Consider the following 197,631-nt stretch of genomic DNA (forward strand, 5'->3'; position numbering starts at 1 on the left):
ATCTCTTGCTTAATTTACAATTGGTTATCTGCATTTTCGTAGCCTAGCATAACTGCTAATCTACGTCAGCCCCAAAACAAAAGGCCGTCTGAAAATTATTTCAGACGGCCTTTAATATTAAACATTGATTATTTAAAGTTTGGAAACTAAGAATATCCCAGCTTGGTTACCCGATTTGCGCCAACTGTTGGCGCATTTCATCGATAACGGCTTTGTAATCCGGTTTGCCAAAAATCGCCGAACCTGCGACAAATGTATCCGCACCTGCCGCCGCAATTTCAGCAATATTGTCTGTCTTCACGCCGCCATCGACTTCCAATGCGATACGGCGGCCGCTTTGCCGTTCATACTCGTCCATCATCTCGCGCACTTTGCGGATTTTCACCAGCGTATTCGGGATAAAGCTTTGTCCACCAAAGCCTGGATTGACCGACATCAACAAAACCATATCCAGTTTGTCCAAAACGTTTTCCAGAATATTGACCGGCGTAGCAGGATTCAATACCAAGCCTGCCTGACAGCCGTATTCTTTAATCAAACCCAAGCTGCGGTCGATGTGGCGACTGGCTTCTGGATGAAAAGTAATGATATTGGCACCGGCTTTGGCAAACGCATGAATCAAATCGTCCACCGGCTCAACCATCAAATGCACATCGACCGGCACGGTTGCATACGGTTTCAAAGCCGCGCAAACCATAGGGCCGAAAGTCAGATTCGGCACGTAATGATTGTCCATCACATCAAAATGAATCAAATCCGCACCGGCGCGGATAACTTCGGCAACCTCTTCGCCCAGGCGGGCAAAATCGGCAGACAAAATACTGGGGGCGATACGGTAGTCGGTCATGTTTGTTCTCCTAAAGTGTGTTCCTTTGTCATTATCGCATTTTTGCCCCTATGTTGTATGCTGCCGACAACGTCTCTACCGTCATTTTTATGAATTTACATTTCACATACATTAATGAAACTTAGAATCAAATTGTAAGGCTTTGAAAATAAATTATTTGAATACATACATGTGCAGAAAAATCTAATATCATTAACAAAAGTTAACTGCTTTGATACTGCCTTTCACACGCTAATCGGTTATATTTCCAAACCTGATGAAATATTAGGAAAACACCGTGTCTGTCGCACTTTCCCGCTATCCGACTTTTACTTTCTTAGCACTCGCCCTACTCTGTTCCAGCCTGCCTGCCCATGCCGGTCCGTTTCTGGCCACTTTGGACGACTTCCACCCCAATTGCGATATCCGACAGCTTAATCTATCCGCCGACCAACACGCCGCCCTGCGCCGCCTGCGTACCGACTTCAAACAAATCAACGATAAAGCCTACCGCAAAACCGTACGCTCCGACCGCAACCGCCGTCAAACCATCATCAAAATCCTCTCCGGCGACTCATTCGATTCAAACGCCGCCCGCGATTATGTTGAAAACCGCTACCTCTCCAGCATGGACTATGCAGTGGATGAAATGGAAATCCAATACCGCCTCTATCATCTGCTCAATCCGCGCCAACGCCAGCAGTGGTTGTCTTCATGCTTGCGCTGATGGATAAATAAAAATACAAAAGGCCGTCTGAAACCATATTCAGACGGCCTTTGCTTTTTTCAGCCTTAATCCAACACTCTTTCTTCCGGCAAGCGTCCTGCCCAGTCGCAGGCAAACTGCCACGCCGAACGGCCTGAACGGCTGCCGCGCATTTGCACCCATTGCAACGCGGCTTTGCGCGCGGTATCGTCAAAAGACACATTGAAATCGTCCAACCAGTTGGCTACGGCGGTCAAATAATCGTTTTGGTCGAAAGGATAAAAACTCAGCCATAAGCCGAAGCGGTCGGAAAGGGAAATTTTTTCCTCGACGGCCTCTTTCTGATGGATTTCGCCGCGAGTGCCCGTAGTACCGCCGTTTTCATCCATGTATTCTGGAATCAGGTGGCGGCGATTGGAAGTGGCATAAACCAAAACATTGGTGCAACGTTGCGACAGTCCGCCATCCAAAGCGGTTTTCAAGGCTTTATAGGTTTCATCGCCGGTTTCAAACGACAAATCATCGCAGAAGACGATAAATTTCTCAGGACGGCCGGATAACAGCGTCAACAAAGCCGGCAAGCTGACCAAATCGCTTTTATCCACTTCAATCAGTCGCAGGCCGCGCTCGGCATATTCGTGCAACAACGCTTTAACCAAGGAAGATTTACCCGTACCGCGTGCGCCGGTCATCAAGACATTATTGGCCGGACGGCCTGCCAAAAATTGCTCGGTATTGCGTTTCAGCCTGTCGGTTTGCGAACCGACTGCCGCCAATCGGCTCAAAGGAAACGTATGCGGACGCGGCAGGCTTTCTAAAATGCCTTTTTTGCCCACGCTGTGCCAACGGTAGGCAAGTGACTGCCAATCGGTTTTTCCCGGCTCGTCAGGCAGGATTAAATCCAAACGGTTTAAAACGGAATAGGCTTTTTTTAAAAATTCGGATAATTTCATTTTTACTTTCTTCTTTCAGACGGCCTTTTGCGCCAACACACGCATCACAGTATCGACAACGGCTTGGGTTTGCGGATCGATTTCAATATTGATGAGGTCGCCTTCTTTGCGGCTGCCAAACAGGGTACGCTCCAAAGTCTCCGGAATCAGGTGTACGCAAAATTCGCTGTCGCTAACTTCGCCTATGGTCAGGCTGCAACCGTCCAAACCGACAAAGCCTTTGGTCAGGATGTAGGGCTTGAGGTTTTCCGGCAGCTCAAACCAAACTGTACAGTTGAACTCGCTGGATTCGATACGGGAAATTCGGGTAACCGCCATCACATGGCCGCTCATCACATGGCCGCCGATTTCGTCGCCAAAGCGCGCCGCGCGTTCCAAATTGACACTGTCGCCGACTTTCAAGCTGCCGAGATTGGTTTTGCGTAAGGTTTCGTCCATCAAATCAAAGCTGACTTTGTTGCCGTCGATTCGAGTAATGGTCAGGCAGCAGCCGTTGTTGGCGACAGAGGCGCCGGTTTGCAGATTGTCGGCGATTTCGGGGGGCAGCTCGACAGTGTGGGTACGAAAGTCGGGCGAAGGTTGGGCGATGTCTGTAATTTTGCCCATGCCTTGTACGATGCCTGTAAACATGATGTCTTCTTTCCGATGGTACGATAAGGCGGATATTGTAGCATTTTCCAGGCACAAAGACCGTCTGAAAGCGGTGATAGCGATGGTTTGGGGTATAATCGTTTTTTTGTTTCCGCAGCCCGATCATGCTCAGCTACCGCCACGCCTTCCATGCCGGCAACCATGCCGATATGCTCAAGCACTTTACCCTCTTCCTCGTCCTCGAATATTTCAACCGCAAAGACAAGCCCTATTGGTATATCGATACGCATAGCGGTGCCGGTTTGTATGATTTGAGCGGCGATGAAGCGCAAAAAGTCGGCGAATACAAACAAGGCATTGCGCTCTTGGAACAAGCTGACAAGCTGCCTGCCGAATTGGCCGAATTTGTGGGCCGTCTGAAACAAATACTGCCGCAAGACAACCTTTACTGCGGCTCGCCTTGGCTGGCACAGGCGCTCACGCGCGACAGCGACAAAATGCGCCTCTTTGAGTTGCATCCTGCCGATTTTGTCCATTTGCAAAACAATATGCGCGAAGCCCGTCCTGCGCGTAAAGTACAGGTCAGCCAAGCGGACGGTTATCAAGGTTTGATTTCACTTCTGCCTCCTCCGCCCCGCCGAGCCGCCGTCTTGATTGATCCGCCCTACGAAGAAAAACAAGACTACCGCCGTGTCGTCCAAGTTTTGAAAGATGCTTTGAAACGCTTTGAAACCGGCTGCTACATGGTTTGGTATCCCTGCCTGAGCCGCGAAGAAAGCTGCAAACTGCCAGACGAACTCAAAAAAATCGCTCCCGACAATCATCTGCACGCCGAGCTTCATGTCCATACGCCGAGCAGCAACGGCTTCGGTATGCACGGCAGCGGTATGTTCATCATCAACCCGCCCTATATGCTTGCCGAACAGTTGCAAAACAATCTGCCCGAACTTGCCAAAATTTTGGCGCAAGATGCCGGCGCGCATTATGTATTGGAAAGCAAAACGAAATAAACGCTGCCGTCTGAACGCATACCCAAGCGCTTCGATTTTGCCGCCATACCTGTTCAGACGGCCTTAACCCTTTATACTTAAGCCTTTTTCCACTACAATTCACAACATAACAATTAACAGCCGTCCACTCATGAATATACGCACACCCCTAGCCTGTACGCTCCTGCTTTGCGCGTGCAGCGAATCAGCAAAAAACGAATTTAAAGAAGAATTTACCCAAAGTTTCCGCACCGAATTTGTCCGCTCGGCAACCGAAGCCTGCGTAGAAAAAGCCGCAGGAAAAAGCCCGTTTGATTCCGCGACCACTGAAAAAATCTGCCGCTGTATCGGCGAAAAAACAGTCGACCAAATCAATCCTGAAGAAGCGACCTCACTTTTGGGCGGCAGCGACTCCATGAGCGACGAGCTGAAAAAACGCATCAAAGACACCAGCATCGCCTGCACTAAAGAAGTTTTAGGCATGGCTGACAGCAAAACCAAATGAACACACCGTTTTCAGACGGCCTGAAATTGAAAAATATTCGATTCAAACTTAGGAAAAGAGTGAAACCATGAATACATTGAACCAATTCTTAGCCCAACACCTGCCCGAACACAAACTGCCGCAAGAGCTGGCCAGCGTATTGGAATCCGTGGCCGCCGCCTGTTTGGACATCAACGCCAAAGTCCGCCTCGGCGCGCTTTCCGGCGTTTTGGGCATGGCTGGTACCGGCAACATCCAAGGCGAAGACCAAAAGAAACTTGACGTTATCGCCAACAACATCATGATTGATGTTTTAAAAGCCAATGCCAACATCGCAGGCCTTGCCAGCGAAGAAGAAGACACCTATGTCGCCACACACGAAAACGGCGGCTATTTGGTATTGTTTGACCCGTTGGACGGCTCTTCCAATATCGACGTCAACATCTCCGTCGGCACCATCTTCTCCATCTTGGCGAAACCTGAAGGCGCATTGACTACCGAATCCTTCCTGCAAAAAGGCCGCGACCAAGTGGCCGCAGGTTATGTTTTATACGGTCCGCAAACCCAACTGGTACTGACTGTCGGTCACGGCGTGTTCGTCTTCACTCTTGACGATGCCAACCAATTCCTGTTGACCAAAGAAAATCCGCGCGTTCCCGAATCCACTAAAGAATTCGCCATCAATATGTCCAACCAAAGACATTGGTTCGCCCCTGTTCAACAATACATTGACGAATTGCTGGCAGGCGAAACCGGCGTACGCGGCAAAAACTACAATATGCGCTGGGTTGCCAGCATGGTTGCCGAAATCCACCGCATCCTGATGCGTGGCGGCGTATTCATGTATCCGCAAGACAAACGCGACCCATCCAAACCGGGCAAACTGCGCCTGATGTACGAAGCCAACCCGATGAGCCTGATTATGGAACAAGCCGGCGGCGCATCAAATAACGCCATCGAAGCCATGCTCGATATCCAACCTACCGGCCTGCACCAACGTGTTGCCGTATTCATGGGCAGCCGCGAAGAAGTCGAATACGTTTACAATCTGCATCAAAAATAATCAGATGTATTGATTTCAAACCAAAGGCCGTCTGAAATATGATTTTCAGACGGCCTTTCGTTAAAAAATAAAAGAAACAAAAATCAAAAAGGCAGACTCAAATCTGCCCTTTGCTGCTTCCCATCTAATCTTTATTGGATTACGCCGAACGAGCCAGCTCTTCCGCCGCTTTTTGCACTATATCCGGCGTCAGTTTGTTCAAACAATCCGTATGCCCCAACGGACATTCGCGTTTGAAACAAGGCGAGCAATCCAAATTCAAGCTGACGATTTTTGCCTTTTGGCTTAGAGGCGGCGTATGGTCAGGGCTGGATGAGCCGTAAACCGCAACCAATTTCCGATCAAGCGCGGCCGCAAGGTGCATCAGACCGCTGTCGTTGCACACGACCGTATCGGCGCAAGACAACAAATCAATCGCTTCCGGAAGATTGGTTTTACCGCAAAGATTGGTACACAGGCCATCTGAAAGTCGGTTGATTTCATCTGCAATATCGAAATCTTTTTGCGAACCAAACAGCCAAACCTGCCAACCTTCAGCCAAATAGCGGCGGCCAAGTTCGGCAAAATGACGCGCAGGCCAACGCTTGGCCGGGCCATATTCCGCACCGGGACAAAATGCCAAAATCGGTTTATCCGTCGTCAAACCATGTTTTGCCAAAGCGGCTTGACGGCTTGCGGGATCAATCGTGAAACAGGGATTATCAGAATGCCCGTTAAAATCCGCTTGGGTCGGATACGCCAGCGCAGTATAGCGGTCAACCATCAGAGGCAACGCGGCCTTATCCAACTTACGGATATCGTTCAGCAAAAAATAGCGCGACTCGCCGACGTAGCCCGTACGCTGCTTGATGCCCGTAGCCAAGGCGATGATGGCGGATTTGAGCGAACCGGGCAAAACAATCACTTGATCATAGCCTTCTTTTCCCAATTCACGCCCGATACGCCAGCGTTTTTTCAATTCCAACGCACCATGTCCAAACGGATTTTCCATCACACGGTTGATTTCAGGCATACGCTCAAATACGGCCATCGACCATTTGGGTGCAAAAGCATCAATGGTGCAGCCGGGATGCAGCTCATGCAAACGGCGATAAAGCGGTTGGGTCATGACGCAGTCGCCAATCCAGCTTGGGGTAATAATCAGGATTTTTTTGGACATAATGGAATGTGTTTTTAATTTTGGCTTATTGTAATACGATTTTTAAAAGGCCGTCTGAAACTCGGTTTAATCGCTCAGTTCGAAATGTACTAGTTGATACATATTATTTCCACAGATGCACTCTGGTTTGAGCGCGTGAAGCGTTTGTCTTCCCAATTTATCCGGTAAGTTCTGCAAATACGCAACCTGAAACACCATTCCAAACGGCGGCAAACAATATTCTCTTCATTTTTAAAACCTTATAAAAACAGAAAGGCCGTCTGAAATATTTTCAGACGACCTTTTTATAGTGGTTTAACGATGGTAGTTAGGCGCTTCTTTAGTGATTTGTACGTCGTGAACGTGAGATTCGCTCATACCGGCAGAAGTGATTTCTACAAATTCTGCTTTCTCGTGCATTTCAGCAATATTGGCGCAACCCAAATAACCCATACTGGAGCGCAGACCGCCGGTCAGCTGGTGGATGATGTTCACAATCGGGCCTTTGTAAGGAACGCGGCCTTCGATGCCTTCAGGAACATATTTGTCTGTACTGTCGGTTTTGTCTTGGAAGTAGCGGTCGGCAGAACCTTGGCTCATCGCACCCAACGAACCCATGCCGCGGTAAGACTTGTAAGAGCGGCCTTGGTAGAGTTCGATTTCGCCCGGTGCTTCTTCCGTACCGGCAAACATACCGCCGAGCATGACGCTGTATGCACCTGCTGCCAGAGCTTTGGCAATATCGCCGGAGAAGCGGATACCGCCGTCGGCAATCAGGGGAACGCCTGTACCTTTCAGGGCTTCGGAAACATTGTGAATCGCAGTCAGTTGAGGCACGCCCACGCCTGCCACGATACGGGTCGTACAAATCGAACCCGGGCCGATACCGACTTTAACGGCATCCGCACCGGCAGCCACCAAATCCAAAGCGGCTTTAGCAGTAGCAATGTTGCCGCCGATGACTTGGATGTGCGGATAGGTTTCTTTTACCCAGCGCACGCGATCGATAACGCCTTGGCTATGACCGTGGGCGGTATCGACCACAATTACGTCCACGCCTGCTTCCACCAATGCTTTGACACGCTCTTCGGTATCGCCGCCGGTACCCACCGCGGCACCGACGCGCAGACGGCCTTCGGCATCTTTGTTGGCATTAGGGAACTCGGTTGTTTTCAGAATATCTTTAACTGTAATCAGACCTTTGAGTTCGTCTTGGTCGTTCAACACCAAAACGCGCTCAACTTTGTGCGCATGCATGATTTCGCGGGCTTCATCGATGCTGGTACCTTCTGGAACGGTAACCAAACGGTCGCGAGGGGTCATGATGGCAGAAACCGGCAGATCGACACGGTTTTCAAAACGCAGATCGCGGTTGGTCACGATACCAACCACTTTGCCGTTTTCAACAACAGGCAGACCGGACATTTTGCGTTTGCGTTGTGCGCGCATTTCCAATACATCGCGGATCAATGCGGTTGGTGCAACGGTAACGGGATCTTTCACCACACCGCTCTCATGGCGCTTCACTTTGGAAACGGCACGCGCTTGCAACTCCGGCGTCATGTTTTTATGGATAATGCCGATGCCGCCTTCTTGAGCCATAGAGATGGCCAGACGCGCTTCGGTAACGGTATCCATTGCAGCAGAAAGTAGAGGAAGGTTGAGCGTGATATCGCGGGTGAGTTTGGTTTGAAGTTTGACATCTCGAGGCAGCACGTTTGAGTGCGCTGGAACCAACAAAACGTCGTCGAAAGTATAGGCTTTTTCTACAATACGCATGATGCTCGGTCTTTCAGTTTGTGCAAGATGCACGGCATTATATCACACCGGCTTGATGCTAACATTGGCAATACACGTTTTAACGTTATTTTTTTACATGATTTGATTTGGCGTACAAAAATATGCCAACGCATTGCAGTTTCAAGTAAAATAAGCCGCATGAGAACATCATTTACATAAGGGAAACCCATGAAATCTTCCGTACTCAAAACCTGTCTGATAGCAGCCCTTCTCTCTTCCGCCGCTCTGACCGGCGCGGCCGAGGTGTACACTTGGAAAGGCGCGTCGGGCAACAGCTATTCCGATACGCCAAACCGCCTGCAACCGAAGCGTTCCGGCGTGGTCAACATCCGCACGCACAACGTCAAACCTGCCGTTGCGCCTGCTGTTGCAGCATCTGAACCGGTTGCCGAGCAGCCCAACGAACAAGTCGCGGAACAAAACAAACAAATCGAAGAACGCAATAAAAAAATCGAAGAGCAAAACCGCCAAAACAAGCTGGAAAACTGCAAAATCGCCAAAATCAACCGCCAAGTCGCCGAAAGCGCACGCTTGGCCAATCGCGACAGCCTGATTAAACAATACCAAAACGACGTCAATAAATACTGCAATTAAGTTCTCGAATATCAATATCAAAAAGGCCGTCTGAAATTTAATTTCAGACGGCCTTCATTTTTCAGTCCATCAATAATACAGTTGAACCAACAACAAACCGAAAACCAGACTAAATGCCATACTCAACAAGCCCGGAATCATGAAGCTGTGGTTGAAGATGAATTTGCCGATTTTGGTTGAACCGGTTACGTCAAAGTCGATGGAAGCGATAATCGGACCATAGTTCGGAATGAAGAAATAGCCGTTTACCGCAACAAACGTGCCGATGATGATGGGCGCAGGAATACCCAGTTTGATGGCGATTGGGAACAGTGTCGCCACTGTCGCGCCTTGGCTGTTGACCAATACCGACAAGATAAACAAGGCAAAGGCAAAGGTCCATGGTGCAGATTCAACCAAATGGCTGACGGTCGATTCCACTTCTGCCAAGTGGCCGTTCATCAAGGTATCGCCCAACCAAGCCACGCCAAACACTGCAATCACAGCACGCATACCGGCATGGAATACCGAACCTCGGGTAATCGCATCGCCATTGGGTTTACACGCCAAAATAATCAGCGCAGAAGCAGACAGCATCACGATTTCAATCGTATGCGCCATGCCCATAGGCTTGATCGCGCCATCGTGTTCAAAAGCCGGACGCAACTCAGGCAGCGCACCCATCACAACCACCAGCAATGCCGCAGTCAAGAAAATACCGACCGACAATTTGGCTTTCGGCGAAATGACGACATCGGTTTTTTGCTCCTCCACATCGATGTATTCTTTCACATAGTTCGGGTCTTTCAACAAAGCCTGATAATGCGGATCGTCTTTCAACTCTTTACCCAGTTTGTTTACGAACACGCAAGCCAAACCGATACCCAAAATCGTGGACGGAACGGTCACTTTCAACACGTCCGCCATCGTGATGTGCTGCGGCTCAAGCATGGAGACGCAGGCAACAACCGCGGCGGCAATCGGGCTGGCGACAATCGCGAATTGGGAAGCGATAACCGCCATTGTCAACGGACGGGAAGGACGGATGCCATTGCGGCGGCTGACTTCGGCAATCACGGGCAAGACCGAGTAAGCCACATGGCCCGTACCTGCCAACACGGTAAAAGTGTATGTTACCGCCGGCGCGATAAAAGTAATGTATTTCGGATTACGGTGCAACACGCGCGTAGCAATTTTAATCATATAGTCCAAACCGCCACTGGCCTGCATGGCCGCCGCGGCAGACACTACCGCCATAATCATCAGCATCACATCAATCGGCGGGCTGGTCGGCTGAAGATGGAAACCAAAAGACAATACGGCCAAGCCGATACCGCCGAGCACGCCCAAACCAATACCGCCAACCTGCGCACCAATCAGGATACACAGCAGCACAACGGCAAACTGGATAAAAAACATAGTTGACATCACAACTCCCAAAATCCGGCCTTCGCCGAAATAAAATTACAAACGGTTGGATTATAGAGTAAACCCTTTTCCCTAACCATACTTTACCTAATTATACATACTGATCTACATCAAATAAATAATATTCTCATTTAACCAATAGACTCATCAAAAGCATAAAAAAGGCCGTCTGAAGATTTTCAGACGGCCTCTATGATTCAGATGAAATGATAAGGCTATTTTCCGGCTACTTCTTCATCTTTTATAAAATCCGATACGCCATGAACACAGCGGATTTTGCGTTCCGACAAGGTTGCCTCCAACAAAGCATCGTTTTGCGGCAAGGAATCGCGTTCTGCCTCATTGTGCCAGAGGTGGTACGCAATGCCGGCAAATTTCAAATTATGGCGTTTCATCCCATTATGATAGCAACGGGCGACAAATTCGCTGTCTTCCCTGCCCCAACCGACAAAGCTATTGTCAAACCCGTTAACGGCCAGCGCATCGCTGCGGAAAAAGCCCATATTGCAGGTTTTGATGCCTTTGTGTTTGTGGTTGCCTTTTCGGCCTGCCAGTTTGGCCAAACAACGACAGCGCAGGGCGGAAAGCCGTTTTTCTATTCCCGAGCTGAACATGGACAAAGCAGGCAAATCGCCTTCGTCTAAAATATCCTGCGTTTTATCCTCAGTCAAAATCACGCGGGAACCCTGTATCAGACGGCCTTTGCGGGCAATCTTCAAATGATCGGCGATAAAAGACGGATCCAAGATCATATCGCCGTCAATCAACACAATATAATCGCTTTTCGCCTGCGCCAGCGCACGGTTGCGCGATTCGGCGGCACGAAAGCCTCTATCCGGCTGCCATGAATGTTTGACCGGAATGCTTGTTCTGCGGCGGATAAAATCGACCACTTCAGCGGTTTCCTGCCTTGAGCCGTCATCCGCGACAATAATCTCATCCGGCAGACGGGTTTGCGATAAAGCCGATTTCAACACCAGCTCCAAAGCATCGGGACGATTGTAGGTAGTGATGATGAGGGAGACGGTTATCGTGCGGTTGCGCTCGTAAAGTTTGACATATTTGTAATACGAACCTTGCGCGTTGGACACCGAAATCGTCAGCCCGTCCGCCCCATAGGCAAAACCGCGCTTGAGCAGGTAATTTTTCACAAACGATACGCCGCCATGCAGCAAAGCCTTAAACGGCGAACTGTCTTTCTTAAAGCGGTTTTCTTCCGCATACAGCGAGCTGTACTGCTGCATTTTTTGAATTAGCCCTTCGGCGTTTTCAAAAGAATAATGTTTCAGACGGCCATCGAGTTGTTTAACCTTGGCTTCCTGCGGCAACACCAAAGACTCGTGCACCTGACGGTCGGAAAAACGGGTAAATCTGCGATGATAAAGGCGCGGAATAATATCCGGATACCAGCCGCAGCCTTTAATCAAGCGGCCGTGGTAATGGTTCAGACGGGAAAGTGAAAAGATGTGCTCCTTCTCATTTTCCAAAACGGCCGCACGAATGGCTTCGATTAAAGCCTCATCCGCCACTTCATCGCTGTCTATGCTGAAAATCCAATCGTTTTGCGCCAGTCTGGCCGCCAGATTTTTCATCGGGCCAAACCCGATAAAGTCATGCTTGTAATAGCTGACATTGGGAAAGCCCTTGACAATTTCAAAAGTACGGTCGGTCGAGCCGTTGTCCAACAATAGGACTTCGTCAAAGTCTTTCAGCGCACTCAAAACTTCTGAAAGATAACGTTCTGAATTTTTTACCAACATGGCGGCGGTTGCCGGAATTGTGTGCATCATAAAAAGGCCGTCTGAAAAAGGAAGCTGTATTTTAACCGATATACCGCTACAATATGTCCTCCTTTTTTCAGACGGCCTGACCCATGCAGCTTATTCTTGCCCCCATGCAGGGGCTGGTGGACGATGTGATGCGCGACCTGTTGACGCGCATCGGCGGATTTGACGAATGCGTCAGCGAATTTGTCCGCATTACGCACACGGTTCACTCACGCGCCACTTGGCTTAAATATGTTCCCGAAATCGCCCATGCCAACCGCACGCCGGCCGGCACGCCCTGTACTGTCCAGCTTTTGGGCAGCGATGCGGAAAACATGGCCGTCAATGCTTTAGAAGCCGTGCGTTTCGGTGCGGACAAAATCGACCTCAACTTCGGCTGCCCTGCGCCGACGGTCAACAAACACAAAGGCGGCGCGGTCTTGCTCAAAGAGCCGGACTTGATTTACCACATCGTCCGCACTCTGCGCCAACGCCTGCCGCAACACATTCCGCTGACTGCCAAGATGCGGCTCGGTTATGAAGACAAAAGCCTGGCATTGGAATGCGCTTCCGCGATTGAAAACGGCGGCGCATGCGCGTTGACCGTCCACGCGCGCACCAAAGTCGAGGGCTACGAACCGCCGGCTCATTGGGAATGGGTGCGCAAAATCCGCGATGCAGTCAGTATTCCCATTACCGCCAACGGCGATGTGTTTAGCCTTCAAGACTATCTTGACATTAAAACCGTCAGCGGCTGCGACAGCGTGATGCTCGGGCGCGGCGCGGTTATCCGTCCCGACTTGGCGCGGCAAATCAAGCAATATGAAAACGGCGAAACAGTGAAAGACACCGACTTTGCCGAAGTCTCCTCATGGATAGTCCAGTTCTTCGACTTATGCCTTGCCAAAGAGGCCAACAACAAATATCCGGTTGCCCGTTTGAAACAATGGCTGGGCATGATGAAAAAAGAGTTTGAACAGGCGCAGATATTGTTTGACCGTATCCGTGCCGTCAAAGAAGCGGATGAAGTAAAACAGATTCTGCTGTCGTTTGAACAAGAGATGCATTCATGATTCAAAAGGCCGTCTGAAATTCAGACGGCCTTTAATATGATTACTGACAGATATAATCAGCCAACAGTCTGCCTTTTTCCGCACTGGCTGCATTGGCCATATTCACATGCCTACTCTCAGGGCCATTCTTGGATTTCAGGGCTTCGCCATATTTTTTGGCAAACTCTTTATTGGCACTGGTCACTCTTGACTCAGTGGCATCCAATATAAACCCGTCTTGCTCATATTTACCTTGCGCAGTGATAATCAAGATATTTTCAGGCGAAGGATAATCCGGGAAATTAACATAGTTGGTAACCAGCTTGTAGGAAACGCCTTTGCCGTGTTTCATATCCTGACAGATGCCGTTAGGCGCGGTAAAGACTGCGTGGCCGATACGACCGTGGCCGAAATCGTAAAAATCGATTCTCTTCGCAGAAGCCAACTGTTTTTTATCGTTGGCGTCATTTACATTTAATGACTTGCCGTTTACCAGAAACAGGGTTGGCAACAAGGGGCTGCCATGAGAGGCTTCCAAATTATATGCTTCGCCCAACAGCTTGCCCTGACGATACACCGTCAAGACAGGCTTTTTCAAACCATTTTCCGGATTGCCGGTTTTCTTAAAAGAAATCTTCTGAACCACATTGCCAAATTCATAATAAGGTCGCGACTGCACACCTGTTTTCGTATCCTGTAGGGCGCTCCAGCTACCGTCCGTCGTTTGGGCGCATGCAGTCACGGCAGCAAACAGAATACCCGATAGTAAAACTTTAGAATGTTTCATTCATAAACTCCTTCTCAAGTAAACAAAAAAACGGATGTGTGCCTTTACTGCTTATTTTTGTTTCTTTCTTTATTAAAATTTTAGAACTATTGTACTAACTTAGCAAGGGATTAAAGAACAGGCCGTCTGAACATTCAGACGGCCTTGATTAACATCAATTCTTAAGAAGCCAAAACGCGGGGGAACAAAATCTCATTTTCCAAATGGATGTGGTCTTTCAAATCGTCCACCATCTCTTTAGCCAATGCGTACAAACGAGTCCAGCTGCCGCAAGCGCCTTCGGGAAGCTCAAAATTATTGGTCAATTCTTCCAAACGCGCGATGGCCTGATCGTGGTCTTCGTGTTCATGCATCATCACGCTGATGGGCATGGCCGCGCCGCGACCCACACCCTGATTAATCATCGGGAACAACATGCGCTCCTCTTTCATCATGTGCATCAACAGCTCGTTTTGCATATAGGCCAACAAATCAGGCACTTCGGCAGGGAAAGTATCGGCATGAACCTGCGCCACTTTTTGCGCCAGCGGAACCAACTCTTCAAACTGGGCGCGGTGGACATTGTGGTAACGCTGCAGGATATGGTCGATGGTGGAATTGAAAGGTGCGGTTTCCCAAACGGTAAAGTCGGTCATGGCTGTGTTCCTTTAAAGATTGATATTGGATGAATGTTAGGCGTAAGGATACACGCTGCTTGCGGCTTTGTATAGTTTTTTAATTGCTTAATTAATTGATAATAAAAGTTATTTTCAAAATTAAAATACCAAACAGGCCGTCTGAAACATAAAGTTAAAGTTTCAGACGACCTGCCCTTTTCTTAAATAATCCAACGATATAAGGCAATCATTACCGGCATGGTTACCACACAAAGCAAGGTCGTCAACCCATAAATCGCACTGGCTTTTTGGGCATTTTTGCCGTAAACAACCGCCATTTGGGTAACTGTCGAAGCGGCAGGCGAAGTCGTTGCCAAAAAGCTGATTAACACAACCGTATCCGCATGCGCATCATGATGGGCAAAACCGCAGGCTTTAACGGCAAAAAGCAATAATACCGGAATCAAAATCAGCCTTAAAAAAGCAACGAGATAAAGCCTCGGCGTCCACACAATCGAACGCAACGGCAAAGAGGCCAAAAGCATGCCCGCCACCAACATGGCAACCGGACCGATCATACTGCCCACCGTTGCCAAAGTATTATCGACAATGTGCGGCAGCTTGATTTGAAAGGCAAACATCAGCAGCCCGACCAACATGGATAAGATGTTGATATTGGTGAAAATGGTTTTCCAAGCAACATTGCCGCGACCGCAAATCAACAGGCGCAGATGCGTCCAAAACAAAAACGTCTGCACCAAGATAAAACCGGTGGTGTAAATCACCCATTCCGGCCCAAATACCGACATTACCAAAGGAATAATCAGGTTGCCCGAATTGCTGTACACCGTCGCCGCGTGTTCGAGCGCATCGAGTTTGAATACGCGCTTAAACACCCTGCCTAAAACAATCAGCACTATATGAAAAAACACCGCCAGCATAACGGAAAGCTTCAGCCCTTCGATAATCTGCGGTGCATTGTCCATCTGAAAAGCATGAATCATGACGGACGGGCTGATCAAATAAAGCGCGATGACGGAGAGCGTGTAGCTGTTTTCCGATTTCAACAGCCCGGCCTTCACCAAAGTCACGCCCATCAAAACAATCAACGTCAGCTCGGTAATTTTTCCGGCAAGCAGAAAAGAGGTTTCCATAACAAAAAAAAGCGGCAAAAACATTGATTTTACGCTTCTACCGCTTGGCATGCCAAATTCAGACGGCCTGAAGCCTTTTTCCAACAACCCGACATAATTTGCCCTACCGCAAAGCAAACCAATATAAATCTGTCCGTATATCCGCTATAATCAGCCATTTTCTTCAAACAGGAAACATCATGTCCCCCAGCCGTTTCAATCAAACGGGCCCCAAAATCGGCCTGAGCGTACGCCTTGCAGAAACCCAAGCTGAAATCGAAGCCGCCCAAAGATTGCGCTATCAGGTTTTTGCCCAAGAATTGGGTGCGGAAATCGAAAGCAATGACGGCCGCGATGTCGATCCTTATGATGAGCATTGCCACCACCTGCTCGCGTTTGACGATGCAACCGGAGAAGTTATCGGCTGCTACCGCCTGATTACCGAAGAAACCGCAAAAAAAGTCGGCGGCTGGTACAGCGAGCATGAATTCGACCTTGAGCCTTTGAAAGACATCCTGCCGCAAACTGTCGAACTCGGCCGCGCCTGCACCCACCCGGACTACCGCAACGGCGGCTTGGTTATGCTGTTGTGGACCGGCTTGGTCAAATTCATGAAAGACGAAAACCTGCGCTTTATGATTGGTTGCGGCAGTATCGAAATGCGCGACGGCGGCAGCGATGCGGCCGGCCTGTATCATGCCTTGAAAGGCAAATACCTCGCTCCGGAACAATGGCGTGTCAAACCGCTCAATCCGCTCAAATGGGACAGCATCACGCCGTCTGAAAACCCGCCTGTACCCGCACTGATCAAAGGCTATCTCAAAGCAGGCGCGTGGTTTTGCGGCGAGCCTTGCGTCGATGAAGCGTTCAACTGCGCGGATGTGCTGATCATGATGGACATCAGCCATCTTTCCGACCGCTACTTGCAACGTTTTGCCCCTAAAACCGATTCATAATAAAAGGCCGTCTGAAACTTCAGACGGCCTGCCTCATCTTTTATAAAAACACACACAATGACCGCCAAAATCCGTTTTATCTTCCGCCTCCTTTGCATTGCCGGCTGCCTTTTGTACGGCATGGCCGAAATGTTTTTTCTGTTTCCCTTTTACAGCAGCAAACGCAAACTGCGCGCGATCCAATTATGGTCGCTGCGCGTGCTCGCTTCCTGCGGCATGAAACTGCAAACTTTCGGCACGCCGCCGCAAGAAGGCCGCGGCCAGATGCTTATCAGCAACCATATTTCATGGTTGGACATTATGGCGGTCAACGGCGCATTTCCCGGCCGTTTTGTGGCTAAAGACGATGTAGCCAAATGGCCGGTGGTCGGTTACCTCGCCACGCAAGCGCAAACGGTTTACGTCTCGCGCAACCGCGGCATCAAAGGCAATTCCGCCAAAATTGCAGGCGTGACCGAAGCACTGAAAAACGGCGATACCGTCACCATTTTCCCCGAAGGCACCAGTACCGAAGGCCGTGAAATCCTGCCGTTCAAACCCAGCTTTTTTCAGACGGCCTATGATGCAGGCGTACCGATTATTCCGGCACTCTGCCGCTATCCGAATCCGGACGGCAGCAGCCCCAATCCGCACACTGCCTACTACGGCGACATCAGCCTCTGGCAATCTATCTGCATGGTCATCAGCCAACCTTCCAGCACGGTCGAGCTGCATTTCCTCGATCCGATTGAAGCGGGAGAAGACCGCTACGCTACCGCGCTTCACGTACACGCCCTGTTGAGCGAAAAGCAAAAACAGTTGGGCTGATCAAAAAAAGGCCGTCTGAATGTTCAGACGGCCTTTTCCATTATCTTATGTCTTAAGATGAATATTGCACCGAATCGCTACCGCTTTTCTTTTGAATAAATTCAATTTTGTAGCCGTCCGGATCTTCGACAAACGCAATCACGGTCGTACCGTGTTTCATCGGGCCGGCTTCGCGTACCACTTTACCGCCCATCTCTTTAACACGTTCGCACGCCGCGTAAGCATCATCAACTTCAATCGCGATATGGCCGTAAGCCTCGCCCAAGTCGTAAGCCTCGGTATCCCAGTTGTGGGTCAGTTCCAAAACAGTATGGTCCGCCTCATCGCCATAACCGACAAAAGCCAAAGTAAAACGGCCTTCAGGATAATCGCGGCGGCGCAGCAGTTGCATGTTCAATACGTTTTGATAGAAATCCAAAGAGCGTTCGAGATTGCCGACACGCAGCATAGTATGAAGCAAGCGCATGATTTTGTTCCTTTCTGAATTATGTTTGGTCATGGATTATAACACATTGGGCATTTACCCTCCTCAACTTAGAAAATGCCGATACTTAACCCGTGTAAAAATGAAGCATATCCCTATCGCCAGTTGAATTTAATTTATTAACAAGCACACCGACTGACTAAATTGCTATAATCGCCACACTTACAACACAACACTTCAAACCGTCATGAAAACCTTTGTTCTTCCAGATACCCGCCCTTATCCGCAGAGCCCTATCAAAAACCACCTTCTGCTCAATGCCTATCAGCTGGCGCACAACTCCTCCTCCGCATCACGCAAACTTTCGGCCGGCCAATTGCAAACCGAAATCCGCACCATGCTCAGCCAAAACCATTACATCAATCTTTCATTGGCGATGACCATGGCGCCCGATGTCGGCACTTACACCAGCCTGATTCAAAGCGTGGGCGAAGTCTTGAAGGCAGAAAACGATAACGAAGCCCAATGGTTTGCCCTGCCTGTCGTTTTGGTCGCCGGTTGCAAAAAAGAACAAACCCTGCCGCTCACATTACCTACCGAAGCCCTCTTCGCCTGCCTGCAAAACTACCCTAATCTGCGCACCCTCACGCAAAACACGCAATGGCTGCCTTACCTCGTCCAATCTACCGACTTGAGCAGCGTTACCCCGGGCGAGTGGTTCCAAGCCAAGCAAAACGATGAAGCGGCAGGCGCATTCCTGCAAAAATTCGAATACAAACCATTGACGCTGCCCGAAGGTCAATCCGTCCATGTTGTTTACGCGCTGGGCTACGGCAATAAAGACATTCAGACGGCCTTGGGCCTCAACCTGCAACAGGCAGGCCTGCCATTGATGCAGGTTTGGCAAGAGCATCTCGCCCTCGACGGCGTTACCCTCTTTACCAACCCGCTCTCGCCCAATACGCCGCTTGACGCGCTTACCGACGGCAGCCACACCCGCCAACGCATGGCCATGGACGTTTTTGCTACCAACGCCATCCGCGCCATCCGCATGCAAAGCCCGCGCGTCGGCGTTGTTGCCGCAGCCAAGGCGGACGGCAAGCTCCAGTTCAGCTTCAACGCGACCGACAGCGCGTTTGAAATCGTTCCGCAGACCTTCACTTGGGAGCTGGCTTCAACCGACAATATCGCCATCGTTCAGCAAAACTTCCTCGACCTGATGGCCGAATGCCGCATCGAGCACCTCTACCTGCTGCACAACCCATTGGGCGAAAACGAAAACATCCCGACTTATGCCCAAGCGTTGAAACTGGAAGGCCATAATCCTTTCTTCAGCAATGTAAACTAAATTGAAAATGCAACACGCAAGGCCGTCTGAAAACGGTTCAGCGTGTTGCATGGATTTTCAAACCTTACCGCTCATTTTCACAAACATGAAAACCCACAAAATCCTTTTCGTCTGCCTCGGCAACATCTGCCGCTCCCCCATGGCCGAATACGTCCTGCGCCACCGCGCCCGCGAAGCAGGCATGGGCAATGCCGTCATCACAGCCAGCGCAGGCACGTCAGGCTGGCACGACGGAGAAAACATGCACGAAGGCACGCGCCGCGTGCTCAAACAACACGGCATCGACCCGTCAGGCTTTACCAGCAGCAAAATCAAACCCAGCGATGCCGATCATTTCGACTACATCATCGTGATGGACGACAACAACCTCAGAGAAACCGAAAAACAGCTCGGTTTTCACCCCGGCAAAATCTTCAAACTGACCGACCTTATCCCCGACTCAGGATACAACCACGTTCCCGATCCGTGGTACACAGGCGACTTTGATGAAACCTACCGCCTGGTCGATGCCGGCAGTTTGGCCTTGTTGGAAAAATTGAAACAGGCTTAAACCGGCTTGAACAATAAAAGGCCGTCTGAACAGGTATCCGCAAAAGCTATGCTTTCGTGATGACATGTTCAGACGGCCTTTATTAATCACCGCATCAACCCACGCGGTAAAACGCCAGGCTGCCTAATAAGTTCGGCAGATGTTTGACCTGTCGGTTACCCGTCATGACCGCACGCTCAAGCACGCGGATTTTGTTTTTGGCACACAGCAAATCAAAGTCTTTGAGGGTACACCAATGGATATTGGGCGTATCGTACCAATGATACGGCATGCGCTCGGAAACCGGCATATGGCCGCCGACGGCGATTTGAAAACGGTTGCGCCAGTAACCAAAGTTAGGGAAGCTAACGATGGCCTGTTTGGCCACGCGCATCAGGCAGCGCAGGATTTTTTCCGTGTTCTGCATGGCTTGAATGGTTTGGCTCAAGACAATCACATCAAAGCTTTGATCGCCAAATGCCGCCAAGCCCTCTTCCAAGTCGGCCTGAATAACATTTACACCGCGGGTCATGGCGGCAATCACGCTGTCGGTATCGATTTCAATGCCGTAACCGGCGCAGTTTTTATGCGCTACCAACGCGGCCAGCAGCTCGCCGTCGCCGCAACCTAAATCGAGTACGCGGCTGCCTTCGGGTATCCAATCGTAAATGAGTTGCAAATCGTCGCGCAGATTCATTGTTGGCAGTCCTTGTAAACGTTGTTCATATAAGCGGTAACCGCGCGGATATAGGCTTCGTCTTCCATCAAGAAAGCATCATGGCCGTGATTGGATTTGACTTCAATGTACTGCACGGATTTTTGCGCGGCGATTAATGCCTTGACCAATTCATGCGAACGTTGCGGCGAGAAGCGCCAGTCTGTGCTAAAGCTGGCAACAAAAAATTTGGCCTGCACATTCTCCACGGCGCGCGTGAGGTTGTGGCCGTAATCGGCGGCCGGGTCGAAGTAGTCAAGCGCCTTGGTCATCAGCAGATAAGTATTGGCATCAAAACGGCCGACAAACTTGTCGCCTTGATAGCGCAGATAAGATTCCACTTCAAATTCAACGCCGTAGCCATACTGATAGCCATCTGATTTTAAAATGCGGCCGAATTTTTTACCCAAACCGTCTTCGGCAAGATAGGTAATGTGCCCCATCATGCGCGCGATACGCAAACCGCGTGAAGGAACGGTATGATGGCTGCGGTAATTACCTTCGTGGAAATCGGGATCGGTCAAAATCGCCTGGCGGGCAACATCGTTAAACGCGATGTTTTGGGTGGAAAGTTTAGGCGCGGAAGCGATAACGAGCGCGTGGGCAACGCGTTCGGGCAAAGAAATCGTCCATTGCAATGCCTGCATGCCGCCCAAGCTGCCGCCGACAACGGCCGCCCATTTTTGGATGCCGAGATAATCAGCAAGCATGGCTTGGGACTTCACCCAGTCTTTGACGGTTACAACCGGAAAATCCGCACCATATTCGCGGCCGGTTTCAGGATTCTCGGACAAAGGGCCGGTGCTGCCGTCGCAACCGCCCAAGTTGTTCAAACCGACCACAAAAAAGCGTTCGGTATCGATGGGTTTGCCGGGGCCGACCATATTGTCCCACCAACCGGCGTATTTATCCTCCGCACTGTGCTTGCCGGCAACATGATGATTGCCTGATAAGGCGTGGCAGATAAGGACGGCATTGCTTTTGTCGGCATTGAGCGTGCCGTAGGTTTCAATCATCAGGTCGAAACGGGGTAAGGTTTTGCCGTTTTCCAGAGCAAGCGGTGTGTCAAACGGAATTTTCCGGGGCGTTACAATGCCCACTGAGGCATTTGTTGTCATTTGTAATTTCCAAGTGATGCGGCAAAAGGGGTATTATAACGTTTCGTTTTTGTTTTGTGCATGAGGCTTCAGACGGCCTGCCCTAATTTAGAGGCAATATTTTTGGGAGGATGTGGAATGATAGGCAGGCTTTTGCGATTTTTTTTCTTTTGCGCCATCGCGGCATTGATTGTGAACCGTCTGTTCAGCCGCCAACAAAAGCGCACCATTCGGGAAATCGCCAAAATCAGCGCGTGGGTATTGCTGGGCGCGGCAGTCGCGACGCTGTTTTGGTATCTAATGATGCTGTTTTTCAAGCATATTCCCAATTCTTATTGAAATAAAATATAAAAGGCCGTCTGAAAACCTTAATCCAGCGTTTTCAGACGGCCTTTTGATGTTCAAACTTAAAACAATTCTTCCGGAATCTTGCAAACCGGAATCGGATTGACTTTGTGCTGCATGGCTTTGTGCAATCGGGTATAGATTGCCAAAACTTCGCGCTGCCTACCCTCAAAATCTTCAGGCTTGTGGCTGCCGTACACGCTCATCGCCCATTCGAGTTCGGGATAAGATGCGCCCATTTGCTCTTCATCGGTACGCTCGGTATCCCAAAGGCCGTCTGTCGGCACGGCTTTTTGAATGTCTTCCGATACGTCCAGCTCGGCTGCCAGCGCGTACACTTGAGTCTTGGTCAAATCGGCAATCGGGCTGATGTCCACGCCGCCGTCGCCGTATTTGGTGAAGAAACCGACGCCGAAATCTTCAATTTTGTTGCCCGTCCCCGCCACCAGCAAACCATGCAACTGACCGTAATAATAAAGCGTCGTCATGCGAAGGCGGCTGCGTGCATTGGCCAGTGCCAGCTGTTTGTTGGGAAATTCGGTTTCACTGACGTCAACGGTATCGGCAAACGTATCGAACGCCGGGGTCAAATCAACGCTTTGCGCTTTTACATTGGGATAACGCTGTTTCAGACGGCCCATGTGTTCTTGCGCGCGGTTGACTTGGTCGGATTTCTGACGAATCGGCATTTCCAACAACAAAACCGACAAACCGGTTTGCGCGGCAAGTGTAGAAACCACGGCAGAATCGATGCCACCGGATACACCGACGACAAAACCTTTGGCATGCGCCTGCTCGGCGTAATCTTTGAGCCATTGAACGATATGGCGGATGATGGCTTGGGTTTGCATAGGGATAAATGTTCGCTTCAAATAAACCGAATGATAGCCTGATTTGCACTTGTCTGAAAGGCGACAGGGTATAATGTTTCTTTTATTTCTTGCACACACACCATGTCCAAACCCATTCTTTTGCGCTGGCTCGCCGTCTGCCTGATTCCGCTTGCCACCCTTTTATGTTTTGCCCTCAACCCGCCCGAAGACAAAACGCAACACCTCATCAACGGCATTATCCTTGCCTGCGAGGCCACGTTCCTATTCAAATTCGTCCTCTTTGACGTCATCAAACACCACCTCAAACAAGAGCCCGAATTGAAACGGCAAAGCATTTGGATGTTTATCCCGATTGTTTTGCTGATTGTTTATTTATTCCACTATTTCGGCGCATTCTGATGTTTTCAGACGGCCTTGGGCATATTTTTCCATGAACACCACCCTACCTTATACCTGCTGGATTTTCTGCAACGTCATCGACAACTTCGGCGACATCGGCGTTTCATGGCGGCTGGCGCGTATTTTGCAACGCGAACTCGGCTGGCAAGTACATTTGTGGACAGACGATTTCCCGTCCCTTCAGGCACTCTGCCCTGATTTAGCCTCAATTCCCAATATCCATCAAGGCATCGGCATTCACGCTTGGCAAGCCGACCATGCCGAAGATACCGATACAGCCCCTACCCCCGACATCGTCATCGAAACCTTCGCCTGCGAACTGCCCGACAATGTTCAAACCATCATCCTCCAATACCGACCGCTTTGGCTCAACTGGGAATACCTCAGCGCAGAAGACAGCAACGAGAGGCTGCACTTAATGCCCTCGCTACAGGCCGGCGGCATACAGAAATATTTTTGGTTTATGGGTTTCAGCGAAAAAAGCGGCGGCCTGCTGCGCGAACGCGATTACGCCGAATCTGCCCGCTTTGATACGGAAACCTTACGCCGACAACTCAAACTTCCCGCAAAAAACGCGCCCGAATGGCTGCTTTTCAGCTATCAAAGTGATATTTGGGCAAAATGGCTGACCATGTGGCAACAGGCCGGCCAACCCATTACCTTGCTGCTTGCAGGTACGCAAATCATCGCCAGCCTGAAAAACAGCGGCCTAGTGCCGCAAAACGCCCTCCTTGAAGACGGCGATGTGTATCAGAGCGAACACGTTACCCTGATCAAAATCCCTTTCGTTGCCCAACAAGATTTCGACAAACTACTCAACCTTGCCGACGGCGCCGTCATACGCGGCGAAGACAGCTTTATTCGCGCCCAGCTCGCCGGCAAACCCTTCTTTTGGCACATCTACCCGCAAGAAGAAAATATCCATCTCGACAAGCTGCACGCGTTTTGGGACAAAGCGCATCAGGTTTATCCGGATGTTGTCGCCACGGCACACCGCCTCCTTTCCGACGAACTCAACAACGGCGAAGCACTCAGCGACAGCCAACGCCTGCAGGCATGGCAAACCCTGACGGCACACCAAAACGAATGGCGCCAAAGCGCGGCAAAATGGCGGGACGGACTTTTTACTCAAAAAAGTGCCGTTGAAAAACTTACCGCCTTTATTTCAAAGCACAAAAAAATACGCTAAAATAGCGCGTTTTATTACAACCGATTTGATTGGAAAACTACAATGAAAACAGCACAAGAACTGCGCGCCGGCAACGTATTCATGGTCGGCAACGATCCTATGGTCGTTCAAAAAACCGAATACATCAAAGGCGGCCGCTCTTCCGCCAAAGTCAGCATGAAACTGAAAAACCTGCTGACCGGTGCCGCTACTGAAACCATTTACAAAGCCGACGACAAATTCGACGTCGTTATCCTGTCCCGCAAAAACTGTACTTACAGCTACTTTGCCGACCCAATGTACGTCTTCATGGACGAAGAGTTCAACCAATACGAAATCGAAGCCGACAACATAGGCGATGCGTTGAAATTCATTGTTGACGGCATGGAAGACCAATGCGAAGTCACTTTCTACGAAGGCAACCCAATCTCCGTAGAATTGCCTACCATCATCGTTCGCGAAGTCGAATACACCGAGCCTGCCGTTAAAGGCGATACTTCCGGCAAAGTGATGAAAACCGCACGTCTGGTCGGCGGCACTGAAATTCAAGTGATGTCTTACATCGAAAACGGCGACAAAATCGAAATCGATACCCGTACCGGCGAATTCCGCAAACGCGCCTAATCAGCCCGTAACACAAAAAGGCCGTCTGAATATTCAGACGGCCTTTTTCTCAATCTGCCTTATTGTTTCTTCAAGCCCTTGGCTTCGACAGTGGCAATCGTACCGTCAATGCCTTTGCTCTTAATCAGCTCGCCAAATTGGTTGCGGTATACCGTTACCAAGCTGGTGCCGTCCACGCGGATGTTGTAAATCTTATACACACCGCCGCTTTGGTAAAGTTGGTAAGCCACTTCATACTTCGTACCTTTTTTGGTTTGAATTTCCGAGAAAACGTCAAACTTATTACCGTTTGCCGTCATCTTCGGCAACAGGCGAACATTTGCATCCGCCGCGCCAATTAACGCGGAATGCGAGTACATAGCAATGACCATGTCTTTGAATGCACGGATAAAATCGGTTTTCTGTTTGGCAGAAAATTCACGCCATGGCGCACCGACCGCTAAAGCCGAAATACGCTCATAATCCAGATAACGGTTAGCATACTGCTCAACCTGTTTCACACGTTGCGCTTCTGTCAAAGAAGTATTGCGTGCAATTTTCAACACGGCATCAATGTTCTGCTGCATCTGCTTTTGTGCCGGATGCGTTTCCGCCGCCACATAAGGCGCGGCAATCACCATCGGAGCGGCTACAATCAAAGTTTGGAGAAAACGGTTCATGATGATATCCATCCAAAATAAAACCGCATTGTAAAAACAATCCATTCCAAAAAACTTAATTCTTTGTAAAAGCAGGCATGAGCAATGAAAAATCCTGCAATTAAATTTCAGACGGCCTGATAAAAATAAGATAACATATAAACATTATTTTCAAAGGAGGAAGCCATGCCCTACGTCAACATTAAAGTAACCGGCGGCAGCGAAGCCCCGAGCGCAGAACAAAAAGCCGAATTAATCCGCGGCGTCACCGAATTACTCTCACGCGTTCTCAACAAAAATCCTGAGACGACCGTCGTCGTCATCGACGAAATCGATATGGACAACTGGGGCATAGGCGGTAAAAGCGTGACGGTTCGCCGTGCCGAAGCGCGCAATAAGTAAGCCTTGGCCGTCTGAAACCCTTTTAATTTACCCGCAAAAAGAGTACATTTATCCCATTGTTAACAATTTTACGGAACACACATCATGGAGAAATTTCCCAAATCATCCAAACTGGATCACGTTTGCTACGACATCCGCGGCCCGGTTCACAAAAAAGCCCTGCAACTGGAAGAAGAAGGCAACAAAATCCTCAAGCTCAATATCGGCAATCCGGCTCCGTTCGGCTTTGAAGCGCCTGATGAAATTTTGGTTGACGTCATCCGCAACCTGCCCACTTCTCAAGGCTATTGCGACTCCAAAGGCCTTTACTCCGCACGCAAAGCCATCGTCCACTACTACCAAACCAAAGGACTGCTCGACGTTACCGTCAACGACGTTTACATCGGCAACGGCGTCTCCGAACTGATTACCATGTCCATGCAGGCGCTGCTCAACGACGGCGACGAAATCCTGATTCCCGCACCGGACTATCCTTTGTGGACCGCCGCCGCAACACTGGCAGGCGGTACCGTCCGCCATTATCTATGCGACGAAGAAAACAACTGGTTCCCCAACCTGGCCGACATGGAAGCCAAAATTACGCCTAAAACCAAAGCCATCGTCGTCATCAACCCCAACAACCCGACAGGCGCGGTGTACAGCAAAGAAATCCTGCTCGAAATCGCCGAATTGGCACGCAAACACGGCCTGATTATTTTTGCCGACGAAATTTACGACAAAATCCTCTACGACGACGCCGTACACCACCATATCGCCGCGCTCGCCCCCGACCTCCTGACCGTGACATTCAACGGCCTCTCAAAAGCCTACCGCGTTGCCGGATTCCGTCAAGGCTGGATGATACTTAACGGCCCGAAACATCATGCAAAAGGCTATATCGAAGGCTTGGACATGCTCTCGTCTATGCGCCTTTGTGCCACCACACCCATGCAACACGCCATTCAGACGGCCTTAGGCGGATACCAAAGCATCAACGAATTCCTCCTCCCCGGCGGCCGCCTGCTCGAGCAACGCAACAAAGCATGGGAACTGGTCAACCAGATTCCGGGCATATCCTGCGTCAAACCCATGGGCGCATTGTATATGTTCCCCAAAATCGATACCGAAATGTACAGTATCCACGACGACATGAAATTCATCTACGACTTACTCGTACGTGAAAAAGTCCTGTTCGTCCAAGGTACAGGCTTCAACTGGATACGCCCCGACCACTTCCGTATCGTTACCCTGCCGCCCGTTCATCAAATTGAAGAGGCCATGGGCAAACTCGAACGCTTCCTGCAAAACTACCGTCAATAAACCTAAACAAAGAGGCCGTCTGAAAAAGCAAACCGCTGTTCAGACGGCCTTTTTCATCAAACAGCAACTTGGCAAAGCCTGCCGACATGCGTATAATCAACCCTTCCTATCTGGGGGCGATCTTGGTTTCGACGGGGGTTGCAAAGCAGATGCGGGCATACCGGGGTCTCAGATTTCCCGTTAAACACTGAATCAAAATAGTCGCAAACGACGAAACTTACGCACTGGCCGCTTAAGGCCTGCCGTTGCAGCAGTTGGTCAATGGGCTGTGTAGCGCAAGCTACCGCAACGTCATTCTACATTGACTGGTTTTCTGTCGGGTTACTTGGCAGGAAACGAGATTTAAGGTAACTGGTTCCCTGAAGGCCTGTTGGTCGGCATGATGGGGACGAGATTCTAAATAGACACAACTAAGTATGTAGAACGCTCTGTAGAGGACTTTCGGACGGGGGTTCGATTCCCCCCGCCTCCACCAGATTTAAAGCGCAAACTTTTGATATAAAAAGGTTTGCGCTTTTTTATAAACTTAAAACAGGCCGTCTGAAACGTTTCAGACGGCCTGTTTTTGTCTCAAATATCTAAGTAAAAAAACTTTTTAATACATTACCACCAATAGTGCTTTAAAAAAGATTTCAGTCTTACATTTTTCTATCTAATTTCATATCCATTTTACGATGCGGTCTAACTGTTACACTCAACGGCAGATGATCTGACAAATGCTGCCAGTCTTTACTGTTGTGGATTTCAGAATCGATAACATCAAGATTGCGCGTATAAATCCGGTCGAGGCTGAGGATAGGCAGGCGCGAGGGGAAGGTTTTGGGACGTTTGCCTGTATTATCAACAAATACTTCGTTCAAATCTAATGCCCTGCCCAGCTCACGCGCTGATTTTTGCCGCCAGTCATTAAAATCACCGGCAATAATCAAGGGGCTGTCAGGGTTGATGTGGCGGTCGACATAGTCGCTGATGGCGCGGTATTGTTTGAGGCGGTCAGGTTCGCGCAGATTGAGGTGGACGCACAGACACACCAGCGGGTCTTCCCAACCTTCGGGCACGACCTCGCAATGCAACAGGCCGCGCTGTTCGAGTTTGTTGACGCTGATGTCGAGGTTGTTTTCCGTTTTCAGCGGCAGGCGGCTGAGAATGGCGTTGCCGTGGTGTCGTTTAGGATAGACGGCATTTTTGCCGTAGCTGCGATGATAATCGAGGCTGTCGCCGATGATGTCGTAATGCGGCGCATCGGGAAAGTCGGTACGGCGGCTTCTGTTGAGATGTTGTCCTTGGACTTCTTGTAAAAACAAAACATCCGAACCCAATGCACCCAGCGCGTCAGCCATGCGGTTAACCTGCACTTTGCGGTTGAGCGCAGACATGCCTTTGTGCATATTGTAGGAAGTAATGGTAACTGGACGGGGAGACATGATGTGTGATGAAGCGGTTTATTTGTTTTAGTATAGCACCGGAGCGTGTGGTTTTACGGCAATTTTGGTTATACTTGTTTAAAGAATAAAACGGCGTTTTGAGAGGGAATTTCCCAATCAAAACGCCTTCTGTTTTCAAACGGCCTCGCGTCCGAATCAGTTGTTGATTACTTCAACATTGGTTTCAAAAGTAACGGTGTGTTGGTATTTAGATGCGGTTTTGCGTTTCGGATAAGGATATTTGGAAACGCTTTTCACTGCGCGTTCGTCCATTTCAGGATTGCCGCTGGATTGAATGATATTCACGCGGTCAACGTTGCCGGCAGGAGTTGTGAAAACATCCATCAAAACGGTTTTAACGCTGCCGTTTTGCGCTTTCATGGCTTCCAGAGTTTCGGTATCGGCTGCTTGCGCGGTACCGAATACAGCGGCAAACAACAGGGCTGAGGCGAGGAGTTTAGTCGTTTTCATGTTTTAGTCCTTATTAGGGTTGTGGTTAGGGTTAAATATTTCAGACGGCCTGATTGGTCGTTATTTAAAATTCAAAATCGGCCAACCTTTTGCTTTGGCTTCTTTTTCCAGCTCGGCATCCGGATTGACGGCGACAGGTTCGTCTACAATACGCAGCAACGGCAAATCGTTTTTGGAGTCACTGTAAAAATAGACCTTGCCGTAGCTTTCAAAGGTCTTGCCGCGCTCGGCAAGCCATTGGTTCAATCGGGTAATTTTGCCTTCTTTCAGGCTGGGCGTACCGACATAGTTGCCGGTATATCGGCCGTCTTCGCCGGTTTCAAGCTGTGTGCCGATAACGTTGTGAATACCGAAAAGATGGCAGATAGGGGTAATGATGAATTCGTTGGTCGAAGAAATAACCAACATTTCGTCGCCCGCCATTTGATGGCTTTGCACCAGCATACGCTGCATCGGGGAAATATACGGAACAATATATTCAGCCATAAACTCACGATGAAACTCAGCCAATTCTTCCTTGCTGAAACGGGCCAAAGGCGCGAGATGGAATTTAAGGAAGGCATCAATATCAAGACAACCGTTTTGATAGTCTTGGTAAAACTTTTCATTTTGCGCCTCGGTTTCAGCCGCATCGACTATGCCTTTTTTAATCAGGTATTGCGGCCAGGAGTGATCCGAATCGGTATTGATCAAGGTATTGTCGAGGTCGAAAATGGCAAGGTTTTTCATTGGGTTTCCTGTTGTTTTAAAAGCTGGCGCAAAAGCGGCAAAGTAATGCGCTTGCCCATCATAACAGCGTAGTTGTCGAGGGTATCGAGCATTTGCATCAGGCTGTCCATATCACGCCGCCAATGGTTCATCAGGTATTCGAAAATTTCCGGATCGATAGTTACCTGACGGGCAGCCGCCATGCTGACGAGCGCATCGATTTTTTCCCGGTCGGTCAACGGTTTGACTTCGTAAACCAAGCAATACGCCATGCGTGTGCGCAGGTCTTCGCGGATAACGAGCTGCTGCGGCGTATATTCGGAACTCAAAAGCAAAAAGCCTTTGCCGCTGTTGCGGAAGCGGTTGAAGATGGCAAACAGTAAAGCCTGTTCTTCATTATTAAGCTTTTCGATTTGGTCAATGGCAAGATATTCTGCATCCAGCGCAGCTTCTGTCAGCGGCGTGGCGGCGGCGTCAATATAGAGGGCATTTCGTCCGGCATCGAGTGCCTGGGCGACCCATGCCTGCAAGAGATGGCTTTTGCCTGCGCCCTCTTCGCCCCAAACATAGATAAATTGCCCATGTTTGTGCTGCAACACATACACCAGCTCGGCATTTTCTGTTCCCAGAAATTTGTCGAAGCCGGGATAATCATGGCTGGCAAAATCAAAGATGAGCTGGTTCACAAAGGCGCACCGGTTAGGTTGAAATCGGCTTTATTTTACGTTGTTTTGCCGTCCACCATCAAGGATAAAGGCCGTCTGAAGCCTATACCTGCAACATATCTGCACTTCTAAACAGCTTACGGCATTGGTTTTATTCCGCTTTGGTTTTACAATGTCGAACTTCTCGCCGAAACATTTGTCTGTTCTTTTTCAGACGGCCTTTTTATTTGGGAACCCTAGTGATTTCTACCATTATCGATTTCATCCTCCATATCGACCAACACCTTGTCCACCTCTCCACCCAATACGGCCCGTGGATTTACGCGATTTTGTTTGTTGTAATTTTCTGCGAAACCGGTTTGGTTGTAACGCCATTTTTGCCCGGCGACTCGCTGCTGTTTGCCGCCGGCGGTATTGCGGCCATCGGTGGCATGAACATCCACGTCATGGTATTGCTGCTCTTAGCGGCCGCCATTTTAGGCGATGCGGCCAATTTTATGATTGGCAAGTATTTTGGACAAAAACTGTTTGCCAATCCTTATTCCAAAATTTTCCGCCGTTCGTATTTGGAAAAAACCCATGCGTTCTATGAAAAACACGGCGGCAAAACCATTATCATTGCGCGCTTTGTGCCGATTGTGCGGACGTTTGCGCCATTTGTCGCCGGTATGGGCGATATGCACTACGGGACGTTTATCCGTTACAACATTATCGGCGCAGTGTTGTGGGTATTGTTGTTTTCCTATGCAGGCTACTTCTTCGCCAATATCCCCGTCGTCAAAAACAATCTGGGCTTAGTCATGGCGGCAATCATCGTGATTTCGATTTTACCCGCGGTAGTCGAAATTATCCGTGCCAAACTTAACGCCAAAAAATAACAATCAATCGAAAAGTTTGAAAGTTTAAACACATCAAGGAATTGTCATGCCGTTGCTGTCTATTGAATTTGCGGTATTCTTTATCGTATTTTTACCCTTGTACTGGGCATTTGCACGTTTGCCGCAAGTTCAAAACGTTTTACTTTTGGTTGCCGGGCTGGGCTGGCTTTACCGTATCGACCCCATTTTTGCCGCGCTGATTTTGGTTTACTCGTCTGTGGTTTACCTGATCAGCGTGCTGATGTTTTCTGAAAACGAGAATATCCGCAAATTTTGGCTGGGTTGCGGTATTTCGGCGGCATTGACTGTTTTGTGTTTCTTCAAATATTTCGACTTTTTCCGCCCGATTATTCAGCAATATACAGGGCAAAGCGCCGTCATCGACATTATTTTGCCTTTGGGCTTGTCTTATTACACTTTCCAATCGCTGGCTTACTTGGTGTATTGCTACCGCGAGCCTAAGGGAGAGCGTTTTGAATGGCACGAGCTCCTACTGCATCTGAGCTTCTTCCCCACCATCACATCCGGCCCGATTATCCGTGCGGCCGCTTTTAAAAGCATAGACGGCGAACAGGCGGGCGCATTGGCGCAAATCCGCACCAAACAGGCACGCCAGCTGATTTATCCGGCGTTGGCGGTCGGCCTGATTGTGTTGGGCATTGCTAAAAAATGGTGGCTTGCCGGCGTATTGGCGGAAGGCTGGGTATCGCCTGTTTTTGAAAATCCGGCCCAGTTCGACGGCTGGGGCGTGTTGTCTGCGATTTATGGCTACACCTTCCAACTCTTTTTCGACTTTTCCGGCTACTCGGATTTGGTCATCGGTTTGGCCATGCTGCTCGGCTTCCAGCTGCCGAAAAACTTTGCCGCGCCGCTTCGCGCCATCAACATCCGCGACTTCTGGGACAGATGGCACATCAGCCTGTCCACTTGGATTCGCGACTATATCTATATCCCTTTGGGCGGCAGCAAAAAAGGCTTCGGACGCACCCAGCTCAATCTGATGATTGCCATGTTGCTTTCCGGCATTTGGCATGGCTACGGCTGGAGCTTTTTGATTTGGGGCGCGCTGCACGGTGCGGCTTTGGTATTGCTTAACTGCGGCGATAAAATCGTCGGCCGCAACGCCTTAGGCCGTCTGAAAATCGGCAAACCGCTCGCCTGGCTGTTTACCTTCCATTTCGTTTGTTTCGCTTTTGTCGTGTTCAACAGCGCAACGCTTGCCGATACGGAAATGCTGTTCAGCGCATTATTTGCCAATGATAAAGGTTGGAACGCGCCTCTGCCGACCGACCTCATGTTGCTGGGTGCCTTTGCACTGATGCTTTTGCTGTACCCGTATTTGCTTCGCTTATTTGAAGCATCGGTAAAGGGCCTGGACAAACTGCCTGCATGGCTGTGGTTTATCCCCATCACGCTTATCCTCGCCCTGATTATCGTCTTCGCCCCGTCCGGCATTCCCGGCTTTATTTACGCCAACTTCTAAGGAGCAGAACATGAAACGCTTTATCTCCCTGTTTGTTTCGATTCTGCTCAGTGCGGTTGCGCTGACGTGGTTTGCCCAAAACTCCATCAATGCCTATTGGCAGCAGACCTATCATGAAAACAGTCCGCTTGAGCCTTTATCCGAATACGCTTGGTGGCGTATCGGTGCGGATTGGCAACAAAAAGCCTACGAATTTTCAGACGGCCTGAAAGCTTCGCTGGAAGCAGAAGACGCTTTAGCTTCGGAAGACTCTGGCATTGAAACAACAAGGCCGTCTGAAAATACGGAAGATATTGAAACATCGGACAATCAAAAAGAGACTGCCGCTTCTGATGCGGCTAACAATACGGATACCGCCGCCAGCGAGCCAAGCAATCAGGCTGATCGGTCGGCAACGCAGGTTGTATTGAAAAAAGGCAACAAAGTTTTCTTTGCCGGCGACTCGCTGATGCAGGGCGTTGCACCTTTCGTACAAAAACACCTCAAGCAAGAATATGGCGTACAATCGGTCAACCTCAGCAAACAAAGCACCGGCTTGTCCTACCCCAACTTCTTCGACTGGCCGAAAACCATCGAACAAACTTTGCAAAAAGAACCCGACATCCGCGTTTTGGTTGTATTCTTAGGCCCTAACGACCCATGGGATTTCCCGATGGGTAAAAAATACCTGAAGTTCGCCTCCCCCGAATGGGAAGCGGAATACCTCAGCCGCGTCCGCCGTATTCTTGATGCAGCCTCCACACATGATGTCCAAGTCATTTGGCTGGGCATTCCTTACATGAAAAAAGCCAAGCTCAACGAACAGATGCGCTACCTCGACAAAATCCTGTCGGGTACGGTGTCGCCTCAAGCCATCTGGCTGCCGACCGACAAACTGTTGAGCAACGGCGCAGAAGAATATGCCGACTCTGTCAAAGTCAACGGAAAAATCATCCGTTACCGCAGCAAGGACGGCATCCACTTTTCCGCAGAAGGCCAAAAACTATTGGCCGAAAAAATTATGGAAAAAATTAATTTTACACACGATACACAACCATGAAATTGAATAAAACCTTACTCCTCACGCTTCTTGCACTCCCTATGACCGCCTGCGCTGCCGATGCCGGCCTATTAAGCAACTACGGCTCCAACCGCCCTGCCTGGCTGAACAAACTGCAACAGCTCAACAATACTTCAGACGGCAAATTCCGCATTATCCAAGTCGGCGACTCACACACCGCCGGCGACTATTTCACCGACCGCCTGCGCCGCCGTTTGCAACAAAAATGGGGCAACGGCGGCATCGGTTGGGTTTACCCCAACACCGTCAAAGGCCAGCGCATGGCAACCGTCCGTTACAGCGGCAGCGGTTGGAACACCATCAGCAGCCGCAAATCACACAGCGACTTTTCTTTCGGCGGCATTGAAGCACGCGCCGACGGCGGCAGCGTTACCTTAAGCGCAGCCGACGGCAGCATGGACATGCAACAAATCTCCATCTTCGGCAAACCGGTTTGGTCCGAGCAAACCCTGATTGTCAACGGCCGCGAAATTCCGGCCAAACAAAACGGCTGGCAACTGTTGCATACCAATGCTTCCCTGCCGATGACGCTCAGCAGCAGCATGCCTTGGCAAATCGGTTTCATTAATATCGAACGCCCCGGACGCGGCGTCACTGTTTCCGCCATGGGCATCAACGGCGCGCAATTGTCCCAATGGTCAAAATGGCGGCCGGGCATGTGGGAAGATTTGGCACAAACCAAAGCCGATTTAATCATCCTTGCCTACGGTACCAACGAAGCCTTTTCCGGCAACCTCGATATTTCCTCTACCGAGCGGACATGGCGCAACTATATCCGTCAAATCAAAAACACCCTGCCCAATGCAGGCATTCTGATCCTCGGCGCTCCGGAATCTTTGAAAACCGCCTACGGCAGCTGCGGCAACCGCCCTGTCTTGCTCAGCGAAGTACAACAAATGCAGCAACGCATCGCCCGTGACGAAAAAATCATGTTCTGGTCTTGGCAAGATGCGATGGGCGGCGCATGCAGCATGAAAAACTGGATGGCGCAAGGCTTGGCAGCCAAAGACGGCGTTCACTTTTCTGCACAAGGCTATGAAACTGCAGCCGATAAGCTTGCCGACAGCCTGATCCGCTTTGCCCAATAAATTGGCAAAAGCCTAAGTATTTTTCTCATTCACAGCACAAAAAAGGCCGTCTGAAATTCATATTTCAGACGGCCTTTTGTTTATCGCTTATTCAGCAAACTGCTTATTTTTAAGCCAATATATTGCTACTCATTCGTTGCGTTTGGTTTTCCGTAAAACGAACCAAACTTGCCTGCTTGTCAAAGCCTAATGGCTTGGCGACAAGGCGGTTGGGCAATTTGTTTAAATGATGATTGTAGCTTCCGGCCCTGCGGTTGTAAGCGCGGCGTGCCGATGCGACTTCTGCTTCTGCAGCATCCAGCATTTCCATCAAACCGGCCAATTTCTCATCAGGATGTTGTTTCAAAAGGCTGTTGACGGCGGTTTGCAATTTTTTCAGCGCATGATTCAATGCTGTTTCGGTTTCGCACAGATGTTTGATTTTGGATTCGGAAAATGTTTTGGCAGTTTGCGCCAATGCGGTTTCAACTTCGGCACACATCTGCTGAACGTTTTGATCCGATGCAATGCCCTGCTCTTGCAGGTGTTTGCTGTATGCATCCAATACATGACGGACGGCATGATGTCGGCAGTCGAGCGCAATGCGCAAAGAGACAAAGGATTCGCGACAGTCTTTTTTGCGGTCTTTCAACTGTTGTTTGAAATACAATAAGACGGCGGCGATTGATACGAAGATAAGTGCAAGACTGATAATGCCCATAGTGAGTTCCCTAGTTATGATGCCACTCATATCGGTGGCTGATTTTATTAACATCGATTATAATCCAATTTCAATATTTTTCCCAATTTTCATAAAAAAGGCCGTCTGAAATTCAGACGGCCTGAAGTTTCTATTTCTATTTCAATGCTTTGACTTGATGTCAATTACCCACACTTCTGATTGCGAACCCAAACGAAGGGGAATGCCCCAGAAGCCGTAGCCCGAAGTGGTGAAGAAATGGCCGTTGCCGATTGCCTCGTAGCCGTAAGCAAGACGATAAAGCGTACGGACGATAAGGTTAGCAGGTGCGACTTGGCCGTTGTGGACATGGCCGGAGACCTGCACATCAATCGGCAGCCGGGCATGGGTTTCGATTGAAGTAGGACGGTGGTCCATCAGCAAAACCGGTAATTGGGTATTTTGACCTTCTAAAAGCTGCTCCGCACTGGGGCGTTTGTGATCCAAATCATCGCTCCGCCCCACCAGCAACACACCATTCACTTCCAAAACCTGATTGGCCAAAACCGTCAAACCTGCCGCTTCCAATTCATGTTTGATGCGTTTCTGATCGCGGAACCAATCATGATTGCCCAAAGTGGCGTAAACGCCCATCGGCGCAGTCAGCTTCTGTAAATGCGGTTTCATGTTTTCTTTCAGGTACGCATCAACGGTATCGTCCATTAAATCGCCCGGCAGCAACACCATATCGACTTGTTCCTGCTTCATAATGTCCGTCAGCTCGTCCAATTGACGCGCGCCGAACAAAATCCCCAAGTGCAAATCGCTGGCCACGCCGATACGTAGCGGCTTATCCATTTTCTTATTGATGAATACAGTCTGATGGCGGACCATGGGCGTATAGGCGTTATACATCCCTAAACCGAGCAAACCGATCACAAACAAAGGCGCAAACAGCCGCAGGCTTCGAGAAAGAGGTTGGCGTGCTACAAAACGGCGCAGCAAAAGATACAGGATAAATGTCGCCAGCGCGGCATACATCACAAACAGCAAGATAACCATCCAAAACGCCAACACGCGGAACATCATATGCCCCAATTCCAGCAGCAAGCCGACCAACAAGCCGTTTGTAATGAAATAGGAAATACCCATCAGCCAACGCCTGCCGACTTTGCCAATCCAAGGCGCAAACAGCCATTGCAGCGAACGCCCGAGCCCGAATGTAAACACTTGCAACAGAATGACGCTCACAAAAAACATCTTGCCAAACATGCCTTTCCGCCCTAAAAAATCAAAAGGCAGATTTTAGGCCGTCTGAAACTTTCAGTGTATAATCCCCCACGTAAAAACCCATAATATTTTGAAAGGAATCATCATGAGCCACCCTCAATCAGCTATTATTCCTGATCACGCACAAGCCGGTATTTTTATCGAAGCAGACATTTCAGACGGCCGCAACGAAGACATCAAATCTGCCTGCCGTCTTTCTTTGGAGGCTCTAGCCAAATTAAAAACCCGTTTTCCAAATGATATTTTGGGTTTGACCATTGCCTTCGGCAGCCGCGCATGGCAATCGTTCGGTCACACTGAAGAAGGCAGCGAAATCAAACCTTTCCCTGAATTGGGCAACGGCCTCGCCCCTTCCACCCAACACGACCTCTATATCCACATTCAAGCCACCGAGCAAAAAGCCGCCTATGCCTTGGCACAATCCGTATTAAACGCATTCGGAGACAGCATCCGCGTAGCCACTGAAGAACACGGCCTGCGCCTGTATGAAGACCGCGGCTTGGACGGTTTTGTCGATGGTACGGAAAATCCGCAGGGCGATGACAATGTGCGCAATGTCGCCATTATTCCCGAAGGCAAGCCCGATGCCGGCGGCAGCTATGTTTTACTGCAGAAATATCTACATGATTTGAAAAAATGGGATGCCGTTCCTACTGCCGAACAAGAAGCCAGCGTAGGCCGCAGCAAAGAAACCAATGACGAATTCAGCAAAGACGTGCGCCTGCCAGACTCCCATCTCGGCCGCGTCAACGTCAAAGAAAACGGCGTTGGCTTGAAAATTGTCCGCCGCAGCCTGCCCTTCGGCAAAATCAGCGGCGAACATGGTTTGATGTTCACTTCCTATTGCAACACGCTGCACAATATTGAAGTTCAACTGCTCAATATGTTCGGCGATGCAGACGGCAAAACCGACTTACTGCTGAAATATTTGTCTAAAGCCGTATCAGGTGCTTACTACTACGCACCTTCTGTCGAGCGTTTGCAAAATCTTTAACGGCTCTCAGGCCGTCTGAAAAAACCTGCCTTTTCAAAGGCAGGTTTTTGTTATTTAAATCCCATTAATATTTTTATGGTATTATCATAGAAATTTATCCCATTGTTGCTTAATAAACCCTGATTGCAGACAAGGATAAAAACCGATACACCCCAAGCAGCTATTTTCGATAAAATAAACCCAATTATTATCCCTATAAAATTACGACACCATGTATAAATCCCGCCTCCTTCCCCTGCCCGTATTGATTCTCTCCGCGCTGAACACCTATGCGGCCAATACACCGAATCCGCCTGATCAAATCGATAAAAACGTACCCAACCAATTCGACAAAGACTTCCGCGACAACCTCGACCAGATTCATTCGGTCGAAATCCAAAAACGCGAGCAGTCGGCATGGGATTTACAGAAAAAACAAGATAACGACGCAGTTGCACAAGAAGGGCCGTCTGAAAACAATACCGAATGCTTGGATTACACCGGTATCGAACTTTCCGGCATTACCCTTATCGATTCCAAAAAGATTGAAGCCAAACTCCCCAAATGCATCAATCAAAACAACATCAACCAACTGAACCGGGACATCGTTGCCGAGTATATCGCTCAAGGCTATCCGCACACGCAAATCAAATTTGAAACCACGCCCGAGCGTGTTTTGAAATTGGCCGTCATCGAAGGCAAAATCCGTGAGATTACCGGCGGCTCCCGTACAGTCAACGTCGACACCCTCTTCCCCAATCATCAAGGCAAACCGCTGAACATCCAATACCTCGACCAAGGTATCGAACAGGCAAACCATGTTGCCGGCAACAACGTCAGCATCGACGTTTATCCGCATGATGACGGCACCGCCTCCATCCAACTCAACAACGATGCCCAAAAACATTGGGGCGGCAGCATTACCATCGATAATAAAGGCAGCAAACCCAATACCACGACACTGCGCGGCAGCCTGAATATCGGCAGCCCGTTGGGATTGAGCGACTCCCTTTATCTAAACGGCTACACCAATCTAAACAACCACGACAGCCATTACAGTCGCGGCGGCAGCCTGTTCTACCAAGTTCCTTATGGCGCATGGACATTCAGCACTTACGCCGCCGCGTCGCAATCGCAAAGCATCCTAACACCCAGCGTTACGCGCTACGCCTACCGCTCCCAATCCAAAGCGGCAGGAATCAAAGCAGACCGCGTATTCTCACGCAGTCAAAAACACATTGCCTCCGCCTATGCCGGCATCGATTATGTGAAACAGACTGCAAAATTTGCCGACAGCAAACTGGAATTGCAAAGCCCGGAAATCTATTCGGCACAAGTCGGCCTGTCGCACACGGCCATCCTGCCAAACGGCATTTGGCTCAACAATATCGGTGTGGAACAAGGGTTTGCGAAAAATACCGAACATACGCCGTTTGACAAGCGCTATACCTCTGTATCCCTGCAAAGCAATTTGATTCAAAACCGCCCATTGGGCAAATGGATCGTGCGCAACCATCACCAAATCGATGCCCAATATAGCCCGCATGATTTGTTTGCCGCCAAAGAAATGGACATCGTCGGTTATCAAAATGTACGCGGTTTCCGTTCGACTTCTTTAAGCGCAAGCAGCGCAGTCCTGTTGAGCAATACCATTTATTTCCGCCGCAATACGCCCCACGGCATCTATATCGAACCTTATCTGGGCGCAGACATCGGCGTTGCCAAAAATCATCACGAAAGTTCGCAACGCGCCATGGGCTTAGTGGCAGGTTTGAATTTGGGCAAGGCGGACAAATGGCAGCTTTCTGCCGACTACGGCAAAGGTTTTGCGCGCATGCCCAACCAATCAAACAGCGAAACACAGGATCATGTAACCGTTTCTTTACGCATTCCATTTTAAAATTATGTAAATATATATCCTTTTATCCAATATATAAACCGCTCATCTTAACATTATTAATTTTCTATTAATATCAATAAGATGAGCGGCTTTTATTTGCATTTGAAATAGTGCACACAAGATCATACTGGTGGTATGATTGTAAAAATTTCCATACCAATGTTAATACATTCAAAAGTTTTCTCAACAGAAATCCGATACCCGATATGGGATTTCTGATTCACTCTCCATCACGATAAATAAGGATTAAAATCCATGAAAATCGACACTTTATATCAGCCTAAGCTCTCAGCTTCCGGCAAAGTGACTGTCGCCGTGTGCTTTGCATTCCTGGGAAATGCAGCGGTAGCCGCCAATATCGAAGCCATCGGCCAAACTTCGGTACAGCAGCAGAACAATGTCGACATCGTCAACATTGCCGCACCGACGGCCCAAGGTCTTTCTCACAACCAATACAACAAGTACAACGTTTCCCAACACGGCGCCGTTTTGAATAACGCCCTGTCCGCCGGTAAATCCCAACTGGCCGGAAACCTGTCTGCCAACAAAAACTTCCAAGGTCAGGCCGCATCTGTGATCTTGAACGAAGTAGTCAGCAAAAACCCTTCCCTGATTTTAGGTCAACAAGAGATCTTCGGTATTGCCGCAGACTATGTTTTGGCAAACCCTAACGGCATTACCCACAACGGCGGCAGCATCCTGAATGCCAACCGCGCATCCTTGGTTGTCGGTACGCCAACCGTTTCAGACGGCGCGTTGAAATCTTTCCATATCAGCGACAATGGCAAACAACTGCAAGTAAACGGCAATTTGAGCGGCAACCGCGTGGTTGACCTGCTCGCGCCACAAGTTGTGGTCGGCAAATCAGCCAACGTCAATGCCGCTGACGCCATCAACGTTTCTTCAGGCAAAAGCAACTTCGACTACAAAACCGCACAAATCGAAGCCTTGGACGCAGCTTCAAATGCGCCGGTTCTTGACGGCCATATCTTCGGCAGCATGCGCGCCGGTACCATCCGCATCCACGCGACTGACAAACGCGCCAAACAAAACATTCAAAACGCCGCCATTACCGGTACCCGCTACCTGAATATCGACAGCAAAGGCAACCTGAGCATCCAGTCCGCCAACCTGACCGGCGCGCAAATGGAATTGTTTGCCCGCGATACCGACATCAAAGGCACGGTTACCAGCCATTCCGCCAACAAATCTTCCAGCGGCAAAGAAGCGCAAAATGTTCAGCACTTCCGTTCAGACCGCAACAAAACGGAAACCTTTACCGCCAGCAACATCAATGCATCCGAGTCATTGACTTTGAACAACAGCGGCAGCCTCAACCTGAGCGCAGCCAACATCAATGCCGGCGCACTGACCGCCTCTGCCACAGGCAACATCAATTCTAACTCGGTAAAAACCACCAACCGTACAGAATCCGACCACACTCAAAGCAAAGGCCTTTGGTACAACAACAACCTGAGCTCCTCTACTGACGAAAGCCTGCATCAAACCAAAATCAATGCCGGCTCTGTCAATATTGCGACCACCGGCAAAGTCCAATTGGACGCAACCGAACTGAACTCGGCTGCTGATGCACGCATTGCCGCCCAACAAGGCATCGTATTGAGCAGCAACAGCGAAACCGACAGCAGCTCGACTTATGTCAGCTTCAAAAACGAAACTGCTGCCCTGAAAACCGGTATCGCTACAAAATCCTCCAAAAACTCTACCGCCCATGAAACCAAAATCTCCGCAGCCGGTGATATCGGTTTGATTTCCGAAGGCGATTTGAGCACTTACGGCGCAAGCATCGCGGCAAACGGCAATGTCGTTACCGATGTCAACAACATCAACTTGGGTACGCAAACCACCATCAATACCAGCAGCCTCGACGACCAGAAAAAATACTGGGGCGGCCTGTTCGGCGGTGAAAGCCAAGTTCAAAACAACCGTACCGAAAACCTGCACGGCAGCAGCATTACTGCCAACTCAAACGTAGTCTTGGGTGCAAAAAACGGCGTCAACGTTTACGGCAGTACCGTCGAAGGCCAAGCCGGTACATTCGTCAGCTCCAAAGCAGGCAATGTCGATATTAAAAACGCCACCAGCACCGACACTTCCGCACAAAGCGCGCGTAAAGGTACGATTTTCAATATCACGACCTCTAAAACCAGCAGCAACAGCAGCATTGAAAAAGTAACCGGTTCCACCCTGGTTTCCAATGCCGACCTGACCGTTGTTTCCAACAAAGACATCAATGTGATCGGCTCTGCATTGTTTGCGGCACAAAAACTGCAACTGGCTTCCGCAGGCGATTTGACCATCGATGCTGCCAAAGCGGTAGAAAACAAACAGGTCAACGAGTATTCCATCAAAGGCTACTCGGGTACCGAAACCAATAAAGAAAACGGCAGTGTGACTGCCAAAGCCGGTATCAAATTCACCGATACCCACACCGACACCCACTCTGTCGGCCTGAGCGGCAGCATTTTGACCGGTAAAAACACCCAGTTGTCTTCCAACTCAAACGTTACCGTCAGCGGCAGCCAAGTCAACGGCGAAGAATCCGTCAACATTTCCGCAGCTAATGACGTCAATGTTGTTGCCTCCAAAGGCAGCAGCACTGTAACCGAATCCGGCCGCGTAACCGATTTGGGCGTATCTGCCACCGCATACGGAAAAAATAACGCCGCAGGCGTCGGCGTATCTGTCGGCATTACCAGCACCAAAACGGATGCAACAACCGTAACGGACACATCCCATGTATCCAACATCAATACCGGCGGCAACACCACCATCACTGCCAACGGCAATATTAATCAAGAAGGTACCGTGATTAATGCGACCGGCAATGTGATTGAGTCTGCCAAAAACGTTACCCATGCGGCGGCACACAGCGGCGCGAAATCCGATGTGAAACAAAACGGCGGCGGTTTGGTCGTTTCTGCCGGCATCAGCACCAACAAAGGCATCGGCGGTGAAATCACTGCGCAAGGTCAAGGCAACTCTTCGACCCACAATGAATCCACTGCAACCGTCACCACCATCAACGCAGGCAATGCCATCGTTTTGGCAAATGACAAAGTGTCTGATGAAGGTACAAAATACGATGTAACCGGTGCGATCAACATTGACGCAGGTTCATACCACAATACTGCCGCTCACAACACCAGCAACAGCAGCAGCAAACAAGGCGGCGCTTCTTTGACTGTCGGCGCATACACTAAAGACGGTTCAAACGTTGATGTGAATGCCAACCTGAACGTCAACTACGCTGATGAAAACAAAAAAGAATCTACCGCCGTCAAAGGCGATATGAATGCGACCAATGTTGTCATCAACGCCAAAGACTCTGCTGAAATCGCATCCAACATTACTGCCAACAACAACGTCAACATTACCGCAGGCAACGGTGTAACCTTCACCGAGTCAGCCAATACTGCCTCCAACCAAGGTACAGCCGTTAATGTCGGTATCGGCGCTGGTGCGACAATCAATGTTGAAACCGGTGTGGCCGTTCCTCATGTCAACGGCTCTGTCGGCGTCAACAAAACCGATAACGCTTCTTCTACCGCCGCAGGCGCAAATGTAGCGGCCGGCAACGATATTAAAATCAATGCCAACAACGGCGACGTCAACCTGCACGGTACCAACTTGGTATCCAACAACTCCGTTGAATTAGAAGGCAACAAAGTCAATACTTCCGGCGCGATCAGCAGCGTTAACGAAAAAAATCTGACCGTCAATGTCAACGGCAGCTACGCTTCAGGCAAACCAAACGGCGGCATCAACGCCAAAGGTAAAAACGACGCCAACGTGACCAATACGGCAAACGTCATCCAAAGCGACAATGTCGTTATTACTACCGGCTCTCCAACCGGTTTGAGCGTCAACAATACGGCCATCAACGGTAATAATGTTGTGCACTACTATGACAACACTAAAGCTTCTGCGGCGAACCGTTATACCTATCGTCCCCGCCAACCAAGCTACGCCAAACGCCGTTTGCGTTACTAAGATGCGCTATTGAAGTCATTTGAATAGCCATTAAGACATGCCGTCTGAAAACAGTAAGTTTTCAGACGGCATTTTTATCATCGATGCAAAACCACACACTATCTCTGTTATGATAATGCCTCGCTAATACTATTCCGTTCCAACCATGTCTTCCGCCCTTCCTTTTGACGCGCTCACCCTTTCCATCGACGGCACCAACCTCATCGAAGCCTCCGCCGGTACGGGTAAAACCTACGGCATTGCCGCGCTCTTTACCCGACTGATTGTTTTAGAAAAAAAAGACATCGAGAAAATTCTGGTCGTTACCTTTACCAAAGCGGCGACGGCAGAACTGAAAACCCGTTTGCGCGCACGTTTGGACGAAGTGTTGCAGGTTTTGAACGAAATCCAAACCATGGGCGGCAAGCCGGAACATATTTCAGACGGCCTGAATAAATATTACGAAAAAGAGAAAAAATCCCCCGATGACTTTCTCAATCGCTTGATTCCTTTGGCTTTAGGTGAGCAAGACGAACAGGAAAGCTGCCATCGCCTGATTCTCCGCCTCAAAGCCGCGCTGAGCCAGTTTGACAACGCATCGATTTACACCATCCACGGCTTCTGTCAGCGCGTCTTGCGCGATTACGCGTTTTTGTGCGGCGCACCTTTGGATGTCGAGCTGTCGGACGACTCACGCGAGAGGCTGCTGATTCCAGCGCAGGACTTTTGGCGGCAGAAAGTGGCGACCGATACCACATTGGCACAATTGGTTTTTGACCGAAAATGCACGCCCGAAGAAATGCTTGCCGAAATCAAAAGCTATACCGGCCGCCCCTATCTGAAATTCAGACGGCCTGAAGGCGATTTGCAAGAAGCTCAAGCCAAGCTTCAAGAAACATGGCAAAAAATTTGCGTCCACTTGGAAGACTTGGAAAAAGCGTTTTGGGCAATTTTTTCCAAACTGAACGGCCAAACCTACAAACGAAAAACCTTTGAAAATGTTTTTACCGATTTAAAAACAAACGCCGAATCCAACCGTCTGCCCCGCCTGAGCAAACAAACGCTGGAAAAATTAAGCCTCTTCAGTATCGATACGCTCAACAGCAAACTGAAAAAAGAATATAAAGCTGATGCCGATGCGCCGGAAATTATTCAGCTGCAAGTCTTAGCCAATCTCGGTCGTGATTTGCAGGCAATGGAAAGCGCGGAAGAAGCAGTCTTCATCTGCCTGCAACTCGACCTCCTTTCCCACATCAATCAGTCCATTGCCGAACAAAAAAAATCACGCCGCGAGCGCGTGTTTGACGATTTGCTGCTGGACGTCCATCAGGCATTGACCACCAATGAACACAGCAACGCGTTGGCAAAAGCTGCGGCGGCAAACTGGGAAATCGCGCTGATTGACGAATTCCAAGATACCGACCCGCTGCAATACGAAATTTTCCGCCAAATTTTTATCGAACAAGGCTGCCCGCTGTTTCTTGTTGGCGACCCCAAACAGGCAATTTACAGCTTTCGCGGTGCGGACATTTACGCCTATCTGCAAGCCGCGCAAGATGCGGACAGGCATTACACCCTTGCCGTCAACTACCGCAGCCATGCCAAGCTGATTAACGGCATCAGCGCCTTGTTCAAACAAAAAAAACACCCCTTTGTATTGGAAAACATCGATTACAGCGATGTCTCCGCCAGCCGCGCCGAAAGCTGGCTGTCGCCACACCGCCCTGCCATCCAAGTGCGCTGGCTCAATACGGACGACCAAACTGGTAAAGATATTTTGCGTGGCCGTGCCGCCGAATATTGCGCCGATGAAATTGCCTTTGCGCTCAATGAAGCAGCCGAAGGCCGTCTGAACTTCAAAGGCCGCGCGTTAGAATCCGGCGATATTGCCGTCTTGGTGCGCACCAACAACGAAGCGGCGATGATTGCCGGAAAACTGAAACAGCGCCGTATCCAAAGCGTGTTGCTGTCGCGCCAGTCCGTTTTCGATTCCGCCGAGGCCGACTCGCTGTCTGCGCTGATCGGCTTTTGGCTCAACCCAAGGCAAACCGACTGGCTGCGCTTTGTCTTGACCGGCGTTTTGTTTGGCTATACTGCCAAAGAGATTTACGAACTCAACCACAACGAGCACCAACTGCTGAAATGGCTGGAGTCATCCGCCCAAGCCATGGAAAAATGGCGGAAAGGCGGCATTTTTGCCGCCGTGCAGCAGTTTTCCGCCCTACATGACATAGAAACCCGCCTGCTCAAAGGCGGCAACGAACGCAGCCTGACCAACTACTACCAAATTCTGGAGCTTTTGGCCGAAGAAGACAGCCAAAGCCGCAACCCTGCCGCCCTGCATAAATGGTTAAACGAACAAATCAGCCGTGCGCGCAGCGGCCATTTCCCGTCAGACGCACAAACTATCCGTCTTGAAAGCGACGAAAAATTGGTCAAAATCGTTACCATGCACGCGTCGAAAGGTTTGCAATATCCTTTGGTTTACTGCCCCTTTGCGTGGGATACCAAAGACAATTCCAAAGAAAACTGGAAAATCCTGCATACTGACAACCACGAAACCGAGCTGCTGGCAAAATCGCAAACCTCGGAAGCAGAACTAAGCCACCTTGCCGACGAAAAGACGGCAGAAGATTTGCGCCTGCTCTATGTCGCCCTTACCCGCGCTGAAGAACAGCTCAACATCTACGCCGCCGCCAACAAAAACTGTACGCCAAACAATCCTTTTGCCTATCTGCTCGAAGGTTTGCCGGATACCGGTCGCGAAAGCGTCAGCCAAAGCTATAAAAGCGCGACAGACGTTGTGGAAATGCTCAAAACCAACTGGCAACGCTTTATCACAAACACGCCTGAAAATACGGAGTTTGCCTTCACGGAAGAAGCCCCACCGGAAACCGTCTACCAATACAGCCGCCAGCAAGACCAAGCTTTTAGCGCACATAGCATTAAACGCCGCAATTTTGAATTTATCCGCCACACCAGCTTTACCGGTTTGAGCCGGCACACCAAGTCAAGCGACGAGCAACACGAGCCTTTGCAACCTGCCATCGACCCGGCAGAAAGCGCAGACCGTGCCATGCCGTCTGAAAACCTGCCGTCCCCGCTTTCAGACGGCCTCGATATCCACCATTTCCCCCGCGGCACCAATGCCGGCGTATGTTTGCATGAAATGCTGGAAAAACTCGACTTCGCCGCCTCTGCCGAGAGCCAATCCGAAATGATTGCCGAAGTTTTGCAACGCCACAGCTTTGAAGACAAATGGCTGCCGACGGTGAGCGCCATGCTCGACACCTGCCGCCTGACGCCTTTAATCAACAAAAGCCTGTCGCAGATTCCGCCGACCCGACGCCTGCCCGAAATGGGGTTCACCCTGTACATGGACGATTTCAAACTGGACGACTTGCGCCGTTGGTTTGCCTCAAGCGAAGCAAACCCGCCGCCCGAATGCGTCCAAGCCGCGCAACTGCTTGATTTCCATGATTTACAAGGTTATTTGAACGGCTTCATCGATATGGTTTGTCAAGATTCTGACGGCAATGTCGTTTTAATCGACTACAAATCCAACCATTTGGGCAATGATGCAAGCGCGTACACGCAACAGGCGATGAACGAAGCCGTGGCGCATCATCACTACTACCTGCAAGCCCTAATCTACGCCGTTGCCATCGCGCGCTACTATGCCCTGCGCGGCAAGCCGTTGCCCAAAATCGCCATCCGCTACCTCTTCCTGCGCGGCATGGACGGCTCGGATCAAGGCATCTGGAAATGGGACATCGATACCGCCCTGCTTTCCACTTTTGTTGAACGAAAAACAAATTCTTGATAAATCATTTTGTTAAACCGTTAAAAAGGCCGTCTGAAACGTTTTCAGACGGCCTTTGATTATTTGTGCAAACCGCATTCCTTACTGTCTTTGCTTTCCCACCACCATCGCCCGGCGCGGATATTCTCGCCCAGCTTGACCGGACGCGTGCAGGGTTCACACCCAATACTGGGATAGCCTTGATGATACAGCACATTGAGCGGAACTTGGTGCTCGTGCGCATATGCCCAAACGTCCTGCTCTTCCCAATCGAAAATAGGATTGAATTTGGCGATGTTGCGGCCCGTATCCAGCTCTTCAAAATTCAATTCGCTACGCGTTTCTGACTGGCTGCGGCGCTGTCCGGTTAGCCATGCGGGGGCGTTGTGCAAAGCGCGGTTGAGCGGTTCGATTTTGCGGATATGGCAGCAACGGCGGCGCAACTCGACGCTGTCGTACATCGCGGTTGTACCAAACTCCGCTTCAAATTCGGCGGCGGTTTGTCGGTTGGGATAAAACACTTCCAATTCGGTTTGATAACGCGCATTGGTTTCGGCAATCAGCGCGGCGGTTTCGGGATTGAGTTTACCCGTATTAAGCGTGATGATGCGGATGGGCAGTTTCAGACGGCACGCGGCATCGGTAATGACCATATCTTCAACCGCAAGGCTGGATGCGAACACGGCTTGCGGATAGCGTGCGGCAATGTCTTGCAAACGACGCTCCAAAGCGGCCGCCAACTCAGGCAGGTGGCGGCGTTCGTCATCGCTGATTTCGGGGATTTTCCAGAATTGGGGACGGAATAAAGACATGGCTGGTTGTTCCTAATAATTTTCAGACGGCCTGTTGAAACGGCTGTCGATATGGTTATGGAACGATATTGTCCTGCGCCCTATCTTCAAACGGAAAGAATGCTTTTCTATTTCTTTATAACCAAAGCGTCTGCTGCTGGTTTTTCGGCAGCAAATGACTCACGCCGATACCGATCAGGCGGAAGGCATCTTCGCGTTGCGGCGGTATGCGTTGCAGCAAAGTATGCGCCGCCTGAAGCAGAGAAGCGCTGTCGGGAAGGACGGAAGAATACGTCAGCGAACGCGTGATAATGCGGAAATCGTGGGTTTTGAGTTTGAGGGTAACGCCTTTGGCTTCGACGTTTTTGCGTTCGATTTGCCGCCAGAGGTCTTCGGCAAGGTGCGGCAAATGGCTTGAAGCTTGCTCCAGAGACAAATCTTCGGGCAAGGTGATTTCGGTTGAGATTTGCAGGCGTTCGCGTTCGGCTTTGACCGGCCGCTCGTCGATACCGCGTGCCAAATCGTAAAGGCGGTAGCCGTAGCGGCCGAAATGGTTTAAAAGTTCGCCGCGCTCAAAACGGCGCAAATCGCCGGCGGTTTGCATACCGAGGGCATTCATTTTTTTCAGCGTAACTTTGCCGACACCGGGAATCTTACCCAACGGCAAGCTCTCCAAAAACGCCATGATTTTGGGCGGCGGCAATACAAACTGTCCGTTTGGCTTGCGCCAGTCGGACGCGATTTTGGCCAAAAACTTATTGGGCGCGATGCCTGCGGAAGCAGTCAAACCGGTTTCTTCAAAAATTTCGGCGCGAATGCGTTTGGCCACCTCGCTGGCGTACGGGATATTTTTAAAATTTCGGGTAACATCCAAATAGGCTTCATCCAAAGACAAAGGCTCGATCAAATCGGTATAACGCCGAAACACGGCATGAATCTGCGCCGACACTTGGCGGTACAAATCGAAATGCGGCGGCACAAACACCGCCTGCGGACACAGCCTTTTTGCCGTCGCCACCGACATGGCCGAGTGCAAACCGAATTTGCGCGCTTCATAAGACGCGGCACAAATGACCGAGCGAGTGCCGTCCCACGCCACAACAACGGGCAGCCCTTTCAGGTGTGGCTGCTCGCGCAGTTCTACCGAAGCGTAGAATGCGTCCATATCGATATGGATGATTTTGCGTTGAGACATGGGAAAAGATGGATAAGAAAAAGGCTTATTGTAACAAAAGGCCGTCTGAAGTTTCAGACGGCCTCTATGTTTAAGCCTTATTTTTTACTGGAAAGCTGGTCAAACAATCCGCCGTCGGCAAAGAATTTTTTCATGATTTCTTCCCATGAGCCAAATTTCTCATTCGGATTAAACGTCTCAATCTCAGGGAAATCGGCTTTGTGTTTCGCCAATACTTCGGCATTGCGCGGACGCAGGTAAAGATTAGCGGCCAACTCTTGGGCCGGTTCGCTCCAGAGGTTTTGCAGATAGGCTTCGGCAGCGGCGCGTGTGCCTTTTTTGTCGACTACGCTGTCCACGACGGCAACCGGCGCTTCGGAAAGAATGGTGTAGCTTGGATAGACGATTTCAAACTGGTCTTGGGTCAGCTTTTTGCTGACGTAGTTGGCCTCATTTTCAAAGGTAACCAAAACATCACCGATATGGCGTTGGCTGAAGGTCGTCGTTGCCGCGCGGCCGCCGTTTTCAAACACAGGCGTGTTTTTCAGCAATGCGGCCACAAAATCTTTGGTTTTGCCTTCATCGCCGTTATTCACTTTCAAACCATAACCGTACGCACCCAAAAAGGCGTAGCGGCCGTTGCCGGTGGTTTTCGGGTTGGCCAAAACGATTTGCACGCCGTCTTTGGCCAAATCGCCCCAGTCTTGGATGTGTTTCGGATTACCTTTGCGTACCAAGAAAACAACGTTGCTGGTATAAGGCACGGCATTATCCGGCAGGCGCGTGTTCCAATCTGCTTTGACCAAACCTTTTTTCACCAAAAGCTCGATATCGGAAGTCTGGTTCATGGTCACCACATCGGCAGCCAAACCGTTGGCGACAGCCAAAGCCTGCTTGCTGGAGCCGCCGTGCGACTGTTGGATTTCAACCGTTGCGCCGCCGTTTTTAGCAGCATATTCTTTGACAAACAAAGGATTGTATTCTTTATAAAAATCTCGTGCGACATCATAAGAGACGTTCAACAGCTTCACATTACCGCCCTTGCCTGCGGAAGCGGCATTGTCGGCAGACTGTTCGTTTTTGGGAGAGCAGGCACTCAACGCCAGCGCGGCGGTCAATGCGGCAAAAGAAAGGGTACGGATATTCATGGTCGGCTCCTATTAAAAGTATGGCGATACTTTATCGGGTTCGGAGGCAAACGGGAAATAATGTTTGCTTTTGGGTTTATCAGTTTTGGTTATATAAACCAAGGCCGTCTGAAATCAAAAAATAATTATTTATAACTATAAAATCTAAACCATATTATTTACAAAGTAAATAAAAAAGAGTACCGTTCGTATTCGCCGAATCATTAGGCGTTTTGTTCAATAATAGAAAGATGGAGTGTAGAAACGATGAAACAGTGGATGCTTTTAGGATTGCTGGGATTGGGCGCAGCGGCACAGGCGCACGATGTTTGGGTGGCCGCTCCGGCACATCAGCCTGCCGGCAAAATCCTGCATGCGGATTTGGGTTACAGCCACGACTTCCCCAATGTCGAAAAAATCGCCGACGACCGCGTGCATATTTTCAAACCGCTGCAATTGACCGACAGCTCAAAGAAAACCGTTGATTTGGTGAATAAGGGCGAAAACTATCAATACGTTTCCAAAGCCGCCCTGCCCGCAGGCTCCTACTGGGTCAGCGCGACCTACCAACCGACTTTCTGGTCGAAAAACCAAGACGGCTGGAAACAGCAAACCTTGAAACAGCTGGCCGGTGCCACCTATTGCGAACAATCGCAAATGTTCGGCAAGAGTTTCGTCCACGTGGGCAACGGCGCAGTCGATGAAGCGGTATTGACCCGCCCTATCGGCCAAGAGCTGGAACTGGTTCCGCTGAAAAATCCGAACGCAGTCAAAGCCGGCGGCATTTTGCCGGTCAGAGTCCTGTACAAAGGCGAACCTTTGGTTAAAGCCACCGTTACCGCCAGCTCCGACACTTTGGCCGAAATGGACTTGGAATCAACCCATGACCACCGCGAGCCTCAAGGCTTCTCCGGCAAAACCGATAAAAACGGCGTGGTCAATGTGATTACGCTGATTGACGGTTTGTGGAAAATCAAAGTGGTGAACGAGACCGATTACGGCGATAAAAGCGTATGTCAGAAAGACAATACTTACGCAACGCTGATTGTGCCTGTCGGTACCAAACGCGCAGCCGCACGCCATGCCCACCATCATCAACATTAACAACCATTAAAAAAGGCCGTCTGAACTTTCAGACGGCCTTTTTTTATTCTAATTCATAACCCAAATTTCTAAAAAAACGGGATAATGTTTCCAACTCATCACCATTTAATTGGGCAAAACGGACACGGTTGCAGCCGGTCAAGACCACACTGCCCATCCAGTGCGCCCCAAAGACGTGTTCTAAAGGGACATTCCTCATTCGATTGATAAACGGTACTTCTGAAGAAAATTGTGTCGCAATATTCGGAGGCGCGAATTTCAGACCCAAGTCCTGCAATCTATAACGGTGTTGCGCCGTCAAAAACATATCCTCGTGGTGCAGCCGTATCAGCCATTCCATATCGGCAATTTTTTCGTCTTTCGGCGGCAAAGGCGGTCGGATTTCTACATTTAAGCCCAGTTGTCGCGGCATGGCTAAAAGCCGTCTGCTGCGCAGGCTGAAACCGCCGTTCTGCGGCTCGTCCAAATTCGGAGAAGTCTGAATCAGATGTTGTTTGGCCAAATATTGGTCTGTTCCCTTCAGGAAAAACTGCCCGTCTGCTTCGGTTTCCAACAAAATCGGCAAAGGTGCGCCGATATAGTCATATTCCCGATAGGCATCCTGCCAGTTTTGACCGTTCAGCACCCATCCGTCATTTTGAACAATCAAACAATAATCCGTATCAATGTAATACATCAGTTGGTACAAAACAAACAGATTGTATTCCAGATAACCGAATTTCCGGCAAAGCTGATGTCGGATATTTTCCGGCAAACCTTGAGGACAGCTCGGGCTGATCAGCAATCCACGGCTTCCAGGCAATTCGGCACAGCTGCGGATAATGGCATACATCGTGCCCTCGGTATAAGAATCTGCGCCGGTAATACCAACCACGGTAATATCAGTAAAACTCATTATATATTTCCCCTGTTTCAGACGGCCTTTAAGTTATTTACGACGCCTTGTTGCAGATATCTTTCAAACGATACAAGGCATCCAAGGCTTCGCGCGGCGTGAGGTTGTCGGGCTGAATTTGCGCCAACGCTTCAGTCAATTCATTGGTCTGCAAATTATCAACAGGCTCAACTTCTTGTTCTTTCCCTTCCTCATCCTCCCCATTTTCAGACGGCATGGCGCTGAAAATATCCAACTGCGGACGGTTGGCGGCAGCTTGGTTTTCCAAATCGTTTAAATGCTTTTGAGCCGATTTCAAAGCGCGGTTGGGCAGACCTGCGAGTTTGGCGACGGCGATACCGTAGCTTTTGCTGGCAGGACCTGGCTCGATGTGGTGGAGGAAGACGATGTCTTGTCCTTGCTCGAGCGCCGAAAGGTGCATATTGACTGCGGTTGCATGGGCTTCAGGCAGTTTGGTCAGCTCGAAATAGTGGGTGGCGAAGAGGCTGAAGGATTTGTTTTTTTGCAGCAAATGTTCGGCAATGGCTTGGGCAAGGGCGAGGCCGTCAAAAGTCGAAGTGCCGCGACCGACTTCGTCCATGAGGACGAGGGATTGGTCGGTGGCGTGGTGGAGTATGTAGGCGGTTTCGCTCATTTCGACCATAAAGGTGGAGCGGTTGGAGGCTAAATCGTCCGATGCGCCGATGCGGGTGAAGATTTGGTCGATGGGGCCGATTTGGGCTGAATCGGCAGGCACGAAGCTGCCGGTGTGCGCCATGAGGACGATGTGGGCGACTTGGCGCATGTAAGTGGATTTACCGCCCATGTTGGGGCCGGTCAGGAGCATGAGGCGGTGTTTGTGGTCGAGGCGGGTGTGGTTGGCGGTAAAGTGGCGCACTTGTTGCTCGACGACAGGATGGCGGCCGTTTTCGATATGGATGACGGGGTAGTCGGCGAACTCAGGACAAACGAAGCCGCGTTCGGCGGCAATGGCGGCAAACGTAGAAAGTACGTCGAGGGCAGCCGCGGCTTTGGCTGCTTTCTGAAGCTGCGGCAAGGCCGTCTGAACTTCTTTCAACAGGGCTTCAAACAGGTGTTTTTCCAATGCCAATGCTTGCTCTTGCGCTGTCAGAACTTTGTCTTCGAAGGTTTTTAGTTCGGGGGTGATGAAGCGTTCGGCGTTTTTCAGGGTCTGGCGGCGTTGATAGTCGGCGGGGGCTTGTTCGGCTTGAACTTTGGATAGCTCGATGTAGAAGCCGTGGACGCGGTTGAACTCGACTTTGAGGGTGGAGAGGCCGGTGCGTTCGCGTTCGCGCGCTTCGAGGTCGAGCAGGAATTCGTCGCCGTGGTTTTGGATGTGGCGCAACTCGTCGAGTTCTGCGCAATAGCCTTGGTTGATGACGCCGCCGTCTTTGAGCCAGACGGCAGGTTCGGGCATCACGGCAGCTTTGAGGGTTTCGGCGACGGGCAGGGTTTCGGGGAAAACGGCTTTGAGGGTTTCTAAGAGACTGCTGCCCTCGGCGGACAATTCGATTTCGGACAGGGCAAACAGGCTGTCGCGCAGGGCGGCGAGGTCGCGCGGACGGGCGTTGCCGACGGCGATGCGAGCGGCGATGCGTTCGATGTCCGCAATATTTTTCAGACGGCCTTGCAAGGTTTCGTATTGCGAACCCAACGCGGCAACGGCTTCTTGGCGAGCGCGGATGTGGGCGCGGCTGCGCAGGGGGTGGTGCAGCCAGAGTGCCAAGAGGCGGCTGCCCATGTGGGTGGCGCAACCGTCAAGTATGGAAAACAGGGTCGGAGATTTCTTACCGGAGAGGGTTTGCGTGATTTCGAGATTGCGGCGCGTGGCGGCGTCCATGCCGATATATTGGCTGTCGGTTTCGAGCGAAATGCCGTCGAGATGTTGCGGCATCAGGTTTTGCGTCAGGCGGATGTAGTTCAACAGCGCGCCCGCCGCGCCGACGGCGGCTTCGTGTTCTTTGCCGTCCAAACCGAAGCCGTGCAGGTCTTGGCAGCCGAAATATTCGGTCAACAATTTCGCGCCCGCGTCGGCGGCAAACTGCCACGAGTTCAGGCGCGTGATGTTGGAGGAGGTTGCCTGAAAACCGTCAGGAAGGCTTTTGCCTTCGGGCAACAGGATTTCCGCCGCCTGCAAACGCGCCAGCTCGTCGGCAAGTTTGTCCGCCGTCGTCAGCTTGGTTTTGAATTCGCCGCTTTGCAAAGAAGCCCATGCGATGGCAACGTTTTTCTTGTCTGCGTTCACCGCTACAATGCGGTTGGTTTCCTTGTCTTCCAAAAACGCCGCGTCAGTCAGCGTGCCGGGCGTTACGATGCGCACGACTTTGCGCTCTACCGGCCCTTTACCCGCGCCAACTTCGCCCACCTGCTCGCACACCGCCACGCTTTTGCCCATCTTAACCAGTCGCGCAAGATACTGCTCCGCCGCATGAAACGGCACACCCGCCATCTTAATCGGCACGCCGTCCATCTGCCCGCGCGTGGTCAGGGTAATGTCCAACAGCTTTGCCGCCTCCACTGCGTCATCCAAAAACAACTCATAAAAATCGCCCATGCGGTAAAACACCAGCTTGTCGGCGTGTTGCGATTTGATGGCGAGATACTGCTGCATCATCGGGGAAACGGTGGGTTTGGACATGGAAAAACCTTAGAAACGCAAAAGCGTTATTGTAACAAAAGGCCGTCTGAAAAACAGGTTTCAGACGGCCTTTAATAGCAGCTTGGTTTTAAGCCAAAGCCACTTCCAAATTATCAATCAGGCGCGTGGTACCCAAACGGGCGGCGGCAAGCACCACCAATTCTTTATCGCCAACATGAGCCACTGCCAAGCTGTGTGCATGGCGGATTTCAACGTAATCAACCACCCAGCCGGCATCGGTCAAACGGCGGATACATTCGGCCTCAAGCTGGGCGTAATCCAGATTGCCGTTTTTCAGGGTGGCGGCAATGTTTTGCAACTCTTGATAGAGGCGTGGCGCTTCTGCGCGCTCTGCTTCGCTCAAATATTGGTTGCGGCTGGAAAGTGCCAGGCCGTCTGAAGCGCGGCCGGTATCGACCGGGACGATTTCGATATTGAAATTCAAGTCTTCGACAAAGCCTTTGATAATCGCCAGCTGCTGATAGTCTTTTTTGCCGAAACAGGCGGTATCGGGTTGAACGATGTTGAACAATTTGGTTACAACGGTCGCAACACCGCGGAAATGGCCCGGGCGGAATTTGCCGCACAATTCGTTTTGCAGGTGTGGAGGCTCAACATTAAAACGCTGTTCCACATTCGGATACAGCTCTTTTTCATCAGGCGCAAACACGACGGCAACGCCCTCGCCTGCCAATTTGTCGGCATCTTGCTGCAAAGTGCGCGGATATTTGTCGAAATCTTCGCCTTGTCCGAATTGCAGGCGGTTGACAAAAATACTGACCACAACGTTATCGGCACGTTTTTTCGCTTCGCGCACCAGCGCAAGATGGCCTTCGTGCAGATTGCCCATGGTCGGCACAAATGCCACTTTTCCGGCAGTTTTGCGCCACTCGCGCAATTCTTTAATCGTATGAATGATTTGCATGGTTTGAAAAATCCTTTATCTTTTCCGCCGTTTCATCAACGGAAATCACGCGCCGATTATACGCTTTTATTCATTAAAAAGGCCGTCTGAAATCTGTTTCAGACGGCCTGGAGTTTATTTTATCCGGCAAACGTATGTTCGACAGAAGGGAACGTTTTTGCTTTGACTTCGTCTACATAGGCTTTGACCGCAGCTTGAACGCTGTCTTTACCCTGCATAAAGTTCTTCACGAATTTGGCTGTTTTGCCGGGGAAAATGCCGAGCATATCGTGCATCACCAAAACCTGACCGTCGCAATCCACGCCTGCGCCAATACCGATGGTCGGGCAAGAAACTGTCTCGGTCACTTTTTTCGCCAATTCTGCAGGAACGCATTCCATCAATACGATTGCCGCACCTGCCGCATCATGCGCTTTGGCGTCGTTGAGCAACGCTTCCGCCTTGTCGCCGCGGCCTTGAACTTTATAGCCGCCGAATGCAAACACGGATTGCGGGGTCAGGCCGATGTGCGCGCAAACAGGAATGCCGCGCATTTGCAGAAATTCAGTGGTCTCCGCCATCCAGACGCCGCCTTCGAGTTTGACCATATGCGCGCCGGCCGCCATCAATTCGGCCGCCGCCGCAAATGCCTGCTCTTTGCTCTGCTGATACGCGCCAAACGGCAAGTCGCTGACAATCATGGCATTTTGAGTGCCGCGAGCCACGCATTCAGTGTGGTAGCACATATCCTGCAAGCTCACCGGCAAAGTGGACTGACGACCTTGCACCGCCATACCCAAAGAATCGCCGACCAGCAATACATCTACGCCGGCATTGTCCATCAGCGCGGCAAAGCTGGATTCATAAGCGGTCAGCATGGCGATTTTCTCGCCCTCTGCTTTCATTTTTTGCAAAGTGTTTACGGTAATCATGGTGTTGTGTGTTCTGCCCGGTGGGCAGCCCTTTGTTATAAATGGAAACGCGGTATTATAAGGTCTGCTTTTAAAATATTAAAGCATAAGCAAAAAGCCCGACTGCTTTCACAATCGGGCTTTTAATTGGTGCCGGCACCAAGAGTCGAACTCGGGACCCCCTGATTACAAGTCAGGTGCTCTACCAACTGAGCTATACCGGCTTACTGAAATGCCTTGCAGCACCATCAGTCTTTAACTGGTGCCGGCACCAAGAGTCGAACTCGGGACCCCCTGATTACAAGTCAGGTGCTCTACCAACTGAGCTATACCGGCAAGGAAGTCGGCATTATGCCGATAAGTTCCCATCTTGGCAAGCATTTTCACACAAAGTTACTCACGAAATTATAAAAACCAATGATTTTAAAGAAAATTAAATACATGCCTTATCTTCCAATCCAACACACTCAAAGGCCGTCTGAAAACCGCTCCAGCGCAAAACATCATGGTTTCTGTTAAAATAACGCCTTCTACATCTTTCCGTCTTTGCCCATGCCACCCCGCCATCCTTACCGCCGCCTGCGCCCTGCCAAATCCCATCTGCCCGAAGTCGGCATTTCCGAAGAAGGCAATATCCGTTCCCTGCACTTGGGCAGCGACACCATTCAAAGCTCCATGAATGTTGATCATCCGTCCGAGCTGGTGTTGTCGTACAGCCGCGCCATGATGGGTTGGCTGCTGTTTGCAGAAAACCCGCCCAAACACATCACCCAAATCGGCTTGGGCGGCGGCTCGTTTGCCCGTTGGATAGACAGCTACCTGCCCGATACCAAGCAAACCGCCATTGACATCAATCCGCAAGTCATCGCCGTGGCGCGCAGCCTGTTTGAATTGCCGCACGAAGGCGAACATTTTGAAATTATCGAGGCGGATGGCGCGGAATATATTAAAGTGTTCCGCCACAATACCGATGTAATTTTGATAGATGGTTTTGACGGCGAACAGATTATCGATGCTTTGGTGGAAGAACCCTTCTTCCAAGACTGCCGCAATGCCCTTTCCCCCGACGGCGTATTTGTGACCAACTGGTGGAGCGGTGACCAGCGTTATCAACGTTTTGTCGAACGCCTGCTCAACGTCTTTGACGGCCGCGTACTCGAGCTGCCGGCCGAGAGCCACGGCAACGTAGCGGTTATGGCGTTCCAAAGCAGCCCCAAAGAACAAAATCTCGACAACCTGAAAAAACGCGCCGAAAAATTAAGCGAAAAATACGGCTTGGACTTCAAACGGATGCTTGCTGATTTGAAAGCCAACAATCAAAACAACGGCAAGAATTTTTATCTGTAAACCGTTTCAGGCCGTCTGAAAAAACAAACAAGGACACACTCATGCTCAAACCCGACATCATTCAAATCCCCGGCCCGGCAGGTTTGCTGGAAACCATCTACCTGCCAAGCACACAAGAATCCGCCCGCGGCGTCTCCGTCATCAACCACCCCAATCCCCTACAAGGCGGCACCAACACCAACAAAGTCATCCAAACCGCCGCCAAAGCCCTCAGCCAACTCGGCTTCCATTGCTACCTGCCCAATTTGCGCGGCGTAGGCAACAGCGAAGGCGAACACGACTACGGTCGCGGCGAAACGCAAGACTGCATTGCCGTTATCGACTACGCCCGCGCGCAACATCCAGACGCACCGCAATTCGCCCTGGCCGGCTTCTCATTCGGCGGCTACGTTTCCACCTTTGCCGCCCAAGAACGCACGCCTGATTTGCTGTTGCTGATGGGCGCAGCCGTCCATCACTACAAAGACCGCCCGGAACCATCCGACGTTCCCGATGTCACCAAAACATTGATGATCCATGGTGCGGAAGACGAAGTCGTCGAAATCAACAAAGCCCTGACATGGGCAGAACCCCAAGGCCTGCCTGTTGTGACCATTGCCGGTTCGTCCCACTTCTTCCACGGCAAACTCATCGTTTTACGCGATACGATCACACGGTTCGCACCAGCCTTATTAGGTTAAAATCCGGCTACAAAATAAAACAAGGCCGTCTGAAAGCTTTTTCAGACGGCCTTGTTTGTCTCTTAACATATCAATTCTGAGTCAACCAATACTGCAAACCAATCAAAGTCTTACCATCTTTGATTTCATCGTTTGCCAATGCAGCGCGCACCTCTTCCTTGCTCATCAGGACGGTTTCTGTAATTTCATCCTCATCATTGCTCAACTCGCTGCCCAAACGCACGCCTTGCGCTTGGTAGAGATACATTTTCTCATCACAAAAACCGACTGCCGTGTAAAAGCTGTACAACAATTTAACACTGTCGGCAACGTATGGCGTTTCTTCCGCCAACTCACGCAAAGCGCATTCGGCAGGATCTTCGCCTGCAATATCCAATTTACCCGCCGGCAATTCCAAAGTCGCCTGATCGGCGGCATAACGCCATTGGCGAACCAAAACAACTTTGCCGTCTTCCGTTTCCGCCAACACACACGCAGCACCCGGATGGCGGATCACAACCCGCTGGCTTTCGTTGCCGTTGGGCAGGCGCACCCGATCGCGGCTGATGGTAACAAAAGAACCTTCGTAGATTGGCTCGCTGCTTAATTTAGTTTCTTTCAAATCCATTTTTTTACCTCATTTCCAATTTATTGAATATTAAAGGCCGTCTGAAATCCTTTTTCAGACGGCATAGATAAGCCTTACTCCCGAACACGTTCAATCTCAATACCAACCTGCGCCACATCAGGCAAGATGCCCGGTTTCACAATACGGACGCGCACTTTGGCCGCACCAAAATCATTTAAAATCAATTGGGCGATATGTTCCGCCAACGTTTCCAGCAGTAAAAAATCCTGTTCGGCAAGGTTGCGGCGTACGACTTCACATACTTCGCCATAATGGATGGTGTCGCCGATATCGTCGCTCGTGCCCGTACGCTCGGGAACACTAATCTCCAAATCCAAAATCAAAGTCTGTTTACGCTCGCGTTCCCAATCATATACGCCGATTAAAGTATCGGCCTTCATGCCGTACAAAAAGATTTTATCCATTTGCCTGTCCGTTTTTTTGATAGAATAACCGTTCCCATTTTAAGTAAAGCACCCAAAATGTTCAATGTACTCGCCATTATTGCCGCCTATCTTATCGGCTCCCTGTCTTTTGCCGTCATAGTATCAAAATATTACGGCATGGACGATCCGCGCACTTACGGCTCCGGCAATCCCGGTGCCACCAACGTCTTGCGCAGCGGTAAGAAAAAAGCAGCCGCACTGACTCTGCTCGGCGATGCAGTAAAAGGCTTGGTTGCCGTCATCTTGGCGCGCTGTCTGCAAAATGCTTTAGATTTGTCGGATGTAACAATAGCCCTGGTCGCCATTGCCGCATTGGTCGGCCATATGTGGCCAATATTTTTCAATTTTAAAGGCGGCAAAGGCGTAGCCACCGCATTGGGCGTCTTGCTCGCCCTCTCCCCCGCAACCGCCCTGCTCTGCGCCTTGATTTGGCTGGTCATGGCGTTCGGTTTCAAAGTTTCCTCCCTCGCCGCACTGGTCGCCACCGTCTGCGCACCCATCTTCGCCTTCTTCATGATGCCGCACGCCTCTTGGGCATGGGCAACCGTATTCATTGCCGCATTGGTGTTATACCGCCATAAAAGCAATATTCAAAACCTGATTCAAGGCAAAGAAAGCAAAATCGGGGATAAAGCCGGTAAATCTTAAAAGCGTAGATACATTCAAATAAAAGGCCGTCTGAAGTCTATTTTTCAGACGGCCTTTTATAGTTTCATTCGCATTATTCACACATAATCATTCAATCTTAATATACTCCACCGACAAAATCTCTATAACCTCCTGTCCTTCCGGCGTATTCAAGACAACTTCGTCGCCTTCGCGCGCTTTAATCAGGCTGCGTGCCAAAGGGGAAATCCATGAGATTTTGTTTTTAGCGGTATCGATTTCATCTACGCCGACGATTTTGACGGTTTGTTCCCGACCGTCTCCGCGCAGTAAGCCAACGGTTGCGCCGAAGAAAATCTGGTCCGTGGCTTCGCGCGCTTCTGGATCGACGACGACGGCAGCTTCCAAGCGTTTGGTTAGGAAGCGGATACGGCGGTCGATTTCGCGCATGCGGCGTTTGCCGTAAAGATAGTCGCCGTTTTCGCTGCGGTCGCCATTGCTTGCCGCCCAGTTAACGATTTGGACGATTTCCGGGCGTTCTTTGTTGACCAGATGATAAAGTTCGTCTTTCAATGCCTGCCAGCCGGTAGGCGTGATGTAATTTTTGGTTTCGGTACTCATGATGTGTTTAAAACATAATTAAAGGCCGTCTGAACGTTAATTTTCAGACGGCCTTTATTGTAAGTCAATTTACTTTATTCTTCATCATCGCTATCGCTGATACTGATACTGTGTTCCATTTTGCTTGGATGTACTTTCAAGCCGCCGCAACCTGATTTTTCGGCGGAGAGGCGGTTTAGGTATGCTTCGTCGATATCGCCGGTTTGATAAACACCGTTGAAGCATGAAGAATCAAAGGATTCGATTTTCGGATTGAGCGCTTTGACTACTGCTTCCAAGTCTTCTAAATTTTGGAAGACGATACCGTCCGCGCCAATTTCGGCTGCGATTTCTGCCGCGCTGCGGCCGTTTGCAATCAGTTCTTCACGGGTCGGCATATCGATGCCGTACACATTCGGATAGCGTACTTCAGGAGCGGCAGAAGCGATATAGACTTTGCGTGCACCTGCCGCACGTACCATTTCGACGATTTCACGGCTGGTCGTACCGCGTACGATGGAATCATCCACCAATAAAACGCTCTTGCCGTTAAACTCGGTTTCCATAGGGCTGAGTTTTTGGCGTACTGATTTTTTGCGTGTTGCTTGGCCGGGCATAATAAAGGTACGGCCGATGTAGCGGTTTTTAATCAGACCTTCGCGGTAAGGTTTTTCGAGATGGACGGCAAGCTCCATCGCGCTGGGTCGGCTGGTATCGGGAATAGGCATAACAACATCGATATCGTCGACCGGCAGCTCGCGTTTGATTTTTTCTGCCAAAGATACACCCATATCCATACGGGACTGATAAACGGAAACGCCATCGATGACGGAGTCCGGGCGGGCAAAATAAACATATTCGAAAAGACAAGGACTTAATTTGGCTTTATCGCTGCATTGACGGGAAATAATCGTACCGTCAAAACCAATAAATACGGCTTCGCCCGGATGGATATCGCGTTCCAAATCATAGGCAAGCGCATTGAAGGCAACGGATTCGGAGGCAACGGCATAAGATTTTTTGCCGGATTCGTCAATTTGCGAACCCAAAACCAACGGACGGATACCGAAAGGATCCCGGAAAGCCAGCATGCCGTATCCTGCAATCATGGCTACTACGCCGTATGCGCCGCGCACCAAACGGTGCACTTCGGAAACGGCGTTAAAAATATTGTCGATGGTGAGTTGGTAAGGAACTGTATTTTTAGAGACTTCGCGGCGCAATTCATGCGCGAATACATTGAGTAATACTTCGGAATCTGAGCTGGTATTAACATGGCGCAGGTGTTTGTTGCATACATTCTCATACAGCTCTTCGGTATTGGTTAGATTACCATTATGTGCCAAAACGATACCAAACGGAGAGCTGACATAGAAAGGCTGGGCCTCTGCGCTGCTGCCTGCATTACCGGCAGTCGGATAGCGGACATGTGCAATGCCGGCATTACCTACCAAGTCGCGCATGTTTCGGGTACGGAACACTTCACGCACCATGCCTTTGCCTTTGTGCATATGAAACGTGCTGCCCTCTGCAGTCACAATGCCTGCCGCATCCTGACCACGATGCTGCAGCATCTGCAGACCGTCATACAGCAGCTGATTGACCGGCTCATGACTGACCAAACCTAATACACCACACATATCGAGACTCTCCGAGTTTTAGGGTTAAATGGGTAAGGCGTCATTATAAAATAATTTAGAGGAGTTTGCCCAAATTGTTGACAATATAATGCTACCTTCAGACAAATAAAAAACGGTTTCAAACGACCTTCAGGCCGTCTGAAACCGTTAACATCAATCATCCGCTTCCTCATGCGTATCTTCTTTTCCCGGCAGATACGGCATTGCGGCATCGGCAAGTGATTCAAAATACGGAATCGTATGGGAACTTTGCCACTCTTCCGTCTTCGGTAAATCGGTATGCGAAAAAACCATCACAGCCAGTGTTACCAAAATCACACCTTTTACTGCACCGAATACGCCGCCAAGCAAACGGTTGATGCTTCCCAGACCAACGGCAGACACCAAACTGCTTAACAGCGACCGTGCTAGTTTTTGCAACAGCCACGCCAGAAAAAACACAGCGGCAAAACCCATGGCAACCGCCAAAGCATGCGGCTCAACCGATTTAAAGACCACATCGGCAAACGGCACGGCAAGCGTTCTGGCAGCAATAAACGACACGACCCACGCCACCATCGCCCCTGCTTCGGCAATAATCCCCCGCGTCAGCGAGATAATGATGCAGATGACGATGACGGCGGCAGCCAACAAATCGGCAACAGGCAAATTACTCACTGGTTACCTGACCGGCAATGCCATGTACACGCAATTTGTTCAAATCACGCTCGGCATCGCGTGCATTTTTATAACTGGCTGATTTCACGCGATACACCTTACCTTTATCGGTCATCACTTCAGTAATGGTCGAATCGATACCTGCGGCTTTCATTTTACGTTGCAGGCTTTGTGCGCGTTCTTTTTCAGCATAACCTGCCTGAATAGCGGCCTTTTTCGCAGGCTTGGCTTCTGCTGTTTCTTTTTCAGCTTTAGGCTTGGCTTTTTCAGACGGCTTCTCGGCAGTTTTTACCTTATCGGCTTTTTCAGCTTTGGCAGTTTCCGGTTTAGCCTTTTCATTTTTTGTTTTTTCAACTTTGGCTTCTGCTTTCTTAGCAGGTTCGGCCTTGTCTTTTACGCTGTCTTTGCTGTTTTTGGAAGATTTACGCTCGGCAATGGCTTTCTCTGCCTTTTCCAATTGAGCTAATTTATTGCGCTCGGCAGCGGCTTCACGCTCTGCTTTTTCAGCACGCGCTTGAAGTGCGCGTTTTTTAGCGGCCAATGCGTTTTCTTTTTCATCCGCTTCCTGTTGGGCTTGTGCCTTGCGTGCCGCAGCTCGTTGTTCTGCCTGACGTTGGCGGCGTTCTTCGGCTCGGCGTTCGGCAGCTTCGCGTTTGGCGGCCTCGGCGCGTTGAATACGCTCGGACTCTTCCAAACCTTTAATATTGCCGTCATCCAAAGTATCGTTAATCAAAACCAACGGCTCGCCGACATCTTCGGGAGCGGATTCACGGCTCGGCTTCAGCACTTCGACCGGCGCATTGTCTTCTTCATCACCGGCATTTTGAGGTTTGCTTTGCGCTTCGGCATCCGCATGGCGGGCTGCTTCTTCAGCCATCGCAACATCCTCTTTATTCGGCTCTAGGACAACAGCCTTGCTGGGCTCATCAGCCGTTTTGACTTGAGTCTGACCGACAGGGGCTTCCTTAAACGGTGAATTTTTATCGTCACCCGATGTCAGCGCCAGACCGAACAGCATACCTGAAGCCACCACCAAGCCGGAGGCCAAAACCAAGCGGCGGCGGTTGCGGCGTTTGAGTTGTTCGTAACCGTCTAAATCGTATCCGTTTGGAGTTTCTTTTTGTTTATTGTCGGACATGATAATTTCCTCGTTAGTGTTCTTTCAAAACAGCCATTACATCGGCAACAGTATGGAATGAGCCGAAAACAACGATTCTATCATTTTCGGTTGCTTTCGCCAAAGCAGCGCGGTAGGCTGCGGCGACAGTTTCAAAAACATTTACATTGTCGATGCCGTGTTCTGCCAATTTGGCCTGCAAAGCCTCCACAGTCATGCCGCGCGGCACATCTAAAGGCGCGATATTCCACTCGTCAAACTGGTCTTTAACGATTTCCAGCACGCCGTCAATATCTTTGTCGGACAACATACTGAATACGGCAGTCCGTTTTTGGGCAAAGGCAAGGTTAATCAGGCTGCGACGCAAGGCACGGGCTGCGTGCGGATTGTGGCCGACATCCAAAACCACCAGCGGACGGCCGGGTAAAACTTGGAAACGTCCAGGATTCTCAACCAACAGCAAACCGCGTTTAATCGCGCCGATGTCAACGGGCAGCTGATTGTTCAGACACTCTAAAACAGTCAGTGCGCACGCGGCATTGGACAACTGATACGCGCCGCGCAAAGCAGGAAACGGCAAGGAATTGCGGTTGCGGTTTTGGCCGTCTGAAGATTGCGGATGGAAGCGGTAGTTCCACTGCACGCTTTCCATTGACGCAAAATCAAAATCTCGCTGGACCATCAACAGTTTTGCACCAATTTCTTCTGCGTGTTTGACCAATGATTCAGGCGCAGGATTCTGGCCGCACACGGCTGGTTTGCCGCTACGGAACACACCAGCTTTTTCAAAACCGACCTGCTCGACGGTATCGCCCAAAAATGCCTGATGGTCCAAATCCACGCTGGTAACGACCGAACAGTCGCCGTCGAATACATTCACGGCATCCAATCGTCCGCCCAAACCGACTTCCAAAATCATTACGTCCACATTTTCACACATGAAAATATCGACGGCGGCCAAAGCATTAAACTCAAAATACGTCAGCGAAATTTCACCACGTGCCGCTTCGATACGCTCAAATGAGGAAACAATCAGGTCGTCTGAAACCGGCTGAGTGTTGATGGCGATTCGTTCGTTGTAACGCAGAAGGTGCGGACTGGTCAGCGTACCGACTTTGAAACCGGCTTCTTTATAAATATGCGACAAATAAGCGCATACGGAGCCTTTGCCATTGGTACCCGCCACCACGATGACAGGACACTGCGGCACCAAATTCATGCGTTTTTTCACTTCTCCCACGCGTTCCAAACCCATATCGATCAGGCCGGAACTATGGGCAGTCTCCAAATGAGAAAGCCAGTCTTGTAATGTTTTCATTGTATTGATCGCTTCAAAAGGCCGTCTGACACAGCCGTTTAATCCATATCTGCCGCAAGTTCTGCTTTGTCTTCTTTTTCCCGACACCAGCACGCCCATACTTTCAGACGGCGGTAGGCATCGCGGTCGGCCATATCGGGCAAGATGCAGTGTTTGACCATTTTCCCGTCAACATTCCATTGCAAAAACAAAGCGTAAACCGTCAACATACTGCTGTCTTGCAAAACCGCGCTTCTTCCCTCTTCCTCGCCATTCAAGTAAACCGTCGCACGGTATCGGCGGTCGATGATGATTTTTCTGACCGCATTTCGAGTCTGAAAATTAACGCTGTGCCAAGCATAGGTAAAACTACCGACCAACGCCGCCAAACCCAGCCACATCATCCAGCCGTAAAACTCGGCAAGGCATACGGCCAACGCCGAAAGGTGTAAGAAGACAATCAGAATTTTCAAAGAACGCGAGGGCTTTAAGGCCGTCTGAAAAGTTCGCACGGCTTTACATCATATTGTCGAAAACAGGCGTAATGTTCAATTCCGCCTCTTCCATATCCAAAACCATATCGTGGATTTCGGTATCGAAAAATTCCCAAAAAGCCTTCAGGCTCATGTCTTGCGGCCATTTGCTTTTATCGATGTCCCAGCCTGCCAATTCGGCTTCAAAAATCTGCTGGTAGCGTTCGTCAAAATAGGAAATGACGGATTCAGGTTCGTCAAATTGCGGCACCAGGAATACGGAACAGTTGGTGCGCAGTTGCTCGATGGTCAAATCGGGCATATTCTCATCGGATGACTTCAACCATTCTAAAAAACGGGCGGTCGGCTTCAGCACGACAGCAGTACGGTCAACAAAATACATAATGTTCAACTTTCAAAATCATTCAAACCGATCATGCCGTCTGAAATTTCAGACGGCCTAAGTTTAATGTGTCATCACCTGTTGCAGGAATTGTTTGGCACGCTCGTGTTTCGGATTGGTAAAAAACTCTTCCGGCGTTTCATCTTCCAGAATCTGGCCTTTATCGACAAAAATCACACGGTCGGCGACTTCGCGCGCAAAACCCATTTCATGGGTTACGCACATCATGGTCATACCGCTTTCCGCCAAGTCTTTCATCACTTTTAATACTTCGCCGACCATTTCAGGGTCAAGCGCAGAAGTCGGCTCGTCAAACAACATCACGCGCGGCTCCATCGCCAAACCGCGTGCAATCGCCACACGCTGCTGCTGACCGCCGGAAAGCTGGCCGGGCAGCGCGTCTTTTTTATGCGCCAAGCCGACGCGTTCCAAAAGCTCCATCGCTTTCTTTTCCGCCTCTTCACGGCTTTGGTTTTTCACTTTCATCGGAGAAAGAATAATATTTTCCAAGACAGTCAAATGCGGATACAGATTGAACCCTTGGAACACAAAGCCCACTTCTTCGCGCACTTTGTTCAAATCGGTTTTCGGATCGGCAACATTGATGCCGTCCACCCAAATCTCGCCGCTTTCAATGCGCTCGAGTTGGTTTACCGTACGAATCAGCGTAGATTTGCCACTGCCCGAAGGGCCGCATACAACGACCACTTCGCCTTGTTTGACTTCCAGATTCACGCCGTTGATAACGTGCAAATCTTTAAAATGTTTGTGTACATTTTTGAATTTAATCATTATTTATTCCCAAACTGTCAAAATTTTCGGGGCTTAAGTTGCGCTTGCCGCTGCCAAAGCAAAGGAATAGCCGTTTCAAGCCAAAAGCGGCAACTGACTATGCCGCCTGAGATTTCGCCTTTATTGTACCGATTGACTTTAAATTGCTCTTCCCTATCGAGACGATGTTCGGTCAATACCCAAACTGCGCCGATAATTGCCGCTTCAAAACGGTGCCGCTCAGGCGACATATCCTTACTGGAAAAATACTGCACCAACTCGCACCACAAATATGAATCACCCAGAAACCCACATTGAATAGGAGGTTGCTCAAAAATTGCCATCACTGTTTCAGACAGCCTTTTGAACCAGATAATTGCTCAATTCCACATATTTCTCAGCGGCAATGTGTTCTGCCCTGTCCTGCGGATTGATACCGACTGCCTGCAAATCATCATCGCCGGCAAGTTCCTTCAAATTATTGCGTATGGTTTTGCGGCGTTGATGGAAAGCCAGTTTTACCAGTTTGGCAAAATGTTCAAAATCTTCCGCTTTACCGATGCGGTGTTTCACCGGAATCATGCGCACGACGGCCGAATCCACCTTCGGCGCAGGATCAAAGGACTCGGGCGGTACTTCAATCAACATTTCCATATCGAAGAAATATTGCAGCATGACGCCCAGCCGGCCATAGTCGTTGGTTTTCGGCTGCGCCACCATGCGTTCGACCACTTCTTTTTGCAGCATAAAGTGCATATCGATCACGTCGTCTGCCACTTCGCTCAATCGGAACAAAAGCGGCGTGGAAATATTGTACGGCAGGTTGCCGACAATTTTTTTCTTGCCTTCAATGCTGTTGAAATCAAACTGCAATACATCGCCTTCGTGTATCACCAATTTATCTGCAAACGGCAAGGTTTTCAGACGGCGTACGATGTCGCGGTCGATTTCGCAAACATGCAGGCGGTTGAGTTTTTTCGCCAAAGGCTCGGTAATGGCGGCCAAGCCCGGGCCGATTTCAATCACGATATCATCGGGCTGCGGTCTGACCGCGTTGACAATATCGCTAATAATCCGCGTATCCTGCAAAAAATTCTGCCCGAAGCGTTTCCGGGCCTTATGTTCTTTCATATCTTTCTTCAAGCAAGCTGTTTAAGGCAGTATTGTAACTGAAACAGGCGTTTTTGTCGGCACGCTTTCAGACAGCATTTGCCTAATTTTAAGCAAACGGCGGCGCTTCCAAACCCAAAGATTTCAGTAGTTGCGCGGTCTCATAAACCGGCAAACCCATCACGCCCGTAAAACTGCCCTGCAAATGCTCGACAAATACGCCGCCCAAGCCCTGAATCCCATACGCACCGGCTTTATCCATCGGCTCGCCGCTGGCAACATAGGCTGCAATCTCCTCAGCCGTCAACGTTTTAAAGCGCACTTCGCTCGTTTGCACCACATCATGACGAACGCCTTGCCAGTAAACACATACAGCCGTCAGCACTTGATGCGTCCGCCCGGACAAGCGTTCCAGCATATCGACCGCATCCGCCTCGGATTCCGGCTTGCCCAAAATAGCCGCACCATCCGCCACTGTCGTATCCGCCGTCAATACAGCAAACTCAGGCTCTTCGTCATGAGCTGCAAACCATTGCGCCACCGCCGCCTGATTTTTCTCGCAGGCCATACGGCGCACATACTCTAGCGCGGCTTCGCCTTCTTTGGGGGTCTCATCAATATCCGCTGGAAGACGGTGTACCGTGAAACCCAAATTCTCCAAAATCTCACGACGGCGCGGACTGCCCGAAGCCAGATAAATTGCGTTCATTGTATTGAATTTCCTTATTTTGAAATTTTATGCTGGCCGGACAGGCGGACATAATGCGCAGAGGAATACGTCAAAAATGCCTTTTCCTCATCCGTCAGCGGACGCACTTGTCTCACAGGCGAGCCGACATATAAAAAACCGCTTTCCAAACGCTTGCGCGGCGGCACCAAACTGCCCGCGCCTATCATCACATCATCTTCGACAACCGTATCGTCCAAAATAATCGAGCCCATGCCCACCAACACACGATTCCCAATTCGGCAGCCATGCAGCATGACCTTATGCCCAATCGTCACATCATCGCCGATAATCAAAGGCGAACCGTCAGGCTTCGCCGCATTCTTATGCGACACGTGCAAAACGCTGCCGTCCTGCACATTGCTGCGCTTGCCGATAGAAATGCTGTTCACATCACCGCGCAACACGGCATAAGGCCAAACGGATACATCTTCCGCCAGCGACACTTCGCCAATCACAACCGAAGTCTCATCTATAAAACAAGACTCATCAACCGACGGCACATAATCCAGAAACGCACGAATAGGGTTTGCCATTTCCAATATCCTTTTCTCAAAACCAAAACTGATCAGGCCGTCTGAAAACACGGCGTAAAACGATTTTATACTACAACCATACTAAATCAAGCCAGAAAATCATCAAAAGGCCGTCTGAAACAGCTTTCAGACGGCCTTTCATCATAACTCCTTTATCTTGGCTCACCACTATTTATCATTAGCGCCTCATCTATCTTTTATGGAATAATCGTCTTCATTTGATTGATGGAGAAGCCGATGGAGACACGTTCGGGAAATTATGCAGCGCCCTTATTGGTCGTCGGCTGTGTCGTCTTCGGCTTAGGCAGCTTGATCGTCAAATTTGTCGATGTCGGCTCTTACGCCATCGCATTCTGGCGTTTGCTGATTGCCGCCCCTATATTCTTCTTGCTCGGGCGTTTTTTCAGACAAAAAATGCCCACGAAAAGAAAAACGATTGGCTACGCACTCTTATCCGGTGTTTTCCTCGCATTCGACCTCGCCCTTTGGCACGAAAGCATTCACGCCGTAGGCCCCGGCATTTCCACCTTGCTCAACAGCCTGCAGATTTTCTTTTTAGCCGCCATCGGCTTCTTCTTTTATTCGGAACGCCTAAGTACCTTACAAATTTTAAGTTTGATATTGGCCACCATAGGCGTAGCCTTGATCGGCAGCCCGGAGTTCGGTCATAACGACAACGCCGCATGGGGATTTGTCAGCGGCGTAGTGTCCGGTGCCATGCTGGCCCTGTCTATGGTTTTCGTACGCAAAACCCATGAGCAGGAAAAAGTCGGTTTGTTTCCGCTGATGATGATTTTAAGCTTCGGCGGTGCAATAGCTTTGGTTATCCCATCTCTGCTATTCGATACCGCCCATCTATATCCTAAGACTTTAAACGATGTGATTCTAGTCTCCATCTACGGCATCGTTATGCAATGCTTCGCTTGGGCATTGATTGCTTACGCCATCCCGCTTTTATCCTTGTCACTAACCGGCCTCCTACTGCTCTCCGAACCAGTCGCTGCCATGTTGATCGATTATTTCTGGTTGGATAAACCGATTAATACCGTCCAATGGAGCGGTGCCACTTTGACTTTATTGGCAATTTATTTAGGTTCATTAAAAGACAAAAAATAGATACAAAAAAGGCCGTCTGAAAAATTTCAGACAGCCTTTTAATCTGTTTATTGCTTATTGGATGCTGGTACCGATACGGCTAAGTTCGCCAAAGTTCATCCAAACAAAGAAGGCTTTACCGACGATCAGTTTGTCATCGACAAATCCCCAGTAACGAGAATCGGCACTATTGTCGCGGTTGTCACCCATCGCGAAATAACGGCCTTCTGGAACTTTACAGATAAAGCCATTGCCGTCTTCTGCGTATTCGCAATTTTCCAAACCGCTTGTTTCAAGCGAGTAATTGCTTTCAGGCATCACTTCGGAGGTGTATTTGTTCAATACGGCAATGGATACGGAAGGTTGACCGGCTTCTTTGACCACATCAAAGTTTTTGCCGTTCAAGGCCGTCTGAAAACGCTCAAGCGTATGAATCATAGACGGATCCGTATCATCTGCGTATTGATAATTACCGTTTGGTTTTTCGGGAATAATTTCACCGTTAACAGTCAAAACCTTATCACGATATTCCACAACGTCGCCTGGAATACCGACGATACGTTTGATGTAATTCATCTCTGGCTGAAGCGGATAATTGAACACCACGACATCGCCTCGGGCAATGTTACCGACAGGGATAATGACCTTATTCAAAATCGGCAGGCGGATACCGTAAGAGAATTTGTTCACCAAGATAAAATCGCCTTTGACCAAGCCAGGACGCATGGAGCTGGACGGAATTTGGAACGGCTCGGCAATAAAGCTGCGCAATACAAAGATAACCAAGATGATGGGGAAAAATCCGCCCATATAGTCGGTAAAATGCGCATTGTCTTCGCCGGTCTCACTTTTTTTCAGACGGCCTTTATGGATTGCCCAAACAATGCCGGTAAACACGACAAACACCAGCAATACGGCGGTAAAGCTCATAAATTCAGACAAAATGCCGAATACGCCGACCATGCACAGGAGGTAACTCCATTGCAGGCCGGAGCTCCATTCGCCGTTTTCCTGACGCTCTTTGCTGCTTTTGAAGTTGAGAACCAAGCCGGCCAGCAGCACAACGATTGCGCCTAAAGTCAGATTTATACTCATTATTTATCACTCACTTGCAGAATCGCCAAGAATGCGCTTTGCGGGATTTCCACGTTGCCCACTTGTTTCATGCGGCGCTTACCTGCTTTTTGTTTTTCGAGAAGTTTTTTCTTACGCGTAATATCACCGCCGTAACATTTCGCCAAAACGTTTTTACGCAGGGCTTTGACGTTTTCACGGGCGATAATCTGACTGCCGATGGCAGCCTGTACGGCAATATCAAACATCTGGCGCGGAATCAGTTCGCGCATTTTTGATGCCAGCTCACGACCGCGGTGAACGGCGCTTTGACGGTGAACAATCAGGCTCAAGGCATCAACCTTTTCGCCATTGACCATAATGTCAAGCTTAATCAAATCAGACGGTTGGAACTCTTTGAAATGGTAGTCCAACGAAGCATAGCCGCGCGAAGTGGATTTGAGTTTATCGAAAAAGTCCATCACGACTTCGTTCATCGGCAAATCGTAAGTCAGCATGACTTGACGACCCATATATTGCATATTGACTTGCACGCCGCGCTTTTGGTTACACAAAGTCATGACGTTGCCGACATACTCCTGCGGCACAAGAATGGTCGCAGTAATAATCGGCTCAAGAATGGTTTCGATGCTGCCGATGTCGGGCAGTTTGGACGGATTTTCGACTTCGATTTTTTCGCCGCTTTTCAACACGACTTCGTAAACCACCGTCGGCGCGGTGGTAATCAAATCCATGTCAAACTCGCGCTCCAAGCGTTCCTGCACGATTTCCAAGTGCAGCAGACCCAAGAAACCGCAGCGGAAGCCGAAGCCCAATGCCTGAGAAACTTCAGGTTCGAATTTCAGTGAAGCATCGTTCAGCTGCAATTTTTCCAAAGCGTCGCGCAAGGCTTCGTAGTCGTGGCTTTCCACCGGATAAAGGCCTGCAAATACTTGGCTTTGCACTTCTTGGAAGCCGGGCAGCGGCTCAGAAGCGGGGTTGGCAACCAAAGTAACCGTATCGCCGACTTTTGCCTGTCCCAATTCTTTCACACCGGTAATCAGAAAGCCCACTTCGCCGGCTTTGAGTTCTTGTTTTTGAACCGATTTCGGCGTGAATACACCCAACTGCTCAACCTGCGTTTCTGCCTTAGTGCTCATAAAGCGCACTTTGTCTTTCAGCTTGATGGTGCCGTTTTTCACACGAATCAGCATAACTACGCCGACGTAGTTGTCAAACCACGAATCGACGATAACTGCTTGCAACGGCGCGTTTTCATCGCCGGTCGGCGCAGGAATTTTGGCAACGATTTCTTCCAAAACGTCTTCCACGCCGATGCCGCTTTTGGCAGAACATTGCACCGCGCCGACCGCATCAATGCCGATAATGTCTTCGATTTCCTGTTCCACGCGTTCGGGGTCGGCGGCGGGCAGGTCGATTTTGTTCAAAACAGGCACGACTTCCACGCCCAAATCAATCGCGGTATAGCAGTTCGCCACAGTTTGCGCTTCCACGCCTTGAGACGCGTCCACGACCAAAAGCGCACCTTCACAAGCCGACAGCGAACGGGAGACTTCGTAAGAAAAGTCGACGTGTCCCGGAGTATCAATCAGGTTAAGCTGATACACCTGCCCGTCGCGTGCTTTATAGTTGAGCGCGGCGGTTTGCGCTTTAATGGTGATGCCGCGCTCTTTTTCGATGTCCATGGAGTCGAGCACCTGCGTACTCATTTCGCGCAAATCCAAACCGCCGCAGTATTGGATAAAACGGTCGGCAAGCGTCGATTTACCGTGGTCGATGTGGGCAATAATGGAGAAATTCCGTATGTTTTTCATATTGTTATTAAGATAAATACAATTAAAGGCTGAAAGGCCGTCTGAAAAAACAGGGATTCGGTTTTCAGACGGCCTTAGAATAAGGTTGAATCGTTCCGTATTCTAACGGAAATTCAACGTTTCTGCATGATTTTATAGCGATTTGACAATCTCAGTTACCATCTTCGCCGAGCTGACGGCCGCCGTTTTCAAAAACTCTTCAAAGCTGATGTCCGCTTTCTCATCTGCCGAATCGGATACCGCGCGAATAATCACAAAAGGCACTTCCAACTGATGGCAGGTCTGCGCAATTGCCGCAGCTTCCATTTCCACTGCTTTGACTTCTGGGAAATGACTGCGGATTTCCGCAACACCTTCGCTGCTGTGTACAAAACGGTCGCCACTAACGACCAAGCCTTGCGTTACGGCCGCACCTTCAAACACTTGTGCTGCCTTTTCTGCTTGGCGAATCAAGTTTGAATCCGATGCGAACACGGCAGGAAGTTGCGGCACTTGCCCCCAAACATAACCAAAAGCCGTTACGTCAACATCATGATGCGCCACAGTTTCGCCGATGACCACATCGCCAACCTTCAGCCCTTTGCCCAAACCGCCTGCGCTGCCGGTATTGATGACGCAATCCGGTGCAAACTGATGAATGACCCAAGAAGTCGAAACCGCCGCATTGACCTTACCGATACCGCTCAAAACCAAAACCATGCGTTTTCCGGCCAATTCGCCTTCATAAGCCGAAAATTTACCGAAGGACACATGCTTGACATCGTCCATGCTTTCACGCAAAAGCTCGATTTCCTGTTCCATTGCGCCGACCACGGCAATTGTTTGTACTGACATCTTGTTACCTTTCCGTTCACTAATCGGGCAACATTATAACAGCAGAATTTAAAATCACAGGGATGCTGAAAAATCTGCTATATTCCCAGCACGACACTCAATTTAAAACAGATAGCTGCTCTAGCGGCAAAACAGCAAATAATGATTGCTTCTGTTATAATTATTTTCAATAAAATAACTTAACATTAACTATCTGAATTCTTATGTTTGACGAAAATACTCCGGGCACAAAAGAAGAATTGTTCACTTGGCTACGCCACATGAACAAATACAAAGGCTCCGACCTTTTCATTACCACTAATTTCCCGCCTGCCATGAAAGTGGACGGCAAAATCATGCGGCTGACCGATGAGCCGTTAAGCGCTGAAAAATGTATGGAAATCGCTTTTTCGATTATGTCTTCCAAACAAATCGAAGAATTTTCTACCACCAACGAATGCAACTTCGCCATCAGCCTGCCCGATACCAGCCGCTTCCGTGTCAATGCCATGGTTCAACGCGGCGCAACTGCTTTGGTGTTCCGCTCCATTACCAGCAATATCCCTAAATTTGAAACGCTCAATCTGCCGCCGATTCTGAAAGACATCGCCCTCAGAAAACGCGGTCTGGTTATTTTTGTCGGCGGTACAGGTTCGGGCAAGTCCACTTCCCTCGCCTCCCTTATCGACTATCGAAACGAAAACAGCTTCGACCACATTATCACCATCGAAGACCCGATTGAATTTATCCACCAACATAAAAACTGCATTATCACCCAACGCGAAATCGGCGTAGATACCGAAAATTGGCCGATTGCATTGAAAAATACCCTGCGCCAAGCGCCGGATGTTATCCTGATTGGCGAAATCCGCGACCGCGAGACCATGGACTACGCCATTTCCTTCGCGGAAACCGGCCATTTGTGTATGGCAACACTGCACGCCAACAGTACCAACCAAGCGCTCGACCGCATCATCAACTTCTTCCCCGAAGAGCGCCGTAACCAATTGCTAACCGATTTATCGCTCAACCTGCAAGCCTTTATTTCACAACGCCTGATTCCCCGCGAAGGCGGACGGGGACGCGTAGCGGCTGTCGAGGTTTTGCTCAATTCGCCCATTATTGCCGACTTGATTCGAAAAGGCGAAGTCCACAACATCAAAGAAATGATGAAAAAATCAACCGGCATGGGCATGATTACTTTTGACCAGGCTTTGTATGATTTGTATGAAAACGGCGATATCAGCTATCAAGACGCTATTAAAAATGCCGACTCCGCACACGATTTACGCCTAGACATTCAATTACGAAGCCGTCGTGCACAAAATGCCGGCCCGGATTTAGAATTGATTTAAAAGTAAAAGCTTCAAGGCATAAAAAAAGGCCGTCTGAAACCTCATTACGGGTTTCAGACGGCCTTTATTTCATCAAATAATCAAGCCTGTTTCAGTTTTGCATCGGCATCACGCAATGCAGTGCGCAAACCTTCCTCGATCACCGGATGGTAGAACGGCATATCCAACATTTGCGGAATCGTCATTTTCATTTGATGCGCCCAAGCCATCAAGTGTGCCAAATGTTCGGCAGCAGGGCCGACAACTTCCGCACCAATGAAACGGCCGGTTGCTTTTTCGGCATACAAACGCATATGGCCTTTGTTTACCAACATAACGCGACTGCGGCCTTGGTTTCGGAAGGAAACTTCGCCGATTACAAACTCGTCAGGTTGATATTTCGCCGCAACTTGTGCATATTTCAAGCCGACAGAGGCAATTTGCGGATTGGTGAACACCACGCCGATTACACTGCGACGCAAACCACCGCCGATATTCGGATAGCGGCCCGCATTGTCGCCGGCAATTTTACCTTGGTCGGCAGCTTCATGCAGCAGAGGCAATTGATTGGACGCATCGCCTGCGATAAAGATATGCGGAATGCTGGTTTGCATGGTCAGCGGATCGGAAACGGGCACGCCGCGCGTGTCTTTTTCGATATTGATGTTTTCCAAACCAATATTGTCCACGTTCGGACGGCGGCCTACGGCTGCCAACATATATTCGGCAACGAACACACCTTTTTCGCCGTCTTGTTCCCAATGAACTTCAACATTGCCTTCCGCATCCAGTTTAACTTCGGTTTTAGCATCCAGATGCAAAGCCAACTCTTCGCCAAACACAGCTTTGGCTTCTTCAGCGACAACAGGGTCAGAAATGCCGCCGATGGCTCCGCCTACGCCGAAAATCTCAACTTTCACGCCCAAACGGTGCAAAGCCTGACCCAACTCTAAACCGATAACGCCTGGGCCGAACACGGCCACGCTTTTAGGCAAAGTATCCCAAGAGAAAACATCATCGTTTACAACCAAGCGATCGCCCAAAGCTTCCCACTGAGGGAAAATCACAGGACGCGAACCGGTGGCAATCACAAAACTTTTTGCAGTAATTTGAGTGTGATCATCGATTTGGACGGTATGTTCGTCAACAAATTTTGCCGTACCCATAATACGCTTGTCGGCAGGCCACTCTTCTACATCGCTGACCACAAAACCGACAAAACGGTCGCGTTCGGATTTAACGCGTTGCATGACTTCTTCGCCATTGACGACGATGCTGTCTTTGTCCAAATGTACGCCAAACGGATCGGTATGCAAAGCATGATGGCGCGCTTCTGCGGCGGCAATCAAGAGTTTAGAGGGCATACAGCCCACGCGCGCACAAGTTGTTCCGAATACATTGTTTTCAATCAGGTAAACATTGTCTGTATGAAGGCGAGCATTGCGAAATGCGCCCATACCGGCTGTACCGCCGCCCAGTACCACCACATCTGCTTGAATCTTTTTCATATTTTATCCTTACTGTCTATATCCAAACCGATATTACCATCAGGTTATCTGTTTTCAGACGGCAGAATTTTTATAAACTATCAAAGAATGAATATTAATAGCAAATTCTTAAATATCGATTTAAAACAATAATCTCAAATTCTACTTGCGAATATAGAGTTATTCAGAACGCCGAATTGTAAACGCCGTCTGAATAACTCTATATTTTATCTTTCAGACGGCCTTTTCAAACCGTCTCAAGCATACAGGCAATTAGTTTTTAGCCAAGTAAGCTTCCAAGTCTTCGCTGCCGCCGATGTATTTGCCGCCGATGAATACTTGAGGAGCAGTCATCTTGCCGGTAATAGCGCGAACGGAAGTAACAGTTGCATCTTTGCCCAATACGATTTCTTCGTAAGACAAGCCTTTGTCTTGCAGCGCTTTTTTAGCTTTAGCACAGAATTGGCAGCCAGGTTTGGTGAAGATGGCAACAGACTCTTGAGCTTTCCAGTCAGGAGCAATGTATTTCAACATAGTGTCAGCGTCAGACACTTTGAAAGGATCGCCTGGTTCTTCAGGTTCGATAAACATTTTTTCAACCACGCCGTCGTTAACCAGCATGGAGTAACGCCAAGAGCGTTTGCCGAAGCCCAAGTCTTCTTTGCCAACCAACATGCCCATGCCTTCAGTGAATTCACCGTTGCCATCAGGGATCATGTAGATATTGTCGGCTTCTTCTTCAGCAGCCCAAGCGTTCATAACGAAAGTGTCGTTTACAGATACGCAGTAGATAGCGTCAACACCGTTTTCTTTGAACGCGCCAAACAATTCGTTGTAGCGTGGCAGGTGGGAAGAAGAACAAGTCGGAGTAAATGCGCCAGGCAGAGAGAACACGACTACTTTTTTGCCTTTGAACAAATCATCAGTAGAAACATCTTTCCAAGTGTCGCCGACACGAGTGCGGAATACTACGGAAGGTACTTTTTGACCGGTACGATCTTGCAAAGCCATTTTTAAGCTCCTTTAAAAATTTGGGTTAGAGAAATGAATCAATGCTTGTATTATAATGCAGGCCTATCGATTTGTATAATTTATAGTTCAAATAATATTAATTATATTAAACTATCAATTTAACCCAACCGAAAACAGCTAAATCACTAAATAAAGGCTATCTGAAAGAAAACAAGTACCTGACCGAAATTATTTTTTAGGTAAAGGTTGAACGGGGGAATCCGAAGCCACAATCTCACCGATGGCTTTTTCCGCAATATCTTTCAAAGCATAGCGGTCTTTATCCGGCATATCTGTCGGTTTGTACTGAGGCGAGAAATCCAAACGGATACGGATTTTCTTCATAGAAACAATACGCCACAAAGACTGAAACAGGTTTACCTCCGCATAAGACGGCAAGTCCGTCCGTTGTCCTTCGCCATCATAATAGCGCAAAGTTACTGCCTGAATCGGCGCTTGCGCATCAATTGCCGATTGAAACAGGGCTGCTTTAAACGGCAAAATACCCAAGCCGGAAGAAGTGCGCGCCTCAGGGAAAAAGCTGACATTCTGTCCTGCTTTCAATGCCGCGCAAATCGCCTGATTAATCGGCTCAATATCTCGGCGGGAATTGCGGTTGATAAACACCGTGCCGGCATTTTTACCCATTTTTCCCAAAACCGGCCAACCGCTGATTTCCTGCTTGGCAATAAAACTGCTCGGATAAACGGCGCTCATGGCAAAAATATCCAACCAAGACACATGGTTAGCCACTACCAATGTACCGCTCACATTTCCTTGAGGCGGTACGCCGATTTCCAATTCGATATCCAAAGCATCCAACGCACCTTTTCCCAAAACAACCACAGCATGATTGCGTTCCTCTGCATTATTGCCATCGATGGCACGCAAATTCCGGCCGGTTCGGAACAACCAAGCCGCCAAACGGCAAAGCCTGCCCAGTCGTTTTAAAAAAGGAGCTTTTTGTTTAGACATAAAATTTCTTCTGTATTGTGTTCATTATTTTCAGACGGCCTCTGACATTTAAGGCCGTCTGAAACTATTTCTGGCAATTTGGACAATAAAATGTTCCACGCTGCCCCAAAGTTTCTTTAAAAATCAACCCGCCACATTGGACACAAGGCTCATTGTGGCGGCCATAGACCGTATATTCCTGCTGAAAGTAGCCGCTTTTTCCATCGCTATTGACAAAGTCCCGCAGCGTACTGCCGCCGGTTTCAATCGCCCTTTGCAGAACCGCTTTAACGGTTTCCACCAATAATGCGCATTCTTTCTTGGTCAGCTTATTCGCCGGACGCAATGGCGAAATACCCGCCTTAAACAGACTTTCATTCGCATAAATATTGCCAACGCCAACCACCACCGCATTATCCATCAGCGCCAATTTGACCGCACGCTTCTGCGTTTTCAATTTCTGATACAGGTAATTTGCATCAAACGCCTCCGAGAGCGGCTCCGGCCCCAGTTTTTCCAACAGAGGATGATGTTCGGCAATACCTTCATACCACAATACCGCACCAAATTTACGCGGGTCGTGATAACGCAATACGGTACCGTCATCAAATACAAAATCCAAATGATCGTGTTTATCCGGCGTAGCGATACGATCATCATCGGCGGTAAAAATCCGCAAACTGCCGGACATGCCCAAATGAATAAGTAAAATACCCGTTTCAAAAGTAATAATCAAATACTTCGCACGCCGGTTGCATGCCAAAACTTTGCGGCCGGCCAAAATTTGCGCCAAGTTTGGATGAATAGGCCATCTCAATTTAAACTGGCGGATAGTGACTTTTGCTATCTTTTTGCCATCAATATGCGGCTCTATCCCGCGTAAAGTCGTTTCCACCTCAGGTAATTCAGGCATCATTATTCTCCAAATTTATCATTAATATACAGGCCGTCTGAGAACTATTCGGCCAAACGTGCCGTACTTAAAGCAACCGTATTGCCATCAAATGCAGATTCCAATTCAGGCAAAGGATGGACACCAATCAAATGTTTCGTTAATACCATCCCATAAACCGCCGCACACTGCGGCCACCACCTATCCCCCGCCTTTTCCATAAACCGCCAAAACTTCAAAGCAGAAGGCGAATTCACAGCAGGCAGATAATCCATAAACTGCCCATATTCCATTTCAAAACCAATATCCGCAATTTTTCGTTTCAACTCGGCCAGAGCCAAGCATTGAGATTTCAAAGGCAGCTTTTCCCCATCAAACCAAGAGCTCAATCCCCACAAAGATTTAGGGTTGAACCCCGTCAAAATCAACCTTCCTTCAGAATTTAATACCCTAAACGCTTCTTGCAACACCAAATCCGCAGATGAAACTTCCAAAAGATGAGGCATCAATAATACATCCACGGAATGTGTTTCAAATGCCAACATTTCAGCATCCATCCGCACATCGCGGGGCACTACAATCATGTTTTCAGACGGCCTCTGCCACACACCGCCCAATTGAACCGCCACCTGCCTATTCAAATACTGCAAATGCCGTCTGAAAAAATCCGCCTCTTTTTGAGCAAGATATTGCCCCATTGGCGTTTGCATAAAAAAAACTTCCATTCAAGGCTCCCCTATGCATCCCGACTTGTGTGACAGAATTTTAACACCACGGCCACATCACACAAGCAAATTCCCTGCTCGACTTGACGTTTAAATGCTGAAACGATACTATCAAAAAGACGAAATTTTATTATATATTTGATAACTTTATTTACTATGGCAAAACTAAAAACCATCGCTCTGACCGTTTCAAGCCTGTCGGCGGTTTCCGCCACAGCCTACGCACAAAACGCTACACCCAACCAAGTCGGCATGGCCATGATGCGCCTCAACTCCGCCCTGCTCGACCAAGCCAAAGCACAAACCTTCGGCTCCGGCAGCTTATGGGCATCGTTGCGTAAAGACTTCCGCATCAACGAAGTCAACACAGAACTGGTTCGCCGCCATGAAAACAAATTTGCTGCAAACAGCGCATATTTCGACCGCACCATCTCACGCAGCAAACCTTATATGTACCATATTGCCAATGAAGTTAAAAAACGCAATATGCCCGCCGAAATCGCTTTGCTGCCTTTCATTGAAAGCGCATTCGTAACCAAAGCCAAATCACACGTCGGCGCATCCGGCCTGTGGCAATTTATGCCGGCTACCGGCCGCCATTTCGGCTTGGAAAAGACACCTTTGTATGATGGCCGCCACGATATTTACGCCGCTACCGATGCCGCATTGAACTACCTGCAATACCTGCACGGCATGTTCGGCGACTGGTCTTTGGCGCTTGCCGCTTACAACTGGGGCGAAGGCAATGTCGGACGTGCCGTCAACCGCGCCCGCGCGCAAGGTTTGGAGCCGACATACGAAAACCTGCGTATGCCGAACGAAACACGCAATTACGTTCCCAAACTTTTGGCCGTCCGCAATATCGTTGCCAATCCGCAAACCTTCGGCATGAATATCAGCGAAATCAGCAACCAGCCGTATTTCAAATCTATCAGCATCGACAAACCTATTGATAACAGCACAATCGCCCGCTTTGCAAACATCAGCGAAAGCGAATTGTTGGCACTCAACCCGGGTTTCAATGCGCCTGTATTCATCCCTAAAAACAACCGTCGTCTGTTGTTGCCGGTTGCTGCGGTTTCCACATTTGAAAAGAACTACCGCAATGCCAACCCGGATACCCTGATGTCTTGGGATATTTATACTTCTTTGGGTAACAAAAAACTGAATGCCATTGCCAACGATACCGGTATGAGCGTTGCCGAACTCAAACGCCTCAACGGCCTGAGCGGTAGCGCTGTTTCTGAAGGCCGCAGCATTTTGGTGGCTAAAAATTCAGCAAGCCAAAGCCAGGACATCATTAACTTCATCGATAAAGACAATACGCCGGATACTTACCAATCCAATATGCCGGCCATGTCTCCGATTATTGCTTCCAACGCAGTAGAACCGGTTAAAGTCGCTCAAAATACCGTGACCAATATTGTTGCACCTGTTGTTCCACAATCCAGCAAACCGGTTGACTTTATTGCACGCAGCAAAGCTGAAAACGTTAATTCCGTAGCGGTAACAGAAACTAAAGCCCAACCTCAAGTTGCAAATGTGGAAGTGGCCGCCCCAGTTACAGCCATGACCCATGCGACTACCGAGACCGTTGCTAAAAATGTTGCAGAAGCGCCCAAATCAGCCATCCCTGCAGACTTGACCGCACCGACTGTTGCCGCAAACGATGCAGCCACTACTCCAGCAGTTGAATCTGTTGCTACTGCACCGGTTCTAGAAGAGCATGACGACCTGATGGCATTGGTACAAAGCCGACCGGCAGAGGAATCTTCAGCGACTGTTGCCGAGGCCACACCGGAGAACAAACAAGTTCAAACTGTTGTTACCGCCGAAAGCGCTCGTGCCGCACGTATCGCAGCCAATACCGTTAAACAACAAAGCCGCATCAATGCGCGTCTTGCCCGTGTAAGCGGTCAGCAAAACACACAAACAGCAGCACTTGAAGCAGGTACACACCGTGTGGCAGATGGCGATACGTTGTTTAACATCTCCAAACGCTATAACCTGAGCGTAGCCGATTTGATTATTGCCAACAACATCAAAGGCAACAATATCAAAAAAGGCCAAATCCTCCGTGTTACAGCCGCTCCGGCAAAAGTCCGCAGCAACCCGGTTCAAAACGTTTCCTACACTGTACGTAAAGGCGATACCCTGAACACCATCGCCAGCCGTTTCAATGTTGATATTAACGATATCCGTCGTTGGAACCGCAATACCCGTACTGTATCTCCCGGTCAACGTTTGAAACTGATTGGTAGCTAATATTAGCTTTAAAACAAAGGCCGTCTGAAAGATTCAGACGGCCTTTTTCTTTATGATAGATAATCAAGTTAATGTTTGATGACAAACAGAATAGCCTTCTCTTTAAGATAAAAATATTTTTTGAAAATTACTATATAGAAAAGAGAGTGTGTAAAAACACCCTCTTTCTCAAACGGATTACCGTCAGACTCTACTCTTAACATCCATATTCAAACATATGAATTCCGTAAAATATATTCCTATGCCGGTGAAAAAGCATCACAGAAGAAGGCAGCTTCCGGTAAAGCGCATTTTTGAGTCAGCAAACTTTGCGCACTCTCCGTCATGGCTGGTGACCCGCAAGCATAAACTTCATATTGGCTCAAATCAGGATAATTTTGTGCGGCAACGTTTTGCACGTATCCATTCTCCCCTTTCCAATCGGAATCAGGCTTAGAAAGAACCGGCGAAAATTTTGCATTTTTCAGACGGCCTATTAATGCTTCGACTTCTTCTAATGCGTACAGATCCGCCTGTTGACGTGCTCCCCAGTAAAAATGAACCTGACGCTCGCTATTCTGACGAATCAAATCAAGCAAAATACTGCGAATAGGGGCATAACCTGTACCCGTTGCCAACAAAATCATCGGTTTATTGCTGTCTTGTTGCAAAGTGAATGTACCTAATGGCCCTTTGACACGGACAATGCCTTTCTCTTTGATTTTAGGCTCTGCCCCAAAAATCATTTCTGAGCACACGCCGTTTTCACGGTTGCGGATATGCAGTTCCAAAATGCCTTCTTGATCAGGCGAATTGGCGATTGAATAGCTGCGGCTGATATTGCCGGGAAGCAGCAAATCAATATATTGCCCGGCATAAAATGCAAATGGCGGCGCTTTAGGCAAAGCCAGTTTGAGCAAAGCAACATCGTGTTTAATTTCAATGTTTTCAATACGTGCCGGCAATGTGCGTACCGGCAAAGCATTTTGATTAAAACCTGGCACATTGATTTTGAGGTCGCTCTTCGCAGTGGTACAGCACAATAACACTTTGCCCTGCGCTTTTTCTTCTTCACTGATGGCTTTATCAATATGCTTGCCCATTTCAAATTCGCCACTAATCAACTCAGCCTTACACTGTCCGCAGGCACCGCTTTTGCAAGAATGAGGCAAATTTAAATTCTGACGGGTTGCAGCAGCAAGAACCGTTTCGTCCTCATTCGCCGTAAATGTAGTTTGATCTGGTAAGGTAATGGTATGTGTCATGGTATTTAGAATAAATTTATTATCAAAAACAAAGGCCGTCTGAAAATAAAACCTGTTTTCAGACGGCCTGTCCTATCTATCAAGCCAATTTGGCTTTAATCAACTCTTGAACCTGAGCCGGATTGGCCTTGCCTTTACTTGCTTTCATCACCTGGCCGACAATCGCATTTAAGGCTTTTTCATTACCGGAACGGAATTGCTCAATGGCTTTCGCATTGTTTGCCAACACTTCATCCACCATCGCTTCAATTGCGCCAGTGTCGGTAATCTGTTGCAAACCATGTTTTTCGATGATTTCGGCAATACCTGCTTCAGGCTCAGCCCACATCGCTTCAAAAGCTTTTTTCGCCAGTTTGCTGCTCAATGTTCCGTCCGCAACTTTGGCAACCAACTCGGCAAGGCGTGAAGCCGTAATCGGGCTTTCAGCCAATTCCAAACCTTCTTTGTTCAAGGTGGCGGCAAGCTCGCCGTTCATCCAGTTTGCCGTTAATTTACCTTGGCCGCAGGCTTTGGCAGCTTCTTCAAAATAGGCAGCTTGAGCACGGCTCGCAGTCAACAGGCGCGCATCATAGTCGGACACGCCGTAATCGGCAACAAAACGCGCTGCCATTTCATGCGGCAACTCAGGCATTTGCTCTTTGGCCTTTTGCAATTGGCCGTCTGAAATAATGACAGGCAGCAAATCCGGATCTGGGAAATAACGGTAATCGTGCGCATCTTCTTTCAAACGCATCACACGGGTTTCGCCTTTTTCAGGGTCAAACAGCATGGTTGCCTGCTGTACTTTACCGCCGTCTTCCAAAATTTCGATTTGCGCTTCCACTTCATAATTGATGGCTTGCTCCAAGAAGCGGAAAGAATTGAGGTTTTTAATTTCTCGACGCGTACCGAACTCGGCCTGGCCTTTTGGACGTACAGAAACGTTGGCATCGACGCGGAACGAGCCTTCCGCCATATTGCCGTCGCAAATATCCAGCCACGTTACCAAACCGTGCAACGCTTTAGCATACGCCACAGCTTCGGCTGCGGAACGCATTTCAGGCTCGGAGACAACTTCCAATAAAGGCGTACCGGCACGGTTCAAGTCGATACCGGTGGCACCGTTCAAACCTTCATGTACGGATTTACCCGCATCTTCTTCCATGTGCGCACGAGTAACATTGATGGTTTTAACCTCGTCGCCCACTACGATTTCCAGTTTGCCGTGTTCAACAATCGGCAAATCCAACTGGCTGATTTGATAGCCTTTCGGCAAATCAGGATAGAAATAGTTTTTACGGTCGAACACGTTTTTCTGATTGATTTTCGCATCCAAAGCCAAACCGAGTTTGATGGCTTTTTCGACGACTTCGCGGTTCATTACCGGCAATACGCCCGGCAACGCACACTCAACCACGCTGGCATGGGCATTAGGCTCGGCACCGAATGCAGTGGATGCGCCGCTGAAGATTTTGGATTGGGTGTTGAGTTGGACGTGGATTTCCAGTCCGATTACGGTTTCCCAAGTCATAAGGGTCTTTCTGTCGAAAAAAAGTTAATCGGTTAAATGAATGATTCGTTTTCAGACGGCCTGAATAAAAAACATAACAGGCCGTCTGTAAGATAAGTTTATTTCCTGCGGCGTTGGAAACCGGGCAGTTGCCAATGGAAACGGTATGCAGTCAGGCGAAACAACAAGCCGCCGGCAAAGAGCAGGTTTAACGTAAAAATATTAATCCAGCCCAAACGCCCGAACAGATAAATCAGTCCGCCAATCAAAATGGCCACGCTGCCGTAAAGGTCGGTACGCAAAATCATCGGCACGTCATTGACCAAAATATCGCGTGCAATACCGCCGCCAACGGCAGTCACAAAAGCCAAAGAAATAACGCCGAACAGATTAAGCTGCAAAGCCATGCCGATTTGTGCGCCGGTAATACTGAACGCAGCCAAACCGATGGCATCGGCAATAATAAAAGCAGCGGCCAAGTAGGTGCTGCGATAGCGTTGCACCCTTACCAACCATGCAATGGCCAGTGTGGCAAACACAACAATCAGCGCATCGGTTTGCAAAAACACTTGCGGAATCCGGCCGACCAAGCCGTCGCGTATCATGCCGCCGCCGACAGCCGTCAGCAACGCGGTAATGACGACACCGAGCACATCCAATCGCTTGTTGTAGCCGACCAAATAGCCGGAAATGGCAAACGCGGCTGTCCCAATGATTTGGATGAAGTCGGTGGTTGTCATGATTTTTAAATATCTATAATTTGCAGCGCCTAAATGATTCAGGCGCTTTTTATGGTTTATTTTCAGACGGCCTTGAATCATCAAGGCCCTAAAACATTATTCCGGCGTTTTGGTGTGCCAATCGCTGTTCAGTTGAACTTGATGTGCGGCACCCAAAATTTTGGCTTCGGAGAAATAGTTGCCGATAAATTGCACACCAATCGGCAGACCGTTTGCACTGAAACCGGCAGGCAGGGTCAGTGCAGGCAAACCGGCAAGGTTCACGGCGATGGTGTAAATATCGGACAAGTACATTTGCACAGGATCGTGGATGTCGCTGCCGAGTTTCGGCGCAGCAGTCGGTGCAGTCGGCGCCAAAATGAAATCACATTGACCAAAGGCCGTCTGAAAATCATTGGCAACCAGACGGCGCAGTTTTTGCGCTTTCAGGTAGTACGCATCGTAGTAACCATGGCTCAATACATAAGTACCGATCATGATACGGCGTTTGACCTCGCTACCGAAACCTTCGGCACGGGTGTTGCTGTACATTTCTTCAAGATCACTGAATTGCGCCGCACGATGGCCATAACGTACGCCGTCGAAACGGGACAAGTTGGTACTTGCTTCAGCGGAGGCGAGAACGTAATAAGCAGGAATTGACAATGATGTTTGCGGCAGGGAAACTTCAACAGTCTCCGCACCTTGGGCTTTGAGTAAATCAATCACGTTTTGCAAGGCCGTCTGAACATCGGCATCCGCGCCTTCGCCGAAATATTCTTTAGGCAAACCGATTTTCAACCCTTTGAGCGGCTTATCCAAATCACGGGTGTAATCTTCTTTGTCGCGTTCCAAACTGGTGGAATCACGCTCGTCAAAGCTGGCCATGGCGTTCAACAAAATCGCGCAGTCTTCGGCCGTTTGCGCCATAGGGCCGGCTTGGTCGAAGCTGGAAGCATAAGCAACCATACCGAAGCGTGAAACCGTACCGTAAGTCGGCTTGATACCGGTAATGCCGCAATGCGATGCAGGCTGACGGATGGAACCGCCGGTATCCGAACCCAAGGCAGCCGGTGCCAAACGCGCTGCAATCACGGCAGCCGAACCGCCTGACGAACCGCCGGGAACATGCTCAAGATTCCATGGGTTTTTGGTTGCACCGTAGAACGAAGTCTCATTGGTCGAACCCATGGCAAATTCGTCCATATTGGTACGGCCAAGAGTAACCATGCCGGCATCCAACAGGTTTTGCACCACAGTGGCAGTATAAGGAGACACAAAGTTATCCAACATTTTGGAGCTGCATGCACTGCGCCAACCTGTTTGGCAGAAAATATCTTTGTAAGCAACCGGCACACCGGTCAAAGCCGTTGCATTACCGGCTGCGATACGCGCATCGGCTGCTTTGGCTTCAGCAAGGGTCTTATCTTGATCGATGGTCACATAGCCATTGATGGCAGGATTTTTCGCAGCAATAGCGGCCAAATATTCGGTCGCCAATTCGACTGCGGAAATTTGTTTGGATTGCAGCAGGCTGCTGGCTTGTTTGAGCGTGTAAGCGGTCATTGTGCCGTACTTTCTATAAAACAGTTTTTGCTTTCAAAACAGATATTGAAAACATCCGTTTAAATCAATAAATCGGGCCGTCTGAACAAAGTATCCTTTCAGACGGCCTTGCAATAGGGGCTTGCCGATAAGCAAAGGCCGTCTGAAACCTTATTCTTCAATCACTTGAGGAACGATATACAGGCGATTGCGCACTTCAGGGGCAACAGCCTGATATTCGGCAGCGTGATCGGTTTCAGTCACTTTATCTTCGCGCAGGCGCAAAGCGGCTTCGTGCGGATGCGCCATGGGTTCGATGCCGTCAGTATTGACGCTTTGCATGTTTTCAACCATAGCGAAAATGTCGTTCAACTCGGCAAGCGTTTTGTTTTTTTCTTCGTCCGTTAAAGTGAGGCGCGAGAGTTTTGCGATTTTTTCCACATCATTTAAGCTTAAAGCCATAAAAAATCCTTGTCTGATAGCAATGCACCTTGGGTTTAGGGTATCATTGCATTTCGTCTTCTATGAAGCGAAGAATTATAACCGAAAACCAAACAGGTTGGCATGGTGTTTTGATTCAGACGGCCTTTTAAGGGCGCATTTATCCGTCTTAAACCGTGTACCTGTTTTTCTTATTTTAAATAATGCTAAACACATCCGGGCTGGGCCGGAATTTCAGGAATCCTATGTTTCGTCTTTTATCTCGTTTCCTCTCCAATGATATTGCCATCGACTTGGGCACGGCCAACACGCTGATTTTTGTACGCGGCAAAGGGATTGTTTTGGATGAGCCGTCCATGGTTGCGATTCAATCCGGCGCAGGCAATAAAAGTAAAATCATGGCCGTGGGCACGGAAGCCAAAAAAATGCAGGGCCGTGCGCCGCGCAATATTGAAATCGTCCGCCCGATGAGGGACGGCGTGATTGCCGATTTTGTGATTACCGAGCGTATGCTGGGTATGTTGATTAAAAAAGCCACTGAAGGACGGTCTTTGGTTCCGCCTCGTGTGGTTATCTGTGTTCCGGGCGGCTCTACCCAAGTGGAACGTAAAGCGATTTTGGATTCTGCGTTTGCTGCCGGCGCGGCAAGCGTGCATTTGATTGAAGAACCGATGGCCGCCGCTTTGGGCGCAGGTTTGCCGATTGAAGATGCGGCAGGTTCGATGATTGTCGATATTGGCGGCGGTACGACTGAAATCGGTATTCTTTCACTGGGCGGTATGGCCTATTCCGCTTCCGTCCGCGCAGCCGGCGACGAGTTCGATAAAAGCATCATCCATTACCTGCGCCGCCATCGCGGTGTCTTGATCGGTGAAGCGACGGCAGAGGAATTGAAGAAACAAATCGGCTCGGCCTCTGGTTTTGAAACCGAAACAGCCATGCGCATTAAAGGCCGCGACCTGGCCGAAGGTACGCCCAAATCCTTGGCAGTTACGTCAAATGAAATCCGTGAAGCATTGAGTGAAACGGTAAATCAAATCATCCGCGCCGTCCGTCTGGCTTTGGAACAAGCTCCGCCCGAACTGGCCGGCGACATCGCCGACCGCGGCATTATGCTGACCGGCGGCGGTGCGCTTCTGCACGGTATCGATACCGTCTTGGCCGATGCAACCGGCCTGCCCGTCGGAATTGCCGACCAGCCTCTGAACTGCGTTGCCTATGGTGCCGGTAAGGCTTTGGACTATATCGGCAAATGGGATACCGTGTTTACGGAAAACCCATAAGGTAGATGGCTATGGAACGCTCTTCTTTGCGCTTTGACGAGGCAAAAGGCCCTAAGCTGTTGCCTCGTTTTGTCGTTTATGTTGCCCTGGCTACCGGCCTGATGGTGGCTGATTATCGCTTTTCATTGATGCAGCCTGTGCGTGCGGCGGTAATGCCCATGCTCTATCCTGCTCAATGGCTGGCCAATCAACCCGTTCAACTTTATCAATATTTTGCCGACCTCTCCCAGTCCAAATCCGAGCTTTTGGAACAAAACCGCCGGCTTTTGGAAGAAAATGGCTGTCTGAAAATCGATTTGCAGCGGGATAAAGTCAATACCGATGAATTGCGCGAATTGAAAAAACTGTACGGTTTGCAACAAAAAAGCATCCACAATGTTATCGGCGCAGAAGTCATTTCCAATGGCAAAGATCCGCTTTCCGAAAGACTGATTATCGGCAAAGGCAGTCAAGACGGCTTGAAAGTTGGCGATGCGGTCATCGATCAAAGCGGTTTGATCGGCCTGTTGACACAAGTCCATACACAAAGCGCGGAAATCGAGCTGATCTCAAGCGGACAAAGCATTGTCCCCGTCGCCGTCAGCCGCACCGGTGAACGCAATTTGGCATACGGCAATGGCAGCGGTTTGGATTTACGCTATTTCCCAACCGGCTCGGACTTGAAACCCGGCGATGTTCTGCTGACTTCCGGCTTGGACGGTACTTATCCGGCGGGGATTCCCGTTGCAACCGTCAGCAAGGTTATCCGTGCATCAGGAACGCCTTATTACGATACGCAACTGACGCCTTTGGCCGCTTTACGCAGCAGTCGTTTTGTCTTGGTACTTTCTTCCGCCCCTTCTTCACCACGCTGATTTCATGAACGATTTTGACGATTCTTACCGTGCAGTACCGCTGCACATCATGGCGACCAGTCTCATCGTGATGATGATACTGGACTTTATGCCGTTTTCCTTTGACGGATTCTTCTGGCTGCCTGAAATGACGGCACTGATGTTGCTGTATTGGTCATTACACCAGCCGCAACGCGCAGGCATGGGACTGGCTTTTGCCATCGGTCTGATTGTCGATGCAGCAACCGCCGCGACTTTGGGCTTGCACGCCCTGTCTTACGTCGTGATGACTTATTTCATCTTAAACCGACGCCGCCAAATCATGCTGTACGGCCACATTATGCAATTGGCCGCCGTCTTGGCTGCCCTGCTTCTTAATCAGGCCGTTTTAACTGCTGCCCGTTTGTTCCTTAATCATCAGGTCATCACTTTGCAAGGCTTTGTTGCCCCATTTGTCGGCGCATTGCTTTGGCCGATACTCAGCCAGCTGATGCTGATTGTGACCCGTATTTACCGCGCGCACTGAAAAGATGAAACCGATTCTTCCACGCCGTCTTTCCGGTGGCCAACATATCCAAAAGCCTTCCGCCCAGGCAGCACAAGCCGACGCTTTATTGCGCCTGCTCGTTGCTTTTGTCCTGATTGTCATCTTCTTTTCCATTTTGCTGGCGCGGTTCTTTTACTTACAAGTAACCCAACACAATGAGTTTTCCGGTCAAGCATCGAGCAACCGCATCACCCTGATTCCAACACCGCCCGTACGCGGAGAAATCGTCGACATCAATGGCGTTCCTTTGGCCAAAAACTATCCCGTCTTTTCGCTTGAAGTTATTCCCAGCCGCATCGAAGGCAAGATGGAAGATGTCATTGAAGCATTGAAAAAATACGTCGATATCACGCCGACAGATTTAAAACGCTTCAAAAAATACCGCGAAAGCTATCGAAAATTTGAAAATATCCCGCTCAAGCTCAGGCTGACCGATGAAGAGGCTGCACGCTTGTCTGTGCATCTGCGCGAATTCAAAGGCGTAGAGGTCAATTCACGCACATTCCGCGAATATCCTTACGGCAAGCTGACTTCCCATTTTTTAGGCTACATCGGCCGTATAAGCGATAAAGACAAAGAAATGCTGGAAGAAGAAGGCCTGACCGCCCTCTACCGCGGCAGTACGCACATTGGCAAATCCGGCTTGGAAAAATATTACGAACACCAGCTTCATGGCGTTCCAGGCTATCAGGAAGTCGAAAAAGACGCTTACGGCAATATCGTCCGCGTATTGAAAAATGTCCCGTCCAAAATGGGGCAAACTTTGCGCCTAGGGATGGATATCCGTATGCAGCAGGAAGCAGACCGAATCTTGGGCGACCGCCGTGGCGCATTGGTAGCCATTAATCCGCAAGACGGTACCGTCTTGGCTTTTGTTTCCAAACCTTCTTTCGATCCCAACCTCTTTATTGACGGCATCGACAGCGATACTTGGAAAATGCTGAATGACGATTGGAAAAAGCCTTTGATCAACCGCGTTACCCAAGGCCTCTATCCGCCGGGCTCTACATTCAAACCCTTTATGGGCATGGCTTTGTTGGAAAGCGGCAAAATCACTCAAAACACCATCGTCCCTGCACCCGGCGCATGGAGCATACCCGGCAGCCGCCATATTTTCCGCGACTCTGTCCGCAGCGGTCACGGCTCGGCCAACTTGAGCAAGGCCATTCAAGTATCCTCAGATACCTTCTTCTATCGCTTGGGTTACGAAATGGGTATCGACAAAGCCTCTCCGTATCTGGCGCAATTCGGTTTCGGCCAAAAAACCGGTATTGACCTGCCTAGTGAATATGTAGGCGTTTTGCCCAGCCGCGAATGGAAGGCCAAACGCTTTGCCAAATCTTCCGACCCGACTGCCAAAGAATGGCGTGCCGGCGAGATGGTTTCCGTCAGTATCGGCCAAGGCTACAACGCCTACACGCCTTTGCAAATGGCACATGCGACAGCATCTCTGGCCAACAACGGTGTTGTCCATCAGCCGCATTTAGTCAAAGAAATATTGGATTTCGGCGCGCGCAAAATTACCCGCATCAATCCTAATCCCGAACGTCAAATTCCGTTTAAAGCCGACAACTTCGAATACGTCAAACGCGCAATGGAGAAGGTATTGAAACCGGGCGGTACGGCACACCGTATCGGTGGCGGACTCGCTTACACAATGGGCGGTAAAACCGGTACGGCCCAAGTCGTACAAATTAAACAAGGTGGCCGCTACAATGCCGCAGCCCTACGCGAACAACACCGCGACCACGCATGGTTTATCTCGTTTGCGCCATTGGAAAAACCTGAAATCGCCATTGCCGTTATTTTGGAAAACGGCGGCTGGGGTGCGTATGCCGCGCCATTAGCCCGTGAAATGACTGATTTTTATATGCTTCACGTCAAGCCGCAACAGTTTTCAGACGGCCTCGAAACAGATTCGGCCAAAACTGAAAAAACTGATAAACATCAGCCTATCACCAGCATTTTCCAATCTGCCTACGAACTGACGCCGACAATCCCTGCCCCACAGCCGGAGGTTCATCATGAATAACACATCAGCGTGGAAAACGTTCAAATCCACCATTGCAGCTCCGATTGACCCTTGGCTGTTTTTTGCCATGCTCGCCATCTACATCATGAGCCTGTTTTTGCTCTATTCTGCAGACGGGCAAGAGTTCGGCCAATTGGAAAACAAAACCATCCATACCGTTTTGGGCTTTGCCCTGTTATGGATTATCGCCGTATTCAAGCCGCAAACGGCCGCCAAAGTTGCCCTGCCTGTTTACATTGTCGGCGTATTACTGCTGATCGGCGTCGAAGTTGCCGGCGTTACCGTCAACGGTTCGACCCGTTGGCTGAGTCTCGGCTTTACCCGTATCCAACCTTCCGAAATCATGAAAATCGGCATTCCCATGACTGTCGCGTGGTATTTCCAACGCTATGAAGGCCGTCTGAAATGGATACATTATATTGTCGCCCTCGTGCTGATTCTTGTTCCTGTCGCCCTGATTTTGAAGCAGCCCGACCTCGGTACGGCCGCGCTGATTATGGCTTCAGGCATTTTTGTCATCTTTTTTGCCGGATTGCCCTGGAAAGCCATTTTTGCCGCCATTATTGCCTTTGTGGCCGCCCTGCCGCTCTTGTGGAACTACGGCATGCACGACTACCAGAAAACCCGCGTCCTCACCTTGCTTGACCCAACCAAAGACCCGTTAGGCGCAGGCTACCACATCATCCAATCCATGATTGCCATCGGCTCGGGCGGCGTATGGGGTAAGGGCTGGCTCAACGGCACGCAAACCCATTTGGACTACATTCCTGAATCAACGACTGACTTTATTTTCGCAGTATTCGGCGAAGAGTTCGGCCTGATCGGCAATATCCTTTTACTGCTGGTTTACCTTATCATTTTGGCACGCGGATTGTGGATTGCCGCACAAGCGCAATCCCTTTACAGCCGTACTTTGGCAGGCGCATTGACCATGACCTTCTTCTGCTACGCCTTTGTAAACATGGGCATGGTCAGCGGTATTTTGCCCGTTGTCGGCGTCCCCCTCCCCTTGGTCAGCTACGGCGGTACGGCTACGCTTTCCATCATGGTGGTGCTGGCCCTGTTGATGGGTATCGCCAACGAACATAAAAACCTCCGCCGCCGTAATATGGACAACGACGACCTGACTGAAAGCAAGGAATAATATGGAATTAGGTGTAGAAATCGGCAAACTTCTCGTTGCACTTCTTGTACTGATCAACCCCTTCAGCGCACTCTCGATTTATCTTGACCTGACGCAAGACCACAGCACCAAAGAAAAACGCAGAATTGCGCGTACTGCCGCACTGGCCGTTTTCATCGTGATCGTCGTCTTTGCGCTGGGCGGCGGTATCTTGTTGAAAGTACTCGGCATCAGCGTGGGCTCTTTCCAAGTCGGCGGCGGCATTTTGGTTTTACTGATTGCCATCTCCTTGATGAATGGCAACGACAATCCGGCCAAGCCCAAAATCGACCCCAATTCAGAAGAGCATCACCATGCGCAACAAGTCCGCCGCAATGAAAAAGCCATTGCCGTCGTCCCCATTGCCATTCCGATTACCATCGGTCCCGGCGGTATTTCTACCGTCATCATTTACTCCTCTGCCGCCAAAAATTACAGCGATATTGCCCTGATTATCATCTCCGGCTTTCTGGTCAGCCTGATTTGCTATCTCATCCTGATCGTTGCCGGACGCATCAGCAAACGCTTGGGCACGACCGGCCTGACCATCCTCAACCGCATTATGGGCATGATGCTTGCCGCCATTTCCGTAGAGATTATTGTTGCCGGCTTAAAATCTATTTTTCCTCAACTGGTCGCTTGAAGTACAATTATTACAATAAAAGGCCGTCTGAAACATTTTCAGACGGCCTCATAAAAACATAAAAACAAAGGAGCCAACCATGTTTCACAGCACCTATGTCTTCACCGGAGAAACCATTTACCGCCGACCGGCGCAAAGCTATACCGAGTTCACCGACGAATTAAACCGCCTCCAAACCCTTCAGCAAACCTTCGCGCAATCAAGCATTACCGAGCGCACCGCCCTCTTACAGCAATTTGCTGACAGCCTCGCCCAAAACCAAGAACGCCTCGCCGAAATGGTTTGCGAAGAAGTCGGACGCTGCCTGCACGAATGCCGTGCAGAAATCAGCAAATCCATCGAGCTTATCCGCTACTACGTCCGCCTTGCCCCCGAGCTGCTTGCCCATAAAACCATCGCCACCCAAGCCAGCCTCAGCCAAGTCCGCTTCGAGCCTTTAGGCGTTGTTTTGGCGGTCATGCCGTGGAACTATCCTGTTTGGCAGATTTTACGATTTGCCATCCCAGCCCTGTGCGCCGGCAATGCCTGCGCGGTCAAACCTGCACCCAGTGTTGCCCGCGTCAGCGAAACCCTCTTCAGCCTCGTCCCCAAAGATTTGCCGCTTATCGGCGCATGGTTAAACCATGAAGACACGCTTAAAGCCATCGAAGATACCGATGCCATGGCATTCACCGGTTCGACCCATACCGGCCGACTGCTGGCTGCCCATGCAGGCAAACATCTGAAAAAAACCGTCCTTGAACTGGGCGGCAGCAATCCGTTTATCATCCTGCCCGACGCCGACCTCCAACGCGCAGCCATCGACGCCTGCTATTCGCGCTTCCGTGATGCCGGACAATCCTGCAACGCCGCCAAACGCATCATTGTTACCCAAGATATTGCCGAACAATTTATCCCGCTTTTCCTTACCGAGTGTGCCAAACCACAAACCGGCAATCCTAAAGACCCAAACACCACCCTTGCCCCGCTTCACCGCCAAGACCTGCGCCAAAACGTGCACGAGCAGGTTCAAGATGCGGTTGCACACGGCGCGCAATGCTTGAGCGGTGGCTATATTCCTGATGGACAAAGCTGGTTTTACCCGGCTACCGTCTTGGATCAAGTCAATCCAAACTGCCGCGTTTGGCATGAAGAAGTCTTCGGCCCGGTTGCCATGATCTTACGCGCCGACAATCCGGAGCACGCCGTCGCACTTGCCAATGACACACCCTTCGGCCTCGGCGCCTGTATCTACACAGCCGACACGGCAAATGCATGGAAATATGCTGAAAAAATCCAAGCAGGCTCTGTCTTTATCAACCGCCACACCAGCAGCAACTTGCGCCTTCCCTTTGGCGGCGTCAAAGCTTCAGGCTACGGACGGGAGCTATCCGAATTCGGACTGTACGAATTCGTCAACGTCAAAACCTATTGGCAAAAATAAACCGTTTCATTCACTCAGGCCGTCTGAAAACCTAATTTCAGACGGCCTGATGTTTTTTAAAGACTGGCAAAAATGTTGTATTTAAACCTATACCGATTCCGCAAAATCAAAGCGGCTCAAAAATAAGCAACCTATCTTAGAAAGCAATTTATATTTCCACGCCCATTTTGAATCGGCAGCTTGCCATGTTCATCATTTCAGCCGTTTCATTAAACCCTCTATAAAATATGCGACAAACAAAAATGCCGTCTGAAATACAACTTTCAGACGGCATTTTCAATCAAATACTACTTACCGGATTACAATTTCAAACCGGCCAGTTTAGCAGCATACGCATCCAAATCGGCGATTGGACGGGTAGCCACGCCACTTTCCATTGCCGCTTTAGCAGTAGCTGTAGCAACGCGAGGCAACAGGCGGGAATCGAATGGGGTAGGAATCAGGTATTCCGCACCGAATTCAAATTTCTTACCGTAAGCGGCAACCACTTCTTCAGTTACCTCTTCCATCGCCAAATCAGCCAAAGCGTACACGCAGGCACGTTTCATTTCTTCGTTGATGGTGGTCGCGCCGACATCCAATGCGCCACGGAAGATAAATGGGAAGCACAATACGTTGTTCACTTGGTTCGGGAAGTCTGAACGGCCGGTACCGATGACCACATCCGGACGGGTTTCTTTTGCCAATGGAGGCAGGATTTCCGGATTCGGGTTTGCCATGGCGAACACGATTGGTTTTTCGTTCATGGTGTTCAGCATTTCAGGCGTCAGCAGGTTTGCACCGGACAGACCCAAGAAGATGTCTTTACCTTTAACGGCATCGGCCAATACGCGTTGGCCGTTGTCTTCAATGGCGTAGAACTGTTTGGACTCGTCCATACGGTCTTTGTCTTCGCGGGTTTTGTAAATCACGCCTTTGGAGTCGCAAACGGTCACGTTTTCGCGTTTCAGACCCAAATCCAGCAATTGGTTCAAGCAGGCAATCGCGGCCGCACCTGCGCCGGAGCACACCAAAGTCGCTTCTTCAATTTTACGGCCGGTATGACGCAAAGCGTTCAACACAGCGGCGGCGGTGATGATGGCGGTACCGTGTTGGTCGTCGTGGAATACGGGGATTTTGCAGCGTTTGCGCAATTCGCGTTCGATGTAGAAGCACTCGGGCGCTTTGATGTCTTCAAGGTTGATACCGCCGAAAGTCGGTTCCAAAGAAGCGATGATGTCCACCAGTTTTTGCGGGTCTTTTTCATCGATTTCGATATCGAATACGTCAACACCGGCGAATTTTTTGAACAATACGCCTTTGCCTTCCATAACAGGTTTGCCGGCCAATGCGCCGATGTTGCCCAAACCCAACACTGCGGTACCGTTGGAAATCACGGCAACCAAATTGCCTTTGGCGGTGTATTTGTAGGCATTTTGCGGATCGGCATGGATTTCCATACAAGGAGCGGCTACGCCCGGAGAGTACGCCAACGCCAAGTCTTTAGAAGTAGCCAGAGATTTGGTTGGGGTAACGGAGATTTTGCCCGGCACGGGGAATTCGTGGAACTGCAGGGCGGCTTCTTTTAATGAATTTTCCATTTGTCGATCCTGTTTGCGAGAGAGAGAGATTTTACAGCGAACAAGTCTGAAACGGGCTGCTTCAGACATTTAAACTTCTAAAGTCGGTTTGTTAACAGACCGGCTTTGTAAGAGGCCGTAATTTTATCATGTTCTTTTGGTGGCGCATACCGATATTTATTACATTTGTTTTGATATTTCGTTTTATTTGGTTTTATGCCTAAAAACTTCTGTAATAATATTTCTTTACCACATTACTCTTCTTTCAGACGGCATTTTATTTAAACTTAAACATTCAATCCAAAATGACTGTCTAGCGCGGTTTCAATCTGATTTTTTACCGCATCCAGACTTTGGCTGCTGTCGATGACGGCATAGCGTTCCGGCTGTTCGTTAGCACGTTGCAGATACACTTCGCGCACCCGATTGAAAAACTCGGCTTCTTCTTGTTCAAAGCGGTCTTTCTCACGCGTTTGGTTGATGCGCGCCATTGACACTTCCAAAGGCACATCCAACAGCAAAGTTAAATCTGGGCGGAAATCGCCCTGCACCCAATGTTCAAGCGTGGCAATATCTTGCAAGGGAACGCCGCGCCCGCCGCCTTGATAGGCAAACGTTGCATCGGTAAAGCGGTCGGAAACGACATGCGTGCCGTTTTTCAGGGCAGGCAGAATGACTGTTTCCAAGTGTTGCTGTCTGGCTGCAAACATCAGCAGGGTTTCTGTACGCAGGCTGACTTGTGTGGCAGGGTTGAGCAGGATTTCACGCAATGCTTCTCCGGCCGGAGTACCTCCCGGTTCTCGCGTAAACAATACGGGCAGTTTGTGTTTCTCAAACCATGCTTTCATTACAGCAAGGTTGGTGGATTTGCCTGCGCCGTCTATGCCGTCAAGGGTAATAAATCTGGGTTTCATATGAATATCGTCAATTTAAAGGCCGTCTGAAACAGGATTATAAATGTTTCAGACGGCCTATTCGGTTTATTTCTTCAAAATATATTTGCGTACAGCGGCGTTGTGTTCAGAAAGATTATGGCTGAACTCGCTCAGGCCCGTACCATCCATTTTTGAGACGAAATACAGATATTTTTCATTAGACGGATGACCCGCCGCCTCAAGCGCGGCCTTGCCGGGAAGCGCAATCGGCGTCGGCGTCAAACCGCTGCGCGTATAAGTATTGTAAGGCGTATCGCGTTGCAGGTCGGCTTTGCGGATTCTGCCTTTATACGCATCGCCCATGCCATAAATAACGGTCGGGTCGGTTTGCAGGCGCATGCCGATATTCAGGCGGTTGACGAATACGGCGGCCACATGGGCGCGGTCGTCTTCGTGCGCGGTTTCTTTTTCAATCAGACTCGCCATAATCAGCATTTCGTACGGATTTTTATAAGGCAGGCCGCTTTGACGGTCGTCCCATGCTTCTTGTAGGTTTTCCCGCATTTTACGGTAGGCGATTTTATAAATTTGAAGATCGCTGCCGCCGGCATCAATTTCGTAACTATCCGGGAAAAACTGTCCTTCAGGATTGCTGCTCAAGGCATCAGGTGCCACTTCGGCCATCAGTTTTTCATCGCTCCAGCCGCGCGTATCATGGGCAATATCGGCAGTGTTGTCGATAATACGGCGCATTTGTGCAAACCGCGCACCCTCTAGAATTTGCACGCTGACCGAATCAGGACGGCCTTTTTTAATGCGTTTTAAAATGTCCCAAGCCGATACTTTGGCAGACAGACGGTAAGAGCCGGCATTGAGTTGGTTGTGCACGCCCATCACATATGCGGCGGCTACCAATACATAACGGTTATAAACAATGCCGTCTTGAGCCAGCTTGCGGCTGACGGAAGAGATACCTTGATTCTTAGCAACGGTAATACGGTATGGTTTGCCGTTGTTTTTCGGAACAAACAACAATGCGGCAACCACGGCGGCAAATGCCGTCAAAAATACGGCCAGCCATTTCAACAATTTTTTCAACATGGTAGGATTCTTGGTTTGTGAACGTGTCGGGCGACAGTATAACCGAAAACAAGCATATTAAGCCTGTCGCATTCCCCAACGTATGTTTTCCTATCCCGAAAGGCCGTCTGAAACCATGAATTCTCCTTCAAAAAACACTTGGCAAAACGGCCGTTGGCTGAATGCACGCCAAACTCATTCGCCCAATTTTAGCCCGCGCGAACCGGATGAAGACGTCTCTTTGGTTGTCCTCCACAATATCTCCCTTCCTCCTTTTGAGTACAACACGGGGGCGGTGGAAAAATTGTTTACCAACCAAATCAACCCTGACGAGCATCCTTTCTTCAGCATCATCCACACCTTGCGCGTTTCCAGCCATTTTTTCATCAGCCGTGAGGGCGAAACCGTCCAATTCGTTTCCTGCAACGACATGGCCTATCATGCCGGCGTATCGTCGTTTCAAGGCAGAGAAAAATGCAACGCCTTTTCCATCGGTATTGAATTGGAAGGCTGCGATTTCGAGCCTTTTACCGAAGCACAATACACCAGCCTGCAAGCCTTGTTGACCGCCATTTCCGAGCATTATCCGATTCAGGCCGTTACCGGTCATCAGGACATCGCGCCGGACAGGAAAACCGATCCTGGACATTTCTTCGATTGGCCTCGCCTTCAAAAAGCAGGTTTCCCCGTCCGACACGGATAACTTTCAGACGGCCTGAACACTGATTGGCAGACATAATGCTGTCACAACCGTTTATTTTCGTTATAATTCAGCTATTCATTCGGACGCATAAAGTCCGGCTCCAACGAACTGCCCGCGCAGCAAGATTCCGCACCCTGAAAAAGACGGAATGCTGCCTTTTTAAAAAGTGATTACTCCATGATTTTCATCGTCTTAGCCCTCGCCGCCCTTTTGGCGGTCATCGGTTACAACATGTACCAGGAAAACCAATACCGCAAACAAGTGCGCGAACAATTCGGCCATTCCGATAAAGATGCACTTTTGACCAGCAAAACGAAACACGTCCGCGACAGTAAAGAAACCGGCGGCCAAGGTTTGTTTATCAAGAAAAACAAAAAAAATGAAGAGGCATTGCGCAACCTGCAGGAACAAGATGAAATCTACGCGGCCAAAGCCAAACTGGCCCACCCTGCCCAACTGAAAACCGATGTCGAGCTGACTGTGGAAGACGACTTCTCCACAGAAGAAAAAGTCCAACACACCGTTATCGGCTTGAACAACGAAATTACCGTAAGCCCAGCCGAAGCCACTTCCACTCCGGTAGAAACCGCAGCCGAACCCGTGGCACAAGTACCATTGATCAGTCTGGACGAATTATCTCAAGTCGAGCTGCCTTGGTTTGATCCCCGCTTCGACTACATGGCCTATATCTCCCTGAAACAAGCCCAAGAATTGCATGCCCTGCCGCGCCTTTCCGCTACCCACCGCTTCCAAATCATCGGTTGCACCATGGACGACCATTTCCGCGTTGCCGAGCCGATTCCAGGAGTTTACTACCAAGGCTTCGTCATGGGCCTGCAAGCTGTCAGCCGCAACGGTTTGGCCGCACGTGAAGAGTTGCAACACTTCGACCAACAGGTTGATGCCTTTGCCCAACTGATGGACGGCAAAGTTTTGCATACCGACTTGGACGCGTTCACCGAAGTCGCACAAGCCCTCGACCAATTCTGTGCGCGTGTTGACCAAACCATCGCCATTCACTTGGTTTCCCATTCCAACATCAGCGGCGTAGAATTGCGTGCCGCCGTGGAAGAAACCGGTTTCAAATTGGGCGAAGACGGCGCGTTCCACTTCGGCGACAACAACAACCCTCAATTGTTCTCCATCCATACTTTGGACAACAAACCGTTTACCAATCCTTTGCTGGACAACCAAGCCTACCGCGGCTTCAGCATGCTGCTGGATATTCCGCACGTTCCGGCCGGCGAAAAAACTTTCGACAAATTCATGGACTTGGCAGTCAAACTTTCCGGCCAACTCAGCTTGGATTTGGTTAACGACCAAATGGAAGAAGTTTCCACCCAATGGCTCAAAGACGTACGCAACTACGTTTTGGCCCGTCAGGAAGAAATGCTTAAAGTCGGCCTCAAACCCGGCAGCAAACAAGCCCTGCGCCTGTTCTCTTAAACTTCCCCAATCAAAAAGCGGATATGCAATGACGGCATATCCGCTTTTTTCAGGTAAAATCCCTTCATCTTCAATATTCATCAATTTTCAGACGGCCTCTCTATCATCAGGCCGTCTGAAAACTCTATTCCGATTACACAATGAATCCGACTGAACAACGTATCAAATACCTGACCGACCTCCTCAACCGCTACGCCTACGAATACTACACCCTAGATGCGCCCAGCGTACCCGATGCCGAATACGACAAATTGTTCCGCGAGCTTGAAGCATTGGAGCGAAACTACCCCGAGCTCAAACTGCCCGACAGCCCAACCCAGCGCGTCGGCGGCGAACCTCTGGCAGGCTTTGCCGAAGTGCGCCACGAAGTACCGATGCTGTCGCTGACCAACGCCTTCTCGCCACAAGATGAAAACGGCGTGTTCGACCATGCCGAAATGTATGCTTTCGATGAGCGCGTGCGTGGCGGTTTGAACGGAGAAAAACCGGAATACGTTATCGAACCTAAATTTGACGGTCTGGCCATCAGCCTGCTCTACCGCGACGGCGTATTGATTCAAGCAGCAACCCGTGGCGACGGCACCACAGGCGAAGACGTTACCCAAAACGTCAAAACCGTATCCAACATTCCCCTGCGCTTGCATGGAGAAAATATTCCCGAACTTATCGAAATACGCGGCGAAGTATTGATGCTCAAAGCCGATTTTGCCGCCTTAAACGCACGACAGGCTGAAAACGGACAAAAACCTTTCGCCAATCCGCGCAATGCCGCCGCCGGTAGTTTACGCCAACTCGATTCGCGCATTACAGCACAGCGCAAACTGCATTTCTTTCCCTATTCCATCGCCCGACAACAAGGCGGTTTTATCGCAGAAGAACACCTGCAAGAGCTGAGCTATTGTAAAGAACTCGGCTTCAGCCTGCCTGACGGTAATTTCGGCTGTTTCCCCAATATCGACAAAGTATTGGCGTTTTACGAGCAAATGCAGCAAAAACGCCCCACTCTACCATACGAAATCGACGGCATGGTGGTCAAAGTCAACAGTTTGGCGCAACAGCGCGAACTCGGCTTCATCTCACGCGCGCCGCGCTGGGCCATTGCCCACAAATTCCCTGCCGAAGAAGCATTGACCATTGTCGAAGCCATTGATGTACAAATCGGGCGCACCGGCGCAGTAACCCCGGTTGCCCGCCTGCAACCTGTATTCGTCGGCGGTGTTACCGTTACCAATGCTACACTGCACAATCAAGATGAAGTGTCTCGAAAAGACGTACGCGTTGGCGATACCGTTGTCGTACGCCGCGCCGGAGACGTGATTCCCGAGGTGGTGCGCGTAATTTTCGAACGCCGCCCAATGCAGGAAACCAATGTTTCCGTTTCAGACGGCCTGCAAGACGATTTGTTTGCCGAAACACCTTCTGAAACCCGAGCTGAACCGCTGCACAAACCCTACCGCCTGCCCACCCATTGCCCTATCTGCCGCAGCGAAATCGAACGCGAAGAAGGCGAAGCGGTTGCCCGATGCAGCGGCGGTATGCTTTGCCAAGCACAACGTGCGCAAGGTTTGATCCACTTCGCCTCACGCAAAGCCATGGACATCGACGGACTCGGTCAAAAACAAATCGAGCAGCTTGTAGCACAAGACCTCGTTCGCCATTTTGCCGACCTCTACCGCCTCGATATCCCAACCCTGCAAAAAATGAAGGAAACGGCGGATAAAGCGTCAGCTAATGAGGAAGAACCATCAAACAGTGAGATTGAAGACTTTGAAAGCGAGAGCGGCAATGCCCTGCTTAGCAAAAACAATAAAAAACAGCCGACCAAATGGGCGGAAAACATCCTCGCAGGCATAGAAGCCAGCAAAACGCCTGAACTTGCCCGCTTCCTTTTTGCCCTCGGCATCCGTCACGTCGGTGAACGCACCGCCAAAACGCTGGCGCAGGCATTCGGCACACTGGAAAACGTCCGCCATGCACCTGAACCCATCCTTGCCTGCCTGCCCGATATCGGCACGGTGGTTGCCCGCTCCATCTCCCACTTTTTTGCCCAAGAAGCGCAACAGGCGATGATAGACGAGCTGCTGGCTGTAGGTGTTGCCCCGCAAAGCCAGGCTGTTACCATCCCGCCGCTGCGCCATGCCGAGCCGCAACGCTGGATTGCCCGCCTACCCGATTTTAAAATCAGCGAAACCAAAGCACTGGCCTTGTGGGAACTTGCCGGCAAAAGCATAGAAGGTTTGCAAAGCGATAAAGCGTTGCCTGCCGATTGGCAAACCTGGCGCAGCAAACCGCAAAACGCAGCCCTGCTTGAAAATATGAAAACTTTCTTTGCTCAAACGCTGTCTAATCTTCAAGATGAAACTATTTCAGACGGCATTAACGAGGCCGTAGCAGGTAAAACCTTTGTATTAACAGGGACTTTACCCACGCTCAAACGTGACCAAGCCCAAGCCTTGATCGAAGCCGCAGGCGGTAAAGTTTCCGGTAGCGTATCTAAAAAAACCGACTACGTTGTCGCCGGAGAAGCAGCAGGCAGTAAATTGGAAAAAGCCCAAACGCTGGGCATAGCCGTATTGAGCGAAGAAGAATTGCTGTCGTTGCTGGGATAAGACAGTATCCATGAGCAATCCGCCTTTTAAAACCGACTGATACTTTATCATGTGGTATTATTGTTACATACGACTACATCTTTACACTTTTTGGGTATAAACCCATAGTTAAAATAGGATAATAATATGAAACCCATTAAAAAATGCGTCTTCCCTGTCGCCGGTATGGGCACCCGTTTCCTGCCTGCAACCAAAGCCAGCCCCAAAGAAATGCTGCCTATCGTGGACAAACCTCTGATTCAATATGCAGTCGAAGAAGCGGTTGAAGCCGGCTGTACCGAAATGGTATTCATCACCGGCCGTAACAAACGCAGCATCGAAGACCACTTCGACAAAGCATACGAGTTGGAAACCGAATTGGAATTGCGTCAAAAAGACAAACTGTTGGCGCATGTTCGCGATATCTTGCCTTCCAACATTACCTGCATGTACATCCGTCAAACCGAAGCATTGGGTTTGGGCCATGCCGTATTGTGCGCGCAGGCAGCCGTTGGTAACGAGCCTTTTGCCGTTATTTTGGCAGACGATTTGATTGATACGCCTAAAGGCGCGCTAAAACAAATGGTTGACGTGTATAACCAAAGCGGCAACAGCGTTTTAGGCGTTGAAACCATCGATCCTTCCCAAACCGGTTCTTACGGTATCGTCGAAGTCGAGCAGCTGAAAAACTATCAACGTATTATCAACATCGTTGAAAAACCCAAACCGGAAGAAGCACCTTCAAACCTCGCCGTTGTCGGCCGCTACATCCTGACTCCGCGTATTTTTGACTTGTTAACCAACCTTCCCCGCGGTGCCGGCGGTGAAATCCAACTGACAGACGGTATCGCCCGCCTGCTTGATCATGAGTTTGTCTTGGCTCATGCATTTGATGGCAAACGCTACGACTGCGGCAGCAAATTGGGTTACCTTGAAGCAACCGTGGCTTATGGTTTGAAACACCCTGAAACTGGCGAACAATTCAAAGAATTGCTCAAACAATACGCTTAAGCCCAGCCATTATAAAAAGGCCGTCTGAAATTTCAGACGGCCTTTTTCTACACTTATTTCTTCCAATATGCCGGAGTAAACAAAATTAAAACGGTAAAAATTTCCAAACGTCCCAACAGCATCACTGCCGCACACAGCCATTTCTGCACATCGCTCAGCGCGGCATAATTATGCGACGGACCGACTGCACCCAATCCCGGCCCTGCATTGGTAATACAGGCAATGACTGCCGTGAAGGCGGATAAAAAGTCCAAGCCTGCGGCCATCAGTAAAAAGCTGAATACGATGACCGTCATAAAGTAAATAAAAATGAACGACATAACGGTCAGCGCCATACGATCCGGAATGGAGTTGTTGTTGACCTTTACCGTACGAACCGCACGCGGGTGCAGCAAAATCAACATCTCGCGCAAGCTGAATTTGAACAACACCAAAGCGCGAACATTTTTAATACCGCCGCCCATAGAGCCTGAGCTTGCCAAGACATTCGACAGGAAAAACATCCACAACGACACAATCAGCGGCCATTGCGCAAAGTCGGCATTGGAAAAACCGCTGGCCAATCCGATGGACACAAAGTTGAAGCTGACAAAACGCAAAGCTTCGCCAAGGCTTTGGTACACGTCCTGCTGCCACAGATACAATGCCGAAATCAAAATACTGCCCGACAAAACCAGCAGCATGGTGCGGCATTCTTCATCCTTCCAATACACCCGCAAAGAGCGGTTGCCCAGCGCAGTAAAATGGCTGGCAAAATTAATACCGCCCCAGACAGTAAAAAACATCAACGTCCACTCGACTGCTACAGAATCAAAATAGGCAACGCTGTCATCATGTGTCGAAAAACCACCCAAGGCCACTGCCGACATCGCATGGCATAAGGCATCAAACCAACCCATACCGGCAATATGTAAGGATACAAAAGCCGCAGCAGTTGTCAGCGCATAGGCAAACCACAGCCGTTTGGCCACTTGCGAAATGCGGGGCGCCATCTTGCTTTCTTTATCCATACCCGGAATTTCCGCTTTGAAGAGCTGCGTGCCCCCCACGCCCAACATCGGCAAAATCGCCACAGCCAGCACGATAATACCCATACCGCCAAGCCAATTGAGCATGTGCCGCCAAAAGTTTACAGACGGCGCCAGCGTATCCAAGCCGGAAATCACGGTCGCACCTGTCGTCGTCAGCCCCGACATCGCTTCAAAAAACGCATCGGTAAAACTCATGGACGGCATATAGAAATAAATCGGCATTGCCGCCACGACAGCAAAAGCCAGCCACAGCATCAGTACCAAGGTAAATCCGTCGCGCGGCCGCAATTCACGGTTGAAACGCAGCGTCAGCACCCAAGTTACGCACGACACCAGCAACACAGTCAAAGCCGTATAGGCAAATACGAAAAACGCGCTGTCGTGATAAAAATACGACATCAGCGTCGGCACAGCCAACAGCAATGAAAACAACAGCCCCAGCTTGGATAATACATGAACAATCGGCATCACCTTGCTTACCGCACCGCCCAATCTGAAACCCTTATGCAGATACATCATATTCCTATCATCAGAAAACAAAATGTTTCAGACGGCCTCATAAAAAAGGCCGTCTGAAACCGCATATTTTATCAAAATGCCGCAATCCCGTGATAAAGAAAAACAAAAAACACTTGCCTGCTCTTTTTCTAGGAGTATAATGTTATACCATAACATTTACTGGAGAAAGAAATGAAACCCGATATCCACCCGGACAACTATCGTACCGTCCTGTTTTACGACAGCGGCGCAGACCAAGGATGGCTCATCCGTTCATGCGCCAATACCCACGGCAAAACCATGGTTTGGAAAGACGGCATAGAATATCCCCTCTTTTCGCTTGATACTTCTTCCGCGTCCCACCCCGTGTACACAGGCAAACAACGCAACGTCAATATCGAAGGCCGCGCCAGCAAGTTCAACCAACGTTACCAATCTATGATGTCTTCCTTCAGAAAGGATAAATAATGCAAATCCTCTCCTCCCTGAAAACTGCAAAAAAACGACACCGCGACTGCCAAATTGTCCGCCGAAAAGGCAAAGTGTACGTTATTTGCAAGAGCAACCCACGCTTTAAAGCACGCCAGCGTTAAGCGGCCCAACCCATATTTCAATGTAACTCTCTGAATTTTCCGCACTTTCGTTTACCTCTAGCGCAAGTGCGGCTTTTTTTTCAAACGGCATTAATCATTCATATCAAAACTACAACGAATCCTGCCATACTCCCGGAAACAGGAAGAAAAAGTAAATAATGGTTATCCCTATTGTGAAGCCATAAAGATATTTATAACATGCCGCTACATTCTCCCTTCAACACTGACCATAGGAGTCAAAAATGAAAGTAAAAGCCCTGCTTGCAATTGCCGCCGCCATGAGCCTCGCTGCCTGCGCCGCACCCGAAGCCCATCAACATGACCATGGTCACCGTCACGAGCACAATCATGACCACGGCCGTGCACACGATCATGATGCCCGTGTTCAATCATTCAGCTGCGAAAACGGCCTGTCTGTACAAATCCGCAACCTGAGCACAGATCAAGTTGAATTGCGCCTTGACGACAAAGTTGCCACCCTGTCTTCTGCCGTTGCAGGTTCGGGCGAACGCTATGTTGCCAACCAAGGCTTGTTCGGTAAAGGCGCCGAATGGCATCAAAAAGGCAGCGAAGCATTCTTCGGCTTCACTGACCCATACGGCAACAAAGTAGAAACTTCTTGCTCTGCCCGCTAATTTCTACTTAAAAATAGAATAGCTAAAAGCCGTCTGAAAACTTTTTCAGACGGCTTTTTATATCGGATAAAACGAAAGAGAAATATAGTTTCCGTTTAATGAAAAAATTCAAATATGAGGCTATTTGAAGGTTCAAAATACATCAAATAAGTAAGACCCTTTGAAAGGCACCTTCTCCGACAAAACATTATTTCAAAATCATTAAATATGTATCTAACTTAATTTAAAACTTTTTTCAAGATTTCTTTAAGGTTCTCATCATCTTCATCCAAAGTTAATTTTTCTGAAATATTATGAAGACAATGTTCCAAATCAATAGCTAAGGCTACTTGGTTTTGATAGGATAATTTTGGATAAAGTTCAAGTAAAACCCAATAAATGCATATACTATCATTTGAGTAAAAAATATTTGAAATGAATGGAAGTAATGTATCTTGTCTTTCTACAAAGATTTCAACAATTTCGCTAAAAATAGGAAAGTTGGCATCTCCCAACCACCCAGAGAGCCATTCTCCCATCTCAATTAATTCCTCATCGTTGCACTCCTTGATCCTTTTGCAAGCCTTGATGTCAAACTTATCTTTAGGGCGCATATGATACCTCATCGTTTTATTAAAGACTTTCAAACAAAGAATTGTAATGATTGATCTTAATTATAGACACATGATTATGAGTCATTCCTATATCCTCAACAAATTCTCCCTGACGTAAGAGTTATTTTGTGCAATTAAACTCCTACCCTGCAATAACTTGAAACCCTATCCTGCATTTTACCTAAATCACAAATCCCAATTCCCCTTCAAAATCTATTCGCTATACAAAACAGATTCAATAAACAAAGGCCGTCTGAAAACCTATTTCCAAAGTTTTCAGACGGCCTTTATCTTAGACCAAACAATTAAGCGTAATGTCTGTCTTCGCCTTTACCGTCAACGTTGTCGGCACAACGTTTACAGATGGTTTCATGGCCTGCAACTGCGCCTACATCGTGGGTGTAGTGCCAGCAGCGTTCGCATTTTTCGCCATCACTGGCTTTAGCGGTTACAGCAAGTTCATTACCTACTTTCACTTCAGCTTTAGATACCAGCAAAGCAAAACGTAATTCTTCGCCCAAAGTGTTCAGATAGTCGGCAATTTCTTCCGGAGCCGTAATTTCGGCTTCTGCTTGCAATGAAGAGCCAACGGTTTTGTCTGTACGCAAAGGCTCGATGGCGGCGGTTACCGCTTCACGGACTTCGCGGATTGCCGTCCATTTTTTCACCAGTTCGGCTTCAGCTTTTTCGTTGATTGGTGGGAACTCATGCCATGTGTGGAAGAGGACGCTGTCTTCTTCGCCGCCGCCGATGATGTCCCACGCTTCTTCGCCGGTGAAGCACAAAATCGGTGCAATCAAGAGAACCAAGCTACGCGTGATGTGGTACAGAGCGGTTTGCGCGCTGCGGCGGGCGTGGCTGTCGGCTTTGGTGGTATAGAGGCGGTCTTTCAGGATGTCGAGGTAAAACGCGCCCAAATCTTCCGAGCAGAAAGAAACAATGTCTTTTACAGCAAAGTGGAAGGCGTAGCGAGGATAGAAGTCGCCTGCCAGACGCTCTTGCAGCTGACGTGCCAATACCAAGGCATAGCGGTCAATTTCCACCATGTCTGCCTGTTGCACGGCATCTTCAATAGGATTGAAGTCGCTGAGGTTGGCAAACAGGAAGCTCAAAGTGTTGCGGATGCGGCGGTAGCTTTCGGTTACGCGTTTGAGGATTTCTTTGGAAATCGCCAATTCGCCGCTGTAATCGGTGGATGCCGCCCACAGGCGCAGGATGTCTGCGCCGAATTCGTTATAGACTTCTTGCGGCGCGACGACGTTGCCGATAGATTTCGACATTTTGCGGCCGTTTTGGTCAACCACAAAACCGTGGGTCAGAAGCTGTTTGTACGGGGCGCGTCCCATTGAAGAGGCGCAGCCGGTCAGCATGGAGGATTGGAACCAGCCGCGGTGTTGGTCGCTGCCTTCGAGGTAGAGGTCGGCAGGCCAGTCTAATTCTTTGCGCTGTTTCAAGACGGAATAATGGGTCGAGCCGGAGTCGAACCATACGTCCATCGTGTCGGAAAGTTTGTCGTAGTTTTCGCAATCTTCCGCGCTCAATAATTCGCTTTTATCGAGTGAGAACCATGCTTCGATGCCTTTTTCTTCGATGCGTTGTGCTACTTTCTCCAAAAGCTCGGCGGAGTTCGGATGCAGCTCGCCCGTTTCTTTGTGGACGAAGAAAGTCATCGGTGTACCCCAATAGCGTTGGCGTGAAACCACCCAGTCGGGGCGGCCTTCGATCATGGCTTCCAAGCGCGCGCGACCCCATGATGGGAAGAATTCGGTGTCATCAACGGCCTTGATGGCTTTGTCGCGCAGGGTTTTGCCGTCGCTTCCGGCTTTGTCCATACCGATAAACCATTGGCCTGTCGCGCGGTAAATCAGCGGGGTTTTGTGGCGCCAGCAGTGAGCATAGCTGTGTTCGATTTTGTTGCTTGCCAAGAGGTTGCCGGTTTCTTCCAGCCATTGCAGGATGACGGGATTTGCTTCCCAAACGCTCATGCCTGCGACGCGCGGCGTTTCACTGATGTATCGGCCTTCGGCGTTGACAGGGTTGTAAAGCTCGATGCCGTATTTGTTGCAGACTGCGTAGTCTTCCAAACCGTGCGCGGGGGCGGTGTGCACCAAGCCGGTACCGGCATCGGTGGTAACGTGTTCGCCGTTAAGCATGAGGATATCGCGTTCGAGGAACGGATGGTTCATGTGCAGGTTTTCCAGCTTGTCGCCGGTGGTTTCGGCAAGAATAGAAATGCCGTCTGAAAAGCCGTAGCGTTTGAGCGCGTCTTCTGCCAAATCTTTCGCCAATACCAATTTGCCTTTAGGCGTATCAATCAGTTGATACACCACGTCTGCGCCGGCTGAAACAGCTTGGCTCGCAGGCAGCGTCCAAGGCGTGGTTGTCCAGATGACGGCAAACGCATTGCCTTCGATACCTGCCAAACCGAATGCGGCGGCAAGCGCGGCATTGTCTTTAAACGGATAGGCAACGTCAATCGCAGGCGATACTTTGTCTTTGTATTCCACTTCCGCTTCCGCCAGTGAAGAACCGCAGTCCAAGCAGAACTGAACCGGTTTCGCGCCGCGGTAGAGATAGCCGGATTTGTAGATTTCGCCGAGCATACGCACGGTATCGGCTTCGGTTTTGAAATCCATGGTCAGGTAAGGATTGTCCCAATCGCCCAACACACCCAAGCGGATAAAGTCTTTTTTCTGACGGGCAATCTGTTCGGCGGCGTATTCGCGGCACAATTCGCGGAAACGGGCTTTGGGCATGTCTTTGCCGTGCAGCTTTTCCACCATCACTTCGATAGGCAAACCGTGGCAGTCCCAACCCGGTACATAAGGCGCGTCAAAACCGGCTTGGGTTTTGCTGCGGATAATGATGTCTTTGAGGATTTTATTGACGGCATGACCGATGTGGATGTCGCCGTTGGCATACGGAGGACCGTCGTGCAGGATGAATTTCGGACGGCCTTTGACGATTTCGCGCAGTTTTTGGTAGCGTTTTTGCTCGTACCAGCTTTTCAGCCATGCAGGCTCGCGCTTGGCAAGATTGCCTCGCATTGGAAACGGGCTCTCGAGCAGGTTTACGGTTTTACTGTAATCGGTCATTTTCTAATCTCTATTGTTGCGGTATTTCGGTTTCAGACGGCCTGATTGCTCATTTTAAAAAGAACAGGCCGTCTGAAAGAATTCAAAGGACTTATTGTAGCCCAATTGTCTTGATTTTATAAGCGTATAGAAGCGTTTCTATGGCTTCCAAACCCTCGCATCTTCCATATCTTGCAAAATTTGGGTTTTCAATGCCTCGATACTCTCAAATTTTTTCTCGTCACGCAGTTTATGCAGGAAACGGACGAAGATGCGTTGTCCGTACAAATCGCCGTTAAAATCGAACAGATGGACTTCCAGCTTTTGCGAACGGTTGTTGCTGACAGTGGGGTTAAAACCAAAGCTGGCCACGCCTCGGCGCGTACCGAATGCGCCGTCAGCTTCAACGACAAATACGCCGCTTAGCGCATAATGATATGGGGGAAGCTGGACGTTGGCGGTAGGCGCGTTGATGGTGCGGCCGAGTTTGTGCCCGTGTTTGACCTTGCCACTTAACACGTAATCATGACCCAACAGTTTTTTGGCGTATTCCAACTTGCCGTCTGAAAGGGCTTGGCGGACAGCGGTACTGCTGGTACGGATGTCTTCAACGATAACGGACGGTGTGCGCTCGGTTTGCATATCGGGCTGTTGTGCCAAAAGCTCGAAACAACCTTCACGGCCGGCACCGAAACGGAAATCGTCGCCAATCAACAAATAACGCGTGTTGAGCGTTTGGCGCAAAAGCTGGTCGATAAACGCTTGTGCGCTCATATCGGAGAAAGCTTGGTTAAAACGCAAGACCCAAACGGCATCCACGCAGCCGGTTTCACGCAAAAGGCGCAATTTGGTACGCAGCGGACTAATGCGGTAAGGCAGCTTTTTCCCGGCTTTGCGCGCAAAAAATTCTTTGGGCTGAGGCTCAAAAACAACAACGACAACAGGCAGACCGCGCCGGTCTGCCTCTCGTTTGAGTTTTTGCAGGATATGTTTGTGCCCGAGGTGTACGCCGTCGAAGTTGCCGATGGTTACGGCGGCTCCTTGCGGAAATTGGGGCGGGTGTCGCTGTCCAAGCCAGATGTTCATGGGTGGTGGGTAGTGTGTTTGAATAGGCGGCTATTGTAAACGTTATTGCCGTTTCAATAAACCTTAGGCCACCTGAAACCAATAAATATATGCTTTCAGACGGCCCTAAGGTTTGTTAATACCTTACCACCACCAAGGATAACGGCCAAACGGATAACCCCAATCGTCGTAATAGCGATAGTAGCGGGCTTCGCGCAGCTGTTCTTGGGAAATATAGTTTTGCCATGCCATTTTGTAGCAGGCTTGGAACATCGGATCGGAAACTTTGTCGATATATTTGAGGCGGAAGGCTTTTTGTTCCGCAGTTGCAGCACCGGGTTTGCCTTCTTCGTCAAATTTGCGGCGGATCAGCGCGGCAGTGTCCTGATCGCATTGGCCGGCAAGATGTACTTGAAGATCCTGCTCATAGCGTTTCTGCGCTTGGGCGCGTGCGGCTTTTTGCTCGGGCGTAGTGGCGCAGGCGGCAAGTAATGCGGCAGCACCAAACAATAAGGTCAGGCGGATAGGATTCATTGGATGTTTCCTTATACTCATATATGGCTATTAATGTACGCTCTCGTCTTGCAATGGGCAAGTGTGGCAACTTAGGAACACTTTATATTATTTGTTTTTGGCAGCAGGCAGTTGCATATAAAATATACTCTGTATGAATGTTTAACTCCAAACCCACTCAATGAACGCTGACAAACCGCCCCACTCCTACCGATTGCGCCACCACAGGCAACACACGCCGCCGTTTTGGCAGGCGGATCGCCCGTATCTGCACGAACACAATATTTCCGATGCCCGTTTCAGACGGCTGGGCTACATCATGGCCTTTCTTGCCGGTGCGATTAATGCCGGCGGTTACTTCGCATTCTCACGTTATACCTCCCACGTTACCGGCTCAATGTCGCTGTTGGCAGATGTTTTGTATCTTCAAGAATGGAGTGTGGCCATTATTGCCACAATCAGCGTGTTGTGTTTTGTTGCCGGTGCCGCGCATTCGGGTTGGGTGATTTTATGGACGCAACAGATGCGTTTCCGTGGCAGCTTTGGGTTTTCCATGTGGCTGGAAGCAGTTTATCTGTTGATATTCGGTTGGTTCGGTATTGCTGCGATGGAGTGGGATTTTGGCGGATCTGATTTTATTATGCCGTCTTTAGCATTGTTTTTATTGTGTTTTATTATGGGCATGCACAATACGGTTATCACGCTTCTTTCCGGCGGTGCCATCCGTTCCACCCACATGACCGGCACGGCGACCGACTTGGGCATTGAAATCTCACGCGCGCTTTATTACTCCAAACAGCATCATCCGCGCCTGCCGCACGTCCGCGTCAACAAACCGAAAATGTGGCTTTTAAGCGGCTTGATGCTGTCGTTTTTGCTGGGCGGCGTGGTTGGTGCATGGGGTTATCATCTGGTCGGCCATCATTTCGCCCTGCCCGTTTCCGCCGTTTTGCTCATACTGGGTGCGGGTTCGGTGGGATATGACGTCAAGGTCAGATTGAAATGGGCATTCGTCAACTGGTATCGCCGCAAGCAGAAAAAACGGAAAAAACTGTAAAAAACTTTGCTGGTTATTTCACGGCAAAACGGCCAAGTTGCCAGAAAAATGCAGAAATGCTTCAGAATTATGTTAACTGGCAAATATTTTCGTAATATCGGGTTAAACCCATTCTTTTGCGTTTCGGATATTGGGTATCATAAATCCGTAATGACCCACGCGGTTTTTATTCATTTTTTCAGACGGCCCGGGCCGTCATCTAAAAAGAGGATACGACATGAAATTCTTGAAACCCCTGACCGTTATTGCCACTGCAATTCCTTTGGCGCTCACCGGCTGTGTGACCGATCCTGTTACCGGCCAACAATCCGCCAGCAAAACCGCCATGTACGGCTTGGGCGGTGCGGCCGTTTGCGGCATCGTCGGTGCGCTGACCCACGGCGGCAAAGGCGCGCGTAACTCCGCATTGGCTTGTGGTGCAGTAGGTGCCGGTATCGGCGGTTACATGGACTACCAAGAGAAAAAACTGCGTCAAAGCCTGGCCAACACCAATATCGAAGTCGAACGCCAAGGCAACCAAATCAAGCTGGTTATGCCTGAAAACGTAACCTTCGCCACCGGCAGCGCGGCCCTGAGCGGCCAAGCTCAAAGCGCTTTGTCTGCCGCCGCGCAAACTTTGGTTCAATATCCTGACACGACTTTGACCATCAACGGCCACACCGACAACACCGGTAACGACGCCATCAACGAGCCATTGTCTCGCAACCGCGCCGAATCTGTTGCCACCTTCCTGCAATCCCGCGGCGTAAGCAGCACCCGTTTGAGCACTTTCGGTTACGGTTCCCGTCAACCCATCGCTTCTAACGCCACTGTTGAAGGCCGCGCACAAAACCGCCGCGTTGAAATCTTGATCAACCCTGACCAACGCGCCATCGATGCTGCTAAAAAACAAATGTAATCTGACCTCTGTTTGATTTACTTAATTTAAGGCCGTCTGAAATTTACGTTTCAGACGGCCTTTTCATTTGCTGTATTTATTGGCCGATTTTTCTTGCCTATCTAACTCAATATAAGATTTATTCCTTTATTAACAAGACTTTTCAATTTTTCTTTAAAAAAACTGTATTAATACTCTAATTTTTACACTAACTTAGAGTATAATTCCTAAAATTTTAAAAACACGCCTCATGCCGTCTGAAAAACGGCGGCGAAAAACACACTTATTTATATACACATCAGTCCGTTATCCAATCCATTTCATAGGATTTCAGACGGCACCATCCAGAATCTATGAAGGAGCATTCATGCAAAACAACTTTGACCCATTGATTATCCGTGACAAATCACTGATTCCCGTCGTACAGGGCGGCATGGGTGTAGGCGTTTCCGCATCAAAACTCTCCAGCGCGGTTGCACGCGAAAACGGCGTGGGTACCATCGCCAGCGTCGATTTGCGCCACTTGCATGAAGATTTGCTGGCCGAATCGAAAATCAATTCCAGCGAAGAAAAATACACCCGCCTCAACTGCATCGCGCTTGACCGCGAAATCAAAAAAGCCAAAGCCGATTCAGAAGGCAAAGGCATGATTGCCGTCAACGTCATGAAAGCCGTCAAAGACCATGCCGCCTACGTCCGCCAGGCCTGCGAATCCGGTGCGGACGCGATTGTAATGGGCGCGGGTTTGCCTTTGGACTTGCCGGAAATGGCCGAAGGCTACCACAAAGATGTCGCCCTTTTCCCTATCTTGTCCGAATCACGCGGTATCAATATCGTTTTGAAACGTTGGATGAAAAAAGGCGTTTTGCCCGATGCCATCGTTATCGAACACCCTGCCCACGCAGCCGGCCACTTGGGTGCGGCAACCGTTGACGGCGTGAACGATGCCAAATTCGAGTTCAAACGCGTCATTGAAGAGACATTTGAAGTATTCAAAAACTTAGGTTTGGAAAGCGAAAAAATCCCATTGGTACTCGCCGGCGGTATGGCAAATTTTGAAAAAGTCAAAACAGCCTTGAAAAACTGGGGCGCATCCGCCGTCCAAATCGGTACCGCATTTGCCGTAACCGAAGAAGGCGATGCCCACATCAACTTCAAAAAAACGCTGGCCGGTGCGGAAACCGAAAAAGTGGTTGAATTCATGTCTGTCGCCGGTTTGCCTGCTCGCGGCGTGCGCACCAAATTCCTCGACAGCTACATCAAACGCGAAGCCAAATTGCAAGCCAACGCCAAAAACGATCCGCGCCGTTGCACCCAAGGCCTGAACTGCCTGACCAGCTGCGGCTTGCGCGACGGTTTGGCCAAAGCCGGTCAATTCTGTATCGACATCCAACTTTCCGCAGCATTCCGCGGCGAAGTCGATAAAGGCCTGTTTTTCCGCGGCAAAGACCCATTGCCGTTTGGCAACGCCATCCGCACGGTTCAAGAAACCATTCATTATCTCTTGAACGGTTCCATGCCCGTCGTCTCTGCCAAATAAACGCATCAATATTCAAAAGGCCGTCTGAAAAACATTTAAACCCTGTTTTCAGACGGCCTTTTTGTCCCAATCCATCTAAAAAATGCTAAGATTATTGCCTGAATTTATCCGGTTGAAACATCATGAACCCATTATTGAACCATCTCAAACCCTATCCTTTCGCCCGCCTGCGTGAAGCCATGCAAGGCATTGATGCACCCGAAGGCGTAACGCCCATTCATCTGCAAATCGGCGAGCCGAAACACCCGACGCCCAAAGTCATCACCGATGCGCTGACCGCCTCCCTGCACGAACTGGAAAAATATCCGCTGACCGCAGGCCTGCCCGAACTGCGCCAAGCCTGCGCCGAATGGGTTGCCCGCCGTTATGATGGTTTGAGCCTCAATCCCGACAATGAAATCCTGCCCGTATTGGGCAGCCGGGAAGCATTGTTCTCCTTCATCCAAACTGTTCTGAATCCGGCTTCAGACGGCCCCAAACCGGTCGTTATCAGCCCTAATCCTTTCTATCAAATTTATGAAGGCGCGACTATATTGGGCGGCGGCGAAATCCATTTTGCCAACTGTCCGGCACCCAGCTTCAATCCCGATTGGAGCAGCCTGCCCGAAGACGTATGGCGGCGCACCAAAGTCCTGATTGTCTGCTCGCCCAACAACCCGAGCGGCAGCGTCCTGCAATTAGAAGATTGGAAAGAAATTTTTGATTTGCAAGACAAATACGGCTTCGTTATTGCCTCTGACGAATGCTATTCCGAAATTTATTTTGACGACAACAAACCGATCGGCGGCTTACAGGCTGCGGCGCAATTAGGTCGCGGCACGCACAACATCGTGATGTTCACCAGCCTGTCCAAACGCTCCAATGTCCCCGGTTTGCGTTCCGGCTTTGTCGCAGGCGATGCCGAGTTGCTCAAAAACTTCCTGCTCTACCGCACCTACCACGGCAGCGCGATGAGCATTCCCGTCCAACGCGCCAGCATTGCCGCTTGGAACGACGAAGAACACGTCGTTGACAACCGCCGCCTCTACCAAGAAAAATTCGACCACGTTATCCCCATTTTGCAACAGGCATTCGATGTCAAACTGCCTGACGCGTCGTTCTACATTTGGTTGAAAGTTCCCGATGGCGACGACTTGGCATTTACGCGCAACCTGTGGCAGAAAGCCGCTATCCAAGTGTTGCCCGGCCGCTTCCTCGCCCGCGATACCGAACAAGGCAATCCGGGAGAAGGCTACGTCCGCATCGCTCTGGTTGCCGATGTGGAAAGCTGCGTCAAAGCGGCTGAAACCATGGTTGCTTTATACCGCCGATAAAACAAAGGCCGTCTGAAATTTCAGACGGCCTTTTAAAATCGACCAAGTTATATCACGAAATCCAACAGATAAAAATCTTCTTTGCCTACGCCGCACTCAGGGCATTTCCAGTCGTCAGGAATATCCTCAAACTTGGTTCCTGCAGGCAGGCCGTGCTCAGGGTCGCCGAGGTCTTCGTCATAAATCCAGCCGCAAGGGCCGCACATATATTGAGCCATTTTGTGTTCCTTCTATTTTAAAAGGCCGTCTGAAACCGTATTTTCAGACGGCCTTTTGTGTGTTTTATTGCTGATATTTTGAATTTATTGCGCTGCTTCCAAAGCGGCGATTTCTTTACGCAGGTGTTTGATGGCCGGTGTTACGATGGCGACAAACATAGCCTCGCGGACGCGGCGTTGCGCCGGACTGCGCATCAGATAGCCTTTCGCGCCTGCATGCAATGCGGCAGATTGAGTGGCGTTCAGTGCCAACACAGCAGCCGCTTCACGCAGTTTTAAGGTTGCCAGCATATCAGGTTTGTTGTTCCACGCATCATCGGCAAGGCGTTCGGTTTCTGCCCATGCACCGTCCAACGCGGCTTTCAAATCATCGTAGCTGTGGTCGAGGTATGAGTTCACTTCTGCGTTCACCACATTGGCCATGCGGATAATGCCGAGCGCACCGTCAATCACACCGGCGCCAATACCCATTTGCAGCAAGATGAAACCGGCTTTAATGGTCGGGATATAAGACTGGAACTGCTCAGGCGCAGCAATCACATCTTCATCGGGAATAAACACGTCTTTAAAATTCAGGCTGTAAGTGCGCGTGCCTTCCAAACCACAGAACTCAGGGCAATCTTGCAGGGTAACGCCTTCCCATTGACCGCCGGTGATAAACATCACATAGCTGTCGCCGACTTGGGCGGTATTCGCCCAAATATGGTCTTCGCCGATATTGGATACCCAAGGTAAAGCGCCGTTGACTTTGTAGCCGCCCTCAACGCGCTCGGCTTGCAGGTTGTGTTTTTCAATGCCGGCAAGGTGTTTGACGGTATTGGACATGCCCGTACCGGCCAAGACTTTACCCTGCAGAATATCGGCCAAATATTTGTCTTTAACCGCTTGGTTTGGCGATTGGTGCAGATACCACGCGCAAGCCGCCTGACACCATGCGCTGAACGAAGTCGCGCCGCATTCTTTACCGATTTCGCGCAATACGGCGATTTGCGTTGCCAAACCCAAACCGTTGCCGCCTTCTTCAACCGTACCGGCCGCGGCAAAACTGCCGATTTTGCCCAATTCCAGCATAAATTCTTTCGGGTACAGGCCTTTGCGGTCGATGTCGTCCACCAATGGTTTTAATTTGCTTTTAACGAGTTCGGCAACATTGTTCAGTAAAGCTTCGCGTGTCATTTTTTTTTCCTCTGGATATTTTGGCGATATTGAGTTCTTTTAAGAAAGGCCGTCTGAATTTTCAGACGGCCTTTGATGGGATTAGGCAAATGCCTGCAATTCAGGGTTGATTTCGGTTTTGGCAAGGTTGTTGACGTAGTTGCACAAGGTTGCCAAAGCAACGCCCATAACGACTTCAACGGCTTGCTGTTGGTTGTAACCGGCATCGAAGAATGCTTTCAGCTCGTCGTCGGATACCGCGCCTTTTTTCGCCATAACGGCTTGGGTGAATGTCGCCAAAGCACTCAGTTTGGCATCGTCAAACTCGCCTGCAGCCAACGCGCGCGCAGCTTTAATGGATTGTTCGGAAAGCAGTTTTTTCAAGGTTGCCAGTTTAGTGTGGCCGGCAACGCAAAAGCCGCATTCATTGGTACGCGCGGCAATAATTTGAATAACTTCGACTTCGCCGGCAGTCAGGCTGTTGGCACCATTCATTTTGCCGACTTCTTGATAAAACGCCAAAGCTTCAGGCGCATTAGCCAAAACGCCAATCAGGTTAGGAATAAAGCCATTGTTTTTCAATACGGCTTCAACGCGTGGTTTGGCGGCTTCAGGAGCGGTTTCGACTGTGTGTATGGTTAAACGTGACATCTTTATGACCTTTTTTGTAATAAAACGAAGTGGGCATGATAAGCCATTCGTTTTTGTTAGAAAAAGATTAATTGGTTATTTACCGTAAACCAAAAGTTATAAGGCCGTCCGAACGGATTCAGACGGCCTTATCATAAGGATTCAACTCATTATTTTATAAAGTTTTTCAGCAGCATAGAAGCGATATCGTCCAAGCCGAAGCCATCCGCATCTTGAGCCGTGCCGTTAGGCGTCGCTTTATCGACCAAGTCTGGCAACACTTTTGCCAACAAATCGCCTGCTTGGCCGGCATCCACGCCGAATTTTTGCGCGATTTGGTTCACGGTATCGCTGCCCAACGCATCTTGCAGGTCGCTGCCGGATACAGGCAGGTTGCTGGATTGGTTGGACACCCAGCTGCTCAGGGCATCACCCAAACCGCCTTGTTGCAGTTGGTTGATCAGGTTGCCCACGCCGCCTTGCTGTTTAACCAAATCCATCGCCATATCGGTCAGAGAACCTTGTGCACCGTTTTCGCTGTTGCCACCCAACATTTGGGTAGCCGCATTCAAAAGATTGTCCATGAGTGCCATGACTTTTTCCTTGTGTGTGTTTATGTCTAAAAAAAGAAAGCGGAGTGTAGCAAAATTTATGCCGGAAAAAATCAGGCTTAACCAAACTAAACTTCTTTTATCCCAAAGCCGTAACAAAACCAAGGCCGTCTGAAACCCGGTTTCAGACGGACTTTATAATGAATAATGCTATTCTTCGCGACCATTGAAATACTCGGCCGCGCCACCTTCAAAAAAACCTTGCAAAATCGCCTGGGCCGCTACTTGGTCAAGTACGGATTTTTGTTTTTGGCCAAACACTTGGGCTTCAGCAAGCAAGCTTTCCGCGTATAGGGAAGACATCCTTTCGTCCACCCAATAAACCGGCAAATTAAAACGTCCGTGCAAACGGCGGCCAAACTTGCGGCTCAAACGGGTCAGCTCATGCTCCGTGCCGTCGGTATGCGTCGGCAGGCCGACCACAAAATACTTGGGTTGCCATTCCTTGACCAACTTGGCAATGGCCTCAAATTTTTCATCATTGCTGTTGCCGGTTACCGTCGCCAGCGGATGGGTCATGCCTAACTCGGCATCGCCCTGCGCCACACCGATACGCGCCTCGCCGAAGTCAAAGGCCAAAACCGTGCCTTTTGGTGCATCAGGCATGACCGACTCCTGAAACCAAGGCATTCGGATTGACGCCCAATTTTTCAAAAGCAGCGGCATAACGGAGTTCGTAAGGCACATCAAACAGAATATGCTCGTCCGCAGGGACGGTCAGCCAAACATTTTCTGCCAGCTCGCGTTCCAACTGTCCTTTGCCCCATTTCGAATAACCAATGCTGATCAAAGCCTTATCAACCGCACCTTCTTTAGACAGGTTTTCAATCACATCTCGCGAAGAAGTCAGCGCGACGTTATCGGTTACCACCATGCTGTTTTGCCAGCGGCCGATCGGCGTATGCACGACATAGCCGCGCTCAATCTGAACCGGCCCGCCCATCATCACGTTTTCATGTTGCAGGCGCAACGGGATATTGCGGTCGGCGGCGGCGAAAATCATGTCCATGGTAATCGGCGAAGGCTTGTTGATGATGATGCCCAGCGCACCTTCTTCATCGTGTTCGCACACATAAATGACCGTATCCGTAAAAAACGGATCGTCCATATGAGGCATGGCAATCAGGAAATGGTTGGCTAAATTCATATTCTTCTTAATCTATTAAGCTGATTTTATTATTTTTGGCCGTCGGAAATCGGCGCGTCCACCACGCAGGCGCCGTAAACCGCGCCGCCTGCCGGTACCGGTGTATCGGTTTTCGCATGGGTAAAACACGATACCGCGCTCAAAGAGTTTTTCGGCGAGCCTTGAACGATTTTATCGCTGTACACCAAATAAGCGAAAGACTTACGTTTCGGATCGTAGTAGCGGATAATCTGCTGGCTCTTAAATGCCATGCTGGCGCTGCGTTTGAACACTTGTCGCGGTTTCAAAACTTCAGACTCGTTATAACGGATGACTTCCGCACTTTGAACGCAGGAAACCGATGCATCGCTGGCATCTTCTTCCAGATTGACCGTTTCTTTCAAACCGCCTTTTTTCGCGTACGAAATATAGCAGGCAACCCCCTGCACATCAGGATCGTCAAAACCTTCCACTTCAATACGGTCGTTTTTACCCAACATATGAAACACTGTACTGGCGCGTCCGATTTTATCGGTATCGTTACCGCAAGCCGCCAAAACCATGGCGCCCAACACTACTAATAAATATTTTTTCATAATATCCTGTCAATGCAGACTGTCAGTTTCCAGATAGGCGGAATCATATCCGCCTACTCCATCATTACTATATAAGACCGTTCGTCCATATTGCAACCCAATATTATTTTCAGACGGCCTGACAGACAGTATAATCCGTCCTATTGTTCCTACTTTATATAGCAAGATCGAACCATGCGTTACAAACCCCTCATCCTCGCCCTGTTGCTCAGCTTCTCCCTGCCAACCTATGCTGCCAAAGACGCGCCGAAAGAAAAAGTGGCCGCCGTCAAAAAAGCTGCGCCCGTGAAAAAAGAGAAAGAAGCCGCCAAGGCGGATGTCAAAAAAGAAACCCCAAAAAAACAAGCGGTAAAAGAAAAAGAGGAAGACAAAAAAGCGGTTAAAGCCAAAGCCTCCAAAGAGAAGGAAACCGCCGACAAAAACGAACGCGCTTCAGCCAAAAACAAACCGGCTAAAGCCGCCGAGGCCGCGGCCGACAATAAAAAGGCCAACCGCAAAGCCGAAGAGCCTAAAGAAACAGCCAAAGACAAAAAAGCCGCAGCCGCAAAACCCGGCAAAGCCAAAGAACAAGACAAAAAACCTGTTGAAGATAAAAAAGATAGCAAAGCCAAAGAACCTGTAAAAAAAGCAGAACCTAAAGAAACCAAAACCAAAGAGCCTGCTAAAAAAGCGACTGAGGATAAAAAAGAGCGTCAATCCAAAGAGCCAGCAAAAAAAGCAGCCGAAGACAAAAAGGCTGACGCTAAAGAAACCAAAGCCAAAGAGCCTGCCAAAAAAGCTGTTGAAGATAAAAAAGACACAAAAGCCAAAGAGCAAAACAAAAAAGACGAGCCTAAAGCTGAGCCTAAAGCCGTCTCTTCAGCCGACAACGATTTCAAAGCAGCCGTGACTGCCGCCGCCAACGAGATGGAAAGCAAGAAATCCTTTGCCAAACGCAACGAGGGTTTCATTATCCATGTCAATGCCACGCTCAAACAGCTGCAACAAACACGCAACAACCTCTCCGGCATCAACCGCAAACAACGCGACGCTTGGGAAAAATTCCAAAAACTCAATGCCGATGCCAACCAGTTGAAAGCCGAAGTTTCCAACACGCGCGCCCAAATTTCGCGCTTTGTGTCCGGCAACTATAAAAACAGCCAGCCCAACGCGGTCGCCCTCTTCCTGAAAAACGCCGATGCCGGTCAAAAAACCCGCTTCCTGCGTTACACGCGTTATATCAACAACGCCAACGACCAAGTCATGAGAGACTTGGAAAAACAACAAAAAGAGCTGGCGGCGCAAGAGCAAAAAATCAACAATGAATTGGCTTACCTGAAAAAACTGCAAGCCAACATCCAAGCTTCGTTGCATCAACAAGGCGTAACCAATACCGCCGAACAAGCCGAAAGCCGCCGTCAAAACGCGCAAATGGCCAAAGAAGCGCAAAAGAAAATCAACCACAGAGAAAACGAGCAACGCCTCAACAATCTCTTGAAAGATTTGGAAAAACGCAAAGCCGAGCAACGCAAAGCCGAAGCAGAAGCGCGTAAAAAAGCCGCCGAAGCCCGTTTGGCCGCTGCCGAAAAAGCACGCAAAGAGCAGGCTGCCGCCCAACAAAAAGCCGAAGCCGAACGCGCCGCCATGTCCACGCTGACTGACGAAGACATGAAACTGCAAGCCCCAAATACCCAAGGCTTGACCGTCAGCAACGTCAACAGCTTCAGCCGAATGCAAGGCCGTCTGAAAAAACCGGTTAACGGCACACTGGCAGGCCTGTTCGGCCAAGACCGCGGCGATGGCGAAGTTTGGAAAGGCGTGTTCTACAATACCGTTCCGGCCCCGGTCAGCAGCATTGCCTCAGGCACGGTTACTTTTGCCGGCGAGCTTGAAGGCTACGGCAAAGTAGTCGTCCTCGACCACGGCGACGGCTATGTCAGCATTTACTCCGGCCTGAGCGAAATTGACATCGCCCAAAACTACGCCGTCAATGCCGGCAGCAAGATTGGTACCAGCGGCACTTTGCCGTCGGGCGAAACCGGCCTTTACCTTGAAGTCCGCTACAACGGACAAGTCATGAATCCGCTTTCATGGATTAACTGATGTTTCAGACGGCCTGAGTGAATTTTCCCTCCAGGCCGTCTGAATTTTCATCATAAACTACAATAAAACACGATTTTCACGCCTGTTCAGCACATTAAACAACAAACTTTTACCTTAAACTTATTGTTCCGAGCGTTTAAATCACATAAAGTCAACGGGTTCAGAGAAAACAAAAACCACTTTGCTTACCGTACACAAAAAGAAAGTCAAACGAATGTCAACAAAATCCACTTTGAAAAAAGTTGCAATCTACACTCTCGGCGCATTTAGCGGCATCGCCCTCAGTCTGAGTGTACAAAGTTTTGCCGCCGAAAAAGACAAAAAAGACAACGAGGCCCTGCCCGTGCAGACCATCCGCACCATGGCAGAAGTGTACGGCCAAATCAAAGCCAACTATTACCAAGACAAACCCGACGCCGAGCTTTTTGAAGGCGCAATGAAAGGCATGGTGTCCGATCTCGATCCGCATTCCGAGTATATGGACAAAAAAGGCTATGCCGAAATGAAAGAATCCACCAGCGGCGAATTCGGCGGCCTGGGCATGGAAATCGGACAAGAAGACGGCTTCGTCAAAGTCGTTGCCCCGATTGAAGACACTCCGGCAGAACGCGCCGGCGTAAAAAGCGGCGACTTCATCGTCAAAATCGACAATACCTCTACCCGCGGCCTGACCGTCAGCGAAGCCGTCAAAAAAATGCGCGGCAAACCGGGTACCAAAATCACCCTGACTCTTTCACGCAAAAATGCCGACAAACCCATCGTCGTCAACCTGACCCGCGCCATCATTAAAGTCAAAAGCGTGCGCCATCATCTGCTTGAAAAAGACTACGGTTACATCCGCGTTTCCCAATTCCAAGAGCGCACCGTTGCCGCGCTCAACGAAGCCGCACAAGCCCTTGTCAAAGAAAACAAAGGTCCGCTCAAAGGCATCATTCTCGACTTGCGCGACGACCCGGGCGGCCTGCTCAACGGCGCAGTCGGCGTATCAGCAGCCTTCCTGCAACCTGACGTAACCGTTGTCAGCACCAAAGGCCGCAACAAAAAAGAAGGCATGGTTCTCAAAGCAACTGCCGAAGACTATATCACCACCAGCGGCAAAGACCCGTTGGCCGGATTGCCTGCCGAGCTGAAAACCATTCCTATGACCGTCCTAATTAACGCAGGCTCTGCCTCCGCTTCCGAAATCGTTGCCGGCGCATTGCAAGACCACAAACGCGCCGTCGTCGTCGGCACACAAAGTTTCGGCAAAGGCTCAGTGCAAACCCTGATTCCGCTTTCCGGCGGCAGCGCAGTCAAACTGACCACCGCCCTTTACTACACGCCAAACGACCGCTCGATTCAGGCGCAAGGCATTGTCCCTGACGTTGAAGTTAAAGACAAAGACCGCGCCTTTGAAAGCCGCGAAGCCGATTTGGTCGGCCATATCGGTAATCCGCTGGGCGGCCAAGACGTCAACAGCAGCAACGAAACGCCTGCCAACACAGAAACCAAAGCCGATAAAGATAAGTCTAAAAAAGACAAAGACGAAGATATCTCCAGCCGCCACATTCCCAATCCGGCCAAAGACGATCAGCTCCGCAAAGCCTTGGACTTGGTAAAAAATCCAGCCGAATGGCAAAAATCTTTGGGCTTGGCAGCGAAAAAACCTGCACCGAAAAAAGATGCAGATAAAGACAGCAAAAAATAAACCAGTTATTTCTCAATAAAAAAGGTCGTCTGAAAACGATATGATTGTTTTCAGACGACCTTTTCACACATCAAATATTCCACAGGGAAAACACCATGGCAAAAGCCCCCAAAACCATCTACCAATGTTCCGAATGCGGCGGTACTTCCCCGAAATGGCAGGGTAAATGCCCGCATTGCGGCGAGTGGAACACGCTTCAGGAAAGCCTGGCCGCGCCCGAGCCGAAAAACGCCCGCTTCCAATCTTGGGCGGCGGATACCTCGACCGTCCAATCCCTCTCCGCCGTTACCGCGACCGAAGTGCCGCGCAATCCGACCGGCATGGGAGAACTTGACCGCGTATTGGGCGGCGGTTTGGTTGATGGCGCGGTCATCCTGCTCGGCGGCGACCCCGGCATCGGCAAATCCACGCTGCTGTTGCAAACCATCGCCAAAATGGCGCAAAGCCGCAAAGTGCTGTACGTTTCCGGCGAAGAATCCGCCCAACAGGTCGCCCTGCGCGCGCAGCGTTTGGAATTGCCCACAGAAGGCGTGAACCTGCTTGCTGAAATCCGCATGGAAGCGATTCAGACGGCCTTGAAACAGCATCAGCCCGAAGTCGTGGTCATCGACTCCATCCAAACCATGTATTCCGACCAAATCACTTCCGCCCCCGGCTCCGTGTCGCAGGTGCGCGAATGCGCCGCCCAACTGACGCGTATGGCAAAACAGATGGGCATCGCCATGATACTGGTCGGACACGTTACCAAAGACGGCGCGATTGCCGGCCCGCGCGTGCTGGAACACATGGTCGATACCGTGCTGTATTTCGAGGGCGACCAACATTCCAACTACCGCATGATACGCGCCATTAAAAACCGTTTCGGTGCGGCAAACGAACTGGGCGTATTCGCCATGACCGAAAACGGTTTAAAAGGCGTATCCAACCCGTCCGCCATCTTCCTCGCCAGCTACCGCGATGACACGCCCGGCTCGTGCGTTTTGGTTACTCAGGAAGGCAGCCGCCCGCTTCTCGTCGAAATTCAGGCATTGGTCGATGACGCGCACGGCTTCACCCCCAAACGCCTCACCGTCGGCCTTGAACAAAACCGCCTCGCCATGCTGCTCGCCGTCCTCAACCGCCACGGCGGCATTGCCTGCTTTGACCAAGACGTGTTCCTCAACGCCGTCGGCGGCGTTAAAATCGGCGAACCCGCCGCCGACCTCGCCGTCATCCTCGCCATGCTCTCCAGCTTCCGCAACCGACCCATGCCTGAAAAAACCGTGGTTTTCGGCGAAATCGGCTTAAGCGGCGAAGTCCGCCCCGTCGCACGCGGGCAAGAGCGGCTCAAAGAAGCGGAAAAACTCGGCTTCAAACGCGCCATCGTCCCAAAAGCCAATATGCCGCGCAATGCCAAAGAGTTTCCAAACCTGAAAATCTACGGCGTCAGCAGTTTGCAGGAAGCGATTGACGTCTGTCGTGACGGGGACTAAACCGTTTCGATAATCTGATTCAAAAAACAATCAGCTAAAAGGCCGTCTGAAAGTTTTCAGACGGCCTCTCTTTAAATTTAAATAATTTTGTTATATTATAACGAACGACTTTATTCTATCTTTTCTACACATCGAAAATCGGAGAGAAATCATGAAAAAAACCGCTTTGCTTATCGCATCCGCCTTCCTGTTCAGCACTGCCGCACACGCCCACCGCGTTTGGGTTGAAACCGCCCACACACATGGCGGCGAATACCTTGAAGCCGAATTGGGCTATGGCGAATTCCCGGAGCTTGAGCCCATCGCCAAAGACCGCCTGCACATTTTCAGCAAACCCATGCAACTGGTGACTGAAAAAGGCAAAGAAAACATGATTCAAAAAGGCACATACAATTACCAATACCGCAGCAAACTGCCAGTCAAAGACGGCAGCTATTTGGTAACCGCCGAATACCAACCGACTTTCTGGTCAAAAAACAGCGCAGGTTGGAAGCAGGCAAGCATCAAAGAAATGCCTGATGCAAGCTATTGCGAACAAACCCGTATGTTTGGTAAAAACATCGTCAATGTCGGCCATGAAAGCGCAGATACCGCCATCATCACCAAACAAGTCGGCCAACATTTGGAAATCGTACCTTTAGACAACCCTGCCAACGTCCACGTCGGCGAACGCTTCAAAGTCCGCGTCCTCTTCAATGGCGAGCCGCTGCCGAACGCCACCGTTACCGCCACATTTGACGGCTTCGACACCAGCGACCGCAGCAAAACCCATAAAACCGAAGCCCAAGCCTTCTCCGATACTACCGATGACAAAGGCGAAGTCAGCATCATTCCATTGCGCCAAGGTTTCTGGAAAGCCAGCGTAGAACACAAAGCCGATTTCCCCGATCAAAGCGTGTGCCAAAAACAGGCGAATTACACCACTTTGACTTTCCAAATCGGTCATTCACATCATTGATTTTTCCATAACAAAAGGCCGTCTGAATAGTTCAGACGGCCTTTATTCATCCTATTTAAGGACGATGCGGCGCAAACCGCCATTGTCCCAATTCCAAATTCAAATCAAACAAATTCAGACGGCCTATTGCCACGCGGACCAAGCGTAAACATGGAAAGCCTACTTTCGCCGTCATCCTTCGCACTTGGCGATTTTTCCCTTCCGAAATTTTGATTTCCACCCAAAAATCAGGCACGGACTTGCGCACGCGAATCGGCGGCACGCGCGGCCATAAAACATCCGCTTCGCCCTCTTCCAATACCCTAACCTCGGCCGGACGGGTGACAAAATCGCCCAAATCTACGCCACGGCGCAACAAATCCAATTTGGCTTCATCAGGAGAACCCTCCACCTGCGCCCAATAAGTTTTGACCTGCTTGAATTTCGGATCGGCAATCTGCGCCTGCAAACGGCCATTATTGGTCAACAGCAGCAAACCCTCGCTGTCTGTATCCAAACGTCCGGCCGGATAAAATCCCGGTTTCTCGACAAAATCCTTAAGGCACGGATGTTTTTCATGTGCGGAAAACTGGCAAATCACGCCATAAGGCTTGTTTAGAATAATCAAATCGTTCATTTCACACTTTCAGACGGCCTTAGATTTCAAGAAATTCCGGATAATAAAAAAGACACCGTATAAACGGTGTCTTTCATATTTGGCGGAGTAAGAGGGATTCGAACCCTCGATGCAGGTTGACCCCACATGCTTCCTTAGCAGGGAAGTGCCTTCAGCCTCTCAGCCATTACTCCTAAGGAAGACCGCAATATACGCCCTCTGCCCTCCTCCGTCAAGCATTAGCGCCTCAAACTTTCTTAACACCATGAAATCATTTAAATAAAAATATAATATTTTTTGCATCATCCTATTTTTATACGGCTTTCATATATGTTAAAATGATTTTGTTTTCTGTAAACCTTTTTTCACACCCCTTATTATAAAGGAGTCCGTATGTTACGTTTTTCTGCTTTGGTTGCCGTATCCGCCCTGATGCTTGCCGCTTGCTCACAATCCGGCAATTCTCAACCATCTACCTCCTCCTCTCAAACTTCTACTCAAAAAACAACTGCCGCCGGTTCTGCCTGCCGCAGCATGGGTGAAGGCCATAAAGTCAATGGCAAAGGTCAAAACGATATTTATATGTGTAAAGTCGATGTCGCTTTGAACTCTGCCGAAGCCAAATCCGCTTTGGACCCCAGCATCCGCGTTCACTACGGTAGCACATCCGGCGCGACTTTGACTTCCCGTCAAATCTCCAACTCAGTCGGCAAAACCCCTGATGAAACCTGCCAACGCGCATTCCTGAGCGCAGTTAAACGCTTCCAAAGCACTGCGCATCGCAAAAAAGCCAAATCCGTTCATCTGGTTAGCTACTTTGACAAAGTAACCAAAGGCGGTAACGAGTACGAATGCCACATCGCTACATTCAACAGCCGTGTGGTTTTGAAAGGCAGCTTCCACTAAGCAATGTCAAAAATGCCGGACTTCAAGATGAAGTTTGGCATTTTTCTATTTTATGGATACGACAACCCTTCACTGCCTGCTGGCCGATCCGTCTTTTGCCGCCTGCTACGACCATGCCTCTCTAAACGCAGCCGATTGCCAACGTTTGGCTGCCACGCCGCAACTGGCGCAGCGTCAGGACTGGCAAGTCAGCCGAGCATTAAAACAGCAAACCGATTTACCGACTGTATCGCTGAGCCACAGCCAAGGCTTTGCCGCTTTATTGTGTGCGCCTCATCCCTTAACAGCCGGAGTCGATATCGAATTTATCCGCCCGCGTGATTTCAAAACGCTGTCGGCTTGGGTCTGCACGCAGGAAGAGCAAGATTTTTTGGAAACGGCAAACTGGCCGTCTGAAACGTTTTACCGATTGTGGTGTTTCAAGGAAGCCTTGATTAAAGCGGCAAATTTGGATTTCCCGTCAGACATGAAATCGGTCGGCTATGTTTTCGATTCAGGACAACCCGTCGGTTTACGCGCTGGAAAGCAAACCGATTGGCGCGGTACAAGCGCGATTTTGGCGGATACGATGGCACTTGCCTGCGTTTGGCAGGGAAAAGCCGTCGCTCTGCAATGGCAGTTTTTCGGTTCGCTCAAACCCAATGATTTAACCGACCGGCAAACTATCTAACAACTGACAAAATAATAATAATCTGATTTAATTTACTGCACTTTTACTTATTCCACACACCAACAGCAGCATTTGCAAAAGGCCGTCTGAACGATGAATCTTCGCCTCCTAAACCGCCTCTATACTGCCCTTATCCTGTTTCTTACCCTGTTTTTGGTTTATGCCTTTGCTTCACAAGCGCGCATACAAACCGATTTGACCGCGTTGTTGCCAAGCGAGCAGCAACCCGATGCCTTACTGACGGCCGCGGATAAAGCCGCAGAAGCGCAGCTCAATTCGCAAGTTATTTTGCTTGCCGGCAGTACCGATGCCGAAACCGCTTTTCAGACGGCCTCTCAAATTGCCGACGCATGGCGCAAGAGCGGCGTATTTGAACAAGTCGACAGCAGCATGACGCCAAATTTGGACAAGGTGCGGGCGGATATGCAGAAACTGGGCTTGGCCGTTTTGCCGCAAGACGAAATCCGCCTGCTGTTTGAGCAGCCGCAAGCCTATTTTCAAGCGCGCGCAGAAGCCGCGGCTAATCCGTTTGCCGCCCCCTCCCCTTTGTCTTTAGAACAAGACTGGCTGGGCTTCGGACGCTTTGTTACCGACAAAGCCAATCCGCAAAGCCGTTTGCAGTGGGACATGGACAACGGCATGCTGTTTGCCGAAGACCAAGGCAAAACTTGGGTATTTTTGCGCGGACGGCTCGCTGGCGGCAATCAATTTTCCGGCAACGACGCCCTCTTGCCGCTGATGGCGCAAAGCCGTCAAATCGCTTCGGAAAACGGCGCAGAAACCTTAAGCGCAGGTGGCGCATTGTTCGCCGCCGTTTCCAAAGCAGCCGCAGAAAAAGAAAGCCGGCTGATGAGCATGGTCGGACTTGGGCTGACTTTTGCGCTGCTGTTGTGGGTCTTCCGCAGCGGCCGCGTGTTTTTGCTGTCCTTGCCGCTGGCAGCCGGTATGTTGACCGGATTGGCGGTTGCGTTATTAACCTTCGGCGAAGTGCATATCCTGACCATCGTCATCGGCACCAGCCTGGTGGGCATGTTGGTGGATTTCCCGTTGCACTGGCTTGCGCCGTCGGTATTCGGGCCGTCTGAAAAGACTGTTTGGCAGGCCGAATCGGCAATAAAACATGTCTTGCCGAGCTTTGCCGTCAGCCTGACGATTACCGTCTTGGGCTACGCGCTGCTGTGGTTCACCCCTTTGCCTGTACTGCGCCAAACCGCCGTATTTTCAGGCTTTGCCTTATTTGGCGCGTTTGGTGCCACCGTTTTATGGCTGCCGCCGCTGTTTCGCCGCTATCATGCCAAAACCGTGCCTTTTGCCGCATTAACCGAAAAGCTCTATTCCTTGTCAGGCCGTCTGAAAAACCGCCTGCACAAACGCGGCTGGTTAATCGTGGGCGGAATTTTGCTGACAGTCGGATTGTGGCGCAGCGACTGGCGTGACGACATCCGTCAATGGGTCAATATGCCGACCGCGATGTTGACAGAAGTACAACAAATCGGCCGGTTGAGCGGCACGGATTTTGGCGGCAAATATTTGGTGGCCGAAGCACAAAGCGAAGATGCCCTGTTGAAGAAAACCGCCGAACTCGGCCACGCCCTGCAGCCCTTAATCGCACAAGGCAAACTATCCGGCATCCAATCGCCCGACCAATTCATCCTACCGACAACGGAACAGCAAAAACTGCAAAACCGCCTGCGCGAATTGACCAAGTTGCCTGATAGCTGGAAACCGCTCACCGAAATCGGTATTCCGCGCAAAACCGTGCGCGATGCCCTGCTTCAAGCCGCCGATACGCAACCATTGTCGCTTTCAGACGGCCTGAATACCGATTTGGCAGAAGCTTGGCGTTCCTTGTATTTGGGCGAAGTGGAACCAGGCCGTTTTGCTGCCGTCGTGCGTTTGAACGGCATGACCGATGAAGCCGCCGTACGCGCCGTGGCGCAACACGTCTCCGGCATACATTGGGCAGACAAACGCGCCCACTTAAACGAGCTTTTCCACCACACGCGCAATCAGGCCGCATGGTTGAAACTGGCTTCCTATGCGTTGGCATGGCTGCTTTTGTGGAAAATGTTCGGTTTCAAACGCGGCAGCAAAATCCTTGCCGTGCCGCTGGCCGCCGCCATCTGCACCGTTGCCGTACTCGGTTTGGCCGGCATTCCCGTCAGCCTGTTTGCCATGTTCGGTCTGCTTTTAGTATCCGCCATCGGCGTGGACTATGCCGTCTATGCCGCCACCGCACACCACAGCGCGCCGGCAAAATTAGGCGGTATGCTGCTTGCCGCCGCGACGACAGCCATTACCTTTGCCCTGCTCGCCATCAGCAGCACGCCCGCCGTTGCCGCGTTCGGCATGACGGTTACCATCGGCGTGGCATTCAATATTTGGCTGGCAGGCACATTGTTGAAAAATTAGACAAAAAATAAAGACGATTAAATTAAGGCGATATTTTGTTTCAACTTCTATCGTCACGTTGTAAGAGGCCGTCTGAAAAACTTCAGACGCTGGTTTAAACATTATTTATCATTAAAATCAAAGGTATTTTCAAATGTCCGTAGAATTTGACGTTGCCGTTATCGGCGCAGGCCCTTCAGGTTCGGTTGCTTCTGCTTTGCTGAACAAACAAGGCTTTAAAGTTTGCGTATTGGAAAAACAACATTTCCCGCGCTTTGTCATCGGCGAAAGCCTGCTGCCGCATTGCATGGAAATGTTGGAAGAAGCCGGTTTTGCCGACGCCGTGCATGCCGAGCCCAGCTTTCAATTTAAAGACGGTGCTGCGTTTTCATGGGGCAGCCGTTACACAGATTTCAACTTTACTGAAAAATTTTCAGACGGCCCCGGCACCATTTATCAAGTGCGCCGCGGTATCTTCGACAAAATCCTGATTGATGAAGCGGCAAAACAAGGTGTCGATGTTCGCTTCGGACACGGCGTAACCGCGTTTGACAACAGCGGCGATGTGGCACGTTTGAGCGTTGCGACCGATACAGGCGAAAACTATGAATTGACCGCTAAATTCGTCTTGGATGCCAGCGGTTACGGCCGCGTCCTGCCCCGCCTTTTGGACTTGGAAAGCCCGTCCGAGCTGCCTCCTCGCCAAGCCCACTTCACGCATATCGACGACAATATCACCAGCCCGAAATTCGACCGCAATAAAATCCTGATCAACACGCATCCTGAACATCGCGATGTCTGGATTTGGCTGATTCCTTTCGGCGACAACCGCTGCTCCATCGGCGTTGTCGGCACGCCCGACAAACTGGCCGGCGAATCAGAAGCCGTGTTGAAAAAATTTGTGTACGAATGCCCGATGCTGGCGGAAATCTTGGATAAAGCCGTTTGGGAAAACGACTTTCCGTTCCGCTCTATCCAAGGCTATTCTGCCAACGTGAAAACCTTATACGGCAAACATTTCGCCCTTTTGGGCAACGCCGCCGAATTCCTCGACCCCGTCTTCTCCTCCGGCGTAACCATTGCCCTGCACTCTGCCAAACTGGCTGCCGACTTGTTGGCCAAACAACTCAAAGGCGAAGCCGTCGATTGGCAAACCGAATTTGCCGACCAATTGATGATTGGTGTGAATGCATTCCGCACTTATGTAAACGGTTGGTACGATTTCCGCTTCCAAAATGCCATCTATGCGCCTAACCGCAGTCCTGAAATCAGCCGCATGATTTCGTCTATTTTGGCAGGCTACGCTTGGGATACGAACAATCCATTCGTGGAAAAATCCGAGCAACGCTTGTCCACGCTTGCCGCATTGGTGGGTGATTTGAAGGTAGAATAAGGACGAATGCCTTTCAGACGGCCGCGTCTAAAAACAGAACAGGCCGTCTGAAAATCTACCCTCATCATTAGATATTTTGACCGATAGATAAAACCTTATGCGATTTATCCCTTTGATTGCCGCACTGCTGCTTTCCGCATGCGCGACCTCGCTCCCCCATCCGCAAACGCTGCCGCCGCTTTCCAAAGAAGGCCAATGGTTCAAACTCGAGCAGACCAATGCGGCGGGGCAAACCGTTCAAACCAATCTCTTGGCAGTCGAACCTCATTCAGACGGCATCCGCTTTGTCCAAACCGATGCACTGGGTGCGCCAGTATCTCGTCAATCGGTCAGCACCAAAGGCTGGAAAAACGACGGCTTTGTGATGCCCAATGCCACTTCGCGCCGATTGTTTGCCGCCTTGTTGCCGCTTTTGGCCGCTGAACACGCCGCCACGCTTTATCCTGAAGCCCGCCAACAAAACGTATCCCATCAAGGCTTCTGCCCTGACGGCAAAGGCGCGGTATTCAGTTACCGCGAGCGTGATTTGTGGTGTGTCGCCCATCATTCCGAACAATTCCTCATCGGCTTCCCCGACCAAACTTTCTGGACGGTCAGCCCGATTGCAGAAGACTAATTCATGAATACTCCTGTTTATCTCAGCCGTCCGGCACTGACCAGCGCATTGGGCAGCGGCTTGCAAGTTCATGCCGAAGCCTTACTCACGCCGTCTGAAAACACGCCCCTGACTTTTTCAGACCAATGGGTAAAAGGCAAAACGCATGCTTTCGGTGCCGTCAAAGAAACCCTGATGCCCCTGCCCGACAGCATCCTCGAAGCACACCGCAGCCGCAACAACCAGCTTATCCTGCACGCGCTTTCGCAAATAGACGGACTGATTCAGACGGCCATTACCCGTTACGGCAAAGAAAGAGTCGCTGTCGTTACCGGTACGTCCACCAGTGGCGCAGACGAAAATATCCCCTTGTTCCAACACGTTGTCCAAGGCGGTGCATGGACGGATGTTCCGTTCAAGCAGCTGCAACACACCATGGCTTCGCCCTCCGAATTTATCGCCCAAGTTTACGGTTTGGACGGCTTGCGCTATACCGTCTCCACAGCCTGCACTTCCGGCGCACGCGCCCTCATCAGCGCAGCCCGATTGCTTCGTGCCGGATTGTGTGATGCCGTGATTTGCGGCGGCGCGGATACGCTTTCTCCGCTGACGATTAATGGTTTTGCCTCTTTGGAAGTGCTTTCAGACGGCATCGCCAAGCCTTTTTCTGCCAATCGCAACGGCATCAATATCGGCGAAGCGGCCGCATTTTTCGTGATGACGCGCGATGCCGATTTTGACGGCGAAATGCAGTTGCTCGGCTACGGCGCAAGCAGCGATGCCTACCATATGTCTTCGCCCCGCCCCGACGGTTTGGGTGCAGCCCAATCCTTTCAGGCTGCTTTGGATAAAGCCGGTTTGAAAGCGGAAGACATCGGCTGGATCAATCTGCACGGCACCGGCACGCAACACAACGACAGCATGGAAAGCTGGGCCGTTGCCGAAGTATTTGGCAGCCACACCCTTTGCACCTCAACCAAGCCGTCCACCGGTCATACTTTGGGCGCAGCCGGTGCGATCGAAGCCGCGTTTGCCTGGTTGATGGTCAACCGCCAATACAATCCGGAAGGCAAACTGCCGCCCCAACAATGGGACAATGTACCCGATTCCGAGCTACCCAACATCGCTTTGACCTACGGCGACAGCCGCTGGCCGTCTGAAAAACGCATTGCCGCCAGCTCGTCTTTTGCCTTCGGCGGCAGCAATGCCGTTTTGATTATCGGATAAGTCCTTATATTTAGGCTGTCTTTTCAGACGGCCTTTTTCTTTTCCGCAACTTAAAAAACAATAACATCAAAACAACAACCAAATCCGCCGAAATATGCCATAATAGGCTTAGCACATTTCATCTCGCGATGTGCCCGAAAAGAAAAACTTAACCTACATAGAGAATGAACCCATGACTAAATCCACCATTATCTATACCTACACCGACGAAGCTCCTGCATTGGCCACCCAATCCCTGTTGCCGATTGTGCAGGCGTTTACCCGCCACGCCGATATTGATGTCAAAACCAGCGACATTTCTCTCTCCGGCCGTATTTTGGCGGCGTTCCCCGAATACCTGACCGAAGCGCAGCGCGTACCCGATGCGCTTGCCGAGTTGGGCGAACTGGTGAAACAGCCCGATGCCAACGTGATCAAACTGCCGAACATCAGCGCGTCCGTACCGCAACTGACCGCCGCAATTAAAGAATTGCAGGCCAAAGGCTTTGCCGTCCCCGATTACCCCGCCGACCCGCAAACCGATGAAGAAAAAGCCGTGCGCGAGCGTTACGACCGCATTAAAGGCAGCGCGGTAAACCCTGTCCTGCGCGAAGGCAACTCCGACCGCCGCGCGCCTAAAGCAGTGAAAAACTTTGCGAAAAAACATCCGCACAGCATGGGCGCATGGACGAAAGACTCCAAAACCCACGTTGCCACCATGCAAAGCGGCGACTTTTTCCATAACGAACAATCCGTTACCGTACCTGAAGCGACTTCAGTATCCATCGTGTTCACCGACAAACAAGGCAACAAAAAAGAGCTGCGCGAGCCTGTTGCCCTGAAAGCCGGCGAAATCATCGACGCGACCGTGATGAGTAAAAAAGCCCTGCTCGCCTTCCTTGCCGAGCAAGTCAAAGACGCAAAAGCAAAAGGCGTCTTGTTCTCGCTGCACATGAAAGCCACCATGATGAAAGTGTCCGACCCGATTATCTTCGGACACGCTGTCAAAGTATTCTTCGCGCCTGTCTTTGAAAAATTCGGCGACAAACTGGCTGCCGCCGGCGTCAACGTCAACAACGGCTTCGGCAACCTGCTTGCCAATCTGGACAAACTGGATGCGGACACCCGCGCTGCAGTCGAAGCCGAAATCGCCGCCGTTTACGCCGCCAACCCTGATTTGGCGATGGTCGATTCCGACAAAGGCATCACCAACCTGCACGTTCCCAGCGACGTCATCGTCGATGCTTCCATGCCTGCGATGATTCGTAATTCCGGCCGCATGTGGGACAAAGACGGCAAAGCGCAAGACACCAAAGCCGTCATTCCCGACAGCAGCTACGCAGGCGTTTATCAAGCAACCATCGATTTCTGCCGCGAACACGGCGCATTTGACCCGACAACCATGGGTACCGTTCCTAACGTCGGTCTGATGGCGCAAGCAGCCGAAGAATATGGTTCACACAACAAAACTTTCGAAATCGAAGCCGACGGCCAAGTTCAAGTGATTGATGCGGCAGGCAAAGTCCTGATGCAGCACGACGTTGAGGCAGGCGACATCTGGCGCATGTGCCAAACCAAAGACGCTCCGGTTAAAGACTGGGTACAACTCGCCGTCAACCGCGCCCGTCTGAGCAACACGCCCGCCGTGTTCTGGCTCGACGAAAACCGTCCGCACGACAAGAGCCTGCTCGCCAAGGTTAAAACCTACCTTGCCGAACTGGATACCGACGGCCTCGACATCCGCGTCCTCGCGCCTGAAGAAGCCGCTAAATTCAGCTTGGGCCGTCTGAAAAACGGCGAAGACACTATTTCCGTAACCGGTAACGTCTTGCGCGACTACCTGACCGACTTGTTCCCGATTTTGGAACTCGGCACCAGCGCGAAAATGCTGTCTATCGTTCCATTGATGAACGGCGGCGGTATGTTTGAAACCGGCGCGGGCGGTTCTGCACCGAAACATGTTCAACAGTTCCTCGAAGAAAACCACTTGCGTTGGGACTCTTTGGGCGAATTCCTCGCGCTCGCCGTATCGTTTGAACATCTGGCGCAAAAAACCGGCAACGCCAAAGCCCAAGTCCTCGCCGACACTTTGGATGCCGCCACCGAAAAACTGCTGTTGAACGACAAATCGCCCAAACGTAAAGCAGGCGAACTCGACAACCGCGGCAGCCATTTCTACCTCACCCTCTACTGGGCGCAAGAATTGGCAGCGCAAGACAAAGATGCCGAACTGAAAGCCGCATTTGCTCCATTGGCAGCCGCTTTGACTGCCAACGAAGCCAAAATCGTTGAAGAACTCTCTGCCGTACAAGGCAAAGCGGTCGACATCGGCGGCTACTACGCAGCCAATCCTGAAAAAGCCGCGCAAGCGATGCGTCCGAGCGCAACCTTTAATCAGGCATTGTCAGCCTTATAATTAAAGCAATAAAAGGCCGTCTGAACTTTCAGACGGCCTCAGACCTTATGGAAACACAATGAAAAAAACCTTTCTTTCTCTTACTCTCCTCATCAGCGCTCCGGCTTTGTGGGCATTTTCCCCTGCCGAATTGGCACAAACCCTGCAAAAGCCGCAAAACGTGCAAGGCAATTTTGTCCAACAACGCCAGCTCAAATCCCTCAGCAAACCCATGACCACCAGCGGCAGCTTTATCCTTGTCCCGCAAAAAGGCCTGCTCTGGAAAATGCAAAAACCATTTGAAACCACCCTGCGCGTGCGTTCAGACGGCATCATGCAATGGAACGGCAGCCAATGGGTCAACCCAAACGCCAGCAAGCTCAACGGCCAAAGCCGCCAAATCAAACTTTTCCTCGACCTTTTGGGCGGCAACACCCAAGGTTTGGAAAAACAATTTGATTTGAAATTAAACGGCAACGAAAAAAAATGGACGTTGACCTTAACTCCGAAAACCGCCATTACCCGCCAAATCTTCAACCGTATCGAAATCAACGGCGATACGCTGGTGCGTAAAATCGAATTGGACGAAAAGCAAGGCGACAAAACCACCATGCAGTTCAACCAAATCCAAACCGATAAAGCTCTGGACAGCTTCAGCCGTACCGCCCTGTAATTGTCTATTCCAACAAAAGGCCGTCTGAAAATAGATTTCAGACGGCCTTTTGTATTAATCGGCTGAAGGCTGCTGCCCTTTTCGTTCCGCCTTTCTGGCTTCGCGTATGGCTTTAAGTTCGGCCTCTTTCTGTCTGGCTTTTTTCAGCCAAGTTTCCCATTGGTTTGGCGTTTCCAGCGTGATTCTGCCGATTTTGCCTTCGCGGAAATCGGTCAGGATATTTTCAGCGGCCTTTTGATAGTTGACCCGTCCGCCGCTCAAAACCGCTCCTCGCTTCTTGGCAATCCACTCCAACCAAGAAGTATCGTCCCAATGGCTGCTTGGATCTTTGTCAGCTTGATAGCGCTCTTGCAACAGGGCCAGATAATGGCGGCGAAGGTAATCCAAAAGCTCAAGCGCCACTTCTTCTTCGTCCAGCGCGTTGCGTCCGACTGCACCACCGGCTGCAAGGTTGTAGCCGCCTTCTTCAACGATAATTTTCGGCCACAACATACCGGGGGTATCGTAAAGCCAGAAATCGTCGGCAAGGAAAAGGCGTTGTTCGGCTTTGGTAATACCGGGTTCGTTACCAGTTTTGGCAGATTTTTTGCCGATCATGCCGTTAATCAAGGTGGATTTACCGACGTTGGGAATACCGCAAATCAGGACACGCAACGGCTTCTCGATACCTTGGCGATGCGGAATCATCGCGCGGCAGGCTTGGGTAATTTTGCCATGCGCGCCGGTTTCGGAAGAATCCAGCGCAATGGCGCGGGTATCTTGGCGGCTGTTGTAGTGTTCGAGCCAAACTTTGGTGCGCTCGGGATCGGCAAGGTCTTGCTTGTTTAAGATTTTGAGTTTAGGCTTGCCTTTGGACAACTGGGCAAGCAAGGGGTTTTCGCTGGAAGCAGGCATACGCGCGTCCAACATCTCAATCACCATATCAACGCTTTTAATGCGTTCGGCAATGGCTTTTTTTGCCTTGTTCATGTGGCCGGGAAACCATTGGATAGCCATGTCTTTTTGTTCTTTCTATTCGTATCTGAGGCCGTCTGAACAATCATTGTTTTTCAGACGGCCTCGGTATCGGGATAATCGGTCAATCAGGATTTAGAGATTGCCATGCTCGTAACTGTAATAACCTGCTTCATCCATACATTGCTCAAACGTTTTGGATGTATTTCCATTTTGAACTTGCGATTTGCAGGTATTGATTTGGCGGGAAACTTCAGCTTCGCTCGCGCCGGTACGGTGCCAACGGTAAGCAGTGACAGGCTCTGTCGCGCAGGCGGTCAAGATAAGCAGGGATAATGCGGTCAGACTGATTTTTTTCATGGTTTCTTCCTTTGAGGCCGTCTGAAACGGCAAGTTAGCGTCCTGCCAAGCTTTGTGCCTGACGGTGGCGGACAAGGAGTTCATAACGGCCTTTGAGGCGCTCGGCCAGTTTTTCTACAACATAAACGGAGCGGTGCTGACCGCCGGTACAACCAATGGCGATCGTCACATAACTGCGGCTCTCTTGCTGCAGGCGCGGCAGCCAGCGGTTTAAGAAATGCTCAATATCATCAACCATTTCTTGAACCAAAGGCTGCTGATCCAAATAATCTTGAATGGGTTTGTCCATACCGGTAAAGGGGCGCAATTCAGGATCGTAATACGGATTGGGCAGGCTGCGCATGTCAAACATAAAGTCGGCATTATTGGGAACGCCGTATTTGAAACCAAAAGATTCAAGAATAACCAGCAAACCGATGCGTTCAATGTTGAGCCATTGTTGAACGGCATAACGCAGCTGCTGCGCATTCATTTTGGACGTATCGATGCAATATGCAATGTCTTTCAGCGGAAAGAGCCATTCGCGTTCTTTTTGCAGGCTTTCCAACAAGGTCAGATTATGGCCAGACAAAGGATGGCCGCGGCGGGTTTCCGAGAAGCGGCGTACCAACACGCCCTCTTCTGCTTCAATAAAGAGGACTTCGACTTGATGCCCTTCATGACGCAAATATTGGATTTGCTCTTGCGCTTCCTGAATATTGATACCGGAACGGATGTCAACGCTGACACCGAGTTTGGTTTCATCGGCACGTTCGATGTGGAGCGAAACCAACGACGGAAGCATTTCCAAAGGAAGGTTATCGACACAGTAATAGCCCAAATCTTCAAGCTGCTTGAGGGCTACGGATTTTCCTGAGCCGGATAAGCCGCTAATCAGGACGATTTTCATGGTTTTGTTCGTTTTCTTTGAGTTGTGTTTGATGGCGTTCGAGGAATTCTTTGGTGCTGTCTTTGCCGCGCAATTGAAGGATGTAATTACGCACCGCAGCTTCAACCAATACTGCTAAGTTTCGACCGATTGCAACAGGCAGGGTAACGGAACGGACGCTGACGTTGAGGATAGATTCTGTTTCGGTACGGATGCTCAATCGATCGAGTTGTTTCATGTATCCGTCGTCGGCCGGAACCAAATTGATAATCAGCTGGAGGATTTTTTTCGGACGGATGGAGGTTTCACCAAAAATATGGCGGATATTGAGTATGCCCAAACCGCGCACTTCGAGGAAATCACGCAGCATAGGCGGGCAACGGCCTTCCAGCATTTCCGGGCCGGTGCGGAAGAGTTCGACCGCATCATCGGCAATCAGGCTGTGGCCGCGCGAAATCAGTTCCAATGCCAATTCGCTCTTACCCAAGCCGGATTGTCCGGTAATGAGTACGCCCACTTCAAATACATCCAAAAATACACCGTGCTTGATGGTGGAAGTCGCCAATGTGCGTTGCAGATAAATCCGCAAAACGTCCATCAGGTGCGGGCTTTCCTGTTTGGAAGTCAGCAAGGGGATACTGTTGGTATGGCAATAATCGCGCAATTTGGGCGAAACCGGCAAACCGTTGGCGACAATGACCAAAGACATGGGGATGTCGAAAAGCTCGCCGAAATCATAGTTGAGTTCGCCCGACTCCAGACGGCGTAAATATTCGGCTTCGGCTACGCCGACAACTTGAATTTGGTTGGGATGGATAAAGTTTAAGTGGCCGACCAAGGCCAAGACGGGTTTATCGGCTTCGACACCGATACGGTTGTCCGCGCCGGAATTGCCGGCAGCCCAAGCAAGTTCGAGTTTGTGCTGATTGTCGGAAAACAGGCGGCGGACGGATATGCTGGGCATGAATTACTCTTCGGTCAGGAGTGTGCGTACTTCTTCGGCAGAAGTCGCGGCCATCAATGCTTCACGGACGGCTTTTTGAGAGAATCTGCCGGCCAGTTTGGACAAGACTTCCAAATGTTCGCCGGTAGCGTTTTCAGGCACAAGCAGGATAAAAATCAGGGAAACGGGTTTGCCGTCGGGCGCATCAAAGGCGACCGGCTCTTTGGTACGGATAAACGCACCGGTGGCTTTTTTCACGCATGCGTGACGGCCGTGGGGAATCGCCACCCCCTGCCCCAAACCGGTCGAACCGAGTTTTTCACGGGCAAACAGGCAGTCGAACACGTTGGCATTCGGTAATTCTGCTTCATTCTCCAGCAGCTGTGCGGCCTCTTCAAACAGACGCTTTTTGCTGCTGACTTCCAAATCCAAAACGATATGGGACAAAGGTAAAATTTCGCCGATCAGGCTCATATGTATCTCTTTTAAATGTCGCAAAACAATGGGATTGTACCGATTGTCGGTGCAAATCTCAATCCTGAAGGCGTAATTTACACTCGTCCCGCTAACATTTTCCATGTTGTTTTTGATATTTTTTAACGAGCCGAAAATCATCCAACCATTTGATTATGATTGATTTAAAGTAAAAAATCCATCATTGGCTAAATCACAGTTTAAATAAAAAGGAGTATGTCCGGCATACTCCTTTTCCCTTTCTTTTCAGACGGCCCCAACCTCGTTTTTTAAAACAGTTTGGGCACCAAAAACAACCAAAAATAATGGCAGACCAATCCGCAAAACCACGCCAAGCCGATGCGGTTGTTGGCCAAAAATGTTTGGAAGCACAACTGGCGGTCGCGCGTACGGATGGCAGTATATTGCTGATACTGCCAATAAACGGTTACCGGCAATACCAGCCAATACGGCCAAGTTGCGCCGATTTTGATACCCAGCACCGCCATCAATACCGTAAACCAAAAATGGCAAAGCATGGTTGCGCTAATGTCGTGATGGCCAAATGTGATTGCCGAAGTTTTAATGCCAATTTTCAAATCGTCTTCTTTGTCCGCCATGGCATAAATCGTGTCGTAAGCCAGCGTCCATAAGGCATTAGCGGTAAACATCAGCCACGCTTCGGGAGGCACTCGGCCTTGCACGGCGGCAAAGGCCATGGGAATGCCGAACGAAAATGCCAGTCCCAAATAAAACTGCGGCAACGGGAAAAAGCGTTTGGTAAAGGGATATGTGACGGCCAGAAACAAGGCCGGAAGACTCATCAGCCAAGTAAATCGGTTGAGCGGCACAAGACACAAGGCCGCCATCAGACACAGCATGACGGTCAAAAGCAGCGCTTCGGTTTTGGAAACCAAACCTTTGGCAAACGGGCGGTTTTTGGTGCGCTCTACTGCGCCGTCAAAATTGCGGTCGGCAAAGTCGTTTACGACGCAACCTGCGCTGCGCATTAAAAACGTGCCTGCAGTAAAGGCAATAAAAATATCCACGTCGGGAACGCCTTTAGACGCAATCCACAATGCCCAATAAGTCGGCCACAGCAAAAGCAGGGTACCGATGGGTTTGTCGATGCGCATCAGTTTGGCGTATATCACCATCCGTCCGACAGCGTAACGCGGTAAAAATTGTAGGAAAAAGCGCCGTATGTTCATTGGTGTAATGTGTCGTTGTATATGTATTGATGCTGAATGAAAGGCATTTTTAGAGCCTTAGCTCTTATTATAATTTATTGCCGTCTGAAATCAAACGAATCTTAACGATTTAATTTATTGTATTATAACAGAATTATGACAAATATCGGCAATCGGTTTTCTTTTCAGACGGCCTTATCGGTATAAATCCATTAATTTCAATAAGAAATATTCTGTTAATTCCAATATTTCGCCGTTCCAATCGAAATACGAACGGCGCGCGGTAACAGGCCGTCTGAAAGACGGATGCTCGGCATCTTCAAAACGAAGAAACTCAAAATCCGAACGTTTCAACGGCAATGTACCCTCAAACAGACGCTCTCCCAAAGGCTGCGTTCCGCAATCCAATAATTCTGTCCATAGACGGCTATCCGGCCGGCACGCGCTTCTGGCTTGTATCACTGTTTCGCCGTCCAGTTTGAGCAAAACATCGCGCACAAAGATTTCGTCTCCGTTTTCCGCTCCCTTCGTCAAACCCAAATACACCAGCTCGACCGAAAAATCCTTACCTGAAGCGCGCAACGCAGCGGTTAGCGAAGAAACGGTCAACAAATGTTCGGCTTTAGACGGCAGAAGACTTGAAGCTTCGGCATATGAGCAAAGCGTGCCACGCGGTATATCAAACGCCATTGACCACCTCTGTTTTTGCTAACTCCTGCCATTGGGCTTCGGGAAACTCATCTTTCAGACGGCCTTTGAGATATTCCAAGGTGTCGCCGGCAACGGTTTCATCTTTGCTGTCGTGAATATGGTTGAAAATCAGGCTGTGTAACCGGATGCCGTATTGTTTGAGCGCGGAGAAGCTGAGCAGGGTATGGTTGATGCTGCCGAGCCGCCCGCTGGTAACGAGAATGACGGGATAAGCCTGTTGCTGAATATAATCAATGGTTAACAGGTTTTCCGTCAGAGGAACCATCAATCCGCCCGCGCCTTCGACCAATACGATTTCGTATTGTGCCGCCAGCTGCTGCGTGGCAGTGTGGATTTTGTCCAAGTCCAAAGCCCTGCCGTCCAGACGGGCGGCGAGGTGTGGCGAGGCGGGATAGCTGAAGATTTCGGGCATGGTCAGCCGCTGTTTGTCGGCTTCCTGCATGGGTATGCCCATGATGTTGCGGTGGACGGCGATGTCGTCGGCGATGTTTTGGCAACCGGTTTGCACGGGTTTTTGCGTAATCACGCTTTTGCCCTGCTGCAACAATTGTTTTGCCAACATGCCGGTGGCGACGGTTTTGCCGATGTCCGTGTCTATGCCGCTGACGAAGTAAACGCCTTTCATTTGCTGTGTTCCTTCAAAATTTGTACGGTTTTGTCGGCGAGTTCGGTCAAGAGGCCGTCTGAAATAATGTAAGGCGGCATGAGGTACACCAGCCTGCCGAATGGGCGCACCCAAATGCCCTGCACCACGCAGTCCGCTTGAAAACGCGCCATATCCACGCCTTTTTCCAGCTCAATCACGCCGATGGCACCCAAAACGCGCACGTCTTTCACGCCGCGAATGTCCCATGCAGCTTTCAGACGGCCTTTTAAAATACTTTCGATGCGGCGGATATTTGCCTGCCAATCTTGGGACAAAAGCAGTTTGACCGAAGCGCAGGCAACGGCACACGCCAGCGGATTTGCCATAAACGTCGGCCCGTGCATAAACACGCCCGCTTCGCCGCGCGAAATCGTTTCGGTAACTTTTTGCGAAGTGACTGCCACCGCCAGCGTCATATAGCCGCCGCTCAAGCCCTTGCCGATACACATAATATCCGGCACGACCTCCGCGTATTCGCAGGCAAACATCTTGCCCGTGCGCCCGAATCCGGTGGCGATTTCATCAAAAATCAACACGATATCAAATTCATCGCACAAATCGCGCAAACCACGAAGATACTGCGGATGATAAAAATACATGCCGCCCGCGCCCTGCACGACCGGCTCTAAAATAAAGGCGGCGATATCCGCATGATGCGCTTCAAACAAGGCGCGGACAGGCTGTAAATCCGCCTCGTCCCACTCATCGTCGAAATGGCTTTTCGGATTATCGACAAAATAACGCTGCGGCAGAGCGCTGCCGAAAATATGGTGCATCCCCGTTTCCGGATCGCAGACGGACATTGCGTTCCAAGTATCGCCGTGATACCCGCGCCGTACCGTCGCAATATTCTGCTTCGCGGTCAAACCCCGCGCCTGCTGGTATTGCACCGCCATTTTCAGCGCAACTTCCACCGCAACCGAACCCGAATCCGCATAAAAAATACGGTCCAGTCCCTGCGGCAAAATTCCGACTAACAACTTGCCCAGCGCCACCGCAGGCTCATGCGTCAAACCGCCAAACATCACATGCGACATTTGCTTAATCTGCGCCTCAACCGCCTGATTCAAAACGGGATGATTGTAGCCGTGTATCGCACACCACCAAGACGACATCCCGTCAATCAACCGCGTACCGTCCGCCAATTCGATGTGCACACCCTCCGCTCGGCGCACCGGATAAACAGGCAACGGGTCAGTCATGGACGTATAGGGATGGAGTAGATGGGCGCGGTCAAAATCGAGTAGGGAGGAATGTTCAGACATGTTTAAAACAATGGTTTGATTAGTTTCATTATTATATAACATATTTCCTATTTCAGACGGCACGTCTTCCGTACTGCATCAACGCCAATCCGCCCACCGCCGCCAAACAGCCGGCAACCAAGGAAACATGCAATGCCTCGCCCAAAAACCAAGCGGAACACAAAATACCGAATACCGGCACCAAAGTAATGTACGCCGCCGCGCTGCCGGCGCCCAAAGTCTTCACGCCTTCAAAATACCACGCATAGCTCAAGACCGTTGCCCCGACAGACAGGCCAATCAAAGCAAACCAGCCCCTGCCATCCATTTCGGCAAGCATACCAAACGGCAGGCCGTCTGAAATCAGCGCAGGCGGCAGCAACATCATTGCACCCAGCCAAGCGGTAGCCACAGTGACCGTCAGCGCATCAATCCCCTGCAACACCGCCCTGCCTATCATCGTATAAGTAACCAAGCAGCAAAGGCTGCAAAACACCAGCACTTCGCCCCACCCTATGCCGCCACCCGACAAAAATGCCGCAATCTCGCCATGTGTGACCGCCCATATCGAGCCTGCCACTGCCAACAACATACCCGACACAATCTTGCCGTTAAGTTTCTCGCCAAATAGCAAAGCCGCAAAAAACATCGTTAACACAGGATTGAACGTGACCAACACCGTCGCCCTTGAAGCAGGAAGCCGCTGCAAACCTAGCATAGACAACACAGTAAAACCAAATACGCCGAATGCCGCCGCCAGTGCCAATCCAAGCCATTGTTTGCGTGACAAAACCGCCAAAGTACGCAATCGATACCGTGCAAACAGCCAGCCCAAAAGCAAAATTGCCGCTGTCAAAAAGCGCAGCATACCGCCCGTTAAAGGCGGCAGCGCTTGTCCCAGCATCCGCCCCATCGGCCAAGATGCGCCCCAAAACGCCGCCATGCCCAATAGTTTTAGATGGATTACTAAATGTTTCATGGTGATGGATAACTTGAATAATCGGTTTAGAAAGCGTACAAGCTCAGTTTGGAAGGATAAATTTCCTTAGCCGCCGATACTTGATAGAGTTTGTGCGGATAAAATACTACGCTGATCATTACGGAAACAAAGGCCGTCTGAAAGACTGAAATCCAGCTTTTTCAGACGGCCTTTACTGCTCAATCAATAAGGCTTACAACTCAATGCCTTTGAGTTTCGCCACGGTATTAATGTCTTTATCGCCACGGCCGGAGAGGTTGACCAAAATCACTTGGTCTTTGCTCATTTTCGGCGCGTTTTTCACCGCCCAAGCAACGGCATGGCTGGATTCCAGCGCAGGAATAATGCCCTCGAAACGGCAAAGCAAGTCAAAGGCTTCGAGTGCTTCGTCGTCTTTCGCAACAGTGTATTCCACGCGGTTGATGTCGTTCAAATGGCTGTGTTCCGGGCCGATGCCTGGGTAGTCCAAGCCTGCGGAAACAGAGTGCGTACCCAAGACTTGACCGTTTTCGTCCTGCATTAAATAGCTGCGGAAACCGTGCAATACGCCGATAGGGGCTTTGCTGGTAATCGGTGCGGCGTGGTCAGGCGTATCCACACCCAAACCGCCGGCTTCTACGCCGACCAAACGCACGTTTTCTTCTTCGATATAGGGATGGAACAAACCGATGGCGTTCGAGCCGCCGCCCACGCAGGCAACGGCAACATCAGGTTGGCGGCCGATGGCTTCCAACATTTGTTCTTTGGCTTCATTGCCGATCACGCATTGGAAATCGCGTACCATTTCCGGATACGGCGCAGGGCCTGCGGCAGTACCGATGATGTAGAACGTATCGTCCACGCGGGCAACCCATTCGCGCATGGCTTCGTTCATCGCGTCTTTCAAAGTGCGGCTGCCGCTGTCCACGCTGACCACGTTCGCACCCAATAATTTCATACGGAACACGTTGGGCATTTGACGTTGGATATCGTCTGCACCCATGTACACGTCGCAAGTCATGCCGAAGCGTGCGGCAACGGTAGCAGAAGCCACGCCGTGCTGACCCGCGCCGGTTTCGGCGATGACACGTTTTTTACCCATGCGGCGTGCCAACAATGCCTGACCGATGGTGTTGTTGACTTTGTGCGCACCAGTGTGGTTCAAATCTTCACGCTTCAGCCAGATTTGTGCGCCACCCAAATGCTCGGACAATCGCGCGGCATGGTAAACAGGGCTGGGACGGCCGACATAGTGTTTCAAATCATGGCGGAACTCTTCCCAAAATGAAGGATCTTCTTTCGCTGCTTTATAGGCTTCTGCCAATTCTTGCAAAGCAGGAATCAGGGTTTCGGAAACGTACAGGCCGCCGTGTTCGCCGAAAAAGCCGTTCTCGTCGGGAGCGTGATAATTTTTCATGGGATTTTTCCTTGTTCGTTTTATGGTTTCAGACGGCCTGATTCAGTACAAGGCCGTCTGAAAGTAAAATTGTCAGCAATTATAGCCGTTTTCCATTCATCTTGTCGGCAACTAATTGAATAATAATATCAGCAGACAAAATAGGAACAACAGCGTACAGCTCGATGTTGCAATCAATGCCGTACCCAACGGCGGCGCGATATATTTTTCTTCGTTTTTGTTTCTCAGGCATAGTTTTAATGCCAACATCCCCAGCCACAGTGCCAGCAACCAACAACCCAAAAAGTTAAGCACAAGCAAAGCAATAATCAACTCATTGGTATTTTTTATAGTGCTTACATTCAAAAATATCCAATTAAGGCCGTTAACAGACATAATGACTGCAGATATTTGTATCACATACAAAAGCGTTCCGCCCAGCAATACCTTGATATGCCATTGTTTGGCCTTCAGCCACACTGAGACGACATTAAAAAGCCACCACAAAGCCATAAACGTCATTAAAGAAATTTCATAACGGTCCATCACCCTACTCCTAAAAAACAGTCAATCCAGCCATTTCAAAAAAAGCCCGATACGCCGCCGCTTTTTTCGCCAAACTCAAAGGATAGGCACGCGAAGTCGAAGGCAGACGCGTCAGGGTCAACTCACGTCCAACATAGTGAAACGGCACTGTTTCGCCTGTCTTCGGCATTTTCATACCGCTGCCTTGAATCTCCAACAAAACTTCGGTTGCCTTACCGCCGGTGGTACAAAGATGGCGGCACTCAGGCATTTGCGCCAATACTGCCGCCAAATCGACGGTTTCTATCACTTTTAAAAACTTATCCGAAGCATTGCCATGTTCGCGTATGGCCTTCAACACGGTCGGACAGGATGCAATCCCCTTCTCACTCAAAAACGCTTTAATTTTATCGGCATCAAACGCCTTTTCGCCCTGCTTTTGAAAATGCGCCGCATCGCCGAAAAACACCAGCCCATACACGCGCCACATATCGTTTTGGAAATTCGGATAATGAAACTGCATCGCGTGTTTTTCTTCTTTAGGCGGAAACGTCCCCATCATCATGACCGTTGCCTGCGGCGGCAACAAGGCTGCGAAGGGGTGGGATTCAACGATTGGCTCTTGCATATCTGTATTCCGGTTGTTTTTCATTCAAACAAAATTTCAGACGGCCTTTACTGCCTGAATAAACGCCGCCATTTTCTCCCTGCTCTTAATCCCGCCGGAGATTTCCACGCCGCCAGACACATCCACCGCCGCCGCGCCACTGATTTTTACCGCTTCGGCAACGTTTTCCGCCGTCAATCCACCGGCAAGTATCCACGGTTTGCCGATATTGCCGTGCAACATGGTCCAATCGAAACTTTGTCCCGTACCGCCGTATTCGGTCGGATGATAGGCATCAAACAGCAAAGCGCGGGCATTCGGAAATTTGGCACAGGCCGTCTGAATATCGGCAGCGGACTGTACGCGCACGGCCTTCAAATACGGGCGGTCAAACCGACGGCAAAAATCATCGTCCTCATCGCCGTGAAACTGAATCACATCTATCGGCACCTGACGCAAAATCTCACGGATGGTTTGCTCGTTTTCATTCACAAACAAGGCCACCACCGATACAAACGGCGGCAAATTTCTCACAACCTCCTGCGCCTGCTCAATACTCACAGCCCGTTTACTCTTGGCGTAAAACACCAGCCCGATGGCATCCGCACCCAATTCGGCCGCAGCCAGCGCGTCTTCAGGTCGGGTAATACCGCAAATTTTGGTGCGTATGGTGTTCATGGCGATGGCCTTTTTAAACAGATGAGTCAGATATTATATAGTTAACAAACACAAAGTTTAAGGCCGTCTGAACATGAAATATCAAGTTCAGACGGCCTTAAACTTCAAAACAACCATCAGCCGATAATATTGGCGGCCGTCAGCTGCGCAGCGTCTTCGTTGTAGAAACGTGCAAACTCTGTGCTACTTTCAGCTCCTGCACCCCGATACGCCAAGGTTTTTTGGGCGCTGTTGAACACAAGATACGAGCGGTCGGGGCTGAATGTATCCACATCGCGGACAAACAAATCCGCCCAGCTAACCTGGCTTTCTTTCTCATTGAGCAACGGGCGCATGGCGCTCAAATCCAACTTGTCTTTGACCGGATTGAAATCCAGCAAATGATCCAGTTTGCCCTCGCGGACATCCCACGCAGTAAATGCCACCGTATCTCTACCCTCGCCGGTAACAATGGTATCGCCACCCAGACCTCCTGCCAGATAATCATTGCCATCACTGCCTTTCAATACATCGTCAGCCGCACTACCATGCAAGGCCGCTACGCCTTTGTTGTCTCCACTGATGCTGACAGACCAATCAAAGCCGTTTTTGCCTAAGTCGATTTCCTTACCGTTTGCCGCATACGCCATCTTATCGCCCTGCTGGTGCGCCGTCATTTCCACGCCTTTGAGTGACAGAACGTTACCGGCTGCATCCTCTGTCTGAACCACGGCAAGCATGGGCCGGTCATCGTTATAAATAGTAGATGTACCAGTTGCGTATGGCGTTTCTTGGGCATCATTACTGCTGCTACCCCATTTGTTTTCAATGCCGTCTGAAAAACCGTCTTGGTCAGAATCCCTCAAATAAGGATTTTTGTAATGCTTGTCGATACGTTTACCTTGGGAGAAGTATTGTTCAAGTTCGGTATCAGACTCATAAAAGCTGGTCATATTGTGTTTGCCCCATACATCGCCGCTTTTGAAATCCAAAACCTTGGCATTCGGATATCTGCCCAATCCTTTATGAACTTGGGACGCAGCAGCACCTGCAGCTAAACCTAGAGCAGCTCCAGCCGCAAAGCCCAGTCCTCCGGTCACTGCACCCAATATCCCACCGACTACTGCACCAATACCCGCACCTGTTTTACCAGAAAAACCATCTCCAACCCATTCGCCTTTGATTACATAGGAATTGGTTTCATACAGATGGCGTGCCTGTGTGGTATCCGAGTTGTCTATGATACGTGTTTCCGCCATTTTATCGGCCATATCCCGTGCTTGTTTTAAAGCTTCGGGCGAATCGCTGTCCACATTCAAAACAGCCGGATTAAACAGGCTGCTGCGTTTAAAATTACTTGCCCAGTCATAACGCTGTTGCATGGTATGTGCGGCGAAGTATTCTGCAAGATAGCCTCCCAACGAATGTCCGGTCGAATACACATTTTTGGCATGAAGCGTATTAACATAACGGGCAATATCATCCAAATATTTGGTTTGCTCCGGCAACTTACCGTCCGCAATTTTCAAATCAGCCAAAACATCTTCAATGCTGGTCGCCTGCGTACCTCTAAACGCTACCACAACATTTTCCCAACCGCCCTTTTTGTTCGAATTGCCGAAAATCGCATAATCCAAACCGCTTCCCAAACTATCAGCCCTAAGCAATTTCCATTCCCCAGTCAGTTCAGAGATATTAGCCTGATTGATAAAATATTTACTGTTAATATCTTTGACAATAGAAGCATATCTCGTATTCCACCAATAATTACCTGTAAATAAAGCATGCAGATCATATGAAGATTCATAAACCAACGACGAGAACATCCGCAAATCGCGCTCGGAAACATTCCACTCCTGCGGATTGCGGTCAATGGCATCAACCAAACCGTCGCCATCACTGTCTTTGGTAAAAATAGAATGCTGAGCCTGTTTATAACTGGGTCGGACAATATCATTGGCTCTTTTTTGAGTGGCAATATTTTCCCAATACTGCAAAGAGGCCGTCTGAAGGTACTGCCCTTGTTCGGCGGCATGTGTGACGGCATGACCATCTTTGTAAAGCACACGCATGGTTACGCTGTCTTCGCCGGCATCGTGCTCGGGATATTTGAAGATTTCAGCAACATCCATTTCCTTATCCGCGAATTTATACTTGGATACAGATGAATAGGTCTTGTGTTGCTCTTTAAGAGTCAGCGTTTCGCCTGTTTCACGAATCGTAAATACCCAATCTTTAAGGGCAGGATTACTGGCGCTTGGACGAGTAGTAAGACTAATATCCTTCGCACTCAAACCTTCAAAATGAATGCTGTTATGGCCCAAATTATCTGAAATGACATCATGGCCGCTGCCGCGGCGGAACACATAAGTATCATCTCCGCTACCACCTTCAAACGTGTCATTTCCTTCGCCGCCATCTAAATAATCATTACCGGCATCGCCGCGCAAAATATCGTTGCCGGTACCGCCGTAAAGTTTGTCGTCGCCATCGCCCGCCAACAGCAAGTCATAGCCTGCCTCTCCGCGAAGCACATCATTGCCGCGGCCTCCGATCAAACGGTTGTTGCCAATGTTGCCGATTAGGACGTTGTCGGAATGGTTGCCGAAGCCGAAATAATTGCCGCTGCCGGTCAAGGTCAGGTTTTCAACATGAGTCGGCAAACGATAAGTCATACCTGTGTAGACCGTATCAATGCCGCCATTGGCTTCTTCGATAACGACATCGTTTGGACTGTCCACATAATACGTGTCGTTACCATTGCCGCCGCGCATTACGTCTGCACCGATTCCGCCGTCTAAAACATCGTCGCCTTCGTTTCCTTCCAAATAATCGTTACCATGATCGCCACGCAAAATATCGTTGCCGTCGCCACCATAAAGTTTGTCGTCATCATCGCCTGCCAGCAGCAAATCATTACCCGCCCCGCCGTAAAGCACATCCTTGCCACGTCCGGCGCTCAAACGGTTGTTGCCGCTGTTCCCGATAAGGACGTTGTCGGAATTGTTGCCGAAACCAAAAATATTATCGTGGCCGGTCATCGTCAGGTTTTCAACATAATTTGGCAACGTATAAGTCGTATGGGTATAAACCGTATCCGTACCCTCGCCGTACCTTTCAACGATTTGGTCATTCCGGTTGTTCACAATAAAGGTATCGTTTCCTAAACCGCCGTAAAAAATATTGTGTCCCAAGCTGCCATACAGCACATCATCACGACGCGTGCCGATAATCACTACGGACTCTTCGTTATTAGGTTGGTTTTGAGTTTCAGTCATTTCTTTATCCCTTTGTTAAATTTAATTTGAATATGCAATAATGCGTTTAGATTATATAAGCAAGCTAAAAACAAGTGGATTTATTCATCCAAACAGATTCAAAATGCTTATCAAATTAACAACAGTTATAAAATGACTTCGTGATTATTACTCCGTTCTTATACTGCCTATTTTTTCATCACAATTAATTTATTCTTTATTATCAAATATCAAACCAAACTATCCACAATTGGATTCACACAAAATTTGGATAATGCCCGTCAAGAATAAAAAAATATCAAGGCCGTCTGAAAAGTCTTTCAGACGGCCTTTTATCCTTTTACTCAAACGGTTTCTTCTGCCAATAAAACTTATCCTTTTTTAGACGGCCTCGGAACACATCGTCTTGCCCTAAAACAAACACCAATGCGCCTGACAAATCTGTTCTCAACAAAGTAATACCGTGCGCGCGGACACGATTTTGTACGGCAACGGTCGGATGTTTGTAGGCATTGGCATAGCCACTGGATGCTACGGCATATTGCGGCGAAACCGTATGCAGAAAGCTGCCTGACGAAGCCGTACTGCTGCCATGATGTCCCAACACCAACACTTGGCTATACAGCGCATTGCCGTATTTCTCAATCAAACCGGCCTCGCCCTTCACGCCCAAATCGCCGGTTATCAACAAGGCTTTGCCGTTTGCCACGACACGCAATACGCAGCTCTGGTCGTTATCTTCCTTGCCCGTATTTTCAGACGGCCGGAGCAACTCGAAATCTACGCCGTCCCATTGCCATTTGTCTTCTTGGCAAAACTCTGCATTCGGATAAAACTCAGGTTGTCCGGCAAGCAATTTATCGGCACCGACAGCCGCCACACTTTGAAAACCGCCGTCATGGTCAATATCATGGTGCGACAAAATCAGGCTGTCCAAACGGCGCACGCCCATCGCGTTCAAACTCGGCACAATACCTGTTTGCGCCACTTGCTCCGTTCCCGTATCAAACAAAAGATTGCGGTTACGCGTTTGTATCAACACCGACAAACCTTGCCCCGCATCCATCACCGTAACTCTTGCCACCCCCTCCTCCAACTTGGCAGGACGGTAAAACACAAAACCCAATAAAACCAAACATGCCCAAGGTTTCAAGCCTAGTCCTCGTGGCAACAATAACAGCAAAGCCGCCATCATCGCCAACACCAGCAAAGGCACGGGCGCCGCTGCGACGGCAAATTCAGGCGATACCGTAGCCAGCCATACCAAACCGCGTAAAGTGTATTCCGCCAAAAATGCCGCTATTAACTGGACAGGTTCAAAAGAAAAAACTGAACCCAGCAAAGCCAACGGCGTTAATACCCAAGAAAACCAAGGAATAGCCAGCGCATTGACCAAGGGACTGAACAAAGGTAACGAAGCAAACAAATAGCCCAGCAATACCACCGACAATACCGTCGCCGCCCATTGCCCCCGTACAGCCAAACGCCAGCCCGACTCTTTCAGACGGCCTGATGAAGCCCAAATCAAAGCAGCAACCAAGCCGAAAGACAACCACGTTCCCACGCCCAATACGGCCAACGGATCCAACAACAAAACAACGGCCAAAGCCTGCCACCACGCCGTCCATCCCGAGCCGCCACTGCCACGCCACCATGCCCACGCAAACGCAACCAACATCAACACACTGCGTTGCGTCGGCACGGAAAAACCGGCCAAAAGTGCATAAAACAAAGCCCCGGCAACACCGCCGGCCAATATCCACACACGCGGTTGCGCCGGAATCCACGGCGAATAACGAAAAATTCGCTTAATCAGCCAGGCAAACAATACCGCCACCATCGTCACATGCAAGCCCGAAATACTGACCAAGTGCGTCAGCCCCAAAGGCCGGAATGCCTGCCACAAAGGCGGCCGCAACGCCGATTGCTCACCAATACTCAAAGCACGCATCAACCCTATGCCGTCTGAAAACTCAGGATATTTATCCTCTATTCTCTGCCAACTTTGGCTTACCGCATCACGCATATTAGCCAAACCGAAACCACCGCCTTGACGCACGAGTTTCCTATCGCGTCCCAAAGTACCCATGCCATCGATACCATTGGCCAAAGCCCATGTTTCACGGTTCAAACCGCGCACATTCACTTCACCGATCACCGGCCTTACCCGCGCCGATACAGACCACCGACTGCCCACCGCCCAATCACGCCGCTGATAATCCGACAACATCAAATCAAAAGCCTGCCCACGCTCATCCCAAGCCCTTGCCGCAAACTGCACGCGCCGACCATCATCACGCGGCATATCCGCCACTTCAACCGTCAAAACTTTAGCCGCCACCTCCCCTACAGGCCATTGACCGGCCAACACCAGCCCTGTTCGCCACACACCAAACGCCATGCCCACGCAAACAGCCAGCACCAACCAAACCACAGCAAATCTTCGACACAACGAAAGCGCGCCAATGATTACAGACAACCAAACCCACCATAGCGGCACAAACGGCAACGCAAACGAAAGCACTACCCCAACCACCCAAGCAGGCAATACAAACCGCCACGCCATGAACGTCTTCCCTCAAATTATGATTATTAGATATATAATAATAAATGTTTTTAGTATATTATGACAAATACCAACCAGCGTTAGCAGATAAAAAGAGAGGTTCAAATCATTTTAAAACCGTCAAATCATTTCAAAACCGACAGACGCAAAAAAGCGCAACCCGAAACAGATTGCGCTTTTTTATAAACTGGCACGCCCACGGGGAATCGAACCCCGGTTACCGCCGTGAAAGGGCGATGTCCTAACCGCTAGACGATGGGCGCGGAGATTTTCTGTGGCGCACCCGGAGCGATTCGAACGCCCGACCCTCTGGTTCGTAGCCAGATACTCTATCCAACTGAGCTACGGGTGCATCAAGAAAGGTTTGAATTATAAAGAGAAGGCTATTTACTGTCAAGCGTTTTATTTGGAAAACTTACAGACAGCGTGTAAAATGCGCATTTGCTATTGAATTTACAGAGAATAAAATGTCAGATTTCGCACGCTGGCCGCTCTTATCCGAAGCATTTTCCCGTTTGGGACGGCCTGTGGTCGTGGTGGATTTGGAGACGACCGGTGGAAATTTCTATCAAGACAGGATAACGGAAGTCGCCCTTGTTCGTTTTGAGCAAGGACGCGCCACACATTACGAGCAATTGGTCAATCCTTGCCGCAGCATTCCCGAATTTGTTGCCAGATTGACCGGAATTCATGATGAAACGGTGAAAAACGCGCCTGTCTTTGCCGATATTGCAGCCGATTTGTTGCCGCTATTGCAAGGGGCTGTAGTTGTTGCGCACAACAGCCGCTTTGACTATACCTTCCTGCGTCACGAGTTTGCCCGTATCCATACTGACTTTGCCGCACCCTCTCTCTGTACGGTTCAACTGTCTCGCCGCCTGTATCCTGAGTTTTACAAACACAGCCTCGACAGCATTATCGAACGCACCGGCATTCAGACGGCCAACCGCCACCGCGCCATGACCGATGTTGCCGCATTGTGTGATTATCTCGAATTAAGTCTGGCAGAAAAAAATCACCAACAATGGGATGAACACGTCCGTGTATTGATGAATCCGAAAATGTTGCCCACTTGGTTGCCCGATTCTCTTGCCCAACAGCTCTATGCCCTGCCCGACAGTTACGGCGTATTGGTTTGGTTTGACCATTTCGGCAAAGCCCAGGCCATTGAAGCACACGAACGCGCATACAGTGAAACCGCCACCCTGCTGCACAGCAAAAAACTGCCACCGCACATCAAAGCCGCAGCCTCCATCCGTTTTATTCCGGCAGTCGGTCAGCTCCATACATTATGGCTCAAAGCCCAGACCATGCAGGAATACCAACTGATGCCGTCTGAAAAATCCACATCGTTTTCTACCGTCCGCTTTATCGCTGACGAACACGGCAGCCTTCAAGCACGCATTGTCTTGTTAAACAACGGCACCAGAAACTGGCGTCCATACGGTTTGTTTGCCCACAAAAAAGCAGCCAAACGTGCTTTGGCACAATGGTCGCAAGAACACAGGCTCTGCCCGGATTCGCTCAATATTTTGCCGACCGGCTACGCAAAGGACGAACCCTGCCCTGTTGAGGCCGTCGGAAAATGCAACGGCGACTGCCGCCAACCCAACGGCATCAAACATCAAAACCAACGTATTACCGAGCTTGCCCACCTACTCCCCGTAACCGATTGGGGCAAAGCGCATGAAATTGAAATTACCGAAACCGATCCCCTGACCGGAAACAGCATTACCCTGCTCTGCGCCGGCGGCGCGTTGGCATTGCCTGATGGCAGCTGGTATTTCGACAGCAGCCTGCCTATCGTGATTAAAAACAAATTCAGGCAAGACAAAGAAAATATCCGTCTGATTGCTTAAAACAAGGCCGTCTGAAAACCAAATTTTCAGACGGCCTGATGTGGATAACTTTCTGCTTTATTCTCAAAACAAAAAGCTGCCTAAATTTTAATCAGAACTTATTTTTATAATAGCAATCAAATACTAAACCAATTTATACACAAGCTGTTCACACAATTTTCAATGAAAGCTGTGTATACCCGGCCCGACGAGTGAACCATGAACAATCCTGCAATCATCTTCTTTGACATTGACGACACCCTCTACCGTAAATACACGGATACCTTACGCCCTTCGGTTGCCCAAGCCATGCGCGCATTGAAAGCCAAAGGCATTTTGACTGCCATCGCCACCGGCCGTCCGGAAGCCGCCATTCCCGCCAAAGTCAAAGCCTTGATTCAAGAATGCGGCATCGACATGCTCGTTACCATCAACGGCCAATATATTTCCTTTCGCGGCGAGCCCCTGCAAAGCTACCCCTTGGATATTGCCGACATAGAAACCGCCATCCACCTGCTTAAGCAACACAAAATAGACTACGCATTCGTCAACAACCAAGAAATTGCCGTCTCCTCCAACTCTCCGCGCGTTGTCGAAGGTTTATCGCATATCCTGCCCAACTTTTTAACCGACAAAGAATATTTCCGCAAACAACCCGTCTATCAAATGTTGGTCTTTGTGGATGAGGAAGAAGAAAAAATCCTGCAACCGCTGATTCAACAACACGGCTTCAAATCCGTCCGCTGGCACAAACATGCCATGGACCTACTCAAACAAGAAGGTTCAAAAGCACGTGGCATCGCCCACGCAGTGGAAAAACTGGGCATTGATATGGGCAAAGTGATGGCATTCGGCGACAGCTTCAACGACTTGGAAATGCTGTCAACCGTCGGCTTTGGCGTTGCCATGGGCAATGGCGAAGAAGCGGCCAAAGCCGCCGCACAATTCGTCTGCCCAAGTGTCGATGAAGACGGCGTATTGCGCGGCTTGCAAGAATTAGGCGTAATTTAATTATCAAATCAAAAGGCCGTCTGAAAAAATGTTCAGACGGCCTTGTTCTATCTATAAACTTCCTGCTTATTTCGGCAATACCAAAAAGCTAATCAGCAATTCTTTGAATACAAATCCAAACACGCCCAAGCCCAAAACCAAGAAGAGCATGGCAATGCCGAATTTGCCGGCCTTGGATTCTTTACCCAAGTTCCAAACGATAAAGCCCAAAAAGATAATCAGGCCGGTGAGGAGGATTTTCATTGCCCACGAGGCGAATTCTGCTTCAGACATTATTTTTTTCCTTTTATTCTTAAGATGTGTGTTTGATTGCTTTCAGACGGCCTATTAAATTTTAAGGCCGTCTGAAATTTGTTTTTAGATTATTTGTTCAATGCTTGTTGCAAATCATCAATCAAATCGTCAATGTATTCCAAACCGACAGAGAGGCGGATCAAGCCCGGACGGATATTGGCGGCGAGTTTTTCTTCAGGCTGCATCCGGCCGTGCGTGGTTGTCCACGGATGGGTAATGGTCGAGCGCACGTCGCCGAGGTTGGCAGTACGGGAGAAAAGCGCCACGCCGTCCACGACTTTCCATGCGGCTTCTTGATCGGCCACTTCAAAGCCGATGACGATGCCGCCGCCGTTTTGTTGCTTGCGGATAAGCTCTGCCTGCGGATGGTCGGGCAAACCGGTGTAGTACACGGCTTGGACTTGCGGCTGTTGTTGCAGCCATTGGGCGATTTTCAGGGCGTTGTCGAATTGTTTTTCCATACGCAGCGACAGGGTTTCCACGCCGCTCAACAACTGCCATGCGTTAAACGGAGACATTGCCAAACCGCAAGAGTTGCAATATATGGCAACTTGCGTCATCAGCTCTTCCGAACCGGCCAATACGCCGCCCATCACGCGGCCGTGGCCGTCGATGGCTTTGGTTGCGGAAGAAACGGAAATATCCGCACCGTGTTTCAAAGGCTGCGAGCCGACGGGCGACAAGAGGCTGTTGTCCACCACCAAAAGCGCGCCGATGCTGTGCGCCAGTTCAGCCAGCGCTTCCAAATCGGCAACTTCGCCCAATGGGTTGGACGGAGTTTCCAAGAAAAACAGTTTGGTATTGGGCTTGATGGCCGCTTTCCATTCATCTACATCAACCGGCGATACATGGCTGACTTCGATGCCGAACTTGGTAACGATGTTGTTGATGAAACCGACGGTCGTGCCGAACAGGCTGCGGCTGGAAACAACGTGGTCGCCTGCTTGCAAGAAGGTAAAAAACGCTGCCTGAATTGCGGACATACCGGTCGAAGTGGCTACCGCGCGCTCTGCGCCTTCCAATGCGGCAATGCGTTTTTCAAAAGCGGCAGTAGTCGGATTGGCTGTACGGGTATAGGTAAAGCCTTTAATTTTTTTGGAAAACAAATCTGCCGCATGTTGCGCGCTTTCCCACATGAAGCTGCTGGTCAAAAACAGCGCCTGATTGTGTTCGCGATATTCGGTCTGCTCTTTGCCGCCCCGGATGGCCAGCGTTTGCGGATGAAGTTTTTTGTTCATTTATTCTCCAATCTACTGTGTATTCCAATGGACGGAACAATATTTTTCCGTCTGTTTAACTTGTTAACATTTTGCGCCGATTTCTACCATCTTTCAAGCCGAAGGCCGTGTTTCAGGCCGTCTGAAAAAACAGGAAAACCGTTTTTACTGATAAAGGCGGCCGTCGTGTTTCAACCAGCCGTCAGTATGCCGGCCTGACGGGTCATGGTGCGTCCAATGGATAACGCCGCCCTGCTCCGACCATTCGTATTCTCCGTAAAACGCTACTTTATCGCCTTTTTTCAAACCCTTAATCTTATCGGCAAGGTCGATATTGTGTGCCACCAAAAGCGTCTGGCCGCTGGAGAGCTTCAAGATAAAGCGTTGGTGGCGCGTGCCTTTGTTGTCATCCGGCAGGGTTTTCCATACCGTGCCCTCGCCTTCAACCTGAATATCACTTTGTTCGTTTTCAAACGCCTGTTTCAAAACCACTTCTGCCGATTGTTTGCCCGAACCGGTTTGCTGTTGAGCCGTATCGGCGTTTTCTCCGCCCGCATTGTTTTGTTTTTGAACGGCTTCTATTTTCTGCTGATGCTGCGATTGTAGCGGCTGCTTGTTTTGCATTTTTTGATAGGCAAATACGGCAACCAGAGCAATCAGCAATACAATGATTTTGTTTTTATTCATAACAATCTCAAAAAAAATGCCCGATTCTGCATCGGGCATATCAACTATTTAGAAAGGATATTTATCACGAAAACGTGAGCCGCCATTATACACGCTTCGCAAAATTTTAAGGGAAATTTATGCCAAAGGCCGTCTGAAACTTTTCAGACGGCCCGGATACTCAGCGGCGGTATTTCATTTCAACCTTCATATCGTCCAGAATACGTTTGACGTTGTGTTCCAATACATCTTCCACCAAACCCGGCGCCTGCTCGTTCAGCATTTGCTGCAACTGGTAAGTGAACAAGGCCATTTGTTTTTGCACGGCAATCCGAATCATGCCGTTGACCGCATCGGCCACATGGGGGCGTAAACGCTTAATCAGACGCTCGGTCAAATCTTTTTCAGAAACGCAGAATACTTCCCGACGGCCAATTGCCTGCGGGTTCAATACATTGATATGAACATTAATGGCCGGTTCTTGTTCAAGGCCGTCTGAAACCGCCTCTTCAGCCGCTTGCGCATCATCATTTTCCGGTTTTTCAGTTTCTTCCATTTCAGGCGCATCAAAATCTACGGCACCTGATTTCGGATTTAGTCTGACGGTACGGGTCGATTCAATGTGACGCTCTGAAGCCGCGGCCTGTAATGCCGATTGTGCGCTCAACCAGTTGTCCTGCAAAACCACCATCGCATCGGTTTCCACTGCTTCGCCATCGTCGGCCAAAGCAGTATTGTGCTCCAACTGCCAGCGGTACAAATATTCTTCCAATACTTTTTCACGATTGCCCGCATCCAATTTATATTCTTTTTTAGGCGCGGTTTTGGGCGCAACTTCGACAGCTTCATCCGATTTTTTGACCAATGGCGCATGAGTCGGCGCGGTATTGAATTGGCGTGCCTGACGCAATCTTTCCAGGCGTTTTTCCCAATTCAGGTCTTCTTCCTCGAGGGCTGTGGGGTCAAGACGATTGTTTTCCATAATAATCTCGTTTTTTCATTTTTATTGTGAACCGCATTCAAACCTAAAATCACTTGAAATACGGCCGATGGTTGGACATATCCGGCAAGCCGGCGCAAGCGTCACATTTTAATATTAATTCGCTATATAATCACTATTTTATTTAATACTCAAGGATACATCATGAGCAGCATCGAACAACGCCTCGAATATCTGGAAGAGGCCAACGACGCTTTGCGTATGCAAAACCACGTCCTCGCCACCGCACTCAAAGGCCTTATCCGCTCCCTGCCCTCCGACATGGCCAACGATGCCGTAGAATCCATCCAGCTTGCCTTTGAAGACGCGTTGGCGGAATTGAGCTACGAAGACAGTCCGCACACCGACCTCTTCCATGACGTAACCTACGCATTTTTCCGAGAAAAAGACCACTGATTTCGGCTAGTATGTTCGCAAAATTATGCTAAACTAAGATTTTATCCGTTAACATTTTATTAAGAAAGCACATATCATGAACATGAAAAAATGGCTGGCCACTGCCCTCGCTTGCTCCGCCCTTGCCCTGACTGCCTGCGGCGGTCAAAGCAACAATGCTTCTGCTCCTGCCGATAAAGTGTACCGTGTCGGCTCCAACGCCGAGTTTGCCCCATTTGAATCTTTGGATTCTGCCGGCAAAGTAGAAGGTTTTGATGTTGACTTAATGAACGCCATGGCTAAAGCCGGCAACTTCAAAGTCGAATTCAAACACCAGCCATGGGAAAGCCTCTTCCCTTCTCTGAACAACGGCGACGTGGACATCGTTATGTCCGGCGTAACCATCACTGACGACCGCAAACAAAGTATGCTCTTCAGCGATCCATACTTTGAAATCACCCAAGTTGTCCTCGTTCCAAAAGGCAAAAAAGTGGCCTCTTCCGAAGACCTGAAAAACATGGCCAAAGTCGGCGTAGTAACCGGCTACACCGGCGACTTCTCCGTTTCCAAACTCTTGGGCAACGACAATCCGAAAATCGCCCGCTTTGAAAGCGTTCCCCTGATTATTAAAGAATTGGAAAACGGCGGTTTGGATTCCGTAGTCAGCGACAGTGCGGTCATTGCCAACTATGTGAAAAACAACCCGACCAAAGGCTTGGATTTCATCTCCCTACCTGACTTCACCATCGAAAACTATGGTATCGCTGCACGCAAAGGCGACGAAGCAACCATCAAAATGTTGAACGATGCGCTGAAAAAAGTACGCGAAAGTGGTGAATACGACAAAATTTACGCCAAATACTTTGCTAAAGAAGGCGAAAAAGCAGAAAAAGCCGAAGCAGCCAAATAATCCGGTATGACTTCTTAAACTCAAGGCCGTCTGAAAACTTTTCAGACGGCCTTTAATCTGGTTAACGCCATTAAACGCAAGCCTCCCCTATAATCCGCTGGTTTTTATCCCTCAAATGAAAGACACGCCATGATCAAACCCCTTATCCTCAGCCTCGCTGCCGCCACTACTTTGGCTGCCTGCTCCGCTTCTGAAAAACAAGAATCACCCAACGTCGGCGTGGCCAATCCGGCTTCTGAATTCTGCCTCAAACAAGGCGGCAAATCCGAAATCAAAAAAGACAAAGACGGCAACGAATACGGCGTGTGCCACTTGCCTGACGGTAAAGTCGTTGAAGAATGGGAATATTTCCGTCAACACAACAAATAATTGCCCAATCATATAAAAGGCCGTCTGAACCCAAGTTTCAGACGGCCTTTTCATTTAAACAGCGATTATTTTACTTCCAGTTTGGTCACGCCGCCCATATACGGTTGCAACGCAGCAGGAACATTAATGCTGCCATCGGCATTTTGATGGTTTTCCAAAACCGCCACCAAAGTACGGCCGACTGCCAAGCCTGAGCCGTTCAAAGTATGCACCAAACGGTTTTTACCGTTTTCATCTTTGAAACGCGCTTTCATGCGGCGAGCTTGGAAATCTTCGCAGTTGGAGCAGCTGGAAATTTCGCGGTAGGTATTTTGCGCCGGAACCCAAACTTCCAAGTCGTAGGTTTTGGTCGCGCCGAAGCCCATGTCGCCGGTGCATAAAGTAATCACGCGGTATGGCAGTTCCAACGCTTTTAAAATATTTTCAGCATGGCCGACCATTTCTTCCAGCGCTTCGTATGATTTTTCCGGATGAACGATTTGCACCATTTCCACTTTGTCGAATTGGTGTTGGCGAATCAAACCGCGCACATCTTTACCGTATGCGCCCGCTTCGGAACGGAAACATGGGGAATGCGCAGTCAATTTCAACGGTAAATCACTACCTGCCACGATGCTGTCGGCAACAGTATTGGTCAGCGTCACTTCGGCAGTCGGAATCAGATATTGCGTTTTCTTGCTCTCGTCGCCACCGCGGGTAACATGGAACAAATCTTCTGCAAATTTAGGCAGTTGGCCTGTGCCCTGCAAAGTGGTGTCATCCACGATATAAGGCGTGTAATGCTCGGTATAGCCGTGTTTCAGCGTGTGCGTGTCCAGCATGAACTGAGCTAAAGCGCGATGCAGACGGGCGATTTGGCCTTTCATCACGGTAAAGCGCGCGCCGGACAGTTTCGCACCGCCTTCAAAATCCAAACCCAAAGGCTCGCCCAAATCAACATGGTCTTTGATTTCAAAGTCAAATTCGCGCGGCGTGCCAACTTTGCGGACTTCAACGTTTTCGGTTTCGTCTTTACCGACAGGCACGCTTTCGTGCGGCAGGTTCGGAATGCTCAGAAGCCAAGCATCCAATTCCTTCTGAACGGCATCCAAATCAGCGGCAGCCTGCTCCAAATCCGCTTTGATTTGGGCAACCTGATCCATCGCAGCTTGAGCCTCTTCGTGTTTGCCTTGGCCTTTCAACGCGCCGATCTGCTTGGAAATACTGTTGCGCGAAGCCTGCAACTCTTCTGTTTTCACTTGAACGGCTTTGCGTTGCTCTTCCAAAGCATTAAAACGCGCGGTATCAAACTCATAACCGCGTGCGGCCAAACGTTCGGCAACTGCGGCGGTATTGCTGCGGAGCAATTGGATGTCTAACATTGTTTTCTCTCGTTAAGATTCAGAATGGCATTATTGTAAACCAATTTAAAGATATTTTCACAGCGACAGGCTGTCTGAAAATAAAAAACGCCCCTGCAAAAAGCAGGAGCGTTTTTTAAGAATTTTGGCACGCCCACGGGGATTCGAACCCCGGTTGCCGCCGTGAAAGGGCAGTGTCCTAGGCCTCTAGACGATGGGCGCGTAACCGAAGCGCGAACTATACAGAAAGCCTTTTCTTCTGTCAACGCCTTTACTGCATTTTTAAAGATGCTGCCGATTTCCGTATGTTATTTTCCCTGTATAATGCCGGTTTTAATAAAAAGGAAAACTCGCCATGTGGTTTAAGCAAATCAGTTTTTATCCGCTCAACAAAGACAAATTGCCCGAATTGGAAGTCCTTGCCGACAAATTGGCGCAATCCGAATTTGCCCATTGTCAAGGTTTGGACTGGTTTAGCGAAGGCTTTGCCACGCCGGTTTCCTTTTCGCCCGAGCTGGTTTTCCCTGCCGATTACACTTGGCGCGTGGCCCTGAAAAAAGAAGAAAAAGTCCTGCCTGCCGGCGTGATCCGCGATATTTTGGATGAAAAGGTTTTGGAAATCCAAAACAACGAAGCGCGCAATGTCGGCCGCAAGGAAAAACAAGAGCTGAAAGAGCAGATTACCGACGACCTGCTGCCCCGTGCCTTTACGCGCAGCAGCCGCACACAGGCGATTTTCGACACGCGCCACGGGTATCTTTTGGTCAACAATGCCGCATCTGCCAAAGCGGAAAACATCCTGACCAAGTTGCGCGAAGCATTGGGCGGTTTGGAAGCCTCGTTGCCCAACACCAAACAATCACCCTCTTCCCTGATGACCAGCTGGCTGCTGCAAGGCCACTGCGAGGGCGGTTTTGAATTGGACAGCGATTGCGAACTCAAAGGCGTAGGTGATATTGTTCCGGTCGTCAAAGTTTCCAAACAAGACCTGACCGCCGACGAAGTGGTACAACACGTCAAAAACGGCAAAACCGTTACCCAGCTGGGCTTGGTATGGCGCGAACAAATCGCGTTCATCCTAACCCAAGACTTTACGCTCAAACGCATCCAGTATCTGGACGTTTTGCAAGAAGAAGCGGAAAGCAACGGCGACGATGCCGCCAGCCTCGCCTTTGCCTCGCAAATCCTGATGACCGAAGCCATCAGCACCATGTTGGAAGAACTGGTTTCTTATTTAGGCGGCTGGCAAGAGTAATTTTTCAGACGGCCTTTTGATTGGGAAATATCAAAGGCCGTCTGAAATATAAATAGAAGTATCAGAAAGGATGTCACGATGTTGGGTGCAGTCATCGGCGATATTGCCGGATCACGATTCGAGTTTGACAACTACCGTCATACCGATTTCGATATTTTCAGCCCCGACAGCGACTTTACCGATGACACGATTTGCACTGTTGCCATTGCCGATTGGGTTTTACAAGGCTGCAACGATCATTTGGCATCTATTTTACAAGGCTGGTGTAGGGCATATCCCTGCCCCAAAGGCGCATATGGCGGACGCTTCTCACAATGGATAGAATGGAAAGATCCAGAACCTTATAATAGCTGGGGCAACGGCTCGGCCATGCGTGTTTCTGCTGTTGGCTGGGCATTTGCCACATTGGAAGAAACCCTGCATTTTGCCGAACAATCCGCCGCCGTAACACACAACCACCCGGAAGGCATTAAAGGCGCGCAAGCCGTAGCCGCCGCCGTCTTTTGGGCGCGTACCGGTATGGGCAAAGCGCAAATCAAAGAAAACATTACACGACAATTCGGCTACGACTTGAGCCAAAGTTGCGACCAAATCCGCCCGCATTATCATTTCAACGAAAGCTGTCAGGAAACCGTACCTCAAGCAGTTACCGCCTTTCTTGAAAGCGATGATTTTGAACACGCCATCCGACTGGCGGTTTCCCTGGGCGGAGACAGCGATACCTTGGCGGCCATTACTGGCAGCATCGCCGAAGCCTACTACGGTATCCCTACATCCATGCGCGAACACGCTTTAGCCATATTGCCACGCCGCATTGCTGAAACCCTGCTGACTTTTGAATCCCAATATCAGGCCGTCTGAAACCGCCTGCAAAAAGGAACAATCATGATGAAATACCTCGCCCTACTTCCCGTCGCCTTCATGCTGGGTACGCCTGCCATTGCTGAAACCATCAATCCTTATCAGGAAAAAGGTTGCGTTTACGATGGCGATGTCGGCAAAGACGGCAAACCATCCGGTAAAGGCACATGGAAATGCCAGGACGGCCGCAGCTATGTCGGCGCCTTTAAAAACGGCAAATTTGACGGCAAAGGCGTATATACCGTCTCCGGCAACAGCGAAACCTTTATCGAACCTTTCTCCTCCAACAGCGCCAAATTACGCAATATGACGCTGGAGGGCGTGTTCAAAAAAGGCAGGGCGCACGGAAACTTTACCGCTTCCCAAAACGGCACACCCGTCTTCATCATGAAATGCGAAGACGGTATGATTAAAGAAGTCAAACTGGCTAAGAAATCTGCTTCCAAAACCAAATAAACAGCCTTTCAGACGGCCTTATCCAGCTTTTAGGCCGTCTGAAACATCAATTGACAAGCCTGTCTAAAGGCTGTCGTGTTGATTTCAAAGAATTCCCAAACAACCCTTACCCCAGGACAACCACCATGAGCATTAAATCCGACAAATGGATACGCCGCATGGCCGAAGAACACGGCATGATTGAGCCGTTTGAGCCCAACCAAATCAAAGAGGCCAACGGTCAGCGCATCATTTCCTACGGCACGTCCAGCTACGGCTACGACATCCGTTGCGCCAATGAATTCAAAATCTTCACCAATATCAACAGCACCATCGTCGACCCGAAAAATTTCGACCCGAAAAACTTCGTAACCGTCGAAGACGACTGCTGCATCATTCCGCCCAACTCCTTTGCCCTGGCGCGCACAGTCGAATATTTCCGCATCCCGCGCAACGTCCTGACCGTCTGCTTGGGCAAGTCCACCTACGCACGCTGCGGCATCATCGTCAACGTTACCCCGTTCGAGCCGGAGTGGGAAGGCTACGTTACGCTTGAGTTTTCCAACACCACGCCGCTACCGGCAAAAATCTACGCAGGCGAAGGCGTGGCCCAAGTCTTGTTTTTTGAAAGCGATGAAGTCTGCGAAACTTCATACAAAGACCGCAACGGCAAATACATGGGACAAACCGGTGTTACCCTGCCCAAAACCTAATGCGCCAAACAAAAAAAGGCCGTCTGAAACTTTCAGACGGCCTTTTATCATTTCAGTTAAAAACGGCGTTTCAGCTTGCAAGCCTGCAAGATATGCACAGCAAGTTCTTCCACAGATTTGTCCGTAGTATTGGTAAACGGAATACCGTGGCGTTTAAACATATTTTGCGCATCGGCAATCTCACTGCGGCAAGTATCGATTTTGGCATAAGTCGAATTAGGGCGGCGTTCCTGACGGATTGCCTGCAAGCGTTCAGGCTGAATGGTCAAACCAAACAGCTTGTCTTTATAAGGCTTGACCATACGCGGCAAATCGGTCGATTCCAAATCATCGGGAATCAGCGGATAGTTGGCGGCACGGATACCGTATTGCAAGGCCAGATAGAGACAGGTCGGCGTTTTGCCGGAACGGGAAACCCCCATCAAAATCACATCGGCTTCTTTCAAATTCTTATCACTGACACCGTCATCATGATTCAGTGAAAAATTGACCGCCTCCATACGCGCATCATAGCGTTGGGTATTGCCGATACTGTGGTGCCCCTGCTGGGCGGCAACCGCCTCCGTATTGAGTTCCTTTTCCAAAAGACCGAGAAAGGTTTCAAAGAAATTAATATGGAACGCATTGGCTTTCTTGATGATTTCACGGATTTCGTCATTGACCACACTGACAAAAGCAATCGGGCGCACGCCGAATTTTTCGGCGGACTGGTTGACTTTGTCTACAACAGCACGCGCTTTTTCAGGCGTATCGATAAACGGATAGGTATGGCGTTTGAACTCAACATTGCCAAATTGGTTCAGCAAGGCTTCACCGATATTTTCAGCGGTCAGGCCGGTTCGGTCGGAAATATAGAAGACTTGGCGTGGATCAGTCATAATGAATCCTCTTGAGGGTAACGTTTCAGACGGCAATCATAGCAGTTACAGCCTTTGCAATAAAGCGACCTCGACAGATTACACAGGATTACAACAAATTTGAACAAATTTTAAATTGGCACAAAATTTCATTTTTTAATTTTTTGTAGAATTTTGTTCTAAAATTGCAAAATAAATCTTATTTATCAAATTTATTAACTTATTTTGTTTTCCATATTTAACAATAGGATAACTCACAAAAACATGAATCTGATATTCACATTTCAGCAGACTACACGCTTGAAAAGCACAGTATCACAGACGAATTTGTGATTTTAAAAAAGATAAAACACATGACAGCCATCAAACGAATGGCTACAATAAGCAGGCGGATTTGTTTCTTTTTTAACATTTTTGGATTGGATTGGACACACAAATGGCCGAAAACTACGTTATTTGGTTTGAAAACCTGCGTATGACTGACGTTGAGCGAGTGGGCGGTAAAAATGCCTCTTTGGGCGAAATGATCAGCCAACTGACTGAAAAAGGCGTACGCGTTCCCGGTGGTTTTGCGACCACTGCCGAAGCCTATCGCGCTTTCCTGGCTCACAATGGTCTGAGCGAGCGTATTTCCGAAGCCCTGAAACAACTGGATGTTGAAGACGTTGCCGAGTTGGCGCGCGTGGGTAAAGAAATCCGTCAATGGATTTTGGATACTCCGTTCCCTGAGCAGCTGGATGCTGAAATCGAAACAGCTTGGAACAAAATGGTTGCCGATGCCGGCGGTGCGGACATTTCCGTTGCCGTACGTTCTTCCGCAACAGCAGAAGACTTGCCGGACGCTTCTTTCGCTGGCCAACAAGAAACCTTCTTGAACATCAATGGCTTGGAAAACGTTAAAGAAGCCATGCGCCATGTATTCGCTTCCCTGTACAACGACCGTGCCATTTCTTACCGTGTCCACAAAGGCTTCGAACACGACATCGTTGCCCTTTCCGCAGGCGTACAACGCATGGTGCGCTCCGACAGCGGCGCGTCCGGTGTGATGTTCACCATCGATACCGAGTCCGGTTACGACCAAGTCGTTTTCGTTACCTCTTCTTACGGCCTGGGCGAAAACGTCGTACAAGGTGCGGTCAACCCTGACGAATTCTATGTATTCAAACCTACTTTGAAAGCAGGCAAACCGGCTATCCTGCGCAAAACCATGGGTTCGAAACAAATCAAAATGATCTTTACCGACAAAGCCGAAGCCGGTAAATCTGTAACCAACATCGATGTACCTGAAGAAGACCGTCAACGCTTCTCCATTACCGACGCCGAAGTTACCGAGTTGGCCCATTACGCGCTGACCATCGAAAAACACTACGGCCGCCCAATGGACATCGAATGGGGCCGCGACGGTTTGGACGGCAAACTCTACATCTTGCAAGCCCGTCCTGAGACTGTAAAATCCCAAGAAGACAGCAGCCGCAACCTGCGCCGCTTCTCCATCAACGGCGAAAAAGTTGTCTTGTGCGAAGGCCGTGCCATCGGTCAAAAAGTCGGCCAAGGCAAAGTACGCCTGGTGAAAGATGCCTCCGAGATGGATTCCGTTGAAGCAGGCGACGTACTCGTTACCGACATGACCGACCCGGATTGGGAACCGGTGATGAAACGTGCTTCCGCCATCGTGACCAACCGCGGCGGCCGTACCTGCCACGCAGCGATTATCGCGCGTGAATTGGGTATTCCGGCCGTGGTCGGCTGCGGCGACGCAACCGATCTGCTTTCAGACGGCCAAGAAGTTACCGTATCTTGTGCCGAAGGCGATACCGGCTTCATCTACTCTGGCCTGCTGGACGTACAAATTACCGATGTTGCTTTGGACAACATGCCTAAAGCGCCTGTAAAAGTAATGATGAACGTTGGCAACCCTGAATTGGCATTCAGCTTCGCCAACCTGCCTAGCGAAGGCATCGGCTTGGCACGTATGGAATTCATCATCAACCGTCAAATCGGTATCCACCCGAAAGCCTTGTTGGAATTTGACAAACAAGACGACGAATTGAAAGCGGAAATTACCCGCCGTATCGCCGGCTACGCCTCCCCTGTCGACTTCTATGTCGATAAAATCGCAGAAGGCGTGGCAACCTTGGCTGCTTCGGTTTATCCACGCAAAACCATCGTCCGCATGTCTGACTTCAAATCCAACGAATACGCCAACTTGGTGGGCGGCAGCATTTACGAACCGCACGAAGAAAACCCAATGTTGGGCTTCCGCGGCGCGGCGCGTTATGTAGCCGATAACTTCAAAGACTGCTTCGCACTCGAGTGCAAAGCCTTGAAACGCGTTCGCGATGAAATGGGTTTGACCAACGTCGAAATCATGATCCCATTCGTTCGTACTTTGGGTGAAGCAGAAGCTGTTGTTAAAGCCCTGAAAGAAAACGGTTTAGAACGCGGCAAAAACGGCCTGCGCCTGATCATGATGTGCGAGTTGCCAAGCAACGCTGTATTGGCAGAACAATTCCTACAATACTTCGACGGCTTCTCCATCGGCTCTAACGACATGACCCAGCTGACCCTCGGCCTCGACCGTGACAGCGGTTTGGTATCCGATTCCTTCGACGAACGCAATCCTGCCGTTAAAGTGATGTTGCACTTGGCAATCTCTGCCTGCCGCAAACAAAACAAATACGTCGGTATTTGCGGTCAAGGCCCGTCAGACCATCCGGACTTTGCCAAATGGCTGGTTCAAGAAGGTATCGAAAGCGTATCGCTCAACCCTGATACCGTAATTGAAACTTGGCTGTATCTGGCTAACGAATTGAACAAATAAGTTCGATGAGACAAAAATCCCCTGCCCGTTTATCTCGGCAGGGGATTTTTATTGCCTTATTCAATGCCGTCTGAAAGAACTTTCACGTTCTTTTACCTTTTCAAAAAAGTCCCTTTTCATCAAAAAGATATAGAAATATTCAACCATATCTACAAATTCTCAATGGTACTATATTGCCTTTCCGCATTTTATCCCATGCCTTTTGAGTGAACCTTTTTTCACTCTTCCTATCTATCATATACAGTATAACGATACATTTAGAAACAACCCATGAATACAACCTTTATTTCCACCTTTCAGACGGCCTTGAAACGTCTGGCACTCATCAGCACCATTGCCGTCTTAGCAGCCTGCGCCGGCAACAATACCTCTTCCAACCGCGCCGTACCCGACGGCTACTACAAAGTCCGTCCCGGCGATACCCTGACCCAAATCGCCAAACGCTACGGACAAAACGTCAATACACTGGTTGCATGGAATAATCTTCCCAACGCCTCACAAATCGAAGTCGGTCAAGTATTGCGCGTCCGCCGTCATGTTGCCTCCCGCAATACTGCTACGCAGCAACGCCAAGCAACCGCCGTTACCCCGATCAACCGGTTAAGCTTGCAATGGCCGACCGATAACGCCTCATCCTCCATTATCCAACGCTACAACGGCACAACCAGCAAAGGCATAGATATTGCAGGCACACAAGGCCAACAAATCCGTTCTGCCGCAGCCGGTACCGTCATCTACGTTGGCGAAGAAGTCCGCGGCTACGGCAAGCTGATTTTGATCAGCCACAACGACTACACCATTACCGCCTACGCCCACAACGAAACGCTTTTAGTACAAAAAGATCAAAAAGTCCAAGCCGGCCAAGTTATCGCCACCATGGGCAGCAGCGATACAGACAGCGTCAAGCTTCATTTTGAAGTTCGTCTAAACGGCAAAGCAGTCGATCCCCTGCCTTATTTGACCAGAACAAATTAATGTCCCAATCAAAAGGCCGTCTGAAATAACAGTATTTCAGACGGCCTTTTGATTATCTTGCTATAACAGCCATTTCAACAAAATCTTTTCCTATTTAACTTATGTTGATTGAGTGTAAACGCCGTTATACAATAACAACTCTTTTTAACATTTAATTTCAGGTATCCTACTATGTCTCCTAACCGCATCCTTGCAACCGCATTCTTGTTTGCTTCTGCATTTGCCAGCGCAGATGTCCATATTGATGAAAGCATCCCTTACCGTCATGCAGAAGAAATCGATACCCGTATCGTTTCCGAGTGTTTACAAATTGGCAACGTCATGTCCAAATCTTTGCAAGAAACTGCAGCCAAAAGTGATGTAACTATTGTCCGTGACGGTAAAAAACAAGGCACATACGCAGATATCTCCATTACTTCCGCCATGAGCGCAGGCGTAGCCTTTGTCGGCCACGCCAAAAGTATTACAGCCGTTGCCACTTTGTATGTTGATGGCGAAGAAGTCAATAAAAAAACCTTTACCCGCAATTCTTCCGGCGGCATGCTCGGTGTTTATAAAAGCTCTTGCGCCGTCTTAAATCGCACTTCTAAAGTCTTGGGTTCAGATATTGCCCAATGGATTGTTAGCGAACAAAAAAACGCTCAAGACAAATAAAACCCCAACTTGATAAAGGCCGTCTGAAAAACCGTATTTCAGACGGCCTTTATATTTTCTATTTCTCTAGAAACAAAGAAATAAATTATCCATTAATCATTGTCAAAAATAGAGAATTTTATTTCCAACGCCCTTGATTTTAGAATATCCACCCTCAATTATTAAAACTATAAGAATTTTGTATATGAGCAGTCAAAGGAATAACATGGCAGAAAAAAACTATTATGAAATACTGGGCGTTGCCAAAGATGCGGATGAGGCTGAAATGAAAAAAGCCTACCGAAAACTGGTGCGCAAATACCACCCCGATGTCAGCAAAGAACCTGACGCAGCCGAACGTACGGTAGAAATCAACCGTGCCTACGAAACGCTTTCCGACAAAGAAAAGCGGGCCGAATACGATGAAATGTTGGCTAATCCTTACGGACGCAGCGCCGGAGGCAATCCGTTCGGTCAAGGCAGCAATCCGTTTGGCAATGGATTTAACGGCGGCGGCTTCCGCTATGAACGTCATGAAGGCGAGCCGTTCGGAGCGGGAGATTTCAATTTTGAAGATCTGTTTTCATCATTCCGCCAATCCCACACTCGTTCCGAGCAACCCCGCGGCCCAATAAAAGGCGAGGATCAACATGCTGAATTGAGTATTGATATTTATGCAGCGTATGTTGGCGCAGAACGTAGCATGACTTTGAATGTGCCGACTCTAGACGAATACGGACGTGCGGTTTATCAAAATAAAACCCTCAACGTCAAAATCCCCAAAGGCATTGCAGAAGGCCAACAAATCCGTTTGGCCGGCCAAGGTTTGCCGGGATATAACGGCGGTGAAAACGGTGACTTGTACTTAAAAATCAAATTCCACGACCAACCTGATTTATACGTCAAAAACAGGAAAGACGTATATCAAACAATAGATGTCAAACCTTGGGAAGCCGTATTGGGCGGCAAAATCATCGTCCCTACCGCATCAGGCCGCTTACAGGTCAATCTGCCTGCCAACAGCCAAAGCGGTAAAAGCATCCGCCTTAAAGGCAAAGGTATTCCTGCAAAAGAAGCCGGAGACCTTTATCTCAATATCCGCATTAATGTTCCGCCAGTAGAGAGCGAAGCCGACCGTGCCGCATGGGAAAAATTGGCTGAACACTTTGCCGCGAAACAAGCATAAGAGAAAGGATAAATTATGATTCAATCCTCCGATGTTACCCTTACTTTTGAAGAAATTGTTGCCGCCAGCCGCTGCCGTCGCGATTGGCTGTTGGAACTTATAGCAGAAGACATCATCAGCATCGATGGTGCGCCCGAAAAAAGCACCTTCAGTGGTTTTCATCTTGCCCGCATCCGTCGCGCACAACGCTTAAGCCGTGATTTTGAAGCCGGCATTCCCGCATTGGGACTGATTATGCGGCTGTTGGACGAGGTGGAAGAACTCAGAAAAATACAGCGTCCGCTGGTACTGCTCGAAGATGAGTAAATATTGGCAAGTTGTTCGCTTAAATATTGATGGCAAGACAAAATCTTTGATGTTTATTGATATTCCATAATAAAAGGCCGTCTGAAAGTATTTTCAGACGGCCTTTTTATGCCTTCATTAACAACAGCGTCCGCCGTTGCCGCCGCAACGGCGTTTGCGGCAGTAGTCTTGGAATTGCAGCTCGGTCATGACCGGCGCATTGGGATTATGTTTGCGCTGGCGGGCAACGTAGTTTTCATAATCCGGGACACCGGCCATCAAGTTTGCTGTCAGCTTGATGGTTTTCCACCAAGATGCGAGCTTATGCTTCACTCTGAGCCTCCGGTTGTTTGCCGTCGCGGTACACTGCCGGAATTTCTTTAGCAGTTGGCCAGCCGACTTTGCGGGCTTTCATGGCGGTACGCAAACCGTACACGGCGACAATCACGACAACAGCCAAGAACAAAGCAGTCAGGCCGGCATTGATTTGGTCGTTGAAGATGATTTGTGACATTTCGCCAATGTCTTTAGCCGGGGCAAGGACTTCGCCTGAAGCCAAGGCATCGCGGTATTTGCCTGCGTGCGCCAAGAAGCTGACGCGCGGGTCGCTGTGGAACAGTTTTTGCAAACCGGCATAGCAGGTTACGAACAATACGCCGACAGCAGGAACCAAGGTTACCCATACATAGTGGTCGCGTTTCATTTTCACCAAGACAACGGTACACATAATCAACGCTACGCCTGCCAGCATTTGGTTGGCGATACCGAACAGAGGCCAGAGCGAGTTGATGCCGCCCAGAGGGTCGGTTACGCCGGTATAGAGGAAGTAACCCCACAATGCCACGGCAAAGAATGTGGCAACCAGGTTGGCAGGGATAGAGTCGGTGTTACCGAATGGTTTGTAGAAGATACTGCCCAAGTCTTGGATCATGAAACGAGCAACGCGCGTACCGGCGTCAACCGCGGTCAAGATGAACAAGGCTTCAAACAGCAAGGCAAAGTGATACCAGAACGCCATCATGGCTTCGCCCGGAATCAGACGGCTCATGATGTGCGCCATACCGACTGCGAGGGTTGGCGCGCCGCCTGCACGAGACAGAATGGTGTTTTCGCCCACTTCTTTAGCAGTGTGCAACAAGGTTGCGGCATCAACAGAGAAATTCAGTTTGGTGGTGATGACTTCGGCAGCAGTGTTGGCATCTGTACCAATCAGTGCAGCCGGGCTATTCATCGCGAAATACACGCCTGGATCAAGCGAAGCGGCGGCAGCCAGCGCCATAATGGCCACAAAGCTTTCCATAATCATGCCGCCGTAACCGATCATGCGGACGTGGGTTTCGTTTTCCACCATTTTTGGCGTAGTACCGGAAGAAATCAGCGCATGGAAGCCTGAAACCGCACCACAAGCAATGGTAATGAACAAGAATGGGAACAATGCACCGGAGAATACCGGGCCTGAACCATCGATAAAGTGGGTAACCGCAGGCATTTGCAGGGTTGGGTTAACAATAACGATACCCAAGGCCAAAGCTGCAATCGTACCGATTTTCAGGAAGGTAGACAGATAGTCGCGCGGAGTCAGCAAGAGCCAAACCGGCAATACGGAAGCCACGAAACCGTAAATCATAATCGCCCAAGTCAGCTGAATGCCGTCAAGGTCGAACCAATGGCCGAAGGAGCTGCGGGCAACATCTTCACCGTAAATCACGGCCAACATCAGCAAAATAAAGCCGACGATGGAAATCTCGCCGATTTTGCCCGGACGGATATAACGGGTGTAGATACCCATAAACAGGGCAATCGGCATGGTTGCGGCAATGGTGAACGTACCCCAAGGGCTGTGAACCAATGCTTTCACCACAATCAGCGCCAACACCGCCATAATGATGACCATAATCATCAAAATACCGATGGATGCAATCACGCCGGGAACGGTACCGAGTTCTTGTTTCACGATATCGCCCAAAGACTTACCGTCACGGCGCATGGAGACGAACAAGACCATCATATCCTGTACGGCACCGGCAAACACCACGCCGAAGATAATCCACAAAGTACCGGGCAGATAACCCATTTGCGCTGCCAATACAGGACCGACCAAAGGACCTGCGCCGGCAATCGCGGCAAAGTGGTGGCCGAACAGTACGCCTTTATGTGTAGGCACATAGTCCAAGCCGTCATTGTGGCGTTCTGCCGGAGTCAGACGGTTAGGATCAAGCTGCATCACACGGTTGGCAATGTAAAGACTGTAGAAACGGTAGGCAATGCAGTATACTGAAATGGCGGCCGTAACCATCCAAATCGCACTGACCTGCTCGCCGCGACTGAGGGCCAAAGTGGTAAAGGAGGCCAGGCCGACCAAAACCACAATGCCCCAAATCAAAAATGATTTGAGCGATTTCATTGATTTATCCTTAAAACGTGATACACGAAAGCTTGTTTTAGTGACAAACTGCCTTCATGCGCTTTAGAAAGACCAATCATTTTAGTCTTCATAGATTTTATGAGTGAAATGTCATTTCAACCCGAATTCGACAAAAAACAAAATGATTAGTTCGCCCGTAAGGTTAACACAAACAGACAATATACCCTTCATTTTTTACTTCAAATCCAAATATTCCTTAACATATAGCAAACGAAAAGCCGTCTGAAAACCCAAAGATTCAGTTTTCAGACGGCCTGACAAACGGTCAATGCTATAATCCGACATTCCCATTTCTCTATATTGCCATACCATGCAAAACAACGATTCCGAAACCATGCGCCTCTCCAAACGCATGGCACAATTAGGCTTATGCTCGCGCCGCGAGGCAGACAGCTACATCGAGCAAGGCTGGGTCAAAGTCAACGGCCAAACCGCTGTACTCGGTCAAAAAGTCACCGAGCGCGACCGCATCGACCTCAACAAACAAGCTCATGAAAAACAAGCAGCGCGTGTGACCATCCTGCTGAACAAACCTGTCGGCTACGTCAGCGCTCAGGCAGAAAAAGGCTATAAATCCGCCGCCGAACTCATTACCGCCGACAACCATTGGGAAGGCGACGACAGCCGTATCCCTTTCAGTGAAAAGCACAAATTCGGTTTGGCTCCTGCCGGCCGCCTGGACATCGACTCTGTCGGATTATTGGTGCTCACCCAGGACGGCCGCATTGCCAAACAGCTGATTGGCGAAAACAGCAGCAGCGAAAAAGAATACCTCGTCCGCGTCCGCGGCAAACTGGACGACAAAGGCCTCGCCCTGCTCAACCACGGCTTGAGTTTGGACGGCGAAAAGTTGCGACCCGCCAAAGTCGAATGGCAAAACGAAGACCAATTGCGCTTTATTTTGCGGCAAGGCAAAAAACGCCAAATCCGCCGTATGTGCGAGCTGGTCGGCCTGCGCGTTGTCGGCTTGAAACGCATCCGCATGGGCAAAGTCAAACTCGGCAGACTGCCGCCGGGCAAATGGCGTTATTTACGCGCTGACGAATCGTTTTAATTGCAGATAACAAAAAGGCCGTCTGAAAACACATTTCAGACGGCCTGATCTTTGACTGCCTACTCGATATAAGTAAACTTCGCACGTTTAATATTACAGAGGATTTCGTACGGAATCATACCGGCAACTTCGGCAACTTCATTAATATTAATCACATCGCCCCAAAGCTCTACTTCCGCGCCCAAGCCCTCTTTCGAGGCTTCCAGTTCGACCGTAATCATATCCATAGACACCCTGCCGATAATACGGCTGCGTTTGCCATCGATGGCAACCGGAGAATTAGTGGAAGCGCGACGCGGATAACCGTCGGCATAGCCGCAGGCAATCAAACCGACACGGGTGGATTTGCTGGTGTAGAACGTTGCGCCGTAACCAATCGGAGAATGCGGCTGCAACACGCGTTCGCCGAAAACGCGGGAAGTCAGGCGCATAACAGGTTTCAAACGCTCATCCACGCCGCCGAAAGGCGAAATGCCATACAAGGCCAGACCGGCACGACCCCAATCGCGGCGCGCTTCAGGCACGTTCAAAATCGCGGCGGAATTGGCCAGGCTCTCCTCGCCTTCCAAACCCTCACAGGCCAAATCAAACGCTTCAAGCTGCATTTCGGTCATACCGTTTTCCGGCTCGTCCGCACAGGCAAAATGGCTGAATTTCACAATGTTTTCAACCGATTCGGATTGTTTCAATGCCGTATAGGCGGCAGCATAGTTATGCGGAAAGAAACCGGCACGGTGCATACCAGAGTCCATTTTCAGCCATACGGTTGTCGGACGTTGCCACTCATGATGTGCAAACGCCTCCAGCTGCCATTGACTGCCGATTGCCGGCCACAAATCATAACGGTCAACATCCGCATACTCTGCAGCCTCAAACACGCCTTCCAACAAAACAATCGGGTTTTTAATGCCGTTTTGACGTAATTCCACGCCTTCATCTACCGTTGCCACCGCAAAGCCGTCGGCAATATCCGCCAACGCATGTGCACATCTGACCGCGCCATGCCCGTAAGCATCGGCCTTAATCACAGCCAACAATTTATTGCCATGCAACTCTTTGAGAAAACGATAATTTTGACGTAAATTATCCAAACGGATTTGCGCATTGAGCGGACGCATAATGTATTCCTCTTATCGGCATCCGTTTCAGACGGCCTGCCCTATTACTTTGAAGCGAATATTATAGGTCAAAAACCATACAGGATTCCATGAAATACACAAGATTAATATCTTCCTTCCGCCTTACCTTTAAGGATTTATGCTTCTTCTGAGCCTGTTTTAAGGTTATGATGTCATCCAAATTGAAAACGACAAGCATCAAAGCCATGAAAGAACTCGACAAAACCGACTTAAAAATTCTCAAGCTCCTGCAACAAAACGCACGCATCCCCATGACCGAATTGGCTGAAAAAGTCGGCCTCTCCACTACGCCGGTAACCGAACGCGTCCGCCGCTTGGAACGCGACAACCTCATCACCGGCTATCACGCCCATCTGAATCCACATGCCTTAGGTCAAAGCCTCTTAGTCTTTGTCGAACTGAAACTGCGTTCCAAATCCGGCAATATTTTTGAAGACTTCAAACGCGAAGTGCTGAAGATTCCGCAAATTTTGGAATGCCACTTAGTTTCCGGCGAATACGACTACCTCATCAAAGTCCGCCTACCCGATATGTCCGCCTATCGCGATATGCTCGGCAATATCCTGCTGCAACTGCCGGCAGCAGCCGAAAGCCGCAGCTATGTTGTCATGGAAGAAGTCAAAGAAGAAGTAGTATTAGACATCTAATTCTATTCAACCAACAAAGGCCGTCTGAAAGATTACAACATTCAGACGGCCTTTGTTTTAAATAGGCAAAAAAATGCACACATCCGACAGAATGTGTGCCAAGTCTACAAAGGAGAAATAGAGGAGAAACTATTAACTGACTACTCGAACCAGCTAACGAAACGAATTATGCAACAAGAGCTTCAACCGCGCAAGTATTTTTCTTGTAAAGTTTCTTAATTATCCAATTTACAGAACTTAAATGTAATCATGTTTCAATGCAGATAAAAAAATGCGCATACCGTTTCGATATGCGCCAAGTCTACAAAGGAGAAATAGAGGAGAAAAATCAAGCTGCATCAAGCAACTCAACGGCGCGAATTATCCTAGCCTTCTACCCGACTGTCAACTGTTTTCCTACCTATTTTCAAGCATTTTGCCAAAAAACAACAAATCCGCTATTCCCCTCTTTTTCTGGCTATTTTCGCCCATATATAAAGGAAATTTAGAGCCGTCTGAAACATATATTGCCACTACAGGCAAACAGCCCCATACTCACACATTCATAGCCCATATCCGTCCCAACCCACGACCATGACCACCCCACTTTCCCTTGCCGTCGTCGGCCATACCAACACAGGCAAAACCTCACTCTTACGCACGCTTTTGCGCGACAGCACCTTCGGCGAAGTAAAAAATGCGCCCTCGACCACACGCCATGTCGAAGAAGCCCTCATCAATGATGGCGACGACAGCTTGGTTTACCTCTACGACACACCCGGCCTCGAAGATGCCGGCGGCGTGTTGGACTGGTTGGAAACCCACACATCCGCACGCGATGACGGCATCGAGCGCATCCAACAATTCCTCAACAACCATGAAGCGCATCACGAATTCAGCCAAGAAGCCAAAGTGCTGCGCCAAGTCATGCAAAGCGACATGGCCATGTATGTCATCGATGCGCGGGAGCCCGTCCTTAACAAATACAAAGACGAGCTGACCATTTTGTCTTGGTGCGCCAAGCCCATCATGCCCGTGTTCAACTTCACCCAAAATCAAGACCTGACTGCTTGGACCAATATGCTCGCCCGCAGGAACCTGCATGTTTACGCCGGTTTCGATACCGTTGCGTTCGACTTTGAAGGCGAAATCCGATTGTGGGACAACCTTGCCACCATGTTACCTAAGCGCGACATCCTCGACCGCCTCATCAATATGCGCCGTCGCGAGTGGCAACGGCTGGATACGGAAGCGCGCCGTGAAATTGCCGATTTTCTGCTGGATGCCGCCGCATTCACCCAAGAAATTGCCGAAAACGACGACCCTGCCCCGACTTTGGAAGTCATGCAATCGGAAATCCGCCAACTTGAGCGGCAAATGCAACAACGCCTGTTCACACTTTACCGCTTCTATCACGACGAAGTCGGCAGCGACAGCACATGGATGCCCAAAGCCTTCAAACAAGATCCGTTTGACAGCGAATTGCTCAAACATTACGGCATCCGTACCGGTACCGGCGCAACCGCAGGCGCACTCATCGGCCTAGGCTTGGACATTGCCACGCTTGGCGGTTCGCTTGGTTTGGGTACGGCCATCGGCGGCCTGTTGGGCGGCATTTTGCCCAACGCCCAAGACATCACCGACAAAATCAACGGCCGACAAACCCTGCATACCGATCCGGAAACCCTTACCCTGCTCGCTGCGCGTGCGCTGGATTTGTTGCACGTCTTGCAAACGCGCGGCCATGCCGCACAATCGCATATCGAGCTAAACGAACGCAAAGCGCCATGGAATGCGGCCAAACTGCCAAGCGAACTCAACAAAGCACGCAGCAACCGCAAATGGTCTTCACTCAACACACACCAACCCGAACTCAGCCGTAATGAACGCGCAGCCTATGTCGGTTCTTTAAGCGAGAAATTAAAAGTTTAAAATCGCTGTTGAACAAAAAGGCCGTCTGAAACCCAAATGTTTCAGACGGCCTTTTGATTTTAGCTGACAAAACTTATTCGGCAGCTTTGGTTTCGCGTTTCAAACCGCCGCCAAGCGCTTTATACAAGTCGGCAAGGTTTTCCAGACGGGTCAGCTGATTGGCTAAAAGAGCAGTTTCTGCGCCGTAACTGCTGCGTTCGGCATCCAGCAAATCCAATGCGCTGGACACACCATGTTTGTAACGCAGGCTGACGAGGCGCAGGCTGTCGTTATAAGCACGGCTTTGCTTGCTCAACGCTTCATAGCTTTTATCCAACTGTTCACGCGCAACCAAAGCATTGGAAACGTCTTTAAATGCGGATTGAACAGCGGCTTCATAAGCAACGATTTGTACCTGTTGGCGCAGTTTGGCTACGTCAAGATTGGCTTTGTTGGTACCCCAGTCAAAGATAGGCAGCGTGATGGATGGTGCAAACGCCCAAACACCTGTACCGCTCTTAAACAGGCCGCTCAACTCGCCGGAAGCCGTACCGACCGAACCGGTCAGGCTGATGCGCGGGAAGAAGGCCGCACGTGCCGCGCCGATATTGGCATTGGCTTGTTTGAGCGAGTGTTCGGCCGCGCGGATATCCGGGCGGTTGAGCAATACGTCCGAACTCAAACCGGCAGGCAGTTTGGTGATTTTGAACTGTTTGCTCAAAGGCAGAGCGGCAGGCAAATCTTCAGGCAAAGGTTGATTAATCAGCATGGCCAAAGAATTGCGCGCTTGCTCGCGGTTTTTCACCGCAGAGGCGTAATCGGCTTTGGCCGATTCAATCAACGCTTCCTGTTGGCGCAAATCAACGGCGGAAATCACGCCGGCTTTATGGCGCAATTGCGAGAGCTTGTACGTCGCTTCACGGGTTTGCAACACACGTTGTGCCAATGCCATGCTTTCTTCGGCGTAACGCTCGTTAAAGTAGGCTTTGGCCACGGTAGAAATCAAGGTCAGATGTGCGGCATCGCGGTTGGCAGCCACATTGAAATAACCTTGCAACGCGGCTTCGCTGGTGCTGCGGACACGGCCAAAAAGGTCAAGTTCATAAGAGGCTGCGCCCAAACCCACGCTGTATTGGCTGCTGACGCTGCCGCCGCTCAAGCTGCCTTGACGCGAACCTGTACCGCTGGCATTGACGGTTGGCAACAAATTATTACGCGCAATCATGTACTGTTTGCGGTAGATTTCCGCATTCAGTGCGGCTGTACGCAAATCGGTATTGCGTTCCAATGCGATGTCGATTAGACGGTGAAGGCGCGGATCGGCAAAGTAATCTTGCCAACCCAATTCAGCGGCACGGATACCGTCGTCAACAGTATCGTATTTAAACGTATCGGCCACGGCAACTTGAGGCTGCTCATATTTCGGCATCATGGTACAGGCCGACAAAGCCACAGCGGCGGCAACGGCGGTCAGTACAGGTTTGAATGTAATCTTCTTCATTTTAGAATCCTTTAGCATTTTGAGGCCGTCTGAAAAGTTTTCAGACGGCCTTTGCTTTAATACTTGTCTGAATCGTGTTTACCGTCTTCAATCATGCCGGCTTCAGCGGCGTGTTTGGCGGCCATCTCATGCTCGTGTGCGGTTTCTTTAAAGAATTTGCGCACAACCACATAGAACAAAGGCACAAGGAACACAGACAGAATCGTACCGATCAACATACCCCAGACCACGGTCGTACCAATCGCACGTTGGCTGGCGGAGCTGGCACCGCTGGCAACATAAAGCGGTACCACGCCCAAGATGAAGGCGAACGAGGTCATGATAATCGGACGGAAACGCAGGTGTGCGGCGGCAAGCGCAGCTTCAAGCGCGCTCTTGCCTTGCGCTTGCAGGTCTTTGGCAAATTCGATAATCAAAATCGCGTTTTTCGCACTCAAACCCATCACCGTAACGAAACCGACTTGGAAGTAGATATCGTTGGCGTATGCCGGAATACTGCCCAGCAGCGCTTCAAACATGTTGCGGCCGGTCACGCCCAATGCCGCGCCAATCAAGCCCAACGGAATCACAAGGATAACCGCCAACGGGATAGACCAGCTTTCGTACAAAGCAGCCAATACCAAGAATACAGCGGCAGCGGCCAATGCGTACAACATGACTGTTTGCGAGCTGCCTTTGGCCTCTTCACGAGACTGACCGCCCCATTCCAAACTGTAACCGCCGCCCATTTCATCAACCATTTGCTGTACCGCAGCCATGGCTTGACCGGAAGACACGCCATTAACAGGCGAGCCGGAAAGCTCCATTGCAGGATAACCATTGAAGCGGACGCTTTGTTCCATACCGTTTACCCAAGAAACAGTAGCAATGGTAGAAAGCGGTACGGCAACACCGGATTTATTCGGCACGGTCAAGTTCAGAATATCGGCAGGCTGCATACGGGCACTCGCATCAGCTTGTACCATCACGCGTTGCAGACGGCCTTGATTCGGGAAGTCGTTTACATAAAACGAACCCAAAGAAGAAGCCAAAGCAGTACGGATGTCAGAGAACGAAATACCTTGTGCAGCTGCGGCAGAGCGATTGATGTCGATTTTCAACTGCGGCGCATCTTCCAAACCGCTCGCACGAACGGTACTTGGGTTAAACAAACCGCTTTTGCGCATTTTGTCAATCAGCTCATTGCGCTTGGCCAACAATGCAGCATGGCCGCTGTTGTTACGGTCTTGCAGGTAAATCGTCAAGCCGGAGCCTGTACCCAATTCCATAATGGCAGGAGGCACAATCGCCAAACCGAAACCGTCTTTCAGCGTAGCCATCATCATGCCGGTCAACTTACCGGAAATAGAAGTCGCATCGCTGCCCGGAGCAGTACGTTCGCTCCAGTCTTTCAGAATGACAAAGCCCAAAGCCATGTTTTGGCCGGAACCGCTAAAACTAAAGCCGGAAACGGTAACAATGTTCTCGATCTCAGGTACAGATTTCGCCAGTTGAGTGATTTGAGCCAAAGTTGCATCGGTACGCTCTTTGGTCGCGCCGGCAGGCAGCTGTACGCTCAACATCAAGTTACCTTGGTCTTCAGTCGGCAAGAAGGAAGTCGGCAGACGCATAAACAGGAATACGCCCACAACAGTCAAACCGATATAGACAACCATCATGCGCAAAGTCTTGCGCAAGACTTTGGCTACCCAGCCTTCGTAGCCGTGTGTCCAGTTGTCGAATTTCTTGTTAAACCAACCGAAGAAACCTTTTTTCTCTTCGTGATGACCATTCTGAATCGGCTTGAGCATGGTGGCACACAATGCCGGAGTCAGCGTCAAAGCAAGGAATGCGGAGAAGCCGATCGATGCCACCATGGTCAGGGCAAACTGTTTGTAAATGTTACCGGTTGCACCGCTAAACATTGCCAGCGGCACAAATACGGACATCAACACGGCAGTAATACCGATCACCGCGCCGGAAATCTGACTCATCGCTTTTTTGGTTGCAGCCTTAGGCGACAGACCTTCACTCGCCATAATACGCTCAACGTTTTCAACGACCACAATCGCGTCATCGACCACAATACCGATCACCAATACCATCGCAAACATGGTCAATACGTTAATCGACATACCCATGTATGAGATAAAGGCAAAACCGCCCAACAGGGAAATCGGTACAACAATGGTCGGAATCAGCGTATAGCGGATGTTTTGCAGGAAGAGATACATCACTAAGAATACCAATACGATGGCTTCCAAAAGCGTATGGATCACTTTCTCAATCGAAATTTCCACAAATTTGGAAGTATCGTAAGGAACTTTCCAGCTCATGCCGTCTGGAAAATACTTCTGCAAAACTGCCATTTTTTCTTTCACGGCAGTCGCCGTTGCCAAAGCGTTACCGCTGTTGGACAGCATCACTGCCATACCGGTGGTATTCACGCCGTTCAAACGTGTGGAAGTAGAATAGTCCTGCATACCCAAGCTGACTTTGGCAACGTCTTTCAGATAGACATTAGAACCATCGGTATTGGATACCAAAATGATGTTGCCAAACTCTTCAGCAGTGCTCAGCTGACCTTGAGCCGTCACAGTTGCTGAAATGGTCTGACCTGCAGCCGCCGGCAAAGAGCCGATAGAGCCTGCAGAAATTTGGATATTTTGAGTAGCCAGTGCGTTGGTTACCGTTGCAAAAGACAGGTTGTAGTTTTGCAGTTTTTTCGGGTCAACCCAAATACGCATGGCGCGTTGCGCACCAAACAATTGTACCTGCCCTACGCCGTCGATACGCTGCAGTTCAGGAATGATATTGCGCTGGGCGTAATCGTTCATTTCCTCAATGGATTGCTTTTCAGAAGAAAGCATGACCACTTGCAAGAAGTTGGAACGCGCTTTAGATACGGTTACACCATATTGCTGTACGGTAGACGGCAATGTGGACAACACTTCCGACAATTTGTTCTGCACGTCTACCTGCGCCAAATCTTCATTGGTTTCCGGTGTAAACGTCAGACTGACGCTGCCGCTGCCGCTGGAATTGGCAGAAGTCGTCATATAGTCCAAACCTTCCACACCGTACATATTACGTTCGATAACGGCCAGTACGCTGTCTTCCATTACCTGAGCAGAAGCGCCCGGATAAGTAGCGCGCAAAGTAATGGTCGGTGCAGCAACGGACGGATATTGGGAAATCGGCAGTTTTTGAATACCGAAAATACCCGCTGCGATGATAAAAATCGCAATAACCCATGCAAAGATGGGGCGGTCAATAAAAAACTTAGACATTCACGCGTTCCTTATTTGGCTTCAGATGCAGCTTTAGCTTCAGGCTTGGCCTCGGATGCAGCCTGGCCGTCTGAAACTGCCGGTGTTGCTGCCGCAGCACTTGCAGGCGGAGTCCATTCTTTCGGCGTTACCTGTTTAGCACCCGACATAGCGGCAATGCTGATGCCTTCAACAATCACTTTGTCGCCGTCTTTCAGGCCGTCTGTAATCACCCAATTGCTACCTTGCTGTTGGGCAATGGTCACGACACGCGCTTCCATTTCGCTCTTGTCATTCACTACCATCACAGTATCTTGCGAACCGCGGGTAACTGCTTGTTGCGGCACTACAAATGCATTATCCACAGCCACTTGTTCCATCAATACGCGCACATACAAGCCCGGCATCAAGATATTTCTGTCGTTAGGAATGGCAGCGCGCAAGGTAATTTGACCGGTCGTTTTGTTGACAGTCGGATCTGCAAACAGCAGACGGCCTTTTTCAGGGTAAACCGTACCGTCGTCAAATTTGATATCCACTGCAATCGCGCCGTTTGCCGCCAACAATTTGCCTTCGGCAACCTGTTGACGCAGTTTCATGACCTCACTCGCAGATTGGGTAACGTTGACATACATCGGATTGGTTTGTTGGATGGTTGCCAAAACAGTGGTATCGCCGGAATTCAGCAGCGTACCTTCAGAAACTTTAGATTGACCGATAAAGCCGGAAATCGGCGCAGTAATGCGGGAGCGGTTCAGGCTGATACCGGCAGATTTGATGGCTGCTTGAGCGGATTTGACGCCTGCCTCTGCTGAACGCTTGGCCGTTACGGCCGCATCATATTCTTGTTGGCTGATGGCATCGGCGGCAACCAGCGGTTTGTAGCGGGCTAAGTCGGCATTCGCTTTGGCCAAAGTAGCTTGCGCACTCGCCAACTGGGCTCGTGCGCTTTCTAAGTTTGCTTCATAAGATGAGCTGTCGATTTGATATAAAGGCTGACCGGCTTGCACATAGCTGCCCTCTTGGAACAGACGTTTTTGCAGAATACCGCCAACTTGGGCGCGAACTTCGGCAGTACGCAATGATTCCAGACGGCCCGGCAACTCGGTTGTCAATGCAACGGTTTCCGGATGCACAGTAACCACACGGACTTCAGGCGCAGGTTGTTTTTGCTGTTGCTGACTGCCTTGCGCCTGTTGGCCGGCTGCTTTTTCATCGCCTTTGCCACAAGCGGAAAGCGCCAACGCAGTAGCTGCTGCAATTGCCGCGACACGCATCATTTTAGAAGCATAAAGAGCCATAATTTTCCTATCTCTATGATAAATAAGGGTTTGACTAATTGAAAATTGATTACTTTAATCTCATATTTCACAAACAGAAATTGCCTGCTTTTATGAAAAACAGGCTGATTATATAGTGTTGAGAAACACTATCAAGTATTGAATTAAATTATACATACATTCTTGCATGTTCAGAAGTAATTTTTTATAATCCAAACCATAAATTTACATTTCCTACAAAACAACTATGAGAAGAACCAAAACCGAAGCCTTAAAAACCAAAGAATATCTCATGCTTGCCGCATTGGATACGTTTTATCAGAAAGGCATTGCCCGCACCTCGCTTAACGAAATTGCCCAAGCCGCAGGCGTAACGCGCGGCGCGCTGTATTGGCATTTCAAAAACAAAGAAGATTTGTTTGACGCCTTGTTCCAACGGATTTGCGACGACATCGAAAGCTGCATAAAAGAAGACTCGAACAACAATAACGAACAGGCTTGGTCAAGCTTCCGACTAACTCTGACCCGTTTCTTCGAGCGCCTGCAACACAACGATCTTCACTATAAATTCCACAGCATTTTGTTTTTAAAATGCAAACACACCGAGCAAAACGAGGCGGTCATTGCCATCGCTAAAAAACACCAATCACTATGGCGTGAAAAAATCGTTGCTGTCCTGACTGATGCGGTACAACAAAAAGCGTTGGCGGATAATTTGGATATCGACATGGCAGTCATCTTCATCAAGTCTTCATTAGACGGCTTGATTTGGCGCTGGCTTTCTTCAGGTCAAGGCTTCGATTTGGCGCAAACTGCCCCACGCATGATTGAAATCATCATTGATACATTGGAAAACCATCCGCAATTAAGAAAACAATCCTAAATATTAAAACTTAAGGCCGTCTGAAACTTTGAAGTTTCAGACGGCCTTTCCATTCAAACCTGCTTAACGTGTTACCGGTTTGTAGCGGATACGTTTCGGTTTCGCACCCTCTTCACCCAAACGGCGTTTCTTGTCAGCTTCGTATTCCTGATAGTTGCCGTCGAAGAACACCCATTTCGAATCGCCTTCACACGCCAAGATATGCGTGGCGATGCGGTCGAGGAACCAGCGGTCGTGCGAAATCACCATCACGCTGCCGGCAAATTCCAGCAATGCGTCTTCCAGCGCACGCAGGGTTTCTACGTCTAGGTCGTTGGACGGTTCGTCCAGCAGCAACACATTGCCGCCGCTCAATAAGGTTTTTGCCAAGTGCAAACGTCCGCGTTCGCCGCCCGACAATTGACCTGCGATTTTGCTTTGGTCGCTGCCTTTGAAGTTGAAGCGTCCCAAATATTGGCGGGCGGGAATTTCAAACTGCCCAACCTGCAAAATGTCGCGGCCTTCGGCAATGTTGTCGAACACGGTTTTATCGTTTTGCAAACCTTCGCGGCTTTGGTCAATCAGGCTCATTTTCACGGTTTGGCCGATTTTCACTTCGCCGGAATCGGGCTGCTCTTTGCCCGCAATCATTTTAAACAGCGTCGATTTACCCGCGCCGTTCGGGCCGATGATGCCGACAATCGCGCCCGCAGGCACTTTGAAGCTCAAATCGTCAATCAGCACTTTATCGCCGAACGATTTGGAAACGTTCACAAATTCAATTACTTCGTTGCCCAAACGCTCGGCGACGGGAATGAAGATTTCCTGAGTTTCGTTGCGTTTTTGGTATTCGTAGTTGCTCATTTCCTCAAAACGAGCCAGACGTGCTTTGGACTTGGCTTGGCGGCCTTTGGCATTTTGGCGCACCCATTCCAATTCCTGCTTCATCGCTTTCACACGCGCAGCTTCGGATTTCGCCTCGTTTTCCAAGCGTTTTTCTTTCTGCTCCAGCCAAGACGAGTAATTGCCTTTCCACGGGATACCGTGTCCGCGGTCAAGTTCCAAAATCCATTCGGCGGCGTTGTCCAAGAAGTAGCGGTCGTGCGTTACGGCAACGACTGTGCCGGGGAAGCGCACGAGAAATTGCTCCAGCCATTCCACCGATTCCGCATCCAAGTGGTTGGTCGGCTCATCCAGCAGCAGCATATCGGGCTTGCTCAACAAGAGTTTGCACAAAGCGACGCGGCGTTTTTCACCGCCGGATAGATTGCCGATTTTGGCATCCCATTCCGGCAGGCGCAGCGCATCGGCGGCGATTTCCAATTCATGTTCCGCACCGCCACCCGTGGACGAACCCGCCGCAATAATCGCTTCCAAGCGGCCCTGTTCTTCCGCCAGCGCGTCAAAATCCGCATCGGGATTGGCATACTCGGCATACACTTCTTCCAAACGTTTCTGCGCCGCAGCCACTTCGCCCAAACCGCTTTCCACTTCCTCGCGCACGGTTTTCTCAGGATCAAGCTCCGGCTCTTGCGGCAGATAGCCGATTTTGATGCCGCCCATCGGCACGGCTTCACCCTCGAATTCCTTATCCACACCCGCCATAATCCGCAGCACGGTGGACTTGCCCGCGCCGTTCAAACCGAGCAGGCCGATTTTCGCGCCGGGGAAGAAGGAAAGGGAAATATCTTTAATGATGGTTTTCTGCGGCGGCACAACCTTGCTCACGCGCAGCATAGAATAGACGTATTGTTGGGACATGGTTTTTTCTCGATTCGGTCAAACAAATTTCAGACGGCCCATTTTAACCGATTGCTCAAATACTTGCTTGTTCAAATGCCGTCTGAAAATAGAAATCGGCATCACAATATGCAGCAAAGCCGAACCAATGCTTTCATTCTCCAAAATTTTCAACACGAAACCGTAAAAAATTTGATTTAAGCCAGTTTATCTTTGAACAAACGTTGCCAATATTCGATACGCTCCATAAAATGCGCCTATATCCTTGAAAGTACATAAACAAATAATAACGACAAAGAAACACCGCGCTAAAAACAATTTCAGATTTCCCAATACAAATACTTTTAAAATAAGGATTTGCCTCATGTCTGAACATACGCAAAAAACAACAAAACAAGGTTTGCCCTCATTGGCAAAAAGTACGATTTGGATGCTGAGCTTCGGCTATCTCGGCGTTCAGACGGCCTTTACCCTGCAAAGCTCGCAAATGAGCCGAATTTTCCAAACACTAGGCGCTGACCCGCACAATTTGGGCTGGTTTTTCATCCTGCCGCCGCTGGCCGGTATGCTGGTTCAGCCGATTGTGGGCTACTACTCAGACCGCACTTGGATGCCGCGCCTGGGTGGCCGCCGCCTGCCCTATCTGCTTTACGGCACGCTGATTGCGGTCATCGTGATGATTCTGATGCCCAACTCGGGCAGCTTCGGTTTCGGCTACGCTTCTTTGGCGGCTTTGTCGTTTGGCGCGCTGATGATTGCGCTGTTGGACGTGTCGTCAAATATGGCGATGCAGCCGTTTAAGATGATGGTCGGCGACATGGTCAACGAGGAGCAGAAAAGCTACGCCTACGGGATTCAAAGTTTCTTAGCGAATACGGGTGCGGTTGTGGCGGCGATTCTGCCGTTTGTGTTCGCGTATATCGGTTTGGCAAACACGGCCGAGAAAGGCGTTGTGCCGCAGACCGTGGTCGTAGCATTCTATGTGGGCGCGGCGTTACTGATTATTACCAGTGCGTTCACCATCTTCAAAGTCAAAGAATACGATCCGGAAACCTACGCCCGCTATCACGGCATCGACGTCGCTGCGAATCAGGAAAAAGCCAACTGGTTCGAACTCTTGAAAACCGCGCCTAAAGCGTTTTGGACGGTGACTTTGGTACAATTCTTCTGCTGGTTTGCCTTCCAGTATATGTGGACTTATTCGGCAGGCGCGATTGCGGAAAACGTTTGGCAGACAACCGATGCCTCTTCCGTAGGCTATCAGGAAGCAGGCAACTGGTACGGCGTTTTGGCGGCGGTACAATCCATTGCTGCCGTTATCTGCTCGTTTATTCTGGCAAAAGTACCGAATAAATACCATAAAGCCGGTTATTTCGGTTGCTTGGCTTTGGGTGCGCTCGGTTTCTTCTCCGTTTTCTTCATCAGCAATCAATACGCGCTGGTGTTGTCTTACACCTTAATCGGTATTGCGTGGGCCGGTATCATTACCTATCCTTTGACGATTGTGACCAATGCCCTCTCAGGCAAACACATGGGTACTTATTTGGGCCTGTTCAACGGCTCTATCTGTATGCCTCAAATCGCCGCTTCGCTGCTGAGTTTCGTCCTCTTCCCTATGCTGGGCAGCCATCAGGCAACCATGTTCTTGGTTGCCGGCGCAGTCTTGCTGATGGGGGCTTTCTCAGTATGCCTGATTAAAGAGACCAACGGCGAATAATCCGTTTCAACACCATCGGCAAAGGCCGTCTGAAACCTTTGCCGATCTGACAATTTTAATAACAGGAGCTTCATAAATGTACACGAGAATCATGGAAGTCAGCCCTTGGACACTGCGTTCGACAAAACTGGAAAAAGAGCACAAACGGCTGCAAGAGAGCCTGACCAGCTTGGGCAACGGCTATATGGGTATGCGCGGCAACTTTGAAGAAACCTATTCCACCGACAGTCACTTGGGTACCTACATCGCCGGTGTGTGGTTCCCCGACAAAACCCGCGTCGGCTGGTGGAAAAACGGCTATCCTAAATATTTCGGCAAAGCCATCAATGCGCTCAATTTCAACAAAGTCAAAATCTTTGTCGATGGTCAAGAAGTGGACTTAGCGAAAAACGACGTTGCCGACTTCTCCGTCGAACTCGATATGCAGCACGGCGTGTTGCGCCGCTCGTTCACCGTATTCGGCGTGCGTTTCGATGTGTGCAAATTCCTGTCCGTCGCGCAAAAAGAGCTGGCTCTCATCCGCTGGGAAGCCGTATCCGTTGACGGCAAAACCCACCAAGTCCGCATCGATTCCATCATCGATGCCGACGTGAAAAACGAAGACTCCAACTACGAAGAAAAATTCTGGCAGGTATTGGACAAAGGCATTTCAGACGACCGTTCCTACATTGCCACCCAAACCGTCGCCAATCCCTTCGGCGTGGAACAATTCATCGTCAACGCCGAGCAAACCTTCGCCGGCAGCTTCAAAGCCCTCGGCGGCAGCCAAACCGATTGGCAGGTCTCCAATTCTTTTGAAGCCGAAGTCGGCGGAACGCCCGAAACCTTTGAAAAACGCGTGATTGTTACCACCAGCCGCGATTATCAAGGCTTGGAAGCGGTGAAAGCCGCAGGCCGCGCCTTGTCGGAAAAAATCGCAGGCGTTGCGTTTGAAACCTTGCTGGAGGCGCACAAAGCAGGCTGGCTGCACCGTTGGGAAATCGCCGACGTGGTCATCGAAGGCAGCGACGAAGCGCAGCAGGGCATCCGCTTCAACCTGTTCCAACTGTTCTCCACCTACTACGGCGAAGACGCGCGCCTGAACATCGGCCCGAAAGGCTTTACCGGCGAAAAATACGGTGGCGCGACCTATTGGGACACTGAAGCCTACGCCGTGCCGCTCTACCTCGCACTGGCGGAACCCGAAGTTACCCGTAACCTGCTGCAATACCGCCGCAACCAACTGCCGCAGGCGCAGCACAACGCGCGCGAACAGGGTTTGGCGGGCGCGCTCTATCCGATGGTGACGTTTACGGGCATCGAGTGCCACAACGAATGGGAAATCACCTTTGAGGAAATCCACCGCAACGGCGCGATTCCTTACGCCATCTACAACTACACCAATTACACCGGCGACGAAAGCTATCTTGCCAAAGAAGGCTTGGAAGTTTTGGTCGAAGTGTCCCGCTTCTGGGCGGACCGCGTCCATTTCTCCAAACGCCATGGCAAATACATGATTCACGGCGTAACCGGCCCGAACGAATACGAAAACAACATCAACAACAACTGGTACACCAACACCCTTGCCGCATGGGTATTGGACTACACCCGCGAAGCCCTGGCGAAATATCCGCGTCCGGATTTGAACGTGAGCGCCGCCGAGTTGGAAAAATGGGCGGACATCAGCGCGAATATGTACCGTCCGCATGACGAAGAACTCGGCGTATTCGTACAGCACGACGGCTTCCTCGACAAAGACATCCGCCCCGTGTCCGCGCTTTCGCCCGACGATTTGCCGCTCAACCAAAAATGGTCGTGGGACAAAATCCTGCGTTCGCCCTTCATCAAACAGGCGGACGTATTGCAAGGCATCTACTTCTTCGGCGACCGTTTCAACATAGACGAAAAACGCCGCAACTTCGACTTCTACGAACCGATGACCGTGCATGAAAGCTCGTTGTCGCCTTGTATCCACGCCATCCTTGCCGCCGAACTGGGCAAAGAAGAAAAAGCCGTGGAAATGTACCAGCGCACCGCCCGCCTGGACTTGGACAACTACAACAACGACACAGAAGACGGCCTGCACATCACCTCCATGACCGGCTCGTGGCTCGCCATCGTCCAAGGTTTCGCCCAAATGAAAACTTGGGGCGGCAAACTCAGCTTCGCCCCGTTCCTGCCGAGTGTGTGGACAGGCTACGCCTTCCACATCAACTACCGAGGCCGTCTGATTAAAGTCGCCGTCGGCAAAGAAAACGTGGTCTTCACCCTGCTCAAAGGCGAGCCGCTCGATTTGCAGGTGTACGGCAAAGACATCACGCTCAACGGCAGCCACACCGTCGCGTTAGAAAAATAAGGAGGGCGCAAAATGACTTTTACCGCAGTGCTCTTTGACCTCGACGGCGTCATCACCGACACCGCCGAATACCACTACCGCGCATGGAAAAAGCTCGCCGAAGAACTGGGTATCAGCATCGACCGCAAGTTTAACGAGCAGCTCAAAGGCGTGTCGCGCGACGATTCGCTCAAACGCATCCTCGCGCACGGCGGCAAAACCGTCAGCGAAGCCGAGTTCGCCGAACTGACCAGCCGCAAAAACGACAACTACGTCGAAATGATTCAGGCAGTCAAACCCGAAGACGTGTACCCCGGCATTTTGCCGCTGCTGGAAGCATTGAGGGCAAACGGCAAAAAAATCGCCCTCGCGTCCGCCAGTAAAAACGGCCCGTTCCTGCTGGAGCGCATGGGGCTGACCCACTTCTTCGACGCCGTCGCCGACCCTGCCGCCGTCGCGCATTCCAAACCCGCCCCCGACATCTTCCTCGCCGCCGCCGAGGGCGTGGGCGTGAACATCCGCCAATGCATCGGCATTGAAGACGCCGCCGCCGGCGTCGCCGCCATCAAAGCCGCCGGCGCCTTGCCCATCGGAGTGGGCAAATCCGAAGACTTGGGCAGCGACATCGCGCTGGTGGCCGGCACCGCCGAGCTGACCTACGCCTACCTGCAAAACGTGTGGGCACAGTCAGGCAGATAAAATATTAGGGGCTGACGTAGATTAGCAGTTATGCTAGGCTACGAAAATGCAGATAACCAATTGTAAATTAAGCAAGAGATT

The 197,631-nt window shown here is 49.9% G+C and carries 182 protein-coding genes, 6 tRNA genes and 1 other RNA gene; 83 read left to right on the forward strand and 106 right to left on the reverse strand.

Annotation, left to right across the window (positions count from 1 at the left end):
- Positions 1–166 precede the first annotated feature (166 nt).
- The gene (gene rpe / locus ACTHRY_RS05335) at positions 167–847 is read right to left on the reverse strand and encodes a ribulose-phosphate 3-epimerase (RefSeq protein WP_440374091.1); all 681 of its coding nucleotides are present in this window, start codon (positions 845–847) and stop codon (positions 167–169) included.
- A gap of 277 nt (positions 848–1,124) precedes the next feature.
- Here rpe and ACTHRY_RS05340 point away from each other — a divergent pair, with 277 nt between their 5' ends.
- Positions 1,125–1,553 (forward strand): Spy/CpxP family protein refolding chaperone, encoded by a 429-nt coding sequence (locus ACTHRY_RS05340; protein ID WP_004519835.1) that lies wholly within the window; start codon positions 1,125–1,127, stop codon positions 1,551–1,553.
- A gap of 65 nt (positions 1,554–1,618) precedes the next feature.
- Here ACTHRY_RS05340 and ACTHRY_RS05345 read toward each other — a convergent pair whose 3' ends face one another.
- A complete protein-coding gene (locus tag ACTHRY_RS05345; protein ID WP_049322310.1) occupies positions 1,619–2,485 on the reverse strand; it encodes an ATP-binding protein in 867 nt (288 codons plus the stop codon).
- 15 nt (positions 2,486–2,500) lie between these two features.
- Complete coding sequence (locus tag ACTHRY_RS05350) at positions 2,501–3,115, reverse strand: riboflavin synthase subunit alpha (RefSeq protein WP_049322309.1); 615 nt, start codon at positions 3,113–3,115, stop codon at positions 2,501–2,503.
- Positions 3,116–3,240: 125 nt separating this feature from the next.
- Here ACTHRY_RS05350 and ACTHRY_RS05355 point away from each other — a divergent pair, with 125 nt between their 5' ends.
- From ACTHRY_RS05355 to ACTHRY_RS05365, 3 genes are all read left to right on the forward strand, one after another.
- Positions 3,241–4,086: a 23S rRNA (adenine(2030)-N(6))-methyltransferase RlmJ gene (locus tag ACTHRY_RS05355; protein WP_049322308.1), complete on the forward strand. Its 846-nt coding sequence runs from the start codon at positions 3,241–3,243 to the stop codon at positions 4,084–4,086.
- Positions 4,087–4,216: 130 nt separating this feature from the next.
- On the forward strand, positions 4,217–4,570 hold the full coding sequence (locus tag ACTHRY_RS05360) for a hypothetical protein (RefSeq protein WP_049322307.1): 354 nt from the start codon (positions 4,217–4,219) through the stop codon (positions 4,568–4,570).
- Positions 4,571–4,637: 67 nt separating this feature from the next.
- The gene (locus ACTHRY_RS05365) at positions 4,638–5,612 is read left to right on the forward strand and encodes a class 1 fructose-bisphosphatase (protein WP_049322306.1); all 975 of its coding nucleotides are present in this window, start codon (positions 4,638–4,640) and stop codon (positions 5,610–5,612) included.
- A 139-nt stretch (positions 5,613–5,751) separates the two neighbouring features.
- On the opposite strand, the gene waaF is transcribed toward ACTHRY_RS05365, so the two are convergent.
- Both waaF and guaB read right to left on the reverse strand, forming a co-directional pair.
- Entirely contained in the window at positions 5,752–6,771 is a 1,020-nt protein-coding gene (gene waaF, locus ACTHRY_RS05370; protein ID WP_049322305.1) for a lipopolysaccharide heptosyltransferase II, read from the reverse strand.
- A gap of 294 nt (positions 6,772–7,065) precedes the next feature.
- On the reverse strand, positions 7,066–8,529 hold the full coding sequence (gene guaB, locus ACTHRY_RS05375) for an IMP dehydrogenase (RefSeq protein ID WP_049322304.1): 1,464 nt from the start codon (positions 8,527–8,529) through the stop codon (positions 7,066–7,068).
- A gap of 189 nt (positions 8,530–8,718) precedes the next feature.
- Between guaB and ACTHRY_RS05380 the strand changes: the two genes are divergently transcribed.
- Positions 8,719–9,144: a DUF4124 domain-containing protein gene (locus ACTHRY_RS05380; protein WP_049322303.1), complete on the forward strand. Its 426-nt coding sequence runs from the start codon at positions 8,719–8,721 to the stop codon at positions 9,142–9,144.
- 69 nt (positions 9,145–9,213) lie between these two features.
- Here ACTHRY_RS05380 and ACTHRY_RS05385 read toward each other — a convergent pair whose 3' ends face one another.
- Positions 9,214–10,542, reverse strand: coding sequence for an anaerobic C4-dicarboxylate transporter (locus tag ACTHRY_RS05385; protein WP_049322302.1), 1,329 nt, complete (start codon positions 10,540–10,542; stop codon positions 9,214–9,216).
- Between the two features lie 224 nt (positions 10,543–10,766).
- Entirely contained in the window at positions 10,767–12,341 is a 1,575-nt protein-coding gene (locus ACTHRY_RS05390; protein WP_049322301.1) for a glycosyltransferase family 2 protein, read from the reverse strand.
- An 83-nt stretch (positions 12,342–12,424) separates the two neighbouring features.
- Here ACTHRY_RS05390 and ACTHRY_RS05395 point away from each other — a divergent pair, with 83 nt between their 5' ends.
- On the forward strand, positions 12,425–13,390 hold the full coding sequence (locus tag ACTHRY_RS05395; protein ID WP_049322300.1) for a tRNA dihydrouridine synthase: 966 nt from the start codon (positions 12,425–12,427) through the stop codon (positions 13,388–13,390).
- Positions 13,391–13,430: 40 nt separating this feature from the next.
- Here ACTHRY_RS05395 and ACTHRY_RS05400 read toward each other — a convergent pair whose 3' ends face one another.
- The 3 genes from ACTHRY_RS05400 to ACTHRY_RS05410 form a co-directional block, all read right to left on the reverse strand.
- On the reverse strand, positions 13,431–14,156 hold the full coding sequence (locus tag ACTHRY_RS05400) for a hypothetical protein (protein WP_049322299.1): 726 nt from the start codon (positions 14,154–14,156) through the stop codon (positions 13,431–13,433).
- 161 nt (positions 14,157–14,317) lie between these two features.
- Positions 14,318–14,791 (reverse strand): iron-sulfur cluster repair protein DnrN, encoded by a 474-nt coding sequence (gene dnrN / locus ACTHRY_RS05405; RefSeq protein ID WP_036490552.1) that lies wholly within the window; start codon positions 14,789–14,791, stop codon positions 14,318–14,320.
- Between the two features lie 182 nt (positions 14,792–14,973).
- A complete protein-coding gene (locus ACTHRY_RS05410) occupies positions 14,974–15,906 on the reverse strand; it encodes an AEC family transporter (RefSeq protein WP_049322313.1) in 933 nt (310 codons plus the stop codon).
- A 179-nt stretch (positions 15,907–16,085) separates the two neighbouring features.
- Here ACTHRY_RS05410 and ACTHRY_RS05415 point away from each other — a divergent pair, with 179 nt between their 5' ends.
- Complete coding sequence (locus ACTHRY_RS05415; RefSeq protein WP_049322298.1) at positions 16,086–16,841, forward strand: GNAT family N-acetyltransferase; 756 nt, start codon at positions 16,086–16,088, stop codon at positions 16,839–16,841.
- 57 nt (positions 16,842–16,898) lie between these two features.
- On the forward strand, positions 16,899–17,648 hold the full coding sequence (locus tag ACTHRY_RS05420) for a lysophospholipid acyltransferase family protein (RefSeq protein ID WP_049322297.1): 750 nt from the start codon (positions 16,899–16,901) through the stop codon (positions 17,646–17,648).
- 52 nt (positions 17,649–17,700) lie between these two features.
- Here ACTHRY_RS05420 and gloA read toward each other — a convergent pair whose 3' ends face one another.
- On the reverse strand, positions 17,701–18,114 hold the full coding sequence (gene gloA, locus ACTHRY_RS05425) for a lactoylglutathione lyase (RefSeq protein ID WP_049322296.1): 414 nt from the start codon (positions 18,112–18,114) through the stop codon (positions 17,701–17,703).
- A 205-nt stretch (positions 18,115–18,319) separates the two neighbouring features.
- On the opposite strand from gloA, the gene ACTHRY_RS05430 reads away from it, so the two are divergent.
- Both ACTHRY_RS05430 and ACTHRY_RS05435 read left to right on the forward strand, forming a co-directional pair.
- A complete protein-coding gene (locus tag ACTHRY_RS05430; protein ID WP_049322295.1) occupies positions 18,320–19,420 on the forward strand; it encodes a hypothetical protein in 1,101 nt (366 codons plus the stop codon).
- 85 nt (positions 19,421–19,505) lie between these two features.
- Positions 19,506–19,970, forward strand: coding sequence for a low molecular weight protein-tyrosine-phosphatase (locus ACTHRY_RS05435; protein ID WP_070822428.1), 465 nt, complete (start codon positions 19,506–19,508; stop codon positions 19,968–19,970).
- A gap of 94 nt (positions 19,971–20,064) precedes the next feature.
- Here ACTHRY_RS05435 and metW read toward each other — a convergent pair whose 3' ends face one another.
- Both metW and metX read right to left on the reverse strand, forming a co-directional pair.
- Entirely contained in the window at positions 20,065–20,646 is a 582-nt protein-coding gene (gene metW / locus ACTHRY_RS05440) for a methionine biosynthesis protein MetW (protein WP_049322294.1), read from the reverse strand.
- Complete coding sequence (metX, locus tag ACTHRY_RS05445) at positions 20,643–21,782, reverse strand: homoserine O-succinyltransferase MetX (RefSeq protein WP_003747142.1); 1,140 nt, start codon at positions 21,780–21,782, stop codon at positions 20,643–20,645. Before metX ends, metW begins: the two co-directional genes overlap by 4 nt.
- A gap of 117 nt (positions 21,783–21,899) precedes the next feature.
- On the opposite strand from metX, the gene ACTHRY_RS05450 reads away from it, so the two are divergent.
- The gene (locus ACTHRY_RS05450) at positions 21,900–22,100 is read left to right on the forward strand and encodes a protein MIGRI (RefSeq protein WP_049348678.1); all 201 of its coding nucleotides are present in this window, start codon (positions 21,900–21,902) and stop codon (positions 22,098–22,100) included.
- A gap of 68 nt (positions 22,101–22,168) precedes the next feature.
- Here ACTHRY_RS05450 and nadE read toward each other — a convergent pair whose 3' ends face one another.
- The gene (gene nadE, locus ACTHRY_RS05455; protein WP_049322293.1) at positions 22,169–22,957 is read right to left on the reverse strand and encodes an NAD(+) synthase; all 789 of its coding nucleotides are present in this window, start codon (positions 22,955–22,957) and stop codon (positions 22,169–22,171) included.
- A 102-nt stretch (positions 22,958–23,059) separates the two neighbouring features.
- Between nadE and ACTHRY_RS05460 the strand changes: the two genes are divergently transcribed.
- From ACTHRY_RS05460 to efp, 3 genes are read left to right on the forward strand one after another with little or no spacing between them, the layout of a single operon-like run.
- Positions 23,060–23,338 carry a hypothetical protein gene (locus ACTHRY_RS05460; protein ID WP_049322292.1) on the forward strand — a complete coding sequence of 93 codons (279 nt, stop codon included), beginning with the start codon at positions 23,060–23,062 and terminating at the stop codon, positions 23,336–23,338.
- Positions 23,339–23,369: 31 nt separating this feature from the next.
- Positions 23,370–24,527, forward strand: a complete 1,158-nt coding sequence (gene earP / locus ACTHRY_RS05465; RefSeq protein WP_049322291.1) for an elongation factor P maturation arginine rhamnosyltransferase EarP — start codon at positions 23,370–23,372, stop codon at positions 24,525–24,527.
- A gap of 42 nt (positions 24,528–24,569) precedes the next feature.
- Entirely contained in the window at positions 24,570–25,130 is a 561-nt protein-coding gene (gene efp, locus ACTHRY_RS05470; protein WP_036490530.1) for an elongation factor P, read from the forward strand.
- Between the two features lie 59 nt (positions 25,131–25,189).
- Here efp and ACTHRY_RS05475 read toward each other — a convergent pair whose 3' ends face one another.
- On the reverse strand, positions 25,190–25,789 hold the full coding sequence (locus ACTHRY_RS05475; protein ID WP_049322312.1) for an MlaC/ttg2D family ABC transporter substrate-binding protein: 600 nt from the start codon (positions 25,787–25,789) through the stop codon (positions 25,190–25,192).
- Positions 25,790–25,954: 165 nt separating this feature from the next.
- On the opposite strand from ACTHRY_RS05475, the gene ACTHRY_RS05480 reads away from it, so the two are divergent.
- The 3 genes from ACTHRY_RS05480 to ssrA all read left to right on the forward strand — a co-directional run bounded on the left by ACTHRY_RS05480 (position 25,955) and on the right by ssrA (position 27,944).
- The gene (locus ACTHRY_RS05480; RefSeq protein WP_003682441.1) at positions 25,955–26,170 is read left to right on the forward strand and encodes a tautomerase family protein; all 216 of its coding nucleotides are present in this window, start codon (positions 25,955–25,957) and stop codon (positions 26,168–26,170) included.
- An 84-nt stretch (positions 26,171–26,254) separates the two neighbouring features.
- Entirely contained in the window at positions 26,255–27,469 is a 1,215-nt protein-coding gene (locus ACTHRY_RS05485; RefSeq protein WP_003747157.1) for a pyridoxal phosphate-dependent aminotransferase, read from the forward strand.
- A gap of 112 nt (positions 27,470–27,581) precedes the next feature.
- Positions 27,582–27,944, forward strand: a transfer-messenger RNA (tmRNA) gene (ssrA, locus tag ACTHRY_RS05490).
- 163 nt (positions 27,945–28,107) lie between these two features.
- Here the strand turns inward: ssrA and ACTHRY_RS05495 are convergent.
- From ACTHRY_RS05495 to hda, 4 genes are all read right to left on the reverse strand, one after another.
- The gene (locus tag ACTHRY_RS05495) at positions 28,108–28,893 is read right to left on the reverse strand and encodes an endonuclease/exonuclease/phosphatase family protein (RefSeq protein ID WP_049322290.1); all 786 of its coding nucleotides are present in this window, start codon (positions 28,891–28,893) and stop codon (positions 28,108–28,110) included.
- Positions 28,894–29,049: 156 nt separating this feature from the next.
- Positions 29,050–29,364: a TonB family protein gene (locus ACTHRY_RS05500; RefSeq protein ID WP_003747161.1), complete on the reverse strand. Its 315-nt coding sequence runs from the start codon at positions 29,362–29,364 to the stop codon at positions 29,050–29,052.
- A 60-nt stretch (positions 29,365–29,424) separates the two neighbouring features.
- Complete coding sequence (locus ACTHRY_RS05505) at positions 29,425–30,093, reverse strand: HAD family hydrolase (RefSeq protein ID WP_049322289.1); 669 nt, start codon at positions 30,091–30,093, stop codon at positions 29,425–29,427.
- Complete coding sequence (gene hda, locus ACTHRY_RS05510) at positions 30,090–30,758, reverse strand: DnaA regulatory inactivator Hda (protein ID WP_036490522.1); 669 nt, start codon at positions 30,756–30,758, stop codon at positions 30,090–30,092. The genes ACTHRY_RS05505 and hda overlap by 4 nt, the downstream gene beginning before the upstream one ends.
- A 218-nt stretch (positions 30,759–30,976) precedes the next feature.
- On the opposite strand from hda, the gene ACTHRY_RS05515 reads away from it, so the two are divergent.
- From ACTHRY_RS05515 to ACTHRY_RS05530, 4 genes are read left to right on the forward strand one after another with little or no spacing between them, the layout of a single operon-like run.
- Positions 30,977–31,615 carry a DedA family protein gene (locus ACTHRY_RS05515; RefSeq protein WP_070822305.1) on the forward strand — a complete coding sequence of 213 codons (639 nt, stop codon included), beginning with the start codon at positions 30,977–30,979 and terminating at the stop codon, positions 31,613–31,615.
- Between the two features lie 46 nt (positions 31,616–31,661).
- Positions 31,662–33,098: an MBOAT family O-acyltransferase gene (locus tag ACTHRY_RS05520; RefSeq protein ID WP_070822306.1), complete on the forward strand. Its 1,437-nt coding sequence runs from the start codon at positions 31,662–31,664 to the stop codon at positions 33,096–33,098.
- Positions 33,099–33,108: 10 nt separating this feature from the next.
- Positions 33,109–34,137 (forward strand): peptidoglycan O-acetyltransferase PatB, encoded by a 1,029-nt coding sequence (patB, locus tag ACTHRY_RS05525; protein ID WP_070822307.1) that lies wholly within the window; start codon positions 33,109–33,111, stop codon positions 34,135–34,137.
- A complete protein-coding gene (locus tag ACTHRY_RS05530; protein ID WP_070822308.1) occupies positions 34,134–35,246 on the forward strand; it encodes an SGNH/GDSL hydrolase family protein in 1,113 nt (370 codons plus the stop codon). Before patB ends, ACTHRY_RS05530 begins: the two co-directional genes overlap by 4 nt.
- Positions 35,247–35,355: 109 nt before the next feature.
- Here ACTHRY_RS05530 and ACTHRY_RS05535 read toward each other — a convergent pair whose 3' ends face one another.
- Entirely contained in the window at positions 35,356–35,946 is a 591-nt protein-coding gene (locus ACTHRY_RS05535; protein ID WP_440374092.1) for a LemA family protein, read from the reverse strand.
- 141 nt (positions 35,947–36,087) lie between these two features.
- Positions 36,088–37,176 carry a metallophosphoesterase gene (locus ACTHRY_RS05540; protein WP_049322283.1) on the reverse strand — a complete coding sequence of 363 codons (1,089 nt, stop codon included), beginning with the start codon at positions 37,174–37,176 and terminating at the stop codon, positions 36,088–36,090.
- Positions 37,177–37,279: 103 nt separating this feature from the next.
- Here ACTHRY_RS05540 and ACTHRY_RS05545 point away from each other — a divergent pair, with 103 nt between their 5' ends.
- From ACTHRY_RS05545 to recB, 4 genes are all read left to right on the forward strand, one after another.
- Positions 37,280–38,188 carry a Dyp-type peroxidase gene (locus ACTHRY_RS05545; protein WP_049322282.1) on the forward strand — a complete coding sequence of 303 codons (909 nt, stop codon included), beginning with the start codon at positions 37,280–37,282 and terminating at the stop codon, positions 38,186–38,188.
- 211 nt (positions 38,189–38,399) lie between these two features.
- A complete protein-coding gene (locus tag ACTHRY_RS05550) occupies positions 38,400–40,067 on the forward strand; it encodes a ShlB/FhaC/HecB family hemolysin secretion/activation protein (RefSeq protein ID WP_070822310.1) in 1,668 nt (555 codons plus the stop codon).
- 255 nt (positions 40,068–40,322) lie between these two features.
- Positions 40,323–44,081 carry a hemagglutinin repeat-containing protein gene (locus tag ACTHRY_RS05555; RefSeq protein WP_049322280.1) on the forward strand — a complete coding sequence of 1,253 codons (3,759 nt, stop codon included), beginning with the start codon at positions 40,323–40,325 and terminating at the stop codon, positions 44,079–44,081.
- A gap of 145 nt (positions 44,082–44,226) precedes the next feature.
- Positions 44,227–47,883 (forward strand): exodeoxyribonuclease V subunit beta, encoded by a 3,657-nt coding sequence (gene recB, locus ACTHRY_RS05560; protein WP_440374093.1) that lies wholly within the window; start codon positions 44,227–44,229, stop codon positions 47,881–47,883.
- Between the two features lie 59 nt (positions 47,884–47,942).
- On the opposite strand, the gene ACTHRY_RS05565 is transcribed toward recB, so the two are convergent.
- From ACTHRY_RS05565 to ACTHRY_RS05575, 3 genes are all read right to left on the reverse strand, one after another.
- Positions 47,943–48,674 (reverse strand): phosphoadenylyl-sulfate reductase, encoded by a 732-nt coding sequence (locus ACTHRY_RS05565; protein ID WP_049322278.1) that lies wholly within the window; start codon positions 48,672–48,674, stop codon positions 47,943–47,945.
- A 115-nt stretch (positions 48,675–48,789) separates the two neighbouring features.
- Positions 48,790–49,848, reverse strand: a complete 1,059-nt coding sequence (dinB, locus tag ACTHRY_RS05570; protein WP_049322277.1) for a DNA polymerase IV — start codon at positions 49,846–49,848, stop codon at positions 48,790–48,792.
- Positions 49,849–49,925: 77 nt separating this feature from the next.
- Complete coding sequence (locus ACTHRY_RS05575; protein ID WP_193388253.1) at positions 49,926–50,969, reverse strand: sulfate ABC transporter substrate-binding protein; 1,044 nt, start codon at positions 50,967–50,969, stop codon at positions 49,926–49,928.
- 252 nt (positions 50,970–51,221) lie between these two features.
- Between ACTHRY_RS05575 and ACTHRY_RS05580 the strand changes: the two genes are divergently transcribed.
- Positions 51,222–52,058, forward strand: coding sequence for a DUF4198 domain-containing protein (locus ACTHRY_RS05580; protein ID WP_049322275.1), 837 nt, complete (start codon positions 51,222–51,224; stop codon positions 52,056–52,058).
- A 43-nt stretch (positions 52,059–52,101) separates the two neighbouring features.
- On the opposite strand, the gene ACTHRY_RS05585 is transcribed toward ACTHRY_RS05580, so the two are convergent.
- The 6 genes from ACTHRY_RS05585 to ACTHRY_RS05610 form a co-directional block, all read right to left on the reverse strand.
- Positions 52,102–52,953 carry a DUF5672 family protein gene (locus tag ACTHRY_RS05585; RefSeq protein ID WP_049322274.1) on the reverse strand — a complete coding sequence of 284 codons (852 nt, stop codon included), beginning with the start codon at positions 52,951–52,953 and terminating at the stop codon, positions 52,102–52,104.
- Between the two features lie 37 nt (positions 52,954–52,990).
- Complete coding sequence (mutS, locus tag ACTHRY_RS05590; RefSeq protein WP_049322273.1) at positions 52,991–55,591, reverse strand: DNA mismatch repair protein MutS; 2,601 nt, start codon at positions 55,589–55,591, stop codon at positions 52,991–52,993.
- Between the two features lie 88 nt (positions 55,592–55,679).
- Entirely contained in the window at positions 55,680–56,516 is an 837-nt protein-coding gene (gene panC / locus ACTHRY_RS05595; RefSeq protein WP_049322272.1) for a pantoate--beta-alanine ligase, read from the reverse strand.
- 119 nt (positions 56,517–56,635) lie between these two features.
- Complete coding sequence (gene panB, locus ACTHRY_RS05600) at positions 56,636–57,427, reverse strand: 3-methyl-2-oxobutanoate hydroxymethyltransferase (RefSeq protein ID WP_004521070.1); 792 nt, start codon at positions 57,425–57,427, stop codon at positions 56,636–56,638.
- 127 nt (positions 57,428–57,554) lie between these two features.
- Positions 57,555–57,630: transfer RNA gene (locus tag ACTHRY_RS05605), tRNA-Thr, on the reverse strand.
- 36 nt (positions 57,631–57,666) lie between these two features.
- Positions 57,667–57,742: transfer RNA gene (locus tag ACTHRY_RS05610), tRNA-Thr, on the reverse strand.
- Positions 57,743–57,958: 216 nt separating this feature from the next.
- On the opposite strand from ACTHRY_RS05610, the gene ACTHRY_RS05615 reads away from it, so the two are divergent.
- Both ACTHRY_RS05615 and ACTHRY_RS05620 read left to right on the forward strand, forming a co-directional pair.
- On the forward strand, positions 57,959–58,753 hold the full coding sequence (locus ACTHRY_RS05615; protein ID WP_440374094.1) for a polyamine aminopropyltransferase: 795 nt from the start codon (positions 57,959–57,961) through the stop codon (positions 58,751–58,753).
- Positions 58,754–58,794: 41 nt separating this feature from the next.
- A complete protein-coding gene (locus ACTHRY_RS05620; RefSeq protein ID WP_440374095.1) occupies positions 58,795–59,433 on the forward strand; it encodes an alpha/beta hydrolase in 639 nt (212 codons plus the stop codon).
- A gap of 70 nt (positions 59,434–59,503) precedes the next feature.
- Here ACTHRY_RS05620 and ACTHRY_RS05625 read toward each other — a convergent pair whose 3' ends face one another.
- Positions 59,504–60,040 (reverse strand): NUDIX hydrolase, encoded by a 537-nt coding sequence (locus ACTHRY_RS05625; protein WP_036490481.1) that lies wholly within the window; start codon positions 60,038–60,040, stop codon positions 59,504–59,506.
- A 74-nt stretch (positions 60,041–60,114) separates the two neighbouring features.
- Positions 60,115–60,465, reverse strand: coding sequence for a dihydroneopterin aldolase (folB, locus tag ACTHRY_RS05630; RefSeq protein WP_049322923.1), 351 nt, complete (start codon positions 60,463–60,465; stop codon positions 60,115–60,117).
- Positions 60,466–60,522: 57 nt separating this feature from the next.
- Between folB and plsY the strand changes: the two genes are divergently transcribed.
- Positions 60,523–61,134 carry a glycerol-3-phosphate 1-O-acyltransferase PlsY gene (gene plsY / locus ACTHRY_RS05635; RefSeq protein WP_049322922.1) on the forward strand — a complete coding sequence of 204 codons (612 nt, stop codon included), beginning with the start codon at positions 60,523–60,525 and terminating at the stop codon, positions 61,132–61,134.
- 87 nt (positions 61,135–61,221) lie between these two features.
- Here the strand turns inward: plsY and greB are convergent, their stop codons facing one another.
- The 12 genes from greB to ACTHRY_RS05695 all read right to left on the reverse strand — a co-directional run bounded on the left by greB (position 61,222) and on the right by ACTHRY_RS05695 (position 70,423).
- Complete coding sequence (greB, locus tag ACTHRY_RS05640) at positions 61,222–61,713, reverse strand: transcription elongation factor GreB (protein ID WP_049322920.1); 492 nt, start codon at positions 61,711–61,713, stop codon at positions 61,222–61,224.
- Positions 61,714–61,787: 74 nt separating this feature from the next.
- A complete protein-coding gene (gene purF / locus ACTHRY_RS05645; RefSeq protein ID WP_049322919.1) occupies positions 61,788–63,332 on the reverse strand; it encodes an amidophosphoribosyltransferase in 1,545 nt (514 codons plus the stop codon).
- Between the two features lie 153 nt (positions 63,333–63,485).
- Positions 63,486–63,989: a CvpA family protein gene (locus ACTHRY_RS05650; RefSeq protein WP_049322917.1), complete on the reverse strand. Its 504-nt coding sequence runs from the start codon at positions 63,987–63,989 to the stop codon at positions 63,486–63,488.
- Entirely contained in the window at positions 63,982–65,127 is a 1,146-nt protein-coding gene (ftsN, locus tag ACTHRY_RS05655) for a cell division protein FtsN (RefSeq protein WP_049322916.1), read from the reverse strand. The genes ACTHRY_RS05650 and ftsN overlap by 8 nt, the downstream gene beginning before the upstream one ends.
- A gap of 13 nt (positions 65,128–65,140) precedes the next feature.
- Positions 65,141–66,424 carry a bifunctional tetrahydrofolate synthase/dihydrofolate synthase gene (gene folC, locus ACTHRY_RS05660; protein ID WP_049322915.1) on the reverse strand — a complete coding sequence of 428 codons (1,284 nt, stop codon included), beginning with the start codon at positions 66,422–66,424 and terminating at the stop codon, positions 65,141–65,143.
- Positions 66,425–66,462: 38 nt separating this feature from the next.
- Positions 66,463–66,915 (reverse strand): protein YgfX, encoded by a 453-nt coding sequence (locus ACTHRY_RS05665; RefSeq protein ID WP_049322914.1) that lies wholly within the window; start codon positions 66,913–66,915, stop codon positions 66,463–66,465.
- A 4-nt stretch (positions 66,916–66,919) separates the two neighbouring features.
- Positions 66,920–67,279: a hypothetical protein gene (locus tag ACTHRY_RS05670; protein WP_049322913.1), complete on the reverse strand. Its 360-nt coding sequence runs from the start codon at positions 67,277–67,279 to the stop codon at positions 66,920–66,922.
- A 63-nt stretch (positions 67,280–67,342) separates the two neighbouring features.
- Positions 67,343–68,071, reverse strand: coding sequence for an amino acid ABC transporter ATP-binding protein (locus ACTHRY_RS05675; RefSeq protein WP_003747231.1), 729 nt, complete (start codon positions 68,069–68,071; stop codon positions 67,343–67,345).
- A 17-nt stretch (positions 68,072–68,088) separates the two neighbouring features.
- Entirely contained in the window at positions 68,089–68,394 is a 306-nt protein-coding gene (locus ACTHRY_RS05680; RefSeq protein ID WP_049322912.1) for a hypothetical protein, read from the reverse strand.
- Between the two features lie 7 nt (positions 68,395–68,401).
- On the reverse strand, positions 68,402–69,181 hold the full coding sequence (gene rsmA, locus ACTHRY_RS05685; RefSeq protein WP_036490462.1) for a 16S rRNA (adenine(1518)-N(6)/adenine(1519)-N(6))-dimethyltransferase RsmA: 780 nt from the start codon (positions 69,179–69,181) through the stop codon (positions 68,402–68,404).
- An 88-nt stretch (positions 69,182–69,269) separates the two neighbouring features.
- Complete coding sequence (locus tag ACTHRY_RS05690; RefSeq protein WP_049322910.1) at positions 69,270–69,869, reverse strand: Maf family protein; 600 nt, start codon at positions 69,867–69,869, stop codon at positions 69,270–69,272.
- Positions 69,870–69,883: 14 nt separating this feature from the next.
- Entirely contained in the window at positions 69,884–70,423 is a 540-nt protein-coding gene (locus ACTHRY_RS05695; RefSeq protein ID WP_049322909.1) for a gamma carbonic anhydrase family protein, read from the reverse strand.
- A 237-nt stretch (positions 70,424–70,660) separates the two neighbouring features.
- On the opposite strand from ACTHRY_RS05695, the gene ACTHRY_RS05700 reads away from it, so the two are divergent.
- Positions 70,661–71,539, forward strand: coding sequence for a DMT family transporter (locus tag ACTHRY_RS05700; RefSeq protein ID WP_152691286.1), 879 nt, complete (start codon positions 70,661–70,663; stop codon positions 71,537–71,539).
- 54 nt (positions 71,540–71,593) lie between these two features.
- Here the strand turns inward: ACTHRY_RS05700 and lepB are convergent, their stop codons facing one another.
- From lepB to ACTHRY_RS05715, 3 genes are all read right to left on the reverse strand, one after another.
- Entirely contained in the window at positions 71,594–72,613 is a 1,020-nt protein-coding gene (gene lepB, locus ACTHRY_RS05705) for a signal peptidase I (RefSeq protein ID WP_049322907.1), read from the reverse strand.
- Positions 72,613–74,406 (reverse strand): translation elongation factor 4, encoded by a 1,794-nt coding sequence (gene lepA, locus ACTHRY_RS05710; protein WP_002226499.1) that lies wholly within the window; start codon positions 74,404–74,406, stop codon positions 72,613–72,615. Before lepA ends, lepB begins: the two co-directional genes overlap by 1 nt.
- A 132-nt stretch (positions 74,407–74,538) precedes the next feature.
- Positions 74,539–75,240, reverse strand: a complete 702-nt coding sequence (locus ACTHRY_RS05715) for a 5'-methylthioadenosine/adenosylhomocysteine nucleosidase (protein ID WP_049322905.1) — start codon at positions 75,238–75,240, stop codon at positions 74,539–74,541.
- Positions 75,241–75,443: 203 nt separating this feature from the next.
- Between ACTHRY_RS05715 and ACTHRY_RS05720 the strand changes: the two genes are divergently transcribed.
- Positions 75,444–76,574, forward strand: coding sequence for a PilT/PilU family type 4a pilus ATPase (locus ACTHRY_RS05720; protein ID WP_049322904.1), 1,131 nt, complete (start codon positions 75,444–75,446; stop codon positions 76,572–76,574).
- An 80-nt stretch (positions 76,575–76,654) separates the two neighbouring features.
- Here ACTHRY_RS05720 and ACTHRY_RS05725 read toward each other — a convergent pair whose 3' ends face one another.
- From ACTHRY_RS05725 to ACTHRY_RS05745, 5 genes are all read right to left on the reverse strand, one after another.
- Entirely contained in the window at positions 76,655–78,061 is a 1,407-nt protein-coding gene (locus ACTHRY_RS05725; RefSeq protein WP_049322903.1) for a dihydrolipoyl dehydrogenase, read from the reverse strand.
- Positions 78,062–78,313: 252 nt separating this feature from the next.
- Positions 78,314–79,051 (reverse strand): redoxin family protein, encoded by a 738-nt coding sequence (locus tag ACTHRY_RS05730; protein WP_003747251.1) that lies wholly within the window; start codon positions 79,049–79,051, stop codon positions 78,314–78,316.
- 189 nt (positions 79,052–79,240) lie between these two features.
- Complete coding sequence (locus ACTHRY_RS05735) at positions 79,241–80,026, reverse strand: 1-acylglycerol-3-phosphate O-acyltransferase (protein WP_049322902.1); 786 nt, start codon at positions 80,024–80,026, stop codon at positions 79,241–79,243.
- 64 nt (positions 80,027–80,090) lie between these two features.
- The gene (gene mutM / locus ACTHRY_RS05740; RefSeq protein ID WP_049322930.1) at positions 80,091–80,918 is read right to left on the reverse strand and encodes a bifunctional DNA-formamidopyrimidine glycosylase/DNA-(apurinic or apyrimidinic site) lyase; all 828 of its coding nucleotides are present in this window, start codon (positions 80,916–80,918) and stop codon (positions 80,091–80,093) included.
- Between the two features lie 44 nt (positions 80,919–80,962).
- Complete coding sequence (locus ACTHRY_RS05745) at positions 80,963–81,622, reverse strand: class I SAM-dependent methyltransferase (RefSeq protein WP_049322901.1); 660 nt, start codon at positions 81,620–81,622, stop codon at positions 80,963–80,965.
- A gap of 156 nt (positions 81,623–81,778) precedes the next feature.
- Between ACTHRY_RS05745 and ACTHRY_RS05750 the strand changes: the two genes are divergently transcribed.
- Positions 81,779–83,887 (forward strand): LysM peptidoglycan-binding domain-containing protein, encoded by a 2,109-nt coding sequence (locus tag ACTHRY_RS05750; RefSeq protein ID WP_049322900.1) that lies wholly within the window; start codon positions 81,779–81,781, stop codon positions 83,885–83,887.
- Positions 83,888–84,126: 239 nt separating this feature from the next.
- Here ACTHRY_RS05750 and ACTHRY_RS05755 read toward each other — a convergent pair whose 3' ends face one another.
- The 5 genes from ACTHRY_RS05755 to gatC form a co-directional block, all read right to left on the reverse strand.
- Complete coding sequence (locus ACTHRY_RS05755) at positions 84,127–85,131, reverse strand: FAD-binding oxidoreductase (RefSeq protein WP_049322899.1); 1,005 nt, start codon at positions 85,129–85,131, stop codon at positions 84,127–84,129.
- 79 nt (positions 85,132–85,210) lie between these two features.
- Positions 85,211–86,641: an Asp-tRNA(Asn)/Glu-tRNA(Gln) amidotransferase subunit GatB gene (gatB, locus tag ACTHRY_RS05760; RefSeq protein WP_049322898.1), complete on the reverse strand. Its 1,431-nt coding sequence runs from the start codon at positions 86,639–86,641 to the stop codon at positions 85,211–85,213.
- A gap of 98 nt (positions 86,642–86,739) precedes the next feature.
- Complete coding sequence (locus ACTHRY_RS05765; RefSeq protein WP_036490436.1) at positions 86,740–87,360, reverse strand: trimeric intracellular cation channel family protein; 621 nt, start codon at positions 87,358–87,360, stop codon at positions 86,740–86,742.
- A gap of 96 nt (positions 87,361–87,456) precedes the next feature.
- Complete coding sequence (gatA, locus tag ACTHRY_RS05770) at positions 87,457–88,905, reverse strand: Asp-tRNA(Asn)/Glu-tRNA(Gln) amidotransferase subunit GatA (protein ID WP_049322897.1); 1,449 nt, start codon at positions 88,903–88,905, stop codon at positions 87,457–87,459.
- Positions 88,906–89,055: 150 nt separating this feature from the next.
- Positions 89,056–89,346, reverse strand: a complete 291-nt coding sequence (gene gatC / locus ACTHRY_RS05775) for an Asp-tRNA(Asn)/Glu-tRNA(Gln) amidotransferase subunit GatC (RefSeq protein ID WP_003685110.1) — start codon at positions 89,344–89,346, stop codon at positions 89,056–89,058.
- Between the two features lie 224 nt (positions 89,347–89,570).
- Here gatC and ACTHRY_RS05780 point away from each other — a divergent pair, with 224 nt between their 5' ends.
- The 7 genes from ACTHRY_RS05780 to ACTHRY_RS05810 all read left to right on the forward strand — a co-directional run bounded on the left by ACTHRY_RS05780 (position 89,571) and on the right by ACTHRY_RS05810 (position 97,248).
- Complete coding sequence (locus ACTHRY_RS05780) at positions 89,571–90,608, forward strand: rod shape-determining protein (RefSeq protein ID WP_039862245.1); 1,038 nt, start codon at positions 89,571–89,573, stop codon at positions 90,606–90,608.
- Positions 90,609–90,619: 11 nt separating this feature from the next.
- Positions 90,620–91,462 carry a rod shape-determining protein MreC gene (gene mreC, locus ACTHRY_RS05785; RefSeq protein WP_049322896.1) on the forward strand — a complete coding sequence of 281 codons (843 nt, stop codon included), beginning with the start codon at positions 90,620–90,622 and terminating at the stop codon, positions 91,460–91,462.
- Between the two features lie 4 nt (positions 91,463–91,466).
- Complete coding sequence (gene mreD, locus ACTHRY_RS05790) at positions 91,467–91,967, forward strand: rod shape-determining protein MreD (RefSeq protein WP_049322895.1); 501 nt, start codon at positions 91,467–91,469, stop codon at positions 91,965–91,967.
- Positions 91,968–91,971: 4 nt separating this feature from the next.
- Positions 91,972–94,020 carry a penicillin-binding protein 2 gene (gene mrdA, locus ACTHRY_RS05795; protein WP_440374096.1) on the forward strand — a complete coding sequence of 683 codons (2,049 nt, stop codon included), beginning with the start codon at positions 91,972–91,974 and terminating at the stop codon, positions 94,018–94,020.
- Positions 94,013–95,164 (forward strand): rod shape-determining protein RodA, encoded by a 1,152-nt coding sequence (rodA, locus tag ACTHRY_RS05800; protein WP_036490427.1) that lies wholly within the window; start codon positions 94,013–94,015, stop codon positions 95,162–95,164. Before mrdA ends, rodA begins: the two co-directional genes overlap by 8 nt.
- Before the next feature lies 1 nt (position 95,165).
- Entirely contained in the window at positions 95,166–95,825 is a 660-nt protein-coding gene (locus tag ACTHRY_RS05805) for a MarC family protein (protein WP_049322893.1), read from the forward strand.
- 79 nt (positions 95,826–95,904) lie between these two features.
- Positions 95,905–97,248 (forward strand): aldehyde dehydrogenase family protein, encoded by a 1,344-nt coding sequence (locus tag ACTHRY_RS05810; protein WP_440374097.1) that lies wholly within the window; start codon positions 95,905–95,907, stop codon positions 97,246–97,248.
- A gap of 299 nt (positions 97,249–97,547) precedes the next feature.
- On the opposite strand, the gene ACTHRY_RS05815 is transcribed toward ACTHRY_RS05810, so the two are convergent.
- The 3 genes from ACTHRY_RS05815 to mltG form a co-directional block, all read right to left on the reverse strand.
- Entirely contained in the window at positions 97,548–98,828 is a 1,281-nt protein-coding gene (locus ACTHRY_RS05815) for a malic enzyme-like NAD(P)-binding protein (RefSeq protein WP_079453762.1), read from the reverse strand.
- A gap of 266 nt (positions 98,829–99,094) precedes the next feature.
- A complete protein-coding gene (tmk, locus tag ACTHRY_RS05820; protein WP_311475708.1) occupies positions 99,095–99,721 on the reverse strand; it encodes a dTMP kinase in 627 nt (208 codons plus the stop codon).
- A gap of 66 nt (positions 99,722–99,787) precedes the next feature.
- On the reverse strand, positions 99,788–100,783 hold the full coding sequence (mltG, locus tag ACTHRY_RS05825) for an endolytic transglycosylase MltG (RefSeq protein ID WP_003747285.1): 996 nt from the start codon (positions 100,781–100,783) through the stop codon (positions 99,788–99,790).
- Between the two features lie 115 nt (positions 100,784–100,898).
- On the opposite strand from mltG, the gene ampD reads away from it, so the two are divergent.
- From ampD to galU, 4 genes are all read left to right on the forward strand, one after another.
- The gene (gene ampD / locus ACTHRY_RS05830; RefSeq protein ID WP_049322890.1) at positions 100,899–101,465 is read left to right on the forward strand and encodes a 1,6-anhydro-N-acetylmuramyl-L-alanine amidase AmpD; all 567 of its coding nucleotides are present in this window, start codon (positions 100,899–100,901) and stop codon (positions 101,463–101,465) included.
- Between the two features lie 177 nt (positions 101,466–101,642).
- On the forward strand, positions 101,643–102,911 hold the full coding sequence (locus ACTHRY_RS05835; protein WP_049322889.1) for a cell division protein ZipA C-terminal FtsZ-binding domain-containing protein: 1,269 nt from the start codon (positions 101,643–101,645) through the stop codon (positions 102,909–102,911).
- A 140-nt stretch (positions 102,912–103,051) separates the two neighbouring features.
- A complete protein-coding gene (ligA, locus tag ACTHRY_RS05840) occupies positions 103,052–105,520 on the forward strand; it encodes an NAD-dependent DNA ligase LigA (RefSeq protein WP_440374098.1) in 2,469 nt (822 codons plus the stop codon).
- A 126-nt stretch (positions 105,521–105,646) separates the two neighbouring features.
- Positions 105,647–106,510, forward strand: a complete 864-nt coding sequence (galU, locus tag ACTHRY_RS05845) for a UTP--glucose-1-phosphate uridylyltransferase GalU (RefSeq protein WP_440374099.1) — start codon at positions 105,647–105,649, stop codon at positions 106,508–106,510.
- A gap of 53 nt (positions 106,511–106,563) precedes the next feature.
- Here the strand turns inward: galU and ACTHRY_RS05850 are convergent, their stop codons facing one another.
- Entirely contained in the window at positions 106,564–108,060 is a 1,497-nt protein-coding gene (locus tag ACTHRY_RS05850; RefSeq protein WP_440374100.1) for a TrkH family potassium uptake protein, read from the reverse strand.
- A 171-nt stretch (positions 108,061–108,231) separates the two neighbouring features.
- On the opposite strand from ACTHRY_RS05850, the gene ACTHRY_RS05855 reads away from it, so the two are divergent.
- From ACTHRY_RS05855 to ACTHRY_RS05865, 3 genes are all read left to right on the forward strand, one after another.
- The gene (locus ACTHRY_RS05855) at positions 108,232–108,507 is read left to right on the forward strand and encodes a type B 50S ribosomal protein L31 (RefSeq protein WP_003747294.1); all 276 of its coding nucleotides are present in this window, start codon (positions 108,232–108,234) and stop codon (positions 108,505–108,507) included.
- On the forward strand, positions 108,507–108,632 hold the full coding sequence (gene ykgO / locus ACTHRY_RS05860) for a type B 50S ribosomal protein L36 (protein ID WP_440374101.1): 126 nt from the start codon (positions 108,507–108,509) through the stop codon (positions 108,630–108,632). Before ACTHRY_RS05855 ends, ykgO begins: the two co-directional genes overlap by 1 nt.
- A 242-nt stretch (positions 108,633–108,874) precedes the next feature.
- Positions 108,875–109,267 (forward strand): MliC family protein, encoded by a 393-nt coding sequence (locus ACTHRY_RS05865; protein WP_070822369.1) that lies wholly within the window; start codon positions 108,875–108,877, stop codon positions 109,265–109,267.
- Positions 109,268–109,485: 218 nt separating this feature from the next.
- Here the strand turns inward: ACTHRY_RS05865 and ACTHRY_RS05870 are convergent, their stop codons facing one another.
- The 4 genes from ACTHRY_RS05870 to ACTHRY_RS05885 all read right to left on the reverse strand — a co-directional run bounded on the left by ACTHRY_RS05870 (position 109,486) and on the right by ACTHRY_RS05885 (position 114,533).
- A complete protein-coding gene (locus ACTHRY_RS05870; RefSeq protein WP_440374102.1) occupies positions 109,486–109,860 on the reverse strand; it encodes a DUF5071 domain-containing protein in 375 nt (124 codons plus the stop codon).
- Positions 109,861–110,165: 305 nt separating this feature from the next.
- Complete coding sequence (ileS, locus tag ACTHRY_RS05875; protein ID WP_440374103.1) at positions 110,166–112,955, reverse strand: isoleucine--tRNA ligase; 2,790 nt, start codon at positions 112,953–112,955, stop codon at positions 110,166–110,168.
- Positions 112,956–113,093: 138 nt separating this feature from the next.
- Positions 113,094–114,020 (reverse strand): bifunctional riboflavin kinase/FAD synthetase, encoded by a 927-nt coding sequence (gene ribF, locus ACTHRY_RS05880; protein ID WP_440374104.1) that lies wholly within the window; start codon positions 114,018–114,020, stop codon positions 113,094–113,096.
- A gap of 123 nt (positions 114,021–114,143) precedes the next feature.
- On the reverse strand, positions 114,144–114,533 hold the full coding sequence (locus tag ACTHRY_RS05885; RefSeq protein ID WP_440374105.1) for a hypothetical protein: 390 nt from the start codon (positions 114,531–114,533) through the stop codon (positions 114,144–114,146).
- A gap of 160 nt (positions 114,534–114,693) precedes the next feature.
- Here ACTHRY_RS05885 and ACTHRY_RS05890 point away from each other — a divergent pair, with 160 nt between their 5' ends.
- From ACTHRY_RS05890 to dapC, 4 genes are all read left to right on the forward strand, one after another.
- On the forward strand, positions 114,694–115,569 hold the full coding sequence (locus ACTHRY_RS05890) for a YoaK family protein (RefSeq protein WP_315611749.1): 876 nt from the start codon (positions 114,694–114,696) through the stop codon (positions 115,567–115,569).
- A gap of 217 nt (positions 115,570–115,786) precedes the next feature.
- Positions 115,787–116,467 (forward strand): OmpA family protein, encoded by a 681-nt coding sequence (locus ACTHRY_RS05895; protein ID WP_003747310.1) that lies wholly within the window; start codon positions 115,787–115,789, stop codon positions 116,465–116,467.
- Between the two features lie 346 nt (positions 116,468–116,813).
- Positions 116,814–117,986: an NAD(P)H-dependent flavin oxidoreductase gene (locus ACTHRY_RS05900; protein ID WP_440374106.1), complete on the forward strand. Its 1,173-nt coding sequence runs from the start codon at positions 116,814–116,816 to the stop codon at positions 117,984–117,986.
- Positions 117,987–118,108: 122 nt separating this feature from the next.
- Entirely contained in the window at positions 118,109–119,299 is a 1,191-nt protein-coding gene (gene dapC / locus ACTHRY_RS05905) for a succinyldiaminopimelate transaminase (protein WP_440374107.1), read from the forward strand.
- A gap of 47 nt (positions 119,300–119,346) precedes the next feature.
- Here the strand turns inward: dapC and ACTHRY_RS05910 are convergent, their stop codons facing one another.
- From ACTHRY_RS05910 to ACTHRY_RS05940, 7 genes are all read right to left on the reverse strand, one after another.
- Complete coding sequence (locus ACTHRY_RS05910) at positions 119,347–119,517, reverse strand: rubredoxin (RefSeq protein ID WP_003680460.1); 171 nt, start codon at positions 119,515–119,517, stop codon at positions 119,347–119,349.
- A gap of 84 nt (positions 119,518–119,601) precedes the next feature.
- Positions 119,602–120,693, reverse strand: a complete 1,092-nt coding sequence (locus ACTHRY_RS05915; RefSeq protein ID WP_440374108.1) for an acyl-CoA dehydrogenase family protein — start codon at positions 120,691–120,693, stop codon at positions 119,602–119,604.
- An 81-nt stretch (positions 120,694–120,774) separates the two neighbouring features.
- Positions 120,775–121,323, reverse strand: coding sequence for a carboxymuconolactone decarboxylase family protein (locus ACTHRY_RS05920; protein ID WP_003747319.1), 549 nt, complete (start codon positions 121,321–121,323; stop codon positions 120,775–120,777).
- A gap of 149 nt (positions 121,324–121,472) precedes the next feature.
- A complete protein-coding gene (locus ACTHRY_RS05925; protein WP_049322878.1) occupies positions 121,473–121,895 on the reverse strand; it encodes a YidB family protein in 423 nt (140 codons plus the stop codon).
- 168 nt (positions 121,896–122,063) lie between these two features.
- On the reverse strand, positions 122,064–122,519 hold the full coding sequence (ruvX, locus tag ACTHRY_RS05930; protein ID WP_049322877.1) for a Holliday junction resolvase RuvX: 456 nt from the start codon (positions 122,517–122,519) through the stop codon (positions 122,064–122,066).
- Positions 122,512–123,060, reverse strand: a complete 549-nt coding sequence (locus ACTHRY_RS05935) for a YqgE/AlgH family protein (protein WP_049322876.1) — start codon at positions 123,058–123,060, stop codon at positions 122,512–122,514. The genes ruvX and ACTHRY_RS05935 overlap by 8 nt, the downstream gene beginning before the upstream one ends.
- Positions 123,061–123,089: 29 nt before the next feature.
- Positions 123,090–123,635, reverse strand: a complete 546-nt coding sequence (locus tag ACTHRY_RS05940; protein ID WP_049322875.1) for a CreA family protein — start codon at positions 123,633–123,635, stop codon at positions 123,090–123,092.
- 174 nt (positions 123,636–123,809) lie between these two features.
- On the opposite strand from ACTHRY_RS05940, the gene ACTHRY_RS05945 reads away from it, so the two are divergent.
- The 4 genes from ACTHRY_RS05945 to ACTHRY_RS05960 all read left to right on the forward strand — a co-directional run bounded on the left by ACTHRY_RS05945 (position 123,810) and on the right by ACTHRY_RS05960 (position 129,834).
- The gene (locus ACTHRY_RS05945) at positions 123,810–125,717 is read left to right on the forward strand and encodes a peptidoglycan DD-metalloendopeptidase family protein (RefSeq protein WP_049322874.1); all 1,908 of its coding nucleotides are present in this window, start codon (positions 123,810–123,812) and stop codon (positions 125,715–125,717) included.
- Between the two features lie 214 nt (positions 125,718–125,931).
- Positions 125,932–127,404 carry a S41 family peptidase gene (locus tag ACTHRY_RS05950; protein ID WP_049322873.1) on the forward strand — a complete coding sequence of 491 codons (1,473 nt, stop codon included), beginning with the start codon at positions 125,932–125,934 and terminating at the stop codon, positions 127,402–127,404.
- A gap of 95 nt (positions 127,405–127,499) precedes the next feature.
- Positions 127,500–128,876: a DNA repair protein RadA gene (gene radA, locus ACTHRY_RS05955; protein WP_049322871.1), complete on the forward strand. Its 1,377-nt coding sequence runs from the start codon at positions 127,500–127,502 to the stop codon at positions 128,874–128,876.
- A 151-nt stretch (positions 128,877–129,027) separates the two neighbouring features.
- Complete coding sequence (locus ACTHRY_RS05960) at positions 129,028–129,834, forward strand: DUF4198 domain-containing protein (protein WP_003685136.1); 807 nt, start codon at positions 129,028–129,030, stop codon at positions 129,832–129,834.
- Positions 129,835–129,889: 55 nt separating this feature from the next.
- On the opposite strand, the gene ACTHRY_RS05965 is transcribed toward ACTHRY_RS05960, so the two are convergent.
- Together ACTHRY_RS05965 and ACTHRY_RS05970 are read right to left on the reverse strand one after the other, a co-directional pair.
- Positions 129,890–130,450 (reverse strand): pseudouridine synthase, encoded by a 561-nt coding sequence (locus tag ACTHRY_RS05965; protein WP_049322869.1) that lies wholly within the window; start codon positions 130,448–130,450, stop codon positions 129,890–129,892.
- 80 nt (positions 130,451–130,530) lie between these two features.
- Positions 130,531–130,623: transfer RNA gene (locus ACTHRY_RS05970), tRNA-Ser, on the reverse strand.
- Between the two features lie 199 nt (positions 130,624–130,822).
- Between ACTHRY_RS05970 and ACTHRY_RS05975 the strand changes: the two genes are divergently transcribed.
- The 8 genes from ACTHRY_RS05975 to ACTHRY_RS06010 all read left to right on the forward strand — a co-directional run bounded on the left by ACTHRY_RS05975 (position 130,823) and on the right by ACTHRY_RS06010 (position 140,658).
- The gene (locus tag ACTHRY_RS05975) at positions 130,823–131,335 is read left to right on the forward strand and encodes a hypothetical protein (protein ID WP_223168965.1); all 513 of its coding nucleotides are present in this window, start codon (positions 130,823–130,825) and stop codon (positions 131,333–131,335) included.
- A gap of 52 nt (positions 131,336–131,387) precedes the next feature.
- Positions 131,388–132,005, forward strand: a complete 618-nt coding sequence (locus ACTHRY_RS05980) for a 4'-phosphopantetheinyl transferase family protein (RefSeq protein ID WP_049322868.1) — start codon at positions 131,388–131,390, stop codon at positions 132,003–132,005.
- A gap of 93 nt (positions 132,006–132,098) precedes the next feature.
- Complete coding sequence (locus ACTHRY_RS05985; protein WP_049322867.1) at positions 132,099–134,417, forward strand: membrane protein; 2,319 nt, start codon at positions 132,099–132,101, stop codon at positions 134,415–134,417.
- A 133-nt stretch (positions 134,418–134,550) separates the two neighbouring features.
- The gene (locus tag ACTHRY_RS05990) at positions 134,551–135,789 is read left to right on the forward strand and encodes an NAD(P)/FAD-dependent oxidoreductase (RefSeq protein ID WP_049322866.1); all 1,239 of its coding nucleotides are present in this window, start codon (positions 134,551–134,553) and stop codon (positions 135,787–135,789) included.
- Positions 135,790–135,886: 97 nt separating this feature from the next.
- Positions 135,887–136,405, forward strand: a complete 519-nt coding sequence (locus tag ACTHRY_RS05995) for a hypothetical protein (protein WP_049322865.1) — start codon at positions 135,887–135,889, stop codon at positions 136,403–136,405.
- Between the two features lie 3 nt (positions 136,406–136,408).
- Positions 136,409–137,611 (forward strand): beta-ketoacyl-ACP synthase, encoded by a 1,203-nt coding sequence (locus tag ACTHRY_RS06000; RefSeq protein WP_049322864.1) that lies wholly within the window; start codon positions 136,409–136,411, stop codon positions 137,609–137,611.
- 172 nt (positions 137,612–137,783) lie between these two features.
- Positions 137,784–140,006, forward strand: a complete 2,223-nt coding sequence (locus ACTHRY_RS06005) for an NADP-dependent isocitrate dehydrogenase (RefSeq protein ID WP_049322863.1) — start codon at positions 137,784–137,786, stop codon at positions 140,004–140,006.
- A 58-nt stretch (positions 140,007–140,064) separates the two neighbouring features.
- The gene (locus ACTHRY_RS06010) at positions 140,065–140,658 is read left to right on the forward strand and encodes a LolA family protein (RefSeq protein WP_049322862.1); all 594 of its coding nucleotides are present in this window, start codon (positions 140,065–140,067) and stop codon (positions 140,656–140,658) included.
- A gap of 54 nt (positions 140,659–140,712) precedes the next feature.
- On the opposite strand, the gene ylqF is transcribed toward ACTHRY_RS06010, so the two are convergent.
- The 18 genes from ylqF to ACTHRY_RS06100 form a co-directional block, all read right to left on the reverse strand.
- Positions 140,713–141,654 (reverse strand): ribosome biogenesis GTPase YlqF, encoded by a 942-nt coding sequence (ylqF, locus tag ACTHRY_RS06015; RefSeq protein WP_049322861.1) that lies wholly within the window; start codon positions 141,652–141,654, stop codon positions 140,713–140,715.
- A 93-nt stretch (positions 141,655–141,747) separates the two neighbouring features.
- On the reverse strand, positions 141,748–141,972 hold the full coding sequence (locus ACTHRY_RS06020) for a protocatechuate 3,4-dioxygenase (protein WP_039862229.1): 225 nt from the start codon (positions 141,970–141,972) through the stop codon (positions 141,748–141,750).
- A gap of 34 nt (positions 141,973–142,006) precedes the next feature.
- On the reverse strand, positions 142,007–142,861 hold the full coding sequence (gene rapZ / locus ACTHRY_RS06025) for an RNase adapter RapZ (protein ID WP_003747370.1): 855 nt from the start codon (positions 142,859–142,861) through the stop codon (positions 142,007–142,009).
- Positions 142,842–143,804, reverse strand: coding sequence for an HPr(Ser) kinase/phosphatase (gene hprK / locus ACTHRY_RS06030; RefSeq protein WP_003747372.1), 963 nt, complete (start codon positions 143,802–143,804; stop codon positions 142,842–142,844). Before hprK ends, rapZ begins: the two co-directional genes overlap by 20 nt.
- 3 nt (positions 143,805–143,807) lie before the next feature.
- Positions 143,808–144,257, reverse strand: a complete 450-nt coding sequence (ptsN, locus tag ACTHRY_RS06035) for a PTS IIA-like nitrogen regulatory protein PtsN (RefSeq protein WP_003747374.1) — start codon at positions 144,255–144,257, stop codon at positions 143,808–143,810.
- 269 nt (positions 144,258–144,526) lie between these two features.
- Positions 144,527–145,393 (reverse strand): 4-hydroxybenzoate octaprenyltransferase, encoded by an 867-nt coding sequence (gene ubiA / locus ACTHRY_RS06040; protein WP_432760680.1) that lies wholly within the window; start codon positions 145,391–145,393, stop codon positions 144,527–144,529.
- Between the two features lie 228 nt (positions 145,394–145,621).
- The gene (locus tag ACTHRY_RS06045; RefSeq protein WP_440374109.1) at positions 145,622–146,116 is read right to left on the reverse strand and encodes a chorismate--pyruvate lyase family protein; all 495 of its coding nucleotides are present in this window, start codon (positions 146,114–146,116) and stop codon (positions 145,622–145,624) included.
- Positions 146,106–146,762 (reverse strand): dethiobiotin synthase, encoded by a 657-nt coding sequence (gene bioD, locus ACTHRY_RS06050; protein WP_049322858.1) that lies wholly within the window; start codon positions 146,760–146,762, stop codon positions 146,106–146,108. The genes ACTHRY_RS06045 and bioD overlap by 11 nt, the downstream gene beginning before the upstream one ends.
- Positions 146,759–148,048, reverse strand: coding sequence for an adenosylmethionine--8-amino-7-oxononanoate transaminase (gene bioA / locus ACTHRY_RS06055; protein WP_440374110.1), 1,290 nt, complete (start codon positions 148,046–148,048; stop codon positions 146,759–146,761). The genes bioD and bioA overlap by 4 nt, the downstream gene beginning before the upstream one ends.
- 52 nt (positions 148,049–148,100) lie before the next feature.
- A complete protein-coding gene (locus ACTHRY_RS06060; protein ID WP_049322855.1) occupies positions 148,101–149,006 on the reverse strand; it encodes a DMT family transporter in 906 nt (301 codons plus the stop codon).
- 193 nt (positions 149,007–149,199) lie between these two features.
- Entirely contained in the window at positions 149,200–150,402 is a 1,203-nt protein-coding gene (gene trpB / locus ACTHRY_RS06065; protein ID WP_049322854.1) for a tryptophan synthase subunit beta, read from the reverse strand.
- Between the two features lie 111 nt (positions 150,403–150,513).
- A complete protein-coding gene (locus ACTHRY_RS06070) occupies positions 150,514–150,927 on the reverse strand; it encodes a hypothetical protein (protein WP_049322853.1) in 414 nt (137 codons plus the stop codon).
- Between the two features lie 10 nt (positions 150,928–150,937).
- The gene (locus ACTHRY_RS06075) at positions 150,938–151,534 is read right to left on the reverse strand and encodes a uracil-DNA glycosylase family protein (RefSeq protein WP_049322927.1); all 597 of its coding nucleotides are present in this window, start codon (positions 151,532–151,534) and stop codon (positions 150,938–150,940) included.
- A 36-nt stretch (positions 151,535–151,570) separates the two neighbouring features.
- Positions 151,571–152,191: a phosphoribosylanthranilate isomerase gene (locus ACTHRY_RS06080; RefSeq protein ID WP_049359555.1), complete on the reverse strand. Its 621-nt coding sequence runs from the start codon at positions 152,189–152,191 to the stop codon at positions 151,571–151,573.
- A 116-nt stretch (positions 152,192–152,307) separates the two neighbouring features.
- Positions 152,308–155,448, reverse strand: coding sequence for a M10 family metallopeptidase C-terminal domain-containing protein (locus tag ACTHRY_RS06085; protein ID WP_053088385.1), 3,141 nt, complete (start codon positions 155,446–155,448; stop codon positions 152,308–152,310).
- Between the two features lie 319 nt (positions 155,449–155,767).
- Entirely contained in the window at positions 155,768–157,993 is a 2,226-nt protein-coding gene (locus tag ACTHRY_RS06090) for a DNA internalization-related competence protein ComEC/Rec2 (RefSeq protein ID WP_049322851.1), read from the reverse strand.
- A 188-nt stretch (positions 157,994–158,181) separates the two neighbouring features.
- Positions 158,182–158,256 (reverse strand) — tRNA-Glu (locus ACTHRY_RS06095).
- Between the two features lie 12 nt (positions 158,257–158,268).
- Positions 158,269–158,345, reverse strand: a tRNA-Arg gene (locus tag ACTHRY_RS06100).
- 115 nt (positions 158,346–158,460) lie between these two features.
- Between ACTHRY_RS06100 and ACTHRY_RS06105 the strand changes: the two genes are divergently transcribed.
- Together ACTHRY_RS06105 and ACTHRY_RS06110 are read left to right on the forward strand one after the other, a co-directional pair.
- Entirely contained in the window at positions 158,461–159,852 is a 1,392-nt protein-coding gene (locus ACTHRY_RS06105) for a 3'-5' exonuclease family protein (protein WP_049323041.1), read from the forward strand.
- 198 nt (positions 159,853–160,050) lie between these two features.
- A complete protein-coding gene (locus ACTHRY_RS06110) occupies positions 160,051–160,842 on the forward strand; it encodes a Cof-type HAD-IIB family hydrolase (protein ID WP_049323042.1) in 792 nt (263 codons plus the stop codon).
- Between the two features lie 66 nt (positions 160,843–160,908).
- On the opposite strand, the gene ACTHRY_RS06115 is transcribed toward ACTHRY_RS06110, so the two are convergent.
- From ACTHRY_RS06115 to ACTHRY_RS06130, 4 genes are all read right to left on the reverse strand, one after another.
- Positions 160,909–161,115: a DUF2788 domain-containing protein gene (locus ACTHRY_RS06115; RefSeq protein ID WP_003747401.1), complete on the reverse strand. Its 207-nt coding sequence runs from the start codon at positions 161,113–161,115 to the stop codon at positions 160,909–160,911.
- A gap of 89 nt (positions 161,116–161,204) precedes the next feature.
- Complete coding sequence (gene metZ, locus ACTHRY_RS06120; RefSeq protein ID WP_049323043.1) at positions 161,205–162,374, reverse strand: O-succinylhomoserine sulfhydrylase; 1,170 nt, start codon at positions 162,372–162,374, stop codon at positions 161,205–161,207.
- A 144-nt stretch (positions 162,375–162,518) separates the two neighbouring features.
- Complete coding sequence (locus ACTHRY_RS06125; protein ID WP_049323044.1) at positions 162,519–163,079, reverse strand: DUF3465 domain-containing protein; 561 nt, start codon at positions 163,077–163,079, stop codon at positions 162,519–162,521.
- A gap of 121 nt (positions 163,080–163,200) precedes the next feature.
- Positions 163,201–164,001, reverse strand: coding sequence for a hypothetical protein (locus ACTHRY_RS06130; protein WP_049323045.1), 801 nt, complete (start codon positions 163,999–164,001; stop codon positions 163,201–163,203).
- A 162-nt stretch (positions 164,002–164,163) separates the two neighbouring features.
- Here ACTHRY_RS06130 and ACTHRY_RS06135 point away from each other — a divergent pair, with 162 nt between their 5' ends.
- From ACTHRY_RS06135 to ACTHRY_RS06145, 3 genes are all read left to right on the forward strand, one after another.
- Positions 164,164–164,415: an NGO1151 family protein gene (locus ACTHRY_RS06135; protein WP_003680526.1), complete on the forward strand. Its 252-nt coding sequence runs from the start codon at positions 164,164–164,166 to the stop codon at positions 164,413–164,415.
- A 76-nt stretch (positions 164,416–164,491) separates the two neighbouring features.
- Entirely contained in the window at positions 164,492–165,304 is an 813-nt protein-coding gene (locus ACTHRY_RS06140) for a basic amino acid ABC transporter substrate-binding protein (protein ID WP_003747411.1), read from the forward strand.
- A gap of 129 nt (positions 165,305–165,433) precedes the next feature.
- Positions 165,434–165,673 carry a putative hemolysin gene (locus tag ACTHRY_RS06145; RefSeq protein WP_049347926.1) on the forward strand — a complete coding sequence of 80 codons (240 nt, stop codon included), beginning with the start codon at positions 165,434–165,436 and terminating at the stop codon, positions 165,671–165,673.
- Between the two features lie 65 nt (positions 165,674–165,738).
- Here the strand turns inward: ACTHRY_RS06145 and serS are convergent, their stop codons facing one another.
- Both serS and ACTHRY_RS06155 read right to left on the reverse strand, forming a co-directional pair.
- Entirely contained in the window at positions 165,739–167,034 is a 1,296-nt protein-coding gene (gene serS, locus ACTHRY_RS06150) for a serine--tRNA ligase (RefSeq protein WP_049323048.1), read from the reverse strand.
- A gap of 125 nt (positions 167,035–167,159) precedes the next feature.
- A tRNA-Glu gene (locus ACTHRY_RS06155) sits at positions 167,160–167,235 on the reverse strand.
- A 133-nt stretch (positions 167,236–167,368) separates the two neighbouring features.
- Between ACTHRY_RS06155 and ACTHRY_RS06160 the strand changes: the two genes are divergently transcribed.
- From ACTHRY_RS06160 to dcd, 4 genes are all read left to right on the forward strand, one after another.
- A complete protein-coding gene (locus ACTHRY_RS06160) occupies positions 167,369–168,268 on the forward strand; it encodes a recombination-associated protein RdgC (protein ID WP_049323049.1) in 900 nt (299 codons plus the stop codon).
- Positions 168,269–168,346: 78 nt separating this feature from the next.
- The gene (locus ACTHRY_RS06165) at positions 168,347–169,129 is read left to right on the forward strand and encodes an ADP-ribosylglycohydrolase family protein (RefSeq protein WP_049323050.1); all 783 of its coding nucleotides are present in this window, start codon (positions 168,347–168,349) and stop codon (positions 169,127–169,129) included.
- A gap of 24 nt (positions 169,130–169,153) precedes the next feature.
- The gene (locus tag ACTHRY_RS06170) at positions 169,154–169,585 is read left to right on the forward strand and encodes an MORN repeat family protein (protein ID WP_036491305.1); all 432 of its coding nucleotides are present in this window, start codon (positions 169,154–169,156) and stop codon (positions 169,583–169,585) included.
- 125 nt (positions 169,586–169,710) lie between these two features.
- Positions 169,711–170,277, forward strand: a complete 567-nt coding sequence (gene dcd, locus ACTHRY_RS06175; RefSeq protein WP_003680541.1) for a dCTP deaminase — start codon at positions 169,711–169,713, stop codon at positions 170,275–170,277.
- Positions 170,278–170,333: 56 nt separating this feature from the next.
- Here the strand turns inward: dcd and ppsR are convergent, their stop codons facing one another.
- Positions 170,334–171,155 carry a posphoenolpyruvate synthetase regulatory kinase/phosphorylase PpsR gene (ppsR, locus tag ACTHRY_RS06180; RefSeq protein WP_049323052.1) on the reverse strand — a complete coding sequence of 274 codons (822 nt, stop codon included), beginning with the start codon at positions 171,153–171,155 and terminating at the stop codon, positions 170,334–170,336.
- Positions 171,156–171,570: 415 nt separating this feature from the next.
- Between ppsR and ppsA the strand changes: the two genes are divergently transcribed.
- From ppsA to ACTHRY_RS06205, 5 genes are all read left to right on the forward strand, one after another.
- Positions 171,571–173,955, forward strand: coding sequence for a phosphoenolpyruvate synthase (gene ppsA, locus ACTHRY_RS06185; RefSeq protein WP_049323053.1), 2,385 nt, complete (start codon positions 171,571–171,573; stop codon positions 173,953–173,955).
- A 270-nt stretch (positions 173,956–174,225) separates the two neighbouring features.
- Positions 174,226–174,930 carry a peptidoglycan DD-metalloendopeptidase family protein gene (locus ACTHRY_RS06190; RefSeq protein WP_070822414.1) on the forward strand — a complete coding sequence of 235 codons (705 nt, stop codon included), beginning with the start codon at positions 174,226–174,228 and terminating at the stop codon, positions 174,928–174,930.
- 171 nt (positions 174,931–175,101) lie between these two features.
- Positions 175,102–175,584, forward strand: a complete 483-nt coding sequence (locus ACTHRY_RS06195; protein WP_049347933.1) for a hypothetical protein — start codon at positions 175,102–175,104, stop codon at positions 175,582–175,584.
- Between the two features lie 205 nt (positions 175,585–175,789).
- Positions 175,790–176,749: a DnaJ C-terminal domain-containing protein gene (locus ACTHRY_RS06200; protein ID WP_440374111.1), complete on the forward strand. Its 960-nt coding sequence runs from the start codon at positions 175,790–175,792 to the stop codon at positions 176,747–176,749.
- Positions 176,750–176,764: 15 nt separating this feature from the next.
- Positions 176,765–177,055 (forward strand): chaperone modulator CbpM, encoded by a 291-nt coding sequence (locus ACTHRY_RS06205; RefSeq protein ID WP_049347935.1) that lies wholly within the window; start codon positions 176,765–176,767, stop codon positions 177,053–177,055.
- A gap of 117 nt (positions 177,056–177,172) precedes the next feature.
- On the opposite strand, the gene ACTHRY_RS06210 is transcribed toward ACTHRY_RS06205, so the two are convergent.
- The gene (locus tag ACTHRY_RS06210; RefSeq protein WP_003747442.1) at positions 177,173–177,367 is read right to left on the reverse strand and encodes a YbdD/YjiX family protein; all 195 of its coding nucleotides are present in this window, start codon (positions 177,365–177,367) and stop codon (positions 177,173–177,175) included.
- Entirely contained in the window at positions 177,357–179,438 is a 2,082-nt protein-coding gene (locus ACTHRY_RS06215) for a carbon starvation CstA family protein (protein WP_049359263.1), read from the reverse strand. The genes ACTHRY_RS06210 and ACTHRY_RS06215 overlap by 11 nt, the downstream gene beginning before the upstream one ends.
- A 331-nt stretch (positions 179,439–179,769) precedes the next feature.
- On the opposite strand from ACTHRY_RS06215, the gene ACTHRY_RS06220 reads away from it, so the two are divergent.
- Positions 179,770–180,513: a pseudouridine synthase gene (locus ACTHRY_RS06220; RefSeq protein WP_036493902.1), complete on the forward strand. Its 744-nt coding sequence runs from the start codon at positions 179,770–179,772 to the stop codon at positions 180,511–180,513.
- Between the two features lie 59 nt (positions 180,514–180,572).
- Here ACTHRY_RS06220 and alr read toward each other — a convergent pair whose 3' ends face one another.
- Entirely contained in the window at positions 180,573–181,631 is a 1,059-nt protein-coding gene (alr, locus tag ACTHRY_RS06225; RefSeq protein WP_314058648.1) for an alanine racemase, read from the reverse strand.
- A gap of 206 nt (positions 181,632–181,837) precedes the next feature.
- On the opposite strand from alr, the gene ACTHRY_RS06230 reads away from it, so the two are divergent.
- Together ACTHRY_RS06230 and ACTHRY_RS06235 are read left to right on the forward strand one after the other, a co-directional pair.
- Positions 181,838–182,299, forward strand: coding sequence for an Lrp/AsnC ligand binding domain-containing protein (locus ACTHRY_RS06230; protein WP_083296572.1), 462 nt, complete (start codon positions 181,838–181,840; stop codon positions 182,297–182,299).
- A gap of 573 nt (positions 182,300–182,872) precedes the next feature.
- A complete protein-coding gene (locus tag ACTHRY_RS06235) occupies positions 182,873–184,210 on the forward strand; it encodes a GTPase/DUF3482 domain-containing protein (RefSeq protein WP_440374112.1) in 1,338 nt (445 codons plus the stop codon).
- 73 nt (positions 184,211–184,283) lie between these two features.
- Here the strand turns inward: ACTHRY_RS06235 and ACTHRY_RS06240 are convergent, their stop codons facing one another.
- The 3 genes from ACTHRY_RS06240 to ACTHRY_RS06250 are packed head-to-tail and all read right to left on the reverse strand — an operon-like array spanning position 184,284 to position 190,239.
- On the reverse strand, positions 184,284–185,690 hold the full coding sequence (locus tag ACTHRY_RS06240; protein WP_440374113.1) for an efflux transporter outer membrane subunit: 1,407 nt from the start codon (positions 185,688–185,690) through the stop codon (positions 184,284–184,286).
- A gap of 56 nt (positions 185,691–185,746) precedes the next feature.
- Positions 185,747–188,959 (reverse strand): efflux RND transporter permease subunit, encoded by a 3,213-nt coding sequence (locus tag ACTHRY_RS06245; RefSeq protein WP_070503823.1) that lies wholly within the window; start codon positions 188,957–188,959, stop codon positions 185,747–185,749.
- Between the two features lie 11 nt (positions 188,960–188,970).
- Positions 188,971–190,239, reverse strand: coding sequence for an efflux RND transporter periplasmic adaptor subunit (locus tag ACTHRY_RS06250; protein WP_314594230.1), 1,269 nt, complete (start codon positions 190,237–190,239; stop codon positions 188,971–188,973).
- A gap of 226 nt (positions 190,240–190,465) precedes the next feature.
- On the opposite strand from ACTHRY_RS06250, the gene mtrR reads away from it, so the two are divergent.
- Positions 190,466–191,101, forward strand: coding sequence for a multidrug efflux system transcriptional repressor MtrR (mtrR, locus tag ACTHRY_RS06255; RefSeq protein WP_440374114.1), 636 nt, complete (start codon positions 190,466–190,468; stop codon positions 191,099–191,101).
- A 63-nt stretch (positions 191,102–191,164) separates the two neighbouring features.
- On the opposite strand, the gene ettA is transcribed toward mtrR, so the two are convergent.
- Positions 191,165–192,841 carry an energy-dependent translational throttle protein EttA gene (gene ettA / locus ACTHRY_RS06260; protein ID WP_036493894.1) on the reverse strand — a complete coding sequence of 559 codons (1,677 nt, stop codon included), beginning with the start codon at positions 192,839–192,841 and terminating at the stop codon, positions 191,165–191,167.
- Between the two features lie 343 nt (positions 192,842–193,184).
- On the opposite strand from ettA, the gene ACTHRY_RS06265 reads away from it, so the two are divergent.
- The 3 genes from ACTHRY_RS06265 to pgmB all read left to right on the forward strand — a co-directional run bounded on the left by ACTHRY_RS06265 (position 193,185) and on the right by pgmB (position 197,550).
- The gene (locus ACTHRY_RS06265; protein WP_440374115.1) at positions 193,185–194,537 is read left to right on the forward strand and encodes an SLC45 family MFS transporter; all 1,353 of its coding nucleotides are present in this window, start codon (positions 193,185–193,187) and stop codon (positions 194,535–194,537) included.
- A 76-nt stretch (positions 194,538–194,613) separates the two neighbouring features.
- Positions 194,614–196,872 (forward strand): glycoside hydrolase family 65 protein, encoded by a 2,259-nt coding sequence (locus ACTHRY_RS06270; protein ID WP_440374116.1) that lies wholly within the window; start codon positions 194,614–194,616, stop codon positions 196,870–196,872.
- Positions 196,873–196,884: 12 nt separating this feature from the next.
- A complete protein-coding gene (gene pgmB / locus ACTHRY_RS06275) occupies positions 196,885–197,550 on the forward strand; it encodes a beta-phosphoglucomutase (RefSeq protein WP_049323068.1) in 666 nt (221 codons plus the stop codon).
- Positions 197,551–197,631: the final 81 nt, after the last annotated feature.

This window comes from Neisseria sp. P0004.S004 (assembly GCF_051963335.1).
In the GTDB taxonomy this organism is placed as follows: domain Bacteria; phylum Pseudomonadota; class Gammaproteobacteria; order Burkholderiales; family Neisseriaceae; genus Neisseria.

What these genes read in the sequence shown, in the direction of transcription:
- ACTHRY_RS05565 (WP_049322278.1), bottom strand. Translation starts at nt 48,674, where the DNA reads ATGTCTTTATTCCGTCCCCAATTCTGGAAAATCCCCGAAATCAGCGAT.
- earP (WP_049322291.1), top strand. Translation starts at nt 23,370, where the DNA reads ATGAACACCACCCTACCTTATACCTGCTGGATTTTCTGCAACGTCATC.
- ACTHRY_RS06250 (WP_314594230.1), bottom strand. Translation starts at nt 190,239, where the DNA reads ATGGCTCTTTATGCTTCTAAAATGATGCGTGTCGCGGCAATTGCAGCA.
- panC (WP_049322272.1), bottom strand. Translation starts at nt 56,516, where the DNA reads ATGCAAATCATTCATACGATTAAAGAATTGCGCGAGTGGCGCAAAACT.
- ACTHRY_RS05500 (WP_003747161.1), bottom strand. Translation starts at nt 29,364, where the DNA reads ATGAAAACGACTAAACTCCTCGCCTCAGCCCTGTTGTTTGCCGCTGTA.
- mreD (WP_049322895.1), top strand. Translation starts at nt 91,467, where the DNA reads ATGAACGATTTTGACGATTCTTACCGTGCAGTACCGCTGCACATCATG.
- ACTHRY_RS05885 (WP_440374105.1), bottom strand. Translation starts at nt 114,533, where the DNA reads ATGAATCCTATCCGCCTGACCTTATTGTTTGGTGCTGCCGCATTACTT.
- ACTHRY_RS06000 (WP_049322864.1), top strand. Translation starts at nt 136,409, where the DNA reads ATGAATACTCCTGTTTATCTCAGCCGTCCGGCACTGACCAGCGCATTG.
- waaF (WP_049322305.1), bottom strand. Translation starts at nt 6,771, where the DNA reads ATGTCCAAAAAAATCCTGATTATTACCCCAAGCTGGATTGGCGACTGC.
- ACTHRY_RS05430 (WP_049322295.1), top strand. Translation starts at nt 18,320, where the DNA reads ATGAAAACCTTTGTTCTTCCAGATACCCGCCCTTATCCGCAGAGCCCT.
- ACTHRY_RS05805 (WP_049322893.1), top strand. Translation starts at nt 95,166, where the DNA reads ATGGAATTAGGTGTAGAAATCGGCAAACTTCTCGTTGCACTTCTTGTA.
- ACTHRY_RS05925 (WP_049322878.1), bottom strand. Translation starts at nt 121,895, where the DNA reads ATGGCACTCATGGACAATCTTTTGAATGCGGCTACCCAAATGTTGGGT.
- ACTHRY_RS05870 (WP_440374102.1), bottom strand. Translation starts at nt 109,860, where the DNA reads ATGCGCCCTAAAGATAAGTTTGACATCAAGGCTTGCAAAAGGATCAAG.
- ACTHRY_RS05750 (WP_049322900.1), top strand. Translation starts at nt 81,779, where the DNA reads ATGGCAAAACTAAAAACCATCGCTCTGACCGTTTCAAGCCTGTCGGCG.
- ACTHRY_RS06135 (WP_003680526.1), top strand. Translation starts at nt 164,164, where the DNA reads ATGAGCAGCATCGAACAACGCCTCGAATATCTGGAAGAGGCCAACGAC.
- ACTHRY_RS06090 (WP_049322851.1), bottom strand. Translation starts at nt 157,993, where the DNA reads ATGGCGTGGCGGTTTGTATTGCCTGCTTGGGTGGTTGGGGTAGTGCTT.
- ACTHRY_RS05700 (WP_152691286.1), top strand. Translation starts at nt 70,661, where the DNA reads ATGGAGACACGTTCGGGAAATTATGCAGCGCCCTTATTGGTCGTCGGC.
- ACTHRY_RS05985 (WP_049322867.1), top strand. Translation starts at nt 132,099, where the DNA reads ATGAATCTTCGCCTCCTAAACCGCCTCTATACTGCCCTTATCCTGTTT.
- ACTHRY_RS05745 (WP_049322901.1), bottom strand. Translation starts at nt 81,622, where the DNA reads ATGGAAGTTTTTTTTATGCAAACGCCAATGGGGCAATATCTTGCTCAA.
- ACTHRY_RS05410 (WP_049322313.1), bottom strand. Translation starts at nt 15,906, where the DNA reads ATGGAAACCTCTTTTCTGCTTGCCGGAAAAATTACCGAGCTGACGTTG.
- ftsN (WP_049322916.1), bottom strand. Translation starts at nt 65,127, where the DNA reads ATGTCCGACAATAAACAAAAAGAAACTCCAAACGGATACGATTTAGAC.
- ACTHRY_RS05420 (WP_049322297.1), top strand. Translation starts at nt 16,899, where the DNA reads ATGACCGCCAAAATCCGTTTTATCTTCCGCCTCCTTTGCATTGCCGGC.
- serS (WP_049323048.1), bottom strand. Translation starts at nt 167,034, where the DNA reads ATGTTAGACATCCAATTGCTCCGCAGCAATACCGCCGCAGTTGCCGAA.
- ligA (WP_440374098.1), top strand. Translation starts at nt 103,052, where the DNA reads ATGAATCCGACTGAACAACGTATCAAATACCTGACCGACCTCCTCAAC.
- ACTHRY_RS05920 (WP_003747319.1), bottom strand. Translation starts at nt 121,323, where the DNA reads ATGTCACGTTTAACCATACACACAGTCGAAACCGCTCCTGAAGCCGCC.
- ACTHRY_RS05765 (WP_036490436.1), bottom strand. Translation starts at nt 87,360, where the DNA reads ATGACAACCACCGACTTCATCCAAATCATTGGGACAGCCGCGTTTGCC.
- ACTHRY_RS05365 (WP_049322306.1), top strand. Translation starts at nt 4,638, where the DNA reads ATGAATACATTGAACCAATTCTTAGCCCAACACCTGCCCGAACACAAA.
- ACTHRY_RS05895 (WP_003747310.1), top strand. Translation starts at nt 115,787, where the DNA reads ATGAAATTCTTGAAACCCCTGACCGTTATTGCCACTGCAATTCCTTTG.
- ACTHRY_RS05385 (WP_049322302.1), bottom strand. Translation starts at nt 10,542, where the DNA reads ATGTTTTTTATCCAGTTTGCCGTTGTGCTGCTGTGTATCCTGATTGGT.
- ACTHRY_RS05690 (WP_049322910.1), bottom strand. Translation starts at nt 69,869, where the DNA reads ATGAACGCAATTTATCTGGCTTCGGGCAGTCCGCGCCGTCGTGAGATT.
- ACTHRY_RS05835 (WP_049322889.1), top strand. Translation starts at nt 101,643, where the DNA reads ATGATTTTCATCGTCTTAGCCCTCGCCGCCCTTTTGGCGGTCATCGGT.
- purF (WP_049322919.1), bottom strand. Translation starts at nt 63,332, where the DNA reads ATGTGTGGTGTATTAGGTTTGGTCAGTCATGAGCCGGTCAATCAGCTG.
- ACTHRY_RS05890 (WP_315611749.1), top strand. Translation starts at nt 114,694, where the DNA reads ATGAACGCTGACAAACCGCCCCACTCCTACCGATTGCGCCACCACAGG.
- ACTHRY_RS05725 (WP_049322903.1), bottom strand. Translation starts at nt 78,061, where the DNA reads ATGAAAAAGATTCAAGCAGATGTGGTGGTACTGGGCGGCGGTACAGCC.
- ACTHRY_RS06130 (WP_049323045.1), bottom strand. Translation starts at nt 164,001, where the DNA reads ATGGAAAACAATCGTCTTGACCCCACAGCCCTCGAGGAAGAAGACCTG.
- efp (WP_036490530.1), top strand. Translation starts at nt 24,570, where the DNA reads ATGAAAACAGCACAAGAACTGCGCGCCGGCAACGTATTCATGGTCGGC.
- ACTHRY_RS05675 (WP_003747231.1), bottom strand. Translation starts at nt 68,071, where the DNA reads ATGATTAAATTCAAAAATGTACACAAACATTTTAAAGATTTGCACGTT.
- ACTHRY_RS06125 (WP_049323044.1), bottom strand. Translation starts at nt 163,079, where the DNA reads ATGCCCGATGCAGAATCGGGCATTTTTTTTGAGATTGTTATGAATAAA.
- ACTHRY_RS05400 (WP_049322299.1), bottom strand. Translation starts at nt 14,156, where the DNA reads ATGAAACATTCTAAAGTTTTACTATCGGGTATTCTGTTTGCTGCCGTG.
- ppsA (WP_049323053.1), top strand. Translation starts at nt 171,571, where the DNA reads ATGGCCGAAAACTACGTTATTTGGTTTGAAAACCTGCGTATGACTGAC.
- ACTHRY_RS06075 (WP_049322927.1), bottom strand. Translation starts at nt 151,534, where the DNA reads ATGCAAGAGCCAATCGTTGAATCCCACCCCTTCGCAGCCTTGTTGCCG.
- ribF (WP_440374104.1), bottom strand. Translation starts at nt 114,020, where the DNA reads ATGAACATCTGGCTTGGACAGCGACACCCGCCCCAATTTCCGCAAGGA.
- ACTHRY_RS05900 (WP_440374106.1), top strand. Translation starts at nt 116,814, where the DNA reads ATGCAAAACAACTTTGACCCATTGATTATCCGTGACAAATCACTGATT.
- tmk (WP_311475708.1), bottom strand. Translation starts at nt 99,721, where the DNA reads ATGAAACCCAGATTTATTACCCTTGACGGCATAGACGGCGCAGGCAAA.
- ACTHRY_RS05495 (WP_049322290.1), bottom strand. Translation starts at nt 28,893, where the DNA reads ATGTCTCCCCGTCCAGTTACCATTACTTCCTACAATATGCACAAAGGC.
- ACTHRY_RS05620 (WP_440374095.1), top strand. Translation starts at nt 58,795, where the DNA reads ATGCTCAAACCCGACATCATTCAAATCCCCGGCCCGGCAGGTTTGCTG.
- folC (WP_049322915.1), bottom strand. Translation starts at nt 66,424, where the DNA reads ATGAAAACATTACAAGACTGGCTTTCTCATTTGGAGACTGCCCATAGT.
- alr (WP_314058648.1), bottom strand. Translation starts at nt 181,631, where the DNA reads ATGCGTCCGCTCAATGCGCAAATCCGTTTGGATAATTTACGTCAAAAT.
- dapC (WP_440374107.1), top strand. Translation starts at nt 118,109, where the DNA reads ATGAACCCATTATTGAACCATCTCAAACCCTATCCTTTCGCCCGCCTG.
- ACTHRY_RS05415 (WP_049322298.1), top strand. Translation starts at nt 16,086, where the DNA reads ATGTCCCCCAGCCGTTTCAATCAAACGGGCCCCAAAATCGGCCTGAGC.
- ACTHRY_RS05990 (WP_049322866.1), top strand. Translation starts at nt 134,551, where the DNA reads ATGTCCGTAGAATTTGACGTTGCCGTTATCGGCGCAGGCCCTTCAGGT.
- recB (WP_440374093.1), top strand. Translation starts at nt 44,227, where the DNA reads ATGTCTTCCGCCCTTCCTTTTGACGCGCTCACCCTTTCCATCGACGGC.
- mreC (WP_049322896.1), top strand. Translation starts at nt 90,620, where the DNA reads ATGGAACGCTCTTCTTTGCGCTTTGACGAGGCAAAAGGCCCTAAGCTG.
- ACTHRY_RS06045 (WP_440374109.1), bottom strand. Translation starts at nt 146,116, where the DNA reads ATGGCGTTTGATATACCGCGTGGCACGCTTTGCTCATATGCCGAAGCT.
- mutM (WP_049322930.1), bottom strand. Translation starts at nt 80,918, where the DNA reads ATGCCTGAATTACCTGAGGTGGAAACGACTTTACGCGGGATAGAGCCG.
- ACTHRY_RS05960 (WP_003685136.1), top strand. Translation starts at nt 129,028, where the DNA reads ATGAAAAAAACCGCTTTGCTTATCGCATCCGCCTTCCTGTTCAGCACT.
- ACTHRY_RS05390 (WP_049322301.1), bottom strand. Translation starts at nt 12,341, where the DNA reads ATGATGCACACAATTCCGGCAACCGCCGCCATGTTGGTAAAAAATTCA.
- ACTHRY_RS06110 (WP_049323042.1), top strand. Translation starts at nt 160,051, where the DNA reads ATGAACAATCCTGCAATCATCTTCTTTGACATTGACGACACCCTCTAC.
- ACTHRY_RS05935 (WP_049322876.1), bottom strand. Translation starts at nt 123,060, where the DNA reads ATGAATTTAGCCAACCATTTCCTGATTGCCATGCCTCATATGGACGAT.
- ACTHRY_RS05980 (WP_049322868.1), top strand. Translation starts at nt 131,388, where the DNA reads ATGGATACGACAACCCTTCACTGCCTGCTGGCCGATCCGTCTTTTGCC.
- rsmA (WP_036490462.1), bottom strand. Translation starts at nt 69,181, where the DNA reads ATGAAAGAACATAAGGCCCGGAAACGCTTCGGGCAGAATTTTTTGCAG.
- folB (WP_049322923.1), bottom strand. Translation starts at nt 60,465, where the DNA reads ATGGATAAAATCTTTTTGTACGGCATGAAGGCCGATACTTTAATCGGC.
- rapZ (WP_003747370.1), bottom strand. Translation starts at nt 142,861, where the DNA reads ATGAAAATCGTCCTGATTAGCGGCTTATCCGGCTCAGGAAAATCCGTA.
- ACTHRY_RS05865 (WP_070822369.1), top strand. Translation starts at nt 108,875, where the DNA reads ATGAAAGTAAAAGCCCTGCTTGCAATTGCCGCCGCCATGAGCCTCGCT.
- galU (WP_440374099.1), top strand. Translation starts at nt 105,647, where the DNA reads ATGAAACCCATTAAAAAATGCGTCTTCCCTGTCGCCGGTATGGGCACC.
- ACTHRY_RS05720 (WP_049322904.1), top strand. Translation starts at nt 75,444, where the DNA reads ATGTTTGACGAAAATACTCCGGGCACAAAAGAAGAATTGTTCACTTGG.
- nadE (WP_049322293.1), bottom strand. Translation starts at nt 22,957, where the DNA reads ATGCAAACCCAAGCCATCATCCGCCATATCGTTCAATGGCTCAAAGAT.
- ACTHRY_RS05435 (WP_070822428.1), top strand. Translation starts at nt 19,506, where the DNA reads ATGAAAACCCACAAAATCCTTTTCGTCTGCCTCGGCAACATCTGCCGC.
- ACTHRY_RS05915 (WP_440374108.1), bottom strand. Translation starts at nt 120,693, where the DNA reads ATGACACGCGAAGCTTTACTGAACAATGTTGCCGAACTCGTTAAAAGC.
- ACTHRY_RS06230 (WP_083296572.1), top strand. Translation starts at nt 181,838, where the DNA reads ATGAAAGAACTCGACAAAACCGACTTAAAAATTCTCAAGCTCCTGCAA.
- patB (WP_070822307.1), top strand. Translation starts at nt 33,109, where the DNA reads ATGAAACGCTTTATCTCCCTGTTTGTTTCGATTCTGCTCAGTGCGGTT.
- ACTHRY_RS05735 (WP_049322902.1), bottom strand. Translation starts at nt 80,026, where the DNA reads ATGTCTAAACAAAAAGCTCCTTTTTTAAAACGACTGGGCAGGCTTTGC.
- ACTHRY_RS05350 (WP_049322309.1), bottom strand. Translation starts at nt 3,115, where the DNA reads ATGTTTACAGGCATCGTACAAGGCATGGGCAAAATTACAGACATCGCC.
- guaB (WP_049322304.1), bottom strand. Translation starts at nt 8,529, where the DNA reads ATGCGTATTGTAGAAAAAGCCTATACTTTCGACGACGTTTTGTTGGTT.
- ACTHRY_RS05780 (WP_039862245.1), top strand. Translation starts at nt 89,571, where the DNA reads ATGTTTCGTCTTTTATCTCGTTTCCTCTCCAATGATATTGCCATCGAC.
- ACTHRY_RS06200 (WP_440374111.1), top strand. Translation starts at nt 175,790, where the DNA reads ATGGCAGAAAAAAACTATTATGAAATACTGGGCGTTGCCAAAGATGCG.
- ACTHRY_RS06170 (WP_036491305.1), top strand. Translation starts at nt 169,154, where the DNA reads ATGATGAAATACCTCGCCCTACTTCCCGTCGCCTTCATGCTGGGTACG.
- ACTHRY_RS05380 (WP_049322303.1), top strand. Translation starts at nt 8,719, where the DNA reads ATGAAATCTTCCGTACTCAAAACCTGTCTGATAGCAGCCCTTCTCTCT.
- ACTHRY_RS06165 (WP_049323050.1), top strand. Translation starts at nt 168,347, where the DNA reads ATGTTGGGTGCAGTCATCGGCGATATTGCCGGATCACGATTCGAGTTT.
- panB (WP_004521070.1), bottom strand. Translation starts at nt 57,427, where the DNA reads ATGATTACCGTAAACACTTTGCAAAAAATGAAAGCAGAGGGCGAGAAA.
- ACTHRY_RS05695 (WP_049322909.1), bottom strand. Translation starts at nt 70,423, where the DNA reads ATGGCAAACCCTATTCGTGCGTTTCTGGATTATGTGCCGTCGGTTGAT.
- ACTHRY_RS06205 (WP_049347935.1), top strand. Translation starts at nt 176,765, where the DNA reads ATGATTCAATCCTCCGATGTTACCCTTACTTTTGAAGAAATTGTTGCC.
- ACTHRY_RS06145 (WP_049347926.1), top strand. Translation starts at nt 165,434, where the DNA reads ATGATCAAACCCCTTATCCTCAGCCTCGCTGCCGCCACTACTTTGGCT.
- ACTHRY_RS05555 (WP_049322280.1), top strand. Translation starts at nt 40,323, where the DNA reads ATGAAAATCGACACTTTATATCAGCCTAAGCTCTCAGCTTCCGGCAAA.
- ACTHRY_RS05520 (WP_070822306.1), top strand. Translation starts at nt 31,662, where the DNA reads ATGCCGTTGCTGTCTATTGAATTTGCGGTATTCTTTATCGTATTTTTA.
- ACTHRY_RS06080 (WP_049359555.1), bottom strand. Translation starts at nt 152,191, where the DNA reads ATGAACACCATACGCACCAAAATTTGCGGTATTACCCGACCTGAAGAC.
- ubiA (WP_432760680.1), bottom strand. Translation starts at nt 145,393, where the DNA reads ATGGTGATATACGCCAAACTGATGCGCATCGACAAACCCATCGGTACC.
- ACTHRY_RS05850 (WP_440374100.1), bottom strand. Translation starts at nt 108,060, where the DNA reads ATGATGTATCTGCATAAGGGTTTCAGATTGGGCGGTGCGGTAAGCAAG.
- ACTHRY_RS06085 (WP_053088385.1), bottom strand. Translation starts at nt 155,448, where the DNA reads ATGACTGAAACTCAAAACCAACCTAATAACGAAGAGTCCGTAGTGATT.
- ACTHRY_RS06020 (WP_039862229.1), bottom strand. Translation starts at nt 141,972, where the DNA reads ATGAAAAAAATCAGTCTGACCGCATTATCCCTGCTTATCTTGACCGCC.
- ACTHRY_RS05585 (WP_049322274.1), bottom strand. Translation starts at nt 52,953, where the DNA reads ATGAGTTTTACTGATATTACCGTGGTTGGTATTACCGGCGCAGATTCT.
- ACTHRY_RS06270 (WP_440374116.1), top strand. Translation starts at nt 194,614, where the DNA reads ATGTACACGAGAATCATGGAAGTCAGCCCTTGGACACTGCGTTCGACA.
- ACTHRY_RS06240 (WP_440374113.1), bottom strand. Translation starts at nt 185,690, where the DNA reads ATGAAGAAGATTACATTCAAACCTGTACTGACCGCCGTTGCCGCCGCT.
- ACTHRY_RS05670 (WP_049322913.1), bottom strand. Translation starts at nt 67,279, where the DNA reads ATGTATTTTGTTGACCGTACTGCTGTCGTGCTGAAGCCGACCGCCCGT.
- ACTHRY_RS06140 (WP_003747411.1), top strand. Translation starts at nt 164,492, where the DNA reads ATGAACATGAAAAAATGGCTGGCCACTGCCCTCGCTTGCTCCGCCCTT.
- metX (WP_003747142.1), bottom strand. Translation starts at nt 21,782, where the DNA reads ATGACAACAAATGCCTCAGTGGGCATTGTAACGCCCCGGAAAATTCCG.
- radA (WP_049322871.1), top strand. Translation starts at nt 127,500, where the DNA reads ATGGCAAAAGCCCCCAAAACCATCTACCAATGTTCCGAATGCGGCGGT.
- ampD (WP_049322890.1), top strand. Translation starts at nt 100,899, where the DNA reads ATGAATTCTCCTTCAAAAAACACTTGGCAAAACGGCCGTTGGCTGAAT.
- ppsR (WP_049323052.1), bottom strand. Translation starts at nt 171,155, where the DNA reads ATGACTGATCCACGCCAAGTCTTCTATATTTCCGACCGAACCGGCCTG.
- gatB (WP_049322898.1), bottom strand. Translation starts at nt 86,641, where the DNA reads ATGACTTGGGAAACCGTAATCGGACTGGAAATCCACGTCCAACTCAAC.
- ACTHRY_RS06105 (WP_049323041.1), top strand. Translation starts at nt 158,461, where the DNA reads ATGTCAGATTTCGCACGCTGGCCGCTCTTATCCGAAGCATTTTCCCGT.
- bioA (WP_440374110.1), bottom strand. Translation starts at nt 148,048, where the DNA reads ATGTCTGAACATTCCTCCCTACTCGATTTTGACCGCGCCCATCTACTC.
- ACTHRY_RS05355 (WP_049322308.1), top strand. Translation starts at nt 3,241, where the DNA reads ATGCTCAGCTACCGCCACGCCTTCCATGCCGGCAACCATGCCGATATG.
- ACTHRY_RS05475 (WP_049322312.1), bottom strand. Translation starts at nt 25,789, where the DNA reads ATGAACCGTTTTCTCCAAACTTTGATTGTAGCCGCTCCGATGGTGATT.
- ACTHRY_RS05530 (WP_070822308.1), top strand. Translation starts at nt 34,134, where the DNA reads ATGAAATTGAATAAAACCTTACTCCTCACGCTTCTTGCACTCCCTATG.
- ileS (WP_440374103.1), bottom strand. Translation starts at nt 112,955, where the DNA reads ATGACCGATTACAGTAAAACCGTAAACCTGCTCGAGAGCCCGTTTCCA.
- ACTHRY_RS05480 (WP_003682441.1), top strand. Translation starts at nt 25,955, where the DNA reads ATGCCCTACGTCAACATTAAAGTAACCGGCGGCAGCGAAGCCCCGAGC.
- ACTHRY_RS05540 (WP_049322283.1), bottom strand. Translation starts at nt 37,176, where the DNA reads ATGTTTGGCAAGATGTTTTTTGTGAGCGTCATTCTGTTGCAAGTGTTT.
- ACTHRY_RS05460 (WP_049322292.1), top strand. Translation starts at nt 23,060, where the DNA reads ATGTCCAAACCCATTCTTTTGCGCTGGCTCGCCGTCTGCCTGATTCCG.
- ACTHRY_RS05505 (WP_049322289.1), bottom strand. Translation starts at nt 30,093, where the DNA reads ATGAAAAACCTTGCCATTTTCGACCTCGACAATACCTTGATCAATACC.
- ACTHRY_RS05810 (WP_440374097.1), top strand. Translation starts at nt 95,905, where the DNA reads ATGTTTCACAGCACCTATGTCTTCACCGGAGAAACCATTTACCGCCGA.
- ACTHRY_RS05715 (WP_049322905.1), bottom strand. Translation starts at nt 75,240, where the DNA reads ATGTCAGTACAAACAATTGCCGTGGTCGGCGCAATGGAACAGGAAATC.
- ACTHRY_RS06160 (WP_049323049.1), top strand. Translation starts at nt 167,369, where the DNA reads ATGTGGTTTAAGCAAATCAGTTTTTATCCGCTCAACAAAGACAAATTG.
- ACTHRY_RS06190 (WP_070822414.1), top strand. Translation starts at nt 174,226, where the DNA reads ATGAATACAACCTTTATTTCCACCTTTCAGACGGCCTTGAAACGTCTG.
- ACTHRY_RS05615 (WP_440374094.1), top strand. Translation starts at nt 57,959, where the DNA reads ATGCCACCCCGCCATCCTTACCGCCGCCTGCGCCCTGCCAAATCCCAT.
- ACTHRY_RS05545 (WP_049322282.1), top strand. Translation starts at nt 37,280, where the DNA reads ATGAGCCACCCTCAATCAGCTATTATTCCTGATCACGCACAAGCCGGT.
- ACTHRY_RS05550 (WP_070822310.1), top strand. Translation starts at nt 38,400, where the DNA reads ATGTATAAATCCCGCCTCCTTCCCCTGCCCGTATTGATTCTCTCCGCG.
- pgmB (WP_049323068.1), top strand. Translation starts at nt 196,885, where the DNA reads ATGACTTTTACCGCAGTGCTCTTTGACCTCGACGGCGTCATCACCGAC.
- lepB (WP_049322907.1), bottom strand. Translation starts at nt 72,613, where the DNA reads ATGAGTATAAATCTGACTTTAGGCGCAATCGTTGTGCTGCTGGCCGGC.
- rpe (WP_440374091.1), bottom strand. Translation starts at nt 847, where the DNA reads ATGACCGACTACCGTATCGCCCCCAGTATTTTGTCTGCCGATTTTGCC.
- ACTHRY_RS05680 (WP_049322912.1), bottom strand. Translation starts at nt 68,394, where the DNA reads ATGGCAATTTTTGAGCAACCTCCTATTCAATGTGGGTTTCTGGGTGAT.
- ACTHRY_RS05450 (WP_049348678.1), top strand. Translation starts at nt 21,900, where the DNA reads ATGATAGGCAGGCTTTTGCGATTTTTTTTCTTTTGCGCCATCGCGGCA.
- ykgO (WP_440374101.1), top strand. Translation starts at nt 108,507, where the DNA reads ATGCAAATCCTCTCCTCCCTGAAAACTGCAAAAAAACGACACCGCGAC.
- ACTHRY_RS05755 (WP_049322899.1), bottom strand. Translation starts at nt 85,131, where the DNA reads ATGACACATACCATTACCTTACCAGATCAAACTACATTTACGGCGAAT.
- ACTHRY_RS05625 (WP_036490481.1), bottom strand. Translation starts at nt 60,040, where the DNA reads ATGGATTTGAAAGAAACTAAATTAAGCAGCGAGCCAATCTACGAAGGT.
- ACTHRY_RS05945 (WP_049322874.1), top strand. Translation starts at nt 123,810, where the DNA reads ATGCGTTACAAACCCCTCATCCTCGCCCTGTTGCTCAGCTTCTCCCTG.
- ACTHRY_RS05950 (WP_049322873.1), top strand. Translation starts at nt 125,932, where the DNA reads ATGTCAACAAAATCCACTTTGAAAAAAGTTGCAATCTACACTCTCGGC.
- gloA (WP_049322296.1), bottom strand. Translation starts at nt 18,114, where the DNA reads ATGCGCTTGCTTCATACTATGCTGCGTGTCGGCAATCTCGAACGCTCT.
- gatA (WP_049322897.1), bottom strand. Translation starts at nt 88,905, where the DNA reads ATGACCGCTTACACGCTCAAACAAGCCAGCAGCCTGCTGCAATCCAAA.
- gatC (WP_003685110.1), bottom strand. Translation starts at nt 89,346, where the DNA reads ATGGCTTTAAGCTTAAATGATGTGGAAAAAATCGCAAAACTCTCGCGC.
- metZ (WP_049323043.1), bottom strand. Translation starts at nt 162,374, where the DNA reads ATGAACAAAAAACTTCATCCGCAAACGCTGGCCATCCGGGGCGGCAAA.
- ylqF (WP_049322861.1), bottom strand. Translation starts at nt 141,654, where the DNA reads ATGGCTATCCAATGGTTTCCCGGCCACATGAACAAGGCAAAAAAAGCC.
- greB (WP_049322920.1), bottom strand. Translation starts at nt 61,713, where the DNA reads ATGAGTACCGAAACCAAAAATTACATCACGCCTACCGGCTGGCAGGCA.
- ACTHRY_RS06070 (WP_049322853.1), bottom strand. Translation starts at nt 150,927, where the DNA reads ATGGACCGTTATGAAATTTCTTTAATGACGTTTATGGCTTTGTGGTGG.
- dcd (WP_003680541.1), top strand. Translation starts at nt 169,711, where the DNA reads ATGAGCATTAAATCCGACAAATGGATACGCCGCATGGCCGAAGAACAC.
- metW (WP_049322294.1), bottom strand. Translation starts at nt 20,646, where the DNA reads ATGAATCTGCGCGACGATTTGCAACTCATTTACGATTGGATACCCGAA.
- mutS (WP_049322273.1), bottom strand. Translation starts at nt 55,591, where the DNA reads ATGTCCAAACCCACCGTTTCCCCGATGATGCAGCAGTATCTCGCCATC.
- lepA (WP_002226499.1), bottom strand. Translation starts at nt 74,406, where the DNA reads ATGAAAAACATACGGAATTTCTCCATTATTGCCCACATCGACCACGGT.
- ACTHRY_RS05995 (WP_049322865.1), top strand. Translation starts at nt 135,887, where the DNA reads ATGCGATTTATCCCTTTGATTGCCGCACTGCTGCTTTCCGCATGCGCG.
- rodA (WP_036490427.1), top strand. Translation starts at nt 94,013, where the DNA reads ATGAATAACACATCAGCGTGGAAAACGTTCAAATCCACCATTGCAGCT.
- ACTHRY_RS06010 (WP_049322862.1), top strand. Translation starts at nt 140,065, where the DNA reads ATGAAAAAAACCTTTCTTTCTCTTACTCTCCTCATCAGCGCTCCGGCT.
- dnrN (WP_036490552.1), bottom strand. Translation starts at nt 14,791, where the DNA reads ATGACCGACTTTACCGTTTGGGAAACCGCACCTTTCAATTCCACCATC.
- ACTHRY_RS06235 (WP_440374112.1), top strand. Translation starts at nt 182,873, where the DNA reads ATGACCACCCCACTTTCCCTTGCCGTCGTCGGCCATACCAACACAGGC.
- ACTHRY_RS06060 (WP_049322855.1), bottom strand. Translation starts at nt 149,006, where the DNA reads ATGAAACATTTAGTAATCCATCTAAAACTATTGGGCATGGCGGCGTTT.
- ACTHRY_RS05345 (WP_049322310.1), bottom strand. Translation starts at nt 2,485, where the DNA reads ATGAAATTATCCGAATTTTTAAAAAAAGCCTATTCCGTTTTAAACCGT.
- plsY (WP_049322922.1), top strand. Translation starts at nt 60,523, where the DNA reads ATGTTCAATGTACTCGCCATTATTGCCGCCTATCTTATCGGCTCCCTG.
- ACTHRY_RS05940 (WP_049322875.1), bottom strand. Translation starts at nt 123,635, where the DNA reads ATGAAAAAATATTTATTAGTAGTGTTGGGCGCCATGGTTTTGGCGGCT.
- trpB (WP_049322854.1), bottom strand. Translation starts at nt 150,402, where the DNA reads ATGAAAAATTATCACGCTCCCGACGAGAACGGCTTTTTCGGCGAACAC.
- mrdA (WP_440374096.1), top strand. Translation starts at nt 91,972, where the DNA reads ATGAAACCGATTCTTCCACGCCGTCTTTCCGGTGGCCAACATATCCAA.
- ACTHRY_RS05485 (WP_003747157.1), top strand. Translation starts at nt 26,255, where the DNA reads ATGGAGAAATTTCCCAAATCATCCAAACTGGATCACGTTTGCTACGAC.
- ACTHRY_RS05855 (WP_003747294.1), top strand. Translation starts at nt 108,232, where the DNA reads ATGAAACCCGATATCCACCCGGACAACTATCGTACCGTCCTGTTTTAC.
- ACTHRY_RS05580 (WP_049322275.1), top strand. Translation starts at nt 51,222, where the DNA reads ATGAAACAGTGGATGCTTTTAGGATTGCTGGGATTGGGCGCAGCGGCA.
- ptsN (WP_003747374.1), bottom strand. Translation starts at nt 144,257, where the DNA reads ATGAGCCTGATCGGCGAAATTTTACCTTTGTCCCATATCGTTTTGGAT.
- bioD (WP_049322858.1), bottom strand. Translation starts at nt 146,762, where the DNA reads ATGAAAGGCGTTTACTTCGTCAGCGGCATAGACACGGACATCGGCAAA.
- ACTHRY_RS06195 (WP_049347933.1), top strand. Translation starts at nt 175,102, where the DNA reads ATGTCTCCTAACCGCATCCTTGCAACCGCATTCTTGTTTGCTTCTGCA.
- ACTHRY_RS05730 (WP_003747251.1), bottom strand. Translation starts at nt 79,051, where the DNA reads ATGGCTTTGCAAGATCGTACCGGTCAAAAAGTACCTTCCGTAGTATTC.
- ACTHRY_RS05395 (WP_049322300.1), top strand. Translation starts at nt 12,425, where the DNA reads ATGCAGCTTATTCTTGCCCCCATGCAGGGGCTGGTGGACGATGTGATG.
- ettA (WP_036493894.1), bottom strand. Translation starts at nt 192,841, where the DNA reads ATGTCCCAACAATACGTCTATTCTATGCTGCGCGTGAGCAAGGTTGTG.
- ruvX (WP_049322877.1), bottom strand. Translation starts at nt 122,519, where the DNA reads ATGCCTGATGCACCAAAAGGCACGGTTTTGGCCTTTGACTTCGGCGAG.
- mtrR (WP_440374114.1), top strand. Translation starts at nt 190,466, where the DNA reads ATGAGAAGAACCAAAACCGAAGCCTTAAAAACCAAAGAATATCTCATG.
- ACTHRY_RS06115 (WP_003747401.1), bottom strand. Translation starts at nt 161,115, where the DNA reads ATGTCTGAAGCAGAATTCGCCTCGTGGGCAATGAAAATCCTCCTCACC.
- ACTHRY_RS06265 (WP_440374115.1), top strand. Translation starts at nt 193,185, where the DNA reads ATGTCTGAACATACGCAAAAAACAACAAAACAAGGTTTGCCCTCATTG.
- mltG (WP_003747285.1), bottom strand. Translation starts at nt 100,783, where the DNA reads ATGTTGAAAAAATTGTTGAAATGGCTGGCCGTATTTTTGACGGCATTT.
- dinB (WP_049322277.1), bottom strand. Translation starts at nt 49,848, where the DNA reads ATGTCTCAACGCAAAATCATCCATATCGATATGGACGCATTCTACGCT.
- ACTHRY_RS05360 (WP_049322307.1), top strand. Translation starts at nt 4,217, where the DNA reads ATGAATATACGCACACCCCTAGCCTGTACGCTCCTGCTTTGCGCGTGC.
- ACTHRY_RS05535 (WP_440374092.1), bottom strand. Translation starts at nt 35,946, where the DNA reads ATGGGCATTATCAGTCTTGCACTTATCTTCGTATCAATCGCCGCCGTC.
- ACTHRY_RS05975 (WP_223168965.1), top strand. Translation starts at nt 130,823, where the DNA reads ATGTTACGTTTTTCTGCTTTGGTTGCCGTATCCGCCCTGATGCTTGCC.
- ACTHRY_RS06245 (WP_070503823.1), bottom strand. Translation starts at nt 188,959, where the DNA reads ATGTCTAAGTTTTTTATTGACCGCCCCATCTTTGCATGGGTTATTGCG.
- hprK (WP_003747372.1), bottom strand. Translation starts at nt 143,804, where the DNA reads ATGCCCAGCATATCCGTCCGCCGCCTGTTTTCCGACAATCAGCACAAA.
- ACTHRY_RS06215 (WP_049359263.1), bottom strand. Translation starts at nt 179,438, where the DNA reads ATGAAATCGCTCAAATCATTTTTGATTTGGGGCATTGTGGTTTTGGTC.
- ACTHRY_RS05910 (WP_003680460.1), bottom strand. Translation starts at nt 119,517, where the DNA reads ATGGCTCAATATATGTGCGGCCCTTGCGGCTGGATTTATGACGAAGAC.
- ACTHRY_RS05815 (WP_079453762.1), bottom strand. Translation starts at nt 98,828, where the DNA reads ATGGAAAATTCATTAAAAGAAGCCGCCCTGCAGTTCCACGAATTCCCC.
- ACTHRY_RS05965 (WP_049322869.1), bottom strand. Translation starts at nt 130,450, where the DNA reads ATGAACGATTTGATTATTCTAAACAAGCCTTATGGCGTGATTTGCCAG.
- ACTHRY_RS06005 (WP_049322863.1), top strand. Translation starts at nt 137,784, where the DNA reads ATGACTAAATCCACCATTATCTATACCTACACCGACGAAGCTCCTGCA.
- ACTHRY_RS06220 (WP_036493902.1), top strand. Translation starts at nt 179,770, where the DNA reads ATGCAAAACAACGATTCCGAAACCATGCGCCTCTCCAAACGCATGGCA.